230 protein-coding genes, 4 tRNA genes and 1 pseudogene (2 of these 235 only partly in view) are annotated in these 223,585 nt (G+C 63.9%); 120 read left to right on the top strand and 115 right to left on the bottom strand.

The features are described from left to right. The 3 genes from QU596_RS10210 to QU596_RS10220 all read right to left on the bottom strand — a co-directional run. Nucleotides 1-290 carry the beginning of a hypothetical protein gene (locus tag QU596_RS10210; protein ID WP_308515410.1) on the bottom strand. The gene continues 736 nt to the left of window position 1, outside the view, so 290 of the gene's 1,026 nt are visible here — the first part of the coding sequence; its start codon is at nt 288-290; its stop codon lies beyond the left edge, outside the window. Between the two features lie 18 nt (nt 291-308). Then, entirely contained in the window at nt 309-1,025 is a 717-nt protein-coding gene (locus QU596_RS10215) for an AbiU2 domain-containing protein (protein ID WP_308515411.1), read from the bottom strand. Between the two features lie 249 nt (nt 1,026-1,274). Then, on the bottom strand, nt 1,275-1,964 hold the full coding sequence (locus QU596_RS10220; protein ID WP_308515412.1) for a phosphatase PAP2 family protein: 690 nt from the start codon (nt 1,962-1,964) through the stop codon (nt 1,275-1,277). A 204-nt stretch (nt 1,965-2,168) separates the two neighbouring features. Between QU596_RS10220 and QU596_RS10225 the strand changes: the two genes are divergently transcribed. The 5 genes from QU596_RS10225 (at nt 2,169) to QU596_RS10245 (ending at nt 6,104) form a co-directional block, all read left to right on the top strand. After that, a complete protein-coding gene (locus tag QU596_RS10225) occupies nt 2,169-2,456 on the top strand; it encodes a PepSY domain-containing protein (RefSeq protein ID WP_308515413.1) in 288 nt (95 codons plus the stop codon). A gap of 17 nt (nt 2,457-2,473) precedes the next feature. Beyond that, on the top strand, nt 2,474-3,151 hold the full coding sequence (locus QU596_RS10230; RefSeq protein ID WP_308515414.1) for a response regulator transcription factor: 678 nt from the start codon (nt 2,474-2,476) through the stop codon (nt 3,149-3,151). A gap of 94 nt (nt 3,152-3,245) precedes the next feature. Next, on the top strand, nt 3,246-4,709 hold the full coding sequence (locus QU596_RS10235) for a sensor histidine kinase (protein ID WP_308517981.1): 1,464 nt from the start codon (nt 3,246-3,248) through the stop codon (nt 4,707-4,709). Continuing rightward, nucleotides 4,693-5,379 (top strand): COG4705 family protein, encoded by a 687-nt coding sequence (locus QU596_RS10240; RefSeq protein WP_308515415.1) that lies wholly within the window; start codon nt 4,693-4,695, stop codon nt 5,377-5,379. Before QU596_RS10235 ends, QU596_RS10240 begins: the two co-directional genes overlap by 17 nt. Nucleotides 5,380-5,465: 86 nt before the next feature. Beyond that, nucleotides 5,466-6,104 carry a transporter gene (locus QU596_RS10245; protein ID WP_308515416.1) on the top strand — a complete coding sequence of 213 codons (639 nt, stop codon included), beginning with the start codon at nt 5,466-5,468 and terminating at the stop codon, nt 6,102-6,104. On the opposite strand, the gene QU596_RS10250 is transcribed toward QU596_RS10245, so the two are convergent. The 3 genes from QU596_RS10250 to QU596_RS10260 all read right to left on the bottom strand — a co-directional run bounded on the left by QU596_RS10250 (nt 6,101) and on the right by QU596_RS10260 (nt 9,380). After that, nucleotides 6,101-7,120, bottom strand: a complete 1,020-nt coding sequence (locus QU596_RS10250; protein ID WP_308515417.1) for a YncE family protein — start codon at nt 7,118-7,120, stop codon at nt 6,101-6,103. The genes QU596_RS10245 and QU596_RS10250 overlap by 4 nt on opposite strands. Nucleotides 7,121-7,266: 146 nt before the next feature. Further along, the gene (locus tag QU596_RS10255; protein ID WP_308515418.1) at nt 7,267-8,052 is read right to left on the bottom strand and encodes a DUF5681 domain-containing protein; all 786 of its coding nucleotides are present in this window, start codon (nt 8,050-8,052) and stop codon (nt 7,267-7,269) included. Next, entirely contained in the window at nt 8,052-9,380 is a 1,329-nt protein-coding gene (locus QU596_RS10260; RefSeq protein WP_308515419.1) for a site-specific DNA-methyltransferase, read from the bottom strand. Before QU596_RS10260 ends, QU596_RS10255 begins: the two co-directional genes overlap by 1 nt. 101 nt (nt 9,381-9,481) lie before the next feature. Here QU596_RS10260 and QU596_RS10265 point away from each other — a divergent pair, with 101 nt between their 5' ends. After that, on the top strand, nt 9,482-9,811 hold the full coding sequence (locus QU596_RS10265) for a helix-turn-helix domain-containing protein (RefSeq protein WP_308515420.1): 330 nt from the start codon (nt 9,482-9,484) through the stop codon (nt 9,809-9,811). Then, on the top strand, nt 9,808-10,665 hold the full coding sequence (locus QU596_RS10270) for an ImmA/IrrE family metallo-endopeptidase (protein ID WP_308515421.1): 858 nt from the start codon (nt 9,808-9,810) through the stop codon (nt 10,663-10,665). The genes QU596_RS10265 and QU596_RS10270 overlap by 4 nt, the downstream gene beginning before the upstream one ends. A gap of 272 nt (nt 10,666-10,937) precedes the next feature. Here the strand turns inward: QU596_RS10270 and QU596_RS10275 are convergent, their stop codons facing one another. Next, the gene (locus tag QU596_RS10275; protein WP_308515422.1) at nt 10,938-11,792 is read right to left on the bottom strand and encodes a dienelactone hydrolase family protein; all 855 of its coding nucleotides are present in this window, start codon (nt 11,790-11,792) and stop codon (nt 10,938-10,940) included. Between the two features lie 113 nt (nt 11,793-11,905). Here QU596_RS10275 and QU596_RS10280 point away from each other — a divergent pair, with 113 nt between their 5' ends. Continuing rightward, the gene (locus QU596_RS10280) at nt 11,906-12,250 is read left to right on the top strand and encodes a cupin domain-containing protein (protein ID WP_308515423.1); all 345 of its coding nucleotides are present in this window, start codon (nt 11,906-11,908) and stop codon (nt 12,248-12,250) included. Here the strand turns inward: QU596_RS10280 and QU596_RS10285 are convergent, their stop codons facing one another. From QU596_RS10285 to QU596_RS10310, 6 genes are read right to left on the bottom strand one after another with little or no spacing between them, the layout of a single operon-like run. Then, nucleotides 12,251-13,504, bottom strand: coding sequence for an MgtC/SapB family protein (locus QU596_RS10285; protein WP_308515424.1), 1,254 nt, complete (start codon nt 13,502-13,504; stop codon nt 12,251-12,253). Between the two features lie 9 nt (nt 13,505-13,513). Then, entirely contained in the window at nt 13,514-15,574 is a 2,061-nt protein-coding gene (locus QU596_RS10290; protein WP_308515425.1) for an alkaline phosphatase D family protein, read from the bottom strand. A 3-nt stretch (nt 15,575-15,577) separates the two neighbouring features. Then, nucleotides 15,578-16,429 carry an S-formylglutathione hydrolase gene (gene fghA / locus QU596_RS10295; protein ID WP_420030915.1) on the bottom strand — a complete coding sequence of 284 codons (852 nt, stop codon included), beginning with the start codon at nt 16,427-16,429 and terminating at the stop codon, nt 15,578-15,580. Beyond that, the gene (locus QU596_RS10300) at nt 16,426-16,797 is read right to left on the bottom strand and encodes a VOC family protein (RefSeq protein WP_308515426.1); all 372 of its coding nucleotides are present in this window, start codon (nt 16,795-16,797) and stop codon (nt 16,426-16,428) included. The genes fghA and QU596_RS10300 overlap by 4 nt, the downstream gene beginning before the upstream one ends. A gap of 12 nt (nt 16,798-16,809) precedes the next feature. Then, a complete protein-coding gene (locus QU596_RS10305; RefSeq protein WP_308515427.1) occupies nt 16,810-17,922 on the bottom strand; it encodes an S-(hydroxymethyl)glutathione dehydrogenase/class III alcohol dehydrogenase in 1,113 nt (370 codons plus the stop codon). A 29-nt stretch (nt 17,923-17,951) separates the two neighbouring features. After that, complete coding sequence (locus QU596_RS10310; protein ID WP_308517983.1) at nt 17,952-18,632, bottom strand: glutamine amidotransferase-related protein; 681 nt, start codon at nt 18,630-18,632, stop codon at nt 17,952-17,954. Between the two features lie 61 nt (nt 18,633-18,693). Between QU596_RS10310 and QU596_RS10315 the strand changes: the two genes are divergently transcribed. Genes QU596_RS10315 through QU596_RS10335 form a run of 5 tightly spaced genes read left to right on the top strand, consistent with a single transcriptional unit; the run spans nt 18,694 to nt 23,408 of the window. Beyond that, nucleotides 18,694-19,461, top strand: a complete 768-nt coding sequence (locus QU596_RS10315; protein ID WP_308515428.1) for an SDR family NAD(P)-dependent oxidoreductase — start codon at nt 18,694-18,696, stop codon at nt 19,459-19,461. Beyond that, complete coding sequence (locus tag QU596_RS10320) at nt 19,458-20,267, top strand: enoyl-CoA hydratase family protein (RefSeq protein WP_308515429.1); 810 nt, start codon at nt 19,458-19,460, stop codon at nt 20,265-20,267. The genes QU596_RS10315 and QU596_RS10320 overlap by 4 nt, the downstream gene beginning before the upstream one ends. After that, complete coding sequence (locus QU596_RS10325; RefSeq protein ID WP_308515430.1) at nt 20,267-21,415, top strand: acyl-CoA dehydrogenase family protein; 1,149 nt, start codon at nt 20,267-20,269, stop codon at nt 21,413-21,415. Before QU596_RS10320 ends, QU596_RS10325 begins: the two co-directional genes overlap by 1 nt. Further along, entirely contained in the window at nt 21,412-21,807 is a 396-nt protein-coding gene (locus QU596_RS10330) for a RidA family protein (RefSeq protein ID WP_308515431.1), read from the top strand. Before QU596_RS10325 ends, QU596_RS10330 begins: the two co-directional genes overlap by 4 nt. Continuing rightward, nucleotides 21,804-23,408 carry an AMP-binding protein gene (locus tag QU596_RS10335; RefSeq protein WP_308515432.1) on the top strand — a complete coding sequence of 535 codons (1,605 nt, stop codon included), beginning with the start codon at nt 21,804-21,806 and terminating at the stop codon, nt 23,406-23,408. Before QU596_RS10330 ends, QU596_RS10335 begins: the two co-directional genes overlap by 4 nt. Here QU596_RS10335 and QU596_RS10340 read toward each other — a convergent pair. Next, entirely contained in the window at nt 23,405-26,215 is a 2,811-nt protein-coding gene (locus QU596_RS10340; RefSeq protein ID WP_308515433.1) for a M16 family metallopeptidase, read from the bottom strand. The genes QU596_RS10335 and QU596_RS10340 overlap by 4 nt on opposite strands. Before the next feature lie 300 nt (nt 26,216-26,515). On the opposite strand from QU596_RS10340, the gene QU596_RS10345 reads away from it, so the two are divergent. Continuing rightward, nucleotides 26,516-27,118: an FxDxF family PEP-CTERM protein gene (locus tag QU596_RS10345; RefSeq protein WP_308515434.1), complete on the top strand. Its 603-nt coding sequence runs from the start codon at nt 26,516-26,518 to the stop codon at nt 27,116-27,118. A gap of 73 nt (nt 27,119-27,191) precedes the next feature. Here the strand turns inward: QU596_RS10345 and QU596_RS10350 are convergent, their stop codons facing one another. Next, nucleotides 27,192-27,992, bottom strand: a complete 801-nt coding sequence (locus tag QU596_RS10350; RefSeq protein ID WP_308515435.1) for a CsgG/HfaB family protein — start codon at nt 27,990-27,992, stop codon at nt 27,192-27,194. Nucleotides 27,993-28,126: 134 nt separating this feature from the next. Here QU596_RS10350 and lepA point away from each other — a divergent pair, with 134 nt between their 5' ends. After that, entirely contained in the window at nt 28,127-29,944 is a 1,818-nt protein-coding gene (lepA, locus tag QU596_RS10355) for a translation elongation factor 4 (protein ID WP_308515436.1), read from the top strand. Between the two features lie 179 nt (nt 29,945-30,123). On the opposite strand, the gene QU596_RS10360 is transcribed toward lepA, so the two are convergent. The 3 genes from QU596_RS10360 to QU596_RS10370 all read right to left on the bottom strand — a co-directional run bounded on the left by QU596_RS10360 (nt 30,124) and on the right by QU596_RS10370 (nt 34,493). After that, entirely contained in the window at nt 30,124-32,568 is a 2,445-nt protein-coding gene (locus QU596_RS10360) for a tetratricopeptide repeat protein (protein WP_308515437.1), read from the bottom strand. A gap of 1 nt (nt 32,569) precedes the next feature. Further along, a complete protein-coding gene (locus QU596_RS10365) occupies nt 32,570-33,484 on the bottom strand; it encodes a hypothetical protein (RefSeq protein ID WP_308515438.1) in 915 nt (304 codons plus the stop codon). 205 nt (nt 33,485-33,689) lie between these two features. After that, a complete protein-coding gene (locus QU596_RS10370; protein WP_308515439.1) occupies nt 33,690-34,493 on the bottom strand; it encodes a hypothetical protein in 804 nt (267 codons plus the stop codon). Nucleotides 34,494-34,652: 159 nt separating this feature from the next. On the opposite strand from QU596_RS10370, the gene QU596_RS10375 reads away from it, so the two are divergent. Beyond that, complete coding sequence (locus tag QU596_RS10375) at nt 34,653-35,045, top strand: PilZ domain-containing protein (RefSeq protein ID WP_308515440.1); 393 nt, start codon at nt 34,653-34,655, stop codon at nt 35,043-35,045. A gap of 133 nt (nt 35,046-35,178) precedes the next feature. Here QU596_RS10375 and QU596_RS10380 read toward each other — a convergent pair whose 3' ends face one another. Continuing rightward, entirely contained in the window at nt 35,179-37,149 is a 1,971-nt protein-coding gene (locus QU596_RS10380) for a TIR domain-containing protein (RefSeq protein WP_308515441.1), read from the bottom strand. A gap of 132 nt (nt 37,150-37,281) precedes the next feature. Between QU596_RS10380 and QU596_RS10385 the strand changes: the two genes are divergently transcribed. Both QU596_RS10385 and QU596_RS10390 read left to right on the top strand, forming a co-directional pair. Beyond that, nucleotides 37,282-37,992 (top strand): SDR family NAD(P)-dependent oxidoreductase, encoded by a 711-nt coding sequence (locus tag QU596_RS10385; RefSeq protein WP_308515442.1) that lies wholly within the window; start codon nt 37,282-37,284, stop codon nt 37,990-37,992. A 101-nt stretch (nt 37,993-38,093) separates the two neighbouring features. Then, nucleotides 38,094-39,839, top strand: coding sequence for an aspartyl protease family protein (locus QU596_RS10390; RefSeq protein ID WP_308515443.1), 1,746 nt, complete (start codon nt 38,094-38,096; stop codon nt 39,837-39,839). A 126-nt stretch (nt 39,840-39,965) separates the two neighbouring features. Here QU596_RS10390 and QU596_RS10395 read toward each other — a convergent pair whose 3' ends face one another. Next, the gene (locus tag QU596_RS10395) at nt 39,966-40,580 is read right to left on the bottom strand and encodes a PEPxxWA-CTERM sorting domain-containing protein (RefSeq protein ID WP_308515444.1); all 615 of its coding nucleotides are present in this window, start codon (nt 40,578-40,580) and stop codon (nt 39,966-39,968) included. Between the two features lie 157 nt (nt 40,581-40,737). On the opposite strand from QU596_RS10395, the gene QU596_RS10400 reads away from it, so the two are divergent. Then, nucleotides 40,738-41,193 (top strand): hypothetical protein, encoded by a 456-nt coding sequence (locus tag QU596_RS10400; protein ID WP_308515445.1) that lies wholly within the window; start codon nt 40,738-40,740, stop codon nt 41,191-41,193. Between the two features lie 3 nt (nt 41,194-41,196). On the opposite strand, the gene QU596_RS10405 is transcribed toward QU596_RS10400, so the two are convergent. After that, a complete protein-coding gene (locus tag QU596_RS10405) occupies nt 41,197-41,883 on the bottom strand; it encodes a murein L,D-transpeptidase catalytic domain family protein (protein WP_308515446.1) in 687 nt (228 codons plus the stop codon). A 288-nt stretch (nt 41,884-42,171) separates the two neighbouring features. Here QU596_RS10405 and rpsU point away from each other — a divergent pair, with 288 nt between their 5' ends. Further along, entirely contained in the window at nt 42,172-42,378 is a 207-nt protein-coding gene (rpsU, locus tag QU596_RS10410) for a 30S ribosomal protein S21 (protein WP_192588663.1), read from the top strand. 16 nt (nt 42,379-42,394) lie between these two features. Next, a complete protein-coding gene (locus QU596_RS10415; protein WP_308515447.1) occupies nt 42,395-42,925 on the top strand; it encodes an FKBP-type peptidyl-prolyl cis-trans isomerase in 531 nt (176 codons plus the stop codon). Here QU596_RS10415 and QU596_RS10420 read toward each other — a convergent pair. The 5 genes from QU596_RS10420 to pyrE all read right to left on the bottom strand — a co-directional run bounded on the left by QU596_RS10420 (nt 42,819) and on the right by pyrE (nt 46,804). Continuing rightward, nucleotides 42,819-44,021 carry an AI-2E family transporter gene (locus tag QU596_RS10420; RefSeq protein WP_308515448.1) on the bottom strand — a complete coding sequence of 401 codons (1,203 nt, stop codon included), beginning with the start codon at nt 44,019-44,021 and terminating at the stop codon, nt 42,819-42,821. The genes QU596_RS10415 and QU596_RS10420 overlap by 107 nt on opposite strands. Then, nucleotides 44,021-44,899 carry a signal peptidase I gene (gene lepB, locus QU596_RS10425; protein WP_308515449.1) on the bottom strand — a complete coding sequence of 293 codons (879 nt, stop codon included), beginning with the start codon at nt 44,897-44,899 and terminating at the stop codon, nt 44,021-44,023. Before lepB ends, QU596_RS10420 begins: the two co-directional genes overlap by 1 nt. Further along, nucleotides 44,900-45,307 (bottom strand): holo-ACP synthase, encoded by a 408-nt coding sequence (acpS, locus tag QU596_RS10430; RefSeq protein ID WP_308517984.1) that lies wholly within the window; start codon nt 45,305-45,307, stop codon nt 44,900-44,902. A gap of 187 nt (nt 45,308-45,494) precedes the next feature. Continuing rightward, nucleotides 45,495-46,223 (bottom strand): pyridoxine 5'-phosphate synthase, encoded by a 729-nt coding sequence (locus QU596_RS10435; RefSeq protein ID WP_308515450.1) that lies wholly within the window; start codon nt 46,221-46,223, stop codon nt 45,495-45,497. Further along, entirely contained in the window at nt 46,220-46,804 is a 585-nt protein-coding gene (gene pyrE, locus QU596_RS10440; protein WP_308517985.1) for an orotate phosphoribosyltransferase, read from the bottom strand. The genes QU596_RS10435 and pyrE overlap by 4 nt, the downstream gene beginning before the upstream one ends. A 152-nt stretch (nt 46,805-46,956) precedes the next feature. On the opposite strand from pyrE, the gene QU596_RS10445 reads away from it, so the two are divergent. The 5 genes from QU596_RS10445 to QU596_RS10465 all read left to right on the top strand — a co-directional run bounded on the left by QU596_RS10445 (nt 46,957) and on the right by QU596_RS10465 (nt 51,881). Further along, the gene (locus QU596_RS10445; RefSeq protein ID WP_308515451.1) at nt 46,957-47,676 is read left to right on the top strand and encodes a cytochrome c oxidase subunit II transmembrane domain-containing protein; all 720 of its coding nucleotides are present in this window, start codon (nt 46,957-46,959) and stop codon (nt 47,674-47,676) included. Continuing rightward, a complete protein-coding gene (locus tag QU596_RS10450) occupies nt 47,673-48,047 on the top strand; it encodes a cupredoxin domain-containing protein (protein ID WP_308515452.1) in 375 nt (124 codons plus the stop codon). The genes QU596_RS10445 and QU596_RS10450 overlap by 4 nt, the downstream gene beginning before the upstream one ends. A 15-nt stretch (nt 48,048-48,062) precedes the next feature. Further along, complete coding sequence (gene ctaD / locus QU596_RS10455; protein WP_308515453.1) at nt 48,063-49,736, top strand: cytochrome c oxidase subunit I; 1,674 nt, start codon at nt 48,063-48,065, stop codon at nt 49,734-49,736. A 118-nt stretch (nt 49,737-49,854) separates the two neighbouring features. Then, nucleotides 49,855-50,127: a DUF4242 domain-containing protein gene (locus tag QU596_RS10460; protein WP_308515454.1), complete on the top strand. Its 273-nt coding sequence runs from the start codon at nt 49,855-49,857 to the stop codon at nt 50,125-50,127. Further along, nucleotides 50,124-51,881: a TIR domain-containing protein gene (locus tag QU596_RS10465; RefSeq protein ID WP_308515455.1), complete on the top strand. Its 1,758-nt coding sequence runs from the start codon at nt 50,124-50,126 to the stop codon at nt 51,879-51,881. The genes QU596_RS10460 and QU596_RS10465 overlap by 4 nt, the downstream gene beginning before the upstream one ends. Before the next feature lie 9 nt (nt 51,882-51,890). On the opposite strand, the gene QU596_RS10470 is transcribed toward QU596_RS10465, so the two are convergent. Together QU596_RS10470 and QU596_RS10475 are read right to left on the bottom strand one after the other, a co-directional pair. Beyond that, the gene (locus QU596_RS10470) at nt 51,891-52,457 is read right to left on the bottom strand and encodes an FKBP-type peptidyl-prolyl cis-trans isomerase (RefSeq protein WP_308515456.1); all 567 of its coding nucleotides are present in this window, start codon (nt 52,455-52,457) and stop codon (nt 51,891-51,893) included. After that, the gene (locus QU596_RS10475; protein WP_308515457.1) at nt 52,454-53,092 is read right to left on the bottom strand and encodes a peptidylprolyl isomerase; all 639 of its coding nucleotides are present in this window, start codon (nt 53,090-53,092) and stop codon (nt 52,454-52,456) included. The genes QU596_RS10470 and QU596_RS10475 overlap by 4 nt, the downstream gene beginning before the upstream one ends. Nucleotides 53,093-53,183: 91 nt before the next feature. On the opposite strand from QU596_RS10475, the gene QU596_RS10480 reads away from it, so the two are divergent. From QU596_RS10480 to QU596_RS10515, 8 genes are all read left to right on the top strand, one after another. Next, complete coding sequence (locus tag QU596_RS10480; RefSeq protein ID WP_308515458.1) at nt 53,184-54,092, top strand: heme o synthase; 909 nt, start codon at nt 53,184-53,186, stop codon at nt 54,090-54,092. Further along, on the top strand, nt 54,089-54,220 hold the full coding sequence (locus QU596_RS10485; RefSeq protein ID WP_308515459.1) for a hypothetical protein: 132 nt from the start codon (nt 54,089-54,091) through the stop codon (nt 54,218-54,220). The genes QU596_RS10480 and QU596_RS10485 overlap by 4 nt, the downstream gene beginning before the upstream one ends. 65 nt (nt 54,221-54,285) lie before the next feature. Beyond that, entirely contained in the window at nt 54,286-54,768 is a 483-nt protein-coding gene (locus QU596_RS10490) for a cytochrome c oxidase assembly protein (protein ID WP_420030976.1), read from the top strand. A 37-nt stretch (nt 54,769-54,805) separates the two neighbouring features. Next, nucleotides 54,806-55,624: a cytochrome c oxidase subunit 3 gene (locus tag QU596_RS10495; RefSeq protein WP_308515461.1), complete on the top strand. Its 819-nt coding sequence runs from the start codon at nt 54,806-54,808 to the stop codon at nt 55,622-55,624. Further along, nucleotides 55,621-55,992, top strand: coding sequence for a DUF983 domain-containing protein (locus QU596_RS10500; RefSeq protein ID WP_308515462.1), 372 nt, complete (start codon nt 55,621-55,623; stop codon nt 55,990-55,992). The genes QU596_RS10495 and QU596_RS10500 overlap by 4 nt, the downstream gene beginning before the upstream one ends. After that, nucleotides 55,989-56,585 (top strand): SURF1 family protein, encoded by a 597-nt coding sequence (locus QU596_RS10505; protein ID WP_308515463.1) that lies wholly within the window; start codon nt 55,989-55,991, stop codon nt 56,583-56,585. Before QU596_RS10500 ends, QU596_RS10505 begins: the two co-directional genes overlap by 4 nt. Continuing rightward, nucleotides 56,582-57,802 (top strand): M16 family metallopeptidase, encoded by a 1,221-nt coding sequence (locus tag QU596_RS10510; RefSeq protein ID WP_308515464.1) that lies wholly within the window; start codon nt 56,582-56,584, stop codon nt 57,800-57,802. Before QU596_RS10505 ends, QU596_RS10510 begins: the two co-directional genes overlap by 4 nt. Next, nucleotides 57,799-58,662: a class I SAM-dependent methyltransferase gene (locus QU596_RS10515; RefSeq protein ID WP_308515465.1), complete on the top strand. Its 864-nt coding sequence runs from the start codon at nt 57,799-57,801 to the stop codon at nt 58,660-58,662. The genes QU596_RS10510 and QU596_RS10515 overlap by 4 nt, the downstream gene beginning before the upstream one ends. Here the strand turns inward: QU596_RS10515 and QU596_RS10520 are convergent. The 3 genes from QU596_RS10520 to QU596_RS10530 are packed head-to-tail and all read right to left on the bottom strand — an operon-like array spanning nt 58,659 to nt 60,225. After that, nucleotides 58,659-59,276 (bottom strand): heme exporter protein CcmB, encoded by a 618-nt coding sequence (locus QU596_RS10520; protein ID WP_308515466.1) that lies wholly within the window; start codon nt 59,274-59,276, stop codon nt 58,659-58,661. The genes QU596_RS10515 and QU596_RS10520 overlap by 4 nt on opposite strands. Beyond that, nucleotides 59,273-59,830: an ABC transporter ATP-binding protein gene (locus tag QU596_RS10525; RefSeq protein ID WP_308515467.1), complete on the bottom strand. Its 558-nt coding sequence runs from the start codon at nt 59,828-59,830 to the stop codon at nt 59,273-59,275. Before QU596_RS10525 ends, QU596_RS10520 begins: the two co-directional genes overlap by 4 nt. Continuing rightward, the gene (locus tag QU596_RS10530) at nt 59,827-60,225 is read right to left on the bottom strand and encodes a metallopeptidase family protein (protein WP_308515468.1); all 399 of its coding nucleotides are present in this window, start codon (nt 60,223-60,225) and stop codon (nt 59,827-59,829) included. The genes QU596_RS10525 and QU596_RS10530 overlap by 4 nt, the downstream gene beginning before the upstream one ends. 99 nt (nt 60,226-60,324) lie before the next feature. Between QU596_RS10530 and QU596_RS10535 the strand changes: the two genes are divergently transcribed. Beyond that, a tRNA-Ser gene (locus tag QU596_RS10535) sits at nt 60,325-60,415 on the top strand. 10 nt (nt 60,416-60,425) lie between these two features. Here the strand turns inward: QU596_RS10535 and ruvC are convergent. Both ruvC and QU596_RS10545 read right to left on the bottom strand, forming a co-directional pair. Beyond that, nucleotides 60,426-60,914 carry a crossover junction endodeoxyribonuclease RuvC gene (gene ruvC / locus QU596_RS10540; protein WP_308517986.1) on the bottom strand — a complete coding sequence of 163 codons (489 nt, stop codon included), beginning with the start codon at nt 60,912-60,914 and terminating at the stop codon, nt 60,426-60,428. Beyond that, the gene (locus QU596_RS10545; RefSeq protein ID WP_308515469.1) at nt 60,911-61,654 is read right to left on the bottom strand and encodes a YebC/PmpR family DNA-binding transcriptional regulator; all 744 of its coding nucleotides are present in this window, start codon (nt 61,652-61,654) and stop codon (nt 60,911-60,913) included. Before QU596_RS10545 ends, ruvC begins: the two co-directional genes overlap by 4 nt. 43 nt (nt 61,655-61,697) lie before the next feature. Between QU596_RS10545 and QU596_RS10550 the strand changes: the two genes are divergently transcribed. Beyond that, nucleotides 61,698-62,432: a CPBP family glutamic-type intramembrane protease gene (locus QU596_RS10550; protein WP_308515470.1), complete on the top strand. Its 735-nt coding sequence runs from the start codon at nt 61,698-61,700 to the stop codon at nt 62,430-62,432. A 1-nt stretch (nt 62,433) separates the two neighbouring features. On the opposite strand, the gene QU596_RS10555 is transcribed toward QU596_RS10550, so the two are convergent. After that, the gene (locus QU596_RS10555) at nt 62,434-62,676 is read right to left on the bottom strand and encodes a DUF2312 domain-containing protein (protein ID WP_308515471.1); all 243 of its coding nucleotides are present in this window, start codon (nt 62,674-62,676) and stop codon (nt 62,434-62,436) included. 99 nt (nt 62,677-62,775) lie between these two features. On the opposite strand from QU596_RS10555, the gene pyk reads away from it, so the two are divergent. Continuing rightward, the gene (pyk, locus tag QU596_RS10560; protein WP_308515472.1) at nt 62,776-64,236 is read left to right on the top strand and encodes a pyruvate kinase; all 1,461 of its coding nucleotides are present in this window, start codon (nt 62,776-62,778) and stop codon (nt 64,234-64,236) included. Here pyk and QU596_RS10565 read toward each other — a convergent pair. From QU596_RS10565 to QU596_RS10580, 4 genes are read right to left on the bottom strand one after another with little or no spacing between them, the layout of a single operon-like run. Then, a complete protein-coding gene (locus QU596_RS10565) occupies nt 64,233-65,081 on the bottom strand; it encodes an NAD(P)H-hydrate dehydratase (RefSeq protein WP_308515473.1) in 849 nt (282 codons plus the stop codon). The genes pyk and QU596_RS10565 overlap by 4 nt on opposite strands. Further along, the gene (locus QU596_RS10570; protein ID WP_308515474.1) at nt 65,078-65,842 is read right to left on the bottom strand and encodes a histidine phosphatase family protein; all 765 of its coding nucleotides are present in this window, start codon (nt 65,840-65,842) and stop codon (nt 65,078-65,080) included. The genes QU596_RS10565 and QU596_RS10570 overlap by 4 nt, the downstream gene beginning before the upstream one ends. A gap of 47 nt (nt 65,843-65,889) precedes the next feature. Then, the gene (gene glf, locus QU596_RS10575; protein WP_308515475.1) at nt 65,890-67,056 is read right to left on the bottom strand and encodes a UDP-galactopyranose mutase; all 1,167 of its coding nucleotides are present in this window, start codon (nt 67,054-67,056) and stop codon (nt 65,890-65,892) included. After that, nucleotides 67,053-68,138, bottom strand: a complete 1,086-nt coding sequence (locus QU596_RS10580; RefSeq protein ID WP_308515476.1) for a glycosyltransferase — start codon at nt 68,136-68,138, stop codon at nt 67,053-67,055. The genes glf and QU596_RS10580 overlap by 4 nt, the downstream gene beginning before the upstream one ends. A 379-nt stretch (nt 68,139-68,517) precedes the next feature. Here QU596_RS10580 and QU596_RS10585 point away from each other — a divergent pair, with 379 nt between their 5' ends. The 6 genes from QU596_RS10585 to QU596_RS10610 are packed head-to-tail and all read left to right on the top strand — an operon-like array spanning nt 68,518 to nt 74,658. Next, nucleotides 68,518-70,050, top strand: a complete 1,533-nt coding sequence (locus tag QU596_RS10585) for an acyl-CoA carboxylase subunit beta (RefSeq protein ID WP_308515477.1) — start codon at nt 68,518-68,520, stop codon at nt 70,048-70,050. Continuing rightward, nucleotides 70,020-70,505, top strand: coding sequence for an OsmC family protein (locus QU596_RS10590; protein WP_308515478.1), 486 nt, complete (start codon nt 70,020-70,022; stop codon nt 70,503-70,505). The genes QU596_RS10585 and QU596_RS10590 overlap by 31 nt, the downstream gene beginning before the upstream one ends. Continuing rightward, entirely contained in the window at nt 70,502-70,918 is a 417-nt protein-coding gene (gene mce, locus QU596_RS10595) for a methylmalonyl-CoA epimerase (protein WP_308515479.1), read from the top strand. Before QU596_RS10590 ends, mce begins: the two co-directional genes overlap by 4 nt. A 43-nt stretch (nt 70,919-70,961) precedes the next feature. Beyond that, nucleotides 70,962-71,765 (top strand): N-formylglutamate amidohydrolase, encoded by an 804-nt coding sequence (locus QU596_RS10600; RefSeq protein ID WP_308515480.1) that lies wholly within the window; start codon nt 70,962-70,964, stop codon nt 71,763-71,765. Then, a complete protein-coding gene (locus tag QU596_RS10605) occupies nt 71,762-73,603 on the top strand; it encodes a peptidase MATCAP family protein (RefSeq protein ID WP_308515481.1) in 1,842 nt (613 codons plus the stop codon). The genes QU596_RS10600 and QU596_RS10605 overlap by 4 nt, the downstream gene beginning before the upstream one ends. An 8-nt stretch (nt 73,604-73,611) precedes the next feature. Continuing rightward, complete coding sequence (locus QU596_RS10610; protein WP_308515482.1) at nt 73,612-74,658, top strand: glutathione synthetase; 1,047 nt, start codon at nt 73,612-73,614, stop codon at nt 74,656-74,658. On the opposite strand, the gene QU596_RS10615 is transcribed toward QU596_RS10610, so the two are convergent. Then, complete coding sequence (locus tag QU596_RS10615; RefSeq protein WP_308515483.1) at nt 74,655-75,518, bottom strand: ROK family protein; 864 nt, start codon at nt 75,516-75,518, stop codon at nt 74,655-74,657. The two genes, QU596_RS10610 and QU596_RS10615, sit on opposite strands and share 4 nt — an antisense overlap. Before the next feature lie 125 nt (nt 75,519-75,643). On the opposite strand from QU596_RS10615, the gene QU596_RS10620 reads away from it, so the two are divergent. Further along, on the top strand, nt 75,644-75,922 hold the full coding sequence (locus QU596_RS10620; RefSeq protein ID WP_308515484.1) for a hypothetical protein: 279 nt from the start codon (nt 75,644-75,646) through the stop codon (nt 75,920-75,922). A gap of 144 nt (nt 75,923-76,066) precedes the next feature. Further along, nucleotides 76,067-76,345 (top strand): PilZ domain-containing protein, encoded by a 279-nt coding sequence (locus tag QU596_RS10625; RefSeq protein ID WP_308515485.1) that lies wholly within the window; start codon nt 76,067-76,069, stop codon nt 76,343-76,345. Here the strand turns inward: QU596_RS10625 and QU596_RS10630 are convergent. Then, on the bottom strand, nt 76,342-78,591 hold the full coding sequence (locus QU596_RS10630; RefSeq protein WP_420030916.1) for a bifunctional salicylyl-CoA 5-hydroxylase/oxidoreductase: 2,250 nt from the start codon (nt 78,589-78,591) through the stop codon (nt 76,342-76,344). The two genes, QU596_RS10625 and QU596_RS10630, sit on opposite strands and share 4 nt — an antisense overlap. Nucleotides 78,592-78,801: 210 nt before the next feature. Continuing rightward, complete coding sequence (locus tag QU596_RS10635) at nt 78,802-79,587, bottom strand: alpha/beta fold hydrolase (protein WP_308515487.1); 786 nt, start codon at nt 79,585-79,587, stop codon at nt 78,802-78,804. A gap of 46 nt (nt 79,588-79,633) precedes the next feature. Here QU596_RS10635 and QU596_RS10640 point away from each other — a divergent pair, with 46 nt between their 5' ends. The 3 genes from QU596_RS10640 (at nt 79,634) to QU596_RS10650 (ending at nt 83,009) form a co-directional block, all read left to right on the top strand. Then, a complete protein-coding gene (locus QU596_RS10640) occupies nt 79,634-80,131 on the top strand; it encodes a (2Fe-2S)-binding protein (protein WP_308517987.1) in 498 nt (165 codons plus the stop codon). A gap of 78 nt (nt 80,132-80,209) precedes the next feature. Further along, nucleotides 80,210-81,055 (top strand): RcnB family protein, encoded by an 846-nt coding sequence (locus QU596_RS10645; RefSeq protein ID WP_308515488.1) that lies wholly within the window; start codon nt 80,210-80,212, stop codon nt 81,053-81,055. 94 nt (nt 81,056-81,149) lie between these two features. Then, nucleotides 81,150-83,009 (top strand): DUF885 domain-containing protein, encoded by a 1,860-nt coding sequence (locus QU596_RS10650; protein WP_308515489.1) that lies wholly within the window; start codon nt 81,150-81,152, stop codon nt 83,007-83,009. Here the strand turns inward: QU596_RS10650 and QU596_RS10655 are convergent. Next, nucleotides 83,006-83,473: an Lrp/AsnC family transcriptional regulator gene (locus QU596_RS10655; RefSeq protein ID WP_308515490.1), complete on the bottom strand. Its 468-nt coding sequence runs from the start codon at nt 83,471-83,473 to the stop codon at nt 83,006-83,008. The genes QU596_RS10650 and QU596_RS10655 overlap by 4 nt on opposite strands. Before the next feature lie 145 nt (nt 83,474-83,618). Between QU596_RS10655 and QU596_RS10660 the strand changes: the two genes are divergently transcribed. Continuing rightward, nucleotides 83,619-84,752 carry a S41 family peptidase gene (locus tag QU596_RS10660; protein ID WP_308515491.1) on the top strand — a complete coding sequence of 378 codons (1,134 nt, stop codon included), beginning with the start codon at nt 83,619-83,621 and terminating at the stop codon, nt 84,750-84,752. Nucleotides 84,753-84,771: 19 nt separating this feature from the next. After that, a complete protein-coding gene (locus tag QU596_RS10665) occupies nt 84,772-84,978 on the top strand; it encodes a hypothetical protein (protein WP_308515492.1) in 207 nt (68 codons plus the stop codon). On the opposite strand, the gene QU596_RS10670 is transcribed toward QU596_RS10665, so the two are convergent. Further along, nucleotides 84,975-86,513, bottom strand: a complete 1,539-nt coding sequence (locus QU596_RS10670) for a lysine--tRNA ligase (RefSeq protein WP_420030977.1) — start codon at nt 86,511-86,513, stop codon at nt 84,975-84,977. The two genes, QU596_RS10665 and QU596_RS10670, sit on opposite strands and share 4 nt — an antisense overlap. Before the next feature lie 71 nt (nt 86,514-86,584). Between QU596_RS10670 and QU596_RS10675 the strand changes: the two genes are divergently transcribed. Next, entirely contained in the window at nt 86,585-89,320 is a 2,736-nt protein-coding gene (locus tag QU596_RS10675) for an ATP-dependent DNA helicase (protein ID WP_308515494.1), read from the top strand. Here QU596_RS10675 and QU596_RS10680 read toward each other — a convergent pair. The 5 genes from QU596_RS10680 to rpmF all read right to left on the bottom strand — a co-directional run bounded on the left by QU596_RS10680 (nt 89,240) and on the right by rpmF (nt 92,287). Beyond that, nucleotides 89,240-89,629 (bottom strand): MerR family transcriptional regulator, encoded by a 390-nt coding sequence (locus tag QU596_RS10680; protein WP_308515495.1) that lies wholly within the window; start codon nt 89,627-89,629, stop codon nt 89,240-89,242. The genes QU596_RS10675 and QU596_RS10680 overlap by 81 nt on opposite strands. A gap of 11 nt (nt 89,630-89,640) precedes the next feature. Continuing rightward, complete coding sequence (locus QU596_RS10685) at nt 89,641-89,970, bottom strand: integration host factor subunit alpha (protein ID WP_308515496.1); 330 nt, start codon at nt 89,968-89,970, stop codon at nt 89,641-89,643. A 105-nt stretch (nt 89,971-90,075) separates the two neighbouring features. Further along, entirely contained in the window at nt 90,076-91,035 is a 960-nt protein-coding gene (locus QU596_RS10690) for a beta-ketoacyl-ACP synthase III (protein ID WP_308515497.1), read from the bottom strand. Beyond that, on the bottom strand, nt 91,032-92,078 hold the full coding sequence (gene plsX, locus QU596_RS10695) for a phosphate acyltransferase PlsX (RefSeq protein ID WP_308515498.1): 1,047 nt from the start codon (nt 92,076-92,078) through the stop codon (nt 91,032-91,034). Before plsX ends, QU596_RS10690 begins: the two co-directional genes overlap by 4 nt. Nucleotides 92,079-92,107: 29 nt before the next feature. Continuing rightward, complete coding sequence (rpmF, locus tag QU596_RS10700) at nt 92,108-92,287, bottom strand: 50S ribosomal protein L32 (RefSeq protein WP_308515499.1); 180 nt, start codon at nt 92,285-92,287, stop codon at nt 92,108-92,110. A 335-nt stretch (nt 92,288-92,622) separates the two neighbouring features. On the opposite strand from rpmF, the gene QU596_RS13695 reads away from it, so the two are divergent. From QU596_RS13695 to QU596_RS10745, 10 genes are all read left to right on the top strand, one after another. Then, the gene (locus tag QU596_RS13695) at nt 92,623-93,003 is read left to right on the top strand and encodes a lysozyme inhibitor LprI family protein (protein ID WP_420030978.1); all 381 of its coding nucleotides are present in this window, start codon (nt 92,623-92,625) and stop codon (nt 93,001-93,003) included. Between the two features lie 14 nt (nt 93,004-93,017). Further along, nucleotides 93,018-93,437, top strand: coding sequence for a hypothetical protein (locus tag QU596_RS10705; protein ID WP_308515500.1), 420 nt, complete (start codon nt 93,018-93,020; stop codon nt 93,435-93,437). Between the two features lie 1,346 nt (nt 93,438-94,783). Then, entirely contained in the window at nt 94,784-95,446 is a 663-nt protein-coding gene (locus QU596_RS10710) for a hypothetical protein (RefSeq protein WP_308515501.1), read from the top strand. Nucleotides 95,447-95,508: 62 nt separating this feature from the next. Continuing rightward, nucleotides 95,509-96,090: a hypothetical protein gene (locus QU596_RS10715; RefSeq protein ID WP_308515502.1), complete on the top strand. Its 582-nt coding sequence runs from the start codon at nt 95,509-95,511 to the stop codon at nt 96,088-96,090. A gap of 64 nt (nt 96,091-96,154) precedes the next feature. Beyond that, nucleotides 96,155-96,817: a hypothetical protein gene (locus QU596_RS10720; RefSeq protein ID WP_308515503.1), complete on the top strand. Its 663-nt coding sequence runs from the start codon at nt 96,155-96,157 to the stop codon at nt 96,815-96,817. 205 nt (nt 96,818-97,022) lie between these two features. Continuing rightward, nucleotides 97,023-97,205 (top strand): hypothetical protein, encoded by a 183-nt coding sequence (locus tag QU596_RS10725; protein ID WP_308515504.1) that lies wholly within the window; start codon nt 97,023-97,025, stop codon nt 97,203-97,205. A 139-nt stretch (nt 97,206-97,344) separates the two neighbouring features. After that, complete coding sequence (locus QU596_RS10730; RefSeq protein WP_308515505.1) at nt 97,345-97,503, top strand: hypothetical protein; 159 nt, start codon at nt 97,345-97,347, stop codon at nt 97,501-97,503. Further along, on the top strand, nt 97,500-97,649 hold the full coding sequence (locus tag QU596_RS10735) for a hypothetical protein (protein WP_308515506.1): 150 nt from the start codon (nt 97,500-97,502) through the stop codon (nt 97,647-97,649). Before QU596_RS10730 ends, QU596_RS10735 begins: the two co-directional genes overlap by 4 nt. Further along, complete coding sequence (locus QU596_RS10740; RefSeq protein ID WP_308515507.1) at nt 97,646-97,870, top strand: hypothetical protein; 225 nt, start codon at nt 97,646-97,648, stop codon at nt 97,868-97,870. Before QU596_RS10735 ends, QU596_RS10740 begins: the two co-directional genes overlap by 4 nt. Nucleotides 97,871-97,882: 12 nt before the next feature. Next, a complete protein-coding gene (locus QU596_RS10745; RefSeq protein WP_308515508.1) occupies nt 97,883-98,011 on the top strand; it encodes a hypothetical protein in 129 nt (42 codons plus the stop codon). 246 nt (nt 98,012-98,257) lie between these two features. On the opposite strand, the gene QU596_RS10750 is transcribed toward QU596_RS10745, so the two are convergent. The 4 genes from QU596_RS10750 to QU596_RS10765 form a co-directional block, all read right to left on the bottom strand. Next, complete coding sequence (locus QU596_RS10750) at nt 98,258-98,434, bottom strand: hypothetical protein (RefSeq protein ID WP_308515509.1); 177 nt, start codon at nt 98,432-98,434, stop codon at nt 98,258-98,260. Between the two features lie 57 nt (nt 98,435-98,491). Further along, nucleotides 98,492-98,680: a hypothetical protein gene (locus QU596_RS10755; RefSeq protein WP_308515510.1), complete on the bottom strand. Its 189-nt coding sequence runs from the start codon at nt 98,678-98,680 to the stop codon at nt 98,492-98,494. Between the two features lie 14 nt (nt 98,681-98,694). Next, nucleotides 98,695-99,006 (bottom strand): cold shock domain-containing protein, encoded by a 312-nt coding sequence (locus QU596_RS10760; protein ID WP_308515511.1) that lies wholly within the window; start codon nt 99,004-99,006, stop codon nt 98,695-98,697. A 285-nt stretch (nt 99,007-99,291) separates the two neighbouring features. Continuing rightward, entirely contained in the window at nt 99,292-99,453 is a 162-nt protein-coding gene (locus QU596_RS10765) for a hypothetical protein (protein ID WP_308515512.1), read from the bottom strand. Nucleotides 99,454-100,170: 717 nt separating this feature from the next. On the opposite strand from QU596_RS10765, the gene QU596_RS10770 reads away from it, so the two are divergent. Further along, entirely contained in the window at nt 100,171-100,359 is a 189-nt protein-coding gene (locus QU596_RS10770) for a hypothetical protein (protein WP_308515513.1), read from the top strand. A 411-nt stretch (nt 100,360-100,770) separates the two neighbouring features. Here QU596_RS10770 and QU596_RS10775 read toward each other — a convergent pair whose 3' ends face one another. Together QU596_RS10775 and QU596_RS10780 are read right to left on the bottom strand one after the other, a co-directional pair. Further along, on the bottom strand, nt 100,771-101,448 hold the full coding sequence (locus QU596_RS10775; protein WP_308515514.1) for an MBL fold metallo-hydrolase: 678 nt from the start codon (nt 101,446-101,448) through the stop codon (nt 100,771-100,773). After that, nucleotides 101,445-102,701 carry a dipeptidase gene (locus QU596_RS10780; protein ID WP_308515515.1) on the bottom strand — a complete coding sequence of 419 codons (1,257 nt, stop codon included), beginning with the start codon at nt 102,699-102,701 and terminating at the stop codon, nt 101,445-101,447. The genes QU596_RS10775 and QU596_RS10780 overlap by 4 nt, the downstream gene beginning before the upstream one ends. Nucleotides 102,702-102,795: 94 nt before the next feature. Here QU596_RS10780 and QU596_RS10785 point away from each other — a divergent pair, with 94 nt between their 5' ends. Continuing rightward, nucleotides 102,796-103,026, top strand: a complete 231-nt coding sequence (locus QU596_RS10785; protein ID WP_308515516.1) for an aminotransferase class IV — start codon at nt 102,796-102,798, stop codon at nt 103,024-103,026. Here QU596_RS10785 and pdeM read toward each other — a convergent pair. Next, a complete protein-coding gene (pdeM, locus tag QU596_RS10790) occupies nt 103,023-103,685 on the bottom strand; it encodes a ligase-associated DNA damage response endonuclease PdeM (protein WP_308515517.1) in 663 nt (220 codons plus the stop codon). The two genes, QU596_RS10785 and pdeM, sit on opposite strands and share 4 nt — an antisense overlap. Before the next feature lie 43 nt (nt 103,686-103,728). After that, nucleotides 103,729-104,070, bottom strand: a complete 342-nt coding sequence (gene rpoZ, locus QU596_RS10795) for a DNA-directed RNA polymerase subunit omega (RefSeq protein WP_308515518.1) — start codon at nt 104,068-104,070, stop codon at nt 103,729-103,731. A 119-nt stretch (nt 104,071-104,189) separates the two neighbouring features. Between rpoZ and QU596_RS10800 the strand changes: the two genes are divergently transcribed. Continuing rightward, complete coding sequence (locus QU596_RS10800) at nt 104,190-105,383, top strand: phospholipase D-like domain-containing protein (RefSeq protein ID WP_308515519.1); 1,194 nt, start codon at nt 104,190-104,192, stop codon at nt 105,381-105,383. Nucleotides 105,384-105,385: 2 nt separating this feature from the next. Here QU596_RS10800 and QU596_RS10805 read toward each other — a convergent pair whose 3' ends face one another. Beyond that, nucleotides 105,386-106,027 carry a class I SAM-dependent methyltransferase gene (locus QU596_RS10805; RefSeq protein ID WP_308515520.1) on the bottom strand — a complete coding sequence of 214 codons (642 nt, stop codon included), beginning with the start codon at nt 106,025-106,027 and terminating at the stop codon, nt 105,386-105,388. A gap of 168 nt (nt 106,028-106,195) precedes the next feature. On the opposite strand from QU596_RS10805, the gene QU596_RS10810 reads away from it, so the two are divergent. After that, a complete protein-coding gene (locus tag QU596_RS10810) occupies nt 106,196-107,494 on the top strand; it encodes an MFS transporter (protein WP_308515521.1) in 1,299 nt (432 codons plus the stop codon). Here QU596_RS10810 and QU596_RS10815 read toward each other — a convergent pair. The 3 genes from QU596_RS10815 to QU596_RS10825 all read right to left on the bottom strand — a co-directional run bounded on the left by QU596_RS10815 (nt 107,491) and on the right by QU596_RS10825 (nt 111,063). Further along, nucleotides 107,491-109,800: a CDC48 family AAA ATPase gene (locus QU596_RS10815; protein WP_308515522.1), complete on the bottom strand. Its 2,310-nt coding sequence runs from the start codon at nt 109,798-109,800 to the stop codon at nt 107,491-107,493. The two genes, QU596_RS10810 and QU596_RS10815, sit on opposite strands and share 4 nt — an antisense overlap. A 61-nt stretch (nt 109,801-109,861) precedes the next feature. Next, complete coding sequence (locus tag QU596_RS10820) at nt 109,862-110,572, bottom strand: SDR family NAD(P)-dependent oxidoreductase (protein WP_420030917.1); 711 nt, start codon at nt 110,570-110,572, stop codon at nt 109,862-109,864. Nucleotides 110,573-110,613: 41 nt separating this feature from the next. Continuing rightward, nucleotides 110,614-111,063, bottom strand: coding sequence for a peptidylprolyl isomerase (locus QU596_RS10825; RefSeq protein ID WP_308515523.1), 450 nt, complete (start codon nt 111,061-111,063; stop codon nt 110,614-110,616). A 107-nt stretch (nt 111,064-111,170) separates the two neighbouring features. Between QU596_RS10825 and mgtE the strand changes: the two genes are divergently transcribed. The 3 genes from mgtE to QU596_RS10840 are packed head-to-tail and all read left to right on the top strand — an operon-like array spanning nt 111,171 to nt 113,744. Further along, nucleotides 111,171-112,577: a magnesium transporter gene (gene mgtE, locus QU596_RS10830; protein ID WP_308515524.1), complete on the top strand. Its 1,407-nt coding sequence runs from the start codon at nt 111,171-111,173 to the stop codon at nt 112,575-112,577. A 39-nt stretch (nt 112,578-112,616) separates the two neighbouring features. Continuing rightward, nucleotides 112,617-113,018, top strand: coding sequence for a DUF1489 family protein (locus tag QU596_RS10835; protein WP_308515525.1), 402 nt, complete (start codon nt 112,617-112,619; stop codon nt 113,016-113,018). Nucleotides 113,019-113,066: 48 nt separating this feature from the next. After that, the gene (locus QU596_RS10840; RefSeq protein ID WP_308515526.1) at nt 113,067-113,744 is read left to right on the top strand and encodes a CADD family putative folate metabolism protein; all 678 of its coding nucleotides are present in this window, start codon (nt 113,067-113,069) and stop codon (nt 113,742-113,744) included. Here the strand turns inward: QU596_RS10840 and QU596_RS10845 are convergent. From QU596_RS10845 to QU596_RS10855, 3 genes are all read right to left on the bottom strand, one after another. Next, the gene (locus QU596_RS10845; RefSeq protein ID WP_308515527.1) at nt 113,737-114,441 is read right to left on the bottom strand and encodes a GIN domain-containing protein; all 705 of its coding nucleotides are present in this window, start codon (nt 114,439-114,441) and stop codon (nt 113,737-113,739) included. The two genes, QU596_RS10840 and QU596_RS10845, sit on opposite strands and share 8 nt — an antisense overlap. Before the next feature lie 34 nt (nt 114,442-114,475). Continuing rightward, a complete protein-coding gene (locus QU596_RS10850) occupies nt 114,476-115,207 on the bottom strand; it encodes a head GIN domain-containing protein (protein ID WP_308515528.1) in 732 nt (243 codons plus the stop codon). A gap of 61 nt (nt 115,208-115,268) precedes the next feature. Beyond that, nucleotides 115,269-116,249, bottom strand: a complete 981-nt coding sequence (locus QU596_RS10855) for a GIN domain-containing protein (protein WP_308515529.1) — start codon at nt 116,247-116,249, stop codon at nt 115,269-115,271. A 133-nt stretch (nt 116,250-116,382) separates the two neighbouring features. On the opposite strand from QU596_RS10855, the gene QU596_RS10860 reads away from it, so the two are divergent. The 4 genes from QU596_RS10860 to QU596_RS10875 all read left to right on the top strand — a co-directional run bounded on the left by QU596_RS10860 (nt 116,383) and on the right by QU596_RS10875 (nt 123,753). Continuing rightward, a complete protein-coding gene (locus tag QU596_RS10860; RefSeq protein ID WP_308515530.1) occupies nt 116,383-117,981 on the top strand; it encodes a tryptophan halogenase family protein in 1,599 nt (532 codons plus the stop codon). Nucleotides 117,982-118,142: 161 nt separating this feature from the next. Further along, a complete protein-coding gene (locus QU596_RS10865) occupies nt 118,143-121,181 on the top strand; it encodes a TonB-dependent receptor (protein WP_308515531.1) in 3,039 nt (1,012 codons plus the stop codon). 61 nt (nt 121,182-121,242) lie between these two features. Next, complete coding sequence (locus QU596_RS10870) at nt 121,243-121,926, top strand: DUF6445 family protein (RefSeq protein ID WP_308515532.1); 684 nt, start codon at nt 121,243-121,245, stop codon at nt 121,924-121,926. 9 nt (nt 121,927-121,935) lie between these two features. Then, the gene (locus QU596_RS10875) at nt 121,936-123,753 is read left to right on the top strand and encodes a family 43 glycosylhydrolase (protein ID WP_308515533.1); all 1,818 of its coding nucleotides are present in this window, start codon (nt 121,936-121,938) and stop codon (nt 123,751-123,753) included. Here QU596_RS10875 and QU596_RS10880 read toward each other — a convergent pair. After that, nucleotides 123,750-125,174 carry a glucoamylase family protein gene (locus tag QU596_RS10880; RefSeq protein ID WP_308515534.1) on the bottom strand — a complete coding sequence of 475 codons (1,425 nt, stop codon included), beginning with the start codon at nt 125,172-125,174 and terminating at the stop codon, nt 123,750-123,752. The genes QU596_RS10875 and QU596_RS10880 overlap by 4 nt on opposite strands. Continuing rightward, nucleotides 125,171-126,190, bottom strand: coding sequence for a LacI family DNA-binding transcriptional regulator (locus tag QU596_RS10885; RefSeq protein WP_308515535.1), 1,020 nt, complete (start codon nt 126,188-126,190; stop codon nt 125,171-125,173). The genes QU596_RS10880 and QU596_RS10885 overlap by 4 nt, the downstream gene beginning before the upstream one ends. 129 nt (nt 126,191-126,319) lie before the next feature. Between QU596_RS10885 and QU596_RS10890 the strand changes: the two genes are divergently transcribed. Beyond that, on the top strand, nt 126,320-128,608 hold the full coding sequence (locus QU596_RS10890; RefSeq protein WP_308517989.1) for a glycoside hydrolase family 3 N-terminal domain-containing protein: 2,289 nt from the start codon (nt 126,320-126,322) through the stop codon (nt 128,606-128,608). On the opposite strand, the gene QU596_RS10895 is transcribed toward QU596_RS10890, so the two are convergent. Genes QU596_RS10895 through QU596_RS10905 form a run of 3 tightly spaced genes read right to left on the bottom strand, consistent with a single transcriptional unit; the run spans nt 128,605 to nt 133,019 of the window. Next, complete coding sequence (locus QU596_RS10895) at nt 128,605-129,924, bottom strand: MFS transporter (RefSeq protein ID WP_308515536.1); 1,320 nt, start codon at nt 129,922-129,924, stop codon at nt 128,605-128,607. The two genes, QU596_RS10890 and QU596_RS10895, sit on opposite strands and share 4 nt — an antisense overlap. 7 nt (nt 129,925-129,931) lie before the next feature. Further along, nucleotides 129,932-131,518 carry an MFS transporter gene (locus tag QU596_RS10900; RefSeq protein WP_308515537.1) on the bottom strand — a complete coding sequence of 529 codons (1,587 nt, stop codon included), beginning with the start codon at nt 131,516-131,518 and terminating at the stop codon, nt 129,932-129,934. Beyond that, on the bottom strand, nt 131,511-133,019 hold the full coding sequence (locus QU596_RS10905; protein ID WP_308515538.1) for an MFS transporter: 1,509 nt from the start codon (nt 133,017-133,019) through the stop codon (nt 131,511-131,513). Before QU596_RS10905 ends, QU596_RS10900 begins: the two co-directional genes overlap by 8 nt. A gap of 168 nt (nt 133,020-133,187) precedes the next feature. Between QU596_RS10905 and QU596_RS10910 the strand changes: the two genes are divergently transcribed. After that, nucleotides 133,188-134,507 (top strand): sugar MFS transporter, encoded by a 1,320-nt coding sequence (locus tag QU596_RS10910; protein WP_308517990.1) that lies wholly within the window; start codon nt 133,188-133,190, stop codon nt 134,505-134,507. On the opposite strand, the gene QU596_RS10915 is transcribed toward QU596_RS10910, so the two are convergent. Continuing rightward, nucleotides 134,504-135,520 carry a LacI family DNA-binding transcriptional regulator gene (locus QU596_RS10915; protein ID WP_420030918.1) on the bottom strand — a complete coding sequence of 339 codons (1,017 nt, stop codon included), beginning with the start codon at nt 135,518-135,520 and terminating at the stop codon, nt 134,504-134,506. The genes QU596_RS10910 and QU596_RS10915 overlap by 4 nt on opposite strands. A gap of 154 nt (nt 135,521-135,674) precedes the next feature. On the opposite strand from QU596_RS10915, the gene QU596_RS10920 reads away from it, so the two are divergent. The 7 genes from QU596_RS10920 to QU596_RS10950 are packed head-to-tail and all read left to right on the top strand — an operon-like array spanning nt 135,675 to nt 148,385. After that, complete coding sequence (locus tag QU596_RS10920) at nt 135,675-138,611, top strand: TonB-dependent receptor (protein ID WP_308515540.1); 2,937 nt, start codon at nt 135,675-135,677, stop codon at nt 138,609-138,611. A 58-nt stretch (nt 138,612-138,669) separates the two neighbouring features. Next, complete coding sequence (locus tag QU596_RS10925) at nt 138,670-140,184, top strand: tryptophan halogenase family protein (RefSeq protein WP_308515541.1); 1,515 nt, start codon at nt 138,670-138,672, stop codon at nt 140,182-140,184. Beyond that, nucleotides 140,181-142,007 carry an alpha-amylase family glycosyl hydrolase gene (locus QU596_RS10930; RefSeq protein ID WP_308515542.1) on the top strand — a complete coding sequence of 609 codons (1,827 nt, stop codon included), beginning with the start codon at nt 140,181-140,183 and terminating at the stop codon, nt 142,005-142,007. Before QU596_RS10925 ends, QU596_RS10930 begins: the two co-directional genes overlap by 4 nt. Continuing rightward, entirely contained in the window at nt 141,997-143,601 is a 1,605-nt protein-coding gene (locus QU596_RS10935; RefSeq protein WP_308515543.1) for an alpha-amylase family glycosyl hydrolase, read from the top strand. The genes QU596_RS10930 and QU596_RS10935 overlap by 11 nt, the downstream gene beginning before the upstream one ends. Further along, the gene (locus tag QU596_RS10940) at nt 143,598-145,928 is read left to right on the top strand and encodes a glycoside hydrolase family 31 protein (protein ID WP_308515544.1); all 2,331 of its coding nucleotides are present in this window, start codon (nt 143,598-143,600) and stop codon (nt 145,926-145,928) included. The genes QU596_RS10935 and QU596_RS10940 overlap by 4 nt, the downstream gene beginning before the upstream one ends. Before the next feature lie 10 nt (nt 145,929-145,938). Further along, on the top strand, nt 145,939-147,429 hold the full coding sequence (locus QU596_RS10945) for a tryptophan halogenase family protein (RefSeq protein ID WP_308515545.1): 1,491 nt from the start codon (nt 145,939-145,941) through the stop codon (nt 147,427-147,429). Then, the gene (locus QU596_RS10950; RefSeq protein ID WP_308515546.1) at nt 147,426-148,385 is read left to right on the top strand and encodes an alpha/beta hydrolase; all 960 of its coding nucleotides are present in this window, start codon (nt 147,426-147,428) and stop codon (nt 148,383-148,385) included. The genes QU596_RS10945 and QU596_RS10950 overlap by 4 nt, the downstream gene beginning before the upstream one ends. Here the strand turns inward: QU596_RS10950 and eda are convergent. The 6 genes from eda to dinB form a co-directional block, all read right to left on the bottom strand. Beyond that, a complete protein-coding gene (eda, locus tag QU596_RS10955) occupies nt 148,374-148,982 on the bottom strand; it encodes a bifunctional 4-hydroxy-2-oxoglutarate aldolase/2-dehydro-3-deoxy-phosphogluconate aldolase (protein WP_308515547.1) in 609 nt (202 codons plus the stop codon). The genes QU596_RS10950 and eda overlap by 12 nt on opposite strands. After that, complete coding sequence (gene glk, locus QU596_RS10960; RefSeq protein WP_308515548.1) at nt 148,979-149,947, bottom strand: glucokinase; 969 nt, start codon at nt 149,945-149,947, stop codon at nt 148,979-148,981. The genes eda and glk overlap by 4 nt, the downstream gene beginning before the upstream one ends. Further along, nucleotides 149,944-151,782, bottom strand: coding sequence for a phosphogluconate dehydratase (edd, locus tag QU596_RS10965; RefSeq protein ID WP_308515549.1), 1,839 nt, complete (start codon nt 151,780-151,782; stop codon nt 149,944-149,946). The genes glk and edd overlap by 4 nt, the downstream gene beginning before the upstream one ends. Nucleotides 151,783-151,792: 10 nt before the next feature. Next, complete coding sequence (zwf, locus tag QU596_RS10970) at nt 151,793-153,250, bottom strand: glucose-6-phosphate dehydrogenase (RefSeq protein ID WP_308515550.1); 1,458 nt, start codon at nt 153,248-153,250, stop codon at nt 151,793-151,795. Between the two features lie 127 nt (nt 153,251-153,377). Continuing rightward, entirely contained in the window at nt 153,378-153,911 is a 534-nt protein-coding gene (locus QU596_RS10975; protein WP_308515551.1) for a CarD family transcriptional regulator, read from the bottom strand. A 166-nt stretch (nt 153,912-154,077) separates the two neighbouring features. Continuing rightward, a complete protein-coding gene (gene dinB, locus QU596_RS10980) occupies nt 154,078-155,115 on the bottom strand; it encodes a DNA polymerase IV (RefSeq protein ID WP_420030979.1) in 1,038 nt (345 codons plus the stop codon). A 242-nt stretch (nt 155,116-155,357) separates the two neighbouring features. Between dinB and sucC the strand changes: the two genes are divergently transcribed. Genes sucC through QU596_RS11000 form a run of 4 tightly spaced genes read left to right on the top strand, consistent with a single transcriptional unit; the run spans nt 155,358 to nt 158,674 of the window. Continuing rightward, entirely contained in the window at nt 155,358-156,563 is a 1,206-nt protein-coding gene (gene sucC / locus QU596_RS10985) for an ADP-forming succinate--CoA ligase subunit beta (RefSeq protein ID WP_308515553.1), read from the top strand. 7 nt (nt 156,564-156,570) lie between these two features. Continuing rightward, nucleotides 156,571-157,005 carry an SgcJ/EcaC family oxidoreductase gene (locus QU596_RS10990; protein WP_308515554.1) on the top strand — a complete coding sequence of 145 codons (435 nt, stop codon included), beginning with the start codon at nt 156,571-156,573 and terminating at the stop codon, nt 157,003-157,005. Beyond that, nucleotides 157,002-157,748 carry an electron transfer flavoprotein subunit beta/FixA family protein gene (locus QU596_RS10995; RefSeq protein WP_308515555.1) on the top strand — a complete coding sequence of 249 codons (747 nt, stop codon included), beginning with the start codon at nt 157,002-157,004 and terminating at the stop codon, nt 157,746-157,748. The genes QU596_RS10990 and QU596_RS10995 overlap by 4 nt, the downstream gene beginning before the upstream one ends. Then, the gene (locus QU596_RS11000; RefSeq protein ID WP_308515556.1) at nt 157,745-158,674 is read left to right on the top strand and encodes an electron transfer flavoprotein subunit alpha/FixB family protein; all 930 of its coding nucleotides are present in this window, start codon (nt 157,745-157,747) and stop codon (nt 158,672-158,674) included. Before QU596_RS10995 ends, QU596_RS11000 begins: the two co-directional genes overlap by 4 nt. Here QU596_RS11000 and QU596_RS11005 read toward each other — a convergent pair whose 3' ends face one another. From QU596_RS11005 to QU596_RS11065, 13 genes are all read right to left on the bottom strand, one after another. After that, nucleotides 158,675-159,718: an alanine racemase gene (locus QU596_RS11005; RefSeq protein ID WP_420030919.1), complete on the bottom strand. Its 1,044-nt coding sequence runs from the start codon at nt 159,716-159,718 to the stop codon at nt 158,675-158,677. Between the two features lie 65 nt (nt 159,719-159,783). After that, nucleotides 159,784-159,859: transfer RNA gene (locus tag QU596_RS11010), tRNA-Phe, on the bottom strand. Between the two features lie 57 nt (nt 159,860-159,916). Further along, a complete protein-coding gene (locus QU596_RS11015; protein ID WP_308515557.1) occupies nt 159,917-160,105 on the bottom strand; it encodes a DNA gyrase inhibitor YacG in 189 nt (62 codons plus the stop codon). After that, entirely contained in the window at nt 160,089-161,009 is a 921-nt protein-coding gene (locus QU596_RS11020; RefSeq protein ID WP_308515558.1) for a ribonuclease E/G, read from the bottom strand. Before QU596_RS11020 ends, QU596_RS11015 begins: the two co-directional genes overlap by 17 nt. Then, complete coding sequence (locus QU596_RS11025; protein ID WP_308515559.1) at nt 161,002-161,574, bottom strand: Maf family protein; 573 nt, start codon at nt 161,572-161,574, stop codon at nt 161,002-161,004. The genes QU596_RS11020 and QU596_RS11025 overlap by 8 nt, the downstream gene beginning before the upstream one ends. A 9-nt stretch (nt 161,575-161,583) precedes the next feature. Beyond that, complete coding sequence (infA, locus tag QU596_RS11030) at nt 161,584-161,835, bottom strand: translation initiation factor IF-1 (protein WP_308515560.1); 252 nt, start codon at nt 161,833-161,835, stop codon at nt 161,584-161,586. A 75-nt stretch (nt 161,836-161,910) separates the two neighbouring features. After that, the gene (locus QU596_RS11035) at nt 161,911-162,882 is read right to left on the bottom strand and encodes a quinone oxidoreductase family protein (RefSeq protein ID WP_308515561.1); all 972 of its coding nucleotides are present in this window, start codon (nt 162,880-162,882) and stop codon (nt 161,911-161,913) included. An 85-nt stretch (nt 162,883-162,967) separates the two neighbouring features. Further along, complete coding sequence (locus QU596_RS11040; RefSeq protein ID WP_308515562.1) at nt 162,968-165,094, bottom strand: sodium-translocating pyrophosphatase; 2,127 nt, start codon at nt 165,092-165,094, stop codon at nt 162,968-162,970. A gap of 167 nt (nt 165,095-165,261) precedes the next feature. Further along, nucleotides 165,262-166,239 (bottom strand): thiamine-phosphate kinase, encoded by a 978-nt coding sequence (thiL, locus tag QU596_RS11045; protein WP_308515563.1) that lies wholly within the window; start codon nt 166,237-166,239, stop codon nt 165,262-165,264. A 3-nt stretch (nt 166,240-166,242) separates the two neighbouring features. Continuing rightward, a complete protein-coding gene (gene nusB, locus QU596_RS11050; RefSeq protein ID WP_308515564.1) occupies nt 166,243-166,701 on the bottom strand; it encodes a transcription antitermination factor NusB in 459 nt (152 codons plus the stop codon). Continuing rightward, on the bottom strand, nt 166,698-167,612 hold the full coding sequence (locus QU596_RS11055) for an alpha/beta fold hydrolase (RefSeq protein ID WP_308515565.1): 915 nt from the start codon (nt 167,610-167,612) through the stop codon (nt 166,698-166,700). The genes nusB and QU596_RS11055 overlap by 4 nt, the downstream gene beginning before the upstream one ends. Next, on the bottom strand, nt 167,609-168,514 hold the full coding sequence (locus QU596_RS11060) for a pirin family protein (RefSeq protein ID WP_308515566.1): 906 nt from the start codon (nt 168,512-168,514) through the stop codon (nt 167,609-167,611). The genes QU596_RS11055 and QU596_RS11060 overlap by 4 nt, the downstream gene beginning before the upstream one ends. After that, complete coding sequence (locus QU596_RS11065) at nt 168,514-168,801, bottom strand: BolA family protein (RefSeq protein WP_420030980.1); 288 nt, start codon at nt 168,799-168,801, stop codon at nt 168,514-168,516. The genes QU596_RS11060 and QU596_RS11065 overlap by 1 nt, the downstream gene beginning before the upstream one ends. Before the next feature lie 34 nt (nt 168,802-168,835). Here QU596_RS11065 and QU596_RS11070 point away from each other — a divergent pair, with 34 nt between their 5' ends. Together QU596_RS11070 and QU596_RS11075 are read left to right on the top strand one after the other, a co-directional pair. Then, a complete protein-coding gene (locus QU596_RS11070; protein ID WP_308515568.1) occupies nt 168,836-169,351 on the top strand; it encodes a hypothetical protein in 516 nt (171 codons plus the stop codon). Between the two features lie 11 nt (nt 169,352-169,362). Beyond that, a complete protein-coding gene (locus QU596_RS11075) occupies nt 169,363-169,914 on the top strand; it encodes a J domain-containing protein (protein WP_308515569.1) in 552 nt (183 codons plus the stop codon). On the opposite strand, the gene QU596_RS11080 is transcribed toward QU596_RS11075, so the two are convergent. The 8 genes from QU596_RS11080 to QU596_RS11115 are packed head-to-tail and all read right to left on the bottom strand — an operon-like array spanning nt 169,911 to nt 175,098. Next, nucleotides 169,911-170,567 (bottom strand): glutathione S-transferase family protein, encoded by a 657-nt coding sequence (locus QU596_RS11080; protein ID WP_308515570.1) that lies wholly within the window; start codon nt 170,565-170,567, stop codon nt 169,911-169,913. The genes QU596_RS11075 and QU596_RS11080 overlap by 4 nt on opposite strands. Then, on the bottom strand, nt 170,564-171,223 hold the full coding sequence (locus QU596_RS11085; RefSeq protein ID WP_308515571.1) for a glutathione S-transferase family protein: 660 nt from the start codon (nt 171,221-171,223) through the stop codon (nt 170,564-170,566). Before QU596_RS11085 ends, QU596_RS11080 begins: the two co-directional genes overlap by 4 nt. Beyond that, nucleotides 171,223-171,852, bottom strand: coding sequence for a dihydrofolate reductase family protein (locus QU596_RS11090; RefSeq protein ID WP_308515572.1), 630 nt, complete (start codon nt 171,850-171,852; stop codon nt 171,223-171,225). The genes QU596_RS11085 and QU596_RS11090 overlap by 1 nt, the downstream gene beginning before the upstream one ends. Continuing rightward, a complete protein-coding gene (locus tag QU596_RS11095) occupies nt 171,845-172,342 on the bottom strand; it encodes a VOC family protein (protein WP_308515573.1) in 498 nt (165 codons plus the stop codon). Before QU596_RS11095 ends, QU596_RS11090 begins: the two co-directional genes overlap by 8 nt. Next, the gene (locus QU596_RS11100) at nt 172,339-173,202 is read right to left on the bottom strand and encodes a VOC family protein (protein ID WP_308515574.1); all 864 of its coding nucleotides are present in this window, start codon (nt 173,200-173,202) and stop codon (nt 172,339-172,341) included. The genes QU596_RS11095 and QU596_RS11100 overlap by 4 nt, the downstream gene beginning before the upstream one ends. 37 nt (nt 173,203-173,239) lie before the next feature. Beyond that, a complete protein-coding gene (locus tag QU596_RS11105; protein ID WP_308515575.1) occupies nt 173,240-173,986 on the bottom strand; it encodes a DUF1428 domain-containing protein in 747 nt (248 codons plus the stop codon). 13 nt (nt 173,987-173,999) lie between these two features. Further along, on the bottom strand, nt 174,000-174,650 hold the full coding sequence (locus tag QU596_RS11110) for a glutathione S-transferase family protein (RefSeq protein WP_308515576.1): 651 nt from the start codon (nt 174,648-174,650) through the stop codon (nt 174,000-174,002). A gap of 4 nt (nt 174,651-174,654) precedes the next feature. Beyond that, nucleotides 174,655-175,098, bottom strand: coding sequence for a VOC family protein (locus QU596_RS11115; protein WP_308515577.1), 444 nt, complete (start codon nt 175,096-175,098; stop codon nt 174,655-174,657). 82 nt (nt 175,099-175,180) lie between these two features. On the opposite strand from QU596_RS11115, the gene QU596_RS11120 reads away from it, so the two are divergent. Together QU596_RS11120 and cobS are read left to right on the top strand one after the other, a co-directional pair. Beyond that, a complete protein-coding gene (locus QU596_RS11120; protein WP_308515578.1) occupies nt 175,181-175,834 on the top strand; it encodes a helix-turn-helix domain-containing protein in 654 nt (217 codons plus the stop codon). 40 nt (nt 175,835-175,874) lie between these two features. Further along, nucleotides 175,875-176,879 (top strand): cobaltochelatase subunit CobS, encoded by a 1,005-nt coding sequence (gene cobS, locus QU596_RS11125; protein WP_308515579.1) that lies wholly within the window; start codon nt 175,875-175,877, stop codon nt 176,877-176,879. Nucleotides 176,880-176,931: 52 nt separating this feature from the next. On the opposite strand, the gene QU596_RS11130 is transcribed toward cobS, so the two are convergent. Then, complete coding sequence (locus tag QU596_RS11130) at nt 176,932-178,587, bottom strand: M10 family metallopeptidase C-terminal domain-containing protein (protein WP_308515580.1); 1,656 nt, start codon at nt 178,585-178,587, stop codon at nt 176,932-176,934. A 159-nt stretch (nt 178,588-178,746) separates the two neighbouring features. Here QU596_RS11130 and cobT point away from each other — a divergent pair, with 159 nt between their 5' ends. Next, nucleotides 178,747-180,567 carry a cobaltochelatase subunit CobT gene (gene cobT, locus QU596_RS11135; RefSeq protein WP_308515581.1) on the top strand — a complete coding sequence of 607 codons (1,821 nt, stop codon included), beginning with the start codon at nt 178,747-178,749 and terminating at the stop codon, nt 180,565-180,567. Between the two features lie 6 nt (nt 180,568-180,573). Continuing rightward, nucleotides 180,574-181,158, top strand: coding sequence for an SOS response-associated peptidase (locus QU596_RS11140; protein WP_308515582.1), 585 nt, complete (start codon nt 180,574-180,576; stop codon nt 181,156-181,158). Between the two features lie 205 nt (nt 181,159-181,363). Here the strand turns inward: QU596_RS11140 and rpmB are convergent, their stop codons facing one another. Next, nucleotides 181,364-181,660, bottom strand: coding sequence for a 50S ribosomal protein L28 (gene rpmB / locus QU596_RS11145; RefSeq protein WP_308515583.1), 297 nt, complete (start codon nt 181,658-181,660; stop codon nt 181,364-181,366). Between the two features lie 193 nt (nt 181,661-181,853). On the opposite strand from rpmB, the gene QU596_RS11150 reads away from it, so the two are divergent. Then, nucleotides 181,854-182,135, top strand: coding sequence for a hypothetical protein (locus QU596_RS11150; RefSeq protein WP_308515584.1), 282 nt, complete (start codon nt 181,854-181,856; stop codon nt 182,133-182,135). A gap of 65 nt (nt 182,136-182,200) precedes the next feature. Next, on the top strand, nt 182,201-182,629 hold the full coding sequence (locus tag QU596_RS11155) for a nucleoside deaminase (protein ID WP_308515585.1): 429 nt from the start codon (nt 182,201-182,203) through the stop codon (nt 182,627-182,629). Here the strand turns inward: QU596_RS11155 and QU596_RS11160 are convergent. Continuing rightward, nucleotides 182,626-183,285 carry an OmpA family protein gene (locus tag QU596_RS11160; RefSeq protein ID WP_308515586.1) on the bottom strand — a complete coding sequence of 220 codons (660 nt, stop codon included), beginning with the start codon at nt 183,283-183,285 and terminating at the stop codon, nt 182,626-182,628. The genes QU596_RS11155 and QU596_RS11160 overlap by 4 nt on opposite strands. Before the next feature lie 120 nt (nt 183,286-183,405). Here QU596_RS11160 and QU596_RS11165 point away from each other — a divergent pair, with 120 nt between their 5' ends. Further along, nucleotides 183,406-184,749, top strand: a complete 1,344-nt coding sequence (locus tag QU596_RS11165) for a hemolysin family protein (protein WP_308515587.1) — start codon at nt 183,406-183,408, stop codon at nt 184,747-184,749. On the opposite strand, the gene QU596_RS11170 is transcribed toward QU596_RS11165, so the two are convergent. The 3 genes from QU596_RS11170 to purD are packed head-to-tail and all read right to left on the bottom strand — an operon-like array spanning nt 184,746 to nt 186,997. Further along, nucleotides 184,746-185,234 carry a helix-hairpin-helix domain-containing protein gene (locus QU596_RS11170; RefSeq protein ID WP_308515588.1) on the bottom strand — a complete coding sequence of 163 codons (489 nt, stop codon included), beginning with the start codon at nt 185,232-185,234 and terminating at the stop codon, nt 184,746-184,748. The two genes, QU596_RS11165 and QU596_RS11170, sit on opposite strands and share 4 nt — an antisense overlap. A 3-nt stretch (nt 185,235-185,237) precedes the next feature. Further along, nucleotides 185,238-185,747: a hypothetical protein gene (locus QU596_RS11175; protein ID WP_308515589.1), complete on the bottom strand. Its 510-nt coding sequence runs from the start codon at nt 185,745-185,747 to the stop codon at nt 185,238-185,240. After that, nucleotides 185,744-186,997: a phosphoribosylamine--glycine ligase gene (purD, locus tag QU596_RS11180; RefSeq protein WP_308515590.1), complete on the bottom strand. Its 1,254-nt coding sequence runs from the start codon at nt 186,995-186,997 to the stop codon at nt 185,744-185,746. Before purD ends, QU596_RS11175 begins: the two co-directional genes overlap by 4 nt. Here purD and xseA point away from each other — a divergent pair. Then, complete coding sequence (gene xseA, locus QU596_RS11185; RefSeq protein ID WP_308515591.1) at nt 186,990-188,384, top strand: exodeoxyribonuclease VII large subunit; 1,395 nt, start codon at nt 186,990-186,992, stop codon at nt 188,382-188,384. The two genes, purD and xseA, sit on opposite strands and share 8 nt — an antisense overlap. Nucleotides 188,385-188,386: 2 nt before the next feature. Next, complete coding sequence (locus QU596_RS11190; protein WP_308515592.1) at nt 188,387-188,593, top strand: DUF2093 domain-containing protein; 207 nt, start codon at nt 188,387-188,389, stop codon at nt 188,591-188,593. Here the strand turns inward: QU596_RS11190 and QU596_RS11195 are convergent. Continuing rightward, a complete protein-coding gene (locus tag QU596_RS11195; RefSeq protein WP_308515593.1) occupies nt 188,590-189,132 on the bottom strand; it encodes a hypothetical protein in 543 nt (180 codons plus the stop codon). The genes QU596_RS11190 and QU596_RS11195 overlap by 4 nt on opposite strands. Nucleotides 189,133-189,344: 212 nt before the next feature. Between QU596_RS11195 and QU596_RS11200 the strand changes: the two genes are divergently transcribed. After that, complete coding sequence (locus QU596_RS11200) at nt 189,345-192,548, top strand: TonB-dependent receptor domain-containing protein (RefSeq protein WP_308515594.1); 3,204 nt, start codon at nt 189,345-189,347, stop codon at nt 192,546-192,548. Nucleotides 192,549-192,601: 53 nt separating this feature from the next. Here QU596_RS11200 and QU596_RS11205 read toward each other — a convergent pair whose 3' ends face one another. Continuing rightward, nucleotides 192,602-193,552, bottom strand: coding sequence for a prolyl hydroxylase family protein (locus QU596_RS11205; protein ID WP_308515595.1), 951 nt, complete (start codon nt 193,550-193,552; stop codon nt 192,602-192,604). Between the two features lie 90 nt (nt 193,553-193,642). Here QU596_RS11205 and QU596_RS11210 point away from each other — a divergent pair, with 90 nt between their 5' ends. The 3 genes from QU596_RS11210 to QU596_RS11220 all read left to right on the top strand — a co-directional run bounded on the left by QU596_RS11210 (nt 193,643) and on the right by QU596_RS11220 (nt 198,771). Next, the gene (locus QU596_RS11210; protein ID WP_308515596.1) at nt 193,643-194,914 is read left to right on the top strand and encodes an aspartyl/asparaginyl beta-hydroxylase domain-containing protein; all 1,272 of its coding nucleotides are present in this window, start codon (nt 193,643-193,645) and stop codon (nt 194,912-194,914) included. A gap of 175 nt (nt 194,915-195,089) precedes the next feature. Next, complete coding sequence (locus tag QU596_RS11215; protein ID WP_308515597.1) at nt 195,090-198,386, top strand: TonB-dependent receptor plug domain-containing protein; 3,297 nt, start codon at nt 195,090-195,092, stop codon at nt 198,384-198,386. Between the two features lie 133 nt (nt 198,387-198,519). Then, entirely contained in the window at nt 198,520-198,771 is a 252-nt protein-coding gene (locus tag QU596_RS11220) for a hypothetical protein (RefSeq protein WP_308515598.1), read from the top strand. On the opposite strand, the gene clpB is transcribed toward QU596_RS11220, so the two are convergent. Then, nucleotides 198,768-201,368 carry an ATP-dependent chaperone ClpB gene (clpB, locus tag QU596_RS11225; RefSeq protein ID WP_308515599.1) on the bottom strand — a complete coding sequence of 867 codons (2,601 nt, stop codon included), beginning with the start codon at nt 201,366-201,368 and terminating at the stop codon, nt 198,768-198,770. The two genes, QU596_RS11220 and clpB, sit on opposite strands and share 4 nt — an antisense overlap. Before the next feature lie 65 nt (nt 201,369-201,433). Continuing rightward, a complete protein-coding gene (locus QU596_RS11230; RefSeq protein ID WP_308515600.1) occupies nt 201,434-202,165 on the bottom strand; it encodes a hypothetical protein in 732 nt (243 codons plus the stop codon). An 89-nt stretch (nt 202,166-202,254) separates the two neighbouring features. Between QU596_RS11230 and QU596_RS11235 the strand changes: the two genes are divergently transcribed. From QU596_RS11235 to QU596_RS11270, 8 genes are all read left to right on the top strand, one after another. Then, nucleotides 202,255-202,611 (top strand): polyhydroxyalkanoic acid system family protein, encoded by a 357-nt coding sequence (locus tag QU596_RS11235; RefSeq protein ID WP_308515601.1) that lies wholly within the window; start codon nt 202,255-202,257, stop codon nt 202,609-202,611. A gap of 46 nt (nt 202,612-202,657) precedes the next feature. Further along, the gene (locus tag QU596_RS11240) at nt 202,658-203,956 is read left to right on the top strand and encodes an FAD-dependent oxidoreductase (protein ID WP_308515602.1); all 1,299 of its coding nucleotides are present in this window, start codon (nt 202,658-202,660) and stop codon (nt 203,954-203,956) included. Nucleotides 203,957-204,042: 86 nt separating this feature from the next. Then, nucleotides 204,043-204,119: transfer RNA gene (locus QU596_RS11245), tRNA-Pro, on the top strand. A gap of 64 nt (nt 204,120-204,183) precedes the next feature. Beyond that, complete coding sequence (locus tag QU596_RS11250; protein WP_308515603.1) at nt 204,184-204,426, top strand: MoaD/ThiS family protein; 243 nt, start codon at nt 204,184-204,186, stop codon at nt 204,424-204,426. Then, the gene (locus tag QU596_RS11255; protein WP_308515604.1) at nt 204,423-204,881 is read left to right on the top strand and encodes a molybdenum cofactor biosynthesis protein MoaE; all 459 of its coding nucleotides are present in this window, start codon (nt 204,423-204,425) and stop codon (nt 204,879-204,881) included. Before QU596_RS11250 ends, QU596_RS11255 begins: the two co-directional genes overlap by 4 nt. Nucleotide 204,882: 1 nt before the next feature. Further along, nucleotides 204,883-205,419 carry a molybdenum cofactor biosynthesis protein B gene (gene moaB, locus QU596_RS11260; RefSeq protein ID WP_308515605.1) on the top strand — a complete coding sequence of 179 codons (537 nt, stop codon included), beginning with the start codon at nt 204,883-204,885 and terminating at the stop codon, nt 205,417-205,419. Then, entirely contained in the window at nt 205,416-205,892 is a 477-nt protein-coding gene (gene moaC, locus QU596_RS11265; RefSeq protein ID WP_308515606.1) for a cyclic pyranopterin monophosphate synthase MoaC, read from the top strand. The genes moaB and moaC overlap by 4 nt, the downstream gene beginning before the upstream one ends. Continuing rightward, nucleotides 205,889-207,076: a molybdopterin molybdotransferase MoeA gene (locus QU596_RS11270; protein ID WP_308515607.1), complete on the top strand. Its 1,188-nt coding sequence runs from the start codon at nt 205,889-205,891 to the stop codon at nt 207,074-207,076. The genes moaC and QU596_RS11270 overlap by 4 nt, the downstream gene beginning before the upstream one ends. Here the strand turns inward: QU596_RS11270 and QU596_RS11275 are convergent. The 7 genes from QU596_RS11275 to QU596_RS11305 all read right to left on the bottom strand — a co-directional run bounded on the left by QU596_RS11275 (nt 207,073) and on the right by QU596_RS11305 (nt 213,903). Next, on the bottom strand, nt 207,073-207,813 hold the full coding sequence (locus QU596_RS11275; RefSeq protein ID WP_308515608.1) for a sulfite exporter TauE/SafE family protein: 741 nt from the start codon (nt 207,811-207,813) through the stop codon (nt 207,073-207,075). The two genes, QU596_RS11270 and QU596_RS11275, sit on opposite strands and share 4 nt — an antisense overlap. An 8-nt stretch (nt 207,814-207,821) precedes the next feature. Continuing rightward, on the bottom strand, nt 207,822-208,814 hold the full coding sequence (moaA, locus tag QU596_RS11280; RefSeq protein ID WP_308515609.1) for a GTP 3',8-cyclase MoaA: 993 nt from the start codon (nt 208,812-208,814) through the stop codon (nt 207,822-207,824). 10 nt (nt 208,815-208,824) lie between these two features. Beyond that, the gene (lldD, locus tag QU596_RS11285; protein WP_308515610.1) at nt 208,825-209,988 is read right to left on the bottom strand and encodes an FMN-dependent L-lactate dehydrogenase LldD; all 1,164 of its coding nucleotides are present in this window, start codon (nt 209,986-209,988) and stop codon (nt 208,825-208,827) included. 1 nt (nt 209,989) lies between these two features. Next, nucleotides 209,990-210,733 carry a class II aldolase/adducin family protein gene (locus tag QU596_RS11290; RefSeq protein WP_308517992.1) on the bottom strand — a complete coding sequence of 248 codons (744 nt, stop codon included), beginning with the start codon at nt 210,731-210,733 and terminating at the stop codon, nt 209,990-209,992. Nucleotides 210,734-210,798: 65 nt separating this feature from the next. Beyond that, complete coding sequence (maiA, locus tag QU596_RS11295; RefSeq protein WP_308515611.1) at nt 210,799-211,440, bottom strand: maleylacetoacetate isomerase; 642 nt, start codon at nt 211,438-211,440, stop codon at nt 210,799-210,801. 10 nt (nt 211,441-211,450) lie between these two features. Further along, nucleotides 211,451-211,855 carry an acyl-CoA thioesterase gene (locus tag QU596_RS11300; protein ID WP_308515612.1) on the bottom strand — a complete coding sequence of 135 codons (405 nt, stop codon included), beginning with the start codon at nt 211,853-211,855 and terminating at the stop codon, nt 211,451-211,453. Next, nucleotides 211,852-213,903 (bottom strand): S9 family peptidase, encoded by a 2,052-nt coding sequence (locus tag QU596_RS11305; RefSeq protein WP_308515613.1) that lies wholly within the window; start codon nt 213,901-213,903, stop codon nt 211,852-211,854. Before QU596_RS11305 ends, QU596_RS11300 begins: the two co-directional genes overlap by 4 nt. Before the next feature lie 95 nt (nt 213,904-213,998). Here QU596_RS11305 and QU596_RS11310 point away from each other — a divergent pair, with 95 nt between their 5' ends. The 3 genes and pseudogenes from QU596_RS11310 to QU596_RS11320 form a co-directional block, all read left to right on the top strand. Beyond that, nucleotides 213,999-214,577, top strand: a complete 579-nt coding sequence (locus QU596_RS11310) for a 2OG-Fe(II) oxygenase (protein ID WP_308515614.1) — start codon at nt 213,999-214,001, stop codon at nt 214,575-214,577. 108 nt (nt 214,578-214,685) lie between these two features. Beyond that, nucleotides 214,686-214,946, top strand: coding sequence for a hypothetical protein (locus QU596_RS11315; protein WP_308515615.1), 261 nt, complete (start codon nt 214,686-214,688; stop codon nt 214,944-214,946). 302 nt (nt 214,947-215,248) lie between these two features. After that, nucleotides 215,249-215,707, top strand: a pseudogene (locus tag QU596_RS11320) (FxDxF family PEP-CTERM protein); the annotation flags it as partial. A gap of 66 nt (nt 215,708-215,773) precedes the next feature. Here QU596_RS11320 and QU596_RS11325 read toward each other — a convergent pair. Further along, a complete protein-coding gene (locus tag QU596_RS11325) occupies nt 215,774-216,550 on the bottom strand; it encodes an acyl-CoA thioesterase (RefSeq protein ID WP_308515617.1) in 777 nt (258 codons plus the stop codon). 332 nt (nt 216,551-216,882) lie between these two features. Between QU596_RS11325 and QU596_RS11330 the strand changes: the two genes are divergently transcribed. The 7 genes from QU596_RS11330 (at nt 216,883) to QU596_RS11360 (ending at nt 221,577) form a co-directional block, all read left to right on the top strand. Continuing rightward, nucleotides 216,883-218,682: an aminopeptidase P family protein gene (locus QU596_RS11330; RefSeq protein ID WP_308515618.1), complete on the top strand. Its 1,800-nt coding sequence runs from the start codon at nt 216,883-216,885 to the stop codon at nt 218,680-218,682. An 87-nt stretch (nt 218,683-218,769) separates the two neighbouring features. After that, nucleotides 218,770-218,898, top strand: a complete 129-nt coding sequence (locus QU596_RS11335) for a hypothetical protein (protein ID WP_308515619.1) — start codon at nt 218,770-218,772, stop codon at nt 218,896-218,898. A gap of 188 nt (nt 218,899-219,086) precedes the next feature. Continuing rightward, a tRNA-Thr gene (locus QU596_RS11340) sits at nt 219,087-219,161 on the top strand. Between the two features lie 62 nt (nt 219,162-219,223). Continuing rightward, on the top strand, nt 219,224-220,225 hold the full coding sequence (locus QU596_RS11345) for a threonine aldolase family protein (RefSeq protein WP_308515620.1): 1,002 nt from the start codon (nt 219,224-219,226) through the stop codon (nt 220,223-220,225). Further along, nucleotides 220,222-221,148 (top strand): DMT family transporter, encoded by a 927-nt coding sequence (locus QU596_RS11350; RefSeq protein WP_308515621.1) that lies wholly within the window; start codon nt 220,222-220,224, stop codon nt 221,146-221,148. The genes QU596_RS11345 and QU596_RS11350 overlap by 4 nt, the downstream gene beginning before the upstream one ends. Before the next feature lie 15 nt (nt 221,149-221,163). Continuing rightward, nucleotides 221,164-221,385 (top strand): KTSC domain-containing protein, encoded by a 222-nt coding sequence (locus tag QU596_RS11355; protein ID WP_308515622.1) that lies wholly within the window; start codon nt 221,164-221,166, stop codon nt 221,383-221,385. Nucleotides 221,386-221,409: 24 nt separating this feature from the next. Next, nucleotides 221,410-221,577, top strand: a complete 168-nt coding sequence (locus tag QU596_RS11360; protein ID WP_308515623.1) for a hypothetical protein — start codon at nt 221,410-221,412, stop codon at nt 221,575-221,577. Here QU596_RS11360 and QU596_RS11365 read toward each other — a convergent pair. Continuing rightward, on the bottom strand, nt 221,574-222,140 hold the full coding sequence (locus tag QU596_RS11365) for a hypothetical protein (RefSeq protein WP_308515624.1): 567 nt from the start codon (nt 222,138-222,140) through the stop codon (nt 221,574-221,576). The genes QU596_RS11360 and QU596_RS11365 overlap by 4 nt on opposite strands. Before the next feature lie 81 nt (nt 222,141-222,221). Between QU596_RS11365 and QU596_RS11370 the strand changes: the two genes are divergently transcribed. Together QU596_RS11370 and hmgA are read left to right on the top strand one after the other, a co-directional pair. Further along, on the top strand, nt 222,222-222,428 hold the full coding sequence (locus QU596_RS11370) for a hypothetical protein (protein ID WP_308515625.1): 207 nt from the start codon (nt 222,222-222,224) through the stop codon (nt 222,426-222,428). Nucleotides 222,429-222,546: 118 nt separating this feature from the next. After that, nucleotides 222,547-223,585: the 5' portion of a homogentisate 1,2-dioxygenase gene (gene hmgA, locus QU596_RS11375; RefSeq protein WP_308515626.1), read on the top strand. It continues 236 nt past the right edge of the window; 1,039 of the gene's 1,275 nt are visible here — the first part of the coding sequence; it begins with the start codon at nt 222,547-222,549; its stop codon lies beyond the right edge, outside the window.

Consider the following 223,585-nt stretch of genomic DNA (forward strand, 5'->3'; position numbering starts at 1 on the left):
AATTCTGGACTCTCCAAAAACGCGATGACCGCATTTTCGATGTCGCGCAGGAACCCGTTGTTACAACTCTCGCAACAGGGAATTGTGAGCTGGCGATATGGTATTCGGCTTCCGTTGACCAACGTCAGGGTCTGATTGAACAGGTCGAAACGCCGCTGCGTCCATCGGGGGATGACGTGCTCGCCTTGGCCAGCCGTTGGTTCCCCACCACAAGCAAAACACTGACCGCCCGTGAAAGCGCGGCCTGACGCTGCGCGGTCGATCAGGCTGAGGACATAATCGTCAGTCATGAGCCAAATACGCCGGCCTTAAATATCCTCTACGCCTCGCTTTGGATGCCACCTAAACCGCCGCTCAACAATTGCCCTCCAAAGTTGCTCCGCCCCATCCTTTGCCTCGGCAGCGACATGATCGAAATCAAGCTCGGCGCCGGTGCACGCAGCAAGCGCGTCTTTGGAGAGACCCTGGATCTCCTTGACCATGTCCATGATGTTTCCAAACAGCGGGCCGTCACGCGGGATGTCTCGGTGCAGCTCATGGGCCAGGAAATCATCTCGGAAATTTCGCAACAACCGCTCGCGGTTCGGATTTTCCGTTTCGAGGTTGTGGAGACGCTGCTTCAGCCTTCGTATAGCGTGCCGGGCGATCGCAGCACTCCGTAGAGCCCACCTTTCGCCGTGTCGCTTGCGCGCATGCTCGATGAGGCTCTGGGGAACTTCGTCTCGTTCAAGCCACCGGCCAATCACGACAAATGAAATCTTGTCCGATGTTTCTAAATTGCGCGGTTTGTCCAACACCCGCACAATTATAAGGATGAGTTCGCGAAGCAGCGCGTGTTGGATGATGTTGAATGTTCCGGCCAGCGGACCCCAAAGCTTGTCGCGCTTCCTCGCCTTAAGGGCGGCCTTGTTCAGCCTCCAAAAAACGGCGTGGAGCGACGTCGCTTGTTCGACGCTTCCATGGAGACGCCGTGAGTAGGCATCCAAACGCGCGAGGATTTCTTCAGTTGTTGGCTGCTTCTTCACCGTTGTTGTGTGCGGTGCATCTTTGGTCTGCGCAATGGCGGGGAGGCTGCCGTGGGTCGGTATGTTCGTAGCTGATGCCAGGATTCAGCGCCCGCAGATCGGTCGGAATGGCCGTTAGCTGACCGTCGGCTTCGCGGCGGAAGGGGCCGTTACCGGACGGGCTCAGCCAAACGAAAGCGACTCCTTTTCTCCGAGTCGTGCGATTCGAAAACCTGAGTGTCGTTCAGGTGTTCGGGCATTCACGATGTGTCAGTCGCCGCTCCGACTTATATCGAGAGTATGCCTTCTTGAAAGGAAGTGTGCGGATACCGAACAGACCAGAGCCCAAACGCTGCCGATGCACCAGCCAGCCGCGACATCAGTGGGCCAATGGACGCCTAGATAGATCCTGGACACCCCTACGAGGATGGACAGAAAGATAGCCGTTCCGATCAAATAGTATCGCACCCGGCGGCTGTCCTCTGCTTCGGCGAGCAAGGTGCCGAGCGTCAGGTAGGTCACTGCCGAGTTCATCGCGTGCCCGCTTGGAAAGCTCGCTGAGTTGACGCTGACCAGGTGCGCAACAAGCTCGGGCCTGGGCCGCTCGAAGATGTGCTTGAGAAAGGTGCTTAGGATTGCGCCGCCTGCAACTGCTACGACGACAAACGCAGCCGTGCCCGGGCGCCTAGCTGCCAAGAGATAGGCGCCAACTAGAACAGTTAGGAGTGTTAGTACCGTCCCACCGCCAAGCGCGGTGATCTCGGTCATTGCTTTCAGAAGCCACTGTGGACCGATTGGAGTGCCGGGCTGTCCCGGGCTCCGAAGCCATAGCAAAATGGCTCGATCCATCGTCAGCGTCTCGCCTTCGCGCACTTCAGTGGCAATCTGCAGAAATGCGAGAAGCCCGACCGCAACCAACGCGAGCAAGATGAGCAGTTTTGTTTCCGAGCGAAACAGCATCGTCGACCGCTCGCGAAGGATCGCGAGCAGAGCTTGTCCTCGCTGAAGGGTGTTAATTGGCGTCATAGACCTGAATGAAGCCGCGAACCTGACGTCATGCAATGGCCCGAGCAAGGTTGGGGATTTGTATAGCTCTCGTAAGGCCTAACCAACGTTGACTGGTCTAGATATCCAACCTCCCCAGAACAGAAGTTAGGAAGTGCAATGTTCAAAAAGTTCACGCTGGTTGCCATCGTCGCAGGCCTCAGTCTCAGCGGTACTGCAATCGCTGCCAAGGCTCCGACACCAAAGATCTCGAAAGCCAGCGCAGAAGCTCTTGCGCTGAAACTCGCTCCTGGGAAGATCAAGGACGCCGAATACGAATATGAAGGCCATGGATGGCGCTGGTCGTTCGACATCCAGCAGAAGGGTCATATTCAGGAAATCGGCATTGACGGGCAGACCGGGAAGGTCGTGGAGAACAAGTCCGAGGGCAAGGTGGATCACGACTAGCGGGGTCACGCTGACAGGTGCGCATTCTTGTCGCAGAAGATGACACCGACACGGCCGAGTTCATCCAGCGGGGGCTGGGCGAACTCGGCCATAACGTCATACTTGCCGCGGACGGGCTCGATGCGATGCATCTAATCACCGCGGAGCAGCTCGACCTTGCAATCTTGGATCGAATGCTTCCGCGGCTCGACGGCCTTTCAATTGTGAGACGAGCCCGAGCGGCCGGCATTGAAATGCCAATGCTCATCCTGACGGCTCTCGGTCGTATCGAGGACCGGGTGGGCGGTCTGGAGGCAGGAGCCGACGACTATCTGGTGAAGCCCTTTGCCTTCTCGGAGCTCGCTGCTCGCGTCAATGCTCTAGCGCGTCGCAAGCCCCTACTCTCGGAGACAACAAAGCTTGAGCACCGTGGAGTCGTCGTGGACCTGCTGAAACGGCAGGTCTCAAGGGATGGAGCCGCTCTTGCGCTTCAGCCACGCGAATTCAGGATACTCGAGGAACTGATGCGTGAGGAAGGCAAGGTCGTTACGAGAACCATGCTCCTCGAACGCGTCTGGAACTACCATTTCGACCCGCAGACCAATATCGTCGACACCCACATCAGCCGACTAAGGTCGAAGCTCAACGAGGGCGGCAAGCCCGACGTGATCGAGACCATCCGGGGCGTCGGTTACCGGATGGCAACCGATGCGTAAGTGGCGATCGAGCGCAGCTTACAAGATCGCCTTCCTGAACTTCGGCGCATATGCGGCCGGCCTCGCAGTGCTTGGCGTAATTGTCTTCGTCGTGATGCACATCGCCTTCACGCGCCAGCTGGATTCGATGGTTAGCGATGAGGCTCAGACCCTCGTCGACGAATACCACAGCGGAGGTGACGGTGAGCTCGCTGAAGCCATCATTGTGCGCGAGGCCTCCTCGTCTCCCACGCACATGATGTATGGCGTCTATGCGCCCGATGGACGACGCATCCACGGCTCATTTCCGGCGGGCCGCCCCTCCTTAGGGCTTCAACAGATAGCCTTTCGAGATGATTCCGAAGGACCGGACAAGGCTCGCGCCATGGTAGTCGACCTCTCTCCGAGCGAACGACTTGTCGTGGCCGTGGACAGCGACTGGCTGGAAACCATCGAGCGCATCATCATCATCATCTTCAGCATCGCCTTCATCGGAGCCTGCCTCCTGGGTTTCGCTGGCTCCGTGTTTCTTGGGAGCTATCTACGGCGGCGCCTCTATTCCATCAGCCACTCAGCTCAGGCCATCATCGGCGGAGACATTCGAAAGAGAATGCCTGTTGGAGCCAATCGCGACGAATTTGACGAATTGGCTGCGACACTCAATCGGATGCTCGACCGGATTGAAGGACTTCTCGATAACCTCCGGCAGGTCTCCAGTGACATTGCACACGATTTGCGGACCCCTTTGGCTAGGCTGCGCAATCGCCTGGAACGGGGCGTCAGCGGCGATGCATCAGCGGCAGTTGAAGAGGCAATCAGCCAGGTAGACGATGTCCTGTCGCTCTTCGCCGCTATCCTTCGCATCGCTGAAGTGGAGGCCGGCGAGACTCGTCGTTTCTTCAGAAGCGTCGATCTATCAGCCCTTGCAACCGAACTAGCGGAGAGCTTTGCTCCATCGGTCGAGGAGCAGAACCGCACACTCCTGTGGTCCGTCGAACCGGACATCAAGGTCACCGGCGATCGTGAGCTCTTGGCGCAAGCCTTCATCAACCTGCTTGAGAATGCTCAGCGGCACACCCCGGATGGATCAATCATTCGCTTGACGCTTGTGGTGGCAGGGAGGTCCGCGTGCCTGTCCGTCCGCGACAATGGTCCAGGCGTGCCAACCGGTGACCTGCCGCGCATCACCAAGCGCTTCGCAAGAGTCGAGAGCAATCGCAGCACGCCCGGCTATGGATTGGGTCTCAGTCTCGCCGATGCCGTCGCGAAGCTTCACAAGGGCAGGCTCGTCCTGCGCAACGAGAAGCCCGGCTTTTCCGCCACGGTGGAACTGCCTCGTCTTGCTGGCCGTCCGCAGGGGAGCCGCCGACGGGCGACTAGCCTGCGCTCGCCAACATTGGGAATAATCAACGGAGCGCCGGCAGATGAAGAGCGCTTAGAGAGGCATCATGACGCAAGAACAGAAGCACATTCTGACAAAGGTCCCGGCCGTTACGCTGGGGTTCTGGATCATCAAGATCCTTGCGACCACGCTCGGCGAGACTGGCGGGGACACGGTCACCATGACGTGGCTGGGTGAAACCACGCCTCATCCCGTACCCGGCGGGTATCTGATCGGAACGGCGATCTTCGGGGTTATGCTCATTGGTTTCATCTGGGCGCAGATCCGAGCTCGCAAGTTCAATCCATGGCTCTATTGGGCCACAATCGTTGCCTCCACGACCTTGGGTACGACGCTTGCGGATTTCGCTGACAGGTCGCTCGGTATCGGATACCTCGGTGGATCGCTGCTGCTCTTTGCATGTGTACTTGGCTCGCTCTTCGCCTGGCATCGGACGCTAGGCACGGTCGATGTGAACACAATCACCACACCGCGGCAGGAAATCTTCTACTGGATCACCATCACTTTTTCCCAGACGCTGGGAACGGCACTTGGTGATTGGGTCGCTGATGCGGGGTTAGGCTACTCGGGCGGTGCGCTGGTGTTTGGAGCAGGGTTAGCTGCGCTTGCGATTTTGTATTTCGCGACGAGCGTATCGCGAGTCTTCCTGTTCTGGGCAGCCTTCATCCTCACGCGCCCACTTGGGGCAACCGTAGGCGATTTCCTGGACAAGCCATTAGCTAAAGGCGGCCTGGAACTCAGTCGACCAATCGCATCCGCTGTGCTTGCCGTGCTCATCATCATCTTGATTGTCGTGCTTCCGCAGCGCGCGGGCGGTCATCCAGGACAAGCCAAAGCTCAAGCATGACACTTTTCCGTCTCGCCGTTGCGGTTGCTTCGGCATGCCTTGCGACTGCCGCACTTGCAGGTCCGCCTTACCTAACCGACGACCCTGTGCCGACGGACACAGGGCATTGGGAAATCTATGTTTTCGCGGCCGGAGAAGGACGCGGATCGACGATTGACGAAGATGCCGGTCTTGATCTCAACTACGGACCTATAGCGGGCATCCAACTGACCGCGACACTTCCGACGAGTTTTAGCCACGCGCCCGAGGAGGGTTGGCGTAGCGGAAGCGGCGATGTTGAGCTTGGGGTCAAGTACCGCTTTTATCATGACGAGGAGAATGGCGTTTCAGCGGCCATCTTTCCGCGCGTGATCCTGCCTACAGCATCACACAGCCCCAATGAAAAAGCGCGTTTCCTGGTGCCGCTGTGGGTCGGGAAGGATTTTGCAGGAGGAACTAGCCTGTTCGGCGGCGGCGGTTTCACGAGCAATCCCGGCACTGGAAACCGGGATTTCTGGCAAGCTGGGCTTGCAGCAACCCAGGATCTTACGAGGAAACTGTCGATTGGTGCTGAAATCACTCGGCAAGGAGCTGAAGTCCGCGGCGCGACTAGCCAAACGCGAGTAGGCGTTGGCTCGATCCTCCAGCTATCCAAACATGCCAACCTGCTCTTCTCAGGTGGTCCGACCTGGGCCGACCATGAAGTGAGCTATCGCTTTTATGCCGCCCTTGGTCTGAACTTTTAAGGCGCAACCACCAGCACGCGGAAGCTGCCTGGAACAGGCTTCGGACGCTCTTTGCCCGCTGCCGGCGCGAGTTTCGCTGATGGCAGGTAAGCGCGGCCCGTACGAGGGTCTAGCGCTATGGTTCTCGCGCTGACCGCAGTGGGTATCTGACCAACAACCGCCGGCTTAGTGCCGAGGCGAATAATCGTGAGATTGCCATCACGGCCTCCGGGAACGAGCGCCAAATGACGGGTCGCATCGACCGCAGCCCCATCTGCCCCCTTGCCGACAGGGACGCGCGCGATCTGGCGCCCGTCGGGGCCTGACACTATCGCAACGGCATTTTCGCCGCAGGCAGAGACGATCTCTCGCAAACCAGGATCGTAGGCAATCCCCGTTGGCCCTTCGCATCCTTCAAGCGGAAATCGTGTGAGCACCTTTCGCGCTCTCGTATCAATGACCACGACCTCATTCTTGTCTTCAATGTTGACGTACAGCCGTCCCCGACCATCGGCGACGCCAAGCTCAAGCGAACCGCCGACGGGGACGGTGGCGAGTACTTTGGCCGCTGCCGGATCGACTACCGAGATATCGCCACTGCCGGGGTTCATGATCCAGACGGTTCGAGTTGCAGGATCGTAGGTCGCGGCGTCAGGCTTGGTTCCTGTTGGAAGCGTCGCGAGTACGCGGCCGGTCTCCCCGTCGAACAAAGTAGCATTGTTGGTCTGGCCATTAGTCGAGATCACGTCGCGCGTGCCCGGGATTGCCAGCGCAGCATGCACGCGTTGGCCGCTGACGATCTTGTCAGTAACCTTGCCGCTCGCAAGGTTGATCGCGGTGACACCATCGCCATGCGCGATATAAAGTTGCTGGTTGGCCGGGTCGACGCTGAGTAGATCCCAACCGCCGTCACCCGCAGGCAACTCCGCAACAACTCTATACTGGTGCTCGGACGCGGACGTGGGAGCAACCGAACCGAGTAACAACGCTACCGCTAACACCCGCAGCATGAAGATATCTCCCGTTTTGCTCGACACTCCTAACGCCTTTCCGACTGGAGCCGAGTGAATTGATCTCAATGTTTGGCCAGGCAAGTAGACACCGCCGCCGTCCGCTTCAGAGCGCAGCTTACGCGAGCTTCAGCGACCGGGATGGGCGCTTTGCGGACGTTCGCTTACGGGGGTCACGACGATCGCTCTTTCATGCTCCGCCTAAATTCCTCGAGCGTCTTGCCTTCGACGGATGCGCCTTCCCGATACGACCGGTTTTCGAGCTTCGATTTATAGCGGTCCGGCAGGCTGTCGTTGATAATATCGAAAATGCGCTGCTCGAAGTGCCACTCTGCCAGCCACATCTCTTTCGATTTAGCCGATTGCGCCTTGCGATAACTGTCCGCGAAGGCGTTGACCTCGTCCTGGGCTTCGGCCCGCCGCGCCAGGCGCTTGTCCCAGTCGCGTTTCTCGCGCTCATCAATGGGTCCGGCGGTGTGGACATGACCGGTGTACATGTTGATGAGGATGTCATCGGGGTGCGGGATAGGGTCGGGCTCGTTCGAGCCCATGCGGCGACGACGATCGAGCTCGGCGGTCCACTTCTGCTTATATTCGAGCGCGTTCTCCATCATCGTCAACCGCTCGCTGGCCTTGCGATTCTCGACCTGGAGAACCAGCTCGGAAAGTGCCCGTTGCGACAAGCGGCTTCCTTTCATGGCGGAAATGGCCAGCGCCCGAACCGCGGCCTGGATCGCGGGCAGCTCAATGACCTTTTCTCCTTCGCGGATGGAGACCGGCCGGTACGCCTCCTCGAGGATCAGTCCGTCGGTGGGCTGAAGGGCGGGATCGAAGGGCTTGGGTTTGTTCTTGGCGCCGCGAGGCCGCCCGTTGGGGTTACCCGACCGGCCCTTCTGAAACCGGTGCTGCTGCGGCGGCTTGCCGTAACCAACATCGAACTTGCCGGACATGTCGCTCATCAGGCTGCCTCATCATCAAGACCGAGGCCGAGACGATCGTCGGCGACATCATCGAAGAACCGACCGAATTCGGCGAGCCTCGCCTTCTTCCCGGTCAAGGCTTCCCAGCGGCGAATGATCGTGTCGCAGTAGCGCGGATCATATTCGATGAGCCGCGCGGATCGCCCAGTTTTCTCCGCCGCGATCAGCGTCGACCCCGATCCGCCGAAGCCGTCGAGCACGATCTCGCCACGCCGCGAGCAGTCCCGAATTGCATCGGCTATCAACGCAACTGGCTTCACGGTTGGATGCATCGCGAGTTCGTCGGCGCGAGCGGCACCCATGGAGCTGATGCCGGCATAGTCCCAGACGTTGGTCCGATAGCGTCCGGTCTCGCCAAGACCGAAGCTGTTGGTGTGCGGCGCGGTCCCCTGCTTAAACACGAACACCAACTCGTGTTTGGATCTGTAGAAGGCGCCCATACCGCCATTCGTCTTGTTCCAAATGCAGAGATTCTTGAGCTCCGTGAAGGCGCTCTGGCCGGCGGCGAGCAGCTCGCCCATGTGGCGCCAGTCCATGCAAACAAAGGCAATTGCGCCCTCGCGCATCACCCGGCTTAAATTGCTCAGCGTTCCGGCGAGAAAGTCGGTGAACTGCGCCTTGCTCATCTCGCCGGAGGCGAATGCGAACTCGCGATGCTTGATTGCGCCTAGTCCGCAGACATTGCCGTCGATCGCAACATTGTACGGTGGGTCAGTGAAAACGAGATCGGCACTGGCCCCATCCATGAGCCGATCAAGATCAGCTGCACTTCGCGTGTCGCCACAAAGGAGGCGGTGGCGCCCAAGGGCCCATAGGTCGCCTTGTCGAGTGATTGGCGGTCCCGACTGCACCGGAACGATATCTTCTGGCGCATCGGAACCGTCGGGATCCGCATCGCTCGCTTCGTCGAGAACGAGGTCGACCTCGGCGAGGCTGAAGCCCGTCAGCTCGACCTCGAAATCAAGCTCGATTAGCCCCTGCAGCTCGATAGCGAGCGTCTCTTTGTCCCAACCGGCATTCAGCGCCAGCTTGTTGTCGGCGAGGACGTAGGCGCGGCGCTCAGTCTCGGAGAGGTGCGATAGCGCCAGGGTCGGAACGGCGGTCCAGCCGAGCTGCTTGGCCGCCTCAACGCGACCGTGTCCGGCGATGATCTCGCCGTCGTCTGCGATTAGCACCGGGTTGGTGAACCCAAACTTGGTGATCGACGCCGTGATTTGCTGGATTTGCTTCTTCGAGTGTGTCCGCGCGTTGCGCTCATACGGGCGCAGGCTTGTAATTGGACGCTCGACGATTGACGCAACGGACATTGCTTCCCTCCACCCACTAAACAACTTCGTTCAATACATTGAACGCTGGACGTCGTCAATCTTCGATGTATGATGTCGTCCAATTCAGTGAACGAGGGACCATGAGCTTCGCGCGTCAGTTGCACGACTTGCGCATGCGCAATCGGCTCTCGCTTCAGGACGTGGCCAACGCGGTCGGCATCTCCAAAGCGCACGTCTGGAATCTCGAAAAGGGGCTTTCGGAGAAGCCCTCGATCGACCTGGTCGTGAAGCTTGCCGATCTGTTTCGAGTGCGAGTCGCCGATCTCGTTGGCGAGAATCCTGCGGCAGATACGGAAGCACCAGAAATGGTGGCCATGTTCCGCGACCTGAAGCAGCTCGGCGAGGGCGACCGGCAGACGATCCGGGTTCTGATGGACGAACTCAAGAGGCGCAGGAACGATCAGACTTGACGATCAGCCGGCTCGATCTCGACGGGGCTGGCTCACCGGCGGCGATCGTTACCCGAATTCTTCAACTTGAGCCCGCGCTGGCCATCCCAGTTCCGGTCGAGCAGCTGTGTCGGCAGTTCGACATCACCAGCATCGGGGAGCTCGACACCGATGGGTTTGAAGCGGCCCTGATCACCGACGAATGCAAGTCAGCCGGGGCGATTCTGGTTGCCAGCGAGCGGTCGCGTCAGCGGCGGCGCTTCTCAATCGCCCACGAGCTCGGCCATTTCCTGATTCCGTCGCATCTTCCGCGCCCCGGCGAGCGATCGCTTTGCTCTAGCGAGCATTTAAGCATCCACGACTTAAAGGAGCAGGATCGGCGGCGCCGAATGGAAGCCGAAGCCAATCGGTTCGCGGCGATGCTGCTGATTCCACCACCCGTGCTTCGCGCCGAATTGAAAGCCATCCGACGCCCCGACGTGACTGATGTCGTTCGGCTCGCCAGGCTCTTCGATGTGAGCAAGGACGCGATGGCGCGGGCCTACGCAGATCACACGCGAGAAGCCGTTGCGATCGCGGTCATCCGCAACGGTTGTGTTCTCCGCGCATACCGAAATGACGCAAACTTCCCGTCCTTGGCGGTTTGGGGAGGGCAACCGATTCCTTCAGGATCGCTAGCGGGAACACCTTTTCAGCCCGGTCAGGTCTCAAACGTAGAAGAATGCGATCCAGGGCTATGGGTGCGTGAACCCGACGACCGGACTGTGGAAGCACTGACTGAGCAGGTACTTGGGCAAAGAGACGGCTTCTCGCTCCTCATGCTCGTGGCGGAACTACGTGACGAGGAAGAGTTCGAGACGCGCCGACGCTGGTAAGCAGCGGCGCCAGAACTAACCGACCCGGTTATCCCTGCTTGCAACTTGTTCGTTGCCTGTTTTCCTCCTGAAACTTCCCTGTTCCGCGATTCCGAATTCCCTGTTCTTCGCGCAGCGAATTTCGCCGTAAGATTGGCTGGAAACAGCGGATTATCGAGGATTGAGCGCCTCGAAGGGCCGCTTAGAAAGCTTATTTTCCCTGTAAATTCCCTGACAACAGGGAAAACAGGTGAGAGCGGTTAGCAGTGCACTGCCCGCGTCACCAGCTTCCGCTAGGTGAGCGCTACCCGATACAATTGCAGCAGGGCGCTCCAGGCGCGTTCTGCCTGCGCGGCGTCGTAGACCTGGCTGCCGGGTACCGTCCAACCATGATCGGCAGGATAGACCTCGACCGTCGCGGGACGCTTCGCCGCGGCGAACGCTTCCTTGAGCAGCACCTTGGTTTCGGGGTCCTTGGCGTCGTCATTCTGCGCCTGAACGATCAGGAAGCGCGCTTTCGTCTTGGGGATGAGCAGGTGCGGGCTGTCCGGGTCTTTCGTCGCCATGCCGCCGCCATGGAACGTCGCCACCGCGCCGATCCGGTCGGACAGCGTGGCCGCGGTCTGGATCGCGAACGGGCCGCTCATGCAATATCCCTGAACGCCCGCCTTGCGCCGCTTGTTGGTCTTCGGTTGCGTGTCGAGGAAAGCGAGAAACGCCTTGGCATCGTTGGGAACGCTGGTGATCGCCTTGCGATAGCCGGTCAGAATCTCGCGCGTTTTCGGGTCACTGAAGTTGATCGGGCCGTCCAGCACCGGAGCTTTCTTCGAGCGGTAGAAGGGGTTGGGCACGAGCACGACATAACCTTCGCCGGCGAGGCGGCGGCCCATGTCGCGGAAGGCGGGGCGAAGTCCCATGATGTCCGGCCACATCAGCACGGCCGGATACGTGCCGGCCTTGGCCGGCGTGAACAGCGCCGCGTCGGCGGTCCCGTCCGGCGTCTTGATCAGCACATCCTTTTCGTCGACCTCCACCTTCGGCGCCGTTGCCTGCGCGGCGCCCGCTGCCGCGACGGCGATGAGCCCGAACGTGCGGCGTGTGATGCGGGCATCGTCAATGAGCCCAGGGTGGATGAACTCGTCACACATGACTTGCCTCCTGCTGTTGTTCGATCGAACGAGATGACATTGCAGATGTTGCGCCCAAGCTCAAAAAGCGACCCCGGCTTGTTGCCTATGACAGCGCGAGATAGGCGACGCCGATGATCCCCTTGCTGATTGCCGCCGCGGTCACTGCGAACGCTCTTCCCGATCCACTCGCGGCAGGCTGGCATGGCCAGCCGGTCTGCGAAAAGCTGCGGGACGACGCGCATCTGCGGGTGTTGCGCTGCACCTTTCCGCCCGGCGCGGGGCATGAGCGGCATTTCCACGCACGGCACTTCGGCTATGCCCTTCAGGGCGGCAAAATGCAGATCACCGACGCCAAGGGAACGCGGACGGTCGACCTGAAGGCGGGAACCAGTTTCACCAGCGACGGCATCGCCTGGCACGAAGTTCTCAACGTCGGTCCGACCACCGTTCAGTATCTGATCGTCGAACCGAAATAGTCACAGTCTCAGCGCGGCCAGTCCAATCATGATGGCGAGCGCAAGGACGCTGGCACCCATGGCAATGACCGACGGCAATCCCCGTCGCCCGGCATAGGCGAGCGTGATGCCGATCTTCACCGTCATATTGGCGATGATCGTCCCCGCGATGGCCATTGCGGCTAGCAGCGACGAGATCGCTTCCGCGTGAAGTCCGCCCAGCGTGATGATGGCAGTGTCGACATCGGTCGACCCGACGATCAGCAGCAGCACGGCAATGCCCTGCTCGCCAAACCGTCCCGCGGCCCACTTTGCGGCGACGGCGGCAAAGGCAACGAAAATGACGAATCCGAACGCGGGGAGGATCGCGATGGGGTTGCCCGGCGCCGTCGGCGCGTCGCTCTTGGGCGCGCGGCGATAAAGCCAGAAACCGCTACCCCAAGCGACGAGGATGGCCGGCGCAAGAATGATGGCAAAGGGGACCAGCACGCGCGTCGCCAGGATGCCAATCAGCAGCAAGACGCGCAGGTACATGACCGCGGTAGCCAGCGCGATGCCGGCGTTTTCGGCGCCGCCCTGCTTGTCGCTGCCGAGACGCTGCGAGAGCGACTGCGTGACGGCCGTCGAGCTGTAGGCGCCGCCGATCAGCGCGGTGGCGATGGTCCCGTGCCGCTCGCCGAAGATGCGGTTGGCGACGTATCCGAGGAACGAAAAGCCGGTGACCAGCACGACCACCAGCCACAGCTTCTGCGGGTTCCAGGCGCCGAGTGGACCATAGGCACCATTGGGCAGGAACGGCAGAACGGCCCCGGCGATGACCGCGTAGCGGGCCAGAGCCTTAACGTCGTCCTCATCGAGCTTGTCGACAAAGCCGTGAAGCTCGGCCTTGAGCGCGAGCAGGAGCGTGACGACCGCCGCGCCTGCAATGCCGAAGCCGGGCTCACCAAAGCCGGCGAGGAAGCCGAGACCGACCGTCGACAGTGCGGCCATTGGGGTCGTTGCATCGGGCGTCTGCTCGACGCCGGGGCGATTGGCGTAGCCGATGGCGAGCACCGCAACACAGCCGGCGACAAGCGCGCCCGCCGCAAATTGCTGACCGAGCTGACCCATCAGCCCGGCGGCCCCCGAGGCCAGGCCGATCATGGAGAAGGTGCGCACTCCCGCGACGCGTGTGCCAGGCTTCAGGTCGCGAAGATCGAAGCCGCGTTCGATTCCGATCAGCAGCCCGCAGGCGAGCGCCGTCGCGACGCACAGCGCCTGCCAGTACCAGGTCATGAGCAAATCCTAGATCGACAGGCCGGGATCGCCTTCGAGCACCTGCTGGACAAGCTTCGGCGGTTCGCCGGGTCTCCACAGTTTCGCGGTGTGCGCGATGCGGTAGCGGAGCGGCCCGCCATCCGGGCGTTCGCTCCGGTCGACCGGGCGCGGGATGCAGACGAACTCCGTCCGCATTTCTTCGCTGGTGACCCGAACCGTCGCATAGCCATGGCCGCCAATATCCACGAACTTCAGGTGCGGCGCCACATCCGGGTTGGACAGGGCCAGCGCCTTCGCCTTGTCGAAGGACTTGGCATATTCGAAACATGAGCGGACGCCGTGCCGCAGCATCATGTTGTAGGTGTGCTCGGGCTTCGGCGCGCCCGACCGGTCGGCCAGGAACAGCGGCCTGAACTTGTCGTCCTTCTTGATCGTATATTCGTGCGCCTCGGCCGCGCCGACGCTGGTCATGGACCCGCCCGTGAAGCTAAGTCCGACGGGCTGAAACTTGCCGGGCGGCAGTTGGGCGGATGCGTAGCCGGCCCAGAAGCTGTGGAGGTCGCCGGCGACGATGGCGAAGCCGGTGATCTTTGCGTCGCGGACCAGATCGTAGATTTCGCCGCGCTCGACCCAGGCGCTGCCGAAGTCCCCGCCCTGCACGTTGGCGAACCGCCCGCGCGGCCATTTCTGCTTTGTCAGTCCGGCCGGGAAATTCTCCGGATCGGCGCGCTGCTCGAGCGTGCATTGCGAGCTGGCCCAGATCTTCCAGGTCGCGCCGGAGTTACGCAGACGGTCCTTGAACCAGGCCTTCTGCGTCGCCCCGAGGATGGTCTGCGGTGGGTTATCCTTGGCGGGATTTTCAACCTTCGTCCCGTTGAATTCCAGCTCGGCCGGCGGATTGCCGCTATTGAAGGCGCGGCCGCCGTCGAGCATCTGCAGTACGTCGTCGGGAAACATCCCATAATCCGACCAGTCGGCCAGCTTGTCGGTCGCCGATTCCTCGAACGGGTTCGGGCCGCGATAGCTGCGCTCGTCGGTCAGGAGCACGTCGAGGTGACGGCCGTAGCGCAGCGCCCGGTAGATCTTGAGGCTGTTGATCGCGGCGATATTGTTCGGCTCCAGGCCCAGGCCGCCATCGTCGAACTTCTCGATTTGGACGTTCTTCACGGGAACGGAGCCGAACTCATCGAAGGTCCCGCTCGGCGCGCGCACCCGCGCCGGGATGAACTCGAACCAGGCCTGGTTGGCCGCGACTTTGATGGTCTGTCCGGGCTGCTCGAATTTCGGATTCTTCAGGACGCTCTGATAGCCCTGCCATGAGAATTCGTGATTGTCCCATGTGCACACGAACGGCCAGCGGGCGCGCGCGTCCTGCAGGTCGGGATCGGCAAGGTGGCCTTTCCACACAGCGCGATAGCCTTCGACCGTCGTCGGGATGTGAAAGATCGAGACCTTCAGCGCATCCGGGATGCGCGCGACCTCATAGACCTTGCGGTCGTACCGCGGCTTGCCGTCTTCCGGATATTGCACGACCTCATAGATGAAGTCGCCGAGGTGCAGGACGAAATCGAGCTGCTCCTCCGGCCGCGCCTGTTCGTCCTCGAAGATCATCCGGCGGTAGCCGTTGAGCTTGCCTTCGTTGATACCCGAGCAGCTGACGAACGCGAATTTGACCGGGCGCGGATCGTCGGGTCGCGGGGCGGTTCGCGTGCGGCCGATGCGGCTGCCGTTGCCCGCGGAATCGGTGAAGCGGTACCAGTAGGTGCGCGCGGGCTTGAGCTGCCCGACGAGCACCCGCGTGGTCCAGTCGGAGGCCGCAGACACCGGCGCACGCGCGGTTGCGACGACATGGCGAAACGCTTCATCCTCGGCGACTTCGACCGTCAGTAGCCGTCGTCCGCCGCTGTAAGGGCGGCGGGTCCACAGGATCACGCTGCTGTCGTCGGGATCGCCTGACGCAACACCCTCAGGGAAAAGCTCGCCCACCTCGCGCCACTTGGTCCGCGATGCCTGTGCCGGCCCGCCCCATGCGAGTGCGGCGCCCATCGCCGCCGCCAGTTGAACGAACTCGCGACGGCTGGCTGTCATGCTCTATCCCCTGCTCAGTCTCTCCGCGTGCCAGGCGAGATGGTCCGCCATGAACGTCGAGATGAAATAATAAGAGTGGTCGTACCCCGGCTGGATCCGCAGATTCAGTTCTATGCCCGCATCGGCACAGGCACGCTCAAGCAGCTCGGGCCGCAATTCCTTTTCGATGAACGGGTCCTTGTCGCCGACATCGACGAGGATTTCGTCGACCGACGCCCCGGCTTCGATCAACGCGGCAGCGTCATGTTTCCGCCAGGTGGAGCGGTCGCTGCCGAGATACCCGGTGAGCGCTTTCTGTCCCCAGGGCACCTGGCTCGGCGCGACGATCGGCGCAAAGGCCGAGACGCTACGGAAGCGCTCGGGGAAGTTGAGCGCGACAGTCAGTGCGCCATGGCCGCCCATCGAATGACCCGTGATCGCCTGCCGATCCATGTCCACGGGAAACTCAGCAGCCACCAGCTCGGGAAGCTCGTCGGTGACGTAGCTCCACATGCGGTAGTTAGCCGCCCAAGGCTGCTCCATCGCATCGACGTAGAAGCCTGCGCCGAGCCCGAAATCCCATTGTCCCTCCGGCGCGGTCGGCACGCCTTCGCCGCGCGGGCTGGTGTCGGGCGCGACGAAGATCAGACGATGCTCGGCGCAGGCCGCGCGATACTCGCCCTTTTCCGTGACGTTCGCGTGCGTGCAGGTGAGGCCCGAGAGATACCATACGACCGGCAGCTTCCGCCCTTCCTCCGCCTGCGGCGGAAGAAAGATGGAAAAGGTCATGTCGGTCGATGTCGCCGATGAAGCGTGGCGGACGACAAGTTGCCGCCCGCCATGCGACCGCGCCTCGCTGACGATTTTCAAGCTCATTGCTGGGGGCGATGCAGCCCGCAAAGCTTGTTGCCGTCGGGATCGCGCAGATAGGCAAGGTACAGCTTGCCGAATGCATTCTCGCGATAGCCGGGCGGGTCCTCGCAGGCGGTGCCGCCGGCCTCCAGACCGCGCCTGTGCCAGGCGTCGACTTCTTCGGGCGTGTCGAAATTAAAACCGATGGTGCCGCCGTTGGCATGGCACGCCGGCTCGCCGTTGATCGGCTTGGAGATCATGAAGACCGAGCCCTTGTTCCGCCAGGCAGTGCGGCCCTTGTCGTCTGTCCCGCCCTGCTTCTCGAACAGCGCATCGTAGAATTTCTTCGAGCGATCGGTGTCGTTCGAGCCGACCATCACGTGACTGAACATTGCTTCGCCTCCTTAGTAAACAACCACCGCCCGAATGCTCTCGCCCGCGTGCATCAGGTCGAAGCCCTTGTTGATGTCTTCCAGCTTAAGCGTGTGCGTGATCATCGGGTCGATCGCGATCTTGCCGTCCATGTACCAGTCGACGATCTTCGGCACGTCGGTACGGCCCTTGGCGCCACCGAACGCGGTGCCGCGCCAGTTGCGGCCGGTGACCAGCTGGAAGGGGCGGGTGGCGATTTCCTTGCCGGCTTCGGCGACGCCGATGATGATCGAGGTGCCCCAGCCGCGGTGACAGCATTCCAGCGCGGTTCGCATCACCTCGGTGTTGCCCGTCGCGTCGAAGGTGTAGTCGGCGCCGCCATCGGTCAGCTCGACGATCTTCGCGACAATGTCCTCGCGGCTCATCCCCTTGCTATTGAGGAAGTCGGTCATGCCGAACTTGCGGCCCCATTCCTCGCGCGCCGGATTGATGTCGACGCCGACGATCCGGTTCGCGCCGACCAGCTTCGCGCCCTGGATCACGTTGAGGCCGATCCCACCTAGGCCGAACACGACGACATTGTCGCCCGCCTGCACCTTGGCGGTCTTGGTCACCGCGCCAACGCCGGTGGTGACGCCGCAGCCAATGTAGCAGCTCGTCTCGAACGGCGCGTCCTCGCGGATCTTGGCGACGGCGATTTCGGGCAACACGGTGAAGTTCGAGAAGGTCGAGCAGCCCATGTAGTGGAAGATGGTCTCGCCCTTGTAGCTGAAGCGGCTGGTGCCGTCGGGCATCAGGCCCTTGCCCTGTGTGGCGCGGATCGCGGTGCACAGGTTCGTCTTGCCGCTGAGGCACGATTTACACTGGCGGCACTCGGGCGTGTACAGCGGAATGACGTGGTCGCCCGGCTTCACGCTGGTGACGCCCGGCCCGACCTCGCGGACGATGCCCGCGCCTTCGTGACCGAGGATCGAGGGGAACAACCCTTCGCTGTCGAGCCCGTCCAGCGTGTAGGCATCGGTGTGGCAGATACCCGTCGCCATGATCTCGACCAGCACTTCGCCCGCCTTCGGGCCTTCCAAGTCCACCTCGACAATCTCGAGCGGCTGCTTGGCGGCAAAGGCGACGGCGGCGCGGGTCTTCATCGGTCAGTCTCCGTTCGGATTTGCGCCGCCTATGCCGTGAGAAAGCGCCGTATCCAACCCGCCACGCGGGCGCTGTCGTTCGGCGCGTCGAGCGAGGCGATGGCGCCGTCTGGATCGGGCAGGACGTCGCGGCGGCGTTCGATCAGCGCCCGCGCGAAGTCGGGGCAGAATTCCGGATGAAACTGGAAAGAGATGGCGCGACGGTCGGTCCAGGACAGAGCAGCAAAAGGGGTGAAGTCCGACGTCGCGACGACTTCGGTATTCGGCGGCTGAGTGACGACCTGATCCTGATGCGAAGCCGGGACGGCGATTTCTCTGACCGAGTCCAGCCAGTGTTCTTCGTGAACGACCCGATAGCGCTGCAGGCCGGTCCCCCAGCCCTTATCCGACTTCACCACCTCGCCGCCAAGCGCCTGTCCCATGATCTGGTGACCGAAGCAGATGCCGACCATCTTGCGATCGCTCGACCCGCGGATGAAGTCTTCAAGCGGCGCGATCCATGGCAGGGGGTCGTAGACGCCTGCCGGCGAACCGGTGATCAGCACCGCGTCATGACCGTTCGATTGGGCGGGCAACTCGCCGGACGCGACGTCGTAACTCTCGATCTCGAAACCGTCGCCAAGCAGGCGCTGGAACATGGCGGGATAGCGGCCGAACCGCTCCAATAAATTGCCGGGAGGATGCCCGGTTTCCAGCACGGCGATCTTCATGGCCACTGCTTGCCACCTGCGGGCGGTTGAGCCAAATGCGGTCACGGAGAGGGAGCGAGAAATGCCAGACCTGCCGCTTGCTGGACGCCACGCGCTAATCACCGGCGGAGGCACCGGCATCGGCGCTGCCGCGGCCGCCCACCTCAGCGCGGCCGGGGCGAAACTGTCGCTGCTCGGACGCCGGCTCGAGCCGCTGCAGGTGGTGGCCGAAAGCTTCGGCGGCACGGCGATCCAGTGCGACGTGACCGATAGCGCGCGGATCGAAGCTGCCTTCAACGAGGCGCGCGGGGCGAACGGGCCGATCGACCTGCTGATCGTCAATGCCGGGATCGCCGAGAGCGTGCCCTTTCACAAGATGACGCGCGATGGCTGGGACCGGATCATCGGCACGAACCTTACCGCTGCGTTCGAATGCTCGCGCGCGGCGATCGGCGACCTGCTCAAGAGCGACAACGGGCGGCTGGTGTTCGTCGCCTCGGTGGCGAGCCTCCGCGGCGTGCCTTATGCCGCGCACTATGCGGCATCGAAGCACGGGCTACTCGGCCTGTCGCGCAGTCTCGCGGCGGAATATGCCAAGACCAACCTAACCGTGAATTCGGTCTGTCCCGGCTATGTCGATACGCCGATGACCGACCAGTCGGTGGCGCGCGTGTCGCAGATCACGGGACGCAGCGACGCCGATGCGCGCTCGGCGATCACCAACATGAATGCGAGCGGCCGGTTGGTCGATCCGGAAGCGATCGGCAACGTGATCGCGATGCTCTGCCTGCCGCTCAGCCGCGACATCAATGGTGCGGCCATCACGCTCGACGGCGGGACCAGCGCGTGAACTTCGACCCCGCATCCTTCCAGCCCCAGCATTTCCTCTGGGCCTTCGAGGATGGGGTCGCGACGATCACGCTCAACCGGCCTGAGCGGAAGAACCCGCTGACGTTCGAAAGCTATGACGAGCTTCGCGACACCTTCCGCGCGCTGGACCATTGCAGGGCGGTGAAAGTTGTCGTTGTGCGCGGCGCTGGCGGCAACTTCTGCTCAGGCGGCGACGTGCACGAGATTATCGGCCCGCTGACGAAAATGGACGCCGGCGGACTGCTGCAGTTCACGCGGATGACGGGGGATCTGGTCCGCGCGATGCGTGCCTGCCCGCAGCCGATTATTGCCGCGATCGATGGCGTGTGTGCGGGAGCTGGGGCGATCATCGCCATGGCCAGCGATCTGCGGCTAGCCGCGCCCGGGACGAAGACGGCCTTCCTGTTCACGCGTGTCGGGCTGAGCGGTGCGGATATGGGCGCCTGCGCGATCCTGCCGCGTCTCATCGGTCACGGCCGCGCGGCGGACCTGCTGTTCACCGGACGCACGATGACGACCGACGAAGGTTTCGCCTGGGGCTTCTTCAATCGGATCGTCGACGATGTGCAAGATGAAGCCGCGAAGCTCGCGGGCCAGCTCGCGACTGGTCCGACCGTCGCCCACGCCATCACCAAGCGCCAGCTCGACGCCGAATGGAACGTCACCATCGAGGAGGCGATCGAAATGGAAGCGCGGGCGCAGGCGCATTGCATGCAGACGCGAGACTTCAAGCGCGCCTACGACGCTTTCGCCGCGAAGCAGACCCCGGTGTTCGCGGGCGACTGATGGCCGACAAGAGCTTCCTCGCCTGGCCGTTTTTCGAGGAGCGCCACCGCGATCTCGCCGCCCGGCTCGAACGGTGGTGCGAGGAATGGCTGCAGGATGCGCATCCGACGGATGTCGACGGCGCCTGCCGCGGGCTGGTTGCGGAGCTTGGTCACGCAGGCTTCCTCAAGCTGACGGTTTCCGACGGCACGACACGGCCCGACGTGCGCAGTCTAGCGCTGTGCCGGGAGATTCTCGCGCGGCACCTCGGCCTCGCCGATTTCGCCTTCGCCATGCAGGGCCTCGGATCAGGCGCGATCTCGCTGTTCGGCACCGTCGAGCAGAAGCGCGAGTGGCTGCCCAAGGTCGCATCCGGGGAGGCGATTGCTGCCTTCGCGATGACCGAGCCCGGCAGCGGATCGGACGCCGCGAATCTTGGCATGTCGGCCATGCGCGACGGCAACGAATGGGTGCTGGTCGGCGAGAAGACCTACATCTCCAACGGGGGAATCGCCGACTTCTACGTGACCTTCGCCCGCACTGGCGAAGGCGAGGGGTCGCGCGGACTTTCGGCGTTCATCGTCCCGGCGGGCGCGGTCACCGTCGAGGAGCGCATCGATGCGATCGCGCCGCACCCGCTGGCCCGGCTGAACTACGATCGCGTGCGGCTGCCGGCCGACGCGATCATCGGCGAGCCGGGCGAAGGCTTCCGTATTGGGATGGAAACGCTGAACCTCTTCCGGGTAACAGTCGGCGCTGCAGCCCTTGGCTTTGCGCGACGTGCGTTGGACGAGGCCATCCGCTGGTCGACCACGCGGCGGCTCGGCACCGGCTTGCTATCGGACAACGCGGTGACGCAGGCGAAGCTTGCCGACATGGCGCTGGCAGTCGATGCGTCTGCTCTGCTCATTTACCGCGCAGCCTGGCAGCAGGATGCGGGTGGCACCGACCATCGCCGCGCCGCCGCCATGGCCAAGCTTCACGCCACGGAATCCTCACAGGAGGTGATCGACGCCGCGGTGCAGATGCATGGCGGCGCTGGGGTCACGTCCGGGGTCAAGGTCGAAGAGCTGTATCGCGAGATTCGCGCGCTCCGCATCTACGAGGGTGCGAGCGAGGTGCAGCGGCAGATCATCGCGCGCGACCTGCTGAAAGGAGCGGTAGCATGAAGATTCTGCAGCCGGCCGGCTGGCCGCGGCCCAAGGGCTATTCCAATGGTATTTCCGCGCGCGGGCGGATGATCTTCACGGCCGGCGTCGTGGGCTGGGACAAGAACGAGAGTTTTCCCGACTACACGCTGCACGGCCAGTTCGCGCAGGCGCTGCGCAATACCTTGCAGATCCTCGCCGAGGACGGGGCCGGGCCGCAGCATATCGTGCGCATGACGTGCTACGTCATCGACCGTCACGAATATGTGAATTCGCGCGACGAGATCGGCGCGGCCTGGAAGGAGCTGATGGGCCCCAACTATCCGACCATGGCACTGGTGGAAGTGAAGGGCTTGGTCGAGAGCGCGGCCAAGGTGGAGATCGAAACCACGGCGGTGGTCGAAGACGAGTGACCACCGACAGCTTCGTCCGCGACCGATTGCCGCCGCCGGAGCTGCTGCCGGAATTCCGTTTCGACCTGCCCGAACTGCAATATCCCGAACGACTGAACGCGGCCGCCGAATTGTTGAAAGGCGGTGCGGCTGAGGCGCCTGCCGTCGTCAACGACCGCGGACGCTGGACTTACGCCGACCTCGACGACTTCAGCGGCCGCATCGCGCGGCTGCTGGTTAAGGAGGAAGGTTTGATCCCGGGCAATCGCGTGCTGCTGCGCGGGCCCAATTGCTACACGATGTTCGCAGCCTGGCTAGGCGTGCTTAAGGCGGGTGGCGTAGTAGTCGCCACGATGCCGTTGCTCCGGCCAGGCGAGATCGCGATGGTAATCGACCGGGCGCAGATCAGCCACGCCATCGTCGATAGCCGCTACATCGGCGACTTCCGCGACGCGGTCGAGCAGACACATAGCGTCAAGCACATCGTAAGATATGATGGGGACTATGGTCGCGGCGAACTTGAGACGCGATGCGCCAGTCTCTCCGCGCTGCCCCCAGCAAACACAGGCCGCGATGATCCATGTATCATCGCGTTCACCAGTGGGACGACCGGCGTGCCGAAAGGCTGCGTACAGTTTCATCGCGACGTGCTGGCGCCGTGCGACACCTTCGCGAAACATCTCATCGATCCGAAGCCCGGCGACATCTTCCTGACCAGCGCGCCGATGGCGTTTACCTTCGGGCTCGGCATTACCCCGATGTTCCCGCTGCGCTTCGGCGCGGCGGCCGCCACGCTCGAACAGGCAGCGCCGGACAAGATGCTCGACGCCATCGCAAAATTCGGCGTCACCCACCTCGGCACGGCGCCGACCGCTTACAAGGCCATGCTTTCGCAGCCCGCGCTCGACGATGCGCTGAAAACAATGCGCTATTGCATCTCCGCCGGCGAACATCTTCCGGAAGCGACGTGGCGGGCGTGGAAGGACCGCACTGACATCTCGATCACCGACGGCATCGGGTCGACCGAGATGATGCACATTTTCGTGTCGGCTGCTGGCATCGATATTCGCCCTGGTTCAACCGGCAAGGCCGTACCAGGTTACGAAGCGACGGTCCTCGACGGAGCCGGCGAGCCGATGACTGAAGGCGTGGGGCGGTTGGCAATCAAAGGGCCGACTGGCTGCCGTTACCTCGATGACCCGCGACAGCGCGACTATGTCGAGAATGGCTGGAACGTCACGGGCGACACCTATCGCAAGGACGCTGACGGCTACTTCTGGTACCTCGCCCGCAGCGACGACATGATCGTCAGCTCCGGCTACAACATCGGCGCTCCGGAAGTGGAAAATGCGTTGCTGTCCCACCCGGCCGTGGCCGAATGCGCCGTCATCGGCGTCCCCTGCGCCGAGCGGGGCCAGAAGGTGAAGGCGTTCGTCGTAACCGCTGCGGATGCGGATTCCGGCGAATCTCTGGCCACCGAATTGCAGGCGCATGTGAAGGCGCAGATCGCACCTTATAAATACCCGCGCGAAATCCAGTTCGTGGACGCACTGCCGAAGACCGCGACAGGCAAATTGAAGCGCAACCGACTGCGCGACAATCCGCCCGTCGCCGACGCTTAGGGCGCCTCGACAGTTTCGATCGGCATGCCGAGCTTTTCCAGCTGCGGGCGAACCTTCGCGGCGTCGCCGACCACGATCCAGGTGAACCCCTTGGGATCGAGTGTCGCGCGGATGGACTTGTCCAGCGAAGCTGTCGTCTGCGACTGATACCGCGGAGCGAGCGTCTGATAGTAATCGTCGGGCCGGTCGAGCACGTCCATTGTCATCATCGCGCCGAGCAGCGCCGTGCCCGTTTCGAAGCGGCCGGGCAGCCCATTGACGCTGTTGGCGACCACGCGGTCGCGCTCTTCCTGGGTCACGCCGCTGGTGGTCAGGAATTGCTGGATGTCCACCTTCATCGCCGCTAGCGCGTCCCCCGTGCGGTCAGCCTGCACGGGCGCCGAGATCATATAGGGGACCGCATGTTCACTGACCGAGAAGTCGCCGTTGACGCCGTAGGACCAGCCCTTCGCTTCGCGGATGTCCATGTTGAGGCGCGACAGGAAGTTGCCGCCCAGCGCATCATTGGCCAAGTCGAGCGCCACGATGTCGCCCTTCGGGTTCACCGGAAGCAGCTGGCCGCCAACGATGCTCGACTGCGGCGCGCCCGGTCGGTTGATGAGCAGGATCTTCGGCGACGTCGGCCGAGATGGCGGTGCGGTGAAGGTCTTAATGCCTTTCGCAGTGGCCGGGGGTGTCCACTGACCGAAGCGAGCCTCTAGCAGCGGCTGAAGTTCCGCGAGCGGTCGATCCGACACTACGAAGATCTTGGCGTTGTCCGGTCGCAGCCAGCGATCGCGGAACGCGACGAGGTCCGCGCGGCCGATCTTGGCAATCGCCGCGGGGTCGCCGCCGGGCGCGCCGCCGTAGGGGTGATTCACGCCGTACAGGACCGACGGCAGAAGGCGGCCCGCAACCCGCGTCGGATCTTGCTGCTGCTGCTTGATCCCCGTCAGCGTCTGCGCCCTGATACGATCGATATCCGTTTCACGAAATGCCGGATCCTTCACGACCTCGGCCATGAGGTCGAGCGAGGGCGCGAGGTTTGGCGACAGCGCGTTCAGGGTGACGTAGGACCGGTCACCGGCGTTCGATGTTCCGACGTCCGCGCCGAGCCGCTCTTCGCTTTCCGCAAACTCCTGACTGGTGAGCTTGCCGGTGCCTTCGTCGAGCAGGCTCATCGTCATGTCCGCAAGGCCACGCGACCGGGGATCGTCGGCGGCCACGCCAGCGTCGAAGGCGAGCGCAACCTGGGTCACCGGCACGGCGGTCCGCTGCGCATATTCGAGGGCAATGCCGTTCGACAGCTTGGTGTGGACGATCGTCGGAAACTGCAGGCTGGCGGTCTGGCCGACCGGCGGCAGTGGGCGATTGCCCTTGGCCGCGCCGGCATCCTTCGCAGCCCCCTGTTTGACCGCCGCGGTCACACTCTTGGCCTCGGTGTATGCATCGCGCTCGCCCGGCGACAACGTAATTGTGAGGGCCGGGCGCCGCAGCCATTGCTGCATTTGCGTGCGCACCGCCGCCGGCGTGATCGCGGCGTAGGACGCCAAGGTGCGCTTGTAGAAATCGCTGTCGCCCGCGAATGTCTGGCCCTCGGCCAGCGTCACCGCTTTACCGCCGAAGCCGCCGATTTGCTCCAGCCCGCGGATGCGGCCGGAAACCTCGCTCATCACCGCGCGCTGAACCTCGTCCTGGCTTGGGCCCTTCGCAATATAATCGGCGACGACTTCGTCGAGGCGCTTGGCGACCAGAGATGGATCAACGCCTGGCTTCACGACGGCGCTGACGCTGAAAAGTCCCACCCGCTGCAGGGGCGTCAGGCCGGCGGTCACCCCGACTGCGATCTTTTCATCGCGTACCAGAATTCGATCGAGACGCGAGCTGGCGAGCCCGCCGAGTACGGAGCCGCCGATATCCAGGGCGGCCAGACGCTTGTCGAGGAGGCCCGGCACGGTCCAATATTTTTGAATGATCACCGTCGCAACGTGATCCTTCATCGCGACCGTCTTGGGTGCGCTGAGCGTCGGCACCGCCGCTTGAGCCGGGCGGTTCACGGGGCCGGCGGAGATGGGCCCGAAATACTTCTCGGCAAGCATGCGAACCTGGGCCGGCTTCACATCGCCCGCGACCACCAGCACTGCGTTATTCGGACCATATTTATCGCGAAACCATTGCTTCACATCGGCGAGGCTGGCCGCGTCGAGGTCGGCCATCGATCCGATGACCGTGTGGTGATATGGGTGACCGACCGGGAACAGGTTCTCGAACAATTGATACTGGACAAGGCCGCCGGGACGACTGTCGCCCTGCCGCTTCTCATTCTGAACGACGCTTCGCTGATTATCGATGACGCCTTGGGTCACGGCGCCCAGGAGGTGACCCATGCGGTCGCTTTCCATGAACATCGCCCGCTCGAGGGCGCCCGTCGGAACCGTCTCGAAATAGTTGGTGCGGTCGTTGTTGGTGGTGCCGTTGTAGTTGGTTGCGCCGATCTGCTGCAGATAGGTGAAGTAGTCGCCGGGCAGGTTTTCGGTGCCGTTGAACATCAGGTGCTCGAACAGATGCGCGAAGCCGGTTTTGCCGGCTGGCTCATCCTTTGCGCCGACGTTGTACCAGACGGTGACTGCGGCGATCGGCGCCTTGTGATCTTCGTGGACAATGACCGTCAGGCCGTTCTTCAGCTTGAACGTCGTGTGCGGGATCGTAACCTGCTTCACCAAGCCGGGGATCGGGACCGATCCTCCCGCCGCAGCGAGAACGGGCGCGGCAAAGAAGGATACAGTGGCCAGCAGCGTGAGGCGGCCAAGGCGGCTAACGGTACGCATCAGTCTGCAATCTCCGGCATTTTCGCGTAGGGCGGGGCGGGCACCTTACCCGGCAGTCCCCGGGGTGCAACGGTCCTCCTCACCACTTTTCGACGAACTGCCCGGGGCTTCGGCATGCCGGAGCACTGGAACCCGGCTGCACGTCTAAAGTTAACGATCCCGACCTGGAAATCGCCCGCGTCCGGTCTTTGGCGGTTTTTACCTAGTAAATTTATTTTCTACGCCAGACGGAACCACGCGCTTAACGACCCGTTAACCACCCGGTTTTGGGCAACAATACTTACTGGCGGAGGTCCTTTTATGCGTAAACTCTTCATGGCTGCTGCGTCCGCAGCGGCTCTTGCACTCTCGTCCGGCGCGAATGCGGCTGTCGTCGTCAACGCCGGGACGGTCACCAACCTTAATAATCCCAACCCGAGCGCCCCGGGGTCTGTTCAGGTTGAGGACGGCGTCACCACGATCAACTTCGGTCTCAACCCGATCACGGATACGTCGTTCACGTCGTCGTTCATTTTGAACAACACGCTGGCTGGCATCTATTCCGTTTCCACGAGCACCAGCTCGCCGGGCGTGACGTTCAGCGGCGGCACGATGACGCAGCTCCTGGGCTGCGCCGCAGACTTCACGGGTTGCACCACGGGAGCCGTATTCAGCCTGCTCGTTGGCACCGGCCCGGTTCCGCCCGCGGGTACGACCCTTTATCTCGCTCCGACGCAGCTTGCGGCTGGCAATTATCGTTTGACGGTCAACGGTACGGGTCCGGGTAACGGATCGTTCACCGGCAACGTCACCATCCGGCCGGCAGTCCCTGAGCCCGCCACGTGGGCAATGATGCTTCTCGGCTTCGGCGCGACCGGTCTCATGATGCGTCGTCGCCGGACGGTGCTGGCCCAAGTCGCCTAAGGCCAGTCGCCTCTAAGGCCTCCAACAGCGGCCCCGGGATGACTTCCGGGGCCGCTCTTTTGCGTCCCTGGCTTTACCGCCGGGGTGCTGGAACAGTGGCCGGGACCGGCGTATAGCCACCCAGCTGGGTCACCATCTTCTTGTACGCATCGAGGTAGGCCAGGACGATGATCTGCCCGATCTCGGTGTTCTCGTAGCCGCCGCCGCCGGCCGCGGCGAAACCGCCCCACCAGCCTGCACCGCCGCCCACCGCGAAGCTGAGGTCACGCTTGCGGAAATAACCTTCGGTCAGCGCTTCTTCCTCGGTCGTGCGGGCGTTGACGAGTGACAGCGTGACGTTCGCCTCCCCCTTCTTGACGTTGATGCCGCCCGCGACTGCGCCGACCGTGCGGCCGAAGCCACCGAAGAAACCGCCGAGCGCGCCGGCAGCCGCGCCAACGCCGCTGCCACCGCTATTCTGGTTCGCGGTCACGATGTCGGGCTGCAGGAAGTAATCCGCCGCCTTCACCTGACCCTTGCCCATGTTCGAGCCCTTTTGGAGCTCGCCTTGTTCGGCCATCGCGCGTTCCATGGCCCGGCTGCGCATCGCGCCGCCTCGGTTGACCATGGTGAAGCAACCGGATCTCTGGACAAACACCTTGATGATCGCCTCCGGGCTGCCGAGGTTGAGCTCACGCCACCATTGCTTGTCCGGCTCGACGATAGCGAGCGTCCCGAGCCGCCGCGTGCAGACCGGAATCTCAGCCATGCCTTGCGACTGCTCATTGCGGCCCGAGCTCGCCTTGGCCTGCCCGCCCCCAAATAGCGGCGCAGCAGCCACCGGAGTTGAACCAAGCGCGAGCGCAACGCCCGCGAGCAACGCGTGTTTGAACATGTTAGACCCCCTTGTCTGAATGGGCGGCCATTTATCAAAAATTAAACGCGGCAGAAACCGCCACTTCTTGCCACTCGCGGCACATCGTCGCCTGTGCTGACACGCGCCGACCCCTCTGCTAGCGCGCGCCTCAAATGACCGACCTCAGCAAAATCCGTAACTTTTCGATCATCGCGCATATCGACCATGGCAAGTCGACGCTCGCCGATCGCCTGATCCAGACAACCGGCGGCCTAACCGCGCGCGAGATGAGCGCGCAGGTGCTCGACAACATGGAGATCGAGCGCGAGCGCGGGATCACCATCAAGGCGCAGACCGTCCGCCTCGACTGGAAGGGCTATGAGCTCAACCTGATGGACACGCCGGGCCACGTCGACTTCGCCTACGAAGTCTCGCGCTCGCTGGCCGCCTGCGAAGGCGCGCTTCTCGTCGTCGACGCTGCCCAAGGCGTCGAAGCGCAGACGTTGGCGAATGTCTATCAGTCGATAGAGCACGACCACGAGATCGTGCCGGTGATCAACAAGATCGATCTTCCTGCCGCGGATCCGGAGGGGGCGCGGCAGGAGATTGAGGAGATCATCGGGCTCGACGCGAGCGAGGCGGTGCTGGCCTCCGCGAAGACGGGGATCGGGATCGAGGAGATCCTGGACGCGATCATCGCGAAGATCCCGGCGCCGAAGGGCGACCGCGAGGCGCCGCTGAAGGCGATGCTGGTCGACAGCTGGTACGACCCGTACCTGGGCGTCGTCATCCTGGTCCGCGTGATCGACGGCAGCTTGCGCAAGGGCAGCCAGGTCAAATTCATGCAGGCCGGCACCACGCACCTCATCGACCGCGTCGGCTGCTTCCGCCCCAAGATCGAGGCGCTGGCCGAGCTCGGCCCCGGCGAAATCGGCTTCATCACCGCGCAGATCAAGGAAGTCGCGGAGACGCGCGTCGGCGACACCATCACCGACGCCAAGCGGCCGGCCGCGGAGGCACTGCCCGGCTTCAAGGAAGTCCAGCCCGTCGTCTTCTGCGGCCTGTTCCCCGTCGACGCCAACGACTTCGAAAAGCTCCGCGACAGCCTCTACAAGCTCCGCCTCAACGACGCGTCGTTCAGCTTCGAGATGGAGACCAGCGCCGCGCTCGGCTTCGGGTTCCGCTGCGGGTTCCTCGGCCTCCTCCACCTGGAGATCATCCAGGAGCGGCTGACCCGCGAATACGACCTCGACCTCATCACCACCGCGCCCAGCGTCGTCTATCGCATCCACCTCAGCCACTCGAAGAACGAGGACGCGAAGACGATCGAGCTGCACAACCCCGCGGACATGCCCGACCCCAACAGGATCGAGCTGATCGAGGAACCGTGGATCGACGCCACCATCTACGTCCCCGACGAATATCTGGGCGCGATCCTGAAGCTGTGCCAGGACCGCCGCGGCATCCAGCGCGACCTCAGCTACGTCGGCACCGGCAGCCACGCCCGCGCGATGCTCCGCTACGAGCTGCCGCTCAACGAAGTGGTGTTCGACTTCTACGACCGCCTGAAATCGATCAGCCGCGGCTATGCCTCCTTCGACTATCACCAGATCGGCCACCGCGAGGGCGACCTCGTCAAGATGAGCATCCTCGTCAACAACGAGGCGGTCGACGCGCTGAGCATGATCGTCCACCGCGGCAATGCCGAAGCACGCGGCCGCGGCATGTGCGAGCGCCTGAAGGACCTGATCCCCCGCCACCTCTTCAAGATCCCGATCCAGGCCGCGATCGGCGGCAAGGTCATCGCCCGCGAAACCATCGCGGCCCTGCGCAAGGACGTCACCGCCAAATGCTACGGCGGCGACGCCACCCGCAAGCGCAAGCTGCTGGAGAAGCAGAAAGAGGGGAAGAAAAGGATGCGGGAGTACGGGAGCGTGTCGATCCCGCAGGAAGCGTTTATTGCGGCGCTCCGCATGGGCGACGACGCCTGAGCGCTTTTTTGCGTTTGAGAAGCAGAAATGGCGCCTGCAGGTCAGTCCGGGGGACTGACGGAAGCCGACATGGCAAGAAGCGGATGCGGGAATATGGGAGCGTCAGCATCCCGCAGGAAGCGTTTATCGCTGCGCTGAGGATGGGGGAGGAGTAAGCGGACTGGGATGGCGTCTCCGTGCTATGCCGCTTCCAGCAGCAGTAGCTTCGTTTCTTGTTCGTAAATCCACTGCTTATTGTGAGTTTGACGCCTATCTGAGATTCCGTAGACGCTGGCAATTTCCTCGCGCATTTCGACGTACGGTTCAGGGACGAATTGCTCTTTCAAAATCTCATAGAGTCCGCGCGCGTCAAGGCTTTGACCATTTGATGCAAGAGCGTGGAAGCGAAACAATGTCGTCACATCACCAGCGCATTCAGTACTGACTAAGGCCGCGTCGTTCGGGCGGCCTGCTCGAATTTCTAGCGAGGCCAGAGTCGCAGCGAACATTTTTCGTTCTCTATGAAAGGGAACGTGCTCAAGTGCCCACTTCGCCCTGGCCCGAGCGTCTTCTAGACGGCCCGTCCGGAGATCTAGGATGGACCTCAGTAGGAACGTTCGCCATTCATGCTTCGATGTAGGATTATCACAGTCTAGCAGCCCAAAGGCTTCATCAAATTCGCCTTTGTATATCAGGATACTCGCGTACGCATTTTGAGCAAATCGAGCGTGTGGGTTTTGACCCAGAACTTTTCGGTAAATTGCCAGAGCTTCTTCGACCCGACCCAGCCTTCTGAACATAGCTGCCCGACTGACTTCAATTCGAGAGTTGTTTGGAAAATATGTTTTTGCTCTCTCAAGTGCCGCGAGAGAGGCTTCGTAATTACCTCGATCTCGCTCGACACGCGCTAACGCAGCCAAGAAGTAGCCGTTGTAAGGAAACTTGTCTGCGCCTTCCTTGAAAACTGATGAAGCTTCTTCAAATCTTCGATCAGCTAGCAAGTTATCACCTAATGTCCGAAGGCCTTCGGCACTTTCAGGGAAATCCGCGACTATTGTTCGAGCGAGCTGAACGCCTTCTTCAATCCTGCCTTGTTCGCGTAGCAAGGACGCTAACCCGTTTCGGCTGATTAGATCGAAGGGATAAGCTTCTATAACTTCGCGGTATATTTCCTCGGCTGCTCCCAGCTGGCCGAAAGCGGTTAGCACCGAGGCTATCCCATTTTTAGGGACCACGCCGCCGTGTAGGTTGTCTACCTGCTGATATTCGTGGAGAGCCTCTTCAAGCCGTCCCATATCGACCAACGTTGCCGCATAGCCGCACCATATGCCGGGCTCATCTGGGAAGGCAGCTTTCGCGGTAGAGTAAACTTGCAGCGCTTCTTCGAAGCGGGTGAGATCTCGCAATGACTCAGCAACGCCGGCCCATGCGTAAGGCTCCTCTGGCGTGCCTTTATATTTCTCTAGCGCTGACTTGTAAGCTTCTAGTGCGTCGGTCGGTTTGTTTTGCAAACGCAAAATTCTAGCGCGCAGGGTTGCGGCGAAGGCCTCATCTCCGAACGCCTCTATCTGCTCGATGCTGTTGAGAGCCTCGGTGTATCTCCCAAAATGCACTAAGGCTTCAGCTAGGTGGCCGTATGACCATGGATCGTCGGGCTTCACGGTCGTAGATAGTTGCGCCCACTCCAAGCTGAGTTCAAAAGCCTGAAGGTCGCGAGCTGCTTTGCTGAGCTTGCTCAGCGACTTTGCCAAGTGTTCCGGCTCACTTTCACGTGACTGCGATTGGATTAGATCGGCCGCAAACTTACGAGCGCTGTCCAGATCGCCCTTTTGTATTTTTTCGATAATGCTCTGCTGCTGCGCCATCACGCGCTCGTAGGCCTTACGGTCGACCTGAGTGCGGCCATTGCCCTCGAGATATGCTGGAGCTTCTCGTAACTCATCCCAGTTGAATGAGATCTTCGGTGTTCGCTTGAAACTTGAGGTCCACTCGTTGATTATTCGTCTAGAGTTAGGATAGCTCTTAAGCTTCAAATATAAATCGAAGAGAACGCTCTCTATTCCTTTTTCCGTTTCAGCAGCTCTTACAAGATCGTAGATCAAGCCTCGATCGATCGCTTCTTGAAGTAAAGTATCCCTCTCAAATTCGTCAAATAGATCATCTGGGATGGCGTCATACGATTGACGCACCCGCACTATCGATGCTTGATGGTTACTAAATTCTAGAAAAATTTTTGATACTAGGTCGGACTGCCGGATCAGCTCAGTAATCCTGGAGAATTGGATCTGGGTAGGTAATTCATGAGCATATAATCTGTTTTCGACGTCCCGACGGACCCTTTGATCTTCGAGAAGTTCGGCTAGCGTCGTCACGAGTTCTTCGACGTCGTCTAGGCCGTCTGCAGGGTCAATCAAAAATAGAAAGAGTAGAAGCGCGCGGTCAGCCGCCCACGCTCTTTTTGTGGCCAACTGAGCTTCTTGATGACTACGGAAAGAAACTGACCTGACATCATTACACCCGGCGAAAAAGTATCGCAGCTCTTTAGGCGCACAATTCACAGGCTCTTCGTCAAGCCTCATGATCGTATAGCCATCTGGCGTCTTTACCGCGTAAAGAGCAGCCTGACCCGACACGAGAGTCTCCAACTCAGGGCTCCTCAATTTCGACTCCCATATCAACCAGCTTCTGGCGAACTCGTTTCCATATGAGCCGGTCAGCAGTGGCTTTCGGTTGAGCCGCTAGCACTACGCGCGCAATGGCCTTAGGATGGACGGGCCCATACACATGGGCCTCAATGAAGTCAGTCTCGATTTTATCGGGGTCAACCTCGAGTAGTATCGACGGGAACTCGGCTGGCGAAATGCCGGGCTGAATTTTCGGATGTAGCTTGGCCATCGCAAGCTCCGCTCTCCGCTGCCAACTAGCTCGATACCCGGGTGGAAATGGCTTGTTTGGTCGGCATGCATGACGATCACAAAAGCTGAACGGGTTCTCTTCGAACACCGTCGTTCGGTTCGAAATCATATCCTGTTTGAGGTTGATTGAGAATGCGCCGTATTTGACGACCCCCCTCCCGTCGAGAGTTATGGCTCCGAAGGTAATATTTTCGTGCACGCCGTGAGGGTGGACCATCCCTTCAACGATCGCGCGATATGGGTCGAATTCATTCTGTTCGGGCAGCCGGGCTTCGGCACCAACAAGTTTATGATAGGTTGAAATTAACGTGTTTGAGCTTTCGACAAGGGCGGCGAGGACGGCCAAGTTACGGGACACTACGACCGCTGATCCCGAAGCGGCCGTGCCAAATTGCTCTAGCTCTGCTCTGCAACCTCGAGCTTCCGTCGAGATAAGTGCGGCTCGCAAACGCTCCCGAAGCGCGGATACCTCATCTGCGGACTCCGCGGCCCGCACGTTGGGATAACCAACATCTTCCCCGCAGAGAACGCAGTTCTTTGCTGCATAGGGAATCTCTTCGGCGCAGTTCTCGCAATTCGGTAACGCGCTTGGCGCCGCCACTACTCCCCCTATCCCGAGCGATGCGACGCTACGTAAACTCAGCACGTTACGCAAATCTGCAAGTTGTTTGCGAATTTGCGGATGATCGGATCAAGCCGTTTGATCGACCTCCTCGTCTGCACCTCCGCTGCCAATATTGAATCTTTTTCGGCGCGCCGGTTCCATCAGATCCACTGACACGCAATCACCTCGCCGCGTTCTAAGCGCGTTTTTTGGATCCCGACGTAACTGATCCGCCCTACCGACGCAGTCATTCAGCACCCCAGGCGATCGGGTCCTCCCCGCGCTGCGCGCGTAGGTCGTCGATGACCCTTCTCGCCTCGGCCAGCTTGTTCGGCCCATACCCAATCTCACCAAAACTCCACCCGCTGTCGGCAGTGAGGATCATGTCGGGCTCGCGCTGGTTGGTTTTGTGCCAGGGCTCGTCGGGCTGGGGCTGCATCTCGCGGGCGAGGTCCCAGTCGATGGGAAGCTCGGTCAGGATCTCGAACGCGGCGCGCTTGCCCGCGTCGCTGGCGATCGAGCAGAGGTAGATGCGGCGGCAGCGCAGCAGCTTGTGGCGGATGCTCTCGGCCGCTTCCTCGCCGCGGCGCTCGATGCTGGCGGCGTCCTCCCACTCGCCGAGGTGGTTGAGGCGCTGGCCGGGCTGCTGGAAATTGCCGTTGACGTCGGGCTCGCTGTGGGCGGCGCTTCCGCCAGGGCGCGGCGGGGCGCCGATGCCGGGAATGAGGAAGTGGCGGGGCGGAGCGCCGGCTCGCGCCTGACGCTCGCGATCCCGGTGCAATTCCATGGCGCCGCGCCAGGCATCGCGGAAGCTCTCGCCGCCGTCCGACCGGTAGAGATGCTTTGCGCCGGAGACGTCCTTGCCCATCGCCTCGGCGGCGTGGCGCGGGGAGCCGGTGAAGGCGATGCAGGCGATCAGCTCGCGCTGGCGTTCAGGCGTCCAGCCGTCCGGCCGCTCGATCTTGCGCGGGGCCGGGGTGAAATCGAGCAAGGCGGCGATCTCGGGATCGGCGGCGAGCTGGGCGAAGGTGGGGATGTCGGGTGTGCTCATCGGCGAGGGTAAGGCACAAAAGATTCGAGTAGGAAAATCGCGGTGTGCGCAGCCGCCGCAATGCTTGGCTGACGGAAGCTTAACCGCGTTCGCCAACATGTCGTTAGGCGTCCGCGCTTAAACGGCGGCTAGCCGGCGGGGGCCGATGGAAGGCCCGGTATGCGTATGTTTGGACGATCAATCGGCGGCGGACGGCGGCGGGCGCCGCGCGAGGCGCTGCCGATTGCGGCGACGGTGAGCAGCCTGCACGAAACACGCGAAGTCAGCATCGTCGACCTGTCGGCCACGGGTGCCCGGCTCCACGGGCTGCATCTGCCGGCGGCGGGCGAGCCGGTGTCGATGTGGATGGAGACGGTGCGCGTATTCGGCGAAGTCGCCTGGATCCGCGGGCGCGAATGCGGGGTGGCGTTCGAGCCGCCGCTGCCGAGCTTCGAGGTCGAGCGGCTGAAGCGCGAGGTGCGCCGCGCGGCGCTGAATAGCGCGGGGCTCGCGGCGGTGATCGCGCCCGAACCGGGACGTCGCCGCGAAGATTCGGTTGGACTCAGAACTTAACTGCGATTAAGAAACGAGGTGAGGACGCGACTCATGCCTTCGTCGGCTGTTGAAGGACTTTAGCGAACTCTGAGCGGCCTGGCGGATGGGGCAACCCGCCGGGCCGCTTATTTTTTGCGCTGCCGGCGACGCGTCAGACGGCGCGGCAGAAGGCCGGCGGGGCGGCGGTCGCGCAGACGTCGGGCCGCGTGCGCGAGCGCTTCCAATAGTCGATCAGGCGAAGGCGCTGCGCGAGGGCCGGGAAGCGCGGGTCGTCCAGCACCGGGCGCATGTCAAAATAGAAGAAAACAATCGGGCCGGGGTAGGCCTGGGCGGCGTGCTGGGCAGCGAGGTCGAATGCAGCGGCTGACGCGCCCAGCCTGGCGAGGAGGCGCGCCCTGGGCACGGCTTCCTCGTCGGTCGTCAGGGCGAGGAGCGCCTTGACCGCCGCGGCCTTGGCCGCCGGGTTGCCCGAAGCGGCGGCGCGGAAACCCTCGATCAGCGCGCTGCGCACGGGCGCGGCGATGGGAAGCGCGGGGTCGGCGAGGCGCTTGAGGTCGCCGGTCTGCGCAGCGCCGTAAGCGGTGAGGCCCTGCGCGAAGTCGGCGCTGGGCGCGAGCTGGCTTGCGGCATCGTAATATTGGCGGGCTTCGTCCGGCTTGCTGGCGGCGGTCAGGACCTCGGCCAGGCTCAACGGTGTGTAGACGTAGAGCGCGAGCGTGTCGTTGGCGGCGCGCAACTCGTCGACGCCGTCGGCGATGCGGCCGACGTTGGCCAGCATCGAGCCGTACTGGTGGTGCTCACAGCCGCAGTCCAGGCGGCGCGCCCCGACGGCTTTTTTGAATAAAGCTTCACGGCCGAGCCAATCGTTCCGGTCGAGCAGGACGGCCTTGATGTAAAAGGCCTCGCTGTTGCGGGGGTCGATGGCGACCGCGCGATCGGCGGCTTGCCGGCCGCTGGCGCGCGCTTCGTCCGCGAGTTGCGGGGTGGCGGCGCCGAATGCGACTTTCCAATAAGATCCGGCGACGGCGGCCCACCCCCATGAGAAATCGGGCACTGCGGCCACGACGCGCTGCGCCGGCACGAGCGCCTTGCGGCCGGCGACCATGTTGGGGTCCCAATACCATTGGCAGAACTGCAAATAGTCCTTGAGGACGTCTTCCGGCAGCGGCTTGCGGTAGGTGGAAGCACCGAACAGTCCGCATCGGACGACGTTGCCCGCATCGACCGCGACGTGCCGTCCGACCGCTGCGGTCTCGCGCCCGTCATAGCTGAATGTATTCGACCAGAGGGTCGTGCCCGAACGCTCGTTGGTGAGGCGGGCGATGACGCGAATGGCGTCGCCGTCGCGCTGAATCGTCCCGCCGAGCGCAAAGGCGGGCGCGGAGCCGGAAGGCGGCGCCGGCGCGGTGGACACGCCGACGACGCCATCCTTGTTGAACGCCGCAATGACTTCGTCGCCGACGGCATCCGGCAACGTGGCCGGCAAATCGTTCGACAACAGTTTGAAGCCTGCCAGCCGCACCTCCATCGGGTGCGTGCCCGCAGGCGATGAGCGTGAATTGAAAAACCAGAGGGCCGCCGCGAGGATCAGCGCGAACGCCACGATGCCGGCCACCGCCAGTGGACGCGACCAGATCCTTCCCGGTCGAAGCGGACTCGCGGGTTGATACTCCTTTGCTGGCGCGCTCCCGGATATCTCACCGATGCGGGCCGCAAGCAGATCGATGGATCGATCGTAACCGACGAAGGCATCGATCCACTGGCGCGTCGACAATTCGTAGGCGAAGGCGTCGCTCGGTTCGACATTCTCGATCCTCAGGGTCAGCACCGGCACCCGATAACGGCTCGCCAGCGACAGCTCTTTCTTGATCTCGTCGCTGTCATTCGCTGCCTTGGAGAAGACGAGGACCACGGCGCGCGCGTTGCGCAAGGCCCGGACGATCGCTTCCTGGTAATTCTCCCCGGGTGCCACGTCGCGGGTGGAGATCCAGCAATCCGTGCCGCGCCTCTCCAGCGCCGCGCAGACAGCCAGCGCCTGCTTACGATCGGCGGTCGCATAGCTGACGAATACCGGTCGCGACGTGCGCCGCTCACTTGCGATGACGGGATCGGGTTCGTTCACGGCGTGCCCCTGACCGAGTTAGCCTGCCTTAGATGAAATGGGGGACGGCGAGAAGCCAACGCGAAAGCGCGAGCAAGTGACCTGCACCAAAGCCGCCATTGTTTCCTTAAGTGAGCGCCGCATGATCGATGCATGCAAAACGGAACCGACGCCCGCGCAATCGTCGTTGGCAGCACCGGCGGCATCGGCGCCGCGTTGGTGCGAGAATTGTCGGGGCGGGGCTTCGGCGTCACCGGGCTCGCGCGCCGTCCGGCGTGGGCCGGCGACATTGCAGTCGACCTGACCGATGAGCGGAGCCTTGAAGCCGCCGCGGAGCAGCTTCGGGCGCGAGCACCATTCGATATCATTCTGGTCGCTACCGGCCTCCTCCACGACGGCGACCTTCACCCGGAAAAGTCACTGCGTGAGGTCGATCCGGCGCATCTGCTGAAGTCCTTTGCCGTGAACAGCGTCGGACCGGCACTCGCCGCCAAACATTTGACGCCTTTGCTTCCGAAAGCTGAGCGCGCGATTTTCGCTGCCTTGTCCGCGCGGGTCGGCAGCATCAGCGATAACCGGCTCGGCGGTTGGTACGGCTACCGAGCGTCAAAAGCGGCGTTGAACATGATCATCAAAACGCTGGCGATCGAGCTTGCGCGTTCGCGGCCAAAGGCGATCTGCGTCGGCCTGCATCCGGGAACGGTGGACACGCAATTGAGTGCGCCATTCCAAGCCAGAGTCGCCGCTGGCCGGCTGTTCACTCCGGATCACGCCGCGCACCAGCTCATCGAGGTGATCGACGCGCTGACGAGCGGCGACAGCGGGCAGTGCTTCGACTGGGACGGCAAGCCGATCGCGCCCTAGTCGCGGCGTCCGATTTGCACGTGACGCTTCAATTTCCCTCGATTAGCCTGCGTTGGCGCAACCCGGCCGCCGAACCGCGGATTGCGGCTGAGGAGTTACTTATGCGTGCCGTCCGCGGCCTTACGATGCTCGCCGCCTTGATTCCCTCCGCCGCCCAGGCCGAGTGTCAGATCACCAAGTTCCTCGAGATACCGGTGACCATGCGCGGCGATCGCGCCATCGTTTCCGCCAAGATCAACGGACAAGATGCGCAATTCATTCTCGACAGCGGTGCTTTCTTCAGCACTTTGTCGCGCGCTTCGGCAGCGGCTTACGGCCTTAAGCTCGAGCCGCTTCCACCGAATTTCCGATTGATGGGCATCAATGGCGCGACCTCCGCGTCCATGACGACTGTGCAGAGCTTCTCGCTGGGCGGCGCGACCCTGCCCAAGATCGACTTCATCGTCGGGGGGACGGACACCGGCCAGGTCGGCCTGCTGGGCCAGAATTTCCTCGGGCTCGCGGACGTCGAATATGATCTGGGGCACGGGAAAGTTACGCTGTTGCGGTCGCGCGGATGTCAGATCGGCGATTTGCCCTACTGGGCGGGGACTCGACCAGTGTCCGTGCTGCCGATCGAAGCGCGGACGGCTCGCCAGACAAAGACCATTGCCACCGTGACAGTGAACGGGGTCAAGCTTCGCGCGATGTTTGACAGCGGTTCGCCCGGGTCGGTGCTAACACTCGCCGCGGCGAAGCGGGCAGGGATTACACCCAACAGCCCGGGTGTCGTCGCCGCCGGATTCGCAACGGGGCTGGGTAGCCGCACCGTGCGCAAATGGGCGGCGACCTTCGACCGGGTCATCGTCGGCGGCGAATCGATCCCGAAGCCCAAGATCATGATCAGCGACGCGGAGTTCGGGGACGCGGACATGCTGATCGGCGCCGACTTTTTCCTCACCCACCACATCTATGTTGCGAACAAGATGGGCAAGTTGGTGATGACCTATGAGGGAGGCACGGTCTTCGGTGTGTCGTCGGACGGCGCGTCGGATGAGACAGGCAAACCGCTGGACCTGACCGATCGGTCTGCTGCTCCAACCGATGCAGAGGGCTTTGCCCGACGGGGTGCCGCAGCGATGTCGGGCCGCCGGTTCGAGGAGGCGATTGCCGATTTCAATCAGGCTATTGCCCGAGCGCCTGCGGAGGCACGTTTTCTGCGCCAGCGCGCCGCCGCGCGCCTGGCAAACCGGCAGCCCCTGCTTGCCGCGGCCGACCTGGACAAGGCCTTATCGATCGCCAGCGATGACATCGAAGCGCGGGAGATGCGGGCTGCGCTCAAGCTCGGGACGCGTGACCCTGACGGCGCCCGCGAAGACATACTGGCGCTCGACAAACTACTCCCGCCCACCTCGGGGGCACGGCTTCAGTTGGCGAGCATGGCCGATGCTGCGGGGCTTCAGGAGGTGGGTCTTGCCAATGAGAATGCTTGGCTGAAGTCGCATCCCGAAGATGCGCAGCGCCCCACGGCTTTGAACGGCCGTTGCTGGGCGCGGGCACAGTTGAATCGCGAACTCAAGGAAGCGCTGGCCGATTGTAACGCGGCGCTGAAGGCTCGGCCTAACACGGCCGGTTATCTGGACAGCCGCGCGCTGGTGAAACTCCGGCTGGGTGACCTCGCAGGCGCGCGGGCCGACTATGACGCGGCGGTGCAGATTCAACCGCACAATGCCTGGAGCCTGTTCATGCGAGGTGTGGCCAAGCGTCGGGCCGGCGACGCGGCAGGCGGAGAGGCAGATCGTCGAGCGGCGCTAGCAATTGCGCCCGACTTAGCTCGGCGCGCCGCGAAGATCGGGATTTCGGAATAGCCTTGGGAGAAAAGCGTCGATGCTCGGTCGGCTGATCCTAGCCGCCAAGCATTGCCGCACACAGCTCCGGCGGAACCGCCGCGCCAAGGACGCGGCGCGCTCCGCGTGGCTCAGAAGGATTCGCGCCTAGGCCGTGCGCGGCGACTGATTTGTGGCCGCGCTTTTGCGACGGCGAACGACCATCCCGATCGCGCCGAAGCCGAGCAGCATCATCGCCCATGTGCCGGGCTCAGGAACGCTGCCAACGCCCGTGTCGAAGAAGTCAATATGGGACCAACCCGGGTTATTCGGATACAGCGTGCTCAGGTTGATCGTGCCCGACGTAATCGGGTTGGGGTCGTAATAGAGGTTGTAGCCGTTGGCTTGCGAGATGCCGAAATAGTGGATTACGGGGTCGCCCGCGCCGGGCGTGTAGAGAAACGACAAGCTGTTGTTCGCCGCATTGTAGGTGATTGCAAAATCGGACCCCGTCACGGTCGAGAAGAGCGTCGAGACCTCGGTCCCGCCCTGTCCGAAGTTGGCGTTGGAATCGATGCGCGCGATGAGCGGCGAAGAGCCCGCGGTTCCCGGATTGCCCTGCACGACCGTTCCGCTGGTGGTGGCGAAGCAGTTGTTGATGCCGCCGGCCCCGCCGCAGACGTTTCCTGTGAAGCTTCCAATCAACGTGGGTGCGGCAAGCGCGGGCGCGGCCCCAACCATGGTGGCGACGGCCGCGGCACCCAATAGGGCGGAATTACGCATGATACCTCCGAGTCCCCGACCGGCGAAGTTCCGGCTGGAACATGGTTAACTCTTTGTAAATTGGCTTGTTCCAGCGGTCGGATTAAATTTGTTGAGCGCGCTTATTTAGCCGGGGCGGAGGTTGCGCGGCTCGGCCGAAGGTGAGACGAAGCCGCGGATGCCCGCCGATTTCGAAGGCCGTATTCTCAGTGCGTGGCCGCTGCACGAGCGGCAACGAGTCTTCGAAATGGGCTGCATCATCCAGTCGCCGGCGATTGGCCTCGCCGAATTGGCGGCGCGGCAGGCGCTCGGGCAAAGATCCGCTGGTTGGTGGGAATGCGAGCTTGCCGATGATCGGCTGACGTGGACAGCGGGCATCTACCGGATTTTCGGTTTTCAGGACGGTGCTCGGGTGGCCCGCAGCGATACCGTCGCCTGTTACGTTGAAGATTCGCGGGTGAAGATGGAACGGCTGCGGTCCATCGCCGTCAGCGCCGGCTCCGCATTCGTGCTCGATGCCCAGATCCGGCCCGCCGACGGGGAAGCGGACCGATGGATGCGCCTAATGGGTACGGCGGTCCGCGGAGAAGACGGGCTCGTAACCCATCTTCAGGGCCTGAAATTCCAGATCTGAAGCTTACGCCAGCTTCTCGGCGTAGATCATCCGCCCACCGGCCAAACGGCGCATCACATCATACTGGCTCTGGCGGCTCATCGCGAAGCAGCCCTCCGAGCGGCCGAGCTTGCCATGCAACGGGATCATGTCGTCCTCGGCATACCAGGCATTGTGGATGACGATCGCGCGCGGCTCAGCATTGTAATTGCTCATGTCGAGCCCGCGGACTTTCATCGAAAGCCCGTACTTGCCGTTGTAATAGTCGCCGGTGAGATAGGCGCCGTTGGAGCTCGCGTAGGAGCCGAAGTCGTTCGAGAAGCGCTCGACGAAGCCCGAATGATCGGGATCCGACCCGCGGCCGTGCGCGACGCGGTGACTTTCGACTTCACCGCTCAGGAGGTTTACGACGTAAAAGCGCTCTTCGCTGGACGGACGATTGAAGTCGACAACGCCGATGGAATCGCGCGGATAGACGCGATGGGCATCGAGCGCGGCCTTGGCCTTGGCGAACAGCTGCGGGTCGATTCCGCCCGGAGCGGAGGGCGTCAGCACCTGGGCGGCCGGCGGCGGCGCGAGCGGTGCGAGGGGGTCGGGAGTCGTCGGCAGGACCAGCGACGGCAGGACGCTCGAACTTGCGGCAGTAGAGATGATCGCCCCGGCAGCGCCATAAGCGCCCAGACGCAACATTTCCCTACGGTTGAACGACATCCGTTACCCTCCCGGTGAAACGGAGGGTTTATCAGTGAAAGGGTTAACTGCGCATAACCCAAAGCTTGCGGTTTCCGCTTCTATCGTGCTGAGCCAACGGTTCGCCGCAAGTTACGCGATTGATTCAAGAATTCGGCACGGGTTGAACGGCTTGGATGCGGCTGCTACAGGGCCCCCGCCGCCGAGGTCAGCCTCTGGAGGCCGATAGCTATTGCATGAGCCGCCGCTACGGGTGTTCGTCCGCCGGGGTGAAGCGGTTCTCTACAGAAGGGATTGTGACGGGTTTTTATGCAGATCATCGTTCGCGACAATAACGTCGAGCAGGCGCTGCGCGCGCTCAAGAAGAAGCTGCAGCGCGAGGGCGTCTACCGCGAGATGAAGCTGCGCCGTCATTACGAAAAGCCGTCGGAAAAGCGTGCGCGCGAGCGTGCTGCCGCCATCCGCCGCGCCCGCAAGCTCGAGCGCAAGCGCGCCGAGCGCGAAGGTTCGCGCTAAGCCTTAGCGCCGACCCGTGTCCGTCGCCGAAGCCGCTGATCGTCCCGCTCATCGCGGCCGGGCTGCCGCGTTGTGGATCGGGTTTCTCCTCGTCATTGCCGCCGGCATCGGGCTGGCCTGGATCGGTGCCGGCTCCCTTCGGCCGGTAGTCACCGAAAGCGGGCTCCAGTTCCGCACCGTGAAGGCGGGCAAGGGTGAGCCGATCGGCCGCGCCGACGCGGCGCTGATGGATTATGTGCTGACCGCCGACGACGGCACGGTGATCGACAGCAGCGAATCGCACCAGGGCCCGCAGCCGTTCACCATGGATCAGGTCTTCCCCGGCTTTGCCGAGGCGATGACGCGGATGAGCGAAGGCGGCGAGTATCGCTTCACCATGCCGCAGAAGCTGGCGTTTGGCGCGGGTCCGCCGCCGCCTGGCTTCCCCAAGGACAGCAAGCTTACGTTCGACGTTCGGGTCCGGAAGATCGTCCGCGGCGGCGCCGCGATGATGCAGCAGATGCAGGCACAGCAGGGGCAGGGTCAGCAGGGGCAGCCCCAGCAATAGGCTCGCGTGCCGGATCGACGACCGCTGAGTCGTGATCCTCTCGTTCGGCCTGCTGCTTGCTGAGATCGACCAGCACGACCTTCAACGTCGCCAGGATCGGATCCGCGAAGAGCAGGCCGAGAATCCCGAATAGCGCGCCCATGAGCAACTGCATTGCCAGCACCAGCGCGGGCGGCAGATCCACTGTCTTGCGGGCGATGTAGGGCAGGACGAGATAGCCATCGATGTTCTGCACCAGGAAATAGACGACGATCGCGTAGATGCCCTGATGCGTGCCGGCGCTGAAGCCGACGGCAACCATCAGCAAGCCGCTGGTGATCGCGCCAATGTTGGGAATGAAGGCGAGCACGCCGGTGACGAGCCCGAGCAAGGCGGCCATTGGCACCCCGCCAAGCGTCAACATGATCCAGGTGAAGACGCCTTCAAATACCATTCCGACGAGGCGGCCGAACAGAAGGCGGCGAAGCGTGAAACCGACATGTTCGGCAATGCGATAGAAGCCGGCGCGGGCGCGCAGCGGCAACATCCAGGCGATGCCGCGGTCGTAGATGCGCGGCTCGGCGGCGATGAAGATGCCGATGACGAGCATGGCGATGGCACTGGCGACGGCGCCGAGCACGCTGCCCACTGCTGTAGTCAGACGGCCGACGGAACCGAGCAGCTGACTGCCGAGATCGGTCGGCGGCCCCTTAGGGATCAGGCCGAGCGATCCGGCGAATTCCATGAGGCGGTTGAATTGCTGCGTGACGACGGCGCGGAGCGTCTCGAACTGGGCGCCGATGGTCGTGCCGGCGAAGTAGATTACCCAGCCAAGAAATCCGAAACCGAGCAGCAGGACGAGCAGAAGCCGCCACCCGCGGGCGATCGGCAGGACGCGGCCGAGCAAGCGGACCCCGCCGTCGAGCAGCACGGCGAAAATTGCGCCGCCGATGATCAGCAGCAGCGGCTGGCCGAGGACAATGACCCCGGCGATCGCCAATGCCATGCCCAGCCAGACGGCCGCCTTGGCCAGCTCACGCCGGACAAAGGGATCGCGGAACTCCGCCGGGCCGGGCCGCTCGACGTGCGGCTCAACGGTCAGCGGAGACTTGGCCATCAGCTATTCCGGAGAGAGGTTCCGGCCCGTCCGTGACGCAGCGCCTTGAACCAGGTCAACGGGTTCCACCACACGGTCGAGCCGTCGAGCGAGAAGGTGATGAACTCGGCGCGGCCGCCGATATTTTCGAGCGGGACCGGACCGCCGAGGCCGCCCTGCCATTCGGGAACGCGGCTGTCGGCGGAATCGTCGCGGTTGTCGCCCATCAGCCAGACGTGGCCCGCGGGGATGGTCACCGGTCCGAAATTGTCCTCGGCGGACTGGCCGAGTTCGACCGTCTCATAGGTGCGGCCGTTGGGCAGCGTCTCACGCACGACCGGCACGCGGCAATAGGGCTTTCCGTCCGGTCCCTGGACGCGGAAGTCGTAGAGCGCGGGGTCGCTGCTGGAACCGCACGGAGAGTTGATGTCGATCGGCACCATGTCCGGCGCCAGCGGCTCGCGCTTCACCAGCTGGTCGTTGATGATCAGGCGGCCGTCGATCATGCGCACCGTGTCTCCGGGCAAGCCGATGACGCGCTTGATGTAGTCGCTGCGCTGGCCCGGCGGGGTGACGATGACGATGTCGCCACGCTCGGGCGTGCGGCCGAACAGCCGGCCCTTTATCGGCGGCAGAACGTGAAAGCTCGGAGAGACCCAGGACCAGCCATAGGGATATTTGCTGACCACCAGCCGGTCGCCGGTGAGCAGGCCCGGCATCATCGATTCCGATGGGATGTAGAACGGCTTGGCGATGAAGCTGTGGAAGGCCAGCACGGCCAGCAAGACCCAGAGCAGGCCCTTGATCTCGCGCCACAGAGCGGCGCCTTTGCTTTCCGGCTGGGCTGGAGCGGCGGCGGCCGGTTGTTCCGTGGTCGCCTCGGGGGTCGTGTCGCTCAATTACAGCTCCAGCTTGCGGGCAGTCAGGATAACGAAGGCCTGGGCCCAAGGGTGATCGTCGGTCATCGTCAGATGTATGTCGATGGCGTGGCCCGCCGGCGCAAGGGCGTCAAGCCGCGCGGCTGCCCCGCCGGTGACGATGATGGTGGGCGCTCCAGAGGGCGCGTTGACCACGCCGATGTCCTTCATGAAGACACCGCGCTTGAAGCCGGTGCCGACGGCCTTGGAGAACGCCTCCTTGGCGGCAAAGCGCTTGGCGAGCGTCCCCGCCGCGGTGAACGGGCGGCGCGCGGCCTTGGCCTGCTCGACGTCGGTGAAGACGCGGTTGAGGAAGCGGTCGCCGAAGCGGTCGAGCGAATTCTGGATCCGCTCGATGTTGCACAGGTCCGAGCCGATGCCGACGATCACCGCGCCGCCATCTTCGTAAAAGCCCAAGTCGCTAAGCGTGCAACAATCACGATCCCCAGCAAAAGTGTCGCAGCACTGACGATTGCGGCATTCCGCCAGCCTGTAGCCGCTTGCCAGCCGACCAATCCAAGAATCGTCAGCGTAAGCAGAACGACCGCCGGCCGCAGGGCTCGCGAGAGGCGACTGATCATCGCGCCTGATCCATCAGTTCGCGCATGCGGCGGACGCTGGCGTCGAGGCCGGTGAAGATCGCCTCGCCGATCAGGAAATGGCCGATGTTGAGCTCGGCGATTTGCGGGATGGCAGCGACGGGGATGACGTTGTCGAACGTCAGGCCGTGGCCGGCGTGCGGCTCGATACCGTTCTTGACGGCTAGCGCGGCGCAGTCCGCGATGCGTTTAAGTTCCTCGGTGCGGGCTTCGCCGCCGCGGTGGGCATAGCGGCCGGTGTGGAATTCGACGACGGGAGCGTTGAGGTGGATCGCGGCGTCGATCTGGCGTTCTGACGGCTCGATGAACAGGCTGACGCGGACGCCCGCGTCGGACAGGCGCGCGACCATCGGCGCCAGCGTCTCCCGATGGCCATCGGCATCGAGCCCGCCTTCAGTCGTCCGCTCCTCGCGGCGTTCCGGCACGATGCAGGCGGCGTGCGGGCGGTGGCGAAGAGCGATCGCCAGCATTTCCTCCGTCGCCGCCATCTCGAGATTCAGCGGAAGGTCAATCTCCGCCATGAGGCGGTCGATGTCCCTGTCGGTGATGTGGCGGCGGTCTTCGCGAAGGTGGGCGGTGATGCCGTCGGCTCCGGCTTCCGCTGCGAGGATTGCAGCGCGGACCGGGTCAGGGTGATCGCCACCCCGCGCGTTCCGGATGGTCGCGACATGGTCGATATTGACGCCGAGGCGAAGCTTCCGGGTCAAGCGGCTGCGCGGCTTCCGGGTTTGATGGCGGGGATGGCGGCGAGGTCGTCAGGGACGGCGTCGGCTTCGTAGGTTGGCACGTCGATGCGGATCAGCGGGACAAACGGCACGCCGAGATCGGCCTTGCCGGAGGAGCGGTCGACGAGTGAAGCTTCGGCGACCACTTCGCCGCCCGCGCGGCGGACGGCGTCGATCGCTTCGCGGGAGGAGAGACCGGTCGTGACGACGTCCTCGACCATCAGCGCGCGGGAGCCCGGATCGATCGTGAAGCCGCGGCGGAGTTCGAAAGTGCCATGCGGCCGTTCGAGGAAAATCGCGGGCTTGCCGAGCGCACGGCCCATTTCATGGCCGATGATGACGCCGCCCATGGCCGGCGACACGACCACATCGATTTGTTCGCGAATGTCCGCCGGGATCCTGGCGGCAAGCGCGCGTGCCAGCCGCTCGGCGCGGGCGCCATCCATCAGTACGCGCGCGCACTGCAGATATTTCGGACTGCGCAATCCCGACGAGAGAATGAAATGCCCTTCGAGCAAGGCGTCGGCGGCGCGGAATTCCGCGAGAACGTCTTCATCGGTCATCATCGCGGGCATGGCGTTTAAGCCGCCCTGTGCACGCCAGCAACACCTCACCCTAAGTCGCGCTTGAGGCTCCAGAAACCCGCGCCTATAGAGCCTGCCAAATCCGGGTTCGCGTTCGCGTTCCCAGTTCCAGACACTGTCACGGGGTACAGATGAAACTGATTGGATGGGCGATCGCCTTGGCCGCGGCCGGGCTCACACCTGCAGCCGCGGTGGCGCAGGCACCAGCGCCCAGTCCCGCGGCCACGACGGCTGCAGCCCCAGCGACCGCGACGCCGCCCGCCGGCACTGCTCAAGACCCGACCAAGGCCGATGCGGCACAGCCGGCAATCGTGCCTGGCAGCGTCGGCCACATGATCCCGACGCCGGGCGTCGGCGAACCGGATGGCCGCAAGGGCATCCAGATGCAGGTCACGCCGATCGGCGAAGAGGCGTCGAGCTTCCACAATTACTGGCTGCTGCCGCTGTGCGCGATCATCTCCGTGTTCGTGCTGGCGCTGCTGGTCTACGCGATCCTGCGCTTCCGCCGCGGCGCTAACCCGACGCCGTCGCGCAACTCGCACAACACCACGCTGGAAGTGGTGTGGACGCTCCTGCCGGTGTTGATCCTGGTCGCGATCGCGATTCCGTCGATCCGCTTGCTGCGTCACCAGTACACGCCGCCCGCGGCCGATCTGACCGTCAAGGTGATCGGTCACCAATGGTATTGGTCGTACGAGTTGCCGGACCACGGCGTGACCTTCGACAGCTATATGCTGAAGGAAGCCAACGACCCGACGCGCCAGCCGAACCAGCGCGCCCGCACCGACAATGACGGTCCGCCGCTGCTCGCGGTCGACACCGCCTGGTCATTCCGGCGGGTAAGGTCGTGAAGTTCATCGTCACCGCCGACGACGTCATCCATAGCTTCGCGATGCCGGCGTTCTGGATCAAGCAGGACGCCAACCCCGGCCAGCTGCACGAGACTTGGGCGAAAGTCGACCGGCCGGGCGTGTACTTCGGCCAGTGCTCCGAACTTTGCGGCGCGCGCCATGGTTTCATGCCGATCGCCATCGAAGTCGTCCCCGAAGCGCAGTTCGCGCAGTGGGTCGCGCAGAACGGCGGCAAGATGCCGGGCGCCAAGGCCGCTGTCGTTCCGGCCGCGGCGTCGACCGCCACGCCGGCCGCAGCCGCACCCAATGCGGCCCCGGCTCCCGCAGCCCCTCAGCCCGCGTCCAATCAGGCCGCGACCGCACAGAATTAAGCGAAGAGAGTTCCCATGAGCACGACTGCCGACTCGCTCCATCTTCAGCCGCACGAAGCGCATGACGCGCACCATGATGCTGATCACAAGCCGGGCTTCTTTGCCCGCTGGTTCATGTCGACGAACCACAAGGACATCGGCACGCTCTATCTGATCTTCGCGATCATCGCGGGGATCATCGGCGGCGGCATCTCGGGCATCATGCGCTGGGAACTGATGGAGCCGGGCATCCAGGTGCTGAACCGCGCCTGGCCGTTCGGCGCCGGCACCGCGAACTTTGACGAATGGACCCATCACTGGAACGTGCTGATCACCGCGCACGGTCTGATCATGGTGTTCTTCATGGTCATGCCGGCGATGATCGGCGGCTTCGGTAACTGGTTCGTGCCGCTGATGATCGGCGCGCCGGACATGGCCTTCCCGCGCATGAACAACATCAGCTTCTGGCTGCTGATCCCGGCCTTCCTGCTGCTGCTCGGCTCGACCTTCGTCAGCGGCGGCACCGGTCTTGGCGCGGGCACCGGCTGGACGGTCTATGCGCCGCTTTCTACGTCGGGCTCAGCGGGTCCGGCGGTCGATATGGCGATCTTCTCGCTCCACCTTGCGGGCGCCAGTTCGATCCTCGGCGCGATCAACTTCATCACCACCATCTTCAACATGCGCGCGCCGGGCATGACCCTGCACAAAATGCCGCTGTTCGTGTGGTCGGTGCTGGTCACCGCCTTCCTGCTGCTGCTGGCGCTGCCGGTGCTGGCGGGCGCAATCACCATGCTGCTGACCGACCGCAACTTCGGCACGACCTTCTTCGATGCTTCGGGCGGCGGCAACGTGGTGCTCTACCAGCACCTGTTCTGGTTCTTCGGTCACCCCGAGGTGTACATCATGATCCTGCCGGGCTTCGGCATGATCAGCCAGATCGTCGCGACCTTCAGCCGCAAGCCGGTGTTCGGCTATCTCGGCATGGCCTACGCCATGGTCGCGATCGGCGTGATCGGTTTCGTCGTCTGGGCGCACCACATGTTCACCACGGGCATGAGCGTCGACGAGAAGATGTATTTCACCGCCGCGACGATGATCATCGCGGTCCCGACCGGCGTGAAGATCTTCAGCTGGATCGCCACCATGTGGGGTGGCTCGATCACCTTCGAGACGCCGATGCTGTGGGCGATCGGCTTCATCTTCCTGTTCACCGTGGGCGGCGTCACCGGCGTCGTCCTCGCGAACGGCGGTGTCGATAACTACATGCACGACACCTATTACGTGGTCGCGCACTTCCACTACGTGCTCAGCCTCGGCGCGGTCTTCGCGATCTTCGGGGGCTTCTACTACTGGTTCCCGAAGATGAGCGGCAAGATGTACAATGAGTTCCTCGGCAAGCTTCACTTCTTCGTGATGTTCGTCGGCGTGAACATCATCTTCTTCCCGATGCACTTCCTGGGCCTCGACGGCATGCCGCGGCGTATCCCGGACTACACGCCGGCGTTCCGCGAATGGAACCAGATCGCTACCTACGGCTACATGATCACCATCGTCGGCGTCGCGATCTTCTTCGTGAACATCTTCTGGTCGCTCGCGGCCGGCAAGAAGGCGCCGGACAACCCCTGGGGTGAAGGCGCGACGACGCTGGAATGGACGCTGTCCAGCCCGCCGCCGTTCCACCAATATTCGACCCTGCCGCGGATCGATTAGTCCGCCGCACGAGAGACAAACCGGAAAGGCCTCGGGGAAACCCGGGGCCTTTTCTTAACCTGCCGCATGAAGCGTGATATGAGCGTTTCACGCACGGTTAACGGCGGGAGGTGTGTCGATGCCCCAGTTCGTCATTGAGCGGGAAATGCCGGGAGCGGGGCAACTCGGGCCCGAGGACCTTAAGATGGCCTCGCAGACGTCCTGCTCGGTGCTGCGCGATCTTGGGCCGCAAATCCAGTGGGTGCACAGTTACGTCACCGACAACAAGATCTACTGCCTCTACCGCGCGCCGAACGAGGAGATGATCCGCGAGCATGCGCAGCGCGGCGGCTTCCCTGCGAACAAGATCGCCCAGGTGCGAACCACGATCGACCCGACCACGGCAGAGTGACGGGCAACCACGTCTTCATCTCCTACGCGCGAGCCGACGAGCCGCTCGCAAGCCGGATCGCCGACCAGTTGCGAAGCCATGAATTCGAGGTCTGGCGAGACGACGAGCTTCCCGTGCACCGCGCCTATGCCGAAGTGATCGAAGAACGAATCGTCGGCGCCAAGGCCGTACTGGTCTTGTGGTCGGCGGAGGCTGCGAAGTCGCAGTGGGTGCGCGCGGAGGCGGATTCGGCGCGCAGCCGGCTGACCCTGGTGCAGGCGACGCTCGACGGCACCATCCCGCCACTGCCATTCAACCAGATCCAGTGCGCCGACCTCAAAGGCTGGGACGGCGAACCCACGGCGCCGGGCTGGCGCAAGCTGGTTGGCAGCGTGTCGGAACTCGCGGGAACGCCAGCCACGACCGCGAGCAAGCGAAGCGCCGCGCGTGAGCTGTCGGTTTGCGTGCTCCCGTTCCAGAACATGAGCGGCGACCCGGAGCAGGAATATTTCAGCGACGGCATTAGCGAGGACATTACGACCGATCTTTCGCAAGTCTCGGCGCTGGAGGTCATCGCCCGCAACACCGCTTTCACTTTCAAGGGCCGCTCGGTCAACGTGTGCGAGGTCGCGCGCGAACTGGAGGTAACCCATGTCCTCGAGGGCAGCGTGCGGAAAGTCGGCGACCGCGTGCGGATCAATGCCCAACTCATCGACGGCCGCACTGGCGGGCACGTGTGGGCGGAGCGCTACGATCGCGACCTCACCGACATCTTCACCATCCAGGACGAGATTTCCGAAGCCATCGTCAAAGCGCTGAAGCTAAAGCTGCTGCCTCAAGAGAAGAAGGCCATCGAGCAACGGCGGACTAGCAGTCCCGAAGCGTACAACCTGTACCTGCTGGCGCGGCAATATTGGGTGACGGGCAATCATGGGGACGTCCGCCGTGAAGAACGCGTGATGCGGATTTGCAGCCGGGCGGTGGAAATCGATCCTTACTACGCGGACGCTTGGGCGCTGCTGGCAATCGCCCAGTCCAGCCTTTGCTACCAATACGGTCGCGAGATGGACGACGGATTCGCCGCCGCCAATGCGGCTCTGTCGATCGACCCCTCAATCCCGCAGGCACGGCTGCCGATCGTGCGGCGGCTTCTCCATCGCGGTGAAGATGAAAAGGCCGCAGCCGAAATGGAGGCGGCGATTCGCAACGGCGAGGATTCGTGGGAGGTGAACCGCGAAGCTGGCCGGTTCTTCCTTAACCGCCGAGAAGTGGAGCGCGCCACGCACCATTACGAGCGGGCGGTGGAATTGGTCGATGACGACTTCCACACCTGGGCGATGCTTTCGACCTGTTATCGGGCACAGGGCGATACCGCGAAGCTGCGGCACGCCGGCACGAAAATGATCTCAGAAGCCCGCCGCGCGGTGCAGCAGGACCCGAGCAACGGCGCGGCGCTCGGCATCCTTGCGGGCGGTCACGCTCTCCTAGGCGAGAAGGAGCGGACGCGCGAGTGGATCGAGCGGGCGATGCTGGTCGATCCCGATAACCTCAACATGCGCTACAATTTCGCCTGCGTGCTTGCCGGCTACGTCGGCGACAAGGATGCCGCGATCAAAATGCTGGCGAGCACTTTGCCACTAGCGCCCGCGCATGTCGCAAAGATTGCAGCAACCGACCCCGATCTCGATCCCCTGCGCGATGATCCAAGGTTCGCGGCGCTGCTGGAGCAGTCATCGCAGCGGCACGAGATCGACCAGCCGCAGCGCGTTAGCTGATGATGGCGCTCAACTCGCTCGATCAGTCGGCGGCGTGCCGACGGAAATCAGTTTAAGGCGGAAGCGCAGAACGCTGTTGCCGGGGATCGGTCCCGTGTCTTCGGGGCCGTAACCGAGCTCCGGCGGAATCCAGACGATCCAATCGTCGCCTGGGCGCATGAGCTTCAGCGCTTCGGTAAAGCCGGGCACGAAGCGGCCGACATCGCCCGTGATCGGCTCGCCGCGATCGAAGCTGCTGTCGAACTTCTCGCCCGTCGTCAGCGTACCTTCGTAATCAAACGTCACCTGATCGCCGTCGACGGGGTGCGCACCCTTCTTCGGACCCGATTTGACCACATAATATTGAAGGCCACTTTTGGTGGTGACGACCCCGCGCGCCTTGCCGTTGCGAACCAGGAAATCGGGGCCGGGCTTGGTCGTCGGGGGCTTTGCCGTGGCGGATGCGGTAGATCGCTTTGCTTTGGATGAACGTAACTTCGGCGGCTTATCCTTCACCGTCGAAGCTGGCGCTGGCGCGGTGATCGCGAGCGAGGCCAACACCGTAACGGCAGTGCGGAGCATGGAACGCGGCATCATTTGACGCGCGTCGCCTTCAGAATTTTCACCTGCGGTTCGAGCATCTGCCCTTTCATGACGCCGGCGCCCTTCGTCGGGGAGGTCGGCGCGTTCCAGATCTGCTTCACCACATCCATGCCTTCGATCACATGACCAAAGGCGGCAAAGCCGTTGGCGTCCCCGCCTGGGCCCCCGGCGTCGAGCCCCGGCATATCGGAGAGCAGAATGAAGAAGTCGGACTTCGCGGTTCCCGGACCGGCATTGGCCATGGAGATGGCGCCCGCGGTGTTCTTGATCCCGGTCTGGCTCGTGGGCTCGTGCGCGATCCCCGAAAATAGCTTGCGGGCGTCGGTGGTAATGCCGCCCTGGATCAGGCCGCCGTCGCCGCCCTTGCCGTCGGCGACGTGCATCGCGCGGTAGAAGTTCTGGCCATCGAAGCGGTGGCTGTCGACGTACCGGAGGAAGTTCGCCGTGGTGATCGGCGCGCGGCCCCGATCGAGTGCGATGACGATCCGGCCAAGGCTGGTTTCAAGGGCCACTGGAACGAGATCTTCGGCCGGCGCTGGTGACGCCGCAGGTGATGGCGGGGACACTTGGGCGAGAGCTTGCGCCGGGAGCGCAGCGGCCAGAAGTGATGCAAGGATGAGCCGTTTCATGTGAGCGGCATAGCAAAGCCAAGATGAACATCGCCAGCCTTCCGCTGGGACGGGCTTTTCCTCTTCCGGCCAACGCCTTATAGGCGCCGGCATGCCAACCCTGGAGATGTCGAATCCAGCCGCGCTGCCGGCCGACTGGCGCGATTTCGTCGCGCTGACGAAGCCGCGCGTGATGTACCTGGTTGTCTTCACCGGATTGTGCGGTTTGCTGGCCGCGCCGGCCATGCCGCCGCTGGTACTAGGCTTTACTGCGATCCTGTGCATCGCGCTTGGCGCGGGCGCCTGCGGGGCGCTCAACCAATGGTACGAGGCTGACATTGACGCCAAGATGCGGCGGACCGCCAACCGCCCGCTTCCCGCCGGCCGGATGGACCGCGAAGCCGCGCTGCATTTCGGCGTTGGGCTGGGCGCGTTCTCGGTGCTGCTGATGGGCCTCGCGACCAACTGGCTGGCGGCCGCGCTGCTCGCCGCGTCGATCCTTTTCTACGTGCTAATTTACACCGTGTGGCTGAAGCCGCGCACGGCGCAGAATATCGTCATCGGGGGCGCCGCGGGTGCCTTTCCGCCGCTGATTGGCTGGGTCGCCGCCACCGGGCAAGTGGCGACGCTGCCGGTGCTGCTGTTCGCCATCATTTTCCTGTGGACGCCGCCGCACTTCTGGGCGCTGAGCCTGTTCGTCCGGTCGGACTATGCGGCGGCGGGCATTCCGATGCTGCCAGTGGTGTCGGGACCCGAGACCACGCGTCGCCAGATCTTCATCTACACGCTGCCGATGGTGGCTGCCGCGATTGCGCCGTGGCCGCTGGCCCTGACGGGCGCCGTTTACGGAATTAGCGCCGCCGTGCTCAGCTTCGTATTCCTCGTGCTGGCGGGGCGGGTCGCCGCCAACCGCGCGACAGAGCCCGCCGACATGGGTCCGGAAAAGCATCTGTTCGCTTATTCGGTATTTTATCTCTTCGCCTTGTTTGCGGTGCTGGTGGCGGACCGGTGGCTGGCGTGACGCAAGCCGAGGACGAGGTTATCCGTCAGCGCCAGCGCAGCCGCGCGCGCGTTACGGCCTTGCTGCTGGGCGCGTTCGTCGTGCTGCTTTTCTTCATCACCATCGCGAAGACGGGGATGAATTGGTGAACACGGTCGTGGCGCCGCAGAACCATAAGAAGGTCCTGCTGATTTTGCTCTCTATCATTGGCGCGATGGTCTTGCTGACGGCCTTCACGCCTCGACTTTATCAGGCTTTTTGCGAAGCGACGGGATTCGGCGGCACACCCCTGCGGGCCGAGCGCGCGCCTGGCGCGGTAGCGGGCAAGATCAGCATCCGTTTCGATGCCAACATTCACCCCGGACTGCCGTGGCGCTTTGAACCCGAACAGACGACGGTGCAGATTAAGCCCGGTGCGAAGACGCAGATCTTCTACCGCGCGCAAAACCTCAGCGCGCGCCCGTGGACCGGGCAGGCCGTGTTCAACGTCACGCCTGACCAGGCCGGCAAATATTTCAACAAGATCCAGTGCTTCTGCTTTTCCGAGCAGACGCTGAAACCGGGTGAGAAGGTCGACATGCCCGTGCTGTTCTTCGTCGACCCGAAGATCCTCAAGGATCCGGACACCAAGGACATCAGCGAGATCACGCTGAGCTACACATTTTACCCAGTGGAAACAGGCACCGCTGCCCGCTAGAGGCGGAGCAAAGCGAACTTAGGGGAAGCTCAACAATATGGCCGCCACGAAGAACCATGATTATCACCTGGTCGAGCCGGATCCCTGGCCGCTGATCGGCGCCATGACCGCCGGCATCATGTTCGGCGGCCTGGTGATGTGGTTCCACGCCAACGAATACGGCAAGTTCATCTTCGGCCTCGGCCTGCTCGGCGTGCTCGTCACCATGTACAATTGGTGGGGCAACACGATCCGTGAGGCGCACGGCGGCTATCACACTCCCGTCGTCCAGCTTCACCTGCGCTACGGCATGATCATGTTCATCGCCTCCGAGGTGATGTTCTTCCTAGCCTGGTTCTGGGCCTTCTTCGATGCGTCGCTGTTCCCATCCGCGGTGGACGCAGTGGGCGGTCACTGGCCGCCAAAGGGCATCGAGGTGCTCAATCCGTGGGGTTTCCCGCTGCTCAATACGATGATCCTGCTGTGCTCCGGCACGACGGTCACCTGGGCGCACCATTCCCTGATCCACGGCAATCGCGACGGGCTAAAGCTCGGCCTGCTGCTGACGATCCTGCTCGGCGCGACCTTCACGTTCGTGCAGGGCTGGGAATATGCGCATGCGCCGTTCGCCTTCAAAGGCAGCATCTACGGCTCGACCTTCTTCATGGCGACGGGCTTCCACGGTTTCCACGTGCTGGTCGGCACGATCTTCCTGATCGTTTGCCTGATCCGCGCCAACCGCGGCGACTTCACGCCCAAGCAGCATTTCGGCTTCGAAGCCGCCGCCTGGTACTGGCACTTCGTCGACGTCGTGTGGCTGTTCCTGTTCACCGTCATCTACGTGTGGGGCGGTTGGGGCGCGCCGCACGCGGGGTGATTTCAAAGGACAAGCCTGCCGTTTCCTCCGCTCGCGCGGCGCTCCAGGGCCTGTGCCCGCGCTGTGGCGAGCGGACCTTGTTTGCCGGCCTGGCGAGTTTCGCGGACCGCTGCCGCGCCTGCGGGCTCGATTTCGCCAGCTTCAACGTCGGCGACGGCCCTGCAGCGTTCCTGATCTTCATCGTCGGGACGATCACCGTGGTCGGAGCACTGGTGCTGGACGGCGCGGCGTCGCCGCCCTGGTGGGTTCACCTGATCTGGATCCCGATCGCAACAGCGCTGACGATCGGCGGTCTGCGCGTTTCCAAGGGATGGCTACTCGCACAGGAGTATAAGCACCGCGCGCGTGAAGGACGGATCGCGGAATGATACGGCGGTTGCCCATCATCCCGACGATCCTCGTGCTCGCCGCCGTCGCCACCATGATCGGCCTGGGCTTCTGGCAGCTGCAACGGGCGCGGTGGAAGGACGGCCTGATCGCGCGCTATGCGCAGGCGGAGAAGCTCCCCCCAGTTGAATTTCCGACCGTGCCGACCCCCGATGCGCAGCTTCCGCTTTTTCGTCACGCGACGGGCATGTGCTTTCGCACCATCGGCGAGCGGACGGCCGCGGGGGAAAACCAAGGCGGCGAGCCCGGCTTCGTCCACATCGTGGATTGTGCGACCGGCGCCGAAGGGCCTGGCATGAGCGTAGAGCTCGGCTGGTCGAAGAATCCCAATGCGCGCGCGCAGTGGCGCGGCGGGCTGGTCAGCGGCGTCATCGCGCCTGACAGCAAGACGCGGCTGCGGCTGGTCGCCGCCAGTGCACCGCCAGGCCTCGAGCCTAGCGCGCCACCGTCGCTGGACGCCATCCCGAACAACCACCGTTCCTACGCGCTGCAATGGTTCGCTTTCGCGCTCACGGCACTGATCATTTACGGATTGGCGGTCCGCAAGCGGCTGGCGGGAGGTGCGTCGCGATGATGCAGCTCAGTACCCTTGCCAATGGGCTGCGCGTTGCGACCCGGCCGATGCAAAGCGTCGAGACGATCGCGGTTGGGCTGTACGCGGCAACTGGCTCGCGAAACGAGCCGGCGCACCTCAATGGCGTTGCACACCTGTTCGAGCACATGGTGTTCAAGGGCGCAGGCGGGAAGTCGGCGCGCGAGATCAGCGAACTGGTCGAGGATGTCGGCGGCGACTTCAACGCGTCGACCGATCGCGAGCTGACTGCCTTTTACCTAAGCCTATTGGCACCCGACCTGGACCTCGGCGTGAACCTGCTGGCTGACCTGATCCGCCGTCCGCACTTCGACCCGCAGCACCTAGAGCTGGAGAAGAAGGTGGTGCTGCAGGAGCTGGCCGAGGCGAACGACACGGCGTCGGACCTAGTGTTCGATCTGCTGCAGGAAGCGAGCTTCGCCGACCAGGCGATCGGGCGATCGGTGCTTGGCGATCAGCGGACCATCGGCGCGGTGACGCCGGACGACCTGCAGGACTGGCTGCGGACGCAGTATGTGCCAGGGTCGCTGGTCCTCGTCGGCGCCGGCAAGCTGGAGCATGCGCGCCTAGTGGACTTGGCGGAGAAAGCGTTCGGCTCAATGCCGGAGGGTATAGCCCTTGCCGAGGATCGCGCCCGCTTCACCGGCGGCCGGCGCAACGGTCGTCGCAAGAGCGCGCAGGCCCATGTCGCTCTCGCAATGGCGGCGCCGGAGTGGAGCGCCGCCGACGCTTACGCCTCGCAATTGTTCGCGGACGTTGTTGGTGCGGGCTCGTCGTCCTGGCTGTTCCAGCAGCTGCGCGAAGATCAGGGGCTCGCTTATTCCGTAGCGGGCGGGACGCAGAACTACGCCGATACGGGCATGTTCTGGTGTTATGCCGCCAGCGATCGCGACAATGCGGCTCATGTCCACGCGGAGATCGAGCGCGTGCTCGCGGATGCGGCAGCGGGTCTCGGGCAGCGCGACCTCGAACGGGCGCGGGCCTTGGCCAAGGCGGGCATGATGATGAGCCTGGAAAGCTGCTGGGGGCAGGCGAGCTATCTGGCCACCCGCTTGCTGCGGGACCGGGAACTGATCGAACCGGCCGAGATCGTTGCGCGACTTGATGCGGTCACACTTGATGAGGTGCGAGCGGTAGGTGAGCGCATGATCGCCGGGCCACGCGCGTTGGCGAGCGTCGGCGCCAAGCTGGCCGCGTGAGCGATCTGCTCACGATCGTCGCCGAACCGTGGGCCGACTGGGGCCTGATCGATTCGGGACATGGCGAGAAGTTCGAGCGCTATGGGCGATACAAGGTCGTCCGGCCGGAGCCGCAGGCGATGTGGGCGCCGGCGCTGCCGGAATGGGATGCCGATGCGACCTTCATGCCGGGATCGGATGAGGAAGGCGGTGGGCGCTGGGTCGAGCAGCGTCCGGTCGAGCGCCAATGGCCTCTCGCCCGCGACGGCGTGAAATTTCAGGCGTCGCTGACGCCGTTTCGGCACCTTGGATTCTTCCCGGACATGGCCCCGCAGTGGGATTGGATGCGCGAGCGCGCGGCCGACGCCGACGTGCTCAACCTGTTCGGATATACCGGCGTCGGCAGTCTCCTGCTGAGTGAGGCGGGCGGCCGGCTGGTGCATGTCGACGCGTCGAAGAAGTCGGTCGAGCAGGGCAAGGAAAATGCTGCGCTGTCGGGAATGGCCGACCGGCCGATCCGCTGGATCGTCGACGACGCCAGCAAGTTCACCGCGCGCGAGGTGCGCCGCGAGCGGCGCTACGATGGTATATTGCTGGATCCCCCGAAGTTTGGGCGCGGGCCGACGGGCGAGGTGTGGCGACTCGAGGAAAATCTCGCGCCGCTGCTGGCGGACTGCCGGCGGTTGCTCGATGCCGACAGCCGTTTCCTCGTGCTGACCGTCTACGCGGTTCGCATGTCGGCGCTGGCCATCGGCGAACTGGTCAAGCAGACGTTTAGCGACCTCGGCGGCGAGGTGGTGTGCGGCGAGATGGCCGTGCGCGAAGAGGCTCGCGGTCTGCTGCTCCCGACTGCGATCTTCGCCCGGTGGAGTCGCGACTAGGTTCGACCAGCGCGGATCGCCGCGCCCGCGACGAACGGCGCCCCTGCTGTAAGCAGTAGCGCTACTGCGGTTTCGAGCAGCAATGCGTCGGCTACGCCAAAGATCAGCAGCGGGACGGTGAGCGGAAGCAGCAGGAGCCCGGCAAGCGCGCCTGCCCGTGGGAGTCCCGCGATGACCGTCGCGACGGCGACCGCGAGCGCAGCTAGTGCGACGGTCCCAACTGCCAAGGCGGCTTCAGCACGAAGGAGTGCCGATCCATCCATGCCGAGCAAGGCAGCCCCGGGCAGCGCGGCGAGCAGTAACAGCGGCCCGAAAGTGAGCCAGTGAGCGGTGATCTTGGCAACCGCGATGCTCTCGTCGGTGAGTCCGCAGATCGTCAGCTGATCGAGGACGCCGTCGGCACGGTCAGGTTCGATCAATCGTTCTATGGGAAGCAAAGCGGCGGTCAGCGCGGCGATCCACAGGACACCGGGACCGATGCGGGCAAGGATGCGTGCGTCCGGCCCCACGGCGAACGGCATCAGTGCAATCACCAGAACGAAGAAGGCGATGGGCAGCCAGGCCTGGCCCTGCAGCGCTCGTCGAACATCCCTCGCGATCAGGGCGCCGATCATGGCTGGTGCTCCAAATCGATCGTGCGCCATTGGCCCGGCAGCTGCTGGTGGGACGCTGCGAGTACCGCGCCTCCGCTCGCAAGGTGCGTGATGATAGCACTGTCGAGTTCTGCGATGCCGTCCGCGTCCAGCGCGTTGAGCGGTTCGTCGAGGAGCCAGAGGGGCGCCGCCGAAGCGTGAACCCGCGCCAGCGTCGCGCGCTTGAGCTGGCCCGAGGACAGCAGGCGCACCGGGACAGCGGCCAAATGGCTGAGCCGGTATGTTTCCAACGCCTGGTCGATATTGCCGCCCCATAGCGAGAGTGACGCGCGTAGGGAGCGCTCGCGATCGAGGGCGACATGATCGTCGGCAAGCGCGAGGGTGGAGCGCTCTACCTTCCCATGTTCCTGCTCGAGCAACCCGGCTGCGAGACGGATCAGGCTGGACTTGCCGCTCCCGTTGCGGCCCCGGACCTGCAGCGCGTCCCCCGGCCGCAGATCGAAGCTCAGGCCATCGAACAGCAGGCGGCCGCCGCGTCGCAGAATTACGTCACTGAAGCGGAGCAATGCGGTCAAGGCACGCTCGCTTCGAGCGCATGGATGTCCTCGTCGCTGAGGCCGAAGTGATGGCCGACCTCGTGCACGACGATGTGCCCGACCAGTTGCTCGAGGCTGACGTCGCGGCTCGCCCATTCGTCGAGGATCGCGCCGCGAAACAGGCGGATGCGTTCCGGGAGCGTGCCCGACTGCTCGACGCTTTGCTGCGGCAGCGGGATGCCCTCGTAGAGGCCGCTCAGCTCGAACGGATCCTCGATACCGAGCGAGCGCAGCGTCGCATCATCGGCGAATTCCTCGACCTGCAAAACGACGGCGCCCAAACTATCCGCAAATGGCGAGGGCAGTGCGCGCATCGCAGCCCGGGCGATGTCCTCGATCTCGTCGAGCGTAGGTGAAGCCCCGAAGCTGCGCATCGGTCGCGGCATAGGGGCTGGCGCGCAGGGCCTGCAAGGTTGCGCGGCGTGTTGCCCTTGCGCGGCGGCTTACCTAAGGAGCGCCCTTCCAGCGAATGCGGAGCGGTGGCCGAGTGGTCGAAGGCGCTCGCCTGGAAAGTGAGTATACGGCAAAACCGTATCGAGGGTTCGAATCCCTCCCGCTCCGCCATTTCGGGAAATTAGCGCTTGAGAGCGCGGTGGGTTGCCAGATGGTGCGCGTGGGTGATCGCCACCGCCAGCGCATCGGCCGCGTCCGCGCCCGCGATCTTGGCCCCGGGGAGCAGGCGAGAGACCATGGCGTGCACCTGGGGCTTCTCCGCGCCGCCTGTGCCGACCACGGCTTTCTTGACCAACGCGGGCGCATATTCTCCGACGTCGATCCCCGCACGGGCGGCGCACATCAGGATGACGCCCCGCGCCTGGCCAAGCTTTAGCGTCGATTGCGCGTTCTTGTTGACGAACACTTCCTCGACGGCCGCGCCGGCGGGCGCGTGGTCGGCGATCAGCGCTTCGAGTTGGTCGGCCAGCGCACACAATCGACGCGGCAGGGGCGCCGCAGTGTCGGTCTTGATCTGGCCATTGGCGATGTGGCTAAGCCGGTTGCCGTTCGCCTCGATCAGACCCCAGCCGGTGGTGCCGAGGCCCGGATCGAGACCGAGGATCTTCAGGCCAGCTTCTCCAGTTCATCCTCGGGCACATCGTAATTGCCCCACACGGTCTGGACGTCGTCGTCCTCTTCCAGCGTGTCGATCAGCTTCATCAGCGTCGCCGCGTCGTCGCCGCGGACTTCGACTTCGGTCGTCGGCTTCCACGCGAGCTTGGCGCCTTCGCCTTCGCCAAGCAAGCCTTCCAGCGCGCGCGCGACTTCATGCAGGCTTTCGACGCTCGTCCAGATGCGATGACCGTCCTCGTCGCTCTGCACGTCTTCGGCCCCCGCTTCGATCGCCGCTTCCAGCACCTTGTCGGCGTCACCGGCGCTGGCCGGGTATTCGATCAGGCCAAGCCGTTCGAAGCCGTGGCTGACGCTGCCGCTGGCGCCGAGGTTGCCGCCATTCTTCGAAAAGGCCGTGCGGACGTTGGTGGCGGTACGGTTGCGGTTGTCGCTCAGCGCCTCGACGATGATCGCGACGCCGCCGGGACCGAAGCCTTCGTAGCGGATCTCTTCATAATTATCCGCATCGCTGCCCGCAGCCTTGTCGATCGAGCGCTGGATATTGTCCTTGGGCATCGATTGTGCGCGGGCCGCGATCACCGCGGCGCGAAGACGCGCGTTGGCGTCAGGGTCGGGCAGCCCCATTTTTGCCGCGACGGTGATTTCGCGGCTGAGCTTGGAAAAGAGCGCCGAGCGCTTTTTGTCCTGCGCGCCCTTGCGGTACATGATGTTCTTGAATTTACTGTGGCCTGCCATCTCGTCTGCTCGGAACGGGTGAATTTGACAGTGCACTAGACGGGTGAGCGAGATCAGCACAAGCCAGACAGCATTTCCGGCCTTACGCGAGGTGTGGCGCGACTATATCCAGTTCGTCCGGCGGCCTCGCTTGCCGGAGGCTCCGACCGGCTTTGGCGCGGCGGCTTCCCGAGCAACCTTGGCGCTGTTCGCGCTCGACCTTTTGGTGATGCTGGTTCTGGCGGGAATTGCCCTGCTGGTCGTCAATCTCGGCGCGGAAATGCCGCACCACGCGCTCGACGGCCTGAAAATCACCGGCACGCTTTGGCTGTTGATCGTCCTGATCGGTCCGGTGGTCGAGGAGGCCGCTTTTCGCGGATGGCTTTCCGGCACGCCGCGCGCGTTCGGCTTATATGGGTCGCTCATCACCGTCGCCGGGGGCTTGATGCTGGTGCCGAGACTGAACTGGTCCGCGACGATCGCGCTCGGTGCGGCACTGATCGCCGGGCTGGCCGGTTCTCTGCTCTGGCTCCGCGGTGACCGGGCGAGCCACGGTTACCAGCGGCTCTTTCCCTACCTATACTGGATCAGCTGCCTGGCCTTCGGGCTCGTTCACCTCACCAATTTGACGATCGGTCAAAATCGGCTGGCCGTGCTGTGGGTGGCGCCGCAGCTCGTGCTCGGCACCATCCTCGGCTACGCCCGCGTAAAGCTGGGGATGTGGTCGAACATCCTCCTCCACATGCTCCACAACAGCATAATCATGGCCGTGGCGCTTGGGTCGGGAATGGGCAGCTAGCCTATTCGAGGCCGAGCGCCTGGCGATAGGTTTCGAGCAGCGCGTCGGCTTCCTGGCGCGCATGCGTCTCCATCTTCCGCAGGCGCACGATCGCGCGCATCGTCTTGGTGTCGTAGCCGTTCGACTTGGCCTCGGCGTAGACGTCCTTGACGTCGTCGGCGATGCCCTTCTTTTCCTCTTCGAGCCGCTCGATGCGCTCGATGAACAGCCGCAACTGGTCGGCCGCGACGGTGCCTTCCGCCATGCTTCGTGAACTCCAATTTGACGTGGTCGCCGCGGCTCTAGCGGCTTGAACCATCATGGCAAGCGGCTAAGGCGGGCGCGCCCAGCCGAAGGAATTACCGTGACCGAATTGCTGCCGCCGCGAAGCCGCAAGGTGAAGATCCTGGCGACGCTGGGTCCGGCGTCCAGCAGTCCGGCGATGATCCGCTCGTTGATGATGGTTGGCGCCGACGCCTTCCGCATCAACATGAGCCACGGCGACCAGCAGCAGAAAGCCAAGCTGGTCGAGGCCATCCGTGCGCTCGAAAAGGAATTCGGGCGGCCCACGACGATCCTGTTCGACCTGCAGGGCCCGAAGCTTCGGGTCGGCCAGTTCAAGGACGGCAAGGCGACGCTGGAAACCGGTGCGCGCTTTATCTTCGATCAGAAGGACGAACCGGGCGATGCCCAGCGCGTCCTCTTGCCGCACCCCGAGCTGTTCGATGCGGTTCGGCCGGCGACCAATATCCTGATCGACGACGGCAAGGTCCGCCTCAACGTCGTCAAGGTCGCCGACGGCGAGATCGTCTGCGAAGTGAAGGTCGGCGGGACCGTGTCGGACAATAAGGGCGTCAACGTGCCAGACGTGCTGGTGCCGATCCCCGCGCTCACCGACAAGGATCGCGACGACCTCAAGTTTGCATTGGAGCAACGGGCAGACTGGATCGCGTTGTCGTTCGTGCAGCGTCCTGAAGACGTTGCTGAGGCGCGGACGTTGATCGGCGATCGTGCCGCTTTGCTCGCGAAAATCGAGAAGCCGGCAGCGGTCGATCGGCTTAACGACATCGTCGCGCTGGCCGACGCGGTGATGGTCGCGCGCGGTGACCTCGGTGTCGAACTGCCGCCCGAGCAGGTTCCGCCGCTACAGAACAAGATCGTCGCGACGGCGCGGCAGTACGGCAAGCCCGTGGTGGTCGCGACGCAGATGCTGGAATCGATGATCACCTCGCCGACGCCGACGCGAGCGGAAGTCAGCGACGTCGCCAAGGCCATCTACGACGGCGCCGATGCGGTGATGCTGTCGGCGGAAAGCGCGGCCGGTAAATACCCGTGTGAAGCGGTGCAAATGATGGACCGCATCGCGGTCAGCGTGGAACGCGACCCGAGTTACCAGGAGCGGGTTCACTTCACGCAGATCCGCCTTGAGGCGACGACCGCCGACGCGCTGGCTGGATCCGCGCGGCAGATCGCCAGCACGATCTCCGCTACCGCAATGCTCTGCTACACAAGCTCCGGTTCGACCGCGCGGCGGATCGCGCGCGAACGGCCGCCGGTACCGTTGCTGGCAATGAGCGCATCGCTCCACACGTCACGCCGCATGGGCCTCCTGTGGGGCGTCCACGCGGTCCACACCCGCGACGTTTCGAATTTCGAGGAGATGGTGGAAAAGGCCAAGCGCATGGCGCTGCGCCACCAGATCGCCAAAGGCGGCGATCGCGTCATCGTCATGGCCGGTATCCCGTTCGGCAAGGCGGGATCAACCAACGTGCTGCACGTCGTCCGGCTAATCGGCGACGAGCTCGACCGCTACAGCGGCAATTAGCGCGGGAGCACGGCCGGGATCGCGTCGGCGATCTCTCGCGCGAGAAAACCGATCGGTCCGACCGTTTTGCTCAGGTGAATGCCGGCCTGGCCGTGCAGCCAGACGGCCCAGAGCAGTGCCGTGAGCGGCTCTGCGCCACGGGCGAGCAGACCCCCGACGATGCCCGAAAGCACGTCCCCACTGCCCGATACGCCCAACCCTGTCGCCCCGGATTCGTGCGTCCAGACTTCGCCTTCGGGGCATACAACGTAACCAGTAGCGCCTTTGACGTGGACGATCGCCCGATAACGCGCAGCTGCGCGTTGTCCGCAGGCGACCGGATCGGCTTCGATCTCGGCCTCGTCGCAGTCCAGCAGCGATGCCAATTCGTCGTTGTCGGGCAAGAGAATGGCAGGCTTGGCCCTTGGCTGCCGCGGGGGCTGCAACGCCTTCAACATTGCGACGTCCAGCGCCAATGCTGCGTCGGTCGCCATCAGCGCCTCCGTGATTTTCGCACAGGCGGCACTCGGTCGAACGCCGGGCCCGGCGACGACCGCGTCAGCCTTTCCTGCCAGCGCTTTCAAATTTCCCACTGCCGCCGTGGCAAAGCCGCCGCCACGAACCTCAGGCAAGCCGGCCACCATCGCTTCCGGCATGGCGATCGCAAGGTGCTGCGCAGCGCTCTCGACCGTTGCGATGGCCAGCTGGCCGGCGCCGGTACGCATGGCCGCGGTCGCGGCAAGCAATGCCGCGCCCGGGACGTCTCGGCTGCCGCCGATAATCAGGATGCGGCCCTTGTCTTCCTTGCCGCCGTTGCCGGCTGGCGGCAGCGGATGAGCCTTAAGCGCGTGCCGGTCGAGCTTCACCGTGTTCCAGTCATGAGATCCGGAGCGGAGGTCTTCGACGCGCCCTCGGCCTCCAGCGGCGCCCCATAATTCCAGAGGTCCAACGTCGGCACGCAAAGTCCCTTGACGTCCGCATCGAACTCATAGGCGGCGATGCCGCAGTTCAGCACCTCGGCCTGCTTGTCGATGCCGAGGATCTGCGCCTCGTCCAACTCCTCGAGGATGTAGCGGAAGCAGAGGACGACCACCTGATGGCAAACGATCATCACCCGGCGGTCGCAATAATGCAGGTTGATCGTGTTGAGCATCGACCGCAGGCGGAGAATGACGTCGGCCCAGCTCTCTCCGCCGGGCGGCCGGTGGTAGAATTTGCCAAGGCGTTTCCGGTGCGCGGCTTCCTCCGGGAATCGCTCGCGAATACCCAGCGTTGTTAGGCGGTCGAAGATGCCGAATTCACGCTCGCGCAAACGCTCATCGATGAGCGTTTTGGCCTTGCCGCCCGCAAGCGCGCCAGCCTGGCAAATGATCTCCGCGGTTTGCTTGGCACGGACATAAGGTGACGACAGGATGATCTCGGGCCGTTCCTCGCGCGGCATCGCGGCAAACCAGCGGCCGGCCGCCTTTGCCTGCTCGACGCCAAGGGCGGACAGCGGAACGTCGACATCGCGCATGTCGATGTCGATCTCATGCGCGTCCGCCTCTTCAGCGGCATCACGCGCGACATTTCCCTGGCTCTGCCCGTGTCGCACCAGCCACAATCGCTGAGGCCAATTTTGCGCCATCCGCGTTCCTCCTGACGCTCTAAAGCTTGAGCATCAGGTTGGTGCCGTCATTCCGCGGCAATTGCCTCCGGCGCACTCGCCCGCCGCTTTTCATCCATGCGCCGGAACGTCGCGAGCGCCTGACCGACGATCTGGTCCATGTTGTAATAGCGATAGGTGGCCAGTCGGCCGACGAAAGTCACGCCTTCGGTTGCGTCAGCCAGCGCTTCGTAGCGCTTGAACAGCTCCTGATTCTCCGGGCGCGGGATTGGGTAATAAGGATCGCCCTCGGCAGAAGGATATTCGTAGGTGACGGTCGTCACCGGCGACTCTTGTCCGGTCAGATATTTGTATTCGCTAATCCGCGTGTAGGGAACGTCGGGCGCCGGGTAGTTGACCGTCCCGGTTTCCTGGAAGCGATCCTGCTCCAGCGTCTGATGGTCGAACTTCAGGCTGCGATAGGGCAGCTTCCCGAAGCGGTGATCGAAATATTCGTCGATCGGACCGGTATAAACGACGTGGTCGGCGATTTCGTCGACGCGATCCTTGAGATCGCGGAAGTCGACGCCGGTACGCACTTCAATCAAGGGGTTGTCGAGGATGCGCGCGAACATGGCGGTGTAGCCGTCGCGCGGCATCGCCTGAAACGTGTCGGTGAAATAGCGGTCGTCCGTGTTCGTCCGCGTCGGAATCCTGGCGGTCACCGACTTGTCGAGCTCGCTCGGGTCTAGCCCCCATTGCTTGCGCGTGTAGCCCTGGAAGAACAACTCGTAGAGCTCGCGGCCGACGGCGTTGATCACGACGTCCTCGGACGTGCGAATGTTCTCAACCGGCTCGGCGCGCGAGGCGAGATAGTCGGCAGCTTCTTCGTCCGTCTTCAGGTCGAGGTCGAACAACTCGTTCAGGGTCTTCCGGTTGATCGGGATTGGCACCAGCCTGTCCCGGACGCGCGCAAGAACGCGATGCTCGTACGGCCGCCACTCCGTGAACTGCGACAGGTAGTCGACAACCTGGTCGCTGTTGGTGTGGAAGATGTGCGGGCCGTACTTGTGATAGAGGATCCCGGCTTCGTTCGGCTCGTCGTAGGCATTGCCCGCAATGTGCGGGCGCTTGTCGATCACCAGTACGCGCGCGCCGTGCTGGCTCGCCAGACGTTCGGCTATGACGGAGCCGGCAAAGCCGGCCCCGACGACGAGATAGTCGTAGCGGCCTTCGCCGCTCTGATCCGCGCTCATTCCGCTGCTACGAGCAGCGCCGGATCAGCGCCTTGGCGAACGCCCAGAACGTCGCTGATGAGACCCATCATCCGCGCCTGGGTCGTGTCCCAACTGGCCGCCGAGAGCATCAGGTCGGCTTCCGCGAGCCATCCGCTTTCCGGATCGTGCGAAAGCTTTAGCGCTTCCTCGCAAGCCGCGACGAACTCGTTCGGCGTCGACGCGATCTTGACGCCTTCAAGATGACCGTACGTGCGGACAACGTCGCGGATCGGCGTCGAGACTACCGGCTTGCCGCCCGCCAGATATTCCGGCGTCTTCGTCGGCGAAATGAACTGCGTCGATTCGTTCATCGCAAACGGCATCAACGCTACGTCCCAACCCGATAGATAGGCCGGGAGCTGCTCATAGGTCTTGCCGCCGAGGTAGTGGATGTTGCTGCGCTTCGGGAGGTCTTCCGGCGCGATCTTAACGACAGGGCCGACCATGACAAACGACCAGTCCGGCCGCATCTTCGCAACCGCATCGAGCAGGTCGATGTCGAACCGCTCGTCGAGCACGCCGTAGAAGCCAAGGCGCGGACGCGGCAAATCTTCCTGGTCGGCCGGATCGAACAAATGGGCCCGAGCCTTGCAGAAGTGCGCGCGGTCGACCGACGAAGGGAAGCAATGCACGTTGGCGTGACGGTCCTTCTTGGCCTCGAACAGGCTTGCGCCGCCGGTGAAGACGACGTCCGCGCGGTCGATCACTTCCTGCTCGAGCTCCAGCAGCTTTGCCGGAGCGAACTTGAACTTGCTGAGCTCATCCATCGCGTCGAACACGACGACGTCAGCATCCAGGTGCCGCGAGAAAGGCAGCATCATCGGCGTGTAATACCAGGCAATCAGCGGTCCGCGGATCGAGGCAACATGCGCGTCCAGCAGACGCTTCAGCGCGGCCTCCCGCGCATCCTCCGGCATGCCTTGCGGCAAGTGCGGGACGATCACGCGGACGTTCGCCGCATCTTCTGCCTCACGAACCTGCAGGAATGCGGTCTCCTTGGGACCGATATCGACCGGTTCTTCCCAATAGATGACCTGCATTTCCCGCGCGAAGCGGGTCATCAGGTGCTGAGGACGCTGAAATACAAAGTTCCACCGCAAGTGCGAAAAACACAGAAGCGTCGCAGCCTCCGGCGTTGGCGCCGAGGGCTCGGCTTGATGTGTTACGGGCACCCCGACGCGCGTCAGCATTTTCGCTCTTTCCTCCATGTTGTGGGAAAACCCAGAACAAGAACGGAACCGAGGCCCGGCAGTTCCTCGCGATTAACCAGAGTTAATACAAAAACCCGTATGCTGCACTGCAACGCGCGCCAGAACGTTTCGGACTCGCGCCAAACTCCGGCGCTAAGGAAAGTTACCCACCCGACACTTCTCATGCGACGGCCATTCGGTTGACCCGCACCGCCTGCCGTGGAAGACGCGGCGGCCGAGGAGAGCACGCTTGGCCACCACCATCGAAGAACTCGAGCATCGGCGTGAACTGGCGCGGCTTGGCGGCGGCGAAAAGCGCATTGCGGCGCAGCATGCAAAGGGCCGGCTGACCGCCCGCGAGCGGCTGTCGGTGCTGCTCGATCAGGGCAGCTTCGAAGAATATGACATGTTCGTCGAGCACAATTGCGCCGACTTCGGCATGGAGAGCCAGAAGTTCCCGGGCGACGGCGTCGTGACGGGGTCGGGCACGATCAACGGGCGACTGGTGTACGTGTTCGCGCAGGACTTCACGGTGTTCGGCGGCTCGCTCAGCGAGCGCCACGCGCAGAAGATCTGCAAGGTCATGGACATGGCGATGAAGGTCGGGGCGCCGGTCATCGGTCTCAACGACAGCGGCGGCGCGCGCATTCAGGAAGGCGTCGCGTCGCTCGGCGGCTACGCCGAGGTGTTCCAGCGCAACGTGCTCGCCAGCGGCGTCATCCCGCAGATCAGCCTGATCATGGGCCCGTGCGCGGGCGGCGCTGTCTATTCGCCGGCGATGACGGACTTCATCTTCATGGTGAAGGACAGCTCGTACATGTTCGTCACCGGCCCCGACGTGGTGAAGACGGTCACCAATGAGGTGGTGACGCAGGAGGAACTGGGCGGCGCGGTGACCCACACAACGAAGTCCGGCGTGGCCGACGTCGCCTTCGAGAACGACATCGATGCGCTCCTTGCGACCCGCGATTTCTTTGACTTTCTGCCGCTATCCAATCGTCATGACGATCCGTCGCGGCCGTGCGCCGACCCCATCGACCGGCTCGAGGACAGCCTCGACACGCTGATCCCGCCGAGCGCGACGACGCCTTACGACATGCACGAGCTGATCCGGAAGGTCGCCGACGAGGGCGACTTCTTCGAACTCCAGCCAGCTCATGCAGGGAACATCATTATCGGCTTCATCCGCATTGAAGGGCGGACCGTCGGCGTGGTGGCCAATCAGCCGATGGTGCTGGCCGGGGTGCTTGACATCAACAGCGCCAAGAAGGGGGCGCGCTTCGTCCGCTTCTGCGACGCCTTCGACATCCCGATCCTGACCTTCGTCGACGTGCCCGGCTTCCTGCCTGGCACCGCGCAGGAGCATAACGGCATCATCAAGCATGGCGCCAAGCTGCTGTTCGCCTACGCCGAAGCGACGGTCCCGAAGATCACCGTCATCACCCGCAAGGCCTATGGCGGCGCCTATGACGTCATGGCCTCCAAGCATCTGCGCGGCGACCTCAATTACGCCTGGCCGACCGCCGAGATCGCGGTGATGGGCGCCAAGGGCGCGGTCGAGATCATCTTCCGCAAGGACATCGGCGACCCGGAAAAGATCGCCGAACGCACCCGCGAGTACGAAGAGCGCTTCGCCAATCCCTTTGTGGCGGCGAGCAAGGGCTTCATCGACGAAGTGATCATGCCGCACTCGACGCGGCGGCGGGTCGCGATGGGCTTGCGAAAGCTGCGCAACAAGCAGCTCGAAAACCCGTGGAAGAAGCACGACAACATACCGCTGTGAGCACCTATGTCGCCACGATACGCTGGACCCGCTCGGGCGACAGCGACTTCGCCAAGGGTCAATACAGCCGCGCGCATCAGTGGAGCTTCGACGGCGGGCTGACCGTCCCTGCCTCGCCCAGCCCGCACGTCGTGCCCGCGCCGTGGAACGACCCGGCTGGCATTGACCCGGAGGAGGCGTTCGTCGCCTCGCTCTCGTCCTGCCATATGCTGTTTTTCGTGGACTTCGCGCGGCGAGCCGGCCTGATCCCCGACAGCTATGTCGATGAGGCGGAAGGCGTGCTGGACAAGCGTGAAGACGGGCGCATCGCGATGACCCGCGTCACATTCCGCCCACAAGTCAACTGGAGCGGAGATGCGCCGGACGCCGCAGTGATCGCCGATCTGCACCACAAGGCGCACGAAGCCTGCTTCATCGCCAACAGCGTGACTACGGAAGTGACTATCGAGCCATGAAACTCGGCCGCCTGAACCATGTCGGCATTGCGACGCCGTCCATCGAGCAGAGCCTCGAAACCTACCGCAACCTGTTCGGCGCCGAGCCGCATGGCGCGCCGTTCGACCTGCCGGCGCAGGGCGTCCGTGTCTGCTTCGTCGACACGCCCAACAGCCAGATCGAGCTGATCGAGCCGTTGGGCGACAACTCGCCGATCGTGAAATTTCTCGAGCGCAATCCGCTCGGTGGCCAGCATCACGTTTGTTTCGAGGTGCCGGACATCCACGCTGCGAAAGCCGAGTTTGAGGCCAAGGGTGCCCGCGTGCTCGGCGAACCGCGCATCGGCGCGCACGGGACGCTCGTCTTCTTCGTCCATCCCAAGGACATGGGCGGCGTTCTGACCGAGATCATGGAAACGCCCGCCGCGCATTGATGCGGACACGAAACCGAATGCGCCGCCATGCGCTTTTGGGGACGTGATCCAGGTTAATCAGGAAACGCATCCGTGGTGGACGGTGCAATATGGCCCGGGGCCGGTGGTCGCGACGGCGATTCACGACGGTCACGACCTGCGTCCGGACATCGCGGCGCGCATGGCGCTCGCCGAAGACGACCGCCTCCGCGAGGAGGATCCATTCACGGGCGAGGCGGTGCGCGGCGTTGCGGCGCACGTCATCGCGCATCGCTCGCGCTTCGAATTCGACCTGAACCGCGGCGCAGACAGCGCGATCTACCGCACGCCGGATCAGAGCTGGGGCCTCGATGTGTGGGGCAGCGACGGTTTGGACGACGCAATGGCCGCCCGTTCGCTCGAACTGCACGCCGCCTATTATGCGATGCTCGGCACATTGCTCGACGATGTTGCCCGCCGACATCCCAAATTCCTCGTGCTCGACGTGCACAGTTACAACCACCGTCGCGACGGGGCCGACGCCGACCCGACGCCGCAAGCCGAAGCCCCCGACATCAACATCGGCACCTTCTCCATGCCGCGCGACGAGTGGACCTGGCTGGTCGATCCGCTGATGGAAGAAATGCGGGCGTTCGATTTCAACGGGCGCCAGTTGGACGTTCGTGAGAACGTCGCCTTTCAGGGCAAGGGCGAGCAGACGCGCTTCATTCACGAGCGCTATCCCGGGCGGGCCTGCGCGATCGCGCTTGAGTTCAAGAAATTCTACATGGACGAATGGACTGGCGAGCCGATCCCGTCCGAAGTTGCCGCGATGCGGCGCTTCATTCGCGCCATCGCGGAAACAGCGGAGGGACTGCTGAATCGATGACGCAGCCGCGTCTGCAGGTCGTCGGCGAGGGGCTCGATTTCGGCAAACGTGGCGACTTGCGCCAGAACGTCGGGAAGACGGGCCGCATCCACCTCGATCGCTGGCAGCCGTTTCTGGTGCTGCATCGTGCCGTGGACCCCGCGCGGAGCATCGCCCGGCGGGTGGCGGTCAACAGCCCCGCATATCTCATTTGGTCGCCTGAGGACGATCAGGCAGCGGGGGTTGCCTTATCCACCTTGGCCGATGCGCTGCGCGACAGGTTCGGCAGCCTTCTGCTGCTGTCGGTCGAAGACGCACCGTGGAATCCGGTTCCTGAGGGATCCCAAAATCTGCATCCCTTCGATTTCCGCGTCTCTGCCGCCGGCAGCCCGGCCTCCGGCAAGGCGTTGGAATGCCTGGTCGAGGCGCTCGGCAAGATACGTATTGATCTTCGCAAGCCTGACGTCTCGATCGGCGATGCTGACGGAGCGCTTGCCGGGATTGCAACCGATGCCGCCACATACGACCGCGTTTCCCTGGTCGTCCCGCAGATCCACCGGCTGGATGAGCGAACCTTCTATCCGCAGGTCACGCGCGACCTCGCCGTCGCCGTCGGCGACGCGCTTCTCAAGACGGCCTGCGTTTACATGTCCCGCCAGGACGTCGGGGCACCGAGCCATTTCCGTTCCCTGGGACGAAGCGCCTTTCTGTCGGCGGCGCTGGATGCCGACCGGAAGCTCGACAAGGTCGCGCGCAGCTTCGATTTCCTGTTGTCGGTGTCGCCTATCAACAGCCGTGAGGCGATGGAGCGGTTCTTCGCCGATGGCGAGGCCGAACCGCCAAAGTTTCGCTATCGCCCGCTGACCATCGATCCGGCGGTCGGCAAGCGCGGCCTCTACGCGGTGGACCTGTCGATCGTGGAAGATCCGCTGCTCGAACGGCTGTTGTCGGAGAAACGGCAGGAGATTGATCACCAGCTGACGATGCTGGCGACGCGAAATACCAGCGCGTTCAAGGCGGCCTCGCTGCTGCAATATGGGACCGTCAGCAACAGCTTGTTGGCCGACGCCCAAGCCATCCTGGCGCGGCCGAAGCAGGCGAAGGCCAGCGGCGAGGTCGTTGGCGCGATCGATGTCGCGGCAGCGGCGCACAAGCTGGTCGAACATTATCGGGCAATCGACGATCGCTTCGACGCCGCGATCGAGGTTCGTGACGACGTCGGCAGCCTGCTGGTGTCGGGCGGTAAGCTGATGATCGCGGGCAATACGGCCATGCTGCAGTCGCGCGTGGACGCATTGCTGGCGCACGAGATCAGCGTCCATCTGCTGACCTATTTCAACGGGGCCTCACAGGGGCTGACTGCGTTTCGCACCGGTCTCGCCAATTACGAAGGCGTGCAGGAAGGTCTTGGCGTCTTTGCGGAATGGGCCGTCGGCGGCTTGTCCGAGCCGCGGATGCGGTTGCTCGCCGGGCGTGTCGTGGCGGTCGCGGCGATGGTCGACGGCGCGGAGTTCCTCGAGGTCTATCGCGATCTCGTCGACCGCTACCGACTGCGACGAAAGGCGGCCTTCGATATCACAACCCGCGTTTTCCGGTCAGGCGGCTTCGCCAAGGACCTAATCTACCTCAAGGGCTTCCAGGACGTGATGGGCCTGGTGGCGCGCGGTGCCGCGCTCGACCCCTTCTGGATCGGCAAGATCGCCGTCGATCACGTCGACGAGATCGAGGAGTTGATGCAGCGGAACCTCGTCCGCCCACCGCTGTTTCAACCGGAATTCCTTGGGCGCGCCGACGTCCAGCGTCGGATTGCCGCCGTTCGCGGCCAGTCTTCCCTTTCGGCTTTACTCGACGTGGAGTGACCCCGCGCATGCAGATCGGTTTTTTCGTCAACGACCTCGAACGCGAATATGAGAATTACGCGACGACGGTGCTTGCACATATGGCCGCGAGCCGAGGGCATCGCGTCTGCTACATCACGCCGTCCGATTTCGCGCTCAATCCGGACGACACGCTCTCGGTGCACGGCCGTTTCCTGCCCGAACGCAAGTTCAAGGACCGCAAGGCGTTCTTCGAGGCGCTGAGGGATCCGAAGGTCACGAAGGTCGAGCGGATGGACGTCACCGCGCTCGACGTACTGATGCTGCGCAACGACCCGTCGATCGATTTCCAGACGCCCTGGGCGATGGAGGCCGGCATCCTGTTCGGCCGCGAGGCGGTGAAGCGCGGGGTCATCGTGCTCAACGATCCGGACAGCCTCGGTCGTGCGATCAACAAGTTGTATTTCCAGAGCTTCCCGCCCGAAGCGCGCGCCGAAACTTTGATCACGCGGCACGCCTCCGACATCAAAGCGTTCGCCAAGGATCACGGCAACAACATCATCCTGAAGCCGCTGCAGGGCTCGGGCGGATCGGGCGTCTTCAAGCTCGATCCCGAGAACGCCTCGAACCTCAATCAGATGATCGAGGCCATCAGCCGCGACGGCTACATCATCGCCCAGGCCTATGTGCCGGCGGCGAAGAAGGGCGACATCCGCCTGTTCATGATGAACGGCCGGCCGCTGGAGATCGACGGCAAATATGCCGCGCTCCGCCGGGTGCAGGCGAAGGACGATATCCGCTCCAACATCCATGCCGGCGGCAAGGCGGAGAAGGTTGAGATCGGCAAGGTCGAGCTGGCCGTCGCCGAGATCATCCGGCCCAAGCTGCTCGCCGACGGCATGTTCCTGATCGGCATCGACATCGTCGGTGACAAGATCCTGGAAGTGAATGTGTTCTCGCCCGGCAACCTGCACAGCTGCTCCAACCTAGCGGGCGTCGATTTCTCGGTGCCGATCCTGGAATCGATCGAGCGCAAGGTGTTGATCCAGGATGAGTATGCCGGTGCTTTCGACAACCGGCATCTGGCAATCCTCTAGGCGGCAGCCTGCATTGCGAGCGCGATGGCGCCGAGCGGACCCGCGTCGTCGCCGAGTTCGGGCGCGCAGACATATCCTCTGGCGAGTGGCAGTTCGACGTAACCGTTGAGGCTCTCGACCAGCTTGGCCTCGATCCTTTCCAGCAGATGCGGCTGGCGTGCCGGGACGCCGCCACCGATGGCGATCCGCCGCGGCGCGGCCGTCAGGACGATCGCGTGGCAGAGCTGGGCCAGCGTCCAGATGACCGTCTCCCAAGCGGTGTGATCGCGTGGGGTGTCGGCCAATCCCTTTCCCAGCCGGGCGCTGAGCGCCGTTCCCGACGCGAGGCCCTCGACGCAATCACCGTGGAAGGGGCACGAACCCGGCCAATCGTCGCCGGCGAGCCGCGCGACCCTGAGGTGCCCCAGCTCAGAATGACCGAAGCCGCGCGTCGGCTGGCCGTTGACGATCAGGCCGACGCCGATGCCAGTGCCCACCGTGATGTAGGCGAAATCCTGCATGCCGCGCCCGCTGCCCCAGCGCATCTCGGCAAAGGCGGCACCGTTGACGTCGGTGTCGAGCTGCGCGGGCGCCCTGGCGGCATCGGCCAACGGCGCGAGAATATCGGCGTGCGCCCAGCCCGGCTTCGGTGTCGCCCGCATCCGGCCGTAGGTGGGCGAGGCGGGGTCGATATCGATCGGACCGAAGCTGGCAACTCCCAGCGCATCGCAGTGCCAGCCCGCTAGAATCTCGCCCAACGCATTCAATGTTTCTCGCGGCGCCGTGGTTGGAACGCTTTCGCGAGCCACGATCTGTCCCGGCCCGTCGGCCAGGATAGCGATGCACTTGGTGCCGCCCAGCTCGACCCCCGCGTAAGTCATTTGCCGTCCGTTCGCCACGACGGGTTTAATCTTGCCTGCGCCAGTCCGCGCGTCGCCCGCGCCAGCCTGAACTTCCGCTTCGTGATCATCGGCGTATCTTTTGCGCAAGGTTCAGGAGACGAAGAATGGCATGGTGTATCGGGCGCAGCGAAGCGATGAACGATCCGGTCGCGGCGCGACGCAAGGCGCTGGGCAAGCTGCGCGGACTGGAGAGCGTCGACGATCCCGAAAGCCTGGTGGTGCCGATCCTCATCGACGCGATCCTGATGGCGGAGAGCTATCGCGGGGCGCGGCATCAGATCACCTTCCTCGACGAAATGACACGCAACGTGGATGCGCTCATCCGCGAACTCAACGCCGTCGAAAAAGCGCGCGAATGGGCGGAGCCCGTCACCGGCGCCTGATCGTCTGCGCCAAACAGGGTAAACGATTTCGCAACCCGTTTCCTTCACACGCCGCTTAAGCATGTTGCGTCAAATTGCTGCAGTGGAACCGATGCGCGCACCGGAGTGGACGCCGGCGCATGCGCGAAGTGAAGTGGACGTGGCATGAAACATGAAGCGATTCTTTCGGGCACCGAATGGCCGCCGCGCGACCCGCGCGTCGACGTCGATTTCGACGTGCGCGTGCTTTGCGAAACGGGCGAGGTCGATGCCCAGATCGTCAACCTGTCGAGCGACGGCTTCCGGCTGCTGTCGGCCAACCCGCTGGAAGTGGGCTGGGAAGTGACCCTGGAGGCAGCAAAGCAATTCCCGGTCAAGGCGCTCATCTGCTGGGCCTGCGGCAACGAGTCCGGCGGCGTGTTCGCGGAGCCGGTCGCACTTTAAACCTTCAGCGCCGCCGCGGCTTCGGCGTCGCGTTTCATGTTACGCGCGAGCTGGCTGAGGCCGTTGAGATATTGTGGCGGGCAGGCGACGTCGCGGTAGTCGAGCTGCGCTGCCGCGCGCAGAGTCCAGAACGGATCGACGAGGTGCGGTCGGGCAAGCGCGACGAGATCGGCACGGCCGGCGGCGAGGATCGAATTGGCGTGGTCGGGCTCGTAGATGTTGCCGACCGCCATGGTCGCCAGCTTGCCCTCATTGCGGATGCGGTCGCTGAATGGGGTCTGGAACATGCGGCCATAGACCGGTTGCTGGTCGGCCCAGGTCTGGCCGGCCGACACATCGATTAAGTCGGCCCCTTCGCGTGCGAAGGCTTCGCCGATCTCGACGGCTTCGTCGGGCGTGATGCCGCCACCGCCGGCCCAGTCCGTCGCCGAGATTCGCACGGACATTGGGTGATCCTGCGGCCAGGCCGCGCGCATCGCGGCGAAAACTTCGAGCGGGAAGCGCAGCCTGTTCTCGAGCGAACCGCCATATTCGTCGGTGCGCTTGTTCTGCAGCGGCGTGATGAAGCCCGACAGCAGATATCCGTGCGCGGCGTGTAGTTCGATCATGTCGAACCCGGCGTCGAGCCCCATGCGCACGGCCGTCACGAACTCGTCGCGGACACGATCCATGTCGGCGCGGGTCATTGGCGCCGGCACCTGGTTAACGGGCGACCATGGCACGTCGCTCGCGGCCATCACCGGCCAGTTGCCGTCGGTGAGCGGCACGTCATTGCCGTCCCAGCCGAGACACGTCGAACCCTTGGCGCCGGAATGGCCGAGTTGCAGGCAGATCTTCGCCCTCGACTGGGCGTGCACGAAGTCGACGATGCGCTTCCACGCGGCGACGTGGTCGTCGTTCCACATACCGGTGCAGCCCGGCGTGATGCGGCCTTCAGGCGAGACGCAGGTCATCTCGGTAAACAGCAGGCCGGCGCCGCCGAGCGCGCGTTCGCCGTAATGCACGAAGTGGAAGTCGTTCGGCGTGCCGTCGACCGCTGAATACATCGCCATCGGCGACACGGTGACGCGGTTCTCCACAATCATTTGGCGCAGTCTGAAAGGCGCGAACATCGGCGGCGCGGCCTTGTCGGACTTGCCGTCCGTCGCGCGGTTCCAGAACCAGCGTTCGACCTCGGACAGCCAGGCGGCATCGCGCACGCGCAGATTTTCGTGGCTGATACGCTGGCTGCGCGTCAGCAGCGAGTAGGCGAACTGCAGCGGCTCGAAATGCGTGTAGCGCTCCAGCGTCTCGAACCATTCGGTCGAGTTGCGCGCGCTGTTCTGCAGCTTGAGCACTTCAAGGTTCCGCTCGGCAACATATTCGTCGAGGCCCGCCGCGAGGCTGATGTTCGGGCGATTGAGCACCTCGGCCAGCTTGATCGCGTCTTCGAGCGCCAGCTTGGTGCCGCTGCCGATTGAGAAATGCGCGGTATGGGCGGCGTCGCCGAGCAGGATGACGTTGCCGCTCGACCAGCGCTCGCACTTGATGCGGCGGAAGTTGAGCCAGGCCGCCGAGCCGACGAGGTGCGTCGCATTCGACTGCAGCGAATGGCCGTCGCGATACTTCGCAAACACTTTCTCACAGGCCTCAATGCTTTCGTCCTGCGACATGCGGTCGAAGCCGAGGCCGCGCCACGTGCTTTCCGAACATTCGACGATGAAGGTCGAGCAGTCGGGCGCGAACTTGTAGGCGTGCGCCCAGACCCAACCGTGTTCTGTCTCCTCGAACGCGAAGGTGAAGGCGTCGAATACTTTCGACGTGCCGAGCCAGACGAACTTGTTCGCGCGCACATCGATGTCGACGCCGAAGGCCTGCGGCGTGGCGTCACGGAAGCGGGAGTTGGCGCCATCAGCGGCGATGACGAGATCATAATCACGCCAGCGCGGGTGCGCGGGGTCGCACTCGGCCTCGAAGTGCAGCCTGACGCCGAGCTCCTCCGCGCGGGCGCACAGGATCTCCAACAGACGCTTGCGGCCGATGCCGATGAAGCCGTGGCCGCCCGAGGTGATCGTCTGGCCGTGGATGTGGACGTCAATGTCGTCCCAGTGCGCGAACTCGCCGGTGATGATCGCCGCCGAAACCGGATCGTTACGCGTAATATTGTCGACGGTGAGGTCCGAGAAGACGACGCCCCAGCCGAAAGTGACGCCGCGCGCATTGCGCTCAAACACGGTTATTTCATGGCTGGGATCACGCAATTTCATCGAAATTGCGAAATAAAGGCCCGCCGGACCCGCCCCGACGCAGGCGATCTTCACAGGGGAAGCTTGCTTAGGTTCACAAAGTTCACGCCGGGCAGCGCGTTTTCGGTGAACTTAGCGGCGCCGCTTGCTGCGCGCGATCGAGGTTCAGGTGAAGCGCGGAACCGCATCGCCGCAGCATGGCACAAGGCGCGCCTCATAGGACAGATTCTTTCATTCCTTCTCGTGTGCGGCGATGAAGTCTTCGATTATTCGATTGAACACGTCGGGCTTCTCAAGATTGCCAAGATGTCCGGCGCCCTCGATCATCGCCACCGTACTGCCCGAGATCAGCGAGCCGAGTTCGTAGGAAAGGTCCGGCGGCGTGACGGTGTCGCGGTCGCCGCAGAGGACTAGGGTCGGCACGCCGATGGCTGTGGCCCGGTCGCGCTGTTCGGCGAGCCACACAGCTTCGGCGCCAATGCGGAACGCGGCGGGATCGATTCGCGCCATCGTATCGACGACTTCGGCGCGGACCGCCGCATCGGCTGGAGCGGCGAGCAGGGCATCGACGCGGCCGCGGGCGAGGGCCGGCATGTCCCTGCTGGCGGCGCAGGATCGTTCGTAGATCGCCTGGCCGTCCGGATGGGCAGCGAAGGTGTCGGCGAGGATCAGCGAAGCACATGCCGCCGGCGCCGCATGGTGAAGCGCGATCGCGATGACGCCGCCCAGCGACAGACCGCAAACATGCGCACGGTCGATCCCGAGCGCGCGCATCGCCGACAAGATCGCCGCCGCATAATCGTCGCGGGTAGTACCCGCGGGGGCGGGGTCGCTGTCGCCGTAGCCTGGATAGTCGAAGGCGATCGTCCGGCGGCTCTTGCCGAAGTGGTCAAGCTGCGGGCGCCAGACGGACTTGTCAGAACCGACGCCGTGCAGGAATACGAGCGGGATGGCGTCGCCGCCGCCTGCCTCGTCATATCCGAGAGATGTGCCGAACTGGGTTGCGGTCCTGGACATGGCCGTCTCTTGGCAGGGTGGCGCCGCCCGCGCTAGCACCCGCGCGATGGCGCGGATGACGGTCAATGGCGAGGGCGTGAACTATCGGCTCGATCCGGCGACGCCCTTGCTGTGGGCGCTGCGCGATGCATCGAACCTGACCGGCACTAAATATGGCTGCGACAGCCGTGATTGCGGGGCATGCACGGTCATCATCGACGGTCAGGCCGTGACAAGCTGCAGCGTTGCGATCGGCGCGCTGGAAGGAGCGACGGTGACGACCATCGAAGGGCTCGGCGGGTCACATCCGGTGCAGCAAGCCTGGCTTGCCGAGCAGGTGACGATGTGCGGCTATTGCGAGCCGGGTTTCATCATGGCCATCGCCGCCATGCTGGACGCGACTCCGGGGCCGTCGGACGAGCAGATCAATGCCCTGCCGAATATCTGCCGCTGTGGCGCTTACCTTCGTATTCGCAAGGCGATCGCGCGTGCTGTCCAGGCCGCGGCGCCCAAGGAACCGGAAGTTTCTACGCACACCGCAACCGTGCCTCAGAAGGCTGAATAAACGCTTCCGAAACGGTTAAGCCGCCGCTCATGGACTCAGGCGCAATTCACTCCTCAGGAACTTGAGAGAGTCACGATCATGCGTAAGTTTATCATTTCGCTGTTGCTGGCCGGCGTCGCGGTGTCGCCTGCCATGGCGCGTCCCCAAGACGCCGACCAGAACGAACAGCGTGCCCGCCCGGACCGCGCCGAAGCCCGCGAGCAATTCCGTGCACAGCGGGATGCCCAGCGTGCCGACAATGGCGGCCGCCCCGAACGCCCGCAGTTCAGCGGCAACCGTCCCGACCGTCCGCAGTTCGACGGAAACCGCGGTGACCGTCCGCGCTATGACGGCAACCGGCCTTCGTTCGATGGGCAGCGCCCAAGCCCTGAGCAGATCCAGGCGTATCGCCAGCAGCGGGGCGACGGAACCGCGCGGTGGAACCGCGATAACGTCCAGCGTTCGGGCGAAACATCGCACTGGACCCGCCAGCCCGATCAGCGTGCGGGTGAGACCCAGCGCTGGACGCGCGACCGCAACGGCGGCTGGAACCGGCCGGGCGGCGAGGTCAACCAGGACTGGCAACAGCGTCAGGCGTGGCAGAATCGCCAGCCGACGGTCGATGGCCGCCGCTGGACCGGGACCTGGAACCGCGACTGGCGCAACGACCGCCGCTACGACTGGCGGCGCTACCGCGACCAGCACCGCTCGACGTTCCGCCTCGGCATCTACTTCGATCCGTTCGGTTATAATTATCGCCGCTACGACATCGGGTACCGGTTGAGCCCGGCCTATTACGGGCAGAACTACTGGTTCGATCCGGCCATGTACGGCCTGCCGTACCCGCCGCCGGGCACGCAGTGGATCCGCTACTGGAACGATGCGCTGCTGGTGGACATCTATTCGGGACAGGTGATCGACGCGATCCCAAACTTCTTCTGGTAGAACCTACCAACCATTGATCGAAGGGGCGTTGCGGGCATACCTGCAGCGCCCCTTTCTTTTTCCGCGCCCGATCCGGGTCTTGCGAGGTTTCCGAATGACGATTGCCGGACGTTTGATCTTGTCTTGCTCGATGCTTGCGCTCGGCGCATGCGCGACGACTGCGCCGGGTCCGTTGACGGCGAGCGGGCCGCCTATTGTCACTTCCCCGACGGTGGTGACGGCAACGCCGCAAGCCAGTGCGCATGACCGCTTGTTCAAGCTGTTCAAGGACAGCGACGAGGCGAGCCTGAAGCGCAACCCGCTGCAGGCGCTTTATCGGGGCGACATGCGGTTCGCCGACCGGCTCGGCGATCTCTATAGCGACGCGCATTACCAGGCGGAGAAGGCCGCCGCGGAGCTGGACCTTGCCGCGCTTCGCGCCATCCCGCGCGGCGAGCTGAACCAAACCGACCAGATCGCCTACGACGTGTTCGAGTTCCAGACGAAGGACGATCTGCGCGGCCTGCAGCCGGACCTCCTGCCGTTGTTCGAAGCGCGGCCAATGAACCACTTCTATGGCCTGCACACCGAATATCCGACACTGGCGAGCGGGCAGGGTAGCGCACCGTTCAAGACGGTCGCGGATTATGAGAACAGCCTGAAGCGTAATCGCGATTTTGCGGCCAACATCGATGAGGCGATCGCGCAGTGGCGCAAGGGCGAAGCGGAAGGCGTCTTCGACACCAAGCTCACCGTCCGCAACATGATCGAGCAGCTGAATGACCAGCTGAAGCTCAAGCCCGAGGCGTCGCCTTATTGGGGACCGATCAAGGACTTCCCGGCGAGCATCGGCGCGGCCGACCGCGCGCGGCTAACCAGCGAATTCCGTCAGTCGCTGACGACGACGGTCTATCCGGCGCTGACACGGCTGCGGGATTTCCTGAAGAACGAATATCTGCCCAAGGCGCGTGAGGGCGTTGGCCTCAGCACCATGAAGGGTGGCGATGCGCTTTATCGCTACCAGGTGCAGTCGACGACCACGCTGCCGATGACGCCGGACGAAATCCATAACCTCGGCCTCAGCGAGGTCGCGCGGATTACGAAGGAATTCGAAGGCGTCCGCGACGAGCTTGGCTTCAAGGGCGATCTGCACGCCTTCTTCGACTACATGCGGACCAGCCCAAAGTTTCAGCCCAAGAGCCGGGCATCGCTGACGCAGGATTATTACGACCTCAAGCAGAAGGTCGACGCGCAGATTCCGAAATACTTCTCGCTGGTGCCGAAGACCCCGCTGGTGATCCGGCCCTATCCCGAATTCCGCGAGAAGTTCGAGGCAGGCGGCAGCTACGACAGCGGAACGCCGGATGGGTCGCGGCCGGGCACCTTTTACTTCAACGCCTATGATCTGCCGTCACGCATGACGTGGGGCGAGACCACGCTCTTCCTGCACGAAGGCGAGCCAGGGCATCACTTCCAGATCAGCCTGGCGCAGGAGGACCCGAACCTGCCCAACTTCATGCGGTTCGGCGGCAACACGGCCTACGTCGAAGGCTGGGCGCTCTATGCGGAGACGCTCGGTTACGACATGGGTTTCTACAAGGACCCGCTGGCGCGGTTCGGGACGCTCAATGACGAAATGCTGCGCGCGATGCGCTTGGTCGTCGACACCGGGCTGCACACCAAGGGTTGGACCCGCGATCAGGCGATCGGATACATGCTGTCGAATTCAGGCATGGGGAAGACCGACGCGACGGCCGAGGTCGAACGCTACATCGCGATCCCGAGCCAGGCGACCGCGTACAAGATCGGTGCGCTGACGATCCAGCGGCTGCGCAAGAAGGCGGAGACTGAGCTTGGACCAAAGTTCGACATCCGCGATTTCCACGCGCAGATCCTGAATACGGGCGGGCTGCCGCTGTCGATCCTGGAAGCCAAGATCGACCGCTGGATCGCGGAGCGGAAGGCAGCGGCCTAGGCCGACGCGAGCTTGATGAACGGCTGAAACTTGATCTCGCGCTTGACGAAGCTGGTCTCGTAACGGCGGACGGTCGGATCGGCGACGAGCACTTGGTCGCAGAAGCGGTTGAACTCCAGCATGTTGGTGCAGTCGACCAGCAGCAGGAGGTCGCTGTCGCCAGTGACCTCGTAGCAAAACTGCACCTGGTCCACGGCGCGCAGGCGTTCCTCGACGGCCATCTTGCCCTTGAGGTCGGCGTGCTCGGCCAGCTCGACGAAGACGAGCGCGCGGAGCCGCTGGTCGGTGAAGCGATTGGATAGGAGCGCAATGGTGCGGCCGATCCAACCCTCCCCACGAAGACGGCGAAGTCGGCGCGCTATCGCCGAGGGCGAAAGGGCGACTTGTGTCGCCAACTGGTCGGCAGTCTGCGAATCATCGCGCTGAATGATGTTCAGAAGCGCGACGTCGAATGGATCGAGCATGCCTGCTCATGCCAAAATTTGGCACGGGCCGCACGGATTTTGCGCGCGCTTGGCAAAGTGTCGTTCCACCACCGGTCTGTTCATCTGGCGGACAGCGGATCGGGTAGGATTGGGCGAACGACGCAAACCACAAGGGGATTATTTTGTGCGTATCACCATGCTCATTCCGGCAACCTTCGGGCTCATCCTTGCGGCCAGCCAGGCTTCGCCAGTGACGGCGCAAGCGGCGCCGGCGGCGAAACCTGTGCCGGCAGATCCGGCCGCAGCCTTGGCGGTCGAGCAAGGCGAGGGCCGCGCCGTCGCCAACAAGCTCGCCGACGATCTGGTCAGCTCCTTCGTCTATCGCGACCAGGCCAAGGCCTATGCGGCAATGCTCCGCAAGAATGCCGCCGCGGGTCGCTACGACAGCGGCACGCGCGGCGAGCTCGCCAAGCTGCTGACGGACGATCTTCAGTCAGTGCACAAGGACGGCCACTTGCACGTCATGTTGGCGCCGCCCGTGGGCGAGCGCGAGCGCGGTGGCGGCGGCGGACGGCCGAAGAACTGGCCGGCGCTGATCCAGTCCGCGAAGACAATTGCGCCGGGCATCGGATACATTCGCTTCACCGCCTTCATGGGCCGTGACGAGGAAATGGCAGCGCTGCGCAAGTGGCTCGCCGACAATCGCGATGCGAAGACGCTGATCTTCGATCTGCGCAACCACCATGGCGGTGGGCTCGATGAGCAGGATGCAATCTTCTCCTACGTCTACGGGAGCAAGACGCCACTGGTGAAAATGGCGATCTCCAAGGACATTTATGATCGCCGCGGGTCGCCGGTGGAAGCAGGCCCCACGCTGGTCTACGCGGCGGTCGGTGATCAAATGGTCGCGACGCATAGCGCGATCCCGGGCGAAGATACGGCGCTGCGCAAGGCCAAGATCTACTTGCTGACATCCAACCGTAGCGCTTCGGCGGCGGAGCATTTCGCGCTGGCGCTGAAGTCGACCGGACGCGCCACCCTGATTGGCGAAGCCACAGCGGGTGCGAACCACTTCGGCGGCGGACAGCCGATCAATGAGCATTTTGCGGTGTGGATGCCGATCGGCCGGACCTACGACATCAAGACCGGCAAGGATTGGGAAGGCGACGGCATCGCGCCCGACATTGCGGTCGATCCGAAGCTGGCACTGGTAACCGCGCTCGAGAGAGCGGGGCTGAGCCACGAGGAGGCCGTGCGGCTGGACGCGCTTGAGGTTCCGGCGGAACCGGTCCATTCTGACAAGCTGAAGGCGCGATAGGGCGCAGGGGCAACAGACGATGCGCGCGCAACATTGGTTTAAGCTGCTGGCCGTGGTGGCGATTGCCGCCATGGGACCGGCTGGGGCTAGCGAATTGCAGAAGCGCGCATCGTCGGCCGACTGTCCGGAACAGAACGGATCGATGCTCGGCAGCGCCGTGGCCGACTGGCCGGGCGACGGCTCGTTCTTCGACCTCGGCCGGCGTTCGCCGCTGCTAATGCCTTAGGCGAGCGCCTCGGCGATCAGCCGGCGGCTATTGTCGATGCCGTAGAGCGCGATGAAGCTGCCCATGCGCGGCCCCTGGCTTGAACCGAGCAGGGTTTCGTAAAGCGCCTGGAACCAGCCGCGCAGATTGTCGAACGGGTGGCGCTTGCCGACTTCGAAGACCTGGGTCTGGATGTCCTCGGCGGAGGCGTCAGTCGGCAGTTTGGCGAGCTCGGCATCGAGGTCGCGCAGCGCAGCAGCCTCCATTTCAGTCGGTGCGCGGCGCTGCAGCGTCGGCACGACGAAATCGCGGGCGTAATTGACCGCGAGCCCGATCAGTTCGTCGAGCTCGGGGTCCGTTTCGGGCGAAGTCCCGGGCGCATATCGCTGCACAAACCTCCAAGCGGTGTCCTTGTCGGCGACACCGGGCAGGCTGACGAGGTTGAGCAGCAGGCCATAGGTCAGCGGGAGCGATTTATTCGGGACGCGGCCGCCGTGAATATGATGCACGGGGTTGCCGAGCTGCTGCTCGACCGGCTGAGACGGATAATTGCCGCGGAACTGCCAATATTCGTCGACCGCGCGCGGGATAACGCCGATGTGCAGGCTCTTCGCGCGCTTCGGCTCGCGGTAGATGTAGAAGGACAGGCTCGGGCCGCTGCCGTAACGCAGCCACTCTTCGAGACTGAGGCCGTTGCCCTTTGACTTCGAGATCTTCTCGCCCTTTTCGTCGAGAAACATTTCATAGTTGAAGCCCTCGGGGGGGCGGCCGCCGAGCACGCGCGCGATCTTCGACGATTGAGTAACGCTGTCGATCAGGTCCTTGCCGGCCATTTCGTAGTCGACGCCGAGCGCGACCCAGCGCGCGGCCCAGTCGACCTTCCACTGCAGCTTCGCAAGGCCGCCCAGGGCGGACTGCTCGACGCGGCCTTCCTCATCTTCAAAGGCAATCAGGCCAGCCTCGGCGTCGATGACTTCGACCTGCACCTGCAGCACACGGCCGCTGGTCGGCGAGATCGGCAACACTGGCGAATAGGTCTGGCGGCGCTCCTCGCGCAGCGTCGGCAGCATCACGCCCATCACGCCGTCCCAGTTGCGCAGCACTTGGCGGATGATTTCGTCAAAGCGCCCCGACTTGTAGCAGTCGGTCGCCGACAGGAATTCATAGTCGAAGCCGTAGCGGTCAAGGAAATGCCTGAGCATCGTGTTGTTGTGATGCGCGAAGCTCTCGTACTTCCCGAACGGGTCGGGGATTTGTGTCAGCGGCTTGCCGAGGTTGGCGGTGAGCAGTTCCTGGTTGGGGACATTGTCCGGCACCTTGCGAAGCCCGTCCATGTCGTCGCTGAAGGCGATCAGCCGCGTCGGCCTGCCGGTCAGCTCCTCGTAAGCCTGACGAACGAATGTCGTGCGCGCGACTTCGTTGAAGGTGCCGATGTGCGGCAGGCCCGACGGACCATAACCGGTTTCGAAGATGATCGGCGCGCCGTCTGGCTTGCCGTCGGGCCAGCGCTTCAGCAGCTTGCGTGCTTCCTCGTACGGCCAGGCCTTGGATGCCATCGCGGCGGATCGAAGCGTTTCGGCGTCCAAATTCGTTGCTCTTCTGTTCTCGGGGCGGCAGGGTTGCGCGGATGCCTTTGCCTCTTCCCGCGCTGCACGCAACCCATGCGGGCATCTGGATCGCCGGCGCGGACGGCGAAGTGCGCGAGGCGAGCCGTGGCGAGGCGATCGCGCGAGCTGCGGAAACGCCGCACATAATCCTCAACGCCCCCTTGGTCGGACAGCGTCTCGGCTATCCGGAGCTGAGTGGGCTCGACCTGCTGGAGCTGTTCGCTTTCGTTCACCCGGCGCGCTTCGCGGTGCCGACGGTTGCGGGGTTGAGCCGGACGCTTGGGCTGGAGCCGCCCGGGTCGGAAGCGGAGGCGGCGCGCGGTTTGCAGGCGATCGCCGCGCGGTTGCTCGCGGTGCTGGCCGATCCCGACTGGAGCCAGCGCGAGGGGGCGTGGACGTCCAACGCGACGCTGCACCGGCTGGGCTGGAGCTGGGCGCCGCTGATCGGCGCGCGGCTCGAGCGTCCGGAGCGTGGCGAGCGGATGCTGTTCGCGCGGCTCAAGTCGTGGGAGGAAGGTGCCGTTCGCCCGCCGCCACGACCGGTGCAGGTGTCGGCAGGCGAAGCGCGCGCGGAACTCGACCGTCTTACGGGCCGCGCCGAGGCTCGCGAAGGCCAGCGGGCGATGGCCGAGGCGGTGACTGGCGTGTTTGCAGCCAAGCGCGCCAAGGAATCGCCGAACCTGTTGCTCGCGGAGGCGGGGACGGGCATCGGCAAGACTCTCGCCTATCTGGCGCCGGCATCGCTGTGGGCCGAGCGCGCGGGTGGCGCCGTGTGGGTGTCGACCTTCACCAAGGCACTGCAGCGCCAATTGGATGCAGAAGGACCCAAGCTGTTCGCCGACCCGGCGGAACGGGCGCGACGCATCGTCGTTCGCAAGGGGAGGGAGAATTACCTTTGCCTGCTGAACCTGGAGGATGCGCTGCAGGGCGCGTTCGCGGGACGGGCAGCGATTCTGGCGCAACTGGTCGGGCGCTGGGCGGCCTACACCAAGGATGGCGACATGGTTGGCGGCGACCTGCCTGGCTGGTTGCCGAGCCTATTCCGGCGGGCGGGCGCGACCGCGCTGACTGACCGGCGCGGGGAGTGCGTCTATGCCGGCTGCCCGCACTACCGCCGCTGCTTCATCGAACGCGCCGAACGCGCCAGCCACGACGCCGACATCGTCATCGCCAACCACGCGCTGGTGATGGTCAATGCGGCGCGGGCGCGGGAGGACGCGCCGGCCCGTATCCTCTTCGACGAGGGTCATCATCTGTTCGATGCGGCCGACTCTACGTTTGCCGTAGCGTTCGGCGGACAGGAAGCGATCGAGATGCGGCGCTGGATCGTCGGTCCTGAGGGGCGTTCGCGCGGACGCCGGCGTGGGCTTGCGGCGCGGTTGATGGATGTCGCGTCCTACGACGACGAGGGTGCGCGGGCGCTGGATTCCGCGGTCGAGGCGGCGCGGGCGCTGCCGTCCGACGGGTGGCTGCAGCGGCTGGTCGAGGGCGCGGCTTTCGGGCCGATCGAGACGCTACTCGCGGAGGTGCGCGGGACGGTGTACGCGCGGTCGAAGGCGCAGGAGGCAGGCTACGGGCTGGAGACTGAACTCGCTGAGCCTGATGGCGCGTTGGTCTCTGCGGCCCTCGCGGCTGCCGAGATACTGGAAAGCCTGAACAAGCCGCTCGCTGCATTGTCGCGACGCCTTGAGGCGGTCCTCGAAGATGCGCCCGACTGGCTCGATACACAGGCGCGAGCGCGGGTGGACGGGGCCATTCGCGGTCTCACCTGGCGACGTGAGACGCTGGCGGCGTGGATTGCCCTGCTTGGCCGTATAGGCGGTGAGGCGGATCCGGCATTTGTCGACTGGCTCGCCGTCGAACGCGTCGATGGGCGCGAGTATGACGTGGCGATCCACCGCCGGTGGCTTGATCCGACCCGTCCATTGGCCACGGCGGTCCTGGCGCCTGCCGACGGCGTTCTCGTGACTTCGGCGACGCTTAGGGGCGGCGAGGAATGGGCGGCGGCGGACGCTCGCACTGGTGCCCTCCACTTGCCTTTGCCTGCGATGCACTTCGAGGCGCAGAGCCCGTTCGACTATGCGGGCTGCTCGGAGGTGCTGATCGTCACCGACGTTCGGCAGGGGGATATTGCGTCGCTCGCGGGCGCTTATGCGCGCCTGATCGAAACGGCGAAGGGTGGAACGCTCGGACTGTTCACGGCGGTGCAGCGACTGAAGGCGGTGCATGCGCGCATCGCCGACCGGCTGGCGCGCGAGGGGCTGCCGCTGCTCGCGCAACATGTTGATCCGATCGATGCCGGGACCTTGGTCGACATTTTCCGCGACGATCCGCGCGCATCGCTGCTGGGCACCGACGCCCTGCGCGACGGGGTGGACGTGCCTGGCGATTCGCTGCGGCTGGTGGTGATGGAGCGCGTGCCCTGGCCCCGCCCGACGGTGCTGCACGCGGCCCGGCGCATGGCGGGCGGTGGCAGTGCCTATGACGACCGCGTGGTGCGCGCGCGGCTGGCGCAGGCGTTCGGACGGCTGATCCGGCGGCAGGGCGATTGCGGGCTGTTCGTGATCCTGTCGGCAGCGATGCCGTCGCGGTTGCTGGCGGCGTTCCCACCGGGGGTTCAGGTCAGCCGCGTGCCGCTGGAGCAGGCGATCGCGCGCGTCGAAGCGCGGCTGAATTCAGGCGTCGAGCGCGTCGGCCAGCCGGTTGCGGAGCTGGATCAAGCGGAAGACATCGACGCCGGCGGGCACATCGTCTGAAGCATCAAATGCCGGCGTAGGCGCAGGCATCACCGGCGCAGCGGGTTCGGTCGGCGCGTCGCGGTCGCGCAGCACCTTCTGGACACCCCGGACCGTATAGCCTTCCTGATTGAGCAGACGGTGGATGCGACGGACGAGCTCGACATCGGCCGGCCGGTAATAGCGCCGGTTCCCCGCGCGCTGCATCGGCTTGAGCTGCGGAAAGCGCGTTTCCCAATAGCGCAGGATGTGCTGGGCGACGCCCAGTTCCTGCGACAGTTCCCCAATCGTCAGTAAGGCGCCGGGGTCCTTTTGGCCGGCGGTTGCCACGGGCGCTGCCGTCAGCCTTTCGCGATCTGGTCGCGCATGATCTGGCTGGCGCGGAAGGTCATGACTCGCCGCGGCGCGATAGGCACTTCCACGCCGGTCTTCGGATTCCGGCCGACGCGCTGGCCCTTGTCGCGGAGGATGAAGGTGCCGAAGCTGGAGATCTTCACGTTGTGCCCTTCGGAAAGCGCGTGGCACATGTGATACAGCACGCGCTCGACGACGCCCGCCGACTCCGCGCGAGAAAGGCCGAGGCGGCGATGCACGGTATCCGCGAGGTCGGCCCGCGTCAGTGTCTGTGCATCGGCTTCGTTATTGACCCGCGCGATCCCGAGATCGGCCATGATATTCTCCCCGCTGAACGGCGCGCCCCTCGCCGCTTCAATACGCTTTCGTAACGGAATTCCGTCCTGTCGGCAAATCGACAATCGGCTGAAATTCCAAAGATTTCAATAGCGGAGCGCGGCCGCGCCCCAAGTAAAGCCACCGCCCATCGCTTCGAGGACGATCAGATCGCCGCGCTTGATTCGCCCATCCTTGACCGCGGTATCGAGCGCGAGCGGCACCGAGGCTGCCGAGGTGTTCGCATGCCGGTCGACGGTGACTACCACCTTCTCCGCCGGAAGCCCGAGCTTCCGCGCCGTGGCATCAAGGATGCGGGCGTTCGCCTGGTGCGGCACTACCCAGTCGACGTCCGCGGCGGTCAAGCCCGCGTCGGTGAGCACTTCGTTCAGCACGTCGGCGAGATTGACGACCGCGTGGCGAAAGACTTCGCGGCCTTTCATCCGCAGCTTGCCGACCGTCTGGGTGGTCGAGGGTCCGCCATCGACGAAGAGCAGGTCATTGTGACGGCCATCAGCGTGGAGCTTGGTGGCGAGGATGCCGCTCTCGGTCTCCTCGGCGCTCAGCACCAAAGCGCCGGCGCCGTCGCCGAACAGGACGCAGGTGGTGCGATCCTCCCAGTCGAGAATGCGGCTGAACGTCTCGGCGCCGATGACAAGTGCCTTGTTCGCGCTGCCCGAGCGAACCATCGAATCGGCGACTGACAGCGCGTAGAGAAAGCCGGTGCACACGGCATGCACGTCGAAGGCGATGCAGTCGTTGATGCCCAGCGCCGCCTGAACCTTGGTCGCGGTCGACGGAAAGGTTTGATCGGGCGTCGCGGTGGCGAGCACGATAAGGTCGATGTCCGCTGCCTGGAGGCCGGCATGAGCAAGCGCCGCGCGGGCGGCGTCGGTCGCGAGCGTGCCGGTCGTCTCGCCCTCACCAGCGAGGTAGCGATTGCGGATGCCGGTGCGCTCGACGATCCATTCGTCGGTGGTGTCGACTTGGCTTGCCAGTTCAGCGTTGGTGACCTGACGCTTGGGCAGTGCGCTGCCGACGCCAGCGATAACGGAACGGCGCGTCACTTAGCGCTCTCGGCGGCGAAAGCGTGGGCGCGGAAATTGTCGAGATCGTCGCCGATTTTCCGGGTGATGTCGTTGCGGACCATGCTGGCGGCGACGCGGATGGCGTTGGACACGCCCTTTGGATTCGCGCTGCCGTGGCTCTTCACCACCAGGCCGTTGAGGCCGAGGAAAACGGCGCCGTTGTGATTGTTGGGATCGAGGTGGACCTTGAGCAGCTCCAGCGCCGGCTTGGACAGCGCGAAGCCGGCTTTCGAGCGCAGCGAGCTGGTGAAGGCGCGGCGGAGGAGGTCGGTCACGAAGCGCGCGGTGCCCTCGGCGGTCTTGAGCGCGATGTTGCCGGAGAAGCCGTCGGTGACGACGACGTCGACCTCGCCGCGCGAGAGCTGGTCGCCTTCGGTGAAGCCGTCGAACTTGAACGCAAGGTAATCGGCTTCGCGCAGGAGCGCCGCCGCATCCTTGAGCTCGTCGGTGCCCTTGAGCTCTTCCGTGCCGATGTTGAGCAGCTTCACGCGCGGCGTGGCGAGGCCGAGTCCGGTGCGCGCATAGGCAGCGCCCATCACCGCGAACTGGACGAGGTTCTGCGCATCGCACTCGGTGTTGGCCCCGAGATCGAGCATGATCACGTCGTTGTCGCCGAGTGTCGGGAGCAGTGCGGCCAGCGCGGGCCGGTCGATGCCGGGCATGGTCCGCAGCGCGAGCTTGGACATGGCCATCAGCGCGCCGGTGTTGCCGCCGGACAAGGCCGCGTCCGCGCGATGTTCCTTCACTGCATTGATCGCCATGCCCATCGACGTGGTGCGGGCGCGGCGGATCGCCTGGCTCGGCTTCTCGCTGCCGCCGATCGATTCGGGCGAGTGGCAGATCGTCGCCGATTTCAGGCTCGGATGGCGCGCGACTTCGGCCGCGACGAGTGCCTCGTCGCCGTAGAAGGTGAATTGAAGCGAGGCGTCCTTGCGCAGCGCGCGCGCGGCACCGCCGATCATCGCCGCCGGGCCGCTGTCGCCGCCCATGGCGTCGATTGCAATTCGCGGGCCGTCAGACATTGACGAGCGCCCCTGCTTGCTTGACGGTCTCAGGCCTCGGTCGAGACGATTTCGCGGCCGTTATAATGGCCGCAGGCGGCGCACAGATTGTGCGGCAGCTTCAGCTCGCCACAGTTTGGGCATTCCTGATAGGTCGTCGGCTTCAGCGCATGGTGGCTGCGGCGCATGTTGCGCTTCGACGGCGAGGTTTTTCTCTTGGGGACAGCCATTGCGGCACCTTCAAATGCTAACAATAAAAATTGCGACGATCTGCGCCCAGTCTCAGCAGGTTACCCCACCGGCGGCGCCCGGATCGTCGCGAACCGCGGCTCCTATAGCGAAACGCGGCGGGAAGGCAAGGCGGGGTGGCGGTGCCCCCAGCCGATCGCGAATGTTCCGAATGTTCACAGTGACGGGCGGGTTTTTGGGCTCGGGCTTCTCCAAATGTTTCCGTTCAACGCTGCTGAACCGCGATGGGCGCTGTAGGACAGCAAAAACGAGCTTCCGCTTAGTGTCCGCTTTCGACCCATTGCGGACATTAGCGTGATTGGAGAAGAAGGGGGCGATGCACTACCCCAGCGCGTTTCTGTGGATTGCCTTGCAAGCTTCAGCGGCAACGCCTGACACGTATTCGCGATGTGAGAACCCGGCTGCTGACGACGCTCGGCCATACATTCTTTGTGTAACGGAGACTGACTTCGATAGGGCCGATGTTCGACTAAAAGCGCAGTGGCACAGGAGTCTCGATTACATAGGTCGGAGTAGGGGCGCCAAGGCAAGGAAGCACTTAATTGCCGATCAGCGAAAGTGGCTACGAAAGCGAGATCGCGCCTGCGATGCGGTCGCTGCTTCGTCTCCCAGCACGCAATCTGGTCGTAACCAGATGTCGTGTCTCGTCCAGAAGACCAAAGCCCGCATCTCCAAGTTGAAAGCGATGATGCATTAAACCGCACATCTGTGATGCCGGGTTATGATCCGTTGCGGACACTCCAAGTCAATGCGATCAACTGCTCAATGATCCATTTACTTGCGCTCCTAATGTTGGAACCGGCAGCACCAGTGATAGCTGATGACGCGGCGTCGGCGGTCGTGGACCCTGCGCAGGTTAGAGAGCGGATAGCTGCGTTCGACAGGGATGTTCGTGACAGCGGTATTCCGGGTCGCGTGAGAAGCTGCCGATTGATCACGGAAGTTTCGCTCGGGCGCGATCAGAGCAATCAGAGCTACGGCGGGATTTGTTCGATCGAGTTCGGCAAGCGCAGGCGAGAGTATCTGCTCTGCAATGACAGGCTCGTCGGCCACTTTGCCTTGGCGGCTGACTTTGTTGTCAGTGGTGAGTGGGTCGAAAGGTTCGTGAAGTCCAACTGCGTTGGAGGCTAGAACTCTCCGGCGAGTGACTGCTTTCCACCCAAAGCGGACACTCCGCGGCATGCGGCGCATAGGTTAGCTCAGTCGTAATCTATCTGGCCTAATGCATCGCGGTGACAAAACGTCTCTTGATCATCGCCGTGGCGACGCTGAGTTTGTCGCCAGTCATTTGGATCATGTGGAGCCTTGGCTGGACCGCTGGCTCATTGGTCCTCGCATTCTTGTGCGCGGGCGGACTCTTCATCGGAGCATCGAACGCTCTTTTGCTCTTCGCTCGGGAGCCCGTGCTCGTCCAAGTCTACCAAGGTGCTGAGGGTGACTCTACGCGACCGCAAGGACCACTAGGCAACGTAGTAGGGCCGTTGACGTTCGGGCTCTTCGCCTTGTTGATGCTCTGGGTAGCATCACAGTAATTGAAGCAGCGAATGTCTGATACCGACCCATTGCGGACGCTAGAGTCAGTTGGCACTTACACGGCGATGTCGCGGACAGAACGACTTGCTCGGATCATTGCCTCGGCTGCGATACTCGGCGGTGTCGGAGTATGGGTTACTGTGCGCCAGACTGGTGCTGGCCAAGTCCTCTTTTTGTTCGTCTGGATTGTTGGGCTAACCGCAATAATAACCGCAAAGCTCAGCAAATCGCGTCCAGATCCCTAAGTCCGATTGCGACCCATTGCGGATATTAGCGAAAGCTGATTGTCTACGGAGGTGAGCCAGGTTGATCGAGCGCCTGACCGGCGGATGCTGGTCGTTTTGGTCGCAGCGGTAGTCGTGTGGGGTGCGCTTGGGCTTTACCTCTCCATCAGACTTGGCTGGCCAGCCCGCTATGGAGTGCGTTGCGGTGGATTTTGCTTCCCTAACGAACTCGCGAAAAGCGGCCTATTGCTACCCCGCAGAAGTCCGGATGAAGTGACTCTGTTCGTGTGGCTATGGTCTTGGCCCGCCATCGCTGTCTTTGAAATCATCTATTGGATCGCGGGCAAATCGGTCCGAAGCTAATGTCCGCTTTCGACCCATTGCGGACATTACCAGCATCGTCAGATATGGCCGCCTGATTATGGTTTTGGCCAAATTGATGCAGGCTGTCAGCATCCTCGCCTTGATCGTTGGAACTGCGGCTTGGTTTTACCACGCCCGGTATTTCATGCCGATTTGGCGGGTAGGTTTTCGTCCGCGTGACGAGCACCGAGGCTATGGACGGAAGGCAATGATTGGGGCGGCGACGTTTATCGTTGCATGCGTAGTCGGCCTAGCCGCTGGATGGCTTTCCGCGAAGATGGGAGGTGACCTGCTTCACTAATGTCCGCTTTCCACCCATTGCAGACATTAGCGGCGCTCGTCAGATAACCGTAGGCCATGACCGACGAGCAAATCCTGAGGTGGATGCCTTATGTCTTCCCAATCTTCTTCGTGGGAATGTGGCTGCTCATCTCGACATTGCTCGGGGTAATGTCGGGCTGGTTCAACCTCCAGCAGTGGTACGCCGACGACAATAGCGAGGAGCCGCTGCTGAAGCTCGGCTGGCAATCCGGGGTGATGGGGGTCGGCGTCAATCTCAACGGGATCTTGACGCTCGCTGCGAAACGGTCGGGCCTCTCGATCCGCATCTGGCGCATATTTGGCCCCTTCCAGAAGCCCCTCCTTGTGCCATGGAGCGAGATCAGTGCGGAGCCTGCGCGGAGCTTCTTCACTCAGATGGTCAAGCTCGGTCTCGGCAATCCGCCCAACGGTAGGCTGAAGATTAATGCGGCGACCTGGTCCAAATTGGTGGCCGTCGCTGGTCCAATCGCCAAAGTTCCTTTGCCGCTAGCCACGGCGGTCTCGCGCAAGTCAATGGCGTTGCGCATGTTTCTCGAGTGGGTCGTGATCACCGCAGGAGCTGCGACGTTCTTTTGGTTCGCTCCGTATTTCATCAGCCCTCCGGGCGAGAGAGTCGGTTTGCCGATCGTCATCTGCATTTTATTCCCGGCGATTGTATTCGGGTTAGGGCAATTGATCCGCTACGCCCGCGAAAGCTGATCGATCCTAATGTCCGCTTTCCACCCATTGCGGACGTTAGAGTTGGGAAGCATCATCTCCTCATGAACAACGACGCGGACTTCCGAGCCGGAGATGTCCTTCGAATTGATTGGGACGAGCGGCCCATTCGCGTGATGATGGCTGACAATGTTGAAGTGTTTTACGACGCGCTGTTTCCAGAAGTCGGCTGGAACTTGGCCCGCGCGCGAACTGCCATTTATTACAGAAGTTCGACGAGCTTCCTTCGGTCGACTGCGCAATGCATCAGAACCGAACCGCTCACCGACAAGGAGCTTGCAAGGCATCGACCTGACCTTCCCATACGCATCCTGCGGAGTGGGGAGGCAGATTGGCGTAATCCATTAGTGGATTGGCCGAAGATCAACACTAATATCGAGGTCAAAACCAATCGGCTCGCGCTAGTCCCTTTTGGCCCGAACGGCGCACCACAGAGAGCCGTCGTCGTCGAAGCGGATGATGGCAAGACATTCAGAGGAAACGAGCTGCTGGAATTGGCGCATAGCGTCCAAACAGCCAAGTGCTCGGATGTGCGCGGCGTCGGGTTGTATCGGAGCGGCATCTCGGCTGGCATTCCGTCATACTATCTATGGGGAGCGGTCGACAAAGCTGGTCACGCTGCCTGACGTCGGAGTGTCCGCTTTCCACCCATTGCAGACATTAGCGGCGCTCGTCAGATAACCGTAGGCCATGACCGACCAGCAAATCCTGAGGTGGATGCCTTATGTCTTCCCAATCTTCTTCGTGGGAATGTGGCTGCTCATCTCGACATTGCTCGGGGTAATGTCGGGCTGGTTCAACCTCCAGCAGTGGTACGCCGACGACAATAGCGAGGAGCCGCTGCTGAAGCTCGGCTGGCAATCCGGGGTGATGGGGGTCGGCGTCAATCTCAACGGGATCTTGACGCTCGCTGCGAAACGGTCGGGCCTCTCGATCCGCATCTGGCGCATATTTGGCCCCTTCCGGAAGCCCCTCCTTGTGCCATGGAGCGAGATCAGTGCGGAGCCTGCGCGGAGCTTCTTCACTCAGATGGTCAAGCTCGGTCTCGGCAATCCGCCCAACGGTAGGCTGAAGATTAATGCGGCGACCTGGTCCAAATTGGTGGCCGTCGCTGGTCCAATCGCCAAAGTTCCTTTGCCGCCAGCCACGGCGGTCTCGCGCAAGTCAATGGCGTTGCGCATGTTTCTCGAGTGGGTCGTGATCACCGCAGGAGCTGCGACGTTCTTTTGGTTCGCTCCGTATTTCATCAGCCCTCCGGGCGAGAGAGTCGGTTTGCCGATCGTCATCTGCATTTTATTCCCGGCGATTGTATTCGGGTTAGGGCAATTGATCCGCTACGCCCGCGAAAGCTGATCGATCCTAACGTCCGCTTTCCACCCATTGCGGACACTAGCGATGCTGCGCAGAATAGCTCGATGTTCCGCACATCAAGTCTGGTCATGACCCTTCTGCTATTGTGCGCATGCGCACGCTCGACCACAGTGCGGTGCGCTCGGTCGCTTGCCGATAGCATTGTCGACACGAATGATTACATGTCGGTAAGAACGGAGATAATCCAATGCGGTCGGTGAAGACGGACGCCGCGCTCGACGCGTTGAACGATGAGCGCGACCATCTCGCAATCCAGATCAACCTTGCTGCCGATAGCGAAGGGCTCGATATGACGAGGCTCTCGGCGCTGCGTCAGAAGCTGGCGAGGCTCGAACTCAAAATCCAAAACTACCGGCCCGCGACCGCCTGATACCGAGCGCCTGCCAAAGCACTTGATGATTAGGTGGCGCCGTCAGTCCGTGCTAGAAGGGGTCATCGCACGGAACCTATTGTAAGCCTGTGCGGCTGAGAGACCCATCGCGCTCCCGCTTACTGTCGGGAGATATTCCGTGGACCTCAATTATTTTTACGCGCGCCATCAGGTGTCGCTCTTCATGGCCGATCATGCGGCTTGCGATCGCTCGCGGGCCGTTCACCGCGAATTTGCCGATGGCTATGCCGCCCGCATCGCCAGCGAGCGTTTCGACCGGCGGGCGATTGCGTCGTGAGCGGCAACGATAATGGCGTCGACGAGACAGAGCTCAAGCGCCTAGGCATTCAACGCGTGCCCACGGAAGTATTTCTGTGGGGCGGCTACCGATACAGCAATGCGCGAGACGCCATCGCCGCTGCTCGGCGGGCGGACGCCAAGTGAGCCGCGAGATATTCGTTAGGCTCGATGAGAAAAAGGTGATCGCAGACTGCGCAGCGGCCGGATTCACCATCTCGACCATCGAGCGCATCCCCAGTGGCGGCGTTCGACTAGTCCTCAGCAGCAGTTTCGGGGCGCATCAGATGCGGCAGAAGTACAAGTCTCAGCTCATCGAAGAGACCGTCACGCGCGAACGCATCCGTCCGCGCAAACCCAGTTGGTAAGGAAGCTTTCAGATGGCCAAGAGTCAGCAGAAGTCGAACAAGGAAATTCGAAAGCCGAAGAAGGCCAAGGTCAAGACAATCGCGGCCAATCCCTCGCAGAAGGGCGGAGCGCGCGGGCTCGAAAACCTGAAGAACGACTAGGTGCGGAACGATTATATGCGATCGCGAGATCCCGCCGGACAATATAGAACGGATCCTGGTGCCGGGCGCAGCCCGATGGTTTACGTTATTGGCGGTGCGTCACCCAGTTACATGACGGAAGCGATGTACCGGGCGCGGGGGGTCAAGCCGCCTTTTGAGGAACTGCCGACCGAGGCTGAATACGACGCCTAACTGAAACACTCCCGCTCGTGCCTGCGCACGCGGCTGGACCGGTGTGATTTCAGACTAACCCAAACGCCGGTTCAATTCGGCAACCCGTGTTTCGATGCGCTCGATGGCTTCCGGCGTAGTGGCCTGCAACTCTCGCAGGCCTTCCGCGTCAACGTGAGTAATTCGTCCGCTGCGCATGCCGCGTAAGAGTTTGACCAGCCGATCGCGTTCTTCGTGCCAACTTTCACTCATGGCCTCAACCGTAATTCTTGAAGAGCGGCGTCAGATGTCATCTGGCGCAACCTGCGTTCAGACATTGCCAAGTCTCACGGCCTGTCGCTCGCCTCGAACGGCCCCAAGCTCATAGGTAAGGCGCTGCCCCACCAAAGGCCGGATTTGCGGATTAAAGTAAATGCCGCTGCGCTCGAATACCAAATATTCGCCGCCACTGTCGGCTTCGATCAGGCCGCGTCCAAGAAGAGGGTTGAACGACTTCACCGTTCCGCAGAGCCTCATGTCGGCCGTTCTTCCGCGACAACCGCAACTTCGCTTTTCTCAGCTGGCGGCAGAGGAGACGCTAACGGTTCGCCTATGCGGGCTGTCGACACGTCGACGTGCAATATTTCAACCACACGATGCTTGCCTCGATCCGGTGTGATTAACACTTGCAGCGTGGTGCCCCGCGGAAGAGCCTCAAACCCTGCAGCTTGAAGCGCATCCCGGTGCAGGAAGGCGTCTCCCAGGCGATCGGCCAACTTGACGAAGCCGAACCGTTTCTCGCGGTTGAACCAACTAAGTTGACCAGCACAGACGGACTTCACCATTCGGATTTGCCCGCAAACTCCCCCGATCCGCGCAGATATGCCCGGCGCGGACCGGAGGTCCTCCCTAATGGGAGGGAACGGTCGGAACGGCGGAACTCGGATGCCAAGCGCCTCACCGCTTCAAGCTTGCTGAGTCGATACGGCGGGCGTCGTCGTCAAACTGATCGGCAACAGACCTTAAAGCCTGAAAGCCGCCTGACGTTCGTGCCCTCGATGCCAGTCGACGGCATGAGGCCGCTTGCTCGCGAAGCGAGTCAGCCGCCTCGCCTCGTGAAAGCGGCTCCATTAGGCTGCCGCTAATTTGAACGAAGACTTCGTGGCCGAGATGCGTGAAGCATAGCCCTCAGCAAGCTCGCGGTGGATGCGCCGCAACTCTTCTGAACTTGCAATCTGATCGGCCCTGAACAGCGAAATCTGGTGGCGTTGGTAATGGTCGCTGGGATCCACGTCGTGCTCTCCTCTGCGTAAGCGGGAGCACGGTTCGTCTCTCAGGCGCGCGGGCCTACGGTGAGATATTCCGCGCGATGATGGTTACTTAACACACCCCGTCCAATCTACCTAACGCGTTCTCACGCTGACGTATGTTTCGATCCGTCGCAGACCTGCCTTGGGGAACTGCCTCAATCATCGGATCCTCTCTCAGCAGACACGGGTGAGAAGCGCTGGGAACAGAGGGTAAAGAAGGTCGCGAAGAAACAGCTTTCGGAACGTTACTGCTGGCCCAATGATTGGACTTTCATGTCAGATGCGGCGAACCGCTTTCGGGATCGCGCGCGCGATTGCCTCAACCTAGCAAAAGGTGCTCGCTATGTTGGCGACCGCATCATGCTGGAAGAGATCGCGGCCGACCTAGAGGATGAAGCTAAGCGGATTGATTCGGAAGCACGGTCCAAGTCGTCGAAGCGTCCACCCGCTCAAGACGACCATCCGGATTAAGCCGTGCTACCAGGCGATCTCGTAGCCATATCTCGCAGCGCTTAGCGTCCGGCTTTAGCTCGCGCACTTTCTATCCACGGCGCAAAGCTACCGCACCGAGGCCATGCGCTTTGCCAGTCTGCGGAATGTCCACGTTCCACCCAATGCAGACATTAGCGCAGTGGCTGCTTCCGACCCATTGCGGACATTAAGAACCATTGCCACGATGCAGCCGATGGAGATGGCGCAATGATACTCTTTGCTGTTGTCGGCTTACTGGCTGCTGCCTTCTGCATTTGCCGCAGCATCGCGGATTTTCGCGCCAAGCGTTACGTCTGGGCAGCTGCTGGCATGCTCAGCGGCGCGGCTCTTTTGGTTACCCCAATGCAGACCCACGCTGTGAAGTTCGAGAAGTCCATACTGACCCAGCCAAAGTAAGCGCTGCCAAATGTCCGCTTACCACCCATTGCGGACATTAGGGTCGGCTGACATTCTGAAATGCATGAGATGGGCTGTGTTGTTGATGGCATCCGCACTTGCGGGCTGTGCTGGCCCGAAGAACTCATTCGTGGTCGACGATCCGCAAAGGCTCGTCCGGACCGCCACGCTTAGGCTGTGCGGTTCAGAGACTCCGCTGCTGCGGCAGGGTCAGCGCTTCTCGCTGTCAGCCCCAGTCAGGTGCGAAGGCGATGGAGAAATCAGGCTCGTCTATGCAGATCGCAGGTCGGAGCACTGCGTGGTCGGCTACGTCACGCCCCAAGCGCAGCAGGAATTCCGGTTCCGTGCGGAGCAGTCCTCCTGCAAGCCAATCAGCTAGCGTCCGTTTTCCACCCAAAGCAGACATTAGCCTCAGGCCGTCGCTAGCGCGGCGTCACTCACATAGGGGTTGGTCGCGCGTTCGTAGCCGAAGGTGGACATCTGGCCGTGGCCGGGGACGAAGGCGGTTTCGTCGCCCATCGGCCACAGGCGGGTGGTGATCGAGCGGAGCAGGTCCTGCTGATTGCCGTGGGGAAAGTCCCAGCGGCCGACCGAGCCCTTGAACAGGACGTCGCCGACCAATGCGAGGTTCGATTCGGGGTGGTGGAAGACGACGTGGCCGGGCGTGTGGCCGGGGCAGTGACGGACGTCGAGGGTCAGATTGCCAACGGTCACCTGGTCGCCGTCCGCCAGCCAGCGGTTGGACTCGAACGGACGGCCGGGGACGCCGTACTTGGCGCCGTCCTCGGCGAGGCGGTCGATCCAGTAACGGTCGCCCTCGTGCGGGCCTTCAATCTCGACGCCAAGCTCTTCGGCGAGGATGCCGGCGCTGCCGCAATGGTCGATGTGGCCGTGGGTCAGCAGGATCTTCTCGACCGTCACGCCGTGCTGCTGCGCTGCCGCCTTGAGGAGGTGCAGGTCGCCGCCCGGATCGCAGAAGGCGCCGCGCATTGTCGCGGTGCACCACAGCAGGGTGCAATTCTGCTGCAGCGGCGTGACCGGGATGATGGTCGCCTTCAGCGGGCGGTCGTTCGCTCCCTCAGCGCTCATTTGCCCTTGTCGAGGTCCGACAGCGCGGCAGGCTCGTTCTTCATCGACGCCGCGACCTTCTCCGCGCCGCGCAAGGCCCGCAGCACGTTGCCGCCGGCGAGCTTGGCAAGGTTGGCATCTGACCAGCCACGCTTGATCAGCTCGGCGAACACCAAGGGATAGGTCTCGACGCCGCCGAGGCCCGTCGGCGCGTAGGGGATCCCGTCGAGGTCGGCGCCGATGCCGACATGGTCGTAGCCCGCGACCTTGGCGACATGCTCGATATGGTCGGCGACGATGCGGACGTCGGTGTCCGGACGCGGGTGGGCAGCCTCCCAGGCCTTGAGGCCGGCGGCGACAGCGTCCTTGCTGGCGCGATTGAGCGATTTGAGGCGTGCTTCCTCGGCGCTCTGGTCGGCCCCCCATTTGTAGACCGCGTCGGAAATGAAGCCGGGGACCCAGTTGACCATGACCACGCCGCCATTGGCGGGCAGCAGCTTCAGCACGTCGTCGGGCACGTTGCGCGGGTGATCGACCAAGGCGCGTGCGGAGGAGTGGGAGAAGATGACCGGCGCCTTGCTGGCGGCTATCGCGTCCTTCATCGTCGCGGGCGCGACGTGGCTGAGGTCGACCAGCATGCCGATGCGGTTCATCTCATGCACCACCTCGACGCCGAACGGGCTGAGCCCGTCGTACTTGGGCTCGTCGGTCGCGGCGTCTGCCCATTCGGTGGTCTGGTTGTGGGTCAGCGTCATGTAGCGCGCGCCGAGGTTGTAGAACTGTCGCAGCGCGGCGAGCGAGCCGCCGATCTGGCGCCCGCCCTCGATGCCGATCAGCGAGGCGACCTTGCCCTTCTTGTGAATGCGGATGACGTCGTCGGCGGTGTAGGCCTGCTCGAGATCGTTGGGGTAAGCGGCGATCATCCGCTTGACGATGTCGATCTCCTGCAGCGTCTCGCGAATCGCGGCATCGCCAGTGATCGAGCCATCGATGTACACCGACCAGAACTGGCCGCCGACACGGCCGGCGTGAAGGCGCGCCATGTCGGTCATCAGCGCGCGCGGCTTCCGCTGGTCGGTTCCACTGGCGAGGCCCGTGATGTCGCGCTGGTAATTTTCGGCCAGTTGCTCGGCGATGTCGTTGTGACCGTCGATGAGCGGCGTCGTCTTGAGGATACGGTCGATCCGCGCCTGAACCTTGGGATCGATGGACTGAGCGGAAGCGGGCGCGGCAATGGCGGCGATCGCGGCGGCGACGAGCAGGGCTTTCTTCATGCATCGAGGTGTAGGAAGCGCGGCGGCGGCGCGCAATGCGGCGCGTGGAATCGGGGCTTGCCGTTTGTCCGTCCGCCGACGATGGAGGCGCGCAATGCACGATCTTGAAGAAACGATGCGCTTCGACCCCGACGACGGGATCGCCGATCTCGACACGCATCTCGACCGGTTGAAGCAGGCCGCGGAAGCGCAGGGCTTCAAGTTCGACCGGCACGCCGCGCGCAACGAGCTGCAGGCGGCGACGTTCGGCAAGCGGCGGCTATCGACGGCGCGGCTGGTGCTGTCGCCGACAGGAGCGATGGCGATCGAGGTTCGTCCGCTCTAGGCGGCGAGCGGAAAATGCAGCAGCCGGTCGGACACCGGCACAAGCGCCGCCGCGTTGCCGCCGACCGATTTCATGATTTCCGGATGGTGGGCATCGAGCCCGCCGGTCAGCGAACCAAAGGCCGGCATGATGATCTTTGTCGCCGAGCGCACGAAGCAGCGGCGCGAGACGCGGCGTCCGCGCAATTGTAGCCGCAGCTTGGGATGGAAATGGCCGGACAGTTCGGGCCGTGTTTCGTCCAGCACCGCTTCGTGGCGAAGGATGACGCCGCAAATCTCGACCTCGTCCGCAATCCGACCACCGCAGTGGTCGGCGAAGCCGGGATCGTGGTTGCCGACGATCCAGCTCCAATCAAGGCGCGCAGTCAGGCCCGTCAGCAGCGCGCGCGCATCGTCAGGCAGGCGGGCGCACCCGAAGCGATCATGAAAACTGTCGCCGAGGCAATAGAGCCGCGTCGCGCCGGTCTGATCGACTTCGGCGGCGAGTGCGGTCAGCGTCGCGTGCGAATCATAGGGCGGCAGGAACTGCCCGAACCGCGCGAACCAGCTCGCCTTTTCGAGGTGCAGGTCGGCGACCAGCAACGCCTGTTGCGACGGCCAGAAGAGCGCGCCAGATGGCGTCGCCTGAAACGTTTCGCCTGCGAACGAAAGGGGAACCATACGGCCGGTCTAACTGCCGGCCGGCGGTCACGCCAGCCCGAAATTATTCGTAGTCGTTGCCCGACGGGCTCGGACGCGGCGGGGCGGCCGCGGTCAGGCGCAGCGCCTCGGCGGCCTCGCTCAGCGACGCCAGCTCTTCCGTTTCGTCCTCTTCGTCGATCCGCACCTTCTGCAGGTTGGTGACGACCGCTTCCTGGAGGTCGCGCGGCTTGACGGTGACTTCCGCGATTTCGCGCAAGGCGACGACCGGGTTCTTGTCGCGGTCGCGATCGATGGTCAGGTCGGCACCGCCCGAGATCTGGCGCGCGCGCTGGGCGGCCAGCAGGACAAGATCGAACCGGTTGGGGATCTTGTCGACACAATCTTCAACGGTAACGCGCGCCATTCATCGCTCCGGGACTTAACGGACTTTCGGGAAGAGCGGCGAGATAGGGAAGACGGCCCGTTTCGTCAAGGAAACTGACGGCTTGCCAGCCTCTCGTCGCGCCGCCACATCGGAAGGCAATGGCGAAGGCGTCGGCAAAAGCAGCATCCCCCAAGGCCGCCCGGGTGCTGACGGTCGATGGCAATCGCCTGACGGTCTTGCCCGATGGGCCCGAGCGTCTCGATGCGTTGGTGGCGCTCATCGACGGCGCGCAGAAGTCCCTGCGCCTGCTTTACTACATCTTCATGGGCGACACGTCGGGAGAGCGCGTGCGTGCAGCGATCCTGTCGGCGATCGACCGGGGGGTCCAGGTCGCACTGCTGATCGACGGATTCGGGAGCAGCGATACGCCCGACGATTATTTCGCCGACCTGCCCAAGCGCGGCGCGAAGTTTTGCCGCTTCAACCCGTCGTACGGCCGGCGCTATCTGCTGCGGAATCATCAGAAGCTCGCGCTTGCCGATGCGGAAACGAAATCGCCGCGCATCCTGGTCGGCGGGTTCAATGTCGCCGACGATTATTTCGAGACCGTCGAGCAAGGCGCCTGGCGCGACATCGGCCTGCTCGTGGAAGGTCCGGCCGCGGCGCGGCTGGCGCCATATTTCGACAAGCTGATGGCATGGGCGCTCAAAAAGAATTCGCGGATGCGGACGCTGCGGCGGATGGTGTTCGACCACAGCGAGTCACGAGGAAAGCTCCAGTGGCAGCTGGGCGGACCGACGGCGAAGCTCAGCCCATGGGGCGTGGCGACGTGCCGCGACCTGACGCAGAGCCGCGACGTCGAGATGATCGCAGCGTATTTCGCGCCCACGTGGAGCCTGCTCCGGCGGATCGCGCGTGTGGGGCGGCGCGGACGGGCGCGGCTGATCACGGCGGCGAAGTCCGACAACACGGCGACCATCGCGGCTGCGCGCTTCACCTATCGCCGGCTGCTTCGGCGCGGCGTCGAGATTTACGAATATCGCGCGACCAAGCTGCACACCAAGCTCGTTGTGCTCGACGACGTCGTGCACATCGGCTCATCCAACCTCGACATCCGCAGTTTGTATTTGAACATGGAACTGATGCTGCGCGTCGACGACGGCGAGTTCGCGCAGATGATGCGCAACTATTTCGAGGGGGAGGTCGAGCAGAGCCAGCGGATCACGCCGGAACTGCAGAAGAAGCGCGCGACGTTGCTCAACCGCATCCGCTGGGCGGTATCATTCTTCCTGGTGACGAGCCTCGATTACGGCGTCACCCGCCGCGCGAACTTCGGGCTCAGCGGCGAATAAGCTCAGGCTTCGGCGTCGCCGTTGTACGCCCAGAAAAGGGTCGCCGGCGGCACGTTGATCCATTCGAAGCCGCGCTTGATCGGCGCGAAGTGCGGCTTGATGAAATCGAGCACCTTCGGGCTGAACTGGTAGACCAGAAACGCGCCGCCCTTGCGGACGACGTTCGAGGTCGCCTTGGCGATGGCGTCGCCCACGCCCGGCGGGAGCGTCGAGAAGGGTAGGCCCGACAGCACGTAGTCCGCCTTGCCGAGCTCGCGATCCGCAAGGATCTTTTCGACGTCGGCGGCCGACCCGGTCACCGTGACCAGGCGGGGATCGTCGATCCGCTCATTGAGATATTGCGTGAAGTCCGGGTTGGTATCGATCGTGACCAGTTTCGCGTCAGGTCCAAGCCGATCGAGGATCGGGCGGGTGAAGGTGCCGACGCCCGGGCCATATTCGACGAACAGCTTGGTGTTCGCCCAGTCGACCGGGTCGAGCATCTTGTCGATCAGCACGCGGCTCGACGGAATGATCGAGCCGACCATGACTGGATTCTTGATGAAGCCGCGGAGGAACTGCCACTGCGGGCTGGGCGCGCGGCGGTCGCGATTGCGCTGCAGCCGACGAGGACTTTTTAGCGTGCGCGCAGAAGAAGAAGGCATGAAGGCTCCGTGACGGGGCGATGGAGGGCCGGAGCGTTGGCAAATGCATCGGCCCTTGGCAAGGTTCCAACGCGACAAGCTGCGGATCCCACGGGACGATTCCGCAAAAGTTCATCGAACCGTGCCGCCACGGTTCCGCTCGGCGCACGCTTTTCCTATGCGTGGCGGGTGGCCCTGATCGCACGCAAACCCGCCGTCGGATCGACCGCGCTCACGACGCCGCATTTCCTGCTTCTGTACGCGGCGATGCTCGTCGCGGCGGCAGGGAATACCGCGCTGCAGTCGATCATGCCCGCGATTGGACGAGAGATCGGCATCGCCGATTTCTATGTCGCGATCGCTTACACCTGGTCCGCGGTGCTGTGGGTGCTGCTCGCCAATTATTGGGCGGAGAAAAGCGACCGCCACGGCCGCAAGACGCTGACGATGATGGGCGTCGGGGGGTTCATCGTGTCGATGACCTTGTGCGGCATCGCGCTGTACGCGGGTCTCAACCGATGGATCTCGGGCGCGCTGACGTTCGGATTGTTCGCCGTGTTCCGCGCCATCTACGGCGGCTTCGGTTGCGCGACGCCATCCGCAACGCAAGCCTATCTTGCCTCGAAGACCCGGCGCGGCGGGCGGGTCGCCGCTTTGTCGGCGCTGTCGTCGTCCTTCGGCTTGGGGACAATCATCGGCCCGGCAGTCGCGCCGTTGTTCGTATTGCCGGTGGTCGGACTGGCTGGCCCCTTGTTTGCGTTTGCGATCATCGCGGCAGCCGTGTTCTTCTCGATCCTGCGCTGGCTGCCGAACGATCACGGCGGCAGGCGGGCGGGACATGGCGCGGCGATGAGCTATCCCTCGCTTGCGACCACCCCAACAGGTGCCAGCGTCATCGCCTCGACATCACCGCGCCGGCAGAAGCGGCTGAGCTGGAGAGACCCGCGCGTGCGGCCGTGGATCCTCGCGGGCGTCGCGGCCGGACACGCGCAGGCGGCGACGCTGACGTGCATTGGCTTTTTTGTCATCGACCGGCTGCACCTCCCGCCATCCGGATCGGAAGGACCGATCGCGATCGTCATGATGGCCGGCGCGGTGGCGACGCTCGGTGCGCAATGGGGCCTTATCCCGCGATTGAACCTGTCGCCCCGCGCACTGATCCTATGGGGCGCATTGATCGCGGCCATCGGCTTGCTGGGCACGATGCTGTCCGCCGATCTGTACGGCATCACGATCGGGTTCGCCGTCGCCTCGCTCGGCTTTGGATTTACCCGCCCGGGGTTCACCGCCGGCGCGTCGCTTGCCGTCCCGCTCGCGGAGCAGGGCGCGGTCGCGGGCGTTATCACCGCCGCCAACGGCATCAGCTACGTGCTGGCGCCGGCACTTGGCATCAGCCTCTACGGCTGGTGGCACAACGCGCCGTTCGCGGTGTTCGCCGTGCTGCTGCTTGGGCTGGCGGTGTTGGGCCGCCAGCGCCTCGCCGCTTAGTCCTTCCCGCCGGCCTTGGGCCGCAGCATCCCCGGCAGCACGAACCCGATGCCCGGCATCGGGCGCGTCGCTTCGCTCTTCAGTGTGTCCTGGATGCGCTGATATTCTTCGAGCATCTCGGCGGTGACCGACGCACGGGTCTCGCCCAGCGCGACCTCGAAGTCGGCCATGGTCACATTGGCTTCCTCCAGCCCGCGACGAAGCGCGGTTAGGCCCGCGCGGCGCACGAGGTCCTCGAGGTCCGCACCGGTGAATCGCTCGGTCCGGCGCGCAATCGCTTCCAGATCGACGTCCTTGGACAGCGGCATGCCTTCGGTGTGGATCGCAAGGATGCGGCGACGGCCGGCCGTGTCGGGCACGCCGACGTAAATCAGCTCGTCGAAGCGGCCTGGGCGTAGCAGCGCCGGGTCGATCAGCGTCGGGCGATTGGTCGCGCCGATGACGACGACGTTCTGCAGCTCCTCGAGGCCATCCATTTCCGCGAGGATGGTGTTGACCACGCGCTCGGTGACCTGCGGTTCGCCAAGGCCGCCGCCGCGCGCCGGAACCAGGCTGTCGAGCTCATCGATGAAGATGATCGTCGGTGCGACCTGGCGCGCGCGGTTAAACAGGCGGGCAATCTGCTGCTCGCTCTCTCCGTACCATTTGCTGAGCAGGTCGGACGACTTGGTGGCGATGAAGTTCGCCTCCGCTTCGCGCGCCGCGGCCTTGGCGAGCAAGGTCTTGCCGGTCCCGGGCGGGCCATAGAGCAGGAAGCCTTTGGCTGGACGGATGCCGATGCGGCGGAAAGCTTCGGGATGCTTGAGCGGAAGTTCGACGCCTTCGCGCAAACGCTCGCGCGCTTCGTCGAGACCGCCGACATCGTCCCAGCGGATGGTCGGGGCTTCGACCATGACCTCGCGCATCGCGGACGGCTGCACGCGCTTCAGGGCGTTGTCGAAGTCGCGCAACTCGACCGATAGCGAATCGAGGACATCCGGTGGGATGACATCGTCGGCGAGATTGAGCCGGGGCATGATGCGGCGCACGGCTTCCAGCGCGGCCTCGCGCGTCAGCGACGCGATGTCGGCGCCGACGAACCCGTAGGTGCGGCGGGCGAGGTCATCGAGATCGACGTCGGGCGCCAGCGGCATTCCGCGCGTGTGGATGCCGAGGATCTCGCGGCGGCCCGGCTGGTCAGGGACGCCGACAATGATTTCCCGGTCGAAGCGGCCCGGACGGCGGAGCGCTTCGTCGATCGCCTCAGGCCGGTTGGTGGCCGCGATCACGACCGTGTTCTGGCGCGGCTCGATCCCGTCGAGCAGGGTCAGCAACTGAGCCACCAGCCGCTTTTCCGCCTCGCCGCTGACCTGGCCGCGCTTTGGCGCGATCGAATCGATTTCGTCGATAAAGATGATCGACGGCGCATTCTCGGCGGCCTGCTCGAACAGCTCGCGCAGGCGACGCTCGCTCTCACCGTACGCGGAACCCATCACCTCCGGGCCCGCAATGTGGAAGAACTTCGCCGAGCTTTCATTGGCGACAGCGCGAGCCAGCAAGGTCTTGCCGGTGCCGGGCGGGCCGTGGAGCAGCACGCCCTTCGGCGGATCGACACCGAGGCGCTGGAACAGCTCAGGGTGGCGGAGCGGCAGCTCGACCATCTCCCGCAGCGCATCGATGGTGTCGCGCATGCCGCCGAGGTCGTCGTAGGTTACGTCCGCGCGGCGTTCGCCGTCCTGCGCGGTATATTCAGGAAGCAGCTCGACGGTGGTCTTGGCGTCGATGTGGACGATGCCCTGCGGCGCCGTCGAGACGACCACCAGCCGCAATTCCTGGAGCGCGAAGGCTGGCGCGTTGAGCAATTGGCGGATGTTGTCGGGAACGTCGGCGTTGACGCGCTGGTGCGCATTGGTTGCGACCGTGTCGCTGGCGGTCAGCGGGCGGCCAGCAAAGGTGCGCTTCAGCGCGTCGGACGATCCCTGAAGCCGGACGTTGGGCTGGGCAGGCGCGAAGACCACGCGGGTGGCGGGCTTCGATTCGGCCTTGCGAACCTCGACGAAATCGCCCGACCCGACGCCGGCGTTGGCGCGCTGCAGGCCGTCGAGGCGGATGATGTCGATATTCTCATCTTCGCCATAAGGGCGGATCGCGCGGGCGGCAGTGGTGCGTTTGCCGACAATCTCGATCACGTCGCCTTCGCTAAGGCCCAGTTCGTCCATGAGGCGGTCGGGCAAGCGAGCGAAGCCGCGGCCGCTGTCGGCGGGAGGCAGGCTGGCGACCTGAACCTTGCGCGACGTCACGCGATCGATCGTGTCTGCTTGCGGCATATTGTCTCCTGACCCGCTCTCGTCCCACCATGCCAACGGCGCGAGGCCGCGGCGGTTTCCCCTAATATTTGATCGACCCCGCGATTTTACGAGTGACGGCGCGCGGCACGAGCCTTCCGCTGAACGCGCCAAGTTTGTTTACGAGGCCCGGCACCACCACCGCCTTGTTCTTTGCAAGGCCGTCGAGACCCGCCTTCACGACGCCCGGCGCATCCATCGCAACACGGTCGAACAGGCCGTTGCCGCCGAAGCCGGCAACGTCTCCGAACTCGGTCCGCGTCGGTCCCGGGCACAGGCACGATACGCGAACGCCATGTGGCTTCAGCTCTTCGTGCAGCGCTTCGCTGAGCGACAGGACGAACGCCTTGGTCGCGAAATAGACGGCCATCTTCGGCCCCGGCTGGAAGGCGGCCGTCGAGGCCACATTGAGGATGCCGCCAGACTTGCGCTTGATCATGCCCGGCGCGACGGCGCGGCAGAGGTCGGTCAGCGTCGCGACATTGAGGTCGATCATCTGCCGCTCGCGCTTGGCGTCGAGCTCCGCGAACTTGCCGATCAAGCCGAAGCCCGCATTGTTGATCAGCAGGTCGACGGTCTCGCCATTCGCCTCGAGGTCGGCGAGGAGCTTCGCCGCGCTGCCAGCCTTGGACAGGTCGATGGTGACCGCGCGCGCCTTGCCCAGTTCCTTGGCCAGCGCGTCGAGCCGGTCGGTGCGGCGGGCGGCCAGGACGAGGCGGTGGCCGTCGGCGGCGAGCTGGCGCGCGAATTCCACGCCAAGCCCGGCCGAAGCGCCAGTGATGAGGGCGACCTTCTTCAGGCGACGGTCGCTTTGACGATCGTGCCCGGCTCGCGCGGCGGTTCGCCGACCGGCAGGGCGTCGACATATTCCATGCCGCTCTCGACCTGGCCCCAGACGGTATACTGGTTGTCGAGGAAGCGGGCGTCGCCGAAGCAGATGAAGAATTGGCTGTTGGCGCTGTTGGGGTCGCTGGTGCGGGCCATCGAGCAGGTGCCGCGGACGTGCGGCTCGCTCGAGAATTCCTGCTTGAGGTTCGGCTTGTCGGAGCCGGACATGCCGGTGCCGGTCGGGTCGCCGCCCTGGGCCATGAAGCCCGGGATCACGCGGTGAAACTTCACGCCGTCATAGAAGCCGCTGCTGGCGAGGTCGGTGATGCGCTCGACATGGCCCGGCGCGACGTCGGGGCGGAGCTTGATGACGACATCGCCGCCGGTCGAGAGGTTGAAGGTAAGACGGTCGGCCATGGTAATGCTCCTGATTGAATTGCGCGCCGTTTAGGCACGTGGGCACGGTTGCGCCAGAGCGGCGGCGACCATAGGAGGGCGTCGCAACGACCAACCGAGGGAGCGACATGGCCGACAACGACCTCCTCCCCGACGCCCAGCCGCACGAATCGCAGTCCCCGGTCGACAAGGAAGACCGGCTGCGCACGGATTTCGTCGACAGCGTGCTGGATGCGGTCGAAGCCGGCGACGACGAGACCGCGCGCAATCTGGTCCAGCCTCTGCACCCGGCCGACGTTGCCGACCTGATCGAGCTCGCCCGCGCCGATGAGCGCGAGGGCCTCGTCAAGGCGCTCGCCGGGATCATCAGCCCCGACGTGCTGGCCGAGCTCAACGATTACGTCCGTGAAGAGCTGATCGACGAGATGGAGCCGCAGCAGGTCGCGGACATCGCCGGTCAGCTGGACACGGACGACGCGGTCGCGTTGATCGAGGATCTCGACGCCGACGACCAGCAGGCGGTGCTGCGGGCGATGGAGCCCGACGACCGCGCCGCGGTCGAGGAAGCCCTCAGCTTTCCGGAGGAGTCCGCCGGACGCCTCATGCAGCGCGATCTGTGCGCGGTGCCGGAGCATTGGAAGGTCGGGCAGGTCATCGACTACCTGCGGTCGAACGCAGAGCTGCCGACGGACTTCTGGGAAGTGTTCGTGGTCAGTCCCGACCACCACCCGGTCGGAACGTGCAAGCTGTCGACCATCCTGCGAACGCCGCGGACGAAGATGGTCAGCGAGATCATGGCGCGCGAGCAGACCCTGATCCCGGTCGACATGGATCAGGAGGACGTCGCGAGGCGCTTCCAGAAGTACGCGCTCGTGTCCGCTGCGGTGACCGACGACAGTGGGCGTCTCGTCGGCATGATCACCGTCGACGACATCGTGCACATCATCCAGCAGGAGGCCGGCGAGGACATCACCTTGCTGTCCGGTGCGGGCGAAGGCGACATCAACGAGCCCTTGCCGATGACCATCCGCACGCGCGTCGCGTGGCTGGTGGTGAACCTGGGCGCGACGATCTGCACCGCATCCGTGGTCGGCCTGTTCCGTGGCGAGATCGGGCGCTTCGCAATCCTCGCCGCGCTGATGCCAATCGTCTCGGCACTCGGCGGGAATGCGGGGACGCAGACTCTTGCAGTCGTGGTGCGCGCTCTGGCCACGAACCAGCTGACGAGCGCCAACACCGCGTGGATGCTGCTGCGCGAGTTCCGCATTGCGATTGCTAACGGCGCGGCGCTTGGCCTGGTTGGCGCAATCGGAAGCTACGTCGTCCTGGGTAACGCGACGCTCTCAGTGGTGTTCGGCATGGCGATGCTGATCAACAGCCTGGTCGCCGGCCTCGTCGGGGTGCTGGTGCCGGTCACGCTCGACAAGGCGCGTCTGGACCCGGCCGTGGCCTCGGCGGTTTTCGTGACCACGATGACCGACGTCATGGGTTTCTTCACCTTTCTCGGTCTCGCGGCGCTCTTCCTCGTTCCCTAAACGCTTGAAATCGCTGCGCTCTCGAAGCAAATCGCGCCCGTGCCGAAACTTCACATGACCAAGGTGGCATTCGCCTGCCGCGACCTCGAGGCGCTCCAGGCGCGGATTGCTTCGCGCGCGGTCGGTGACGAGCTGCGCGTGCCGACGCGCATGCGTCCCAAGCGCGCTGCCGAGCTGGTCGGCGGGTCGCTGCACTGGATCGTGAAGCACCGGATTATCGCCCGGCAGGAAATTCTCAGTTTCGCGGACCGCGAGGACGGCCGCATCGACATCGTCTGCTCGGCCGAGCTGGAGACCGTCGCCCCGATGCCGCGCCGTGCGCACCAGGGCTGGCGCTATCTTGAAAACGACGACGCGCCGTCGACCGAAGATGACGGCAGCGGGCTCGGCACACTGCCTCCGCGGCTCTACGGACGGCTCGCCGCTCTGGCCCTTTTATAGTCGGCGAGCCGACGTTATCGGACCCTCCAGTCAACAGGGAGGCTTCACATGACCACGCTCACCACGTCCGCGCTGATCGACTCGAAGGTCGCTGACCGCGCCATGCTCAGCCATCCCTTCTACCAGGCGTGGACCGAGGGACGGCTCCCGCTCGCCACGTTGCGCGACTACGCTCGTCAGTATTTCCATCACGTCGAAGCCTTTCCGCGCGCGGTGAGCGCGGTGCACAGCGCCTGCCCGGATCGCGACGGCCGCCGGATGCTGGCCGAGAACCTGGCCGAGGAAGAAGGCATCGAGGCGGGCAAGCAGGATCACGCCAGCCTGTGGATGATGTTCGCCTGCGGGCTCGGGGAAAGTGAAGACGCCGTGCGCGCACAGCAGCTGAACGGCGAGACGCAGACCCTGATCGACACGTTCCGCAAGCTGTCGCGGCAATCCTATGCCGCGGGCCTTGGCGCACTATACGCCTACGAAAGCCAGTTCCCCGGCGTCGCCAGCGCGAAGATCGAGGGTCTGATCGACCGCTACGGCATCGAGGACGAGGCGACGCTGCGCTTCTTCCGCGTCCACGAAAGCGCGGACGTCGAGCATAGCGCGGTGTGCCGTTCACTGCTCGACCGCCTGACGGAGAATGAAAAGGCCGAAGCCGTCGCGGCCGGCGAAGAGCTTGCCGGCGCGCTGTGGAATTTCCTCTCGGGCGTGGAGGCCCGCGCGACGATCAATTAGTGGTTTTGCAGCCGCTGACGGTCGTCGAGCCGGCGACCTTCAGCGTGCAGGCCGGCCGTCCGGCAAAGCGGATGGTCGCGTTGCCCGTCCCGTCGACCTTCACCGAATTGGTCACGTTGGCGTCGACGGTCGCTGCACCCTCGGCGCCGACGGTCGCATCAGTGGCCTGAAGATCGGACGCAATCAGTGTCGAAATTCCGCGGACGAGCGCCGTCAGCTTCTTGGTTTTCCCGGACAGCTTGGCATTTGCACTGCCGACCAGGCCAACATTCAGCTGGTCGACGTCGACGCTGTCGATCTGCGCGTCGCCCGCGCCTTGCACCGACAAGGCGAAGCTCAGTCCCTTCACGCGGGAAATGGATAGTGAGCCGGCGCCGTTGACCCAGGCGTTGCTGAGCTCGTGCACCCCGATCGCGATTTCGACAGGGCCGGCGTCGGCGCCCGGGTAGCCGCCCCACGACCCGCTTCCGGGATGCACCACCAAGGTGTCGCCGCGCACGTCGATGGCTACGCGATCGAGCGCGGCGTTATTTCCCGTGGCCTTGGCGAAGGGCGGAATGCCTGTCGTCACCGTGACCTTGTACGGCCCGTCGACCCGGATCTTGGTGAAGCCCGAGACGCCGAAATTACGGCTGGCGGCGGAAGCCGGCGAAGCAATCGCGGCCAGCATCGCCGCGACGATCAGGGAGGTGCGCATGCGCCCACCTCCCACGATTGTGGTTAACGACCGCCTAAGAGCAGCGAACGTCACCCGAGCCGGCCTTGTTGATCTTGCACTTGGCGCCGCCGCTGATGTCGACGTCGCCATTCCCCATGATGTCCACGTCCGCAGTCCGCGTCGCGTGGGCACGCACGCTGCCCGATCCGGCGATCGACACCTTGATGTCCTCGGTCTGCAATTGCGCGGCATCGACATCGCCCGATCCGGCGATGTCATATTTGGCGGAAGCCGCCTTGCCCGCGCCCTTGATGCTGCCCGAGCCTGCGATGTCAACCTTCAGGTCCTGAACATCGAGCGTGCCCACGTCGAGGTCGCCCGAACCGGCGACGACGCCCTTGAAGTCGTCCGCTTTCACCTTGTCGATGCGGATGCCGCCCGAGCCGGCGATGGTCGCGCCGGTCAATTGCGGGACGGTGACCATCATCGTTGCCTTGCCGTGGGTCGACCAGCCGCCAAAGTTGAACCAGCTGCGCTTCTGGCCAGGGCGGATGATCAGCTTTCCATTCTTCACTTCGACGACCGTCTTCTCGAGAAGCTTTTGCGATCCGTTCGCCGACACGCTGGGGTTGGCGCCGGTGCGCACCTGCACCTCATACGGACCCGCGACCTCGATCTGTTCGAAATTGCCGACCTGATAGTTGCGCGAGACAGCCGGGCCAGCGTCCTCGTCGTCCGAGCTGTGCACGTTGCAGGCCGACAAGGCGGCGGATGCAGCGATGGTGGCGATGATGGTGGTACGCATGGTGTCAATTTCCCCGTTTATGCGGTGGATGATGCCAGAAAAGTCGCGCGCGGCAATGCCGTCAGGAACAGCGGACGTCGCCGGACCCGCCACCATGGATGGTGCACTTCGCGCCGCCGGTGACGCTGACATCGCCGGAGCCCATGATGGTGATGTCGGCAGAGTCGGACGCTTGCAGCGAGACATCGCCGGACCCGCAGATCGAGATGCGAGCTTCGGCGACTTCGACATCTTCGGCGCTGATGTCTCCCGATCCGGCGGTCTCGAACGAACCGTTGGTGATGGTGCCGCCATCGATCGAGCAGTCGCCGGACCCGAATAGCGAAAACCTCGCCTGATCGACACTGATGTTGGCAATCGTCAGATCGCCGGATCCGGCGAGCGTCGCCTCGAACTCATCGCCTTCACATTGGTCGATCGATACGTCCCCGGAGCCATTCACAGACAGCTTGAACGCTGACGACGCAATCGTTTCGATCGTCAGATCGCCTGAGCGGAGCAGCGAGACCTCGGCGCGGTCGCCGTTGAGTTCGTCGATCTGGACGTCGCCCGATCCAGCCAAGGAAATCCTGGCGCTCCCGCTGGTCAGCGACTCGATGGAGACATCGCCGGAACCGCAACTGGCACATTCGAAAACATCGCCTTCCACGCGGTCGATCGTCACATCGCCGGAGCCCGTCAGCTGCACCGATTTCAATTCTTCGAGCGTGACGACGATCGAAACAGCCTCGTCCAGACCATCGTCCGTGCAACCGATAAACAGGCGCGCACCATCTTGCTCAATGGAAAGGGCGGCGAGGCCCTCGTCTGACCCGGAAGCTTCCACGCCGCAGCTCTCGCCAGTCTGAATTTCGACGTCGAACGGTCCGGACACGTGCACCTGGTCGAAGGGCTGCACGTCGAACGTTTTGTCCTCGCCGCGAACGTCATGCCGCGGATGCCGACGGTCCCGGTCTCTCCGGCCATCGCGCTCCTGCTCGCGGCGGGCCTGATAATGCGTGACGATGGCTTCGAGTATCTCAATCGCGAGCTGGCGGGGCATGACGACCTCCTAATCAGTGTATTACAACACCAATACACAATCGGAAGTTCCGTCGCAATGAGAATCCGTGTGTGGGGTTGCCCGTCGATGGAGGTTCGGTCGATACGACGCGACGACTATTGCGGAGAGACGGATGGCAGCAGCCGACAAGCCGGTGCGGAGAGTCACGATCGTCGGCGGGGGAACCGCCGGGTGGATGACCGCCGCCGTGCTATCCCAGTGGCTTAGCAAGGTTGAGATCACGCTGGTCGAATCTGAAGAGATCGGCACCGTGGGTGTGGGGGAGGCCACGATCCCACACATCCGCAATTTCTTCGCGCTGGCTGGGGTCGATATTCTGCAGATGATGGCCGCGACCAAGGCGACCTTCAAACTCGGGATTCAGTTCGTCGACTGGGGCGCGCCCGGCGAAAAGTACATTCACGGTTTCGGGAAGATCGGCCGCGACATGCTCTGGCTGCATCCCCACCAATTGTGGCTGGCCGCGCGTGAGCGGGCGCCGGATCAGGTGAAGCATTTCGACCATTATTCGCTCAACTGCGTGGCGTCGCTCCGCAACAAATTCGCCTTCCCCGACACGCGCAACCCGAACCTGCCGCTCGCGGATATCGATTACGCCTTTCACTTCGATGCATCGCTGCTCGCCCGCTTCCTCCGGACCGAAAGCGAAGCGCGGGGCGTGAAGCGTGTCGAAGGCCGCATCGTCCACGTGATCAAAAACGGTGAAAACGGCTACGTGGAAAAGGTCGTCCTGACCGACGGCCGCGAGGTTGAAGGCGACCTCTTCGTCGACTGCTCCGGAATGCGCGGGTTGCTGATCGGCGATGCGATGGGCATCGGCTACGAAAGCTGGAGCCGGTGGTTGCTGTGTGATCGTGCGCAGGCGGTGCCTTGCGAAAGCGTCGAACCGGTGACGCCCTATACCCGCTCCACGGCGAGGCGGGCAGGCTGGCAGTGGCGCATCCCGCTGCAGCACCGCATTGGCAACGGCTACGTCTATGCGTCCGGCCTCATCAGCGACGACGAGGTGGCGGGGTCGCTGCTGGCGGGACTCGATGGCGCCGCCCAAGCGGACCCCCGCCCAGTGAAGTTCGCCCCCGGGCGCAGGCTGGAGTCGTGGCACAAGAATGTTGTCGCGATCGGCCTTTCCTCGGGCTTTCTCGAGCCGCTGGAGTCGACCAGCATTCACCTCATCCAGACCGGCGTTCATCGCTTGCTCGCCATGTTCCCGGCGGAAAATTTCGCCGAGGCGGACGTCGCGGAATATAATCGCCAGGCGCGGACCGAATATGAGGATGTCCGCGACTTCATTATCGCGCATTACAAGGTGACACGTCGAAGCGGCGATCCGTTTTGGGATCACGTGCGCGAAATGGACGTGCCGGACACATTGAACGAGCGCTTCGACCTCTTCCGCTCATCCGGGCGCTTCTTCAAGCGCAGCGCTCAGGAACTGTTCGCCGAAGAAAGCTGGGTGCAGGTTCTGCTGGGCCAAGGTTTTGAGGCGCGCGCCGACCCAGTCACCGAATTCGTCCCCATCGATGACATCACAGGGTTCCTCAAGGACGTTGAAGAGGTCATCGACGAAGCTGCCGGCCGAATGATGGATCACGGCGAGTTCGTCCGCCGATTGCCGACCAGCACGGAGGCGGCCACCGCGCAGCTCAAGGCCGAAGCTGCTTCCCCGCAAGTCAGCTTCAGCCTGCGTTACGAAGGGTTTGGCGCGAGCTGACTTCGTGTCGCTCAAGCCACAGCGTGGCGGAAATTCACGGCTGAACGAACGGTAGGATTGACTCGGCCTGCGTGCGCGGCATTTATCCGGCCTTCGGTTAGCGAGGGCTCGGGCTTTTGTGTAACCGGTTACATCACCGAATCTCGGGAGAGGGGACCCAGGTGAACACGACTTCTAACCGGCGCCAGCTCACATCTGGCATTTCAATCATCGCCATCGCCGCCGCCATGGGCTTCGCAACGCCCGCGAGCGCGCAAGAACAAACCGCTAGTCTTCAGGGCCACGTCGAAGGCGCGGCTGCCGGCGCACAGGTTGTCGCGACTGACCAGCTAACCGGCCAGAAGGGCGTCGGCACCGTCGACGCGCAGGGAAATTACACCATTCTCGGGCTGCGTCCGTCGACCTACTCGGTCGCGGTGGCGGGCAAGGATGCGCAGTCGACGACGCTGCTCGTCGGTCAGACCGTCACGCTCGATTTCGGCACACCGGCCGCGGCCGCTGCCGCCACCGCTGGGGGGCGCATTGTCGTTACCGGCCGGCGAACCGCGCAGCCGACCCAGGCGCAGACCGTCGCGACAAACATCACGACCGCGCAGATTGAAAACCTGCCGCAGAACCAGCGCAACTTCCTGAGCTTCGCCGACCTGGCACCAGGCGTCGCGGTGACTCGCGGCGGCAATGCGCAGCTGCAAGCCGGCGCGCTGTCGTCATCGAATACCAACGTCCTGCTCGACGGGATGAGCTTCAAGAACCCCATCAACCACGGTGGTGTGTTTGGGCAGAATTTCGGTCTCGGCAACCCGTTCCCGCAGGTCGCCATTCAGGAATATCAAATCCAGACGCAGAACTTCGGCGCCGAAACCGGTCAGGCCGGTTCGGCGGTGATTTCCGCCATCACCAAGACCGGCGGCAACAAGATCCATGGCTCGGCCTTCATCCAATGGCAGCCGAAGAGCTTCATCGAACAGCCGTATTTCGACAAGAAGGCCGGCCTGAAGAAGCCGCCGTATGACCGGAAGCAATTCGGCGGCGAAATCGGCGGGCCGATCATCCCGGGCAAGCTGCATTTCTATCTAGCGGCTGAAGGTCTCTCGCAGAAGCTGCCGAGTTCGACCGGCAACGTCCTGCCGATCTTCCCATCAGCGCTGGTCAGCCAGGTGAACGTCTCCCACAACGGCGACTTCCACCAAGGTCTCTATTTCGGCAAGCTGACCTACTACATGTCGCCGTCCGACACGTTCAACCTGATTGGGTACGTGCGTCGTGAAAGCAATTTGACCGACATTGCCGGCAACGCGACGGAGAGCCACGGGCGTCACATTCTGACCCGCCAGACGCGCGGTCAGTTCCAGTGGACGCACACCCAGGGCAATTTCTACAATCAGTTCAACGCCGCATGGGACAAGGGCGAGCAATCCACTCCGCGGGTCACGACGGGTCCTGAATTCGTGCTTTCCAACGGAACGGGCACGGACTTTTCCGAAGGTATCCTGACGGGCGCCCACTTCTTCGAGCAAGGCGACAAGCAGCGCTACATCACGCTGAAGAACGATTCGACGCTTCGCCTCGGCACCAACACTGTGAAGTTTGGCGGGCTGCTGAATTTCATGAGTCTCTCGCGCACGGTCGCGAATGCCTTCGACGGTCGTTATTACTATCCCAATCCGGGGCCGTCCGGCACGTTTGATCCCGCGACCAACCAGCCCTATGGCGCGCGCATCAATGTCCAGCCGTCGCCGACGCTCAATGCCAAGAATACGCAAATGGGCCTGTATGTGCAGGACGAATGGAAGCCCGATGACCGCTGGACGGTCAACGCCGGCATCCGTTGGGATTACGAGACCAACGATCACAACAACAAGTATGTGACCCCGACGGCGATCGCGACCGCGCTCCGCAACTATCAGGGTTGGCAGGCGCGCGGCATCGACCCGAACGATTACATCTCCACGGGCAACAACCGGAAGGCGGATTGGAAGCGGTTCCAGCCGCGTCTCGGCGTCTCGTACGACGTGCACGGTGACCGCGACTTGATCCTGTTCGGCGGCGCTGGCCGTTACTACGATCGGCCGCTGTTCATCGAAGGGGTGATCGAAACGCTCACCAATTCGAACAACATCCGCACCGTGTTCTTCTGCCCGAACGGCGGCGCCAGCCAGGGCACTGGCACGGGCGTCGATGCGGCCAATTGCGCACGCTTCACTTCGGCGCTTCGCGATCCGGCGGCGCTTCGTACGCTGGCTGCCTCCCAGAACGGCTCGGGCGGCGATGTCTTCGTCTTGCCGAACAAGCTCCGGAGCCCATATTCGGATCAGTTCGACATCGGCGTCCGCAAGCGGTTCGGCGACATCACGGCCGAGCTGACCTACAGCCACATTGAATCGCACCACATCTTCATGTTCGAGCGGGCGAATTTCTACTCGAACGGCTGGTATTCGCGGCGGCTGACAACGAATTCCACGGGCGCGGTAATCGGTTGCACCGATGGCGGTATTCAGTGGATCCAGGACTTCACGCCGGGCACGAACTACGCCGCCTGCCCCGCGCAGAACGGGCAGCTTGCCGGTTTCTCGGGCAAGTTGAACCGCGGCGCGGACAATGGTCGTGCGCGGTACGACGCAATCTACGTGAAGATCGAAAAGCCGTTCACCGACCGCGCCACCTGGGGCTTCACGCAGGCGCTCACGGTGTCGAATGGCCGCAGCAATGTTGCCCAGGAACTCAACAGCGACGAGTTCTACAACGGCCCGTTCCTCGACAGCTACGGCTGGAATCGGGTCAACGGTACGGAGAAGTGGCGGTCGGTTACCTCAGCGACCTTCCGGGCTCCTTACGGTTTCACGCTGTCGGGCCTGCTTACGCTGACCTCCGGTCCGTCTTTCGGCAAACTGCTGGCGCCGTGGAACAGCAGCATTCAGCCGCCGGATGGCGCCTGCTGCTACGCCAACTTCGGCGGCGTCTACTTCCCCAAGAAGGACATCGGCTACAAGCGGCTCGACCTGCGTGTCGCCAAGACCTTCAAGATGCCGTGGGGCCACGAAGCGACGATCGACTTCGCCGCGTTCAACGTCTTCAACTGGCTCAACCGCAATTATTCGGCCTGGGGTGCCGGCGCGGGCGACAATCCGCCGCTCAAGGAAAACAGTCAGGTCGGCAACGATCAACGCGAGTTCCAGGTGGGCCTCAAGTACAAGTTCTAAGCGTCCGAAGACGTGGAGAGGGAGGCGGAAACGCCTCCCTCTTTTCATGATAGGAGATGGCGTGAGGCCCGCGCTCCATCGAATCGGAAACGAGCAGGCACCCGTCGTTGTCATTGACGGATTCAGCGGCCGGCTCGACGAGATTCTCAACCTCGCCGACGCGCTGGCGCCCTATCCCGAAATCGCGGGCAGCTATTATCCCGGCGTGCGGCGGGTAATCACCGCGGCGGACCGCGCGAACGACTACGTGGAGAAGAGTTGCGGCGAGGCTGGGCAATTCATCGCCGGCGCCTTCGATATCGACAAGTTCAAGCTGCTCGAAGCGAGCTTCTCAATCGTGACGACCGATCCCGCCGACCTTTCGTCTCCACAACGAGCGCCGCATTTCGATTCGCCTGATCCGAAGCATTTCGCCATGCTTCACTATCTGCGCGTTCCCACCGGTTCGGGGACCGCATTCTATCGGCAGCGGGCGACCGGCATCGAACGCGTAACCGAGCGTAACATCGCGCAATTCGTCACCGCGGCTGAGCGTGATGCCGCTCAGCTCAAAGCGGGGTCGGGCTACATCAACAGTTCGGATCGATTTTTCGAACAGATCGCGGCATTCGAGGCGATCCCGGATCGCCTGTTGATCTACCAAGGCGGCCTGCTTCATTCGGGTATCATTCCCGCGGGCATGAACTTCAGCGCCGATCCGCAACGGGGCCGCCTCACGGCTAATTTCTTCCTGCTTGGACGATAGGAGAACAATATGCGCAGCCCGGTCCTCCTGCTCGTCTCGTCAGCGCTGATTTCAGCAGCTGCCCCCGCGCAGCAGCGCACCTACGCCAATCCCGTCGACGTCGATTACCGCTACAATTTTGAGCAGATCAACAACGGCGTGTCCTACCGCACCGGCGCCGATCCAGCCGTCGTCAATCACCGTGGTACCTATTACCTCTTCATGACGCTGGCCGACGGCTATTGGCGCTCGACCGATCTCATCAACTGGCAATTCGTCACGCCGTCGCGCTGGCCGATGCAGAGCATCGTCGCACCCGCCGCCTGGTCGGACGGCGAGCGCATCATCCTCGAACCCTCGATGATGGAGCCCGGCGCTATCCTGTCTTCCACCGCGCCCGACACTGGCAAGCTGGACTTCTGGGTCCGCAAGATGCCGGACAATCCGGGCACTGTGAACAAGGATCCTGAACTGATGAAGCCGGGCGAGATCCCGACCGGTCCGTGGGACCCCGGCCTGTTCAAGGACGATGACGGCCGCTGGTATCTCTACTGGGGCTCGTCGAACGTCTATCCGATGTTCGGTCAGCGGATCGCATTCGCCGACGGCAAGATGACCTACGAAACCCACGCCGAGCCGATGCTTCGCCTGCATCCGGACCTGCACGGGTGGGAGCGCTTCGGGCAGGACCATTGCGCCTGCTGGCAGCCCGGAAAGCCAAGCCCGTCCTACATGGAAGGCGCCTGGATGACGAAGCATGGCGGTCGCTACTATCTCCAGTACGGCGCGCCGGGCACCGAGTTCAACGTGTACGGCAACGGCGTGTACGTCGGCGAGAAGCCGCTCGGTCCCTTCACCTACGCCCCCTATAACCCGGTCGCTTATCGCCCCGGCGGATTTGCCGAGGGCGCGGGTCACGGCTCCACCTTTCAGGACAATGCCGGCAATTGGTGGAACACGGGCACCAGCTGGATCGGCTACAACTGGGGAATGGAACGGCGGATCGTCCTGCACCCCGCCAAATTCTATCCCGACGGACAAATGGCGGTGTCCACGCGGTTCGGCGATTTTCCGCATTACGCGCCGTCATCGCGGTTCGACGACCCCGACAAACTGTTCACCGGCTGGATGGTGTTGTCCTACCGCAAGCCGGTCGTCGCTTCCTCGACGAAAGCCGGCTGGGGAACGGCGGCGGTCACCGACGAAGATCCGCGCACCTTTTGGGTCGCGGCGGAGAACAAGCCCGGCGTGACGCTGACGCTGGACCTCGGCGCGCCGCAGACCGTCCGCGCGCTGCAGGTCAATTTCGCGGATTATCAATCCGGCCGCTTCGCGGATGCCGCGGACATTTACACTGACTTTGTCATGCAGGCGTCGAACGACGGCAGGACTTGGCAGGAAGTCGCGCGCACCGAAGCTCCGCGGCGCGATCGGCCCAACGCCTATTTCGAATTGCGCCAACCGGTGCGGGCTCGTTTCATCCGTTACGTGCACGGCCACGTCGGCGCGGCCAATCTGGCGATCAGCGACATTCGCGTGTTCGGTAATGCCGACGGCCCGCTGCCTGCCCAACCCGGCGGCCTCGTTGCGCAACGCCACGCGGACGAACGCGATGCGACCATCCGCTGGACCCGCGTGCCCGGCGCCGTCGGTTACAATATCCGCTTCGGTATCCGGCCCGACCGACTGACGCTGACGCACCAGTTGTGGGCGGACGAGCTCGGCGCAGAGCCCAGCCTCTCGAAGGAATTGCGGTCGCTCAACAAGGGCGTGCCTTATTGGGTCGCGGTCGAAGCCTTCAATGAAAGCGGCGTTTCGAAGCTCAGCGGCGTCGTCCCGGTCCGCTAGGCGAGCCAGCCGCCGGTGAACCCGGCGAGCTTCAGCCCCCTGCGGATCGCGGGCACCTGCCGCATCGTCCGCCACACGAAATCGTCGCGGTAATTCGCGGCCTGCAGCAAGATCGGCCCCTGGTCGATGCCGAGATAATCCTTCGCCACCCAGCCGGTCTGCGGATCGACCGTCCCGGTTTCGACCTTCACTTTGATGTTCCGGAACGTCGGGTTGAACGAGTCGAGGAAGCCGTACTTTTGGTACAGGCCCGGCCACTTCATCATCGCAGCCGCCGCGGGAATGCAGATCTCGGACGCGAACGGTAATGATCCTAATGCGGCCGTCGGCGCGATCGTGCCGTCGTCGCGGCCATCCGGTTCGGTCATCGGCCCGCGGGCTGAATATCCGAAGAACTCGCGAATGCCGTCCTTCACCTCCGCCTGGAATGAGCCCGGACCATCACAGGCCGTGAGGCCCCAGATGTCCTTCGAATAGCCGTCCCAACGCATCGGGTTGGCAATGCAATAGGCACGGTTGGCGTAAGTCGCACGGCGGCTGTTCTCGAAATAATCGAATCCCGCCTCGCGCATTACACGGTCGCGGATACCGCGGAAGTCGATCCAGATGTGGCTGTACTGGTGTCCGAACAGCGGCGCGAACGCGATCCGGTGCGTCGGCCCGTGGCCGCGCCAGAACGGCTCGTAGGATGCCGTCCACACACCCCAGCTGTTTGCGGGGACCGGATGCAGCGGCGCGCCGAGCGCGAGGATGTAGATGAACATCCCCTCGTTCATGCCGTCCCAGTGACGGTCGATCAGCCCGCTCCCCGGGTGCCAGCCCATGGAGAGCGCGCGGCGGCCGTCGGAGCGGAAATGATTCCAGTCGGCGCGCGCGTAGATCTTTTGCGCAAGCTCGCGGATCTCGCGTTCGGCGGGATGCGCGCCGCTGTAATATTGGCCGGCGAACAGGATGCCCATCAGCAGGATGGTGGTGTCTACGCTCGACAGTTCGACGTCGCGGAACCGCAGGCCCGTGTCCATGTCGATGAAGTGGTAAAAAAAGCCGGCGTGCCCCGTCGTACCGGTCGGCGCCGGACCCTGCGGCGCGTTCCAGAAGAAGCGGAGCGTCGTCAGCGTCAGATCGCGCGCTTCGCTGCGCGAGCACCAGCCGCGCTCGACGCCGACGGCGTAGCAGGGGAGGGCGTAGCCGACCGACGCGATGCTGCAGAAGGAAGGCGTCGGCCAGCGATCGGGGACGAGGCCGTTCTTGCGGTTGGCCGTATCCCAAAACCAATTGAAGGTACGTCGTTCGATATCGCCGTAGAATGCTGGCAGGCTTCGGCTGCTGGCTGCAAAAGCGGGTGCCGGCAACGCGGCTCCGGCGGCCGCCGCCAGAGCCGACGCGCCCAGAAACTCACGGCGATGCAACGGACCGATCATTTTTGCGTGGTGCTCCTGACGACGAGTTCGGGTTTGTGCAGCTCGTTATCTTGGTCATCGCCGCCGGCGAGCACGGCAAGCAACCGCGAGATCGCGCGCTCACCCAATTCGGCAATGCGCACGCGCACGGTCGTCAGGCCAAGGTGCGCCGCCTGCGGGATGTCGTCGAAGCCGGCGACCAGCACATCCTCGGGCACGCGCCGGCCCGCGGCCTGCAGCGCCTGCATCGCGCCGATCGCCATATTGTCGTTGGCTGCGAAGATCGCGTCGAACTCGGCGCCGCGGGCCAGCAGTTGCTCGACCGCGCGCGTGCCGGATTCTTCGTAGAAATCCCCTTCGACGATTTCGAGCGTTGCCGCAGACTCTCCTTCGACGACTCGAGCAAAGGCGTCGGCGCGCTCCTGCGCGTCGATGTTCCCGGTCGGCCCGGTGATGTGCACCAGCTTGCGGCGTCCGAGGTTGAGGAAATGCTCGCCCACCATCGCCGCGCCCGCTGCATTGTCGAGGTGGATGCCGGGTCGCTGCGCCGACGGGGCGCGGGTGTTGATCAGCAGGGTTGGCAGTCCTTGCGGCAACGCCTCAACCAGTTCCTGGTCCTGCACATGCGGCGCCATCAGCAGCAGGCCGTCGACCCGTCCGCGCATCGCCCTAAGCACCTGGTTGCTCCCCGGCGCATCGCGATGGATGTTGGTGAGCAGCAGGAAATAGCCGTGCTCGCTGGCGACCTCGTCCATGCCGCGCACGACTTCGGAAAAGAATTCGCCGTGGAGCGCCGGTAAAACGACGCCGAGCGCATTGGTGCGCGAAAGGCTCAGGCTGCGGGCGCCGGCGTGCGGGACGTATCCCAGTTCGCGCGCCGCGGCGTTGACCTTTTCCTTGGCTTGCTCGCTGACATTTTCGAACCCGTTGAGGACTCGGGAAACCGTGGCGACGGACAATTGCGCGCGTCTGGCAACATCCCGGATCGTCGGTTGCGGCATCGCGGATTGTTGTGCTGCAATTTCGAGCAAAGTCACGCCTTTGTTAGCGTTGCAAAATCGCGAAGACCGCGTCATGTAACCGGTTACATGAGCAGTCAAGCGAGAGAGTTGCTGCTATGGCGTGCCGGCCGCGTCGGTGTGCCGGACCGGGTGGAGGGAGAGTTCATGGACGAAATCCGCGTATCCAGGCGGGCTGCCCTGATGGGCGCGGGCGCCGTGATGGCTTGGGTCGCGAGCCCGGCGCGCGCGCTGTTGCAGGCGGTTGGCGAAGTTCCGGTCCCGGCCAATGTCGAGCGGCTGATCGGCCAGATGACGCTGGAAGAAAAGGCGGGCCAGCTCAGCCTGATGCCTTCGGCCTGGGGCGGCGGCGCTGCTCTTTCACTCAACCCGGCCAGCGCCGGTCCGAATTTCCAGCAACAGGTCGAGGAGGCGCGTCGGGGTCAGCTGACCGGCGTGTTCAACGGCAATGGCGCGACCATGGCCAAGATCCTGCAGACGGCGGCGGTGCGCGAGTCGCGCCTGAAGATCCCACTTATCTTCGCGGCCGACGTCATTCACGGCCACCGCACGATCTTCCCCGTGCCGCTTGCCGAAGTGGCAAGCTTCGAGCCTGACCTCGCGCGCCGCACCGCCGAGGCCGCGGCCTTCGAAGCCGCCGGCGCGGGCATCGACTGGACCTTTTCGCCGATGGTCGACATCGCCCGCGACCAGCGCTGGGGCCGTGGTGTCGAGGGTGGCGGCGAAGACGTGCTGCTTGGCAAGATTTTCGCCGCGGCGCGCGTGCACGGCTTCCAGGGCACCGACCTCAAGTCGACCGAGCGCGTCCTGTCGTGCATCAAGCATTTCGCGGCCTATGGTGGCGCGGAATCCGGTCTCGACTACAATGTCGTCGACGTTTCCGAGCGCACGCTGCGCGAAATCTACCTGCAACCGTACAAGGCTGGCGTCGATGCGGGCGCCCTGTCGGTGATGGCGTCCTTCAATGAGCTCTCGGGCGTTCCGGCGACCGGAAATCACTGGTTGCAGACCGAGGTTTTGCGCGGCGAGTGGGGCTTCAAGGGCTTCGTCGTCTCCGACTACACCGGCGACGAGGAAATGATCGCCGGCGGTTTCGCCAAGGACGGCCGCGACGCCGCGCGCATCGCGTTCCTCGCGGGCGTCGACATGAGCATGACCAGCGGCCTCTACCGCAAATATCTGCCTGAGCTTGTCCGCGGCGGTGCGGTGCCGCAGGCGCAGCTCGATCAATCGGTCCGCCGTGTGCTTGCGCTAAAGGCCATGCTCGGCCTGTTTGACGATCCTTTCCGCCGCATCGACGTGAAGCGCGAAAGCGCCCGCTCCATGCTGCCGAAAACGCGCGCGCTCGCCCGCGAATCCGGTCGCAAGTCGATCGTGCTGCTCAAGAACGACGGCGACCTGTTGCCGCTGCCGCGCTCGGGCAAGCGAATCGCGATCATCGGCCCGTTCGCCAGCGGCCTCCACGACCTCGTCGGCCCTTGGGTTGTCTATGGCGACGACGCAAAATCGGTCGACCTCGCGACGGGCGTCCGCAATGCGATCGCCGACAAAAATTCGCTGCTGATCGCGCAAGGCTCGAACGTCGAAGAGCCGCTGGCCGGCGGCATTGAGGCTGCCGTAACCGCGGCGCGTCAGGCCGACGTCGTCCTGCTCGCCATCGGCGAATCGCAGGGCATGTCCGGCGAAGCGCAATCGCGTACGGAAATCGTCGTTCCCGCGCCGCAGCAGGCGCTCGCCGAAGCCGTCGCCGCGACGGGCAAACCCATCGTCGTTATCCTCAAGCACGGCCGCGCCCTCGCGATTGAAGGCGCAGTCGCGAACGCACAGGCCATCCTCGCTACCTGGTTCCTCGGCACGGAGACCGGCAACTCGATCGCCGACGTCCTGTTCGGCGCCTACAGCCCGTCGGGACGGCTTCCGGCGAGTTTCCCGTTACGGTCCGGCCAGCAGCCTTACTACTACGCGCACAAGCCGACCGGCCGGCCCAACCCGGGCAAAACGCTGGAGCCCTACAAGGCCCACTTCCGCGGCATCCCAAACGCGGCCCTCTACCCGTTTGGCCACGGCCTGACCTACGGCAAGATCGACTATGCCGGGCTGGCGCTCAGCGCTCAGGCGTTCCCGCGCAACGGCGAGATCAGCGTCAGCGCGACGATCACCAACCGCGGCAAATATGCGGCCGAGGAAGTGGTTCAGCTCTACACCCATCAGCGAACGGCCAGCATCACGCGTCCGGTGCGCGAGCTAAAGGCGTTCAGGAAGATCACCCTTGCGCCGGGTCAATCCGAAACGGTGCGCTTCACGTTGCGTGCAGCGGACCTCGCGTTCGTTGGCCGCGACAACAAATGGACGACGGAGCCCGGCGCGTTCGACGTGTGGATCGCACCGTCGGCGGAGAGCGACGGCGTTCATGGGCAATTCGAGCTAACCGCCTAGCGCGCCTGTTTCTCGCGCCCGATCGGATTGAAAAGCATCGCGGCGCTGGACAGCAGCAGGAAGAACAACGGCACCAGCGCCGTCGTCGCGCGCATTCCGGACAAGGTATCGGCGGTCTGGTGGACGTTTGCGACATAGCCTGAGGACGCGAAACTCCAGCCCAATATCGCGGTGGCGATCCCGATCGCGATCCGTTGCAACAATGACGCGACGCCAAACACCGTTGCTTCGACATGCAAGCCGGTCTCCTTCGCGCCGTATTCGATCGTGTTCGGCAGCATCGCCCAGAAGGAGAAATGCAGGCCCACAATCACCACCTGCATGCAAACCAGGAAGAACTGCATGCTGCCCGGACCCCGAATATCCACGGTGGCGAAGAAGCTGAGACCGGCGATCCCGAGGCCCGCGGCGAGCAGCCACAGCGTGCGTAATCCGATCCACCGGCCGAGCAGCATCCAGGCGGGAATCGCGACGCCACTGACCAGTGCCATTGAAGCGAGCGCGAGCTGCCCTGCCTCGGGATCATTGAGCAGATACTTGAAGTAATAGAGCACGGATTTACCCAGCACGGTGACCGCCACGATCATCGCCATCATCGCGAGGTTGAGGCTCAGAAACGCGCGATTGCGCGCCAGGCTGGCGAGTGCCGCCATGACCCCTGAGGGCAAGGGTCGGTCGCCCTCGATGTGCTCGCGATAGCGGGTCCCGACGAGGACCAGGATCACCGAACCGGCTATAGCGAAGATGATTGCGGCGCCGAGGTAAGCTCGTGCCGGGGAACCACCCAGCAGGCGATGGCCGATCGGGATGGTGCCGACGGCAACGAACGCTGCGGCCGCCGTCCCGAACAACATGCGCAGTCCGGCGACAAGACTGCGATCATTGGTGAACGGTGAGATGCGTGCGGTCATCGCCAGATAGGCGACATTCACGGCGGCATAGGCGGTGCGGAATAACATATGCGCGATCAGCACGCCCGCGATGCCTAACGCGCCGCGTACGGGCGGGGCGTAGGTCAGGATGAAGGTCAGCCCGAGCGGGACCGCGCCGACAGTGAGCAGCGCGCCGAAGCGGATTCGCGATTGCCAGCGGTCGACCAGGATGCCCGCCAAAAAATTGGCGAACCCGTCCCACACCGAGGCGATCATGTAGATGGTCGCCGCGACCGCGATCGGCAGCTCGATGCCGTCCGTGTAATAGAACAGGAGGAAGAGCATGACGCTCTGCCAGTAGAGATTGAAGGCGAAGTCGCCGAAGGCGAACAGGACCAGCCCCGCCTTCGATGGCCGGGCTCCGGCTGCGTCCGGAAGAGTCACCTGCGTCTCACATGCCCGTAGCGGCGAACGTGTGCCCGTCCGGATCGAGATCGCGCAGATCGCGGCCGCGGGTTTCCTTGCCAAAGATCGCAACCAGTGCCGCGGCGGCGATTGTCGGAGCCGTGATCAGCACGGCGACGATGGCCAGCGGTGGTACCAGGGCGAGGATTGCGAGGAACTGCGCCAGCATTCCGCCCGCCTTGCTGCACGCCGCGACCGTACCCGTCGTGCGTCCACGGATCCGCAGCGGGAAACTCTCGGCCGTATAGGGCAGCAGCATGGCGATTAGCGCGTTGGTGCCGACGATCAGCACCGCGACGGGCAACACCGGGCTGCCGTCGCCCGCGAGTTCGAGGCGCAGGACGCCGATCAGCCCGATGATGGTGATGACGATCGATCCCACCACCGACCATTTCGCACTCCAGCGGCTGTACGCCCAGGCGGCGACGAAGATCGTGGGAAAGGCGATCAGCGCGGATTCGGCGAGCAGCTTGCTGGTCGAAGCAACGCTGTGCCCTTTCGCGACGAGATCGGCGGGAAGCCACAAAAGGAGGCCGAAATTGATCAATCCATAGGCGATCGCAGCAAGGCTGAGCGCGATGAGCTTGCTAGTGAACGCACCGCCGGAGAGCGATGCGGTTTGCGGCTTGCGCTCGTCGGACATTTTCGCGGTGGGAGCCTTGTGCGCGCTTGCACCGAAGCGCTGCATTACCGCCTGCGCTTCGGCCCGACGGCCGCGCGCCAGTAGGAACTTCGCCGATTCTGGAATGAAGGCGCCGAGCAGTACCAGCGACAAGCCCGTTGGCAGGTTCAGCAGCCACAGGATGCGCCAGCCGAACACCGGCTGAAGCAGCGCCGACGACCCGCTCGCCGCGAAATAACCGCCAACGGCACCCAGGCCGCCAACCAGCACCAATGCCCAGCCGCGATGCCTGCTCGGCATCATTTCCGCGAGCAGCGCATAGGTCACCGGCAGCATCCCACCGGCGGCAGCGCCCATCATGAAGCACATGCCGACGTTCCACCACAACGACGGCATCGCGCCGCAGATCGAGGTGCCGACGAACATCACGGCGGACAGCAGGATCGATGCCTTGCGGCCATAGATGTCGGCAATCACGCCCCATAAGATCGATCCGACGACCGTGCCGGTCAGCGCCGAGAATGGTACGAGCGAGACGACCGCTTTGGACTCCCGATACTCGTCGATCATCCCTGGGATTGTGAAGCCGAGGCTGGCGGGCTTCATGATGTCGATGACCAGCGCAAGCACGAGGATCGTCAGCAGCGCCCAGTGCGCGCGGGTCAGCGGCGCATCCTCTGGCGGCGATACGCTGATGTCCTGCGCCGCGGCCAGTTGGCTGGCGACATTGCGCGGCAGCAGGCCGTAAGCGGCAATCGCAATCCCGCCGACGATGGCGGCCATGCCGAACAGCATGGCCGTGTCCATCGGCATCCCGGCCAGTCGGAATCCCATTGACCGGCCCATCATGAACATCGGCAGGTGCAGAACCACGCCGATCGTCACGAGGATTACGCCGCCGATGAACGCCCAAATGCTGCTGCGGTCGTCTAAAGTCGAACTGCTAGTCATGATGCTCCGGCTGAACGCGCAGCATCGCGAGCGCTGCGATCGCCATGACTAGCGCGGCCGCCAGCATCGTCCAGATCGGCTGGTCCGGGAAAAAGGCCGCCATGATCGAACCCATGACCGTCGCGACCAGCAATTGCGGGATGACGATGAAGACGTTGAACAGCCCCATGTAGATACCGAGCTTCCGCTGCGGCAGGCTGCTGGCGAGGATCGAATAAGGCATGGCGAGGATCGACGCCCAGGCGATGCCGACGCCAATCTCCGAGATCAGCAACAGCTTGGGATCGCGAATGAATAGGAAGCTCGCATAGCCCGCGGCGCCGGCGAGCAGACAGATCATGTGCGTGCGCACCTTTCCGATCGATCGTGCAAGCGCGGGCAGGATCGCGATGGCGGCGACCGCGGCAACGCCGTTGTAGACGGCGAACAGCACGCCGACCCAATTGCCCGCTTCCTGGAAGCCCGCGCTGGCCGGGTCGGGCGACTGGTAGAAATTGCGCGCGACCACCGGCGTCGTGTTGATCCACATTATGAAAAGCGCGGACCAGCTGAAGAACTGGACCAGCGCGAGACGCTTCATGATCGTTGGCATCCCCGCGAAGTCGCCGACGATGTTCGCCAGCATGTTCGACGACCGCCCCGCCTTTGCCAGGCGAATGGCCGCGATCGAGGCGATCCCGTAAGCAATCAGCAATCCGCCGAGCAGATAGACTTCCTTTTGCAGGGCGAACTGCTCGGTGACGAACGCGACGGCAGCGCCAGCCGCAATCCACGCGAAACTGGCGGTGTAGGTTCGCGCTGCCAAGGCACGGATCGTCAACTCGTCACTGCCTTGCGCTTCCTCAGCCTCGCCGAAAGCGGTCATCTCGTCCGGCGCATATTCGCGGGTGGAGAGGACGGTCCACATGACCGCCGCGAACAAGGCGATGCCGCCGGCCCAGAAGCTGTATCGGACAGTGTCCGGGATCATGCCGGCGGGCGCATCATTGGCGACGCCGAAGTGGTCCAGCAGGTAGGGGAAGATCGACCCGATCACCGCGCCCGCACCGATGAAGGCCGTTTGCACGGCATAGCCCGCCGTATGCTGATCGCGCGGGAGCATATCGCCGACGAAGGCGCGGAACGGCTCCATCGAAATATTAAGGCTGGCGTCGAGCATCCACAGCAGCAGCGCCGCCATCAATAGCGCCTTGCTTTCCGGCATCAGGAGCAGCGCGATCGCCGCAAGGATCGCGCCGGCGAGGAAGTAAGGTCGCCGCCGACCGAACCGGCCAAGCCAGGTGCGGTCGCTCATGTGGCCGATGATCGGCTGAACCAGCAGTCCCGTAAGCGGCGCCGCGACCCATAATGCGGGCAAATCGTCGAGCGACGAGCCGAGCGTTTGGAAGATGCGGCTCATGTTCGAGTTCTGCAGCGCGAAGCCGATCTGGATTCCGAAGAACCCGAACGAGATGTTCCACAGGCCCGCAAGGCTCTGCCGTGGCTTTTCGACTGCCGCCATTGTCTCTCCCCACGAGCTTTGAGCCCGTCTCAACAGCAGTGCTGGCAGAGGCGCGGGAGGATGACAACGCCATGCATTCGTATGCAACCGGTACCATCAAGGGGGTGACGGCGGCTGTTTAAGCCGATAGCCATGCGTGACTGCCACTGGGGAGACAGGCTGATGGTAATGGCGACCGCGACGGGCGAAGGCGAAGCGAATTCGAGCCCGCTGGAGCTTCCCGACGGCGGCATCGACGCGCCCCAGCTGCGCTATTTCGTGTTCGCGCTGTTCTTCATCTTCGGCGGCATCACCAGCCTCAACGATGTCATCATCCCGAAGCTGAAAGAGCTGTTCACGCTCAACTACACGCAGGCGATGCTGGTGCAGTTCTGCTTCTTTACCGCCTACCTGGTGATCGGCATTCCGGGCGCGCAGCTGGTCAAGAAGATCGGATACATGCGCGGCGCGGTCGCGGGCCTGCTGACGATGATGGTCGGCTGCCTGCTCTTCATCCCCGCCTCGCGGACCGCAACCTATGGCCTGTTCCTGCTTGCCCTGTTTGTCCTCGCCAGCGGCGTCGTTATCGTTCAGGTCGTCTCGAACCCGCTGATCAGCCTGCTCGGTCCGGCGAAGACGGTGCACAGCCGCCTGACCTTCGCGCAGGCCTTTAACAGCCTCGGCACCACGATCTTCCCGCGTGTCGGCTCCGCACTTATCCTCGGCGGTCTTGCCGGCGTGAGCGCGGCCCAGCTGTCCGGCGCTGCGCTTGATCAATATCGCACCGACGAAACGCGCGCGATCGTGAGCACCTACATCGGCCTTGCCGTCGCGCTCGCCGTGATCGCCGGCGCTGTCTGGCTGTTCCGCAACAAGCTTCCTGGCGAAAAGCACGACCACAGTTCTCCGCTCGCAGGATTCTCGCTGCTCAAGCGCACCCGCTTCGGCTGGGGCGCGTTGTGCATCTTCCTTTATGTCGGCGCCGAGGTTTCGATCGGCTCGCTGATCGTCAATTACCTGATGCAGAAGGACGTGCTCGGCATCACTGACGCCGCCGCTGGCAAGATGATCATGTATTATTGGGGCGGCGCGATGGTCGGCCGCTTCATCGGCTCGTATTTCCTGCGCGTGATGAGCCCGGGCAAGATCCTGGCGACCGTTGCATGCGGCGCGATCGCGCTGATCGCCATTTCCGCGAACACGGTCGGTACCACCTCGGCCTACAGCCTGCTCGCCATCGGCCTGATGAACTCGATCATGTTTCCGACGATCTTCAGCTTGGCCTGCGAGAAACTGGGACCGCGCGCGGCCGATGGGTCGGGTATCATCAACATCGCGATCTTCGGCGGCGCCGTCGTGCCGCTGGCGACCGGCTTCCTCGCCGACAAGTCGGGCAGTCTGCACTTCTCGCTTCTGCTGCCAGCGATTTGCTACGCGATCATCGCGGCATTCGGCATCTACGCCCGCCGACCTGCGGAAGGCCCGGTGATGCCGGCCCTGGCCTCCTAGCTGGAGCCGCGAACGACCAGGTTGACCGGCAGCATTCGGTCGGCCGCACAGCCGGTCTGAATCGCTTCGATCAGGCAATCTACCAGCGCTTCCGCGGCGGCGCGGGGATCCTGCGCGATCGTCGTCAATGGCGGACTGGCCAGACTCGCGGAGGCGATGTCATCAAACCCGACTATCGCGGTTTCGGGTACGCTGCGGCCGGCCTGCTGAAGCGCGTGCATGGCGCCAATCGCGGCGACGTCGCTGGCGGCGAAAATCGCATCAAAGTCTGCACCGCTCGCGATCAGGCGCTCTGCTGCAGCACGACCATCGGCTTCGCTCGGCGCGGCATCGGCGCGTAGCTCGGGATCAACCGCAATCCCTGCCGCCTGCAACGCCCGGCAATAGCCCATCCAGCGTTCATGCACTTCGGGGAAGCCTGGCCCGGCCGTACCGATGAACGCGATGCGCCGCCGTCCGCGTTGCAGCAGGTGGGACGTCGCGTCGAACCCGCCTTGCTCATTGTTGGAGCTCACCGTGGTGCCAAGCGCGCCGTCCCCGGCTGAGCCCCAGCGTACGAACCTTGCGCCTCGTGCCACCAACTGCTCGAGCCGAGGGCGGTAATCCTGATAGTCGCCGTAGCCGAGCAGGATGATGCCATCGGCCTTGCGGCTATCCTCATAGTCGAGGTGCCAGTCGGATGAGAGCTGCTGGATCGAGATCAGCAGGTCGTAACCGTGTTGGGTGCACCGCCGCACCATCGGCCCGACGAGCGACAGGTAAAAGGGATTAAGCAGCGCTGTGTCCGCGCGCTCCTCGAAGAACAGCAGCGCCAGCGTATTGGAATGCTGGCGGCGGAGGCCCGACGCATTCTTGTCGACCTTGTAATGCAGCTGCTCGGCGGCTTCGAGAACCCGCCGGCGGGTCGCTTCGCTGACCGAGGGGTTTCCGGACAAAGCGCGCGACACCGTCGGCTGTGACACGCCGGCAAGCGCTGCAATGTCGAAGGAGGTCGGCCGCCTCTGCGTCATCAATACGGATGTTTAGCGCGCTGAATACGTATGTATAGCGCCCGACCCCGTTCCCCTCCCGCAAAGCTTTGATATCCCTAGGGTCGGGAGAGGGGTCTCAGCCCCTTTGATGGTTTTTTGATCGGCAGGACCGCCTGCCGAACCCGAAGGGGGATGCATGATGACGACGTTTTCTTTGCGTTCGCGGCTGGCTGCGGCGACGAGTCCGCTGGCGCTGGTGCTGGCACTCGCAGCAACGCCGGCCTTTGCGCAGGGCGCTCCGGTCACGCCGCCGGCGGATCAGGCTGCTGCCGATGCCGCGCAGGCTTCCGCGGATGCCGCGCAAGCGTCGGCCGACGCGGCCAAGGCTGCCGCCGATGCGCAGGCCGCTGCCGACGACAGCAAGCAGATCGTCGTCACCGGCTTCCGCGCGGCGCTGCGTAGCTCGACCGCCAAGAAAAAGAATTCGGAAGCCGTCGTCGAATCGGTGACGGCGGAGGACGTCGGTAAGCTGCCTGACAACGGCATCGGTGAATCGATTGCGCGCCTGCCGGGCATCTCCTCGCAGCGGAGCGCAGGCCGCGCCAACATCATCTCGATCCGCGGCTTCGGTCCAGACTTCTCGTCGACCACGCTGAATGGCCGTCAGCAGACGACCACCAACGACAGCCGCGCGGTCGAATTCGACCAATATCCGTCGGAAATCCTGGCCGGCGTCGACGTCTACAAGACCGCGCAGGCCGACCACGTCGCTGGCGGCCTTGTCGGCACCATCGACCTGCGTACCATTCGCCCGCTCGATTACGGCAAGCGCGTGATTGCGGTCGGCGTTCGCGGCACCTACGTCGATCAGAAGCTCCTGCCGGGGTCCAAGGACTGGGGCGGCCGCGTCTTCGGCACCTACGTTGACCAGTTCGCCGACGGCAAGGTCGGTGTGGCGCTGTCCGGCGCCTATACGAACGAGCCGTACCAGACCAAGGATTGGAACGCCTGGGGCTACGGCGGCTACCCCGGCGGCGCGCAGGGCATGAACGGCATCAAGACCTGGTACGAAAGTGACCAGCTCAAGCGTTTCGGCGGCACCGCGACCTTGCAGGCCCGGGTCACCGACAACCTGACGATGACCCTCGACGGCTTCTATTCGCACTTCACGGACAATATCGATCAGCGCGGCTTCGAAATGCCGTTCAACTGCGGCGGTGGCTGCGGCAACGATTCCATCAGCAACGTGCAGTCGTCGAATGGCCTTGTGACGTCGGCGACGATCCGCGGCACCCCGGTGATCGAAAACTACGCCAACGACCGCAAGGCGGATCAATACTCGCTCGCCGGCAACCTGCTGTACGATGCGCACAATGGCTGGCGCGCCATGGGCGACTTCAGCTGGTCACGCACTGATCGCGTCGATGACCGCCTTGAAAGCACGGCAGGTCTCCGTCCCGGCCGTGGCGCAACGACGCCCACGGCGACCGTGTCGTACACGCTCACCAATCGCGGCCCGGTGTTCACCAGCAATTACAATGGCGCCAATCCGGCGCTGGTGCTGACCGACGTCGAAGGCTGGAGCGGCTCGCCGGTTCAGGCCGGCTACGACAAGATCCGCACGACCAAGGACGATCTGGTCGAAGCGCGCGGCGAAATCGAGCGGGAGCTTGGCGGCTTCCTGAAGTCGATTAAGCTCGGCGTGGACTATACGGTCCGCGACAAGGTCCTGACGCAGGACGAAGCTTTCCTGTCGCCGCCGGGTGGCGCGCTGTCCGCGCCCATTCCGGCGCGAGTGCTGCTGCCCTCGTTCACGCTTGATCGTGGCCTTGGGCCGATCCTGGCGTGGGACGTCCGTGCGCTCGTTCCTGAAGGCGTGCTGGTCTACAACGCCAACAACTTCGGCGCGAACGCAGGTTACCACGTCAAGGAAAAGGCGCTGACGCCGTACATCATGGCGTCGCTGAACGGGAACCTCGGCGCTGCGACCCTGACCGGCAACATTGGTCTGCAGGCGGTTCACACCAACGTGACCTCGTCCAGCCTCAACTATCCGACGGTCAAGGACAGCTATTGGATGTGGCTGCCGAGCGCCAACTTCAACCTGCGGTGGGAAAATGGCTTCGTCATCCGCCTCGCAGCGTCGAAGGAATATATGCGGGCGCGCCTGCCTGATCTGAACAACGTGATCACCAACAATGGTCCGAACACGACGTTCAATCCGGTGATCTACACCGGCAGCGGCGGCAATCCGCTGCTCCGGCCGTACGAGGCCAAGGCCGTCGACCTGAACTTCGAGAAGTATTTCGGCAACAAGGGCTACATCGCCCTGCAGACCTTCTACAAGCACATCGATAGCTACATTTCGAACGGCTATGTGACGTTCGATTTCTCCGGCTATCCGGTTTCGTCGGGCAGCACGATTACACCGTCTTCGCCAATTGGCATCTTGTTCGCCAACGCGAACACCAAGGGCGGCTACATGTACGGCGCCGAGCTTGCCGGCACCCTGCCGTTCGACGTTTTCTCCGATAGCTTGGCCGGCTTCGGCCTGACCGGCGGTGGCGGCTATACCAAGACCAAGGTCCACGACTTCCAAGGCAATTCGATCCAGATCCCTGGCTATTCGAAGTGGGTCGCCAGTCTGACCGCCTTCTATGAAAACCGCGGTTTCAGTCTGCGTGGCAGCATGCGCTACCGGTCTTCGTTCGTCGGTGACTTCGCGCTGTTCAGCGGCGGTCTCGATCGTCAGTACGTCCTGGCGGAAACGGTGTTCGACGCGCAGGCCAGCTACGACTTCCCGGAAAGTTCGCGCCTCAGCGGCCTTTCGCTCTTCGTGCAGGGGCAGAACCTCACCAACGAGCGTTCGGCGACCATCGGCATCCCGAGCCTGTCGGACTCCTGGTTGAAGTACCAGACCTATGGCCGCCGCTTCCTCGCGGGTGCGACGTACAAGTTCGGTGGGCGTACGCCGCCGCCGGCCCCGCTGCCGCCGGCCCCGCCGCCACCGCCGCCTCCAGCCCCTGCGACGCAGACCTGCGCCGACGGTTCGGTAATCCTGGCGACGGCAAGCTGCCCGGTTCCGCCGCCGCCGCCGCCACCGCCGGCGCCCGCGCCGGAACGCGGCAACTAGCTGACAGACAGGGCCCGGCAGCGCGTTTGCGCTGCCGGGTGCAGGTGCCTATTCGACGATGATCGAGCGCGTGCCTTACAACATCGTCATCGCCGGCGGCGGAACGGCCGGTTGGCTGGCCGCAGCGATCTTCGCGCGCTTCCTTGGCGACGCAGCGTCAATCACGCTGGTGGAGTCGGATGAGATCGGCACGGTCGGTGTCGGCGAAGCGACGATCCCGCAGATTCACAACCTGATCATCGGCCTCGGTCTGGACCAGGCCGAATTCATCCGTCGTACTAACGGTACCTTCAAACTCGGCATCGAGTTCGCCGAATGGCTGCATCTAGGGCACCGCTACATTCATAGTTTCGGGACGGTCGGCCGCGGCGTCGGCCTTATCCCGTTCCGCCAGCTCTGGCTCCGCGGCCGCGCGCTCGGTGTTGCAGGAGACTTCGGCGACTATAGCTTCAACATCGCGGCCGCGCGCCTTGGCCGAATGACGACGCAGGCCGGCGCCGGTACCGGGCTGCCCGACCTTGCCTACGCCTACCATTTCGATGCCTCGCTGTTTGGCGGCATGCTGCGTGAATATGCCGAGGCGCGCGGCGTCACCCGCGTCGAAGGCAAGATCGCGCGCGTCGAACGCGGCGGCGATGGCGACATCACCGCCTTGGCGCTCGAAGGCGACCGGCGCGTCGACGGCAATTTCTTCATCGACTGCACCGGCTTCCGCAGCCTGCTGCTGGGCGGCGCGCTCGGCGTTCCGTTCGAGGATTGGAGTCATTGGCTGCCGTGCGACACTGCGCTTGCCGTGCCTTGCGAATCCAGCGAGGCGTTCCGACCCTACACTCAGTCGATGGCGCGGCTGGCGGGATGGCAGTGGCGCATTCCACTGCAGCATCGCACCGGCAACGGGCATGTTTTCTGTTCGCGCTTCATGTCGGTCGACGAAGCATCCGCGCTACTGCTCGCCAATCTCGACGGCGAGCCGTTGTCGGACCCGCGCCCAATCCGATTCACGAGCGGCCACCGTGCGAAATTCTGGTCCCACAATTGCGTCGCGCTCGGGCTTGCCGCCGGGTTCATGGAGCCGCTGGAATCGACCAGCATCCATCTCGTTCAGTCGGCGCTCGGCCGGCTGCTGAACGTACTTGGCGGCGACCGCTCGAAAATTGAGACGGCGCGCGACACCTTCAATCGGCTGTCTGAAAGTGAGTGGGCCCGCATCCGCGATTTCATTCTCCTGCACTACGTCGCGAACGGAAGGGAGGGCGAGCCTTTCTGGGATCATTGCCGGCGTATCGCGTTGCCCCGCACGCTCAAGGACAAGATCGACATGTTCCGTGAATCCGGCCTCGTCATGCGCGAGGAGGATGAACTGTTCCTCGACGACAGCTGGGGGCAGGTCATGTTGGGGCAAGGCATCGACCCGGTGAGCTGGTCACCGCTCGCTGACAATGTTTCTGGCGACGATCTTGGACCATATTTGCAGACCATCGCGTCGAGCTATCGAGCCAAGGCGGAAACGCTGCCCACCCATCGACAATTCGTGGCGGCCATGGTCGCCGAAAGAGCCGAGGCCGCTTCATGATCAAGTTTGCGTTTTCCCGATCGATCCTCGCGGCCTTACTGCTCGCCACAACTGGACCCGCGATCGCGCAAGCGCAGAATCTGGCGTCGGTCCGCGCGCGCCTGCCGCAGGACGAGGTCATCTATTTCCTGCTGCCCGACCGCTTCGAGAACGGCGACACCTCGAACGACCGGGGCGGCCTCAGCGGCGGCCCGCTGACGACCGGTTTCGACCCGACGCACAAGGGCTTCTTCCACGGCGGCGATCTCAAGGGTCTCACGACGCGTCTCGACTATATCAAGGGTCTCGGCGCGACGACCGTGTGGCTGTCCCCGATCTTCGCCAACAAGGCCGTGCAGGGCCCGCCGGGCCAGGAAAGCGCCGGCTACCACGGCTACTGGATCACCGACTTCACGCGCGTCGATCCTCACCTCGGCACGAACGCGGATTTCAAGGCCTTCGTCGACGCGGCCCACGCTAAGGGCCTCAAGGTCTACATGGACATCGTGGTCAACCACACGGCCGACGTCATCCAGCTCGCGGAATGCGCGAACCAGCTCGACTGCCCGTACCGGAGCATCGCCGATTATCCGTATCAGCGTCGCGGCGGCGTGAAGGGCGCGGCGATCAACCAGGGATTTACTGGCGAGGCGGACGCCAGCGCTGCGAATTTCGCGAGGCTCAAGGATCCCAATTACGCCTACACCGTCCGCATCCCGCCGGCGGAGCGGAACATCAAGGTTCCCGCCTGGCTCAACGATCCGATCTACTATCACAACCGCGGCAACTCGACCTTCCGGGGCGAGTCGAGCACGATGGGCGACTTCTCCAGCCTCGACGACGTGTTCACTGAGAACCCGCGCGTCATCAGCGGGATGATCGACATCTACGGTGCGTGGATCGACCGCTTCGGCGTTGACGGTTTTCGCATCGATACCGCGCAGCACGTGAACCCCGAATTCTGGCAGAAGTTCGTGCCCGCCATGCTGCAACGCGCCCGCGCCCGCGGGATCCCGAACTTCCACATCTTCGGCGAAGTCGCGACGAGCGAGATGGATCCGGCGCACACCGCCGAGAACACGCGCGTCGACAAACTTCCCAGCGTGCTCGATTTTCCGATGACGCGCGCGCTGGTCGACGTCGTTTCCGGCGCGGCCGGCACCGACGAAATGGCAAAGCTGTTCCGGGCCGATGCCCTCTACGAAGGCGGCGCGCAGGCAGCGCTTCAGCTCCCGACCTTCCTCGGCAATCACGACGCCGGGCGGTTTCCGATGCTGCTCAAAATGTTCAAGAAGGATCTCCCCGACGCCGAGCTGCTGCCGCGCGACATGCTGGGCCACGCCATGCTGCTGACGCTGCGCGGCGTGCCGACGATCTACTCTGGCGACGAGCAGGGTTTCGTCGGACTTGGCGGCGATCAGGCAGCGAGGCAGGACATGTTCGCCAGCAGGGTCGACAGCTATAATCAGCAGCCGTTGCTCGGCACCAAATCGACGACCGCGCAGGCAAGCTTCAACCCGCAGCATCCGCTCTACCAAGAGATTGCGAAGCTCGCCCGCATCCGCACCAGCCATGCGGCGTTGACCCGCGGGCTCCAGCTAATCCGCTTCGCTGACGATAAGCCCGGACTGTTCGCCGTGTCGCGCTTCGATCCGGCGAACGGCCGCGAGATGCTGTTGCTCTACAACACATCCAACAAGCCGGTGCAGCAGAATGTGCGCGTCGAAACCCGCTCGCAGAGCTTCGAGACGCTCGCTGGACAATGTGCCGCGACGGCGACCGCACCGGGCACGGTCGCGGTCGACCTGCCTGCCTTTGGCTACGCCGTCTGCAATGCTCGCTGAGATGGTGGAGGACGTTGAGTCCGACGCGGACGTCCCCTGGTGGAGGGGTGCTGCGATCTACCAGATCTATCCGCGCAGCTTCGCGGACACGGACGGCAATGGCATCGGCGACCTGCGTGGGATTACCGAGCGGCTCGACTATGTCGCTGAGCTCGGCGTCGACGCCATCTGGCTCTCGCCGTTCTTCACCTCGCCGATGCGCGACTTCGGTTATGACGTCGCCGATTATTGTGATGTCGATCCCGTGTTCGGCACGCTCGCCGACTTCGATGCGCTGGTCGCCAAGGCGCACCAGCTCGGCCTCAAGCTGATCATCGACCAGGTCTATTCGCACAGCTCCGATCAACACCCCTGGTTTCAGGAAAGCCGCAATTCCCGCGACGGTGAACGCAGCGACTGGTACGTCTGGGCCGATGCCAAGGCGGACGGCTCGCCCCCCAATAATTGGCAGTCGGTGTTCGGCGGTCCGGCTTGGACGTGGGACGCGCGCCGTGGGCAATATTACCTGCACAATTTCTTGCCCGAGCAGCCCGACTTAAATGTGCACAATCGCGAGGTGCAAGATGCACTTCTTGGTGCTGCGCGCTTCTGGCTCGATCGCGGCGTGGACGGCTTCCGCATCGACGCGATCAACTTCGCGATGCATGACCCGCAGCTACGCGATAATCCGCCCGCGACGAACGGCGGCAAACGCACGCGTCCCTTCGATTTTCAGCAACACATCTACAACCAGTCCCACCCGGACATCGTCGGTTTCCTCGAGCGGCTTCGCGCACTGGTCGACGAATATCCGGATCGGTTCACGCTGGCCGAAGTCGGCGGCGACCACGCGCTCAGCGAAATGCAGGAATTCACAGCCGGAAATCACCGGCTCAACAGCGCCTACGGGTTCGACTTCCTCTACGCGGACAAGCTGACGCCCGCGCTTGTCGCTAACGCGGCGACAAGCTGGCCCGAAGTTGCAGGCTGGCCGAGTTGGGCCTTTGAGAATCACGACGCACCGCGCGCCGTGTCGCGCTGGGTCGATGAAGCGCATCGCGCCGCATTCTCCCGATTAAAGATGTTGCTCCTGTGCGCGCTGCGCGGATCGATCATCCTTTATCAGGGGGAGGAATTGGGGTTGCCGCAGGTCGATGTTCCGTTCGACCGGCTGCAGGATCCGGAAGCGATCGCCAACTGGCCGCAAACGCTCAGCCGCGACGGTGCGCGCACGCCCATGCCATGGTCCTCCAATGCGCCCAACTTCGGGTTCACCACCGGCCATGCCTGGCTTCCTGCGGGTCCGGACCATGCATCGCTGACCGTTGATCGGCAGGAGGCGGACCGGCGCTCGATGTTGCAATTCACGCGCGCATGTTTGGCCTTCCGCAGCCACTCTTTGGCCCTGCGAACCGGCGGCATCGACATCGTGACCGCTGGCGAAGCGCTGCTTGTGTTCGACCGCCGTGATGGCGGCGAGCATCTGCGCTGCACATTCAACTTGGGCGACGACGCATTGTCGTTCAAAGCGAGCGGACGGTCGCTGATCAGCACCGGCGAAATCGATGATGAAACGATCGGGCCCTACGCCGCGGTCATTGAGGAGTTGGCATGAACTTTCGCAGCCTGCTTGCAACCGCTGCCTTTCTCGCCGCCGCGCAGCCCGCGCTCGCAGCGCCGATCGAGCACAAGGCGACAGGACTGTCTGCGTCCTCCGCCGACGCCGGCATGCAGATCACTGCGCTGACCGACTCCATCATCCGCGTGCGTGTGGCGCAGGGCGGCAAATTTCCGGAAGATGCGAGCTGGGCGGTTCCTGCCGCGGTGCGCCACCAGTCGGTCAACGTCACGCAGTCCGCCGACGGATTCCGGACCCGGGCCCTCGATGTGCATCTCGATCCGCAACTCGGCCTGACAGTCAACGACCTTCAGGGCCGCACCATCGTCGCCGACGCCGCCAATCCGCTCAGCTTCGCCGGCCGTGGCTTCATGCTGCGCAAGAAGCTGCCGATCGACCAGCGCATCTACGGCATGGGCGACAAGACCGGCGGCATGGACCGTCGCGGCGCCGCCTTCGTCGACTGGAACACCGACTTCTTCGGTTTCGCCCCTTGGAGCGACCCGATCTACAAGTCGATCCCGTTCTACATCGGCGTCGCCAGTGACGGCTATGCCTACGGCCTGTTCCTCGACAACAGCTGGCGCAGCAATTTCGACTTCGGCCATCGCGACGCGGATGCGATCGAGCTGAGCGCCCCCGACGGCCCGATCGACTATTACGTCATTGCCGGCCCGACCGTTGCCGACGTCGTCCGCAACTACCAGACGCTGACCGGCCGGGCACCGCTGCCGCCGCAATGGGCGCTCGGTTACCAGCAGTCGCGCTGGGGCTATTCCAGCGACAAGGAAGTGCGCGCCATCGCCTCGCGACTGCGCTCCGACCAGATTCCTGCCGACGTTATCTGGATGGACATCGACTACCAGGAGAAGAACCGGCCGTTCACTGTCAACAAGACGATCTTTCCTGATCTCAAGAAGCTGAACACCGATCTGAATGCCGAGGGCGTCAGGCTGGTGGCGATCACTGACCTCCACGTCGCATATCTGCCCAAGCAGGGGTACGCGCCGTTCGACACGGGTGAGGCCGGCAACCATTTCGTGCGCAAGGCCGACGGCAGCCTCTACGTTGCGCCGGTGTGGCCGGGCCCGGCCGTGTTCCCGGACTTCACCCGCGCCGCGACGCGCAGCTGGTGGGGCGGCCTCTACAACGATTTCGTCGCCGACGGCTTCGCCGGTTTCTGGAACGACATGAACGAGCCGGCGGTGTTCGAAACGCCGACCAAGACGATGCCGGTCGACAACCTCCACCGCATCGACAGCGACGACTTCGCGCCGCGCGACGCGACGCATTCCGAAATCCACAACGTGTTCGGGATGCAGAACACGCGCGGCACGTACGAGGGAATGCTGAAACTGCGCCCGAACGTGCGCCCCTTCGTCATGACCCGCGCCACCTATGCCGGGGGCCAGCGCTATGCGGTGACCTGGACGGGCGACAACAGCTCGACCTGGGACCATCTCCGTCTGTGCGTCCAGCAGTCGCTGAACCTCGGCCTGTCGGGATTCACCTACACCGGCTGCGACGTCGGCGGCTTCGTGGGCGGCGCGAGCCCTGATTTGCTCACGCGCTGGTATGAGATCGCCGCCTTCACGCCTGTGTTCCGCAACCATGCCGCCAACGATGCGCCGCATGCCGAGCCTTGGGTCGACGGCCCTGAGCACCTCGCCATCCGCCGAAAGTTCATCGAAGAACGCTACCGCCTGATGCCGTATCTCTACGCGGTGGCCGAGCAGAATTCGCGCACCGGCGACCCGGTGATGCGGCCGGTCTTCTACGATTATCCGGACGCGCTGAAGTTCGACTGCGACAGCGCGCTTACCTTCACTGTCGGCGGCAAGCTGCTCGTCGCCGCGCCGCCGCGCCCGGAATCGCCAAAAGACTACAAGGTGTGCCTCCCATCCGGCGGCTGGTACGACTACTGGACTGGGCAGCCGGTTACCGAGACCAAGTTCACCGCTCCGAACCGCCTTGACTACGTGCCGCTCTACGTTCGCGCCGGTACCATTCTTCCGCGCCAGCCGCTGACGCAGAGCACGATGATTAAGCCGACGGGAGCGCTCTTGCTCGACGTCTATCCGGGCCAGGATTGCCGCGGGGAAATCTACCTCGACGATGGCATCAGCATCAAAGGCGACAGCCTGCGTCAGACGGTCACCTGCTCGGTGACGCCGCGCGGCGTCGCGCTGAACTTCGGCGCGCGCACTGGCAAGTTCCGGCCGTGGTGGAAGCAAATTGCGGTGACCGTGCACGGCGCCGCTCCCGCGCAGATCACGATCGCGGATCACCCCAAGGCCGGTGAAGTTCTGATCGCGGCAAAGTAACGCGCGTCACGTGACTGACCCGCGTCCGCGTTCGATCTGCATTCTCGGCGGCGGCACCGCCGGCTGGATGGCGGCCAACCTGTTCCAGCATCACTGGGGCAAGCTCGGCACCCGCATTCAGCTGATCGAATCCAGCGATATCGGCATCATCGGGGTGGGTGAGGGATCGACGCCGCAGCTCAAGGCTTTCTTCGACAAGCTCGGCATCGCCGAGCGCGAATGGATGCCGCGCTGCGGCGCGACCTACAAGACCGGGATCGAGTTCATCGGCTGGTCCGACCGCCCGGGGTTCGAACGCTACTTCCACCCGTTCCCGACCGACCTCGACAGCCACACCGCGCCGCTGTTCTTCCACAACGCGCACGCGCGGCGGAACGGCGTGGATGTTCCCGCGCATCCCGATCCGTATTTCGTGCCAACCGCGCTCGCCCGCGAACGGCTCGCGCCAATGCCGCCTGAGAACTTCCCGTTCGAAACCAGCTACGGCTACCACTTCGACGCGCATCGCGTCAGCGCGTACCTGCGCGAAGTCGCGACGGGCCGCGGCGTCGAACATGTCGACGCCAGGATTGCATCCGTCGAAATGGCTGCCGACGGGAATGTCGCGGCACTGCTCAGCGACGATGGGCGCCGCTTCGAAGCCGACCTTTTCGTCGACGCCAGCGGCTTCCACGCGATGATCATCGAAGGTGCGCTCGGCGAGCCGCACCGCAGTTTCGCCGACAACCTGTTCAACGACAGTGCGGTCGTCTGCCCGATGCCGACGCGCGACAGCGGACCGGACGTCTGCACGCGCGCGTTTGCCAAGTCCGCCGGCTGGATCTGGGAAATTCCGCTGACTGAGCGCGTCGGCAATGGCTACGTTTATTCGTCGCGCTACCTGGACCGCGAGCAAGCCGCTGCCGAGCTGCGCGACCATCTCGGCCTCGCCGAGGATGCGGAAGTCCGCCACCTCAACATGCGCGTCGGCCGCATCGAACGGAGCTGGGTCGCCAACTGCCTCGCCATCGGCCTGGCGCAGGGCTTCATCGAACCGCTCGAAGCCACCGCACTTCACATTGTCATCGCCACGGTCGAAGGCTTCATTTGCGAAGTTGACGCCAACGGCGGCCGCGAACGATTCAATGCCGACATCGCGCGCCGCTACGAAGGCATCCGCGACTACATCGTCTGCCACTACCGAACCGCACCCCGGTCCGACACAGAATACTGGCGCGATGCGACCAAGCACGACAATTTGTCCGACAGCCTCAAACGCATCATGACCGCCTGGTTCACCGGCGCTGATCTTGCGCAGGAAGTGCTGCGCCAAGGCATCGAAGGCTATTACAGCCCCGTCTCCTGGCACTGCATGCTTGCGGGCTACGGCAACTTCCCGCGTCCCGACCAGCTGCGGCCTGTCGCTAACCAGCCTGACATGGACGCGGTCGACCGCTTCATCCGCGGCTGCCTGATGAACTTTCCCACCCACCGCGACGCGCTCGCGCGACTGGAGGCATGATGATCCGCAAACTGCTCCTGCTCACCGCCCTCGCCTTCGGCAGCGCTGCATCCGCGCAGACGGCACCGGACAAGGCGCAGGGGCCCGTGCACGTCGCCGCAGGCACCATCGTTGATCTCGGCATCCTGAACAGCAAATTCACCGACCCGCGGCGCGTCGTCGTGTGGTTGCCGCCGAACTACCGGCCGAACGGACCGAAGCACGCTGTCCTCTACATGCACGATGGCCAGAACCTCTTCGACAAGGCGACCGCCGGCTATGGCATGGAGTGGGAGATCGACGAGCATCTCTCAAAGCTCATTGCCGAGAAGAAAGTGCGCCCGACCATCGTCGTCGGCATCTGGAGCACGCCCAAGCGCCTGCAGGAATATGTGCCGTCCAAGGCCTTCGCATCGTTGCCGCCCGAGTATCGCGAGAAGGTGCGCGCGCTGTACGGCGGCGACCCGCTATCCGACGGCTATCTGAAATTCATCGTCCAGGAGTTGCGGCCGGCGATCGACAAGCGCTTCAACGTCCGGACCGACCGCGCCAACACCGCCATCATGGGCTCGTCGATGGGCTCTCTCATCTCGCTCTATGCGATCGACGAATATCCCAACATTTTCGGCAGCGCGGGCATGATGTCGACCCACTGGCCGCTGTTCCTGAAGCCCGACGGCCAGTCCGTCACCCAGGAAGAATATGAGGTCGTTTCAAAGGCCTTCGAACGCTACCTCGCGCCCGCGCTGCCCGATCCGCGCACGCACCGTCTCTATTTCGACCACGGCACCGAGACACTCGACGCCATTTACAAGCAGTATCAGGACCGGGTCGACGCCGTGGTCGCGAAGCGCGGCTATCGTCAGGGGCAGAACTGGCTGACCCGCAACTTCCCCGGCCAGAAGCATAATGAGATCAGCTGGGCGTCGCGGGTCGATATCCCGCTGCAGTTCCTGCTGCCGGCTTCAGGCCGCTAACGCCGCGGCGGCCCGGGCGCGCTCGCCGATGGTGGCGAGGTCGTCACCCGGCTTCACGAACCAGGTCCCGCCGACGCACAACACCGGATCCAGCGCCAGCCAGTCGGCGGCGGTATCCGGCCGGATGCCGCCGGTCGGGCAGAAGCGCACGTGGGCGAACGGCCCCGCCAGCGCCTTCAGCGTGGGAATGCCGCCCGACGCTTCGGCCGGGAAGAATTTGAACCGCTCCAGCCCAAGGTCCAGCCCCCGCATGATGTCGCCGGCGTTCGCCGTACCCGGCAGGAACGGGACGCCCGAAGCAACCGCAGCTTTGCCAAGCGGCTCGGTCAAGCCGGGCGAGACGATGAACTGGCTGCCCGCATCGATCGCCTGATCCAGCTGCCGTTCGTTGAGCACCGTCCCCGCGCCCGCGATCGCGCCCTCGACCTTCGACATCGCGCGGATCGCGTCGAGCGCCAGCGGCGTCCTCAACGTGATCTCCAGCACCGGCAGCCCGGCCTCGACGAACGTCTCGGCCAGCGCCGACCAGTCCATCTCTTGCTCTAGCACCAGCACCGGGATCACCGGCGCGGTGCGCATCACCTCGTCGACGGTCATCCATGTTCCTTTGCGAACGCGGCCGCCGCGCCGAACAGGCCCGGCTCGGGATAGGTGATTAGCTTGACCGGCATGTCGTCCATGCGCCGCTCGAAGCGGCCCTTGGCGATGAACCGGTCGCGGAAACCCGATCGCGGCAGATGATCGACCAGCCTCAGCCCAAGCCCGCCGGCGATCACCACCGCCGACCCCCCCTGCGCCAGCGACAGGTCGCCCGCCACGGCGCCCAGCGTCAGGCAGAATCGATCCAGCGCCGCATTCGCAAGGCTGTCCTGATTATTCAGCGCCGCGGTCCACAATTCCTTCTCGTCATGGAAGGTCGTGCCGCGCCCCTCAATCGTCGCCAGTGCGTCGTAGATGTTCCACAGCCCGCGCCCGGAAATCAGGCGCTCGATCGACACCCGCCGGAAGTTACGGCGCATGTGCGAGAGGATCTGGTCTTCAAGTTTGTCGAGCGGCGCGAAGTCGACGTGCCCACCCTCGGTCTCGATCACCTCATAATGGTCGGGCTTGCGCAGTAGTGCCGCAACGCCGAGGCCCGTGCCGGGACCAAGGATGGAAATGACACCGTGATCGGGCAGCGAGCGTTCCGGCCCGCACACATGCAGGAACTGGTCCTCGGGCAGCGTCGCCACCGCGTAACCCACCGCGCCGAAATCGTTGACGATGGTGAAGCGGTCGACGCCCAGCCGCTCCTTCATAAGCGCCGGACGGATGACCCAGGGATTGTTGGTCAGCTTCAGCACTTCGCCGCCGACCGGTCCCGCAAACGACAGCGCTAGCTCGTTCGGCAGATCGATGTTCTGCCGCCGCCCGAATTCCTGCCACGCCAGCTGGAAGCTGCCATGATCGGCGGTTTGCAGCTTGACCTGATCGCCCAGAGAGACGACGCGGCCGCCCTCAATCTGTGCGACGGCGAAGCGGGCGTGCGTTCCGCCGACGTCGGCGACGGCAATCTCTCTCATGAGCGCTCCGTTTCGAAGCCGTGCGGCTGCTCCGCCTCCATTGCGGCCAGCATCGCAGATCCGCCATGCTCGGCATCGCTCGCCGTCAGCCGCATCAGCGCGAACAGCTCGCGTCCGGTTCCGGCAGGCGGCGGCGGCGCGTTGGCTGCAGGTCGTGAAGCGAGATCGACGCCCACCGCTTCCAGTGTGCCGGTATGGGCGTCGAGCCGGATCAGATCCCCGTCCTGCACCCGCGCCAGCGGACCATCGGGTAGCGCCTCAGGCGACACATGTATCGCCGCCGGCACCTTGCCGCTCGCCCCCGACATCCGTCCATCGGTAATCAGCGCCACGCGATGCCCGCGGTCCTGCAGTACACCCAAAGCGGGCACGAGCTTATGCAGCTCGGGCATGCCGTTCGACCGCGGCCCCTGAAACCGCACGACCACCGCGACGTCGCCGTCCAGCTCGCCGTCCTTGAACGCCTGCAGCACTTGGTCCTGATCGGAGAAGCAGCGTGCGGGCGCCTCGATCAGCCAGCGCGTCTCGTCCACCGCGCTCGTCTTGAACACCGCACGGCCAAGGTTTCCCTTCACCAGCCGCGTGCCGCCATCGGCCAGAAACGGATCGGTCACGGGTCGCAGCATGTCGACGTCGGCGCTTTCCTCCGTCGGCTTCCACACCAGCTCGTCGCCGTGCAGCTCGGGCTGGCCGATCCACGCGTCCATCGTGTCGGCGCCCGCGGTCAGCGTGTCGGTGTGCAGCAGGCCCTCGCGGCTCAGCGTATAGGTGATGAACGCCATCCCGCCCGCGTCCTGAAAGTCGTTCACATCCTTCGATCCGTTGGGATAGACGCGCGCGATCAGCGGCACTGCGGACGACAGCTCGTCAAGATCCTGCCAGTCGACGATGATCCCCGCCGCGCGAGCGATCGCCGGTAGATGGATGAAGTGATTGGTCGATCCTCCGGTCGCCACCAGTCCGATCATCGCGTTGACGATGGACTTCTCGTCGACCACCTCGCCCAGCGGCCGCGCGCCGTCCTTGGCAAGACTTGCCAACCGATGCACCGCCGCCCGAGTCAGCGCCTGACGCAGCGGCGTGCCGGGATTGATGAAGGCGGCGTTGGGGATATGCAGCCCCATCAGCTCCATCATCATCTGATTGGAATTCGCGGTGCCGTAAAAGGTGCACGTGCCCGGCGCGTGGTATGAACGGCTCTCCGCCTCCAGCAACTCGGTCTTGCCAACTTTCCCTTCCGCATAAAGCTGGCGGATACGCTGCTTTTCTTTGTTGGGCAGGCCCGACGGCATCGGCCCGCCCGGAACCAGCAGCATCGGAAGATGACCGAAACGCAGCGCCCCGATCAGCAGCCCCGGCACGATCTTGTCGCAAATGCCGAGCAGCGCCGCCGCATCAAACATGCCATGGCTCAGCGCCACCGCCGTCGACATGGCGATGACGTCCCGGCTGAACAGCGACAGGTCCATGCCCGGCTGGCCCTGCGTCACCCCGTCGCACATCGCCGGCACGCCGCCCGCGACCTGCGCGGTCGCGCCAACCTCGCGCGCGAAGATTTTCATCTGCTCGGGATAGCGGCCATACGGCTGATGCGCCGACAGCATGTCGTTATACGCGGTGACTATGCCGATGTTCGGACCGCTGAGGTGGCTGATCGCCGCCTTGTCCTCACCCGCCGCCGCAAAGCCGTGTGCGAAATTGCCGCAGCTCAGCCGCGGGCGGTTGATGCCCCGCTCGCGCTGCTCGGCCATCAGTTCCAGGTAGCGGCGGCGCGTCGGCTTCGAACGCTCGATGATCCGGTCCGTGACCGCCGCAACGTTCGAATTCAAAGGCATTCGTCTCGTCCTATTCGTGCCAGCTGATGCCGTCGCGCTCGGTCAGCGCGATGGCCGCCGATGGCCCCCAGGTTCCCGCCGCATAAGGCCGCGGTGTCATGCCCTTGTCGGCCCAGGCGGCGCGGATCTTGTCGATCCACCCCCACTGCGCCTCCACCTCGTCGCGGCGGACGAACAACGTCGGGTCGCCCTCGATCAAATCGAGCAGCAGTCGCTCGTAGGCGATGCGCCGCCGAAACTCGCTAAACGCATTCGCCAGCCCAAGGTCGAGCGGCACCTCCCGCAGCCGCACGCCCTGGCGGTCTAGGCCCGGCATCTTGGCCATCATTCGCAGCTCGATGCTCTCTTCCGGCTGCAGCCCGATGATCAATTTGTTCGGCCGGCTCGTCGCCCCGCGCGACGCGAAAATCGAGAAGGGGACGTCCTTGAACTGTATGTAGATCTGCGTGTTGCGGCCCGGCATCCTTTTGCCGGTCCGCAGGTAAAAGGGGACGCCCTTCCACCGCCAGTTGTCGACGTGCGCCTTCAGCGCGACGAAGGTCTCCGTGCCACTCGCGCGTCCCAGCTCGTCGGCATAGCCGGGCACCGTTTCGCCATCGATGGCGCCGCGCGCATATTGGCCGATGACGCTGTTCGCCTCCGCATCGGCGCCCGTGATCGGCCGCAGCGCGCGCAACACCTTCACCTTTTCGTCGCGAACGGCGGTCGCGTCGAAGTCGCTCGGCGGCTCCATCGCGACCAGCGCCAGCAGCTGCAGCATGTGGTTTTGCACCATGTCGCGCAGCGCGCCGCTGCTCTCGTAATAATCCGCGCGGCCCTCCAGCCCGACCGTCTCCGCAACCGTGATCTGGACGTGGTCGATATGCGCGCTGTTCCACAGCGGCTCGAACATCAGATTGGCGAAACGCAGCGCCAGCAGGTTCTGGACCGTCTCCTTGCCCAGATAATGGTCGATCCGGAACGTCCGCTCTTCCGGGAATGCCGCGGCCACCGCGTCGTTGATTTCGCGGCTGCTCTCCAGGTCGGTGCCCAGCGGCTTTTCCAGCGCCATCCGCACCGTCGGACAGGCGAGGCCCGCAGCCTCCAGCCCGTCGATGGTCGGCTTGAACAGCGACGGCGCGGTCGACAGGAAAATCGCGACGCCATGGCACGGATCGCCGATCGCGCGCGCGAGATCGGCGAAGTGCTCCGCCTCGTTGATGTCCAGCGGCACATAATGCAGCCGCTCGAGGAAGCGCTCGGCAACTTCGCTGCTGTAGAAACCGTCGGGCAAATGCTCCTTCAGCGCCTCGTCGGCCCGCTCACGAAAGGCGCCGTCATCCAGCGCGGTCCGCGCGGTACCGATGATGCGCAGCTCGGGCGGCAGCAGATTGTCGGCGTCGAGCCCATAGAGCGAGGGCAGCAGCATCCGGCGCGCCAGGTCCCCGGTCGCGCCAAACAGTACCAGCGTGGATACCCGCTCCGTCATCGTCCCTCGCTATATTGCGCTTTGCGGTCGCGGCCAGCGTCTATTTCGCGCGTTGCAATCGTATTCAAAAGAAAAGGGCGCCCCAAGCGGGACGCCCTTTCCTTGTTTGCAGCATCAGAAGCGCGCGTTACGCGACTTCCGGCGCCTTGTGATGGATAACGGCAGCCTTGTTCAGGATGTCGAGAATCTTGGCCAGCGCAGCCTTCTCGTCCGTCTGCTCCATCGCGCCGAGCTCGCGCGCCAGGCGCGACGAGGCGGCTTCGAAGATCTGCCGTTCCGAATAGCTCTGCTCCGGCGCATCGTCCGGGCGGAACAGGTCACGGGTCACTTCGGCGATCGAGGTCAGGTCGCCCGAATTGATCTTCGCTTCATATTCCTGCGCGCGGCGCGACCACATGGTGCGCTTGACCTTCGGCTTGCCCTTCAGGGTTTCGAGCGCGTCCTTCATCGTCTTGTCCGACGACAGTTTGCGCATGCCGACCGAGTCCGCCTTGTTGACGGGGACGCGGAGGGTCATTTTCTCTTTTTCGAAACGCAGGACGTAAAGCTGAAGACTGGTACCGGCAATTTCGGTGCTTTGCAGCTCGACGACGCGGCCAACGCCATGCTTGGGGTAAACAACATAATCGCCAACGTCGAAGCTAAGCGCCTTTGTAGCCATTACTTACCTTTCCAATGCGGCAATAAGAGCCGGCGCGCTAAAAGCGCGTCCCCCGCATGCGGCCCCCCGGCCGCGGCTCATCTGCCTGTTGAGTGGCTTCCCTTGAAACAAAGGCCACTGCTGAATCGCCGTGGCCCCGTATGACGATTTTATAACACAACTGACCTCAGATTGCGAGTCCCAGCTGCGCCGGCTCCTGACTGTTGATCTCGGTTAAGTTATGGAGCCCGAGCCCTAGCAACCTGATACCTTTCGATAAGGGATGCAGGGCCGCCAGCAGCCCTTGTCCCGCGGCGAGAAAGCTCGCTTGATCAAGCACCGGACCAGTGAAGCTCTTCGACCGCGTGATGATTGTGAAGTCGCCATATTTGACCTTCAGCGTTACCGTGCGCCCGATCACCTCGGCGCGCGCGATCCGTGCCCAGGCATAACCCGCAATGCGTTCCAACTCGGCGGCAAGTTGCTCGGGGTCGCGCAAATCCTCATCGAATGTCCGCTCGGCGCTGACCGACTTGTACGGCCGGTCGGACCGCACCTCGCGTTCGTCGATCCCGCGGCAGATGCGCCAATACCATTCCGCGGAACTACCGAATTTAGCCTGTAGTGCGGGCAGGCTCCAGTCGCGCAGATCCGCGCCGGTATGGATGCCGAGGCTCTCCATCTTTTTCGCCGTCACCGGACCGACGCCATGGAAGCGCGCTACGGGCAGCGAGGCGACGAACTCCGGCCCGCGCTCGGGCGTGATCACGCACAGACCATCGGGCTTGCGATGGTCGGAGGCGAGCTTGGCGATGAACTTGCAATAGCTGACGCCGGCGGAGGCGGTCAGCTGGCACTCTTCGCGGATGCGTCGGCGGATGTCCTCGGCGATGGCCCGCGCGCTGCCGAGGCCGTGCCGGTCCTCGCTGACGTCCAGATAGGCTTCATCGAGGCTCAGCGGCTCGATCTGGTCGGTATAGTCGGCGAAGATCGCGCGGATCTGGCGGCTGACCTCGCGATAGACGTCGAAGCGCGGCTTTACGAAGATGAGATCGGGGCACAGCCGCTTGGCGGTGACGGAGGGAAGGGCCGACCGCACCCCGAACGGGCGCGCTTCGTAGCTGGCGGCGGTGACGACACCGCGATGTCCGCCGCCGACCGCCACCGGCTTGCCGCGTAGCGCGGGGTCGTCGCGCTGTTCGACCGACGCGTAGAAGGCGTCCATGTCGACATGGATGATCTTGCGGGGAGGGCGCTCCGAGTCGGCCACGGCCGATAATTCCTGTCCTACTTGCCCTGTTGTCGTCTAGGCTTCTGGCCGACTTTGGACAGTCGGACTTGGTCTCTTTCGGCTCGGCCGTGTCTCCAAAGTTCACGGTGAATGCGCTGTCCGGCGTGAACTTTGTGACCTTAAGCACTATCCCCCTCTGCTTCCCTTGCGCGTTTCAATCTGCTTAAGGGCGCGCCATGAATATCCACGAATATCAAGCCAAGGAATTGCTCGCGAAATTCGGCGTTCCGGTCCCCGCCGGCTTCGCCGCGATGAGCGTCGATGAAGCCGTCGCGGCGGCCCAGCAGCTGCCCGGGCCCCTGTGGGTCGTGAAGGCGCAGATCCATGCCGGCGGCCGCGGCAAGGGCAAGTTCACGGAGCTTGGGCCCGATGCGAAGGGCGGCGTCCGTCTCGCCCGTTCAATCGATGAAGTCCGCGACAATGCGGCCGAAATGCTCGGCAAGACGCTGGTGACGATCCAGACCGGCGCGGCCGGCAAGCAGGTCCAGCGCCTCTACATCACCGACGGCGTCGACATCGCCAAGGAATTCTATCTTGCGCTCCTCGTCGATCGCGAAACCGGCCGCATCGCGGTCGTCGCCTCGACCGAAGGCGGCATGGACATCGAAACCGTCGCCCACGACACGCCGGAGAAGATTGCGACCATCACCATCGATCCGGCGACCGGCCTGATGCCGCACCACGGCCGCTCGGTCGCCGCGGCGCTCGGCCTCAAGGGCGACCTCGCCAAGCAGTGCGCAAAGGTGCTCAGCGGCCTTTATCAGGCGTTCATCGGCACCGACGCGTCGCAGATCGAGATCAATCCGCTCGCGGTCACCGACAAGGGCGAGCTGATGGTCCTCGACGCCAAGGTCGGCTTCGACAGCAATGCGGAGTTCCGCCACAAGGACCTGGCCGAGCTGCGCGATCTCACCGAAGAGGATCCGATGGAGATCGAGGCGTCGAAGTACGACCTCAGCTACATCAAGCTCGATGGGTCGATCGGCTGCATGGTCAACGGCGCGGGGCTCGCCATGGCGACGATGGATATCATCAAGCTCGAAGGCGCGGAGCCGGCCAACTTCCTCGACGTCGGCGGCGGCGCCAACAAGGAAAAGGTCACTGCCGCGTTCAAGATCATCCTGTCCGACCCCGCGGTGAAGGGCATCTTGGTCAACATCTTCGGCGGCATCATGCGCTGTGACATCATCGCCGACGGCATAGTTGCCGCCGCGCGCGAAGTCTCGCTCAGCGTGCCGCTGGTGGTGCGCCTCGAAGGCACCAATGTGCAGCAGGGCAAGGACATCCTCGCCCAGAGCGGCCTGCCGATCATCGCCGCCAACGACCTCGGCGATGCGGCGCGCAAGATCGTCGCGGAAGTGAAGGCCCCGGTCGCCGCGTGATCGCTCGATGATCAGTGAAGCCCAGGCAAAGGCGCTGGTCGCCGAGCTTCAGGCTGGCTGGAATGCCGGCGACGGCGAGGCATTCGCCGCACCCTTCGCGGAAGACGCCGACTTCGTGACGGTCGCGGGCCAGCATGCGCGCGGTCGGCAGGCGATCGCCGACAATCACAATCGTATCTTCTCGACGATCTACAAGGGAAGCCGGGTGTCGATGACGTTGGCGCAACTTCGGCCGCTCGGCGACGGGCTTGCGCTGATGCACATCGCGCCGACGCTCGAGGTGCCTGAAGGTCCGATGGCCGGCACAATGAATGCGTTGATGACGACGGTCGTCGACGATCGCGGTGACCGGCCCCAAATCGTTGCCCTGCACAACGTCATCGTCCGCGACCTGGCACAGGCCGCTGGCGTTCCAGCTCCAGCCAAGGAAGCCACAACATGAAGGTTCTCGTCGCGGTCAAACGCGTCATCGATTACAACGTGAAGCCGCGCGTGAAGATGGACGGCTCCGGTGTCGATCTCGCCAACGTCAAGATGAGCATGAACCCTTTCGACGAAATCGCCGTCGAGGAGGCCATTCGCCTGAAGGAAAAGGGCGGCGCGACGGAGATCGTCGCGGTGTCGATCGGCCCGGCCAAGGCGCAGGAGACGCTTCGCACGGCGCTCGCCATGGGCGCTGACCGCGCAATCCTCGTCCAGACCGATGAAGAGGTCGAGCCGCTGGCGGTGGCCAAGATCCTCGCCAAGATCGCGGAAGAAGAGCAGCCGCAGCTGGTCATCCTCGGCAAGCAGGCGATCGACGACGACAACAACGCGACGGGCCAGATGCTCGCTGCGCTGCTTGGCTGGCCGCAGGGCACCTTTGCCTCGAAGGTCGAGCTCAGCGACAGCGCGACCGTCACGCGCGAGGTCGACGGCGGCCTTGAAACGGTGAAGCTGAACCTGCCGGCGGTCGTCACCACCGACCTTCGCCTCAACGAACCGCGTTATGCGTCGCTGCCGAACATCATGAAGGCAAAGTCCAAGCCGCTCGCGACCAAGTCGCCGGGCGACTACGGCGTCGATGTCGCGCGGCGACTGGAAACGCTGAAGGTCACAGAGCCGGCCAAGCGCCAGGCGGGCATCAAGGTCGGATCGGTCGATGAACTGGTCGAACGGCTCAAGGGAATGGGGATTGCGAAATGAGCGTTCTGGTCCTGATCGAACATGACGGCAGCGCCATCAAGGATGCGACGCTCGCCACCGTAACCGCCGCTGCGAAGCTGGGCGACGTCAACGCTTTGGTCGTCGGCAACAATGTCGATGGCGTAGCGCAGGCCGCCGCGAAGATCGCCGGCGTCGGCAAGGTCTACACCGCCAGCAGCGCCGCGCTCGAGCACAACCTCGCCGAGGCGGTTGCTCCGGTCGCGGCGAAACTGATGGACAGTCACGACGCGTTCCTCGCGCCGTCGACTACCACCGGCAAGAACATCGCCCCGCGCGTTGCCGCGCTGCTCGACGTAATGCAGATCAGCGACATCCTGTCGGTCGAGGATGGCGATACCTTCACGCGCCCGATCTACGCCGGCAACGCGATCGCGACGGTGAAGTCGAAGGACGCTAAGAAGGTCATCACCGTCCGGACGACCGCCTTTGAAAAGGCTGCCGCGGATGGCGGATCGGGGTCGGTCGAAGCGGTCGATGCCGGCGGCGACGAGGGCAAGAGCCACTTCGTCTCGGCCGAACAGTCGAAGAGCGAGCGGCCGGAGCTGACCAGCGCCAAGGTGATCGTCTCCGGGGGCCGCGCGTTCGGTTCGTCCGAGCAATTCCATGCGCTGCTCGATCCGCTCGCGGACAAGCTCGGCGCGGGCGTCGGCGCTTCGCGTGCCGCGGTCGATGCGGGCTATGCGCCGAACGACTATCAGGTTGGACAGACCGGCAAGATCGTCGCGCCGGAAGTTTATGTCGCAATCGGCATTTCCGGCGCAATCCAGCACCTTGCGGGCATGAAGGACAGCAAGACCATCATCGCCATCAACAAGGACGAGGAAGCGCCGATCTTCCAGGTGGCGGACATCGGCCTCGTCGGCGATCTGTTCAAGATCGTTCCGGAGCTGACCGAAAAGCTCTAGCTACCAGCCGTTGACGCGGTCCCAGACGGCAAGAATGTCGGGACCGCCGTCGATCACATGATAGCGGTCGTAGGCCGCGGCGGTCGCGCACGCATGGTTGGGCAGGATCCGCACGCGGCTGCCGATCGGGAAGCGCTCGAAATCGATCTCGCCGACGCGCGCGGTGATGATGCCGTGCTCCTGGTTGGTTGATGAAAGCCACACGTCCGCGTCGATCGTGCCGGTCACGGGATCGCAGACGGCGCCATAGCCATAGTCGGCCGGCCCGCCAGTCATCCCACGGTCGCGGCTCATGGCGAGGAAACCGGCGTCCAGCAGGACCCGCCCGTGCGGCCGGTTATGGCCGATGACGCTGGCCAGTACACCAATGGCAATGTCATCAGTTGCGCAGGTTCCCAGGTTAACCTGCACGAGGTCGCCAAAAACATAAACGCCAACCCGCGCCTCGGTGACGCCGCTCAGGTCGGTTGCGTAGTGGATCGAAGGCGTCGAACCCACGCTGACGATGGGGCAGGACAGCCCGGCGGCCCGAAGCCGCTCCGCAGCGCGAAGCGTGCGCGACCGCTCCTGCTCCGAGATGGCTGCGAATTCCGCGTCGGTGCGGCAGTCGTAGGAAGCGCCGCAATGCGTCATGACGCCTGCCAAGGATGGACCAAGCCGGCGGCCGATTTCGACGAGCAGCGGATCTTCCGCATCCACACCAGCGCGATGCCCGTCGCTGTCGATCTCGATCAAAGCCTCGATCGCTACATCCTCGGCCGCGCAGAACCTGCGCACCGCATCAGCAGCTTCGACAGTATCGAGAATGACCCGCAGCTTGCACCCGGCGCGAACCAGGGTCGCAACTTCCGGCAACTTTCCGGGTGCAATGCCGACCGCGTAAAGGATGTCGGCCACGCCGCGATCGAAGAAGTAGCGAGCTTCGGCGAGCGTCGACACAGTGATCGGCAATTCTTCGCCGAGCGCGCGCAGCACGTCGATCGACTTGGCCGTCTTCACGTGCGGCCGAAGGTCGACCCCGAGCTTCCGGACATGCTCGCTCATACGCGCAGCATTCCGCGCGAGCCGTGATCGGTCGAGCAACAACGCGGGCGTGGTGAGATTGAAAATGGTGCCCAGGGACGGGATCGAACCGCCGACACCGTGATTTTCAGTCACGTGCTCTACCAACTGAGCTACCTGGGCCTGCCTTTTTGGGGCGTCGCATCGGAACCGGATGGCCCCGCTTGGCGAGGGCGCGTCCTAACCGTGGTCCTCGCCGCTGTCCACCCTCTGAGGATCGACCGGCGGCCCGGGAATACGGTAACCATCGCCAAGCCATTGGAGCAGGTCGCGATCCTTGCACCCGCGGCTGCAGAACGGCGCGTGTTCCGGCACCGATGGCTTGTCGCACAAGGGGCACGGCTTGGTCTGGTCAGGCGTTCTCGGCATACCCGCCCGACATGGGAAGAGCGGGGTCGGCGCGCAAGCTGATTGCCCCGCCAAGCTGCCGCCCGAGTTTCTCGAGCCAATCCGGCTCTTTCGACAGGCGGTTTACGACTGCGGGGCTGGCGACCAGCCGCTTGGGACCGGGCGGTTCGTTCCCAGCGCGGCGCAACAATGCACGTGCTTCGAAAGCTGCACGATCCTGAGCGAGGTCGAGGAGCGAAGCGCGGGTTTTCGGGCGAACGACCTGCACGAAACCGAAACCATTGATCGCCGTCTTCTCAAAGGGCTTGGGCAGGTAAGCGTCGAGGATCGAGTCGACTTCGTGCCGCTCGGCCTTTCCCTTCAGCGTGGGGAAATCGATCCCGATCGAGCCGCCGATGTCGAGTCGCCGGATAGCCCGCGCGGCCGCCCATGCCGCCATTTGCGCAAGCCGGTCGGGGATCAGCCAGCCGTCGACGTCGATCATCGTCATCGCCGCCGTGGGCTGGATCCTGAGCTCGCCGCCTTCGAAGGCAATAATGCCGTTGCGCGCTTCTTCCAGAAGGTCGTCCCAGCCTTCGATCGTTCCCTCACGGCCTTTGGATAGCGGCGGCGCGGTGCGCGGCTCTTGGTCGGTGACCCGTGCAAGTCCCAGCTTCCAAGCCTCAGTGCCGCCCAAAGCTTCGCGGGTGACCTCAACGACCAACCGGCGGCCCTCGCTGATTCCGCTGGCGCCACGGGGCAGCAGGAAGCGCTCGCCATTTGCTTCGACAGTCACGCGCGGCGCAATTGCGACCAGCTTTGCCTCGGCGACGGTTCCTACCGGCGTGATGCCATCACGGCGCACGCGGGCTTCGACGATGTCGCCATCCTCGATCAGCGCCGCCCGGGTCTCGCCGATCCCGCGCTCGATCACCCATTCAGGCAAGATCGTATCCCGCCGACTTCAGCAGCACGCGAGTCTCGGCCAGTGGCAGCCCGACCACGTTGGAATAGCTGCCGGCAATGTGTCGAACGTAAACCTCGCCATAGCCCTGGAGCGCATAGCCGCCGGCCTTGCCGCGCCATTCGCCATGGCTGGCGTAATAATCGATCTCCTCATCGCTCAGCCGCTTCATGGCGATCATTGTCTCGACCACTCGCTCGCGGACGCCATGGCCCGGGACCGCCAATGCGACCCCGGTCAGCGCGCGGTGGCGGCGGCCAGACAGCAATTTCATGCACTGGCGCAGGGTCGCTTCATCCTCGACCTTGGGCAGGATGCGACGGCCGACAGCAACGACTGTATCCGCTCCGAGGACCAAAGCGTCCGGATGAGCTTCCGCCACGACTGCCGCTTTCTCACGCGCTAGGCGAAGCGCGTGCTGACGCGGTAACTCACCGCGCGGAACGCTTTCATCAATATCGGCAGGCGCGACAGCGTTTGGCGTGACGCCGATCCGCGCGAGGAGATCGAGGCGGCGCGGGCTCGCCGAGGCGAGGATCAGCCGCATCGGGCTGGCTCAGCCGTTATAGCCGGGCGGGCCTCCGCGGCCGGGCATGAAGCGATAGGTTATGCGCCCCTTCGTCAGGTCGTAGGGCGTCATCTCGACGAGTACTTCGTCGCCGGTGAGCACGCGAATGCGGTTCTTGCGCATCTTCCCCGCCGTGTGACCGAGAACCTCATGGCCGTTCTCGAGCTCGACGCGGAACATGGCATTCGGGAGAAGCTCCACGACGCGGCCGCGCATCTCGAGCAATTCTTCTTTGGCCAAAAGTTCAGTCTCCAGTGGGTGTGAAAAGTCGCAGCGCCTTACAGGGGCGCTGTCCAAAAGTGAAGGCGCGCGTCGTCAGACGGTGAGGACGGTCGATCCGCTGGTCTGCCGCGCTTCCAGGGCGCGGTGCGCCTCGGCGGCATCGCGGAGGGCGAAACGTTGCTTGACCTCGATCTTCACCTTGCCGCTGGCCACGACGTCGAACAGGTGGCTCGCTGCTGTCTCCAGCTCCTCACGGGTCGCCGTGTAATTGTAGAGCGTCGGCCGCGTCATGAAGAGCGAGCCCTTTTGCGCGAGCACGTTGGGCGACATGGGGTCGGGCGCACCCGAGGCGTTGCCAAAGCCGACCATCAAGCCACGCGGACGCAGGCAGTCGAGCGACTTGAGGAAGGTGTCCTTGCCGACGGAATCATAAACGACCGGCAGCTTCGCGCCGCCGGTGATGCGGTCGACCTCGGCAACAAAGTCCTGGCGGGTGTAGACGATCGGATGATCGCAGCCGTGGGCGCGGGCGAGCTCGGCTTTCTCCTCGCTGCCGACGGTGCCGATGACCGTGGCGCCCAGCGCCTTGGCCCATTGGCAGACGATCAGGCCGACGCCGCCGGCCGCCGCGTGGATCAGGATCGTGTCGCCGGGCTTCACCGAGTAGACCTGCCGCAGCAGCATCTGCGCCGTCATGCCCTGCAGCATCATCGCCGCGGCCTGCTCGGTCGAAATGGCGTCGGGAAGGCGGACGACCTTTTCGGCATCGATCAGCCGGACCTCGGCGTACCCGCCGACCGGTCCGCCATAGGCGACGCGATCGCCGACGCTGACATTGCTCACGCCGTCACCGACTGCTTCGACGACACCGGCGCCCTCGACGCCTGGCGTGAAAGGCAGGGGCTGCGGGTAAAGGCCAGTGCGATGATAAACGTCGATGAAGTTGAGGCCTGCGGCTTCCTGGCGGAGTCGGATCTGGCCGGGGCCGGGATCGCCGACTTCAATCTCTTCCCATTGCAGGGCTTCTGGCCCGCCAGTCTCATGAACCCGGATCGCGTGCGGCATATTCAACAGATGGGTGCCAACGGCAGCAAAGAAAAGCCCCGCCGCGGCGGACCGCGACAGGGCTCTTCGTTCGATGCGATCGAGATCAGCCGGCGGCGCGGGCCGCGAGCGCCGCGAGCAGTAGGAGCGCGACGATGTTGGTGATCTTGATCATCGGGTTCACGGCCGGGCCAGCGGTATCCTTGTAGGGATCGCCGACGGTGTCGCCCGTCACAGCGGCCTTGTGGGCTTCGGAGCCCTTGCCGCCGTAATTGCCGTCTTCGATATACTTCTTCGCGTTGTCCCAAGCGCCGCCGCCGCTCGTCATCGAGATGGCGACGAACAGGCCGGAGACGATGACACCGAGGAGCAATGCGCCGACCGCCGCGAGGCCATTCTCCTTGCCGGCCACCGCGCCGATGGCGAAGTAGACGACGATGGGCGCCAGCACCGGCAGCAGGGACGGCAGGATCATCTCTCGGATCGCCGCCTTGGTGACGAGGTCGACGGTACGCGCATAGTTGGGACGCGAGGTGCCATCCATGATGCCCGGGTTGTCGCGGAACTGGCCGCGGACTTCCTCGACCACCGCACCGCCGGCACGGCCGACGGCGGTCATGCCCATCGCGCCGAACAGGTACGGGAGCAGCGCGCCTAGCAGCAGGCCTACGATGACGTACGGGTTCGACAGGCTGAACAACGTGTCGAGGTTGGTCGTCACGCCGATGTCGCCGCCGAACTCCTTGAGGTCGGCGGTGTAGGCGCCGAACAGCACCAGCGCGGCAAGGCCGGCCGAACCGATGGCATAACCCTTGGTGACGGCCTTGGTCGTATTGCCGACCGCGTCGAGGGCGTCCGTCTTGTGCCGGACTTCTTCTTCCAGACCCGACATTTCGGCGATGCCGCCGGCATTGTCGGTGACCGGGCCGTAGGCGTCGAGCGCAACGACCATGCCGGCCAGCGCGAGCATCGCCGAAGCCGCAAATGCGACGCCGAGGAAGCCTGCGAGCTGATAGCTGGAAACCAGACCCGCGATGATGACGAGTGTCGGCAGGGCGGTCGATTCCAGGCTGATCGCCAAACCCTGGATGATGTTGGTGCCGTGACCTGTCTGGCTGGAGCGCGCGATCGACTGCACCGGGCGGTAGTTGGTGCCGGTGTAATATTCGGTGATCCACACGATCAGCGCGGTGACGGCAAGGCCAATGAAGCTCGCCCAGACGAGGTTCATTGCGGCGAAGCTGGTGCCCGACGTCGTGGAGATCGTTTGGTTGAGATCACCACCGAGCGCATACCAGAAAGCAGCGCCGATCGCCGGCACGGCGAGCAACGTCGCGGTCCAGAAGCCCTTGTAAAGGGCGCCCATGATCGACCCCTTGCGGCCAAGCTTCACGGCGTAGGTGCCGATGATCGAGGTGATGATGCAGACGCCGCCGATCAGCAGCGGCAGGCTCATCAACGGGAGCAGCAACGGCGAAGCGCCGAGCGCCAGCGCGACCGACACCATGGTAATGCCGACCGTGACGACATAGGTCTCGAAGAGATCGGCCGCCATGCCGGCGCAGTCGCCGACGTTGTCGCCGACGTTGTCGGCGATCACGGCCGGGTTGCGTGGATCGTCTTCCGGAATGCCGGCCTCGACCTTGCCGACGAGGTCGGCGCCGACGTCAGCGGCCTTGGTGAAGATGCCGCCGCCCAGACGCGCGAAGATCGAAACGAGCGAAGCGCCGAGCGCGAGAGCGGTCAGCGCGGTGACGACCGGACGGTCGTTCGGCGCGTAGCCGCCGGGGCCGATCAGGTACCAGAACAGGCCCGCGATCGCGAGCAGCGCGAGGCCGGCGACCAGCATGCCGGTAATGGCACCGGCGCGGAACGCCGTGGTCAGGCCGCTCTGCAGGCTTTGCCGAGCAGCTTCCGCGGTGCGGACGTTGGCACGGACCGAAATGTTCATGCCGATGAAGCCCGTCGCCCCCGACAGGACCGCACCGATCACGAACGCGGCGGCACTAAGGCCGCCGAGAAAGAAGAAGATGACGACGGCAACGACGACGCCGACGATGGCGATGGTCGTGTACTGGCGGCGGAGGTAGGCGGCAGCGCCTTCCTGGATCGCGGCCGAGACTTCGATCATCCGCTGGTTGCCGGCCGACATGCCGAGCACCTGGCGGCTGGTGACGATGCCGTAGAGCACGGCAATCAGCCCACAGACTAGGGCGATGGTGATCAGGTTCATGAGTTGTAATGTCCCCGTTTTGTGGCGACATCCCACGCGGCCCGAAGACCGGCGGCCGCCGCCGAAAAGCGGGGAAGGTGTAAGAAACGTTTTCGCGGCTGGCAACCGCGCCGCTGAGAGCCGCTTAGTGGAGGATGAGCGCGACCAGCATGCCGGACGCGACGCCGCTAAGGCCGATCAGCCATTGGCGGAGCGGGAAGCCCGCGATTGTCTGTGCCCTGGTGCTCAAAACCCAGCCTTTCCGGCAGTTCGACAGGCTCGCCGGCGTAGGTGAGGGAAAGGGATGCCTTGCCTGCAACCAGCGAGCCGATGCGTTCGATTCTGGTCCGGTTTGGTAAAGGAAGGGTTACCGGGTCCACGGTGGCGGGAAGGGCTGCGAGGAGCGCGTAATCGTCTCCGCCAGTTGCCGCGAAGAGCCGGGATCTCAGGTCATGGCCACGCTCGGCGACGAACGCGCTTGAGAGCGGGAGACGGTCCAAGTCGATGGCGAGTTGACAACTGCTAGCCTCTGCCATCCGCTGCGCATCGATCAATAAACCATCGGACACGTCCATCATCGCACTGGCGAGCGGAGCGAGCGCGCGACCCGCCTCGAGTTGCGGGATTGGGCGGCGGAAGATGTCGACCAAGGGGCCGTCGGCGTTGCGATCGGCCTGCAGCAATTCCAGGCCGACTGCAGCATCGCCGACCGTGCCGACTAGCCACAGCGCATGGCCGGGCTGGCCACCCGACCGCTGCGGCACACGCTCGCCGGCGCGGCCGAAGACGGTCAGGCCCAGCACCCGGGGGGCACCTAGCGGCAACGCGATCGTATCACCCCCGAGCAGCGGAAGCCCGTAGCTTTCGCAGGCCGCCTCAATGCCGCCGAGCAAGGCCTGCTCCCATTCGCCGCTTCCGCTGATCGTCAGCGATAGGAGGGCGCCGGCCGGCGTAGCGCCTTTGCCGGCGAGGTCGGACAAGTTTACCGCGACCAGTTTCCAGCCGACGCTGGCGGGCGGATCGTGCGGAAGAAAATGCACGCCCTCGGCAATGCTGTCGTGGGTGATCACCAGTCCGTCGAGCACCGCCACGTCGTCGCGCAAGCCGCGCGCTTCTGGCGCCGTCGCGATCCGGCGCAGCCGTTCGATGACTTCGCGCTCGCGCAACGCTCAGGCCCGCGCCGGGCGGGCTTCCTTGGCGATGGCGTCGAGGAGGCCGTTCACGAAGCCGCTCTGGCGCTTGTCGTAGAAGGCGTGGGCGACATCGACATATTCGGAAATGACCGAGGCCACGGGCACATCGGCGCGGCCGAGCAGCTCATAGGCGCCGGCGCGCAGGATCGCGCGCATTGGTCGGTCGAGCCGCTCCAGCGTCCAGCCTTCAGCAAGGCGGCTGGCGATCAGCGCGTCGATCTCGTCGCGGCGCGCGTCGGCGCCGGTCACCAGATCGTCGAAGAAGTCCTGTTCGGCATCGTGATAGGTCGCGTCCTCGATGGTCGCGCCTAGCCGATGCTCATGGAATTCCTTGAGCAGGCGCGGCAGCGGGGTGCCTTCCATGTCGTGCTGGTAAAGCGCCTGCACGGTGGCGAGGCGCGCGGCTGATCGCGATCGGGAACGGGTCTGGGTCATGTTGCAGCGGCAGTAGCGGCGGCTTCCCCGGCAAGGAAGGGTCGCAGCGCATCCGCCACGGCGTCCGGTGCCTCCCACGGCGCGAAGTGACCGACATCTGGCAGCCGCACGACCGTCAGATCGTCGATCAATTCATTCAAGCCCTCGAGCTGAATCGGCAGCAACGCCTTGTCGAGCATGCCCCACACGACGAGCGTCGGGATCTTGATGCTGGGGAAGGCGCGCAGCAGGAAGTCGGGCAGGGGAAGGGTCGCGCCCGGTGGCGGCACCAGCACCCGCGATGCGCGATACCAGTTCAGCATCGCGTTGAAGGCGCCCGGCTGCGACCAGTCAGCGATATATTGCTGCCGCTCCTGCGGGCTGATCTTTGACACGTCGACGTGTCGCGCGAAGGTCGTGTCGAAGAACCAGTCGAAGCCCTTCTTTTCGACGACCTTCTCGAACCCGGGGACCTTGAACGCATTCATATATTGCGAAGCCGCGCGCTGGTCGGCGTCCTCGATCAGGCTCTTCTGGAAGACCGCCGGATGCGGCGAATTGACGATGACCAGCCGGGTCACCCTCGGATCGCCGCGCAACGCCGTTGCCCAGGCGATTGCGCCGCCCCAGTCATGGCCGACGAGCGTGAACTCCTCGAGACCCAGCCTGTCGGCCAGCGCGAAGATGTCGTCGATCAGCGTGTCGGTTTTGTATTCGCCTTTATCCTGCGGCAGGTCCGACCCGGCGAAGCCGCGCTGGTCGGGCATGATCAGGTGAAACTGATCCTGCAACCGCGGCGCGATCTCGCGCCACGTCCGGTGCGATTCAGGAAAACCGTGAAGCAGAATGACCGCAGGAGCATTCGGATCGCCGGCCTGCGCCACGTTCAGCGTGACGCCGGTTCTGAGACCGATCCGCCGAATGTCGGTCATGGATAGCTGACCGTCTTCGGCACTTCGGGCAGCGGAATGTATTCCTGATCGTCGCCGGGGATGGTCGGGAAGCGCTGAGCTTTCCAGTCTTCCTTGGCCTGATTGATCCGGTCGCGCGACGAGGACACGAAATTCCAGAAGACGTAGCGCCGGGTCGTGAACGCGGCGCCGCCCATCAGGATCAGCCGTCCGCCCGCCGCACTCGACAAGCGCGTCTGATGTCCCGGTCGCAGGACGTAGAGGGTGCAGAGGTCCAGCGTCTGACCATCGAGTTCCGCCTCACCGCCGACGAGCATGACTGCGCGTTCGTCCGCGTCTGCATCGATGGGCAAGCTGCTGCCGGCGGCAAGCTGGATGTCGGCGTAAATGGTCGGCGAATGCTGGGGCGTCGCCGCTTTTGCACCCCACAATTTGCCCATCAGCACGCGCGCGCTAGCGCCGCCATCCTCGATCAGCGGCAAGCCATCGGCAGCAACATGATCGAATGCCGGGGCTGCTTCCTCGCCGCCGTCTGGCAGCGCGAGCCAGGTCTGCATCCCGTAAAGCGAGGGCCCCTCCGGTCGCAGCTGCTGCGGCGAGCGCTCCGAATGGACGATGCCCGTGCCCGCAGTCATCAGATTGATGGCGCCGGGCTCGATCACCTGGTGCGAGCCGATGCTGTCGCGATGCTCGATCGCGCCGTCGAACAAATATGTCACCGTCGCGAGATTGATATGGGGATGCGGCCGCACGTCCATTCCTTGACCGGCGGGCAACCGGGCCGGGCCGAACTCGTCGACGAAGATAAACGGCCCGACCATCGTTCGCTCCCGTGCCGGCAGGGACCGGTTGACCTTGAACGCCCCGAGGTCGTGCGTGACCGGCGTGATGATCTGCTCGAACGCGGTTTCAACGGTGGCCATCATTCTTCTCCCGGGGCGGTTGCACGGATCGACAAGGCGTGGACTCGCTCGCGCATCAGGTCGCCGAGCGCGGCATAAACAAGGCGTTGGCGTTGCACTCGGTTCTTGCCGGCGAAGGTGGGGCTTTCGATCTGGAGGCTAAAGTGACTCTCGCCGGCGGGATTGTAACCGCCGTGGCCGCGGTGCTGCTCGCTGTCGTCGGTCAGCTCGATGCGCGTCGGCGAAAGCGCCGAGTGGAGGCGTGCGAGCATTTCAGTCGCGATCGGGCCCGTGGCGGTCATGGTCATTGCACCTATATAGGTCGGCTGGATCAGAACAGGCATGCAAATCACCATCACCAAAGGCGAACGGAGCGACCGGATCGACATTGATTGGTCGGCTAGCGACTGCGTCAGCACGACATTCCCGCACAAGGGGCCTGTTCCGCACGACGCAGTGCATTACTTCGTCGAACGCGAACTGGGCATCGGCCAGGGGTTTTGGGGAATGGTCGCCGGGGGCCGGCACCCTGAAGAAATCGCAGGGATTGCCAAGGCCGCGGGCCACGCGAGTGCCAAGCGCGCAAGCGTCCCAGACGCCGCCATCGTTCCGATCCTGCAGGCGGAGCGGATCGTCGAGTGCTTCGAGGCGGACCTGTGGAGTCAGTTTCAGACTGACCTGCCGACATTGCGTGCCGCGATCGATGCCGGTTGCGCGTCATCGTTCGTGCCGACGCCGACGGTCAGTGACGAGGTGATTGCACGGATTCGCGGTGAACTTCGCGCCCTCTCGGAACGTTGGCCTGCGGCGCCGGCAGGCGAACAGCTCACGCTCGAATGGAAAGACGAAGTCGATTGAAGCACGCTCGAATGCATGGTCGGATCGAAGGTGCGCGCGCGAAGTGCGCTGCGCCGGGATGCGACGCGCCCGGGGAGTTCAAGGCGCCGCTGCAGCCGGCTAACTTCGACGGTCCCGGTTCCTGGCGCTTCCTGTGCCTGGATCACGTCCGCGAACACAATGCGAAATACAATTGGTTCGAGGGCATGAGCCCGGACGAGATCCAGGATGCGCAGGGACCGCTCGGCGGCTGGGAGCGACCGAGCCGGGCCTTCGCGCATAATGGTGTTGATCCGCCGCCGGCGTGGGGCGACTTTTCCGATCCGCTGGAGGCGATCTCCGGCAGGTTCAGGCGCGGGCGGCAGCCGGAGGCACCATCGCGCTTCACTAAAGCCGAGCGGCGCGCGCTATCCGTGCTGGGGCTAGGTGATGACGCCGACCGGCATCAGCTGCGGCAGCGCTACTCCGGGCTGGTGCGCCGCTATCACCCCGACAAGAATGGCGGTGACCGCAGTCACGAGGCCAAGCTTGGCGAGGTGATCGAGGCCTATCAGCAGCTGCGGAAGTCCGCCGCTTTCGCCTAATCGCGGTCGGGGGCGCCGAGCGGGAAATAGGCACGGAATTGCCGCGCGTCCTCGACACACCGCGATACCGCAGGATGGCCAAGCAGCCGCTGGCGGTAGGCTTTCAATCGCGGACGCGCTTCGCCGATTTCCTCGACCCAATCGGCATAGAATAGCGACGGAGCGGCCGCGCAGTCCGCCAGCGTGAAGGCATCGCCGACCGCCCAAGGACCATCGCCGAGATTTTGCTCCAGCCAGTCATAGGCGATGTGGAGACGCTGGCGAGCGCGCTCTTCGCCATAAGCATCCTGAGAGCCTTCGGGTCTCAGCACATTTGCAACCGGGGCATTCATATTGGTCATCACGTGGAGGTCGAAAAACCGGTCGAGAAACCGCGACCGGAGCCCGGCATCGCCATCCGGAATCCAACGGTTCGGGCCAGGATATTTCACGTCGAGATAGTCGATGATCGGCGTCGATTCGAACACCGCCGTGTCCCCCTCCAGCAGGAGCGGGAACTGGCCGAAGGGCGAGTGCCGCTTAAGCACCGCGCTATTTTCCGGCTGGTCCGGGCCGACGGACCGGAACTCAAACGGCGTTGCATTGGCGTAGAGCGGGATCAGCGCCTTCCACGTGTAGGACGAGAAGAGGTGACCGAAGAGCTGCAACTTCATTGAGCCTGCCTTTCAGACGCGGCGAGGAAAACCTGCTGCTGAGCCTCGAACGCGCGCTGGAACGCGGGTCGGGCTTCGCCGCGCGCGACGTAGGCGGCCAACCGCTCATCGAGCAATGGCGTGGCGGCGGGCCGCCGCAGCACGTTGACCATCAGCAGGTCGCCCGCGTTGAATCCACCGTCGAGCCAATCGGCGTCGCCGAGGCGGCTCGACAGATCCGTCAGCCGGGTGCGAATGCGATCTTCCATGATCGGCAAGCGTGCCTCGAACCATGGCTTGTCGCGCTCAATCAGCATGGCGGCTTCGCGTTCGACGATGACCGGCTCGACGGTCGCCTTCGCAGCGAACATCCAAGCGATCGCCCTTGATCGCGCCTTAGCGTCAACCGGCAGAAGTCCCGCGTGCGTTTCCGCAATGCGCAGGATGATCGCCGCGGACTCGAACAGCGTCAGTCGGTCTTCCTGATAGGTCGGGATCTGGCCGAACGGCTGAAGCGCGCGATGCTCCGGCTCCTTCATTTCCTTGAAGGAAACGAGGTGCACGTCGTAAGGCTGGCCGACTTCCTCCAGCGCCCAGCGGACCGGGAAATCGCGCGCCAGGCCACGGCCGCGGTCTGGCGAACTTTCGAACGCGCGGATGGTCGGTTTAGACGTCACTATGCGTCGGCCTTGTCGGCTTCTTCGGCAAACGAGCCGATCGGCACTTCGCCGGCCGGTTCATATTCGAGGAAGGCAACGCCCTTGTCGGAGACGACATGCTTGACCAGCTTCAGCGCGCCGGCGCCGGTCGACCCGTCGAAGATCGACTTGCCGTCACCCAGGATGACCGGGAAGACCATGGTGATCAACCGATCGATCAGCCCCGCTTTAATCAGCGGTGCGTAGATCGTGCTGCTGCCCTGGATCAGCAGGTCGCGGCCTTCGGTCTGCTTGAGCTTCCGGACCGCGTCCGCGGTGTCACCAGACAGCTTCTCGCTACGATCCCATTCGAGCGGCTCGTCCGAATGGGTCAGCACATATTTGTTGATGCGCTGGAAGCGCGCGCCGACGGGATCTTCCTGGTGCTTGGGCCAGTAGGACGAAAAAATGTCGTACGTCCGCTTTCCGAGCAGCAGGTCGTAGTCGGCGTCGATCACCGGGCCGAAAGCCTTTTCCAGCCCTTCGTCCCAGAAGTGGAAGGACCAGCCGCCGTAACGGAATCCTGAAGTCGTATCTTCGTCCGGTCCGCCCGGCGCCTGCATGATGCCGTCCAGCGACTGGAAGACGGCGCCGGTGAGCTTACGCATCCGCCGGCACCTCGGCCATCGCGGCTTCGATGGTGGCGATGTCGATCTTCTTCATCGTCATCATCGCGTCGAACGCGCGCTTCGCGGCCGCCTTGTCGTGACTGGTCGTCGCGTCGAGCAACACGCGCGGCGTAATCTGCCAGGAGAAGCCCCACTTGTCCCTGCACCAGCCGCAGGCGCTTTCCTCGCCGCCGTTGCCGACGATGGCATTCCAGTAGCGATCGGTTTCCTCCTGGTCTTCGGTGACGACCATGAAGCTGACGGACTCGTTCGGCTTGAAGTTCGGTCCGCCGTTAAGGCCGGAGAACGAGCGGCCGAGAACGGTAAAGTCCAAGGTCAGCTCGGCGCCTTCCTTGCCATCCGGATAATCGCCCGGCGCCTTCATCGCATTGCCGACCGAGCTGTCGGGGAAAGTGGCCGCGTAGAATTCAGCCGCCTTGCGCGCCTCGCCATGGTCGAACCACAGCACGGTCGTCAGTTTCGAGGTCATTGAGCGTCTCCCGATTTGCGCGGGCCGACCAGGCCGACGACCACCCCCTGCGGATCGGTTGCGTGCACCGAATATTCACCGCCCGGAATTGGCATCGGTTCGCTCGCGAGCGTTCCGCCGCCATTTCTGACCGCGGCGACGGCACGGTCGATGTCGTCGACCCCGATGTAGAAGGTCCAGCCGACGCCCGGATGCTGCGGCAGCTTGCGCATGATCGCGCCAATGCCGACGCCGTCGAACTGGATGAATTTGTAATCACCCATCTCGCCCATCGGCATCGCGCCTTGCTGCGTCCAGCCGAAATGCTTCGTGTAAAATGCAATGGCACCGTCCTGGTCGCTGCTCGCCAGGTCGTTCCAGCGAACATGCTGCGGCTGGTCGACCGAAAAGACGTCGCTGGTGGCGTCAGGCTGATCGGCCGGCGGCGTCGGAGTCATGATGTAGAAGGGCGCACCCCAAGGGTCGGCCACCATCGCCATGCGGCCGACGCCCTCCATGTCATGGGCCGGCATCAGCGTCTTGCCGCCATCGGCCTCGATTGCGGCCAGCGTCTGATCGACGTTGCCGGCGTGGAGGTATCCGATCCAAGTGGGTTTGGCGCCATGCGCGATCATGTCGTTCGTCAGCACCAGCACCCCGCCGGCAAAGCCGCCGTCGCTGCGGTTGATCATGCGATAGTCGACATCACCGCCACCGGGGACCGAATTGTGGTCGTCGATGTTCCAGCCGATCACGGCGTCGTAAAACTTCTTCGCGGACGCGGCGTCGGTCGTCATCAGTTCGTACCAAATGAAACCGCCAGGCCGGTTGCTCGGCGGGTCCTGAGGCGTAGACGCGTCTTGAGTGCGGACGTCAGACATTGTCGACTTCCTTTCGGTTGATTCAGGGGGAAAAGCCTTAAGCGCTGATCGGCGTCGCGGCCTGCGGATTTGCTTGCTGAGAAGACGTGTCGAGGATCTTCTCAAAGCCGCCCCAGAACATGCGCTGCATATTGAACGGCATTTCGCCTTCAGGCTTCATGCTCTCGTCCGCCATGATCTTGGCCCAGGCGTCGTCGCGGGCCTGCTTGTCCGGCCACTCGATGAACGAGAAGACGATGCCTTCACCGTCCTCGGCCTTCACCGCGCGGTAGAAGTCGGTGACTTCGCCGTGCGACACATCGTCACCATAGGCTTCGACCACGCGGGTGGCGCCGTGCTGCTGGAACACCTTCGCCATTTTCGCGGCCATCTGCTGATATTCGTCGCGCTTGGTGACCGGCACCACGAAGCCGTCGGCGTAGCTGCCGCCACCCGACCCTTCGTCGACGATCGCCTCGAAGCCGCCCATGATCATCCGTTTCCCGTCGAAGGGCATATCGATCGAGCCCATGCGCTCGTCGCTCATCATCTTCTCATTGGTGGCGTCGCGCGTCGCCCGGTCGGGATACTCGAACCAGGAGAAGACGATCCGCTCATCGGGCTTCGCCGCCACCGCCTTGCGGAAGTCAGTCACCTTGCCATCCTCGATGCTGCTCTCCCACGTCTCGACCATCCGGCGCACGCCGAGGTCTTGAACCAGCGGCGCAAAGGTCGCCGCGTGATGCTGATAGGCGTCCTTGTTCGCTTCCGGCACGGGCACGATGAAGCCTTCGAAGTAGGTCATTGCTGCTCTCCCTTTATTGCGCCGGAACGGCGCTCTTCTCGAACATGGCAAGCTGCGCGGCCATCGCCTTTTTGAAGGCGGGCCGGTCCTTGCCGCGGCGAACGTAGTCGGCCAGCTTCGGGTGCTTGCCGAGGATATCATCAGGCGTGCCGTGCAGGACGGCGACCATCATCAGATCGCCGACCGTGAACTGCTCCCCTTCGAGCCAGGGACCATCGCCGAGACCTTTCTCGAGGTCGGCCAGGCGCCGGTCGAGATCGGCGACCACCTTGTCGTGCCGCATCTTCGACCACGGCTGCTCGCGCTCGAAGACGTCGTTGATGACCACGGCCATGACGAATGGTTCGACGGAATTCAGCGCCGCGATCACCCACTGGATGGCCTGAGCGCGGGCTTCGGGATCGCTTGGCAGCAGATCGCCGCCGCGCTCCGCGATCCGCAGCACCATCGCGCCCGATTCGAAGCTCTCGCCATTCTCGTCGCGGTAGACGGGAACCTGGCCGAACGGTTGGCGGCAGCGATACTCGTCCGTCTTGGCGTCGCGGATTGTCTCGACCTCATAGGTCTCGCCAATCTCTTCCAGCGCCCAGCGGGGCCGGAGGTCGCGCACGAAGCCGCGCGCAAATTCCGGCACCCATCCAAACGTCGTGATCGTAGGAGTCATCTGTTTAGGCCTCCGCCGTTTCGACCGGATGCGCACCCTTGGCTGCGAACTCCGGATCCATCCACATCGGCGCCCACTGGTGACCGTCCGGATCCTCGAAATCGCGGCCATACATCGGTCCGCCTTTCGTCTGGTCTTCCTGGGAGACGTCGATCTTGCCGCCTGCGGCGCCCGCGGCGTCGGTAATCTGGTCGACCTCCTCCGGGCTGTCGCAGGAAATGCAGAGCAGCACCTGACTGCTGTTGTTCGCGTCCGCAATCGGCTTGCGGGTGAACGTTGCGTAGAAGGGATGAGTAAGCAGCATGACTGAGATGGTGTCCGACAGCACCATCATGGCCGCGGCCTCATTGCTGAACTTCGGCTCGTTGCGAAAGCCGATCGCCCGATAGAACGCCTTCGATCGTTCCAAGTCCCGTACCGGCAAGTTCACGAAAATCATGCGCGACATATTTCCTCCTGCGACTCGACAGCTTGTTGTTTGGCTTGAGAAGTTATAAATAGCAACCATGGAGTTAGAAAAAGTAACTAAGTTGCGGAAAGGGGACGACAAGCGCCGGTACGAGGATGCTTGCGGGTTGGCGCACGCGCTCGACCTGCTGGGTGAACGTTGGGCCATGCTGGTCCTGCGGGAATTGGCTTATGGACCGCGCCGGTTTTCAGGCCTTCGCCGTGACCTTCCGGGTATCAGTGCGAACGTGCTGACCCAGCGGCTCAATGAGTTGGAAAGTCGCGGCCTTGTGCGTCGGACCCGCTTGCCTGCGCCGGCCTCGATCCAGGTTTACGAGGCGACGGAATGGGGTTTGGAGGCGATCCCGACGATCGCCGCGCTCGGACGCTGGGCTGCGCGCAGCCCGTTACATGACCCCACCCTCAGCATGAGCCATGTGTCGCTGATCATGTCGCTCCAAACGCTCATTTCGGAGGAGCGCGCACGAGGTTTCAATGTTCGCGTCGCCTTTCATCTCGGCGAGGCCAATTACGTGACGACGGTCCAGGACGGCGGGTTGACCGTCGAGCGGCGGGATTGCGACGATTGCGCGGTGACGTTCATCGGCCCGCCGACGGCCGTTGCCGCAGTGATCCACGGCGGCGCCCCCATGGATCTCATCCAGGTCGAGGGAGACTTGGCCTTGGCAAAACGTTTCATCACGCTCTTCCCGCTGCCGCCCAAGGTCGTCGTCTAAAGATTGAGGCTCCGGCGGCCTTCGCTTACAGGCCCGAACAATGACCGATCTTCCCAACAGCCAGCCCGAAAGCCGCGCCGAAACCCTGCTCGCCGCCCCCGATAAGATCGTGAAGGTGCGCGAGATGTTCGGGGTCGACTCGGACATGGAAGTGCCCGCCTTCAGCGAGGCCGACGAACGCGTCCCGGACCTCGACCCGACCTACGTCTTCGATCCAGACACGACGATGGCCGTGTGCGCCGGCTTCTCGAAAAACCGCCGCGTCATGGTTCAGGGTTATCATGGCACCGGCAAGTCGACCCACATCGAGCAGATCGCTGCGCGGTTGAACTGGCCGCTCATCCGCATCAACCTCGACGCGCACATCAGCCGCATCGACCTCGTCGGACGCGACGCAATCGTCCTCCGCGACGGCCAGCAGGTAACTGAGTTCCGTGAGGGGCTTTTGCCCTGGGCACTGCAGCATCCGGTTGCGCTCGTGTTCGACGAATATGACGCCGGCCGCCCGGACGTGATGTTCGTCATCCAGCGCGTGCTTGAGGCGGAAGGCAAGTTGACGCTGCTGGACCAGAATCGCGTGATCCGGCCGAACCCTTGGTTTCGTCTGTTTGCTACCACGAACACGGTAGGCCTCGGTGACACGACGGGTCTCTATCACGGCACCCAAGCGATCAACCAGGGCCAGATGGACCGCTGGAACATCGTCACGACGCTGAATTATCTGCCCGCGGCAGTCGAAGCGCAGATCGTGCTCGCCAAGACCGGCGAATATGACGAGCCCGGCGGCAAGGCGACCGTCGACAAGATGATCAAGGTCGCTGAACTGTCGCGGCAAGGTTTCATCAACGGCGACATTTCCACGGTCATGAGCCCCCGCACCGTGATCAGCTGGGCGCAGAACGCGCACATCTTCGGTGACGTGGGTTACGCCTTCCGCGTCAGCTTCCTCAACAAGTGCGACGAATCCGAACGACCCCTGATTGCCGAATATTATCAGCGCGTGTTCGGTGAGGACCTGCCTGAGAGCGTTGTCGGCAAGGCATAAGAAAAGGGCGCCGCCGATAGTTCGGCAGCGCCCTTCTGGAGAAATTGGTAGGTCAGACGCCGTAGAGAATGTCACCCGTGGCAACGTTACTGCCCAACACGTTCACAATCATGTCGAAGCTGCCGTTATGGTCGGTGTCGATCTGCAGCTGGTGCAGCGTCGCATTGAAAGACACGTACGCCGCGCTGGCGCCGGCTACCTTCGACAGATCGATCTTGTCCGCTCCGGACTGGAAATCCGTGATCGTGTCGATGGAGCCGTCTTTCGCGAAGACAAACACGTCATTGCCGGCGCCGCCGGTGAGGGTGTCGTTCCCTTCCCCGCCGATCAGCGTGTCGTTACCTTCGAAGCCCTGCAGAACGTCGTTGCCGCCCCGACCCTCGAGGCGGTTCGCGTATTCATTCCCCTGCAACAGATCGCGCGCGGAGCCACCGATCGCATTCTCGATAATGGTGCCATAGGCAATCGACACATTATCGAACTGCGTGGCGCCGATGCCCCCCACGCCCGTATCGGCGGCAATGCGCGCCGAAACGATCGACTGCACGGCCGACTGCGCCTGTTGCAGGAAAGCATCCGTAAAATAGCCCGCCGGAAAAGACAGACCGTAAGCGGCATAATATTCGGTCCAATAAGCATTCACATGAGCGGCCGATGGCGCGCCGCCACCGATCGAGCTGAACGATCCTGCATGGAGGTTGATGTATTGCGAGACGTTGAAACCTGAAGCGTCGATCGTGTCGTTTCCGCCAGCGTCGTAGATCGAATACATCGGATTCGGGTTCGCGTTGAAGTCGAACAGCGCGTTGCCCGCGGTCGAATTGAACCCGTACGTCGTCGCCCCCACGCGGGTCGTCGGGTCCGCCCCGTATTTTTCCTGGATGACGTAGATGTCGTGAAGCATTGGGGCTTGCGGGTAGTTCGCGCGGAAGCTGAAGCTGCTGACGGCGCCGGTCGATGTGTAGCTGATCGATCCCGGAACGACCCCTCCCAGATCCCAATTGATCGCGAGCTCGCGCGAATTTGTCCCGTTGAAATAGGACATGATCGAATATTGATACGTGTCCTGCGCATATTCCGCGTCGGTCGCGAAGGTCCCCGTCCCGTTGTAGGCGCCAGGATGCGACAGGCCGAGGGTGTGGCCGAGTTCGTGGATCAGCGTGGTGTTGCCGTACTGGCCATAGTGAAACAGCGAGTTCGACGGGTTGAGCGAGGGATCGGCGATGAAGACATCGCTCTGGAACGTGTAGCCCTTCCCCGGAACCGGGTAGTAGGCAAACGCCTGGGCCGGATCGCTGCTGTTCGCGAAGATGATGTCCGCGCCACGACCGTTGGTTTCCTTGAAACTTTGCGGGATCAGGTCATCCCAAAGCTGGATGGCGGCGCGCGCCGCGACCTGCTGATCGGCCGTGAACGGAGAATAATCGGTGCTGCCCGACAGCCCGTATTGCGGATTGTTGAAGAGTCCGGTGGCGTGAGGCAACGCATTGAAGGAGTAAGTGATGACCCCGTTGCTCGCATGCACCTCTCGACCCGTATCGAGGTGGCTGGTGACGCTTTCGTCGCCGGTCAACGGAAGGATCGGCTTGCGGTAGGTTCCGTAAGTCAGGCCCGCATAAGGGTCGAGACTAAATTCGACAGCATCCACGCCGGGCGGCGTCGGCTCGACAAATCTGTCTCCAGCCGAATCCTTGAGGTTCTTGGTCATTGCTCACTCGCTCCCCTAACTAAAGTCCTGATCCTGAACACGAAATCAGCTACTTAGACAGGCGAACGTGCAGGCGTGGCAGTTAAGAGTCAACCTAAGTTAACCATTTTCGGAATCCGCCCTTGGCCAGTGGACAAGCGCCCGACTAAAGCACGCCAAATGGCCGATCGATCACCCCTCGATGACTTTCGCCGAGCGCTTGCTGGCGCGTCCCGAGCGATCGCCAGGGACGGCGATGTCGACGTCGTCTACGCGAACGACTTCGGCGCTGGGTCCGGCAAGGTGGCGCGGGTGCCCTCGCCAGGAGCGGCTCTCGAACCTAAACTGGTCGCCGAGGCGCGCGGCGCAGCTGACGCAGTGGCTCTGCGACTTCGCTTCCATGACGCGGCGCTTCACTCCCGCCTTGCGCCGGCGGACATCGAGTCGCGCGCAGTGTTCGATGCGCTCGAAACGGCGCGCGTCGAGGCGCTGGGTGCGCGCGCGATGGCCGGCGTTCGCGATAACCTCGCGCGGCTGACTGAAGCGCGGGTAAGGGCCGACGCCATCGTTCGCGCCCGCAACGCCGAGGAAGTTCCGCTCTCTACGGCGGTTGGGCTTCTCGCCCGCGAGCGATTGACCGGCGCCGCGCCGCCGCGCGCCGCAAAGGCTGGGTTGGACCTCGTCGCGCCGTGGATCGAGGAGCGTGCGGCTGCCGAACTCGATGCGCTCGCGCTGACGCTCGACGATCAAGCCGCATTCGCAAACCTGTCGCGCCGGCTGCTGGAAGATCTAAACCTCGCCGCGGCGGAAGAGCCGACGGAAGACGAACCGGAGAATGCCGGTGACGACTCGGAGGGCGAGGACGGCGGCAGCGACGACAAGCCCGAAGAAGGTGACGATGGAACGCCGGGCGGCGGTGATGCCGAGATGCGCGGCGAAGAAGTCGAGGACGAAAACGCGGACGGCGATTCCAGCGAGGAAATGGAAGCGGGGGAGGACGAATCCTCGGCTGGCGACGAGTTGAGCGAAAGCGTCTTCGCCGCCCCGAGCCGCCGCAATTGGGACCCCTCGCCGGAGACCGACTACAAAGCTTTCACGACAAAGTTCGACGAGATCGTGGAGGCGCATGACCTGTGCGACGACGATGAACTCGGCCGTCTGCGCGCCTTTCTCGATCAGCAGATGGCGGGGTTGCAGAACGTGGTCACGCGTCTTGCCAACCGCCTGCAGCGGCGGTTGATGGCGCAGCAAGCGCGCAGCTGGGACTTCGATCAGGAAGAAGGCCTGCTCGACGCCGCGCGACTCGCCCGCGTGGTCATCAGCCCGGGGCATTCGCTCAGCTACAAGGTCGAGCGCGATACCGAGTTCAAGGATACGGTCGTCTCGCTGCTAATCGACAACAGCGGGTCCATGCGCGGCCGGCCGATCGCCATCGCGGCGATCTGCGCCGATATCCTCGCGCGAACGCTGGAACGCTGCGGTGTCGCGACCGAAGTCCTCGGGTTCACGACGCGCGGCTGGAAAGGCGGACAGAGCCGCGAAGCCTGGCTGTCGGCTGGGCGGCCACCAAGCCCGGGGCGCCTCAACGACCTTCGCCACATCGTCTACAAGCGTGCGGACGAGCCGTATCGCCACAGCCGCCGCAACCTCGGCCTGATGATGCGCGAGGGTCTGCTCAAGGAGAACATCGATGGCGAGGCGCTGCTCTGGGCGCACAACCGCCTCATTGCGCGGCCAGAAGAGCGCCGAATCCTGATGGTCATTTCCGACGGCGCGCCGGTTGACGATTCGACGGCTTCGGCCAACGGCGGCAGCTACCTCGAGCGACACCTGCGCCAGGTCATCGACTGGATCGAGAAGCGTTCGACCGTGGAGCTGATTGCCATCGGCATAGGGCACGACGTGACCCGCTACTACAGTCGCGCCGTGACGATCATGGACGCGGATCAGCTTGCCGGGGCCATGGTCGAGCAGCTGGCGAGCCTGTTCGAAAGCCACTGATCCGGCATGTGCAATCTCTACACGCAGACCAAGTCGATCGATGAGATCGCACAGCTTTTTCGCGATATCGGCATCCAGCTCACCTTTCCCGAGGGGGTGCCCAACCTGCAACCGCGCGACGTCGCCATCACCGATTCGGCGCCGATCGTGCGAATGACTGAGGGCGGCTTTCAGCTGGTCGTCCGGCGCTGGAGCTGGCCGGGACCGGGCGGCAAGCCCGTATACAATTATCGATCGGATGGGCGTGAGTTCACTAGCGGACGCTGCCTGATCCTGACCGACGGTTTTTACGAATTCACCCAGCCGGACGATGCCGCACAGAAGCGGAAGGATCGCTGGCTGTTCACCAACCCTTCCGAGCCGATGATCGGGATCGCCGGGCTGTTCCGCACCGCGCCGGACGTGGGCGAGGCGTTCACGATGCTGACGACCGAGCCGGGGCCGGACGTTGCGCCTTATCACAGCCGCCAAGTCGCGGTTGTGGGCGACGCTGCGTGGAAGGACTGGCTCGATTACGGAACCTCGGCGCGCGATCTGTTGGGTCCGTTACCAGCCGGAACCCTCCAGGTTCAGCCGGCACCGCGAACATAAAAAAATGGCCCCAGCACAACTACGCGCGCTGGGGCCCCCTCGTTACGCGACGCGAGGGAAAACGCCTGTCTCCAGGCATGACGGGGAAAAGGGGATAAACCCCGTCCATGACGGGGCTTATGGGCGATTCGCGGCCAATGAAGGCTGAACGTTACGTGCAGCCTACGTTCAGCAATTTCCGTTGAAAGTCAGTCGGTTAGACGACTTAAGCGGCTTTCTGCTCAGCCGCCTTCTTGGAAATCTCGCGCTTCAGCTTGCGAACCTTCGGGCTCAGCTTGTCGTCGCTCGTCTTGAGCAGCCAATTGTCGAGGCCGCCGACATGCTCCACCGAGCGAAGGCCGTGGGTGGACACGCGAAGCTTAACGCTGGTGCCCAGCGAGTCCGAAAGAAGGGTCACGTTCTGCAGGTTCGGCAGAAACGTCCGCTTCGTCTTGTTGTTGGCGTGGGAAACGTTGTTACCCACCTGCCGGCCCTTGCCGGTCAGCTCGCAAACCCGCGACATGGTCTCAATCCTGATTTTGTGTGCGAGCCCATCAATGGACCCGAAGAGCGCCGCCCGTTAGCGGCTCAAGCCGTGGCCGTCAATGTTGTCCCACCGCCGGATGCCGCGAAACCGCAGGGCCTTAACAGCGTTAGGAGCCCCATGGTCCAAAGACCGTGTCGGCGTCGTTATATTCCAGGGGACTGACTCAAAAATGCGGACCATCATCCTAATCCTGATTGTTGCGGTTCTGATTGTCATTGGCGCAATCGCCAGCGGATTCCTGAATATCAGTCAGACCCGGCCGGCGCAGGCACCCGCAATTTCGGCCACCCACAACGGCGTTGTTGCCAAGGGCGGTCAGGCACCTGCATTCGACGTGGAGACCGGATCGGTGAAGGTCGGAGCCAAGGAAACGACCGTCAAAGTCCCCGGCCTCGAAGTCCAGAAGCCCGTGCAGAACCAGACTGCGCCCGCAACGGGAAACGCCCAATAGGCTGACTTCGCCAAGCGCCTTCGCTAGCTGCGGGCGCAATGTCCGTATTTCCTCTTCCTCCTCCGATGCGCCGTGCGCTGGACCTTGCTGCCGCGGCGGCCATGGATGGCGAGGTCCCCGTCGGAGCGGTCGTGACATTGGGCGACCGCATCGTTGCGGAGAGCCGCAACGCCATGCGCGGCACTTCAGATCCGACCGCGCATGCGGAGATGGTTGCCATTCGCCGGGCCGCCGAAAGACTGGGGACGTCGCGCCTCGATGAATGTGTCTTGTGGGTCACGCTGGAGCCGTGCGCCATGTGCGCCGCGGCGATCGGCATTGCGCGGTTCAAGGCCCTTCGTTTTGCGGCCGAAGACCCGAAAGGCGGCGGCGTCGTGCATGGACCGCGCATCTTCACGCAGCCCACCTGCCACCACCGGCCGGACGTCATTGGCGGAATTGGCGAAGCCGAAGCCGCGGAACAACTCCGCGCGTTTTTCGCCAGCCGGCGCTAGCTGCGGTAGGGGACCAACCGGATTTCGATACGGCGATTGGCCGCGCGCTGGGTCTCGTCTACCTCCGGGTTATATAGCGGCGAGCTTTCCCCGAGGCCTTTCGATCCAATCCTCGCGCGGGCGACGCCACGAGAGGCGAGATAGGCGGCAACCGCTGCTGCACGCTTGTCGGAGAGTGCCTGGTTCGTCTGCGGGCTGCCCGTAGTGTCGGTGTGAGCCAGCACGTCGACATAGGTGCGTGTGCGCGTTTTCACGGTCCGCGCGATTTCCAGCAATGTGGAGTTGGTCGACGCGTTCAGGGCAGAACTGCCTGTGTCAAAGGTGAAACCGGCCGGGATGCGGATGACGATGCTTCCACCGACTTGTAGAACGTCCAGTCCCATGCCTGCCGTCTGCCGCCGCAATTCCGAATCAAGCTCGGCCATGTACGTTCCGGCCTCCGCAGGACTGAGCGGTCTAATCTTTGCCGCACGCATTTTTGCGGCCCGCGTCTTTTGCCCGCCGACGACGTCGCCGAGCAGGTAAGGCGCACTTGTCCCCAAAGGACGAAAGGCCGCGGGAACGATCGGCGGCGGAGGGGGCGCAGACTGGCAGCCGGCGATCGCGGCAAATCCCACGCCGACCAATGCTACCTTGATGTGACGGACCGAAAACATTCGCGCCTCTCCCCTTTTAACACCCGTGAAACCCTGCGTGCGTGGCGATGGTTCCGCAAGCGTAACTCGCGCCGCCGCTTGTGAACTGCGACAAGACAAGGCAAGAGCGGATTGCCGCCCATGAGCGACCATCTATCCCCCATTCCCTGGCTCGACGTCCTCCTCATCCTCGCGCTGATCGTGCTGAACGGCGTGCTGGCGATGAGCGAACTCGCGATCGTCTCATCACGCGAAGCCCGGCTGAAGGCCATGGCCAAGAGCGGTAGCCGCGGTGCGCAGTGCGCACTGGATCTCTCGTCCGATCCCGGCCGCTTTCTGTCGACGGTGCAGACCGGCATCACGCTGATCTCGATCTTCGCGGGCGCTTTCTCGGGCGCGAGCCTTGGCGAACCGGTCGCGCAGCGGGTGCAGCAACTCGGTCTTTCGACCGAGACGGCGCATACGATCGGCTTCGGCATCGTGATCGTCGCCACCACCTATGTCTCGCTAGTCATTGGCGAGATCGTGCCCAAGACCATCGCTCTCCGCTCGCCAGAGCCGATCGCGGTGATCATGTCACGCCCGTTGCTGTGGCTATCGAAGGTGACGGCGCCGTTCGTATGGCTGCTCGATCGCTCGAGCTCGCTGATCTTCCGCCTAATCGGACTCAACAAGGGATCGAAGAATCAGGTGACGGCCGAGGAACTGCACCTCGTGGTCGCGGAGGCGCAAACGGCAGGCGTCCTTGAAGAAGACGAGCGGGCGATGATCTCCGGCATTGTACGTCTGGCTGACCGCCCGGTCCGTGAGGTCATGACACCGCGCACCGAGATCGACTGGGTCGACGTGGCCGCGACGCCCGAAGAGATCCGGCAGGAATTGCTCGACAACCCGCACAGCCGGATCCCCGTTGCCGACGGCTCGATCGAAAACATCGTTGGAGTTATCCAGACGCGCGACGTGCTAGCCGCCAGCATCCGGGGGGAGCCGCTCGATCTCAAAAGGCTGTGCCGGACGGCGCCGGTCATTCCGGACCTCATGGACGCAATGGACGCGCTTGCCGTGCTTCGCGCGGCCGACGTGCCGCTTGCGCTCGTCCATGACGAATATGGTCATCTCGATGGTATCGTCACGCCAGGCAGCATCCTCGCCGCCCTGGCGGGGACCTTCGCGCACGACCTGGAACAGGGCGAGGAATCTCCGTTGATCGAGCGGGAGGACGGCAGCTGGCTGATCTCGGGCGCGGCCAGCGCGGACCTCCTAAGCGATCGTCTGGGCATCAACCTGCCGACCGACCGCGACTATTCAACCGTTGCCGGCTTTGCCTTGTCCGTGCTCAAGCATCTGCCAGAGACTGGCGAGAAGTTTCGCCACGACGGCTGGTCGTTCGAAGTCATCGACATGGACGGCCGCAAGATCGACAAGTTGATTGCGTCACGGCCGCGCAAGAGGCCGGCCGAGAGCGAAGCCGAAGCCGTCGGCTAGAGCTTTCCGAACTTCTGTTCGAAGCCGTCCGTGTCGTCGCGGGCAAGATAATCGGCCTGCTCGACGACGCGGTCACGCGTGATGCGGCCGCGAAACGAGCCAAGCCGCTCGTCGAGGCGCTCGATCTCGGTCGGGGTCAGCTGCGCGAGCTGCTCGAACCGGACGAAGCCCGCACTGCGCAGGGCATCAGCGAACTTGGGTCCGACGCCTTTGATTCGCGACAAATCGTCCGCCGGGTTACCGCCGGCATCCAAGACCGCATGGACGGGCGCGCGGAGAATGTCCCCGGTCACATCGCTGGTGGCCGCGGCTGCTTCGCCGGCGAGGCCGCGACCTTCGGGCGGAGCCTTGGCGGAGGTCATGTGCGGACGGATCGGTGAGCTATCGGTCAACTGCACGCGCTGCTTCGGCCGCAGCAAGACGATGGCGATGATAATCGCCACGACGATGATTGCGAGCCACCAATATTCCCGGATCAAATCCATAGTTCACCAATTCCATTGAGCGTTGTAGCGACGGTGCAGCTCGATCAGATAGGCGAGCAGCAGACCAAAAAGGAAGCCCAGCACGGCAATCGCGCCACCTTCTACCATCAGCGGCGTGCCCGGAGGGTCGTTGCCCCACTGGGCCTTGCTCACCCCGGGTAGCATGCTGAACAATCGCGCAAGTTCGGTGCGTTGGAAGTCGGTTGCGGGCTTGCCGGTCAGGACGAGGGTTCGGGACAACGGATGGCGATGCAGCCTGCCCTGGATGTTTGGCGTCTCGTAATAATCGAGCCCGGTCCGGGCGGTCTTCTCAACCGTCGCGGTGAAGCGGTCAGCGGCCCCCAGCGGCCCGTGCCAGACCAATGCCAGGCAGACTGCAACGACCGCGCCGATCCCGAGCGCGATGTTGCGCTTGCGGGACGGCCATTTGTGAAAGGCGAATACGCCGATGATCACACCGACGACGAGGCCGATCGCAAAGCACGGCCAGAAGTAGGGCATCAGCACGCTCATGCAATCGTCCGCTTGAGTTCGCGCCAGCCGATATCGCGGCGATGAAATCCATCCGCGAAGTCGATTTGATCGACGGCGCGGTAGGCACGGGCGCGAGCATTTGCGAAGCTGTCGGCGACAGCGGTGACCGCCAGCACGCGGCCGCCACAGGCGATGAGACCGTGTTCGCCGCGCGCAGTTCCTGCGTGGAAGACCGTAACGCCTTCAACCTGCTCCGCGGCTTCGATCTCCCGAATTGCGCCACCGCTGGTGGGCGCCCCCGGGTAGCCGTGCGCCGCGACGACGACGGTCATCGAATGCTTGTCCGCAAGGCGCGGCGGTTCGCTGAGTTTCCCCGCCGCGACGCTCATCAGCAGTTCAGCGAAATCGCCCTCGATCAGCGGCATGATCGCCTCGCATTCGGGATCGCCGAAGCGAACATTATACTCGATCAGTTTCGGTCCTTCGTCGATCAGCATGAGCCCGGCATAAAGCACGCCGTTGAACGGCGTTCCCTGCTCGACCATCGCCTGGGCCGTCGGCCGCACAATTTCGTCCATTGCGCGGGCGGCAAGTTCTTCGGTGAGGATCGGAGCGGGGGCATAAGCGCCCATGCCGCCGGTGTTGGGGCCGGTGTCGCCTTCCCCGACGCGCTTGTGATCCTGCGCCGACGCTAGAAACATCGCGGTGTCGCCGTCGACGAGGGCGAACAGGCTGGCCTCCTCGCCGGTTAGGAACTCCTCGACGACCATCGGTCCGTCGCCCGCGGCAGCAATCGCGGTTTCCGCTTCGGCCCGGGTCATGGCGACCGTCACGCCCTTGCCAGCAGCGAGCCCGTCCGCCTTGATCACCACCGGCGTGCCGAAGTCATCGATCGCGGCCAAGGCATCCTGCATGGTGTCGACGCGGGAATAGTCCGCGGTCGGGATGCCGTTCGCGCGGCACAGGTCCTTGGTGAAGCCCTTCGACCCTTCCAGCTGTGCAGCGGCGGCGCTCGGCCCGAATACCGCGATGCCTTGTGCACGCAGCGCATCGGCAACGCCGGCGACCAGCGGCGCCTCAGGGCCGACCACGACGAGGTCGATCGCATGCTCCTTTGCCAAGCTGACGACGGCAGCCGGATCTGCGGGATCGATCTTCACGCATTCGGCCCACCGCGCGATACCCGGGTTGCCCGGCGCGGCCATGAGTTGGCCGCAGCTCGGCGATTGCCTAAGGCGCCAGGCGAGCGCATCCTCGCGACCACCCGACCCCAAGAGCAATATGTCCATCAATCTTCCCGAAGAAACGCGAGCCGGCCTGTTAGCGAACGTCGCGCCGGGCGACAATTCGCCGGCGCTGAGCGTCACCGAGCTTTCCGGCGCACTCAAGCGGACCATCGAGAATGCTTTCGGCCAGGTCCGATTGCGCGGGGAGATCAGCGGGTTCAAGCGGCACAGCTCGGGCCATTGCTACTTCACGCTCAAGGACGAGAATGCCTGCATCGACGCGGTGATCTGGCGGACGAGCGCCGCGACGCTGGCTTTCCGGCCGGAAGACGGCGCCGAGGTCATCGCCACCGGTAAGCTGACGACCTACCCAGGGCGCTCGAAATATCAGATCGTCGTCGAGCGGATGGAGTTGGCCGGGGAGGGGGCGCTGCTGGCGCTCCTGGAGAAGCGTCGTAAGGCGCTTGCCGCGGAAGGGCTCTTCGAGGCAGGGCGCAAGCGGCGACTGCCGTTCCTGCCACGCGTCATCGGCGTGATCAGTTCGCCCACCGGCGCGGTGATCCGCGATATTCTTCATCGGCTCGAGGATCGCTGTCCGACGCACGTGATCCTGTGGCCGGTGCCGGTTCAGGGTGAGGGCGCTGCAGCAAAGATCGCGGCGGCTATCCGCGCATTTCCCACTCTTACCCCGAAACCCGATCTGCTGATCGTCGCGCGCGGCGGGGGCTCGATCGAGGATTTGTGGGCGTTCAACGAGGAAGACGTCGTGCGGGCGGCGGCGGAAAGCCCGATCCCGCTCATCTCCGCCGTCGGCCACGAAACCGACACGACCCTGATCGACTTCGCATCCGATCTCCGCGCGCCCACGCCGACAGCCGCGGCCGAATTGGCGGTGCCGGTGCGGGCGGAACTCGCCGCCCAGCTGAATGAACTGCAGCACCGGGCCCAGCATTGCCTGGCCCGGCGCGTCGACCGGCAGCGCGAACGGTTCGAACTCGTCACCTGCCGCTGGCCAAGTCCGCAAACCATGTTCGCGCCGGCGGTGCAGCGTCTGGATGAGATTGGCGAACGGCTGCCGCGGTCTCTTGCAGCACGGGCCGGCAGCGCTCGGGCGGACCTGAATTTGGTGGCGGGGCGCCTTCGGCAGGATCTGATCGATCAGCGTATCGCGCGGCTGTCTGACCGCCTGTCGGCTGCCTGGAAGATGGCCGAACTGGTCCATCCCGAGCGGCCGTTGTCCAAGGGGTACGTGCGCGTCACCACCCGCGACGGCGCAACGCTGACGAGCGCGGCCGCGGCCCGCGCCGCGCAGCAGGTTACCCTGCGGTTTGGCGACGGCGCGGTCGATGCGACGGTTGGAGATACTGCGCCGGCGCGAGCGGTTGAGCCGAAGCGCCGCAAACCCTACATCGCTTCCCAGCCCGGGCTGTTCGACCCGGCGGAGGAGTAAGCATGCTAATGCACGGTGGCGGCCGCGCCGCGCGGGTTCATTATCTGTCGGGGACGTTCCGATTGCTCAGCGACGGCGATCATGTCGTCTGCGCCGTAACGGGCACCACAATTCCGCTGCATGAGCTCAAATACTGGAGCGTCGAGCGACAGGAGGCTTATGTCGACGCCGACGCCAGCCTTAAGGCCGAACGGGCGGCCCGGCCCTAACCGACGCGTCGCCCACGCACGCCGATCTGACCGTTGATCCTCAGGAAATAGCTCCCCAGCGGGCCGCGAAGGATCGTGATCTTCTGTCCAACGCGCGGCGGATCGAACGAGACACTGCTGTCAGACGTCTCCCACGTCGCATTGTCTTCCGCGATGACGATCCGGTAATAGCCGTTGTTCAGCGGCCGCACTGACGTGATGGTGGAATCGAGCCGGCGTTGCGCTTCGTCTGCCGTGCTGTCCCCCGAAAAGAACGGGATCTTCGGTAAGGTGAAGCCGAACAGCGAGCGGCGCGCTTTCCGGATTTCCCCTTGGTCGACGATCGCGACCGTGCCGGTGTTAGCTGCCTGAACCAAAGCGCCCGCTGCGTTATCGTAGCAGGCCAGGCGCTGAGTTGGATCGCCGATCTGCCGGCAGCGATCGATGGCAGCAACGAGGGGTGATGGAGCAGTCTTCTCCTTCGCTTTCGTGTAAGCCGGAGTGCTTGAGACCCCGGCGGCACATATGATCGCGATGACCCAACGGCTCAGCTTGCGCATGATCAAGTCCCCCCTCTTCGCCGACCAAAAACTGCGCAACTTCAACGCGAATGCAACCTGTGCCCGAAATGACACATAGCGCGCACCTTTTGTGCCGTGGTGGCGGCGTCCGATTGATTCGTCGGCATTGTTACACTTAGGAATTGAACATCAGCGCCGGTGAATCCGGTGATGGGGTATGCGGTCGTGACCGCATTCAGAAGGGGAAATACATGTCCAAGAGCACTTTCAAGGGGTCGCTCCTTGCGACCACGGTCATCGCCGGCATGGCGCTGTCGACTCCGGCTTTCGCCCAGTCCCAAACGACTCCCGAGAACGTGCCGCCCGCGCCGGTGACGCCGACCAACACGCAAGGCACCACGCCCCCGGCCGCACCGACGGACGCCCTGCCTGCAGCAGGCACGCAGTCGAATGAATCGGCTGCTCCGGCCGAGCCGACCAGCGCGCAAGAAATCGTCATCACGGGTACGTTGATCCGCAACCCCAACCTGGTCGCCTCCGCGCCGGTTACCGTTCTTGGTCATGACGAAGTCTCGCTTCGTCAGACCAACACTGCGGAAGAAATCCTGCGCACCATCCCGGGCGCGGCGCCGAGCATCGGTCAGAACGTCAACAACGGCAGCGGCGGTTCGGCGTACGTCAACCTTCGCGGTCTGGGTTCGAACCGCAACATCGTCCTGCTGGACGGCGTGCGCATCGTCCCGGTCGACCTCGTCGGGCGCGTCGACTTGAACACCATCCCGCTGGCCCTCGTCGATCGCGTCGACGTGCTCACCGGCGGTGCAAGCTCGACCTACGGCGCCGACGCGGTCAGCGGCGTCGTCAACTTCGTGACCCGCAGCGACTTCTCGGGCATGGAGCTCGCGGTTTCCGACCAGATCACGCAGCGCGGCGACGGCAATTATCTGCGTGGCGACCTTACGCTTGGCGCCAACTTCGACGATGGCCGCGGTAATGCGGTAATCAGCATCGGCTACCAGGAATCCGATCCGGTCTATCAGGGCCATGATCGTCCGTATTCGAACATCGCGTTGAGCTCTGCGGACCCGGGCAACCTTAACGGTGCAACCTCGGCGACGACCACCCCGACGCGTATCGACGTCGCGGCCGGCGCGTTCCAGGCCGATCCGACCGGCACCAGCTTCGTGCCCTTCTATCAGGGCTACAACTTCAACCCGTACAACGTCTTCCAGACGCCGTTTAAGCGTTACAACCTGTTCAGCGCCGGTCACTACGACATCAGCGATCACCTGACTGTCTACGCCCGTGGCATGTACAACAACACCACGGTCGACACGATCATCGCTCCGTCCGGCTTGTTCTCGACCAACGTCGCGATCAACCTGAACAACCCGTTCCTGTCGACCGCGCAGCGCAATTTCCTGTGCGCGAACGCGGACTCGAACCCGAACGTTAGCGGCACCCAGCTGCTGACGGCAGCCGAGTGCGCGGCGGCGATCACCACCACCGGTGGACCGGGGACGGCGGCCTATCGCACCGTGACCGTCCAGGCCAACCGCCGCATGCCAGAAGTCGGTCCACGCGTCAGTGACTACAACACGCAGATGTTCGACTTCCGTGCCGGTATCCGCGGCGACATCACCGACAAGATCGGTTTCGACGTCTTCGGCTCGCGCGGCATCAGCAACAAGACGCAGACGATTCAGAACTACGTTCTGACGTCGCGTGCCCGGCAGTCGCTGCTGGCTCTCACGCCGACGGCGTGTATCGACACCAGCAATAGCTGCGTTCCGCTGAACCTGTTCGGGCCGGAAGGTAGCATTACGCCAGCGATGGCCGGCTTCATCAGCCAGGAATCGACGACGCGGGTTCAATCGGTGCTGTCGCAGGCGCGGGCCACCATCAATGGCGACACGCCGCTGCAACTCTGGGCCAAGAACCCAGTCGGCTTCGCGGTCGGCGGTGAGTACCGCAAGTACACGGCCAGCCAGCGCGCCGACAGTCTTGCGAAGACGGCCGGCGAACTGGGTGGCGCCGGCGGCGCTGCTCCGGACATCAACGGTAAGTTCGACGTCTACGACGCGTTCGCGGAAGTGATCGCGCCGATCGTCTCCGATCGTCCGTTCTTCGAAGAGCTGCAACTTGAAGCGGGTATCCGCCGGTCGCACTACACGATCGGTGCGCCAGCTAACACCAGCTTCAACACGACGACCTGGAAGGTCGCCGGCAGCTGGTCGCCGGTTCGCGATCTGAAGTTCCGCGGTGCGTACAACCACGCCGTCCGCGCCCCGAATATCGGCGAGCTGTTCTCGCCGGTTACGGTCGGACTGATTGCGCTGACGGCCGATCCGTGCGCCGGAACCAACACGAATGGTAATGCGAACTTGACGGCAGTCTGCCTCGCGCAGGGTGCTCCGGCCGCGCTTATCGGCAGCCTTCCGCAGCCGATCTCGGGCCAGGCCAATCAGACGTCGGGCGGCAACCCGTTCCTGAAACCGGAAACCGCGAACACCTACACCGCCGGTGTGGTCATTCGTCCGCGCTTCATCCCGGGACTGACGGCGACGGTCGATTACTACAACATCAAGATTAAGCTCGCGGTGGCAGCACCGACTGCCGGCGACGTGATCAACGCCTGCTTCGGCAACATCACGGCATCTTCCGCATCCAACCCGGCTTGTACTTCAATCCGGCGTAACCCGGATACCGGCGGTTTGTCGGGCAGCCCGGCGACCACCTTCGGCCTGCCGCGTCAGCTGTCGAACCTCGGCAAGATCTCGACCGACGGTGTCGACTTCACCCTCGACTATCGTCACTCGCTGGGCTCGATCATGAATGCGCCGGCGAAGTTTGCGATCGCGACCGGCGGCAACTGGACTCGCAGCGGTAAATTCCAGGCCACGGCGGCCTCGATCAATCGTGAGTGCACCGGTTACTTCAGCGTCAACTGCGCCTCGCCAAATCCGGAATGGTCATTCAACACTCGTGCGACCCTGTCGCTTGGTCGTGTCGACCTGTCGGTTCTGTGGCGTTACCTGAGCCCACTGAAGTACGAGGGTACGGCCGGCGATTTCGCGGCGCGTGGCTTCACGGGTGTGAACTGCGTTGCGGCAGGCGCCGGCGCGCAGCCGGGTACCTGCAACCGCTACCTGTTCAACGGAACGGTCAACACGCGGCCGAGCACGTCTCCGCTGTTCAACGCGCCGGGCACCTACAATGGCCAGACCGTAAATTTCAACCGGATCCCGGCGTTCCATTACATCGATCTCTCGACCCGCTTTAACGTCAACGAGCATTTCGACCTGACGTTCACGGTCCAGAACCTGTTCGATAAGGATCCGCCGATCGTTGGTAACAGCGCCGGTACATCGTCGTTCAACAGCGGCAATACCTATCCGTCGACCTACGACTCGCTGGGTCGCCGGTTTGCGGCGGGCGCCCGGATCAAGTTCTAGGAAGTTCGTGAAGTTCAAAGGGGAGAGGCGGGCCTTCGGGTCCGCCTCTTTTTTTATGGGATCCAGCGCCGCTCGCGGATCCAGCGCGTGGCGAGATACTTGGTCCCGCTGGTCACGGGCATCCCCGCGTGCTCGGCAAGCTGGTCCGCGTTGCCGTCCGCACCCACGTTGCTGAACAGAAGGACATCGCCAGTCCGTCCGCGAACTTCGACGCCCGTTCGAACGAATGCCGTCGCGCCGCCTTCATAATCGTCGTTGAGGTAAATCAGGGCGGTCCAAATGCGCTGATTGGGCGCACCATCTACCCAGTCGAAATGCGGGCGATACTCTTGTCCCGGGGAGTAGCGCAGAACCTGCAACGCCTCGCCCTGATCGTAGCGGGTGCCGGAAGCAGCCGCGACGCGCCGGTTGAGAGCATGGATTGCGGGATCTTCGCTGTCCCAGCTGAATGACGCGCCATCCGAGGTGCGGATCGTGTCCTGCACGAGCTGTCCCACGGCGTCGTAGACCATCGAAGGTTCAAACTGACCAGCAGCCGCAACGAGATATTGGCATTCTTGCGGCGTCAGAAGTTTTTCGAAGAGGCGAGCGTCGGGTCTGTCGGCCACGTTCCTGCTCGCGGGCATTTGCGTGGGCTCGCCTGAGGAATCGAGTTTCATTGCTTGCAGCAACTGGAGGGATGCGGTGCGCGCCGGGATCTTGCCTGCCTCGACCCGAAGCCGACCGATCGCGGCCGCCCAATCGCGCCGGCCCGCAACGCCACTCGCCAGGAGGTTGGTCACCACGAGATTTGCCTGGACATGACCACGCGCAGCCGCGGCTTCGAAGAGGGCGCGAGCGCGAACCGGATCCTGGTCTACAAGCGTTTCGCTCCAATGGAGATGTGCAAGCACGAACAGCGCCTGCGGATCACCGGTGAAGGCCAGAGCGCGCACTTCTTCGGCTCCGGCCTGGTCGTTGGCATGGATCAGGTTAATTGCGCGCTGGAGACGTTCGACGGACATGACCAGCCTATTGCCATAAGCCACTGATGGCCGAAACCAGACGCCCTGCTGACACTTGACCGCGGCGCCGGGAGCCGCTCATTTCCGCGAGTGCAAACGACCGCCGAACAGCATCTCGCCCGTGCCGCGCAGGCGCAGCAACAGGGGAGACCGGCGGAGGCCATCCGGGAGGCCGAAGCCGCACTGACGCTTAATCCCGATCACCCGATCGCCCATAACATGCTGGGTATGGCCGCGCTGGATCGCGACGATCTGCTGGTTGCACTTCGTCATTTCGCCGCCGCCACCACCGCGGATCCGAAGGCCACCGCGCTGTGGCTCAATCTCGCCAAGGCGCATCGTCTGGCACAGGACGATGCGGGGGAACGCGCGGCGCTTGAAGCCGCTCTGCTGACCGATCAGCGTCATCTGATGACCAACATCCGCTTTGCCCAGCTCCTCGAGCGCTGCGGCGAGCATGGGGAGGCGACCACCCGCTGGGCGGGCGTAGCCGCGCTTGCGCTCGAGCATCCCAACGCCGGTCCCGAGCTACGTCAAATCTTCGACCACGCGCGCGAATTTGTCGCCGCGCAAACGACCCGGCTTGCCGACGCGCTGCACGTCGAGTTGGACCACGATCTCGCGAAGGTTTCGCCGCGCGACCGGCGCCGGGCCACGGCCGCGATGGAATTGATGCTGGGACGCCGAAAGGTTTACGCGAACCAGTGCTTCGGTCTCCACTATCCCTTCCTGCCTGCCGACGAATTCTTCGATCGCGAGCACTTCCCGTGGTTGTCGGACCTGGAAGCGCAAACCGCGATGATCCGCGCGGAACTGATCGCGCTGCTCAAGTCCGAGGATCCAGGTCTGACGCCCTACGTGACGATGCCGGCAGGAACGCCGGAAAACGTGTGGACTGGCCTCAATAATTCGGCGGCGTGGAGTGCCTTGCATCTCTGGCGCGACGGCGAGCGCATCGCCGATGCCTGCGCGCGGGCACCGCAAACTGCCGCATTGGTTGAACAGTTCCCGCTAGCAGCTATCCCCGGGCGCGCCCCGACCATATTCTTCTCCATCCTCCAGGCGGGCAAGCACATCCCGCCCCACACGGGCGTCACGAATACGCGGGCGATTATCCACCTTCCGCTGATCGTTCCGCCCGGATGCGCTTTTCGCGTCGGCGGCGAAACTCGCGAGTGGCGCGAAGGAGAGGCGTTCGCCTTCGACGATACGATCGAGCACGAAGCCTGGAACCGCAGCGATCAGGATCGTGCCGTACTCATCCTGGACTGCTGGAACCCGCATCTTGGCGACGCCGAGCGGGCGATGATTTCTCGGATTTATGACGTTGCTGACCGGGAAAAGGCGTCGGTCGCGGGTTAAATATTGTCGACTTCCCGACTGTGCTCCAATTGTCACAGTGGACTAACTAAAGTCAGGCGACGCCCTCTGCGGGATTGCCACTTCAAGATGAGCAGTCCTATCCGCACCCCACTTGCGGTCCATTGGCCGAAGTTATTTTTGAAGGCCATCCGGCCTTCGGGGAGAAAGGTTTTACATGACGACTACGGCAAATCGCGCTGCGACCGCCCTCCGGGCAGGTAGCGCATTGACGGCGGTGGCGTTGGCGACTCTGTTCGCGACGCCTGCGTTTGCGCAGATCGCGCCGACGACGAGCAACGACTCGTCCGCGCAGCAGGATGCGGCGCAGGCTGCTGCTGCTAACCAGAGCACGACGACGGATGCGACGCCGCCTTCCGCCGCGGCTGCTCCGGCCGACACCAAGGAAATCGTCATCACCGGCACGATCAGCCGCAATCCGGCCGCCGCCACGGCGTCGCCGGTCGTTTCGGTCACTGCCGACGACATCCAGAAGCGCGGCATCTCGACTGTCACGGAATATGTGCAGACGCTGACCGCCAACAACGCCGGTACGGTTCCTCCGAGCTGGTCGGCCTTCGGCTTCACCACCGGCGCCAGCGCTCCGTCGCTGCGCGGCTTCAACGACGCGTACACGCTGGTCCTGTTCGACGGCATGCGCTCGGCGGTCTATCCGCTCGCGGACGATACGCAGCGTAACATCGTCGACATGAACTCGATGCCGAACGCGATCGTCGGCCGCATCGACACGCTGCTCGACGGCGCGTCGGCGACCTACGGTTCGGACGCCATCGCGGGCGTGGTCAACGTGATCACCAAGAAGGAAGTCCAGGGCCTGCACGCCAACGGCTCCTTCGGCATATCGCAGAAGGGCGACGCCAAGGAATACCGCGGCAGCCTGACCGCCGGTTTCGGCAGCCTCTCGGACGACGGCTACAACGTCTACGCCAACGTCGAATGGCAGAAGAACGACCCGCTGTACTCGCGTCAGCGCGGTTATCCGTTCAACACCGGTGACCTGAGCCAGATCTGCGGCACCGCCGATCAGGGCTGTTTGTTCAACGCGGTTCGTAACGGCATCCAGTATGACGGTTCGTATCTTGGCTTTGGCGCTACCGAAGCTGCGGCTGTCCGTCCGCTCAATCCGACCACCCTCGCGAATGCGGGCCCGTACCAGTATCTGAATGGCTGCACGGCGAACACCACCCCGGTTACGCTGACTGCTGCGCAGCGGATTGCAAACACGCCGACCAACGGCATCGTTTGCCAGCAGGACCGCGTTAATCAGTTCCAGATGTACAACGCCGGCATCACCCGCAAGGGCGGCGCGGTTCGTGCGACGAAGCGCTTCGGCGATACTGACGCGTTCATCCTGTTGAACTACTACAACACGAAGACCTTCAACTCGGGTTCGCCGCGTAGCTTCACCGACAGCACCACGCCTGCGGGCCGTCGTGTCTCGGTCAGCCGCGTCATCCTCCCGGTCTATGTCTGCCCGGGCGCCGTTGGCGTCGTTGGCACCAATCCGGCGACGGGTAACATCTCGGGCGACCTGACGTTCACGGGATGTAATGCGCAGAACGGCACGCTGAACCCGAACAACCCGTTTGCGGCTGCGGGCCAGCCGGGTCTGTTGACGGCGACGTCGAACATCCCGACGACCACCCGCACCGACGCCCGCACCTACCGTGCAATGGTCGGCGCCAGCGGCACGTTCAGCGGCTTCGATTACAACATCGGTGCAACGGCATCGCGCGTGGACCTCGACATTCACACGCGTGGTTTCCCGTTCCTCCGTAACCTGATCAGCGCGATCGGCACGGGCCGCTATAACTTCGTCGATCAGAACGCGAACAGCCAGGCAGTTCTGGACTCGGTGTTCCTGCCGAGCGACAAGACCGCAACTTCGAAGCTGTGGCAGGTTCAGGGCGCTATCGGTCGCGACATCTTCCGCCTCCCGGGCGGCATGCTGAACGTTGCTGTCGGTGCGCAGTATCGTCACGAAGCGCTCAACAACCCGAGCGCCAACCCGACGAACGACGTCGATCCCTATGCCCGCTACTACGGCATCAACGCCGTTGGCGTGAAGGGCGCGCGCAACGTCTGGTCGCTGTCGTACGAAGTCTCGGCCCCGATCGTGGAGCAGCTCCGCGTGAAGGCTTCCGGCTCGTACGATCACTACTCGACGGGTCAGAAGGCGTTCTCGCCGAAGTTCGAGGGTGAGTTCACCCCGATCCGCGAGATCAAGCTTCGCGGCACCTGGTCGAAGGGCTTCCGTGCACCGAACTTCAACGAGTCGTTCCAGCTGCCGGCGACGGGCTACACCAGCGCGTCGATCGTCTGCACGCAGCCGCAATATGCTGCGTTCTGCGCGGCGCACGCCAGCAACCCGGCCTACTATTCGGGAACGTACAGCTACGGTCTGACCTCGGCTGGCAACCCGAACCTGAAGCCGGAGAAGTCGACTTCCTACACGCTGGGTACGGTTATCCAGCCGCGTCGGAACATCACCTTCACGGCCGATTACTGGCACACGAAGATCAAGGGCATCATCAGCCCGCCTTCGGCGACCGCGGATATCTTCAACCAGTACTATCAGAACAATGGCGTCGTGAACGCGCCGGGTGTGATCGTGCTGCCGGGTACTCCCGATCCGCAGAACCCGAATGCGTTGCCGCTGCTCGGCTTCATCCAGTCACCGTTCCAGAACGTCGACTCGTTCATGGGCAAGGGTATCGACTTCTCGGCTGACGTTCGCTTCCCGATCAACAGCGGGATCTCGCTGCGCAGCCAGGCCAACGTTTCTTACTTGCTGAAGCTGCAGAAGCAGTACGACAGCGGCGGAATTGAGCGTTACGACGGAACGCTCGGCCCGTGCGGCTGGACGTCCTGCTCGGGTGCGCCGAAGCTGCGTGCGATTTGGCAGAACACCGTGAACTTCGGTGAACGCGCCAACTTCACGCTGACGGCGAACTACAGCTCGGGTTACTCGCCGACGGCGACGGACTCGGGAGGCTTCTACAAGGACTGCCAGGCCTCGGCGAACTCGGGTCAGCTCGTCACCTATGACAACGGTGATCCGGTTCAGTGCCACGTCAAGGCGTCGTGGTGGTTGGATGCTCACGCGGAATTCAAGCCGACGAGCTTCCTGACCCTCTACGGTGACGTTCTGAACCTCACCAACAAGAAGCCGCCGCTCGACGTGAACGCCGGTTACTCGATCTACCAGTTCAACCCGGCCTGGTCGGATCGTCTGTTCATCGGTCGCTACTTCCGCATCGGCGCTCGCGTCGATCTGGACCCGGCGAAGAAGGTTGCGGAATATGTCGCTCCGCCGGCTCCGCCGCCGCCGCCGCCGGAAGCTCCGGCGACGCAGACCTGCGCCGACGGTTCGGTGATCCTGGCGACTGCAGCGTGCCCGGCTCCGCCGCCGCCGCCGCCGCCGCCGGCTCCGGCTCCGGAGCGTGGCCTCTAAGCCACGGGCTGAATTGACAGGGGGAAGGGCGGCGCTTGCGCCGCCCTTTCTTTTTCGACGAACGGCGGTCCCTGCACCTTGACCAATGATAAGGGTGCGACGAACGTTCGACGGACTTTTCAAGGAGTTCCTGATGTTCGTAGCCGCCGTTCTCGCTTCCCTTGCCGCCGCGACCGCGCCGACGGCGCAGGTGGCCCCGACGCAAACGCCGACGGTTCAGCCTGCCGCGCCGGTCAAGGAAAAGAAGGTCTGCACTTCGGAAACCGTGTCCGGGTCGATCATGCCCAAGCGCGTTTGCCGCACGCAGGCCGAGGCTCAGGCTGAAGCGAAGGAAGTTGCCCGTCGCTCGATCGAACTGCCGAGCCGCCAGGGCAGCCGCAACTAGGCCGCAACTCGCTCCTCGCCTGCGGGCTTGAGCACCAGCTGCCCGTCGCCTTCATCGACGTGGACTGTTGATCCGTCCGAGATTTCGCCGGCAAGGATTTTGTCGGCGAGGGGATCCTGCAGATATTTCTGCACGGCGCGTTTCAGCGGGCGGGCGCCGTACACGGGATCGTACCCGACGCGGCCCAACCAGGCCCGTGCAGCATCCGTGAGGTCGAGCCGGATCTTCCGGTCTTCCAGAAGCTTTCCGAGCCTTGCGATCTGGATGTCGACGATGGGTCCCATGTGGCCGGCGCTCAGCCGGTGGAACAGGATGATTTCGTCCAGCCGATTCAGGAACTCGGGCCGGAAATGGCTGCGCACGACTTCCATCACCTGCGGTTCGGCCTTCTCGACCGGTTCGTCCTCGCCCAGCTGCGCCAGATATTGCGAGCCGAGGTTCGAGGTCAGGATGATGATCGTGTTCGTGAAGTCGACTGTGCGGCCCTGGCCGTCGGTCAGCCGCCCATCGTCGAGCACCTGCAGCAGCACGTTGAAGACGTCGCCGTGTGCCTTCTCGACTTCGTCGAACAACACGACCTGGTAGGGCCTGCGCCGCACCGCTTCGGTCAGCACGCCGCCTTCCTCGTAGCCGACATACCCCGGCGGCGCGCCGATCAGCCGCGCGACCGCGTGCTTCTCCATGAACTCGCTCATGTCGATGCGGACCATCGCGGTCGCATCGTCGAACAGGAATTCGGCGAGCGCCTTGGTCAGCTCGGTCTTGCCGACGCCCGTCGGGCCCAGGAACAGGAATGATCCGAGCGGACGGTTGGGATCCTGCAGGCCCGCGCGCGCGCGACGCACCGCCGCGGACACCGCCTTCACGGCATCTTCCTGCCCGATGACGCGAGCGCCGATCAGGCTTTCCATCTGGAGCAGCTTGTCGCGCTCGCCCTCCATCATCCGCTCAACCGGAATGCCGGTCCAGCGGCTGACGACGCCCGCAATGTCCTGATCGGTCACTTCCTCGCGCAGCATCGCGCCCTTCGACGCGACCTGCGCGTCGGCGAGCTGCTTTTCGAGCTGCGGGATGCGGCCGTATTGCAGCTCGCCCGCCTTCGCGAGGTCGCCGCCACGCTGAGCCTGCTCCAGCTCCACCCGGGCGGCGTCGAGCTGCTCCTTGATCTTCGCTTCGCCGGCAATCTTTTCCTTTTCTGCCTGCCAGCGGGTGGTCAACTCGGCCGACTGCTGCTCGAGGTTGGCGAGCTCGCTTTCCAGCGTCGCCAACCGATCCTTCGACGCCCGGTCCTGCTCCTTCTTCAGCGCCTCGCGCTCGATCTTGAGCTGAATGATACGCCGGTCGAGATTTTCGATCTCCTCGGGCTTGCTTTCGACCTCCATGCGGATGCGGCTCGCGGCCTCGTCCATCAGGTCGATGGCCTTGTCGGGCAGGAAGCGATCGGTGATGTAGCGGTTGCCCAGCGTGGCCGCCGCGACGATCGCCGCGTCGGTGATCCGCACACCGTGGTGCAGCTCGTACTTTTCCTTGAGCCCGCGCAGGATCGAAATGGTGTCGGGCACCGTCGGTTCGCCCACGAATACCGGCTGGAAGCGCCGCTCAAGCGCCGCATCCTTCTCGATATATTTGCGATACTCGTCGAGCGTCGTCGCGCCGATGCAATGCAGCTCGCCGCGCGCCAGCGCAGGCTTCAGCAAATTGCCCGCATCCATCGCGCCTTCCGCTTTGCCCGCGCCGACGAGTGTGTGCATCTCGTCGATGAACAGGATGATGTCGCCCTCGGCCTGGCGCACCTCGTCGAGCACGCCCTTCAACCGCTCCTCGAACTCGCCGCGATATTTCGCACCGGCGATCAGCGCGCCCATGTCGAGCGAGAGCAGGCGTTTGTCCTTGATGCCGTCGGGCACGTCGCCATTGGCGATGCGGAGCGCGAGCCCTTCGGCGATGGCGGTCTTCCCGACGCCAGGCTCGCCGATCAGCACCGGATTGTTCTTGGTTCGCCGCGCCAGCACCTGCACGGTACGGCGGATTTCCTCGTCGCGGCCGATGACCGGATCCAGCTTGCCCGCGCGCGCCGCTTCGGTCAGGTCGCGCGCATATTTCTTCAGCGCGTCGTAGCGGTCTTCCGCGCCTTGCGTGTCCGCGGTACGCCCGCCGCGCAGCTGCTCGATCGCGTTGTTGAGGTTCTGCGGCGTCAGGCCCGCCCGCGCCAGCGCGTCACCGACGTCGTTGCCCTTGGCCAGCGCCATCGCCAGCAGGATGCGCTCGACGGTGACGTAACTGTCGCCCGCCTTCTTCGCGACTTGCTCGGCCTGGTCGAGGATGCGGATCGTATCGCCGTCGATGCCGGGTGCCTGAGTTGCGCCGCTACCAGTAACGGACGGGATCTTCGCGACGAGCGAGTCGGCTTCGCGTTGCGCCGCCTTCGCGTCGCCGCCCGCGGCCTGGATCAGGCCGGCCGCCATGCCTTGCTCGTCGTCGAGCAGCGCCTTCAGCAAATGCGCCGGCGCGATGCGCTGGTGATGCTCGCGAACCGCGATCGTCTGCGCCGCCTGCACGAAGCCGCGGGCGCGATCGGTGAGCTTTTCAAAGTCCATTGTTCACCCCTCTATCTCTTGGGGCAGATATGGTGTTGCACATTGGCAACACAAGATCATTCAACTCAGGAATGCGGCTGGCCCCGTTCGGGTGTCGGCGCAGGCGGTGAAGGAGAGGGTTGGGCTGCCAACGGGTCCGCCGCCGGAGCCGTCGGCGTGCTGGTCGGAATTGGCTGGCCAACCGAGGCGGCGTCTTCCGGATGGATGATCGCCGGGCATTCGGCCGCGACCGCGGGGTCCATGTTCCAGCGGCGATACTTGGTGCTGTCCACATGGAAACGGATGAAGGCATAAAATCCGAGGCCTGCCTGATAGTCTCCGCCATGGCGATTATGATCGCCGCACAAAGTACGCATCATTACGACGCGCTCGACCGGCCGAAGCGGCACCATGTCGATTGCCGAATAAAGCTTGTGCGCGCTCTCCGGCGCGCCGCCGGCGCAGACATTGAGGGAAGGGTTGCGATAGGCCGACACCGGCTCCACCGGGCCCAGCGCGGGAATGACGTAGTCGCGAATGTAACGCAGCGTGTTGATGATGTGCGGCCATTCGGCGGTCGGCGGAATTTCGAAGGGTTGAGCGCCGCAACTTTGCCAGGACGTCGCAGTGCGCAGCAATTGCCAGGTCGGAACGACGCCGCCCACTTGGGCGCCATTTAGGTAGTCGTTGAATGCGCGCACCTGCTGTGCGCGCCCGGGCGCGGCAAGATACCAGCTGCGATAGCCGGGCTCGTCCTGGCCCGCGGTGATGTACGCCGAGGCGGGATCAGCCGGCACGGCGGCAATCGGCGTCGGCAAAACAGGCGGCGTTTGTGCTGCTAAAGGAGAAGCGAGCATTGCGGTAACAAAAGCGAACTTGCGCATCGGCAGACCATAGCCTGCGCACCATGCTTGAAAAGCGCCCCGCACTCGCCGACATCGCGAATATGAGCCAGCCCATCGACGTCGACCTGCCGCACAGCCTCGGCAAGGACGAAGCCCGCCGCCGCATCGCCAACAACGTGCACAAGCTGACCGAGCACATCCCGGGCGGCGCGCAGGTGCAGTCGGGCTGGAATGGCGATCAGCTGAACCTGGATATCGCCGCCATGGGCCAGAGCGTCGCCGCAACGATCGATGTGATGGAAACGAAGGTTCATCTGAAAGTCCTGCTCCCGGGCATGCTCGGCATGTTCGCCGGCGTCATTCAGGGCGCGCTGCAGAAGAAGGGCAGCGTCCTGCTCGAGGATCACAGCAAGGGCTGACGCTCGCCGGCTGCGCCGCTAAGGTCCTCGCAGCAGAGGAGGCGACATGCGGCATTTCGCGGTGGTCGGTTCGGGTCCGGCGGGCTTTTATACCGCTGAGGCGCTCGAGAAAGCGTATGGCGATCAGGCCCGCATCGACATCCTCGACCGCTATCCCGTCCCCTACGGCCTGATCCGCTTCGGCGTCGCGCCTGACCACCAATCGCTGAAGGCCGTCAGCAAGCGCTACGACAAGGTTGTCGACAGCGCGGGCGTCGATTTCATCGGCAACATCACCGTCGGTCGCGACGTCTCCGTCGCCGAGCTGCTCGACCTCTACGACGCGGTCATTCTTGCCACCGGCGCGCCGCACGACCGCAAGCTCGGCATCCCCGGCGAGGATTTGCCGGGGGTCTTCGGCTCGGCCGAGTTCGTCGGCTGGTACAACGGCCACCCCGATTTCGCCGACCTTGATCCGCCGCTCGATGGCACTCATGCGGCCGTGGTCGGAAATGGCAACGTCGCGCTCGATTGCGCGCGGATCCTGTCCAAAACGCGCGGCGAGTTCGAAGGCTCGGACATCGTCGGCCACGCGCTCGACGCGCTCGAAAAGAGTGCGATCCGTACCGTCACGCTGCTCGGCCGCCGCGGGCCGCATCAGATCGCGATGACCCCCAAGGAACTGGGCGAGCTCGGCCATCTTGAAGCCGCGTTGCCGATCATCGAACCGGCCGACTTCCCGCCCATGACTGATGACGAGCCACTCGAACCCGGACTCCGTAAATCGGTAAGCTTGTTGCGCGGATTCGCGGACCTCGCCGCCGACAAACCCAAGCGCATCGTCTTCGATTTCTTCGCCAAGCCCATCGCGATCGAAGGCAATGGCCGCGCCGAACGTATCATTGTCGAACGCACGCAGCTTTCCGCCAGCGGGGCCGCGCAAGGCACCGGAGAAACTTACGAGGTGCCGGCGACTTTGATCGTCAGCGCGATCGGCTACGCGACCTCGCCGATTGCGGACGTGCCTTTTGCGGGCGGCAAGTTCCTCAACGAAGGCGGCAAGGTCGCCGACCGTCTCTACGCCGTTGGCTGGGCGCGCCGTGGCCCGAGCGGGACCATCGGCACCAATCGCCCGGACGGCTATGAGGTCGCCGATCAAGTCGCGGTGGCCATGCCCACCGGCAGTTCGGCTGACCGCCCGGGCGCCGCCGGCCTCAAGCGCCTGCTCGAGGAGCGGGGCGTCATGGCCACCGACTATGACGACTGGCGCAAGATCGAAGAAACTGAGACCGCCAACGCGCGCCCGGGCAGCCCGCGCGAGAAGTTCGTGCGGCATGCCGATTGGCTCAAGACGGTGGGGCGCTGATTGCGGTTGCGCTATTCGCCGCGCTTTCCTATTGAGCGCGCGCCTTGGCTCCCGCCGCGACACCTGTCGCATCCGCGGGTTCCGGTCGGGGAGTAGCTCAGCCTGGTAGAGCACTGTCTTCGGGAGGCAGGGGCCGGAGGTTCGAATCCTCTCTCCCCGACCACTTTTCTTTGCTGCCTGCGCAGGCCGGTTGACGGATGTTTCGTCCGGGCCGAGACCGCGCCGAGATGAAGATCCTGTTTTACGGGCGGCTCGCCGAAGCCATTGGCTCCGAGCTTGAGCTTGAAACGCCGTCCGACGCTTCCGTGGCCGAGGTTCGCGATCGACTGTGCGTCCTCTATCCGCAGGTCTCCGCGACTTTGCAAAGCCGGCTCACACGGGCGTGCATCGGCAACCGGCTCGTTGCCGATGAACACCGCCCACTCGCGGCCGACACTCTTGAGTTCCTGCCGCCGGTGTCCGGCGGATGAGCATCGTCGCCAGGCTGGAAGAGACAGCGCTCGCCCCGCCAGAAGAGCTGGCGGCGCTACTCGCGAGTGCGAGAGGCGACGGTGCCGTCGTCAGCTTCACCGGCGTCGCGCGCGCGACCTCGAAAGACGGCGTACCGCTGATGCACCTGGTACTCGATCACCACCCTGTGCTGACGCTCCAGTCGCTTGAAGCGATTGCGGCGGAGGCTGCCGCACGACCTGGCGTTGCACACGTTCGCGTCGTCCATCGCTGCGGCGCCATTGCGTCAGGGGAGCCCATCGTTTTCGCCGGCGCCGCCTCGCGACACCGCCGAGCAGCCTTCGAGGCAGCAGACTACCTCATGGACCGACTGAAGACCGACGCCGTGTTCTGGAAGCGCGAAGTCGGCGAGCGCGGCTCAACCTGGATCGAGCCGACCGAAGCTGACTACGCCGACCGCGAGCGGTGGAGCTGAGATGGTAGGGATCGACGACAGCCTGACCTTCCATCCACTGCGGATCGCCGTGCTGACCGTGTCCGACACGCGGACCGAGGAAACGGATAAATCGGGCGCACTCCTCGTCGAGCGTCTCACGGCCGCGGGCCATGGGCTAGCCGCCAAGACAATCGTGCCGGACGATGTCGATGCGATCCGCGCCCAGATCCGGGGATGGTCCGACGATGAAGCGGTCGACGTGATAATCTCCACCGGCGGCACCGGCTTTGCGCCGCGTGACGTGACGCCCGATGCGGTGAGACCATTATTCAGGCGCGAAATGGACGGCTTCCCGATCCTCTTCCATCAGGCCAGCCTCGGCACGGTCGGCCTGTCGACGCTGCAATCTCGCGCCTGCGCCGGGCAAGTCGACGACACATTCGTTTTCTGCCTGCCCGGCTCGACGGGCGCCTGCCGCGACGGCTGGGACCTTATCCTCGGCCAGGAACTCGACAGTCGCTATCGACCCTGCTCGCTCGCCGGCCAAATCCCCCGGCTGCGGGATCTCTGCCCATGAGCAAGCTCACCCACGTCGATGACAGCGGGCGTGCCAAGATGGTGGATGTTTCCGGCAAGGAGGAGACTGTCCGAACCGCTCGCGCGCGGGGTTGCCTTAAGTGCAAGGCGGAGACGCTGGAGCAGGTTCGAGCCGGTACCGCGCCCAAGGGCTCGGTCGTCCGAACCGCCGAATTGGCAGGCATCATGGCCGCAAAGCGAACGGCCGAGCTTATTCCGCTTTGCCATCCGCTACCGTTGTGGAAAGTCGACGTGCATATCGATGTCGACGAGGAGTTGCCGGGCTTTCGTGTAGATGCCGAGGTCCGCACCAAGGCGGTGACGGGGGTCGAGATGGAAGCGCTCACCGCCGTCTCCATCGCCTGTCTGACTTTGTTCGATATGTTGAAGGCGATCGACCGGACGATGTCGATCGACGGCCTTGAAGTCACCGCAAAGTCGGGCGGCAAATCCGGCAGCTGGGACCGCGAATGATCGGCTTCGACGAAGCGATCGAGGTCATTCGTTCACTTTCCATCGCCAGGCGGGTCGAGACGGTGTCCCTCGCGCAGGCTGCCGGCCGTGTGCTCGCGGAACCGGTCCGCGCGCTGATCGCTTCGCCGCGCTCGGATGCGTCCTCCATGGATGGCTATGCGGTCAGGGACGCGGATCTGAAGCACCTCCCTGCGCGCCTTCGTGTCGTGGGCTCGTCTTATGCGGGCGCAGGCTGGAACCATCCGCTCGAGCCCGGCACCTGCATCCGCATCTTCACTGGTGCCCCGGTTCCACAAAACGCGGATCGCGTAGTGATCCAGGAGATCGTTCGAGCAATCGGCGACGAAGCGATCATTGAGCACGATCCCGGGGCCGCTCGCTTCGTGCGAATGGCCGGCTCAGACTTTGACGCTGGCGACGAATTGCTCTCGGCTGGGCGCCTGCTCGACGCCCGCGCGCTCGTCGCCGCGGCGGGGGCCGATGTCGCGACGCTCAAGGTCCATGGCCGCCCGCGGATCCGTATCCTCGGCACCGGGGACGAACTTGCCGAACCCGGCACGGCCCGAGACATCGCCGACGCTATCCCGGAGAGCGTGACGTTCGGGGTCGCGGCGATGGCTGAGCAGGCGGGTGCTTCGGTCATTGGCGTCGCGCGTCTTCGCGATGAACTCGTGTCCATGCAGGCGGAGGCGCAGGCTGCCTTTGCCGACGCCGAGGTACTCGTCGTTACCGGCGGCGCGTCCGTTGGCGAAAAGGACTATGCGAAGGCAATGTTCGAGCCGCTCGGGCTTGAGCTGCTCTTCTCCAAGGCGGCCATCAAGCCCGGCAAACCCGTCTGGCTCGGCCGCGTCGGCGACCGGTTGGTGCTCGGCCTGCCCGGCAATCCCACCTCGGCGATGGTCACCGCCCGACTATTCCTTCTCCCGCTACTCGCTGTTCTGACGGGCCGAAGCGTCCACGAAGTCCTGAATTGGCGAACAATGCCGCTTGCGTCGCCGTTAGGCCCTTGCGGTGACCGCGAGACTTTCCATCGCGCGCGCCTGCAATCGCATGCCGCCGAGATTCTTACTTTCCAGGATTCGAGTGCCCAGCATGCGCTCGCCAGTGCTGACCTCCTTGTTCGTCAGGCGGCGAACGCTGGAGCCGTCGGCGTAGGGGACACTCTCGAGGTCCTCGACTTTTAGGTGAAGAGCAGCTTTGCGCCAGCAATAACCAGGACGGCACCAAGGGTTCGCAACAACCAGGGGCGGGGAAGCCGATCAATCCCGAGCCATGTTCCCAGTAGAGCGCCGCCGAACACCGCGCCGAGGAAGATCGGCAGTTCGCGAGGAAGATGCCCAACCGCAGCGGCGTTCCCGGCAAGGCCTGCCGCCGAGTTGAGCAAAATGAAGGACGCCACCACACCCGACGTGCGGCGCGGCTCTTCCCAGCTGTTGAGAATGATGAGCGGACTGAGGAAAATCCCGCCGCCCGTTCCAGTCAACCCCGCCAATACGCCCAGCACCGCGCCCGCCGGCAAGCTGATCCACCAGGGGGGCGCCGTCACGGGCCGTTCCGCCAACGCCTTCGGCTGCCATAGCAGGCGCACGGCAGCGACCCACAGCAGGATGCCGACCAGCGGCTTGTAGTAGATAGCGGGTAGATGGATTCCGCCGCCGATGAAGGCGGCCGGCGTGGCGGTCAGCGCGAACGCCAGCACCAGCGGCCAATTGGTCAGATCGCGCCGCCAGTAGCGCCAAGCGCCGAACCCAGCGACCAGCAGGTTCAGGGCAAGTGCCGTCGGCTTCATCGTCTCCGGCGCGACCGAGAACAGCGCCATGGCGGCGATGTAGGCGGAGGCACCGCCGTGGCCGACACTGGAATAGAGCGCGGCGCCGAGCGCGAACAACATAGCCAGCCACGCGACGGTCGTTACGTCCATGCGTGCCGTCAGCCGCCAGTGACGCTCATGTGCCGCTCGACGGCGGGTGCCGCCGCATCGATGCGAAACGTGTGCGCGCGCGGCTTCACGGCGAGCAGCCCGTCGAGCGCTCCATTCACGGCGGCCGCGTCTCCAGCCTGCAACAGCTCGCGCAGCTCGATCTTTCGGTCGTGGCCCAGGCAGCCGAACACCGTCCCCGTTGCCGTGATGCGAATGCGGTTGCAGCCTTCGCAGAAATTGTCCGTGAGCGGCGTGATCATCCCCAACAGCGCGCCCAATCCACCAACCTCGAAATAACGGGCGGGACCGCCCGTTCGCGCGGTCGAAAGGACGAGCTCGAACTCGCGTTCCAGCCGCGACCGCACTTCCATCAGTGGAAGGTAATGATCCGTGCGTTGATGCTCGACCTCGCCCAGGGGCATCGTTTCGATCAGCGTAAGATCATGCCCTTCGGCGGCGCACCAGCGCAGCATCGGGACGATCTCCTCCTCGTTCAGCCCCCGCAGCGCGACCATGTTGATCTTGATCTTCAGGCCCGCGAGCGCTGCCGCTTCGATGCCCTTAAGCACCTGCTTCAGCTCGCCCCGCCGCGTGATTGTCCGAAACAGCTCCGGATCGCGGCTGTCGAGGCTGACGTTGATCCGCCGGATTCCGGCCGCGGCCAGCGCGGGGGCATGACGTGCCAGCTGCGTGCCGTTGGTCGTCATGGTCAACTCATCGAGCCCGCGCCCGATCCGTTGTCCCAACGTCTCGACCAGCCGCTCGACACCCCTGCGCACCAGCGGTTCGCCGCCCGTGAGCCGGATGCGCTTCACACCCCGTGCGATGAGGATGTCGGCAAGCGCGACGATCTCTTCATCGCGGAGGACCTCGTGGCGCGGCACGAAGCGCATCTGCTCCGTCATGCAATAGCGGCAGCGAAGATCGCAGCGGTCCGTCACCGATAGCCGGACGTAGGTGATGTGCCGGCCGAACCCATCGATCATGGGAGTCCTGGTCATCGACACTCGATCATATCCGCGCCGCCTCGTCAGCGACGATTTCACTGCTGATCTCGGCGATCGACGTGCATCCTGTGAGGGCCATGGCAACGCGCATTTCGCTTTCGATGAGCCGCAGGACGTGGCTCACGCCCGCGCCACCCTCCGCTGCCATCGCATACATCCAGGCGCGGCCCATCAGGACGAAATTCGCACCAAGCGCCAGCATCCGGACGACATCCAGGCCAGAGCGGATGCCGCCGTCCACTAGGATCGGGATGCGTTGGTCAACCGCCTCGGCGATTGCGGGCAGGGCGCGCGCGCTCGAAAGCACGCCATCGAGTTGACGGCCGCCATGGTTCGACACCACGATGCCGTCCGCGCCGCTGGCCACGGCGCGGCGCGCATCGTCGGGATCGAGGATGCCTTTCAGCACCAACGGTCCCGGCCACTCGCTGCGGATCCAGTCCAGATCCCTCCAGTTCATCGAGGGATCGAAATTGCGCGCAATCCAGGTCCCGAAATCGTTGAGCCCGCTGCCGGGCGCGACGACCTTCGCGAGATTGCCCATGCTGTGCGGCCTTCCGCGCAGGCCGACATCCCATAGCCATCCAGGCCGCGAGATCACCTGCCCTAATCGCCGTAGTCTGGCTGCAAGGCCGCTCGACCCCGTCAAGCCCGACCTTACGTCGCGATAGCGCGATCCGGGCGTTGGCAGATCGACCGTGAACAGCAAGGCCTCGCACTTCGCTTCGCGTGCCCGGGCAATCAGCTCGCGCATGAAGCCGCGATCGCGGACGACGTAAAGCTGGAACCAGAACGGCGCGTCTGTTGCCTGCGCCACTTCCTCGATGGTGCACACGCTGACAGTCGAGAGCGTCAATGGCACGTTCGCGGCGGCGGCCGCCTTCGCCGCCTGCGTTTCGCCGCGCCTGGCGTACATGCCGGACAGCCCGACCGGCGCCAGACCCACCGGCATCGCCCATGTCCGCCCGAACATCTCGGTCGACAGGTCGATCTTCGATACGTCGCGCAGCACCCGTTGTCTCAGGACGACGTTTTGCAAATCCTCGACGTTTCGCCGTAGCGTCACCTCGTCGTAGGAACCGCCGTCCAGATATTCGAACAGGAAATGCGGCAGGCGCGCCTGCGCCAACGCGCGATAATCGCCGACGCTCGCCGCCCGCTTCGCCAACCTAGGTCGCGAAGGTCGGGTCGAGCCGATAAGCCTTCCGCTTCAGCGCCGGCCAAGCCAGGAAGTTGGCCGCCATCTTCAGGCCGACGGCTCCTTGCTCCGCCGCCAGTTCCGGCGTGCCCTGCGGCGGGTTGCTGCACCTATCACCAGCCGACAGCGCCATGATCTGCGCCTGACAGGCCCGTTCGATGAAATAGAGTTTTACGAAGCACTCGCCGACGTTGCCGCCGACTGCCAGCGTGCCATGGTTGCGCAGGATCATCCCGCCTTTGTCGCCAAGATCCGCGACCAGCCGCTCGCGCTCGTCGAGGTCGGTCGCGACGCCCTCATAGTCGTGGAACGCTAGGTCCGACCGGACCAGCATAGCCGTCTGTGTCAGCGGCAGCAGGCCTTCATCATGCGCGCTGACCGCCTGGCCCGCCGGCGTGTGAAGATGCATCACCGCCTGAGCATCTTCCCGCGCCATGTGGATCGCCGAATGGATGGTGAAGCCGGCGGGATTGGTAATGAATGGCGTCGGCTCGACCGGATTGCCGTTGACGTCGACCTTCACGAGCGAGGAGGCGGTCACCTCTTCGAACATGAGGTTGTACGGGTTGAGCAGGAAATGATGCTCCGGCCCCGGCACCCGGGCCGAAAGGTGCGTGAAGATCAGATCGTCCCAGCCGTAGTGGGCAACCATGCGGTAGGCGGCGGCGAGATCGACGCGTACAGCCCATTCCTCGGCACTGACCTTGTCCTTCATCGGCGGAATCTCGACGTTGTCCAACGGAACGCCGGTCATGCCGCGGTTCATGGTCTCGACACGGTTCATTCTTTTCCCTCCTGCCGATCGGGATGAGCGGCGGCGAACGCGGGCATCTGATTGGCATTCTCTTCCGCGCGCAGCAACGTTGGATAGGGGTCGAGCTGCACGTTGAAGCGCCGCGCATTGTACAACTGCGGGATCAGGCAGACGTCGGCCCCGGTCGGCGCGTTGCCGAACAGGAACTTGCCGGCCCGCGGCGCGGCGATCGACTCCAGTGCCGGCAGGCCCTCTTCGATCCAGTGCCGATACCAGGCGTCCACTTCGTCTTGCGAATGGCCCAATTCATTCTTGAGATATTTCAGCACCCGCAAATTGTTCAGCGGATGGATATCGCAGGCGATCGCCATGGCCATCGCGACGACATGCGCGCGTTCCGCAGCGGAGGCGGGAAGGAGCGGCTGATTGGGATAGCGGAGATCGAGATAATTGATGATCGCAACGCTCTGCGTCAGCCGATGGCCGTCGATCTCAAGCATCGGCACCAGCCCTTGCGGATTGAGCGCACGATACTCGGCAGATTTCTGCGCATCCTCCCGCAGGTCTACTGGGCGGCTTTCGTAATCGACCCCCTTCAAATTCAGCGCGATGCGGACGCGGTAGGCGGCGGACGATCGCCAGTAATCGTAAAGGATGGGGCGCGGCATGTCGACTTGCCTACACTGGCTCCAGGAACGGCGCTATGACTTCCGCGGGCACGCGGATCGGCCGTCCCAACGCCTTGTCGATAATCGCCCACTGCGTCTTCGCGCGAACGCAGATTTTCCCGTCCGCACCGGTGAATTCCATATGCCGGTCGAATCGCGCGCCGCGCGGCGCATCGCCGACCCACGTTCGTCCGATTACCGTATCGCCGGCGACCGCGGCGCGCAGGTAGTCAATCTCGTGCCGCACCACGACCCAGAAGTACGCCGCATCGTGCGCGGGATCCGCAATCGAATGCCAGTGCGCGACGGCGACGGTCTGAATCCACTGGACCCACACCGCATTGTTGACGTGGCCAAGCTCATCGATGTGCTCCGGCAACGCCGTCAGCGCCATTTCGAACACCGGCCGGTTCATTGCACCTGCGTCAGGATGAACGCGTAGGTCTCCGCTACTTCGTGCAGCCGCTCCCACCGGCCGGACTTGCCGCCATGGCCCGCGCCCATGTTGATCTTGAGATAGAGCGGGCTGTTGTCGGTCTTGGTAGCGCGGAGCTTGGCGGCCCACTTGGCGGGCTCCCAATAGGTCACGCGCGGGTCGGTGAGGCCACCGGTGATCAGCAGCGGCGGATAATCCTGCGCTTTCACATTGTCGTACGGCGAGTAGCTGCGGATCAGGTCGAACGCGGCCTTGTCCTCGATCGGGTTACCCCATTCCGGCCATTCGCCCGGCGTCAGCGGGAGGGTGTCATCCAGCATGGTGTTGAGCACGTCGACGAACGGAACGTCCGCGACCGCTGCACCGAACAGCTCCGGATCGGAATTGACCACGGCGCCCATCAGCTCGCCACCCGCTGAACCGCCGTTGATGGCGATGCGACCGGGCCGCGTGAACTTCTCCGCTATCAGCCCCTTCGCCACATCGACGAAGTCGTTGAACGTGTTGGTCCGCTTGGTCAGCTTGCCGTCCAAAAACCATTTGTAGCCAAGGTCGTCGCCGCCGCGGATGTGGGCGATCGCGCAGGCCCAGCCGCGGTCGAGCAAGCTGATGCGGTTGGTGTTGAAGCTCGGCGGGATCGCGTGTCCGTAAGCACCATAAGCGTAAAGGAACAGCTTGCCCTCGCCATTCTTCTCGAAGTCCTTTTTGTAGACGACCGACACCGGGACTTTCACGCCGTCGCGCCCGTCGACCAGCAATCGTTCGGTGGTGTATTGAGAGCCATCGTAGCCTGACGGCACCTCCTGCACCTTCAGGACTTCCAGCGTGTTGGTTTCAGGATAATAGTCATAGACCGTCGTAGGTGTGACCATCGACGTGTAGCCGACGCGGTACGCCTCAGGCGCGAACTCCGGGTTGCCGATCAAGAAAGCGCTGTAGCTGGCTTCCGCGAACGGAATGCGCGTTTCTTCGCCCTCGTAAGACCGCAGGACAAGTTGATCGAGCCCATCCACGCGGCTGCTGATTGCCAGGTGGTCGCGATAGGCGGTCGCGCCTGTAAGATAAACGCGGTCCGATCCCGGGACGACGGTCGTCCACTCGCCGGGGTTCGCTGGATCCGCCGATGCAATGCGGAAGTTCACCTCTTCGTCGTTGGTGTAGATCCAAAGTTTCCCGTGCGCGGCATCGCAATGATATTCGCGATTGGCCTTGCGAGGAGAGATCAGAGTCAGCGGCTGGGTCGGGTCGACCGCGCCGACGAAACGTACTTCGCTGGTCGCATTGTCGCCGGTCGAGATGAAGATCGTGCTCTTGTCGTGCGACTTGCCGGCGCCGACGGAGAAGCCAAGTTCTTCCGTCTCTTCGTACAATGTGACGTCCTGCTCGATTGACGTCCCCAGCCGGTGAAAGCGCGCGCGGTAGCTGCGCCAATTGTCATTGACCTCGGTGAACACGACCCCATCGCTGCCGCTTGTCCAGACCGGCTGTCCGATGCCGACCTTGGTAACCGTCTCGACGTCCTTGCCAGTTGCCAGCTCGCGGATTCTCAGCTCGAATCGCTCCGATCCATCATAATCCGCCAGCGTCGCCAGCAGCTTGCCATCCGGGCTAACCTCCAGCGCGCCGAGCCGGAAATATTCGCGCCCATCCGCTTCAGCCGGCTCGTCGAACAACACGTCGTCCGCGCCGCCGCCGACAGGCTTGCGATACCAGGTCCGATACTGCGCGCCCGGCTTGAACGCCCACCAGTAAAGGAACTCGCCGTCGCGGACGGGGACCGAGCTTTCGTCCTCCTTGATCCGGCCTTTCATCTCTTCGAACAGCTGTTCGATCAGACCCTGTTGCTGGGCCTTCCAGCCCTCGAAATATGTATTCTCGGCCTTCAAGTATGACAGCACGTCCGGATCATCGACTTCCGGGTATTTGGGGTCGCGCAGCCAGTGCCAGGGATCTTCGATCTTCACGCCGTGGCGCTCGTAGCTGTAGGGGCGTTGTTCGGCCTGCGGCGGCGTCGGTGCGTCGTTCATGCGGCCTCTTAGCCTCACGGCTGGCCGAGTGCCTAGCTCGGCCGCTTTTCTCCGCGTTGAAAACGGCTACGAAAGCGACGGGAGGCACCGCGCGCATGAACAAGGCCGAGCTTCAGCCGACACGGCAAGGCTGTGTGGAGGGCCGCGACGTCTTCATATTCGACGGCTTGATGTCTCCGGCGGATCTCGCTCAGTATGTCGAGGCGCTTGACCGCTCGCCCTTCACGCGCACCGAGGTCGCCCGGTCGGACACCACCGATCATCGGCATTGGGTCAGCGAACTGCCCTTGGCTAATGTTACGAAACTGCCGCTGTGGTCAATCACGGAGCAGACCGTCGCGGTCGCACGCCCGGGCGAGCGTTACGAGCCCTATCGGGCCTACACCAACTACGCCGCCTTCGGGGACATGCTCTACGCCCACTGCGACTGTGGACCCGACCAGCGCGAGCTGACCGCTCTTTGGTTCATGTCGAAGGAATGGGAGCCGGAATGGGGTGGCGAGACCCTATTTTTCGACCGCACCGGCGACGCGCAATTCTGCGCCAGTCCCCGGCCGGGCCGCCTGGTGCTGTTCGACGGCGCAATTCCGCATGCGGGACGGCCGCCGTCCCGCATCTGTTACACGCCGCGCTACACCTTCGCGATCAAGCTCACCGCGGTCAAAGGGGCGTAACGGACTCCGCCAAGCGAGTGTCTGGGTCGACAAGCCGAGCCTCGCCACGTTTCCTTTCCCGTGGGGCTACGCCTAAGCCGGTCCCGCTAATCACCAGAGGAGAGGCGAATGAAAAAACTTGCCCTAATCATCGTCGCGACCGCCGGCCTTGCCGCCTGCGCGACGACGCCCAAGACCCAGACGTGCCCGGATGGCACCGTCGTTGGCGTGAGCGATCCGTGCCCGGCGCCGCCGCCTCCGCCGCCACCGCCTCCGCCGCCTGTCACCTGCGCCGATGGCTCGACGTTACCAGCCGGCAGCGTGTGCCCGCCGCCACCGCCGCCGCCACCCCCGCCACCGCCCGTCCGCCGTTCGGGCGAGCGCGGCTAAGTTACGTCCACGTGCAAGGGGCCGACTTTGGTCGGCCCCTCATTATCCCCAACTTCTGCATCGCCAGTTTGTCCCGCCTTGGGACGTATGTCAGGTCGACCCTATCGAAGGTTTCAAAGTCCGGTAGTAAACGCATTGTGAACAGGTTCTGCGGCGTATCCGGCGCCGGGATGTGGAGGCAACCAGTGCGTAAGTTGATCTTGAGCGGACTCGCAGCAGCAGCAATTGCAATCTCATCCGGTGCTATGGCAGCGCCGGTCGTCGTGAGCTCAACGGGCTTGACCGACCCCAATCCGACCAGTCCGTCGTCGATTTCGACGGTCGGTCAGACGACAACAATCGTCTACGGGCAGAACCCGCTCTCGACGCCGACCTTCAGCGGTTCGTTCGTATTCAACAATACGGAAGCCGGCCTCTATTCGATCGTGCTTAACACCAGCACGACGGGCACCTCGTTCACCACCGCCACGCTGTCCGGCATGGTCGGTGGCGTGGCGACGATCTACAACCTGTTCGCGCTCGATGCAGAGCACATGAATTTCAAGCTGAACCCGTCCTTCCTGGACGCGGGAACGAATTACACCTTCGCCTTCACCGGCAACAATAGCGACGCCGCCGCGGCTTTATCCGGTAACGTCACTATTCGTCAGACCCCCGCGGTTCCCGAGCCGGGCACTTGGGCGATGATGCTCCTTGGCTTCGGCGCGACGGGTCTGATGATGCGTCGCCGCAAGGCTCCGGTTTTCGCGCAGGTCGCCTAAACTTTCGCGCAGCCTTCATGAAAGGGCGGCGCCGCAGGCGTCGCCCTTTTGGTTTGAGCGCGCCGCTCAGATGAAGATCGCGACGGATTGCCGTCCGACGGCGAGCAAACGCCCACGCGCGTCCCACAGGTGCATCGCTTGCGTCGAGTAGCCTGCGCGCGTCTGATCGCTGGCCGAACGCAACAGGTACCAGCCCTGGAGGGCCTCGACCTGCGCCAGGAAATCCACCGACCAGGTGATGGTGCTGATCGGCGCCCGCTCGGGAAAGCCCGCCATTGCCGCCGGCGGCAACGCGTCGGCCAGCGCCAGCAGCGCCGTGGTAGGGTCAACGCCGGGTGACTCGCGGAACCGCACCCACACGGTAAAGTCCGGCGCCCCGCCGGTCATCAGCGCGGATCCTTCCGCCAGGCGCAGTTCGAATCGCTCGTGGAACCCGCCTGTCTGCTCGATAAATACCGGGCAGTCTTCGGGTTCCCACCATGGCATGACACGGAGAGGGACCTCGTGATCCACCCTGCTTTCGCGATCGCTCCCGAAGGCGAAGGTCGCCAACGCAGCCTCGCCGGCCTCACACGTGCATTCGACCGCCATCGCAGCGCTCGACCGCCCCGCGCGCAGCAGGCGCGGCCGTAGCGTCAGCGTCCCGCTCGCCGGTCCCGCAAACAGTATTTGGGCTGAGCGCAAAGGAATGTCGGGCGCCACGCGCCTGGCGGCCTCGAAGCAAAGGGCTGCGGTCATCCCGCCAAACAAGGTACGCCCCTGAGACCATGCCGCGGGCGCCTCGACGATCCATGTCCCGTCGCCGCCCGACAAGCCGTCAATGACCGTGCGAAGCGCGCTCATGGCAATCGGTTATGGTGACGCGCTAATGTCTGCAATGGGTGAAAGCCTACACCAGCAAAACTGCTGTCCTGCACGCGTCAAATTGCAGTTTGCTACCCTCTGTGTTTTACTGGTCGGCCACGACGAAGAACCCTGCCAGCCGTAACTCTGACTTCGGCTGGCACCCTCAATCGCCCAGTCGGACAGTGGTGTTCGCTCGCAAAGGTCACGAAGTGGTGGAAGTGAAGAACCCCCTGGTTTCACTCGCTCAAGGTGACAAGGACCCACGCAGAACCGCGCGGCTCTTTAACAACCGCGCGGCAGGGATTAGCTGGAGCGTAAGGAGTCCCGCCATGTCATCCTATGCCGACCGCCTCAAAGCCCTTCGCGAGCAGCTGCAGCGCGACAAGCTGGACGGGTTCGTCGTCCCGCTGACCGACGAGCATATGAGCGAGTATGTAGGTAGCTATGCTCAGCGGCTGGCGTGGCTGACCGGGTTTGAAGGATCGGCTGGCTCCGCGGTCGTTCTACCTGAGCAGGCGGCGATCTTCGTCGACGGGCGCTATACCCTGCAGGTTCGCCAGCAGGTCAGCGCCGACCAGTGGAGCTACCAGTCGGTGCCTGAAACCAGCACCACCCAATGGCTCGAGGAACATGCGCCGCAGGGCGCGCGCATCGGCTACGATCCCTGGCTGCACACCCGCGACTGGGTGAAGAAGGCGAAAGAAGCACTGGCCACGCGCGGCGCCGAGCTGGTCGCGGTCGACAGGAACCCGATCGACGAGATTTGGAAGGACCGCCCGGAGGCGTCGAAGGCGCATCTCGTCGTCCAGGCCGAGCAGCACACGGGCAAGTCGGGCGCGGAAAAGCGCACCGAGATTGGCGACTGGCTCGCAGCGCATCACGCCGACGCCGCCGTGCTGTCAGCCCTCGATTCCATCGCCTGGGCCTTCAACATCCGCGGTCAAGACGTGTCGCGGACGCCGGTCGCTCTGGCCTATGCGCTGGTCAATGCTGATGGGACCGCGGACCTGTTCGTCGCCGGAGAGAAGATCGGGCCGGAAGTCCGCCAGCACCTCGGCAACGGCGTCCGCCTCCACGAGCGGGCCGCCTTCGAAAGTGCGCTAGGCGATCTCAAGGGCAAGACCGTCGTGGTCGACCCGGAACGCGCCGTCGCGGCGATCTTCGAAGCGCTGGAGAAGGCCGGAGCGAAGGTGCTTGCCCGGCGTGACCCGACGATTCTGCCCAAGGCGATCAAGAACCAAGCCGAGATCGCCGGTCAGAAGTCGGCGCAGACCCGCGATGGCGCTGTCATCTCGAAGTTCCTTCGCTGGGTCGATGAGGAAGCGCCGAAGGGAGATGTCGACGAGCTGAAGGCGTCCGACCATCTCGAAGCGTTGCGCCGCGAGAACCCGGAGCTTCGCGATCTGTCGTTCGACAGCATCTCCGGCGCGGGGCCTAACGGCGCGATCGTCCACTATCGCTCAAGCGAGAAGACCAACCGCAAGCTGGAGCAGGGCACACTCTACCTGATCGATTCGGGTGGCCAATATGTCGACGGCACCACCGACATCACCCGCACCGTGCCGATCGGCGAGCCGACCGCGGAGATGAAGGACCGGTTCACCCGCGTCCTCCAGGGTCACATTGCGATCGCCACCGCGGTTTTCCCGAAGGGTACGCGCGGCAGCCAGCTCGACAGCTTCGCGCGGCGGCCGCTGTGGGAAGCGGGCCTCGATTACGCGCACGGCACCGGTCACGGCGTCGGCAGCTTCCTCTCCGTACATGAAGGTCCACAGCGCATCTCGCCGGTCGGAAGTTCGCAGAGCGGCGGTGACGAGCCGCTCCAGCCGGGCATGATTCTTTCCAACGAGCCCGGCTATTACAAGACGGGCGAGTACGGCATCCGCATCGAGAACCTCGTGCTGGTCGTCGAACGCCAGATCGAGGGCGCCGAAAAGGACATGCTGGGCTTCGAGACCCTAACCTTTGCGCCGATCGACCGGCGGCTGGTCGACGTCGACATGCTGACGCCGGAAGAGCTTGTCTGGCTGAATTGCTATCATGCGCACGTCATGGCGAAGATTGGGCCGACCTTGTCCGGGGCCGACCTCGACTGGTTGCAGCGAGCCTGCGCACCGCTCGGCGACTGACTTGTCCCGGCTTGTGACAAAGTCGTCACGCGGGATTAATTGTGGGTTTAACGCGCTAGATGTAAAGGGGATTCACGGAGACGAGTCGTGACTGAAGCTTTGTTGTTCGCCCTTGCCATCATCCTGCTGGGAGCCGTGATCTGGCTCGGCGACGCAGTGGCCGGCGGCATCGAAAGCGCGCTCGGCGAAAAGAAAATGCGCGACCGCGACGCCTAGTCGCCGGGCTGCTCTTTCTTCGACTGTTGATCCCGGGCCTGCGCTTTCCGCTTCCGCAGATTTTCCCGCAGCGCCGCCGCCAGTCTCTCTTCGCGGTCGTTGGATGGTCCGGCCATCACCCGCCCATGACTTGGACGGGTTGACGTCGCAAGGGGGCTTGGCCATAGGCGCGGCCTTCCGGACAACGTGCTGCCGTAGCTCAGTGGTAGAGCGCATCCTTGGTAAGGCTGAGGTCGTGAGTTCAATCCTCACCGGCAGCACCATTTCCGCCTGCAGCCATGCCGGGGGCATGGCGAAGCCGGAAATCTCGCGCTAGCGCCAGCTGATGCGGTTCTTCTCCGACAATGCAGCGCCGGCACATCCGAAGGTTCTGGAGGCGATCGCCTCCGTGAACCGGCTCGACACAGCCTACGACGGCGACGAATGGAGCAAGCAACTCGACGGCGCCTTTTCGGACTTGTTCGGAACCGCGGTGCGAGCCTTCTGGGTCACGACCGGCACCGCAGCAAACTGCCTGGCACTCGCCGCGCTCTGCCCGCCCTATCGGTCCGTCCTGTGTCACCGCGAAGCGCATATCGAGGTCGACGAAGCCGGAGCCCCGGGTTTCTTCACCGGCGGCGCCAAGCTTCACCTCCTGGAGGGCGACGGGGCTAAGCTCACCCCAGAAACGGTCGCCGGAGCCTGCGACCGCATCCGTCCCGACGTCCACCAAGTCCAGCCCGCAGTCCTGTCGATCACCAACGCCACGGAGTATGGCCTCGTCTACAGGGCAGGCGAGGTGGCGGCTCTGGGTGAGCTGGCGAAGCAAAGGAAGCTGTCGCTGCACATGGACGGCGCCCGGCTAGCCAATGCGCTGGCGACGACCGACGAGAACATCGGCGACGTGACATGGCGGGCAGGCGTCGACGCGCTGTCGTTCGGCTTCGTCAAGAATGGCGGACTCAACGCCGAGTGCCTGATCCTGTTCAAGACCGAGCTAGCCGACGAGATCGCCGTCCGCCGCAAACGTGCCGGACACCTCCTGTCGAAGGGCCGCTACCTCGCTGCTCAGCTGCTGGCGATGCTGGAAAACGATCTGTGGCTGGAGAATGCTCGGTCAGCCAACGCCGCGGCGCAGAGACTGGCTCAGGCTGCGTCGGGACGGCTAGTCTATCCGGTCGAAGCCAACGAGCTGTTCGTCCAAGCGACGGCCGAAGAAGCTTCGCGTCTGCGCGCGCAGGGTTTCGACTTTTACGATTGGGGGCCTGACGAGATCCGGTTGGTCACCAGCTGGGACGCCGACCCGACCGACGTCCAGCGCCTCGGCGACGCCATCGCCGCATTGTGACGAATAACGGCTCGACCTTTCGGGCGGTCACGCTGCCGTTCATCATCTTCACCGCGATCTGGGGCTCTACTTGGATCGTCATTCGCGATCAGCTTGGCACCGTGCCGGCGCAATGGTCGGTGACCTATCGCTTCGTCATTGCTGCCATCGCGATGGCGCTGGTGGCGAACTGGAAGGGGGAGAGCCTTCGGATCGGCACTCGGGGTATGGCCGCAGCGGCATTCCTTGGGCTCACCCAGTTCTGCATCAACTTCAACGCGGTTTATCTCGCTGAGCGGCACATCACGTCGGGCGTCGTCGCGACGGTCTTTGCGCTGTTGCTCATTCCCTCAAGCCTGATGGCATGGGCGCTTCTCGGCCATCGGCCAAGCCTCCGCTTCGCCGTTAGCTCGCTCGTGGCGGTGGGGGGCATCGGACTGCTCTTCGTCCATGAATTGCAAGAACACCCAGCGGATCGAGCGCAGATCGCTGCGGGCATCGGGCTGACCTTGGTCGGCATGCTCGGCGCGTCGGTTGCGAATGTCGTCCAGGCTCGTCCCGAAGTGCGACGCTTCCCGCTTTATGCTATTCTCGCCTGGTCGATGGCGGCCGGTGCCCTGATCGATGGGGCCATCGCCGTCATCATGACGGGTCCGCCGGTGTTCGACCCGCGACCGGCATATTGGTTTGGCGTGTTCTACCTTGCGCTGTTGGCGTCGGTGTTGACCTTCAGTCTCTATTACCCGGTCGTGCGGCGCATCGGGCCTGGCAAAGCGGCCTATTCGAGCGTGCTTGTACCGATCATCGCGATGGGTTTTTCAACCGCTTTCGAAGGTTATCGCTGGACGGCGCTGACCATAGCCGGAGCGATTCTGGCGCTCGGGGGCATGGTCGCTGCGCTTGGTCGCAACCGCTCGAAGATCGCGGCTCCCGACGCCGCGTAGGGCGTTACTCGCTCCATGCCTTCGACCGTCATCCGGCGCTTCGTGTACGACGAGACCGAAGGCAATCTGTGGGTCGAGTTCGTCTCGGGGCGCCGATACGTCTACTTGGGCGTTCCCCATGACGTGGCGGAGACATTTCGCGAGGCCTTCTCCAAAGGTATCTACTTCAACACGCGGATCCGCGATCATTATCCGTTCCGGGAAGTGCTGCCGGAAGAAGGCGCAACGCAATCTTAAGGGGCATCGGCAACCATCGCCGCGATGCTGCCGATCCAACATAAGCACATCTTCCGCAGCCGCTGGGTCGCGCTGTTGTGGGCGGCGGGTATTCTGTGGTTCGCCTACGATGTCGCCAGCTCAGAACCGGCTGACGACGACAATAACATGGCGAACAGCGCGCAGGTCGAGCAGGCGCTCAACGCGTTCTAGTGCTTGCCCCATTCGATGCGTTCGATGTGCCAGCGGCGTTGAGCCTGGGTTGAGCCATCGACGTCGTTGACGCGGCGCAGCGTGACCGTGGCGGGGCTGCGCTTCGTGCCCTGATAGAAGACGACGGGCATCGTCACGAAGATCGAGCCGGCTGCGCCCTCAGGCTCGCTGAGATCGCCGATCTCGAGATGCTTGAGGCCGCGCGACTGAAGTTCCTGGGCGAACGCCGCCGCGCTGTTCTTGTCGCCCCAAGTGTTTGCGGCTTCGGCGAAGCGGGCCTGCTCGATGAGGGCGCCATAACGCTGGACGACCTGTCCCGCGGCTTCCGTGCTCTTGGGGTCAATCGGCCCCTTCGGCTCCTCGAGGATCTTGCGATCCGGCGCCTTCGTGGTCGTCGTGACTTCGTTTGACTGCTCCGCCGTGCCCATCGCGACATCATTGTCAGTCGCTTCGCTGCCGTTTGGCGCACCCAGGTTGACGATCGCAGTATCGTTCACTTCTGCCGGCTGCTGTCGACAGGCGGCGAGAAGAACGATCGCAACTGCTGCAAGCTTCGTTTTCATTCGGGAATCCTTTGATCGGAACCGCGCTGGGGAGTATTCGTTCGTTACGCCAAGACAACAGCTCATAACGGGGAGAGTTCAATGGCTGATGACCGTGACCAAGTAGAGCGCACGACCGTAGTGGAAACCGGTGGCGGCGGAGGTGGCGGCGGCGTTCTTGCCGTAGTCCTGCTGATCATCGTCGTGCTCGTTCTGCTCTATGTGTTCCGCGACAATCTCGGGTTCGGCAGCAAGACGACCAACGTCAACGTGCCCGACAAGATCGACGTCAACGTAAACCATAGCTGATCGGAGAGGGTCAGCTTGAGCGCGGGCGGGTTGCGAGTCCCTGCCTGCCGCGCGGGCGCGGTTCCTTACGGGGCCGCGCCCGTTTGATTGTCCGCCGCCGAGGCAGTAACCGGCGCGCATGACGACTGGCTATCTGACTGGCTTCGGCAGTCACTTCGAGACGGAGGCGGTGTCCGGCGCATTGCCAAAGGGTCGCAATTCGCCGCAGCGGCCGGCCTACGGTCTCTACGCCGAGCAATTATCGGGCAGCAGCTTTACCTCGCAGCGGCACGAAAATCGTCGGTCCTGGTTGTACCGAATGCGGCCGACCGCCGACCATCGGCCGTTCACGGCGTACGACGGCGCGCCGCTCCTCGCTCCGGGGACCGCTAAGGAGCCATTGGCTCCCAACCGGCTTCGCTGGGATCCTTGCGACCTGCCTGAGGGCAAGGATTTCGTCGACGGGCTGGTGACAATGCTCGCCAACCGCGATCCCGCCGACCTCGAAGGTGTGGCGGTCCACGTTTATCGAGCCACGCGGTCCATGGAGAACCGCGTGCTCGTCGATGCCGACGGCGAGATGCTGATCATCCCGCAGCTTGGCGGCCTTCGCATCGCGAGCGAACTCGGTCGGCTCGAGGTGCCACCGGGGACGATTGCGGTCATTCCGCGCGGCGTGAAATTTCGAGTGGAAGTCGACGGGGACAGCCGCGGCTATGTGGCGGAAAACCACGGAATGCCGCTACGTTTGCCCGATCTCGGTCCGATCGGCGCCAACGGCCTCGCCAATCCGCGGGACTTCGAGACGCCCGTGGCCTGGTTCGAAGATAAAGACGAGCCGACCGAGGTCATCCAAAAGTCGCTCGGCTCGTTATGGACGACGACGCTCGATCACTCGCCGCTCGACGTAGTCGCCTGGCACGGTAACTACGCGCCGTACCGCTACGATCTCTCACGCTTCAACGTGATCGGGTCGATCAGCTTCGACCATCCCGATCCGTCGATCTTCACGGTCCTGACCAGCCCGAGTGACGTGCCCGGGCGCGCCAATGCCGATTTCGTCATCTTTCCACCGCGATGGATGGTCGGCGAAGATACATTCAGGCCGCCGTGGTTCCATCGGAACGTGATGAGCGAAGCGATGGGGCTGATCTACGGCGCCTATGACGCAAAGGCGG

This window comes from Sphingomonas flavescens (assembly GCF_030866745.1).
GTDB classification, from domain to species: Bacteria; Pseudomonadota; Alphaproteobacteria; order Sphingomonadales; family Sphingomonadaceae; genus Sphingomicrobium; species Sphingomicrobium flavescens.

What these genes read in the sequence shown, in the direction of transcription:
- QU596_RS10850 (WP_308515528.1), bottom strand. Translation starts at nt 115,207, where the DNA reads ATGCGTACCACCATCATCGCCACCATCGCTGCATCCGCCGCCTTGTCG.
- QU596_RS10505 (WP_308515463.1), top strand. Translation starts at nt 55,989, where the DNA reads ATGATACGGCGGTTGCCCATCATCCCGACGATCCTCGTGCTCGCCGCC.
- QU596_RS11195 (WP_308515593.1), bottom strand. Translation starts at nt 189,132, where the DNA reads ATGCGCAAGCTGAGCCGTTGGGTCATCGCGATCATATGTGCCGCCGGG.
- QU596_RS10990 (WP_308515554.1), top strand. Translation starts at nt 156,571, where the DNA reads ATGATCAGTGAAGCCCAGGCAAAGGCGCTGGTCGCCGAGCTTCAGGCT.
- QU596_RS11175 (WP_308515589.1), bottom strand. Translation starts at nt 185,747, where the DNA reads ATGAGCGTGCTGATGCCCTACTTCTGGCCGTGCTTTGCGATCGGCCTC.
- rpoZ (WP_308515518.1), bottom strand. Translation starts at nt 104,070, where the DNA reads ATGGCGCGCGTTACCGTTGAAGATTGTGTCGACAAGATCCCCAACCGG.
- mce (WP_308515479.1), top strand. Translation starts at nt 70,502, where the DNA reads ATGAAACTCGGCCGCCTGAACCATGTCGGCATTGCGACGCCGTCCATC.
- QU596_RS11000 (WP_308515556.1), top strand. Translation starts at nt 157,745, where the DNA reads ATGAGCGTTCTGGTCCTGATCGAACATGACGGCAGCGCCATCAAGGAT.
- QU596_RS11275 (WP_308515608.1), bottom strand. Translation starts at nt 207,813, where the DNA reads ATGGACGTAACGACCGTCGCGTGGCTGGCTATGTTGTTCGCGCTCGGC.
- QU596_RS10905 (WP_308515538.1), bottom strand. Translation starts at nt 133,019, where the DNA reads ATGGCGGCAGTCGAAAAGCCACGGCAGAGCCTTGCGGGCCTGTGGAAC.
- QU596_RS10950 (WP_308515546.1), top strand. Translation starts at nt 147,426, where the DNA reads ATGATGATCCGCAAACTGCTCCTGCTCACCGCCCTCGCCTTCGGCAGC.
- QU596_RS10395 (WP_308515444.1), bottom strand. Translation starts at nt 40,580, where the DNA reads ATGCGTAATTCCGCCCTATTGGGTGCCGCGGCCGTCGCCACCATGGTT.
- QU596_RS10860 (WP_308515530.1), top strand. Translation starts at nt 116,383, where the DNA reads ATGGCAGCAGCCGACAAGCCGGTGCGGAGAGTCACGATCGTCGGCGGG.
- zwf (WP_308515550.1), bottom strand. Translation starts at nt 153,250, where the DNA reads ATGACGGAGCGGGTATCCACGCTGGTACTGTTTGGCGCGACCGGGGAC.
- QU596_RS10255 (WP_308515418.1), bottom strand. Translation starts at nt 8,052, where the DNA reads ATGAGCGACATGTCCGGCAAGTTCGATGTTGGTTACGGCAAGCCGCCG.
- QU596_RS10655 (WP_308515490.1), bottom strand. Translation starts at nt 83,473, where the DNA reads ATGCTCGATCCATTCGACGTCGCGCTTCTGAACATCATTCAGCGCGAT.
- QU596_RS10645 (WP_308515488.1), top strand. Translation starts at nt 80,210, where the DNA reads ATGCGTAAGTTTATCATTTCGCTGTTGCTGGCCGGCGTCGCGGTGTCG.
- QU596_RS11090 (WP_308515572.1), bottom strand. Translation starts at nt 171,852, where the DNA reads ATGCGTAAGCTCACCGGCGCCGTCTTCCAGTCGCTGGACGGCATCATG.
- QU596_RS11005 (WP_420030919.1), bottom strand. Translation starts at nt 159,718, where the DNA reads ATGAGCGAGCATGTCCGGAAGCTCGGGGTCGACCTTCGGCCGCACGTG.
- QU596_RS10750 (WP_308515509.1), bottom strand. Translation starts at nt 98,434, where the DNA reads ATGAGTGAAAGTTGGCACGAAGAACGCGATCGGCTGGTCAAACTCTTA.
- QU596_RS10620 (WP_308515484.1), top strand. Translation starts at nt 75,644, where the DNA reads ATGGCATGGTGTATCGGGCGCAGCGAAGCGATGAACGATCCGGTCGCG.
- cobT (WP_308515581.1), top strand. Translation starts at nt 178,747, where the DNA reads ATGGCCGATCGATCACCCCTCGATGACTTTCGCCGAGCGCTTGCTGGC.
- QU596_RS10370 (WP_308515439.1), bottom strand. Translation starts at nt 34,493, where the DNA reads ATGAGCACACCCGACATCCCCACCTTCGCCCAGCTCGCCGCCGATCCC.
- QU596_RS11165 (WP_308515587.1), top strand. Translation starts at nt 183,406, where the DNA reads ATGAGCGACCATCTATCCCCCATTCCCTGGCTCGACGTCCTCCTCATC.
- glk (WP_308515548.1), bottom strand. Translation starts at nt 149,947, where the DNA reads ATGAGAGAGATTGCCGTCGCCGACGTCGGCGGAACGCACGCCCGCTTC.
- QU596_RS10290 (WP_308515425.1), bottom strand. Translation starts at nt 15,574, where the DNA reads ATGACAGCCAGCCGTCGCGAGTTCGTTCAACTGGCGGCGGCGATGGGC.
- QU596_RS10725 (WP_308515504.1), top strand. Translation starts at nt 97,023, where the DNA reads ATGCGGTCGGTGAAGACGGACGCCGCGCTCGACGCGTTGAACGATGAG.
- moaB (WP_308515605.1), top strand. Translation starts at nt 204,883, where the DNA reads ATGGTAGGGATCGACGACAGCCTGACCTTCCATCCACTGCGGATCGCC.
- QU596_RS10710 (WP_308515501.1), top strand. Translation starts at nt 94,784, where the DNA reads ATGACCGACGAGCAAATCCTGAGGTGGATGCCTTATGTCTTCCCAATC.
- QU596_RS10745 (WP_308515508.1), top strand. Translation starts at nt 97,883, where the DNA reads ATGGCCAAGAGTCAGCAGAAGTCGAACAAGGAAATTCGAAAGCCGAAG.
- QU596_RS11075 (WP_308515569.1), top strand. Translation starts at nt 169,363, where the DNA reads ATGCATGGTCGGATCGAAGGTGCGCGCGCGAAGTGCGCTGCGCCGGGA.
- QU596_RS10445 (WP_308515451.1), top strand. Translation starts at nt 46,957, where the DNA reads ATGAAACTGATTGGATGGGCGATCGCCTTGGCCGCGGCCGGGCTCACA.
- QU596_RS10605 (WP_308515481.1), top strand. Translation starts at nt 71,762, where the DNA reads ATGACGCAGCCGCGTCTGCAGGTCGTCGGCGAGGGGCTCGATTTCGGC.
- QU596_RS11015 (WP_308515557.1), bottom strand. Translation starts at nt 160,105, where the DNA reads ATGCCGAGAACGCCTGACCAGACCAAGCCGTGCCCCTTGTGCGACAAG.
- QU596_RS11220 (WP_308515598.1), top strand. Translation starts at nt 198,520, where the DNA reads ATGTTCGTAGCCGCCGTTCTCGCTTCCCTTGCCGCCGCGACCGCGCCG.
- QU596_RS11035 (WP_308515561.1), bottom strand. Translation starts at nt 162,882, where the DNA reads ATGCCGCACGCGATCCGGGTTCATGAGACTGGCGGGCCAGAAGCCCTG.
- QU596_RS10760 (WP_308515511.1), bottom strand. Translation starts at nt 99,006, where the DNA reads ATGGTGAAGTCCGTCTGTGCTGGTCAACTTAGTTGGTTCAACCGCGAG.
- QU596_RS10405 (WP_308515446.1), bottom strand. Translation starts at nt 41,883, where the DNA reads ATGTCGTTCAACCGTAGGGAAATGTTGCGTCTGGGCGCTTATGGCGCT.
- QU596_RS10940 (WP_308515544.1), top strand. Translation starts at nt 143,598, where the DNA reads ATGAACTTTCGCAGCCTGCTTGCAACCGCTGCCTTTCTCGCCGCCGCG.
- QU596_RS10800 (WP_308515519.1), top strand. Translation starts at nt 104,190, where the DNA reads ATGGCGAAGGCGTCGGCAAAAGCAGCATCCCCCAAGGCCGCCCGGGTG.
- purD (WP_308515590.1), bottom strand. Translation starts at nt 186,997, where the DNA reads ATGGACATATTGCTCTTGGGGTCGGGTGGTCGCGAGGATGCGCTCGCC.
- fghA (WP_420030915.1), bottom strand. Translation starts at nt 16,429, where the DNA reads ATGAGCTTGAAAATCGTCAGCGAGGCGCGGTCGCATGGCGGGCGGCAA.
- QU596_RS10305 (WP_308515427.1), bottom strand. Translation starts at nt 17,922, where the DNA reads ATGAAGACCCGCGCCGCCGTCGCCTTTGCCGCCAAGCAGCCGCTCGAG.
- QU596_RS11310 (WP_308515614.1), top strand. Translation starts at nt 213,999, where the DNA reads ATGAACAAGGCCGAGCTTCAGCCGACACGGCAAGGCTGTGTGGAGGGC.
- QU596_RS10625 (WP_308515485.1), top strand. Translation starts at nt 76,067, where the DNA reads ATGAAACATGAAGCGATTCTTTCGGGCACCGAATGGCCGCCGCGCGAC.
- QU596_RS10225 (WP_308515413.1), top strand. Translation starts at nt 2,169, where the DNA reads ATGTTCAAAAAGTTCACGCTGGTTGCCATCGTCGCAGGCCTCAGTCTC.
- QU596_RS10775 (WP_308515514.1), bottom strand. Translation starts at nt 101,448, where the DNA reads ATGAGCGCTGAGGGAGCGAACGACCGCCCGCTGAAGGCGACCATCATC.
- QU596_RS10815 (WP_308515522.1), bottom strand. Translation starts at nt 109,800, where the DNA reads ATGCCGCAAGCAGACACGATCGATCGCGTGACGTCGCGCAAGGTTCAG.
- QU596_RS11160 (WP_308515586.1), bottom strand. Translation starts at nt 183,285, where the DNA reads ATGTTTTCGGTCCGTCACATCAAGGTAGCATTGGTCGGCGTGGGATTT.
- QU596_RS10935 (WP_308515543.1), top strand. Translation starts at nt 141,997, where the DNA reads ATGCTCGCTGAGATGGTGGAGGACGTTGAGTCCGACGCGGACGTCCCC.
- QU596_RS10300 (WP_308515426.1), bottom strand. Translation starts at nt 16,797, where the DNA reads ATGTTCAGTCACGTGATGGTCGGCTCGAACGACACCGATCGCTCGAAG.
- QU596_RS11315 (WP_308515615.1), top strand. Translation starts at nt 214,686, where the DNA reads ATGAAAAAACTTGCCCTAATCATCGTCGCGACCGCCGGCCTTGCCGCC.
- QU596_RS10715 (WP_308515502.1), top strand. Translation starts at nt 95,509, where the DNA reads ATGAACAACGACGCGGACTTCCGAGCCGGAGATGTCCTTCGAATTGAT.
- QU596_RS10260 (WP_308515419.1), bottom strand. Translation starts at nt 9,380, where the DNA reads ATGTCCGTTGCGTCAATCGTCGAGCGTCCAATTACAAGCCTGCGCCCG.
- QU596_RS10460 (WP_308515454.1), top strand. Translation starts at nt 49,855, where the DNA reads ATGCCCCAGTTCGTCATTGAGCGGGAAATGCCGGGAGCGGGGCAACTC.
- QU596_RS11325 (WP_308515617.1), bottom strand. Translation starts at nt 216,550, where the DNA reads ATGAGCGCGCTTCGCACGGTCATTGACGGCTTGTCGGGCGGCGACGGG.
- QU596_RS11370 (WP_308515625.1), top strand. Translation starts at nt 222,222, where the DNA reads ATGGCTGATGACCGTGACCAAGTAGAGCGCACGACCGTAGTGGAAACC.
- QU596_RS10570 (WP_308515474.1), bottom strand. Translation starts at nt 65,842, where the DNA reads ATGGCGCAAAATTGGCCTCAGCGATTGTGGCTGGTGCGACACGGGCAG.
- QU596_RS10375 (WP_308515440.1), top strand. Translation starts at nt 34,653, where the DNA reads ATGCGTATGTTTGGACGATCAATCGGCGGCGGACGGCGGCGGGCGCCG.
- QU596_RS10685 (WP_308515496.1), bottom strand. Translation starts at nt 89,970, where the DNA reads ATGGCCGATCTCGGGATCGCGCGGGTCAATAACGAAGCCGATGCACAG.
- QU596_RS10675 (WP_308515494.1), top strand. Translation starts at nt 86,585, where the DNA reads ATGCCTTTGCCTCTTCCCGCGCTGCACGCAACCCATGCGGGCATCTGG.
- QU596_RS11235 (WP_308515601.1), top strand. Translation starts at nt 202,255, where the DNA reads ATGCTTGAAAAGCGCCCCGCACTCGCCGACATCGCGAATATGAGCCAG.
- QU596_RS10555 (WP_308515471.1), bottom strand. Translation starts at nt 62,676, where the DNA reads ATGGCGGAAGGCACCGTCGCGGCCGACCAGTTGCGGCTGTTCATCGAG.
- QU596_RS10650 (WP_308515489.1), top strand. Translation starts at nt 81,150, where the DNA reads ATGACGATTGCCGGACGTTTGATCTTGTCTTGCTCGATGCTTGCGCTC.
- QU596_RS10420 (WP_308515448.1), bottom strand. Translation starts at nt 44,021, where the DNA reads ATGGCCAAGTCTCCGCTGACCGTTGAGCCGCACGTCGAGCGGCCCGGC.
- QU596_RS11095 (WP_308515573.1), bottom strand. Translation starts at nt 172,342, where the DNA reads ATGACCTCGAAACTGACGACCGTGCTGTGGTTCGACCATGGCGAGGCG.
- QU596_RS10275 (WP_308515422.1), bottom strand. Translation starts at nt 11,792, where the DNA reads ATGTGTGACGAGTTCATCCACCCTGGGCTCATTGACGATGCCCGCATC.
- ctaD (WP_308515453.1), top strand. Translation starts at nt 48,063, where the DNA reads ATGAGCACGACTGCCGACTCGCTCCATCTTCAGCCGCACGAAGCGCAT.
- rpsU (WP_192588663.1), top strand. Translation starts at nt 42,172, where the DNA reads ATGCAGATCATCGTTCGCGACAATAACGTCGAGCAGGCGCTGCGCGCG.
- QU596_RS10805 (WP_308515520.1), bottom strand. Translation starts at nt 106,027, where the DNA reads ATGCCTTCTTCTTCTGCGCGCACGCTAAAAAGTCCTCGTCGGCTGCAG.
- pdeM (WP_308515517.1), bottom strand. Translation starts at nt 103,685, where the DNA reads ATGGTTCCCCTTTCGTTCGCAGGCGAAACGTTTCAGGCGACGCCATCT.
- QU596_RS10920 (WP_308515540.1), top strand. Translation starts at nt 135,675, where the DNA reads ATGATGACGACGTTTTCTTTGCGTTCGCGGCTGGCTGCGGCGACGAGT.
- QU596_RS10910 (WP_308517990.1), top strand. Translation starts at nt 133,188, where the DNA reads ATGGCGACCGCGACGGGCGAAGGCGAAGCGAATTCGAGCCCGCTGGAG.
- QU596_RS11055 (WP_308515565.1), bottom strand. Translation starts at nt 167,612, where the DNA reads ATGACCGACATTCGGCGGATCGGTCTCAGAACCGGCGTCACGCTGAAC.
- QU596_RS11300 (WP_308515612.1), bottom strand. Translation starts at nt 211,855, where the DNA reads ATGAACCGGCCGGTGTTCGAAATGGCGCTGACGGCGTTGCCGGAGCAC.
- QU596_RS11250 (WP_308515603.1), top strand. Translation starts at nt 204,184, where the DNA reads ATGAAGATCCTGTTTTACGGGCGGCTCGCCGAAGCCATTGGCTCCGAG.
- QU596_RS11305 (WP_308515613.1), bottom strand. Translation starts at nt 213,903, where the DNA reads ATGAACGACGCACCGACGCCGCCGCAGGCCGAACAACGCCCCTACAGC.
- QU596_RS10350 (WP_308515435.1), bottom strand. Translation starts at nt 27,992, where the DNA reads ATGTTCAAACACGCGTTGCTCGCGGGCGTTGCGCTCGCGCTTGGTTCA.
- QU596_RS11140 (WP_308515582.1), top strand. Translation starts at nt 180,574, where the DNA reads ATGTGCAATCTCTACACGCAGACCAAGTCGATCGATGAGATCGCACAG.
- plsX (WP_308515498.1), bottom strand. Translation starts at nt 92,078, where the DNA reads ATGTCTGACGGCCCGCGAATTGCAATCGACGCCATGGGCGGCGACAGC.
- dinB (WP_420030979.1), bottom strand. Translation starts at nt 155,115, where the DNA reads ATGGACGCCTTCTACGCGTCGGTCGAACAGCGCGACGACCCCGCGCTA.
- QU596_RS10530 (WP_308515468.1), bottom strand. Translation starts at nt 60,225, where the DNA reads ATGCGCAGCTTCGGGGCTTCACCTACGCTCGACGAGATCGAGGACATC.
- QU596_RS10785 (WP_308515516.1), top strand. Translation starts at nt 102,796, where the DNA reads ATGCACGATCTTGAAGAAACGATGCGCTTCGACCCCGACGACGGGATC.
- QU596_RS10880 (WP_308515534.1), bottom strand. Translation starts at nt 125,174, where the DNA reads ATGATCGGTCCGTTGCATCGCCGTGAGTTTCTGGGCGCGTCGGCTCTG.
- edd (WP_308515549.1), bottom strand. Translation starts at nt 151,782, where the DNA reads ATGCCTTTGAATTCGAACGTTGCGGCGGTCACGGACCGGATCATCGAG.
- QU596_RS10770 (WP_308515513.1), top strand. Translation starts at nt 100,171, where the DNA reads ATGATACTCTTTGCTGTTGTCGGCTTACTGGCTGCTGCCTTCTGCATT.
- QU596_RS10265 (WP_308515420.1), top strand. Translation starts at nt 9,482, where the DNA reads ATGAGCTTCGCGCGTCAGTTGCACGACTTGCGCATGCGCAATCGGCTC.
- QU596_RS10995 (WP_308515555.1), top strand. Translation starts at nt 157,002, where the DNA reads ATGAAGGTTCTCGTCGCGGTCAAACGCGTCATCGATTACAACGTGAAG.
- clpB (WP_308515599.1), bottom strand. Translation starts at nt 201,368, where the DNA reads ATGGACTTTGAAAAGCTCACCGATCGCGCCCGCGGCTTCGTGCAGGCG.
- QU596_RS10280 (WP_308515423.1), top strand. Translation starts at nt 11,906, where the DNA reads ATGATCCCCTTGCTGATTGCCGCCGCGGTCACTGCGAACGCTCTTCCC.
- QU596_RS10390 (WP_308515443.1), top strand. Translation starts at nt 38,094, where the DNA reads ATGCGTGCCGTCCGCGGCCTTACGATGCTCGCCGCCTTGATTCCCTCC.
- moaC (WP_308515606.1), top strand. Translation starts at nt 205,416, where the DNA reads ATGAGCAAGCTCACCCACGTCGATGACAGCGGGCGTGCCAAGATGGTG.
- QU596_RS10490 (WP_420030976.1), top strand. Translation starts at nt 54,286, where the DNA reads ATGGTCTTGCTGACGGCCTTCACGCCTCGACTTTATCAGGCTTTTTGC.
- QU596_RS11150 (WP_308515584.1), top strand. Translation starts at nt 181,854, where the DNA reads ATGCGGACCATCATCCTAATCCTGATTGTTGCGGTTCTGATTGTCATT.
- QU596_RS10975 (WP_308515551.1), bottom strand. Translation starts at nt 153,911, where the DNA reads ATGGCTACAAAGGCGCTTAGCTTCGACGTTGGCGATTATGTTGTTTAC.
- QU596_RS10845 (WP_308515527.1), bottom strand. Translation starts at nt 114,441, where the DNA reads ATGCGCACCTCCCTGATCGTCGCGGCGATGCTGGCCGCGATTGCTTCG.
- lepA (WP_308515436.1), top strand. Translation starts at nt 28,127, where the DNA reads ATGACCGACCTCAGCAAAATCCGTAACTTTTCGATCATCGCGCATATC.
- QU596_RS10635 (WP_308515487.1), bottom strand. Translation starts at nt 79,587, where the DNA reads ATGTCCAGGACCGCAACCCAGTTCGGCACATCTCTCGGATATGACGAG.
- QU596_RS10630 (WP_420030916.1), bottom strand. Translation starts at nt 78,591, where the DNA reads ATGAAATTGCGTGATCCCAGCCATGAAATAACCGTGTTTGAGCGCAAT.
- QU596_RS10890 (WP_308517989.1), top strand. Translation starts at nt 126,320, where the DNA reads ATGGACGAAATCCGCGTATCCAGGCGGGCTGCCCTGATGGGCGCGGGC.
- mgtE (WP_308515524.1), top strand. Translation starts at nt 111,171, where the DNA reads ATGGCCGACAACGACCTCCTCCCCGACGCCCAGCCGCACGAATCGCAG.
- QU596_RS11080 (WP_308515570.1), bottom strand. Translation starts at nt 170,567, where the DNA reads ATGAAGTTGCAGCTCTTCGGTCACCTCTTCTCGTCCTACACGTGGAAG.
- QU596_RS11105 (WP_308515575.1), bottom strand. Translation starts at nt 173,986, where the DNA reads ATGACCTACTTCGAAGGCTTCATCGTGCCCGTGCCGGAAGCGAACAAG.
- QU596_RS11130 (WP_308515580.1), bottom strand. Translation starts at nt 178,587, where the DNA reads ATGACCAAGAACCTCAAGGATTCGGCTGGAGACAGATTTGTCGAGCCG.
- QU596_RS11070 (WP_308515568.1), top strand. Translation starts at nt 168,836, where the DNA reads ATGCAAATCACCATCACCAAAGGCGAACGGAGCGACCGGATCGACATT.
- QU596_RS10285 (WP_308515424.1), bottom strand. Translation starts at nt 13,504, where the DNA reads ATGACCTGGTACTGGCAGGCGCTGTGCGTCGCGACGGCGCTCGCCTGC.
- QU596_RS13695 (WP_420030978.1), top strand. Translation starts at nt 92,623, where the DNA reads ATGCACTACCCCAGCGCGTTTCTGTGGATTGCCTTGCAAGCTTCAGCG.
- QU596_RS10610 (WP_308515482.1), top strand. Translation starts at nt 73,612, where the DNA reads ATGCAGATCGGTTTTTTCGTCAACGACCTCGAACGCGAATATGAGAAT.
- QU596_RS10340 (WP_308515433.1), bottom strand. Translation starts at nt 26,215, where the DNA reads ATGCGTACCGTTAGCCGCCTTGGCCGCCTCACGCTGCTGGCCACTGTA.
- QU596_RS11100 (WP_308515574.1), bottom strand. Translation starts at nt 173,202, where the DNA reads ATGTCTGACGTCCGCACTCAAGACGCGTCTACGCCTCAGGACCCGCCG.
- QU596_RS11025 (WP_308515559.1), bottom strand. Translation starts at nt 161,574, where the DNA reads ATGCGGCTGATCCTCGCCTCGGCGAGCCCGCGCCGCCTCGATCTCCTC.
- QU596_RS10510 (WP_308515464.1), top strand. Translation starts at nt 56,582, where the DNA reads ATGATGCAGCTCAGTACCCTTGCCAATGGGCTGCGCGTTGCGACCCGG.
- QU596_RS11255 (WP_308515604.1), top strand. Translation starts at nt 204,423, where the DNA reads ATGAGCATCGTCGCCAGGCTGGAAGAGACAGCGCTCGCCCCGCCAGAA.
- sucC (WP_308515553.1), top strand. Translation starts at nt 155,358, where the DNA reads ATGAATATCCACGAATATCAAGCCAAGGAATTGCTCGCGAAATTCGGC.
- QU596_RS10670 (WP_420030977.1), bottom strand. Translation starts at nt 86,513, where the DNA reads ATGGCATCCAAGGCCTGGCCGTACGAGGAAGCACGCAAGCTGCTGAAG.
- QU596_RS10780 (WP_308515515.1), bottom strand. Translation starts at nt 102,701, where the DNA reads ATGAAGAAAGCCCTGCTCGTCGCCGCCGCGATCGCCGCCATTGCCGCG.
- QU596_RS10640 (WP_308517987.1), top strand. Translation starts at nt 79,634, where the DNA reads ATGGCGCGGATGACGGTCAATGGCGAGGGCGTGAACTATCGGCTCGAT.
- moaA (WP_308515609.1), bottom strand. Translation starts at nt 208,814, where the DNA reads ATGACCAGGACTCCCATGATCGATGGGTTCGGCCGGCACATCACCTAC.
- QU596_RS10720 (WP_308515503.1), top strand. Translation starts at nt 96,155, where the DNA reads ATGACCGACCAGCAAATCCTGAGGTGGATGCCTTATGTCTTCCCAATC.
- QU596_RS10520 (WP_308515466.1), bottom strand. Translation starts at nt 59,276, where the DNA reads ATGATCGGCGCCCTGATCGCGAGGGATGTTCGACGAGCGCTGCAGGGC.
- QU596_RS10855 (WP_308515529.1), bottom strand. Translation starts at nt 116,249, where the DNA reads ATGCCCCGCCAGCTCGCGATTGAGATACTCGAAGCCATCGTCACGCAT.
- QU596_RS11270 (WP_308515607.1), top strand. Translation starts at nt 205,889, where the DNA reads ATGATCGGCTTCGACGAAGCGATCGAGGTCATTCGTTCACTTTCCATC.
- QU596_RS11290 (WP_308517992.1), bottom strand. Translation starts at nt 210,733, where the DNA reads ATGAAGGACAAGGTCAGTGCCGAGGAATGGGCTGTACGCGTCGATCTC.
- QU596_RS10400 (WP_308515445.1), top strand. Translation starts at nt 40,738, where the DNA reads ATGCCCGCCGATTTCGAAGGCCGTATTCTCAGTGCGTGGCCGCTGCAC.
- QU596_RS10475 (WP_308515457.1), bottom strand. Translation starts at nt 53,092, where the DNA reads ATGAAACGGCTCATCCTTGCATCACTTCTGGCCGCTGCGCTCCCGGCG.
- QU596_RS10240 (WP_308515415.1), top strand. Translation starts at nt 4,693, where the DNA reads ATGACGTGGCTGGGTGAAACCACGCCTCATCCCGTACCCGGCGGGTAT.
- QU596_RS10825 (WP_308515523.1), bottom strand. Translation starts at nt 111,063, where the DNA reads ATGGCCGACCGTCTTACCTTCAACCTCTCGACCGGCGGCGATGTCGTC.
- QU596_RS10900 (WP_308515537.1), bottom strand. Translation starts at nt 131,518, where the DNA reads ATGACTAGCAGTTCGACTTTAGACGACCGCAGCAGCATTTGGGCGTTC.
- rpmB (WP_308515583.1), bottom strand. Translation starts at nt 181,660, where the DNA reads ATGTCGCGGGTTTGCGAGCTGACCGGCAAGGGCCGGCAGGTGGGTAAC.
- QU596_RS10470 (WP_308515456.1), bottom strand. Translation starts at nt 52,457, where the DNA reads ATGATGCCGCGTTCCATGCTCCGCACTGCCGTTACGGTGTTGGCCTCG.
- nusB (WP_308515564.1), bottom strand. Translation starts at nt 166,701, where the DNA reads ATGACCCAGACCCGTTCCCGATCGCGATCAGCCGCGCGCCTCGCCACC.
- QU596_RS10345 (WP_308515434.1), top strand. Translation starts at nt 26,516, where the DNA reads ATGCGTAAACTCTTCATGGCTGCTGCGTCCGCAGCGGCTCTTGCACTC.
- glf (WP_308515475.1), bottom strand. Translation starts at nt 67,056, where the DNA reads ATGAGCGCGGATCAGAGCGGCGAAGGCCGCTACGACTATCTCGTCGTC.
- QU596_RS11170 (WP_308515588.1), bottom strand. Translation starts at nt 185,234, where the DNA reads ATGGATTTGATCCGGGAATATTGGTGGCTCGCAATCATCGTCGTGGCG.
- QU596_RS10330 (WP_308515431.1), top strand. Translation starts at nt 21,412, where the DNA reads ATGAAGATTCTGCAGCCGGCCGGCTGGCCGCGGCCCAAGGGCTATTCC.
- QU596_RS11330 (WP_308515618.1), top strand. Translation starts at nt 216,883, where the DNA reads ATGTCATCCTATGCCGACCGCCTCAAAGCCCTTCGCGAGCAGCTGCAG.
- xseA (WP_308515591.1), top strand. Translation starts at nt 186,990, where the DNA reads ATGTCCATCAATCTTCCCGAAGAAACGCGAGCCGGCCTGTTAGCGAAC.
- QU596_RS11240 (WP_308515602.1), top strand. Translation starts at nt 202,658, where the DNA reads ATGCGGCATTTCGCGGTGGTCGGTTCGGGTCCGGCGGGCTTTTATACC.
- QU596_RS10480 (WP_308515458.1), top strand. Translation starts at nt 53,184, where the DNA reads ATGCCAACCCTGGAGATGTCGAATCCAGCCGCGCTGCCGGCCGACTGG.
- QU596_RS11360 (WP_308515623.1), top strand. Translation starts at nt 221,410, where the DNA reads ATGCTGCCGATCCAACATAAGCACATCTTCCGCAGCCGCTGGGTCGCG.
- QU596_RS10930 (WP_308515542.1), top strand. Translation starts at nt 140,181, where the DNA reads ATGATCAAGTTTGCGTTTTCCCGATCGATCCTCGCGGCCTTACTGCTC.
- QU596_RS11355 (WP_308515622.1), top strand. Translation starts at nt 221,164, where the DNA reads ATGCCTTCGACCGTCATCCGGCGCTTCGTGTACGACGAGACCGAAGGC.
- QU596_RS11205 (WP_308515595.1), bottom strand. Translation starts at nt 193,552, where the DNA reads ATGTCCGTCGAACGTCTCCAGCGCGCAATTAACCTGATCCATGCCAAC.
- QU596_RS10705 (WP_308515500.1), top strand. Translation starts at nt 93,018, where the DNA reads ATGCCGGGTTATGATCCGTTGCGGACACTCCAAGTCAATGCGATCAAC.
- QU596_RS10925 (WP_308515541.1), top strand. Translation starts at nt 138,670, where the DNA reads ATGATCGAGCGCGTGCCTTACAACATCGTCATCGCCGGCGGCGGAACG.
- QU596_RS11110 (WP_308515576.1), bottom strand. Translation starts at nt 174,650, where the DNA reads ATGACTCCTACGATCACGACGTTTGGATGGGTGCCGGAATTTGCGCGC.
- QU596_RS11200 (WP_308515594.1), top strand. Translation starts at nt 189,345, where the DNA reads ATGTCCAAGAGCACTTTCAAGGGGTCGCTCCTTGCGACCACGGTCATC.
- QU596_RS11215 (WP_308515597.1), top strand. Translation starts at nt 195,090, where the DNA reads ATGACGACTACGGCAAATCGCGCTGCGACCGCCCTCCGGGCAGGTAGC.
- QU596_RS11115 (WP_308515577.1), bottom strand. Translation starts at nt 175,098, where the DNA reads ATGTCGCGCATGATTTTCGTGAACTTGCCGGTACGGGACTTGGAACGA.
- QU596_RS11040 (WP_308515562.1), bottom strand. Translation starts at nt 165,094, where the DNA reads ATGAACCTGATCACCATCGCCCTAGTCTGTGGGCTGATTGCCGTGCTC.
- QU596_RS11345 (WP_308515620.1), top strand. Translation starts at nt 219,224, where the DNA reads ATGCGGTTCTTCTCCGACAATGCAGCGCCGGCACATCCGAAGGTTCTG.
- cobS (WP_308515579.1), top strand. Translation starts at nt 175,875, where the DNA reads ATGACCGATCTTCCCAACAGCCAGCCCGAAAGCCGCGCCGAAACCCTG.
- QU596_RS10310 (WP_308517983.1), bottom strand. Translation starts at nt 18,632, where the DNA reads ATGAAGATCGCCGTGCTGGAAACCGGGCATCCTCCCGGCAATTTATTG.
- maiA (WP_308515611.1), bottom strand. Translation starts at nt 211,440, where the DNA reads ATGCCGCGCCCCATCCTTTACGATTACTGGCGATCGTCCGCCGCCTAC.
- QU596_RS10545 (WP_308515469.1), bottom strand. Translation starts at nt 61,654, where the DNA reads ATGGCAGGCCACAGTAAATTCAAGAACATCATGTACCGCAAGGGCGCG.
- QU596_RS10315 (WP_308515428.1), top strand. Translation starts at nt 18,694, where the DNA reads ATGCCAGACCTGCCGCTTGCTGGACGCCACGCGCTAATCACCGGCGGA.
- QU596_RS11365 (WP_308515624.1), bottom strand. Translation starts at nt 222,140, where the DNA reads ATGAAAACGAAGCTTGCAGCAGTTGCGATCGTTCTTCTCGCCGCCTGT.
- QU596_RS10325 (WP_308515430.1), top strand. Translation starts at nt 20,267, where the DNA reads ATGGCCGACAAGAGCTTCCTCGCCTGGCCGTTTTTCGAGGAGCGCCAC.
- QU596_RS10615 (WP_308515483.1), bottom strand. Translation starts at nt 75,518, where the DNA reads ATGACTTACGCGGGGGTCGAGCTGGGCGGCACCAAGTGCATCGCTATC.
- QU596_RS10495 (WP_308515461.1), top strand. Translation starts at nt 54,806, where the DNA reads ATGGCCGCCACGAAGAACCATGATTATCACCTGGTCGAGCCGGATCCC.
- QU596_RS10840 (WP_308515526.1), top strand. Translation starts at nt 113,067, where the DNA reads ATGACCACGCTCACCACGTCCGCGCTGATCGACTCGAAGGTCGCTGAC.
- QU596_RS11155 (WP_308515585.1), top strand. Translation starts at nt 182,201, where the DNA reads ATGCGCCGTGCGCTGGACCTTGCTGCCGCGGCGGCCATGGATGGCGAG.
- QU596_RS10385 (WP_308515442.1), top strand. Translation starts at nt 37,282, where the DNA reads ATGCAAAACGGAACCGACGCCCGCGCAATCGTCGTTGGCAGCACCGGC.
- QU596_RS11065 (WP_420030980.1), bottom strand. Translation starts at nt 168,801, where the DNA reads ATGACCATGACCGCCACGGGCCCGATCGCGACTGAAATGCTCGCACGC.
- QU596_RS10580 (WP_308515476.1), bottom strand. Translation starts at nt 68,138, where the DNA reads ATGACCCGCTTCGCGCGGGAAATGCAGGTCATCTATTGGGAAGAACCG.
- QU596_RS10665 (WP_308515492.1), top strand. Translation starts at nt 84,772, where the DNA reads ATGCGCGCGCAACATTGGTTTAAGCTGCTGGCCGTGGTGGCGATTGCC.
- QU596_RS10875 (WP_308515533.1), top strand. Translation starts at nt 121,936, where the DNA reads ATGCGCAGCCCGGTCCTCCTGCTCGTCTCGTCAGCGCTGATTTCAGCA.
- pyrE (WP_308517985.1), bottom strand. Translation starts at nt 46,804, where the DNA reads ATGACCGATGAAGACGTTCTCGCGGAATTCCGCGCCGCCGACGCCTTG.
- QU596_RS11190 (WP_308515592.1), top strand. Translation starts at nt 188,387, where the DNA reads ATGCTAATGCACGGTGGCGGCCGCGCCGCGCGGGTTCATTATCTGTCG.
- rpmF (WP_308515499.1), bottom strand. Translation starts at nt 92,287, where the DNA reads ATGGCTGTCCCCAAGAGAAAAACCTCGCCGTCGAAGCGCAACATGCGC.
- QU596_RS10235 (WP_308517981.1), top strand. Translation starts at nt 3,246, where the DNA reads ATGCACATCGCCTTCACGCGCCAGCTGGATTCGATGGTTAGCGATGAG.
- eda (WP_308515547.1), bottom strand. Translation starts at nt 148,982, where the DNA reads ATGACCGTCGACGAGGTGATGCGCACCGCGCCGGTGATCCCGGTGCTG.
- QU596_RS11060 (WP_308515566.1), bottom strand. Translation starts at nt 168,514, where the DNA reads ATGGCCACCGTTGAAACCGCGTTCGAGCAGATCATCACGCCGGTCACG.
- QU596_RS10220 (WP_308515412.1), bottom strand. Translation starts at nt 1,964, where the DNA reads ATGCTGTTTCGCTCGGAAACAAAACTGCTCATCTTGCTCGCGTTGGTT.